The organism is Ferrovibrio sp. GW821-FHT12F09 (assembly GCF_058806775.1).
This window is the reverse complement of the sequence record NZ_JBXAPZ010000001.1, coordinates 69,484-284,837: the sequence shown is the minus strand read 5'-3', so window position 1 is coordinate 284,837 and position 215,354 is coordinate 69,484. Positions and strand designations below refer to the sequence as shown.

Here is a 215,354-nt window from a genome sequence, read left to right as displayed (position 1 = left end):
AAGGGGCTGCATACAAAAATCGACCCGGGTCAGAGATGGTTCGCGATGGCTCAGGAAGGTCCGGGATGGTTCCAGATGGTTTGGCGGTGGCCCGGTTTGGCAAAATTTGGCTCACCTTGGCTCGTCTTGTCAGGGTTTGCAGGGAATAATCCAATGGGTTCAACGCTTACACCCCGCCCTCGCGCACTTTAAGCTGCCGGCCCTGATTGCACGGCTATCACTTCAGAGAATGTCATGAGCATCGACCGCAGCCTGATCCCCGATACCACCAGCTTCGTCACCCATCTGGAATGCGGCATGACGGGCGAGCGGCTGCCGGCCGATACCCTGCATAACCTGTCGCCCAAGGGCTATCCGATCCTGGTGCGCTACGACCTCGCGGGCGTGAAGGCGGCGCTGACCAAGGCGAAGATCGCGTCGCGCGCACCCAACTGGTGGCGCTATCGTGAATTGCTGCCGGTGCGCAAAACCGAAAATGTCGTGTCGCTGGGCGAGGTGATGACGCCGATTCTGAATCTGCCCAGGCTGGCGAAAAATCTTGGCCTGAGCGGTGCCGGCGAAATCATTGTGAAAGACGAAGGCCGCCTGCCCACCGGCTCGTTCAAGGCGCGCGGGCTGGCGCTTGCCGTCTGCATGGCGAAAGAACTCGGCGTGAAGAAAATGGCGATGCCGACCAACGGCAATGCCGGTGCGGCACTGGCCGCCTATGCCAGTCGCGCCGGCATCGAGACGGTGGTGTTCTGCCCCGACGATACGCCGCAGGTCAACATGAACGAGATCGTGCTGCAGGGCGCGCGGCTCTACAAGGTCAACGGCCTGATCAACGATTGCGGCAAGCTGGTCGGCGCCGGCAAGGAGCTTGCGGGCTGGTTCGATACCTCGACGCTGAAAGAGCCCTATCGCATCGAGGGCAAGAAGACGATGGGCCTGGAGCTGGCCGAACAGCTCGGCTGGGAACTGCCGGACGCGATCTTCTATCCCACCGGCGGCGGCACCGGCCTGATCGGCATGTGGAAGGCCTTCGAGGAACTGGAGGCCATCGGCTTCATCGGCAGCAAACGCCCGAAGATGATCGCCGTGCAGGCGGCCGGCTGCGCCCCCATCGTGCGCGCTTTCGAGGGCAACGAGCGCCATGCGAAACTCTGGGAGAATGCCCATACGGTGGCTGCCGGCATCCGCGTGCCGGCGGCGATTGGCGATTTCCTCATCCTGGATGCGGTGCGCAATTCCAGCGGTTTTGCCATGGCGGTGGAGGACGATGCGATCACCGCGGCCCTCGATGAAGTGGCGAAAGAAGAGGGCTTCCTGATGTGCCCGGAAGGTGCGGCCACCTATGCTGCGTACAAGCAGGCGTTGTCTGCCGGTCGGGTGAAGAAAAACGACCGCGTGGTGCTGTGGAATTGCGCGGCGGGCCTGAAATACCCGATGCCTGATGGCGGCCAGCCGCTCGATCGCCACGGCGCGATTGATTACGCCAAATTATAGGATCATCCTCGGCGCCATGGCTTTCACCAGCCGAGACGCCGATTTCACCATTCTGGTCGCCGACGAGCAGCTGGAAACCCTGCGGCTGAACCGGCTGTACGGGAGCTGGCGCAAGGCCGCCTCCGGCGGCGCGCTGCCCGGCGCGGCGTTTCTCGATCCGCAACAGCACGACTATATCGCCGCCATGCTGCTGGTGGTGGATGTGGTCTGCGAGGACGATCGCCAGCGCTACCGCTATCGCAGCGTCGGCAGCCATTTCATCGAGCATCTCGGCGTCGATCCGGCCGGCACCTATATGGACCAACATCCCGAATCGTACTTTGCCGAGCGTGCCATCCGCGCTTGCGACCTGGTGGTGCAGACACGCCGGCCGATCCATGCCCGGGCCCAGCGCGACATCGATGGCCGCAGTTTCCGCATCGAGTTCCTGCTGCTGCCGGTGGCGGGACCCGATGATGCCGTCGGCAGCCTGCTGATCGCCCAGCTCTACACGCCCGCGTCGGACTGAAGCGGGCGGCAGGATTGATTCCGGCGGCCTCCGCCCCCTATGCTTGCGGCAATGCCGATCACCAGCAGCAGCGACGCCGATTTCACCATCCTGGTTGCCGAGGAACGGCTGGAAACCATGCGGCTGGATCGCTTCTATCGCGACTGGCGCAAGGCGATCGTGGATGGCGCGCTGCCGCCACCGGCTTTTATCGATGCCCAGGTCTACGACTATCTGACCGGCGCGCGGCTGATCTTCGATGTCGAGTCCAGCGGCGAAGGCCGGCGTTACCGCTATCGCCATATCGATCCGCAGATCCTGGTCTACAGCCCGCGCGACATGACCGGGCTTTATGTTGACGAGCATGCCGAGCCCTATTTCGCCGAACAGACGGTGCGGGCCTTCGACCTGGTGGTGGAGTCGCGCCGGCCGATCCATGCCCGGGTGCACCGCGCCGTCGATGGCCAGGGCTTCACCATGGAATTCCTGATCCTGCCGCTCGCCGGGGCCGGCGGCGCGGTCGACGTGCTCTTCGTCGCGCAGCTCTTCAGTCGGGCCTGAGGTCATCATTCCTGCGGCCCGCGATTGTGGGCGGCGGCGCCTGCCTTTATTCTCGCGCCATGACCTTCACCAGCGGCGATATCGACTTCACCATCCTGACCGCTGACGAGCAGTTACAGACTCTGCGGCTGAACCGGCTCTATGCGGCCTGGCGGCAGGCCGCGGGCGTCGGCAGCCTGCCGTCGCCGGATTTCATGGCGTCGACGGGCCATGACTATCTCTCGGCCATCCTGGTGGCGGTCGATGTTGAGGCGACCGAGGGCACGCCCCGTTTCCGCTATCGCAGCATCGGCTCCCATATAATCCAGCATCTGCGCTTCGACCCCGTCGGCAGCTATATGGACCAGCATCCGGAATCCTATTTCGCCATCCGTGCCCTGCGGGCCTGCACCATGGCGGTCGAAACCCGCCGTCCCGTCCATGCCCGGCTGGCGCGCGAGATCGACGGCCGCGATTACGGCGTCGAAGCCCTGCTGCTGCCGGTCGGAGATGGCGGCACGGTGCAGCATCTGCTGATTGCGGAGATTTTCACGCCGGCCGAGCCGGCGGCCTGACTATGCCGTCTCGCGGATGAAATGAATCAGGTCCAGCGCCGGCGGGCTGGCGCCGGCATGGCTGAGCAGGCCATGGACCTGGCCGCGGTGATGGGTCTGGTGATTGAAGGAATGCATCAGCGGCGGCAGCAGCGGATCGGTGAAGGTCTCGTTGCGCGTGTTGGTGTAGGTGAAGCTCGCATGCAGCGTCGTTTCATCCACGGCATCGCAGAAGGCAATGATCTCGATATCCTTCGCGTCGCGCGCGGCCCGTAAAGACGCGAGATCCGCGTGCAGGATCTGGTCCAGCCTGGTGATATGCGCCGGCAGGTTGCCGCTAAAGCGGCCGAACCAGATGCTGTCGCCGACCAGGATATGATTCAGCGTGGCGTGAATGCTGCCGAAAAAGCTCGGCCGCGCCGCATGGTAGTCGGCGGCGGAGAGCGTGGCGCAGGCATCGTAAAGCCGGCGGTTGGCCCACTGGTTATAGCGGCCGAAGCGGCGGATATGGTCGAGCAGAAGGGTCTGGGTCTGGGGCATGGGCGTAGCCTAATCCGGTCGGCGGGATTCCCGAAGCGCAGAATTGTCCGGCTGCAATTGCAGGAAATTCAACGCAGCACATGACCCACGCGCAGCAGGTTGCCGTCGGGATCGGTAAAATGGAATTCGCGCAACCCCCAGGGTTTGTCTTCTATGGCGCTGAACCGCGGCAGGCCGAGCGGCTGCCATGCGCGATGCAGACTGTCGGCATCGCTGCAGCGGAAATAACAGGCCGACATGCTGTTCTTCGGCTCCAGCAGGATCGGGGCTGCGCCGCTGCAGTCGGCGAAATGCAGTTCGTAGTCATCGCGCACGATCACCAGATAATCGGGATAGCGGTTCTGCCGCCCGAAACCGAGGCGGTGATAGAAGGCTGCCGTGCGGTCAAGATTGGCCGATGGCAGGATGGCGATGGCAGGCATGACGGCGCTCCAAAAGAAAACGGCCCGCCGTGAAGCGGGCCGTCATCATACAACCTGCTGTCCGGCGCTTACCACTCGGTAAGAACGGGCTCCATCTTCGCTGCGGTCAGCGCATCGGCGCGCGCCTTCATCCAGCCTTTCATGAAAGCGGCCTCGTCGGCATGGCTGCCCTTGTTGTGGCCGGCCCAGGCATCGGCCAGCACCTTCTGGCGCTGGATCAGGGCGGCGTTGCTCTTGTCGTATTCCGGCTTCCAGACGCCGATCTCCTTGAAGTATTTGATCGCGCCCTCATGCACCGGCACCACCCAGTCGAAGACCTGGCGCTTGATGTCCCAGCCGCTGTTGCCCGGCGCGGCATCCTTGTAGTCGGGGAAGAGTTCGACCATCGCCTTGGTCATCGCATAGACCATGCCGGCGTCGATGTTGTCGTAGGTCATCAGCACCGGATAAGGATAGGTCGCGGCTTCCACGGTCTTGGTGGCGCTCAGCTCCGGGCCTTCGGCACCCATGAAGGGCACGAAGAACGGCGCCTTGCCCTTCAGCCGCGCCCAGCCGGCCTTGTCGCCATGCGGCACGGTCGGATACTGGATGCCGCGCGGGCTGGAGGCGAGCTGATAGGCCGGGCCCGAGATCGACGAGCCGAAGGCGGCATCCACCTGGCCGTTGATCATGCCCTGCATGGCCTGGCCGAAGCCGCCGAATTCCACGCGCTGCACGTCGTTCCAGGTCAGGTTGGCAAAGGCCAGCAGCGCCGTGATGTTCTGGTTCAGCGACGGCGCGCCGATCACCCAGGCGACCTTCTTGCCCTTCAGGTCGGCCATGGTTTTGATATTGGCGTCTTTCGCCGTCATGATGGTGAGCAGCGCGTCGGAATTGTTCAGCAGCAGCGAGCGTACCGGCTGCGGACCCCAGTCCTTGGCGCCGAATTCATAGACCGCTTCCTGCGCCATGTAGGTGCCGCCCACGCCGTTGGCGGAGAAGGGCACCTTGCCTTCGCGCAGCGGCACGGTGCGCGACACGTCATTCTTGCCGGGCAGCACGCGCAGCGTGATGTTCTGCTTGTTCTTGAGCGCGTTGCCGACGGCGACGGCCTGGTTGTAGCCGCCCGAGCCGACATCGTAGGCCGTCCAGGTCAGCTGGTCGGGCAGCTTCTGCGCCGATGCCGCCGTGGACAGGGCCAGCGCAGCAACAGCGCCGAGCAAAGAATAGGTGTAGTGACGCATCTCTGGTTTCCTCCGGTTATACGTTTATGCGATTTTTATGCGGCCAGTCTGTCGCGGTTGCTGGCTTTCAGCAACAGGAAAGCGCCGAGTGCGAGTAACGCGCCGGTGATCTCCAGCGTTGTGTTGCTCATGGCGATCAGGCTGCCGCCGGGCGAGGCGAGTGCGATGCCGCCGAACAGCAGCATGACGCGCGCCAGAATGCGCAGCGGCGATCCGTCCAGCCGTCCGCCGCCGACCAGATAGCCCTGCAGCGCCGAGGCGATGAAGGCGACGCCGGGGAAGGCGGTGGCGATGACGATGGCGACCTCCCAGGGATCGCCTTTCAGGATCAGGGCCGGATTGAGCGCGAAGAAGAACGGCACGATATAGACCACGGCGCCGAGCCGCATGGCCTGGATACCGATCGCCATCTGGCTGACCCGTGCAATGGGGGCCGCGGCGAAGGCGGCCAGCGCCACCGGCGGCGTGATGTAGGAGATCATGCCCCAGTACATGATGAACAGATGCACGCCGAGCGGATCGAGACCGGCCTTGACCAGCGGCGGCGCCAGCACGATGGCGAGGAAGATGTAACAGGCGGTCACCGTCATCCCCAGCCCGAAGATGAAGCTGGTGATGGCGCCCATGATGAGCAGGATGATCGGCTTGTCGCCAGCCAGATACACCAGGTCGGTGGCCAGCGTGCCGGCGAGACCCGTCACCGAGAAGGCGCCGATGATGAGGCCCGAGCCGAGCAGGATGGCGACCAGTTCGGCCAGCGCGCGGCCGACGGCGGTGCCGAGATCGAGCCAGCCTTTGAGATTGAGCCGGTGCGAGGGCAGGCACTGGTTGATGAGCAGCAGCAAAGCCGTGGCATAGAAGGGCGCACTGGCCTCGCGCTGTTCTTCCAGCATCAGGTAGATCAGCACGGCGAAGACCAGGATATAGAGCCAGCCCTCCTTCATGGTGGCGCGCACCGAGGGCAGTTCTTCCTTGCGCATGCCCTTGAGGCCGAGACGGGCGGCGTAAGAGTCGATCTGCACCATCAGGGCGAAATAGAACAGCAGGCCGGGGATGGCGGCCGCCAGCGCGATCTCGGCGTAAGGGATGCCGAGAAAGCTGGCCATCACGAAGGCGGTCGAGCCCATCACCGGCGGCATCAGCACGGCGCCAGTGGAGGCGACGGCCTCCACGCCGCCGGCATAGTCGGCGCGAAAACCCGTGCGCTTCATCGCCGGAATGGTGACGACGCCCGATGAGATCACGTTGGAAATCACGCTGCCGGAAATGGATCCCTGCAGGGCCGATGAGATCACGCCAACCTGCGCGGCGCCGCCGCGCCAGCGGCCGACCATGGCAAAGGCGATATCGTTGAAGAACTTGCCGCCGCCGGTATGGTTCAGCGCCACGCCGAAGACGATGAAGCCGACGACGATCTCGCCAAAGGCCCGCATCGGAATGCCAAACGCGCTTTCCGACGAGACGATGTGATAGGCCATGGTGTCGCCGAAGCTCTGGCCGATGCCGCGGAACACGCCGGGCAGGTCGTCGGCGATGATCGGATAGAGCGCCATCGCCAGGATGATCAGCGTGAGCGTCAGGCCGCCGGTGCGGCGGGTGGCTTCCAGGATGATGAGGCAGAGGAAGGTGCCGAGAATCTTCGCCGTCAGCGGCGATGCGAATTCCCAACCCTCGGACAGGATCGCGTCGGCCTTCACGCTGAACCAGGCGATCATGGCCATGGATGCTGCCGCAATCAGCCAGTCATACCAGGGGGTGCCGGGCGCGGCGCGTTTCGGATCGAAGGGATAGACGAGGAAAACCACCGGCAGGGTGACCAGCGCCAGCAGGAACAGGTAGCGGTTCTCGATCAGCGTGATGCCGAAGAGCTTCACGTTGAACTGGACATAGAGGACCAGCAGCAGCGACAGGATGGTGAGGACGATCAGCACCAGGCGCGGCGCACCGGTGACATCGCGGTAGGCCAGCTCCTCGGTCATCTTCTCGGCGGCGGATACATCCGGCGCCGGCGGCAAGGCAGAGGCGTGACCGCTCTTCTCGGCGCGCGACTCTGCGCCGGCATCCTGCTGCATTGTATGACCCCTCCCTGTGGCCGACTTGCTGTCGGTCCGATTGTCGGACCAACAGCTTAGGCATCGATCACCGGAGGATCAACTCACCGAATGGCGAGCGGTACAAGACGATAATGACTTACGCCGTCTGACCGTCGGCCGGGTGGTCGCGCAGCAGCATCGGCTTCTGCCAGAAGGGCTGTGCGGCCTCGAAGGCGGCGATGCCGGGCGAAATGCCCGCGTCACGCAGGGTTGCGGCATCGACCTGGGCCAGCGCCCGGCGTGCCTGCACCCGCTGCTGCCAGGTGGCGAGCGTCTGCTTCAGCACCGGCAGGGCCAGGCTCCACCAGGGCTGATCGAGCTGGTCGAACACGGCGGGATTGCTCACGCCGTCGAGCCAGCGCAGGTCGGCCTTGGTCGGCGCGATCACCAGCTTGGGGCCAAGCCAGTCCGGCCGCTCGCCGGTCGGCTTCAGCTGCCGCAGATTTTGCGCTGCACCAGAACGATCGTGCTTTTTCGGGAGGGTCTGAGGGGACTGTTGTGCGATCTGGGTCATGGGGAGGCTCTTTTCTTTAGGTCGTCGGGGGAGGCGTACTGAAATCAGTGCGTGGCGGCTGACCGGTCCAGAAGACTGCGGAAAGCGGTTTCGGCGCGTTCGACGGCGGCGGCATCGCGCAGCAGCCGGCGGAAATAGGTCAGGCTGAGGAAGATGCCCTGCAGCTCGTAGGCAAACTGTTTCGGGTCCAGGTCGGCGCGGAAATGGCCTTCCTGCACGGCGATCTGGGCGCTGCGGGCGAGCGTCGCCTGCCACTGGCCCTGCATCTCGGCCAGATGGTCGCGCACCGGACCCGGCTTGTCGTCATATTCTGCCGACAGCGTCACGAACAGGCAGCCGCCGGGCATGTCGTCATTGTGCAGGCTCCAGTCCAGCCATTCCCGGAACAGCACCTCGATGCGCGGCCGGCCGCGCGGCGCTTTCATGGCCGGCTGCCAGATCGTGGCCATGAAGCGCTGGGCCGCCTCGTCCAGCATGGCCCGCTCCAGCTCCTCCTTGGAGCCGAAATGGGCGAACAGGCCGGATTTCGACATGTTCAGCCGGTCGGCCAGCATGCCGATGGAAATCCCCTGGAAACCGTCGACGCTGGCGGCGCGGAGGGCCTCGGAGAGGATGGTTGCACGGGTTTGCTGGCCTTTGCTCATGGGGTGAATATACGAACGGTCGTGCTGAAAGTCAAAACCAAACCGCGGAGCGGACGTGACGGGGCGCACAAACCGGCAGTTTGGGCCCGGACCCGGGCGCAGGGGCCGGAGCCGGATGCCGTGAAGGCCGGGCACGATCTCAGAGCCACGGAGTTTCCCTGATCATGACCACCCGACGCGCCCTTCTTTTGCAGGCGGCCCTGTTTTCCGGCCTGCCGGCCGTCACCGCGCTCTCGGCGCTTGCCCAGTCGCGGCAGCTGCCGCTGAAACCCACGCCGGCCTGCAGCGACGGTCATGCCGGCCAGCCCGGCCCGACGCCGGAGCAGACCGAAGGGCCGTACTACTCGCCGGACTCGCCGCAGCGGACCAGCCTGCTCGAACCCGGCATGGCCGGCACGCGGCTGCGGCTCGGCGGCCTGGTGACGGGCCGCGACTGCCGGCCGCTGGCGCATGTGCTGGTCGATCTCTGGCATGCGGATGCGAACGGCGTTTATGACAATGCCGGCTATCGCCTGCGCGGCCACCAGTTCACCGATGCGCAAGGGCGTTGGCAGTTCGAGACCATCGTGCCGGCACTCTATCCGGGCCGGACGCGGCACCTGCATGTGAAGCTGCAGCCGCCGCGCGGCGACATCCTCACCACGCAGCTCTATTTTCCAGGCGAGCCGGGCAATGCGCGCGATCCGATCTTCGACCGCCGTCTGCTGATGACGGTGGCCGGCGACGCCGATGCCCAGATCGCACGCTTCGATTTCGTGCTGCCGGTCGGGTGATGCGAAATTGCTCCCGTGACAATGCCGCGCTTGATCCGGCGGCGGGGCGGCGCGATATAGTGCCGCCATGATGGACCTCGCCACCCTGCTCACCTTCACGCTGGCCGCCTTCGCCCTGGCGGCCACGCCCGGTCCCGACATGCTGCTGGTGATGACGCGCAGCGTCGCGCAGGGGCGCACCGCCGGTCTGGTGACGCTGGCCGGCATCTGCGCCGGCTGCTATTTCCATGCGATCATTGCCGGCCTTAGTCTGAGCGGCGTGCTGCTGATGGCGCCGGTGATGTTCGAGATCATTCGCTGGGCCGGCGCGGCCTATCTGCTGTATCTCGCCGTGCAGGCCGTCCGCGGTGCCGGCGGGTTCCTGCCGCCCAACCCGGCGGCGCCGGCCCTGCCGCTGGGCACGCTGTTCCGCCAGGGTCTGCTGACCAACATTCTCAATCCGAAAGTGGCGCTGTTCTTCCTGGCGCTGTTCCCGCAGTTCATGCAGCCCGATCCGCAGACGGCGCTGGCGCAGGCGCTGGTGCTTGCCAGCGTGCTGAATGTGGTGGGCGGGCTGCTCAACGGCGGCATCGTGCTGGTGGCCGGGCGGCTCGGCGAGTGGCTGTCGCAGCGTCCCGGCTTCGTGCGCTGGCAGAACCGCCTGCTTGGCGGCGTGTTTGCGGCGCTCGCGCTCAGGCTGGCGCTGGACCGGCGCTGAACGTCAGTTGATCTGCGGCGCCTGCAGCAGTCCGGCCATCTCACCGCTGCGGATCATGGCATTGCAGGTTGTGGTGAACGCGGCGGCCACCTCGGGTGCGGTCTTTTGTCCGAAGGCCAGGTAGAGCTTCATGCTCAGGTCCGGCAGGGCGAGGAAATTTTCGACGGGATCGCCGCGCTCGCCCATCTCGCGCACGCGCTGGCGAATGGCGGCCGGATGCGAGGCGATGGCGTCGACCCGGCCATAGAGCAACAGCCGCAGGGCTTCATTTTCATCGGCGGCCGGAATCACGCTGACGCCATTGCGTTCCAGATACAGCGTCTTCACATCCTGGGCGACACCGGCGATGCGCCAGGTTTTCAGATCGGCAACGCGGGCGGCGGCCAGTTCCGTGCGGTTGCGGCGCCGGAACATCTGCACTTCGTAATCCAGCACCGGGCAGACCCAGTGGAAGCGCGTCTCGCGTTCCGGACTACGGGCGAAGAGGGCGATCAGGGTGTTGGGTTCGTTTTCCGTGGTGGCCAGCGCGCGGGCGAAGGGCAGGATGTCGAGCGTGGCCGGGCGGCCGAGACGATGGCTCAGCGTCTCGATCAGATGCGCTGTCGGTCCGGCGGCTTTGCCGTCAGGGGCGGTGACCGTGTAGGGGACGAAGGGCGCGGCGACATAATGGATGGTCGGCAGGTCGCTGCCACGGGCCGGCAGGACGATCAGCAGCCAGCCGGCCAGCATGATCGTCAGGATGAAGAAAGCGGAGCGGAGCGGCGTGGCCAGCATGGCACATGGTATAGAGACGCGCTGCGCCACCCGGCAGGTAACTTTCCGGCCACCTCACGCCAGGGTCATCATATGCCCGCGGATTGGGCAGTGTCAGAGGCGGGCAGCCTTGACGCCTGAGACTTCGGCATGGCCGTCCAGGATGGCCGCCTTGATGGTTTCCAGCCCGCGCTCGAATTCTTCGATGCGCTCGCGCAGACCGCGCAGCTCGTCCAGCGCGATCTTGCTGATCGGCCGTTCGCTCTGGGCATATTCCAGCACCATGGAAGCATAGCGGCCACGCATTTTGGCCAGCGATTTCAGCATGGTCTCGATCTCGTTGGGCTCGATGCGGCCGAGCGCCCAGACCATCTGCGCCTGGGTGATCTCTTTCTCACGGATAATGATCTGCTGCACATACTGACGCGCATTCAGCGCCGCGGTGACGGCTTCGACCGGGCCTTCCCGCAGCGCCAGGCGCTCGCGGGCGGAAAGCCCGGCATCGGCCATGGATTTGGTGCTGGCAGGGCTGGCCTGGTTCGCCGATTTCATGGCTGCCTTGAGATGGGGCTCGGCCTTTTCGGCCTGGCGCAGCGACAGCAATGCAATTCCCATGGCGGCAACTCCTGTGCGGATCGGTCTGTTTCCACAAGGAAAGGAGCAAGCCGCGTGCCATGGTTAAAATGGCGGATTATCAGGAAATATAATGAGGCAGCAGCCTGCCGGGCGGCAGATTCTGCCGACAGAGTCCGTCTTACGGGGCCAGGGCCGGCGCCGCCATGCTGGCGATGCGGTTGTCGAAACGCAGCTCCAGCAGCCAGTCTTTCGGCCGGGCGCGGTATTGCGCCATCTGGTCCGGCGTGAGGGCGAATTCGGCCTGGGTGGCCTGGGCCGCCGGCCGGCTGCCGCCCCCGCCACCCATGGGAAAGCTGATCCCAACGCCGGTGCCGAAGCCGCCGCTGGATCCGGCCGAGCCGCCGACCCCGACGGTCGGGCGATTCCAGCTCTCGTTGCCACCGCCGGTCCGGCCGGTGCCTTCGGGCTGGCTCAGACGCTGGGTCAGCACATGGCGGCCATCCGGCATGGTCAGGCGGGCGTCGCGCAACGGCTGTTCGGACAGCACCCGCATATACAAAAGGCCGGTCTGCTCGCCCTGCCAGACGGCCACGCGCGGCGCGGTCGTTTCGGCGCTGCTGCAGGCGGCCAGGACCAGAAGGGCAAAGGCAATGAAGACGTTGCGGAAGGTCATGGCATCTATATAGGGGCGGCGGCCGTGGGTTCCCATAGCCCCGGACGAACGTTTAAGCTGCCGCAACATCTCGTAAAAAAGACAGGGAAACGTCATGGGCGGCACGCTTTTCGATCTCAAGGACAAGGTGGCGGTGATCACGGGCTCCAGCCGCGGCATCGGCCGCGCGATTGCCCTGCGCATGGCCGAGCATGGCGCAAAAGTCGTCGTCACCAGCCGCAAGGCCGAGGCCTGCCAGAAGGTGGCGGACGAGATCCAGGCTTCCGGCGGCGAAGCCATCGTCGTGCCCTGCAATGTGTCGGACAAGGCGCAGCTGCAGGCGCTGGTCGATGCCACCGTGAAGCAATGGGGCAAGGTCGACATCCTGGTCTGCAATGCCGCGGTCAATCCCTATTTCGGCCCGTCGAAGGACATCCCCGACGAGGCCTTCGACAAGATCATGGCCGTCAACATCAAGTCGAATCACTGGCTGGCCAACATGGTGGCGCCGGGCATGGCCGAGCGCGGCGACGGCGCCATCATCGTGATCTCTTCCGTGGGCGGCCTGTTCGGGTCCAACACGCTGGGCGCCTATGGCATCTCCAAGGCGGCCGACATGCAGCTGGTGCGCAACCTGGCCGTCGAATGGGGGCCGCAGAATGTGCGGGCCAACTGCATCGCGCCGGGCCTGATCCGCACCGATTTCGCCCGGGCGCTATGGGAAAACCCCGAGATCTCGAAGAAAGCCACGAAAGGCTATGCGCTGCGCCGCATCGGCGAACCTGACGAGATCGCCGGGGCCGCCGTGTTCCTGGGCTCCGCTGCCGGCAGTTTCATGACCGGCCAGACCATGGTGATCGATGGCGGTGGCATGGTGAATTTCCAGTCGGTCTGAATATAGGGCTTTGTAACGAAACGCCTTATATAAGCAGGTATGAGCTTCCGGCCCCTGATTCCCGATCCGCGCCAGATCATCGACCGCAAGGCGTTGACGCTGCAGCTCGATGCGCTGGGCGGCGAGGGTACCCATGGCAGCAAGGAACAACGTGCCCAGGCGCTGGTGCTGCTGAAGGCCGCGCTGACCCAGGGCCGCAAGGTGGTGCGCGATCGTTTCGAAAGCGGCACGCCGGCGCTGGCCACGCGCCAGTCGCTGGCCTTCCTCACCGACCAGGTGATCCGGCTGGCGCATGACTTCACGGTCAACCGGGTCTACCGCCTGCCCAATCCGACGGCGGCGGAAAAGCTCTCGATCGTCGGCGTCGGCGGCTATGGCCGCGGCGAGATGGCGCCGTTCTCCGATGTCGATCTGCTGTTCCTGTTCCCCTACAAGCAGACCCCCTGGGGCGAGCAGGTGGTGGAATACATGCTCTACCTGCTGTGGGATCTCGGCCTCAAGGTCGGCCATGCCACGCGCTCGGTGGATGAATGCATCCGCCTTAGCTTAAGCGACATCACCATCCGCACGGCCATCCTGGAACAGCGCTGGATCTGGGGCGACCAGGAGCTGGCGCTGCAGTTGAAGACCCGCTTCCAGAACGACGTGGTCGCCAAGAGCGGTTCGGATTTCATCGAGAAGAAGCTGGCCGAACGCGACGAGCGCCATCGCCGCATGGGCGACTCGCGCTATGTGGTCGAGCCCAATGTGAAGGAAGGCAAGGGGGGCTTGCGCGATCTGCACACGCTGGTGTGGATCAACAAATATGTCTACGGCATCACCGACGCCAGCGAACTGGTGCTGCGCGGCCTGCTGCTGCCGGAAGAGCAGCGCTCTTACGTGCAGGCGATGGAATATCTGTGGACCGTGCGCATCCATCTGCACTATCTGGCCAACCGCGCCGAGGAACGCCTGACCTTCGACATGCAGGTCGAGATCGCCAAGGCCATGGGCTATGCCGACCGGCCGGGCCGCAGCGATGTCGAACGCTTCATGAAGAAGTATTATCTGGTCGCCAAGGAAGTGGGCGACCTGACGCGCATCTTCGCCGCCGCGCTGGAAGAGCGCCACAAGAAAAAGAAGCCACTGGCGGCGTTCCGCGCCAAGATCCGGCGGCCCAAGCAGCTCGATGGCTTCGAGGCCGATAACGGCCGGCTCAATGCCGGCAAGGCCGATCTGTTCGAGAAGCAGCCGATCAAGATGCTGGAAATGTTCCATGTGGCGCAGCAGCATGGGCTGGACATTCATCCCGAAGCGCTGCGCCTGGTGCGCCGGCATCTGAAGCTGCTGGATGGCAAGGTCCGTAACAATCCGGACGCCAACCGGCTGTTCATGGACATGCTGTGCTCGAAGCAGGATCCGGAAACCACGCTGCGCCGCCTGAACGAGGCTGGTGTGCTCGGGCGTTTCGTGCCCGATTTCGGCCGCGTGGTGGCGCAGACCCAGCACGACATGTACCACACCTACACGGTGGACGAGCATACCATCCGCGCCATTGGCCTGCTGTCGCAGATCGAAAGCGGCGCGCTGAAGGAAGATCACCCGCTCTCTGTCAACGTCATCAAGGAAGTGCTGTCGCGGCGCGTGCTCTATGTCGCGGTGCTGCTGCACGATATCGCCAAGGGCCGTGGTGGCGATCATTCCATGCTGGGCGAAAAGGTGGCCGAGAAGCTCGGGCCCCGCTTCGGCCTGTCGCCGGCGGAAACCGAAACGGTGGCCTGGCTGGTGCGCTGGCATCTCGCCATGTCGGCCACCGCCTTCAAGCGCGATCTGGGCGACGCCAAGACCGTGGTGGATTTCTCGCAGCTGGTGCAGAGCCCGGAGCGCCTGCGGCTGCTGCTCTGCCTCACGGTCGCCGATATCCGCGCCGTCGGCCCGACGATCTGGAACGGCTGGAAGGGCCAGCTGCTGCGCGAGCTGTATTATCGCGCCGAGGAATATCTCTCGGGCGGTTTCGCCGGCCGCGGCCGCGACCAGCGCATCGCCGAGACCAAGGAGAAGGTGCGCGCGGGCCTGAGCGGCTGGCCGAAGGCCGATATCGATCGCCTGCTCAAGCGTCATTACGAGAATTACTGGTACTCCAACGAGGCCGACGCGATCCTGCGCCATGCCCAGCTGATGCGCGAGGCCGATACGGCCGGCCGCACGCTGACCACGGCTACGCGGGCCGACCGCTTCCGCGCCGTCACCGAATTCACGCTCTATGCCCCCGATCACCCGGGGCTTTTCGCGCGCGTCGCCGGTGCCATGGCCTCGGTCGGGGCCAATATCGTCGATGCCAAGGTCTTCACCACCAATGACGGCATGGCGCTCGACAGCTTTTATATCCAGGACATGGACGGCGCGGCTTTCGACAAGGCGGACCGGCTGAAGAAGCTCGCCACCGCCATCGAACGCGCGCTGTCCGGCGATCTCAAGCTGCGCTCGGCGATTGCCACCGAAAAGCCGGGCCAGAACAGCCGCACCCGCGTCTTCAAGGTGGCGCCGCGCGTGCTGGTCGATAACACGGCGTCGAACCGCTACACCGTGATCGAGGTGAACGGCCGCGACCGGCCGGGCTTCCTCTATGACGTGACCCGCGGACTCTACGATCTCAATCTCACCATCGGCTCGGCCCATATCGCCACCTATGGCGAACGCGCCGTCGACGTCTTCTACGTGCAGGATCTCACCGGCATGAAGCTGACCGACAAGCGCCGGTTGCTGCAGATCGAAAAACATCTGCTGAAAAAGATCAGCCCGGCCGAGGACAAGCCGGCCGCCAAGACCGCCGCAGCCGCCAAGGCCGCCTGACCGGCGCAGGCTCGCCCCAGGGCGACATGGGGTTTTGAGCCGTCCACGGTCACAATTCGCCCATAGTCTTGGTCCCCATAATTGCCAATTCATAGATGGCGCAGTATTTTGCGACCTTGAGTAGACGGTCTGTGGCGGCGTGCTGAGTTATGCGGGCAACCCTGACCGTGTCGGATCAGGAAAGGCTTAAGGGTTATGAAGGCAGTGTTGAACAAGGTCTTGGCCAAGACGACCGGATACCAGCTGGCCCGGCACCGCAAAGACCCGAAGTTCTATCTCTATGGTGGTGACACTCGCCCGAGCACCCCGCGCTATCTCAATATCGGCGCCGGCAACTGGAGCCACCCGATGTGGCACAACCTGGATAACCCGCGCGCCGATTATGGCAAGTCGCTGCATTCCCATATTGCCCACGACCTGACCTCCGGCGAGCCCTGGCCCATTGCCGATGACAGCCTGGAGGCCATCTACAGTTCGCATACGATCGAGCATCTGAATGACGTGACCAACGCGGCCATGTTTCGGGAAGCCCACCGAACCCTGAAGAAAGGTGGGGTGATCCGGATCACGACGCCTGATATCGATCTGTACCTCGATGCCTATCGCCGGAAGGACGACCAGTTCTTCCGCTATGCCAGCAGTGGCCATCCGACCAAGCCGCTGCCGTTCGGACTTGAGCAGGCGCTGCTGATGACCTTCGCCGGCCCGATCAGCGCCCATCACAAGGGCAACGACATCGAAAAGGTTTCATCGGAGGAAGTCCGCGCGCTGTTCGCCGGCGATCCCTATGCGGCCCTGGACAACCTTTGCGCCCGCATACCGCTCGAAATGGTACGCAAATGGCCGAAGCATCATAAGACATGGCTGAACGGCACCAAGCTGACCGGCATGCTGAAGGCTGCCGGTTTCGCGGTTGCTGAGAAATCCGGCTATGGGCAGTCGCGGCTGGCCATCCTGCGCGATACCGATTTCTTCGATGCCACGCATCCACCGCTGTCGCTGCATGTCGAAGCCGTGAAGTGAGCGGCAACCGCTTGCCCTGATCGCCCCTGGAACGTGTCGCTGGTCACAGCGGCCTGCAGGCGCGTTGGGAAAGAGTGGTGCGTTGCCAGGGCCTTGCCTATACTCGCCGCGCCTGCAACGGAGCGGCCGTCTGCCTCCATGTCCCTGTTTCGCGCCATAGCCACTGTCGGCGGCCTCACCATGGTGAGCCGCATCGCCGGTTTCGTGCGCGACCTGCTGATCGCGCGCTATCTTGGCGCCGGTCCGATTGCCGACGCCTTCTTCGTGTCGTTGCGGCTGCCGAACTTCTTCCGCTCGCTGTTCGCCGAAGGCGCCTTCACCGCCGGCTTCCTGCCGCTGTTCAGCCGCACGGAGGCCAAGGAAGGCCGCGCTGCCGCGCAGAATTTCGCCGAGCGGGCGCTTGCCCTGCTGCTGCTGGTCACGCTTGGCTTCACGCTGGTGGCGCAGATCGCCATGCCGCTGGTGATCCTGGTGCTGGCGCCGGGCTTTGCCAATGATCCGCTGCGCTTCCCGCTGTCGGTCACGCTGACCATCATCACCTTTCCCTATCTGCTGTTTATCAGCCTGGCTTCGCTTTACGGCGCGGTGCTGAACTGCCTGGGCCGCTTTTTCGCCATGGCGGCGACGCCGATCCTGCTCAACCTGGTGATGATCGCCGGCATGCTCTGGTTGACGCCCTATGTGCCCAATGCCGGTTATGCGCTGGCCTGGTCGACGCTGGTCGGTGGCATCCTGCAGTTCCTCTGGCTCGCCTGGGATGCCCACCGCGCCGGCCTGTCGCTGCGCCTGCGTCGTCCGGTGATCAATGACAAGGTGCGCCGCCTGTTCCGCCTGGTGCTGCCGGCCGCCCTGGGCGCCGGGGCCACCCAGGTCAACCTGATGGTCGGGCTGATCCTCGCCTCGCTGCTGCCGGCCGGCGCGGTGTCGTATCTCTTCTATGCCGACCGCATCAACCAGCTCACTGTGGGGGTGGTCGGCGCCGCGATCGCCACGGCGCTGCTGCCCACGCTGGCCGGCCAGCTGGCGCGCGACGATCACAAGGCGGCCACCTACACGCAGAACCGCGCCATCGAATTCGGCCTGCTGCTGGCCCTGCCATCGGCGGCAGCATTGCTGGTGGTGCCGTTCCCGATCATTTCGATCCTGTTCCAGCGCGGCGAGTTCAATCTGGTCACGGCGCAGGAGACGGCGATGACGCTGCTGGCTTATGCCATCGGCCTGCCGGGCTTCGTGCTGTCGCGCACCCTGACGCCGGCCTTCCATGCGCGCCAGGATACGCGCACCCCGGTCAAGCTGGCGCTGGTGACCATCGCGGTGAACATTGCACTGAGCCTGGCGCTGATGCCGTTTCTGGCCCATGTCGGCCTGGCGCTGGCCACGGCGCTGGCCGCCAGCGCCAATACCCTTCTGCTGCTCTACACGCTGCATCGCCGCGGTCACTGGCGCAGCGACGCGCGCCTCAGCGGACGCGCCCTGCGCATCCTGATCGCTTCGGTGGCGATGGCCGCCGTGCTGGTGGCGCTGGATCGCGTGGTGCTGCCGCCCTGGTATGCCGGCGGTTTCTGGATGCGCGTTTCCGCCCTGGCGGTGCTGGTCGGCGGCGGCATGGTCACCTACCTGGCATCGATCCTGCTGCTGGGCGCCAGCCGTCCGTCGGAATGGCGGGCGATCCTGCGTCGTGGGTGACCGGCAGCTATTGACGGAATGCCGGCGCCCGGCGATAACCGGCGCGCTTTAAATTTTCCCGCAACCGGGGTCTTCCACCGCCCCATCGTCACAGGGACCGTCATGGCCTTCCAACGGCGCATCTTCTCGGGCATCCAGCCCACCGGCAATCTCCATCTTGGCAATTATCTCGGCGCGGTGCGCAACTGGGTCGCGCTGCAGAACGAATACGAGTGCATCTTCTGCATGGTCGACATGCATGCGATCACCGCGTCGCTGCTGAATGCCGACGACCTGCGCAACAGCACCCGCGAACTGGCGGCGGCGATGATCGCTTCGGGCATCGACCCGAAGAAGAACATTCTGTTCAACCAGTCGCAGAATCCCGATCACGCCACCCTGGCCTGGATCTTCAACTGCGTCGCGCGGCTCGGCTGGATGAATCGCATGACCCAGTTCAAGGAAAAAGCCGGCAAGGACCGCGAGAATGCCTCGCTCGGTCTCTATGCCTATCCCGCGCTGATGGCCGCCGACATCCTGGCCTACAAGGCCACCCATGTGCCGGTCGGCGAAGACCAGAAACAGCATCTGGAACTGACCCGCGATATCGCGCAGAAGTTCAACCACGACTACGGCAAGGAGATGTTCCCGCTCACCGAGCCGCAGATTTTCGGCACGGCCACGCGCGTGATGTCCCTACGCGACGGCGCCAAGAAGATGTCGAAGTCGGATGCCTCCGACCAGGCGCGCATCAACCTGACCGACACCGCCGACCAGATCGCCGACAAGATCAAGCGCGCCAAGACCGATCCCGATCTGCTGCCCGACACGGTTGAAGGCCTGGAGGGCCGTCCGGAAGCACAGAACCTGATGGGCATCTATGCCGCCCTGTCGAACCAGACGCTGGAGCAGGCGGTGACGGCCACGGCCGGCAAGGGCTGGGGCGCTTTCAAGACGCTCCTCACCGAGACTTCGGTTTCTGTACTCGGTCCGATCACAGCAGAGATGCGTCGTCTCACGGCCGACCCGGGCTATGTCGATGGCGTCCTGCGCGAAGGCGGCGAGAAGGCTCGCGCCCTGTCGGCGCCGGTGATCGCCGAAGTCTACGACACGGTCGGGTTCCTACGTCCGTAGGGCGTGGGCTGGTTCCTGCGGCCCTGATCGCGGCATCTTGAATGACAGCCACGGCGGGCCCACATTGGTGGTGCCTCCCGTCCTTTTTCTGGCCGAATCCCCATGCTTGACGACACCACGACCGGCTCTTCCCTCAAAGCCTGGCTGCGCGCCCGCTGGCTGCCGGTCAGCATCATCTCCGTCGTGCTGGTGTTCGGCCTGTATTATCCGGTCGGCATGCTGATCGCCCACAAGATTGACGACCGCATGGATTACGCCGTTCCGGCCGCCGATCTGCCCGCTGGCGGCAGCCGCACGGTGGCGATGGCGGCCTCTCTCATCGACCGCGAAGTGAATCGCAACGGCTGGGTCGCCAACGATCCCTTCTTCATGCCAGGCTCGATGCTCGACAACATGCCGAACTACCAGCTCGGCATGATTCACGCGCTGGGCCGTTTCGCCTTCCAGCTGGTCGACCAGATCGGCCGCACCCGCGGGTCGAGCCAGACCGACCGCGACCTGCAGGAGGCCGCCGGCCTGCTGCAGTATTCCGGCACCAAGTGGATTTTCGATTTCTCCACGTCCTTGCTGCCGACCGCGAAGTCGGAAGACCAGTATCGCAAGGCGCGTTCGGCCCTGCTCGGTTACAACACCCGCCTTGGCGCCGGCCAGGCGGTGTTCGAGCGCCGCGCCGACAATCTGCAGGCGACCCTGGAGCGCATCGCGCTGGATATTGGCTCGGCTTCGGCGGCGATTGACCGCCGCATCCAGGAGGGCGGCAATACCGTCATCGACTGGGAAGCCGACGATGTCTTCTACAGCGTCAAAGGGCAGATGTACGCCTATTACCTGATCCTGCGCGAGCTGAAGCAGGACTATCCCAATCTGGTGCGCGACCGCGAACTGGTCGGCACCTGGGACCAGATGCTGGCGTCATTCGCCGCCGCTGCCGGGCTGAAGCCGCTGGTGGTGTGGAATGCGAAGCCTGACGCGGTGATCCTGCCCAATCATCTGGGCTCGATGGGATTCTACGTCGAGCGTTCGCGCACCCAGATCTACGAGATCATCAATATCCTGCAGAAATAAGCCGGCGCCTTAGCTGTCGCTGCCGCGCTGCTGCACGATTGCCATGGCGAATTTGCCATTGCCGACCGACCAGTCGGAATAGTCGTTTTCGTGCGTGAAGATGAAGACGTCGCGCGGCGACACGCCGGCATCCTTCTCCAGATTGGCGGCAATCGCGGCATAGAGATCGCGCTTCATCGCGTCGCTGCGACCGCGCCGCATGGTGATTTCCACCACCACCAGGTCGTCCGAACGGGCGATGCCGTTGAAGCTGCGGTCATAGAAGAAATCGTCATCGCCGTATTCCTGCACGGCGTTGAACAGCTCGTCGGCGGGCATGCCGATGGCGGCGACCAGGGCCTGGTGAATGCCGGTGACAATGGCGCGCTTGCGGGCGGGCAGGGTGCCCCGGCGGACCAGGGTGCGGATAAAGGGCATGACGGAAAGCCTTGTTGCTTGGGTTCTGCGTGATCCAGCATCACGCCGTTGGCAGTGATATCTGGCAATTTATAGGTTGAAAAACGATCATTTTTCCGTCTTCCTGTGATTTAAACTCACAGGAAGAGTCATGCGTCGCCGTCTGCCTTCCCTCAATGCCCTGCGCAGTTTCGAGGCCGCCGCCCGGCAGGGCAGCATGACCCGCGCCGCCGATCTCCTCGGCGTCACCCATGGTGCCGTCAGTCGGCAGGTGCGTGGCCTGGAGGCAGAGCTGGGCCTGTCGCTGCTGGAAAACCATCGTGGCCGCCTGGTGCTGACTCCGTCCGGCACGCATCTGATGGCCGTGCTGGAAGATGCCTTCGACCGGATTGCGCGCGGCGTCGATGCCTTGCGCGCGGAGGCCTCCACCGATATCGCGGTGTCCAGCTTCGGCAGTTTTGCCATGCGCTGGCTGATCCCGCGGCTGCATCGCTTTCAGGCCGCCCATCCCGCGCTGATCGTCCGGCTGACGACATCGGACAGCGATATCGCGCTGGCGCAGGGCAGTTTCGATCTGGCGATCCGCGTCGGAAGCGGACCCTGGCCTGCCGGAGTTGTGGCGATTCCGCTCTTTGCGGAATTCGCGGGGCCGGTGCTGGCACCGGTGCTGTTGCAGCGCTGCCCTCTCGATACGCCGGCCGCGCTGCTGCAGGCGCCCTTGCTGCACACCGCCACGCGCAAGGATGCATGGCCCGAATGGTTCGCCGGCCATGGCCTTGCCACGCCGCCGGCGCTGGAGGCCCAGAGTTTCGAGCATGTCTATTTCATGCTGGAGGCGGCTATGGCCGGACTCGGCGTTGCCATCGGTTTCTGGCATCTCGTCGCCGATGACATGCAGGGCGGCCGCCTGCTCGCACCGTTCGGTTTCGCGCCGACCGGCCGGCATTACATGGCCTTGTTGCCGCAGTCCGGTTCCGCGGCAGCGCAGACCTTTGCCCGGTGGCTGCAGCAGGAAGCGCAGGCATTCATGGCGGCGCAGCCACCGCTTTAGCCGGTTAACCGCGCTGTCCTGGCCGCTTGCATTCCAGCCGTCAGCGATGGCACCTTGCCGGGATGAGTGAAACCAAAAGCCCGTCCGCCGCCGAGGCTCGCCGGCGCAGCAAGTTCCTGGTCGTCGTCGACGATACGCCGGAAGTGCGTGTTGCCGTGCGCTATGCCACGCGCCGCGCCCGCAATGTGCGCAGCGGCGTGGTGATGCTGCGCGTGGTGTCGCCGGTGGATTTCCAGCAATGGGCCGGCGTGGCCGAGATCATGCGCTCGGAAGCCCATGATGCGGCTGAAGGCCTGCTGCAGAAGCTGGCCGAACAGGTCAACCAGGACTCCGGTCTGCTGCCCGAGTTGGTGATCCGCGAGGGTGTGGCGAAAGACGAGATCCTGAAGCTGGTGGATGAAGATCCCGATATCCGCATGCTGGTGCTGGCTGCGGCACCCGGCGGCGAGGGTCCGGGTCCGCTGGTCAGCGAACTGGCCGGTCAGAAGGCGGGGCAGCTGAGCTTCCTGCTCACCGTGATCCCGGGCAGCCTCACCGACGAGCAGATCGACCGGCTGACTTGATTTTCGTCGACGATCCCGATGGCCATCGCATCGAGGAGGTGGTCGCTGCGGTGACCATGCACTGAGGCTATCGTTTTACGGCGGCACATCCAGCGGAATGGTGTGCTCGGTGAGAATGCTCACTTTGACCGGGTCGCCGATGTGATCAATCGGGTTGCCGTCATGGCCCTCAAGCCGGTCGTAGAGCGCGATACCGAAGATCAGGTCCACGTTGTGGCGGTTGCTCGACAACGGCAGCAGCAGGCGCTGAAACCGCATGACGGGCATGCCACGCCGTTCCCAGTGCTGCATGGCATACTGGGCATTCCCGGTCAGCACCAGGTGATAGCTGGCCTCGATGCGGACGAGCTGGTCGTCATGGAACAGGTCCTCCAGATAGCGGCTGCTCAGCTCGAAGCCGAGATTCTCACGTACGGTTTCGCCGGACAGCACGAAGCGGAAGCGATGATCGTCGGGTTCCACCTCGACCAGGAACAGGTTCGGCAACAGGCGCTTCAGGTCGAGCGGATCGATATCGGCGCGCGCCGGATAGCGGTTGGTGCCGCGCCAGCGATGCCAGCAACTCAGCGCATAGCTGAGCCGGGCATCGTCCTTGAGGGCGGGCGGCAGGGCGGTCATGACATGGCGGACTCTGGCGTCGCGCGCGGGCCGCGACAAGCCCAGAACGCGCCGGGCCCCCCGACGTTACCGGAAATCTAGTCTTCGTAGCCCGCCAGACGCTCCGCAGGCAGACCGAACAGCTCCTGCGGTTCGCGCACGCCGCGCAGCACATGGAAGCCCAGCGGCTCCAGCCGCTGCCCGGGACTGCTGCCCGGGGTGTTGATCTCGGCGGCGAAGGCGGTCGAGGCCAGCAGGGGGCGCCCCACCGCCTTGGTCTGGGCTTCCAGCCGCGACACTTCGTTCACGGCACGGCCGATCACGGTGAAATCCAGACGGTCGCGGGCGCCGATATTGCCGAACACCACCTTGCCCACATGCAGGCCGATGCCGACTCGCAGCGGCGGCGCCCCGGCAATGCCGCGGCCCTGGTTCAGTTCATGCAGGCCGGCAAAGGCCGACTCGGCAGCGATCAGCGCGCGGCGGCAGGCGGCTTCGCGCGTATTACCTTCCTCGACGCGGAAGATGGCCAGCAGGCCATCGCCGATGAATTTCAGCACCTCGCCCTCATGGGCCTGGATCGGGGCCGCCACGGCGTCGAAATAGCGGTCGAGGGTCGCCACCACCTCGGTGGCGGTGTTGCGGTCCGAAAAGGCGGTGAAGCCACGGAGGTCCGACAGCAGGATGGCGGCTTCCACCTCATAGCCCTGGCCGCGCTGGATGGCGCCGTTCAGCACCCGCTTGGCCGGTCCATGGCCCAGATAGGTGGTCAGCAGGTCCCGGGTCATGCGGCGGGAGGCTTCCAGCTCCATCCGCAGGGCGATCAGCGGCATCAGCTCCATCAGGTAGCTCAGATGCTCGGGCCGGAATCCGCCAGGCTTGTCGGTGGCGAAGCTCATGAAGGAGACATTCTGCCCGGCCTCGCGGCCCATGCCCGGTCCCTGGGTGAACCGCATGGGCAGCATCAGGTAGTCGGTCACCCCCATCGGTTTCAGCTCGTGCAGGATCTCGAAATCCAGCGGCGTGTCGGGCAGCTCGATCTGCCGGCGGATGGCGGCGGCGCCCTGGTGGATCACGGCGATCGGGCTGTTCAGGTATTCGGCGGTCTTGGTGATCCCGTGGGGCCGTTCGCCCATCGTGACTCCCACATCCCGTTGCCAGACGAAGCCGCGCGTATAGGTCTGGGGGTGCATCGAGGGCAGGCCGGTCATCAGACGGAGCAGCGGTATGCCTTCGTCGAGCAGATGGCGACAGAATCCCTCGATCAGGTCGGCGATCGGCATCGCCTGACCATCATGATCGACCAGCCAGCGGGCTGCCGGGGTGAGAACAAGCCGCGAATCGGGCCAGCTCGGCAGACGCGCCACCCCCTCTGCCGGGATGCTCATCGCTCCACAGCCCTGGGGACAACCCGCAGTTTTATCCACATCGGTTTAAATTCTTCCAATTATTGTGCAGCGCACGCAACTTAATTGCTGGAACACAGTTTTGCCATGACCTTCGTCCTTGATATTTGCGGACCCCCCAACCAATTTCCAGTCCACCTTTCACGGATACATCAAGAATGTTCATCCAGACCGAAACCACGCCGAACCCGGCGACCCTGAAATTCCTGCCCGGACGCGATGTCCTGGGCGGCGATTTCGGTTCGGTTGATTTCACCGATGCCGAGGCCGCCAAGGCTTCCCCACTGGCTACCCGCCTGTTCGCGGTGGCCGGGGTCGAGGGCGTCTTCCTGGGCGCCGACTTCGTTACCGTCACCAAGCCCGATGCGCGCGACTGGACCGAGCTGAAGCCGGCCCTGTTGGGCGCCATCATGGAGCATTTCATGGCCGGCCTGCCGGTTATGAATGCCGATGCTGGCAGTGCCGGCGTCGAAGAGACCTACGATCCGGCCGATGCGCCGCTCGTGGTCCAGATCAAGGAACTCATCGATACGCGGGTGCGTCCCGCGGTCGCCCAGGATGGCGGCGATATTATCTTCCGCGGATTCGAGCGGGGGATTGTTTACCTGCAGATGCAGGGCTCCTGTTCCGGTTGCCCCAGTTCGACGGCAACTTTGCGCTACGGCATCGAGAATATGCTGAAGCATTACGTGCCCGAGGTATCGGAAGTTCGGGCTGTCTGAGTATTCATCGCCGCTGGTTTCCTGGGGTTGCAGGAACTAACGGCAGTTCACCGCGTTTTCGGTGAGTTCACTGCGTTTCCTGGTGGGGGATCGCACATAGGGCAGCGTCCGGCGCGGTCCGACGAAGTTATGTCGGCTGTGTCGTGGGCTTGGCGCTGATAACTGTGGAGGTTTGACCCATGACGGCACATCGCGATAGGCGGTTGCTTGCCATTGGATCGGACGTACGTCTGATTGTTGCCGGTTTCGGTCTGTTATTGGCCGTCGGCCTGGTTTCCGGCGTGGGGGTGGGGCTGCTGTCCAGCCGCCAGCTCGCGCGCGTCCCCGACATGCAGGTGCAGCAGGCCTCGCTGGGCGAAGGCGTGCATGACGCCTGGGATCGCCTGCGCCAGGTGGCGCAGCTCGACTGGCGTGCGCTGATCGAGCCGCGCAGCGTCGTGGCCGATGCCGTGCGCCCCGTTGCACCCAAAATTACCGAAGAACAGCCTGCCGTGAGCGCGGCCGAAGCCTCGCGCCGCATCGCGGAAGTGCGTCAGTTCTCGCCGTATCGCACGGCGTTGCGCGCTGACTCCGATCGCACCGTCGATGCCATGCTGCGTCGCTTCGAGCAGGAAGGCTTCGATCTGGCCGAACTGCGCAATGCCAATGGCCAGGTGGAAGTGCCGCGCATTTTCCTGGCTTCGCTGCCGGTCGATATCGCCGATGTCAATCTGACCGAGAAGCGCAAGCGCGCCTTCCTGAAGGTGATGCTGCCGCATATCCTGCGCGAGAACGAGCGCATCGTCGCCGATCGCGACCGCCTGCAGCAGCTGCGCAAGCGCAATGAATTCGGCACAGCTGTTTCTGCGCGCGACCAGCAGTGGATCGAGCAGATGGCCGAGCAGTATGGTGTCGATGATGCCGACATCAATGAACTGATCGCGCGCGTCGACGTGGTGCCGCCGGGTCTGGCGCTGGCGCAGGCGGTGGAAGAATCCGGCTGGGGCACATCGCGCTTCGCACTGATGGGCAATGCCGTCTTCGGCATGTGGACCTGGAATCCGGGCAGCGGCCTGGTGCCGGAAAACCGTCCCGATGGCGAGACCTATGAAGTGCAGCGCTTCAAGAGCCTGGAGCATTCGGTCGCCGCCTATATGCGCAACCTGAATTCCAAGGCCAGCTATCGCGAATTCCGCGACAAGCGCGCCAACATGCGCGACCGCGGCAGTCTCGACAGCTACCAGCTGGCCGGCACCCTGCATCGCTATTCGGTGCGTGGCCCGGATTACATCCGCACCATCCGTTCGATCATGAAGTCGAACAGCCTGGACACCTTCGACGCCGCCAAGCTGGCGGACGAGCCGGCCCCGCTGTTCTCGACGCTGGACTTCTTCAGCAAATCCTAAGCGGTAAGACTTCCCTAACCATAAAGGTCGGCAGGACGCTGTTTCTGCCGGCCTTTTTTCGGTTTCGCCCGCCCGAGTCTGCCGCCCGCCCGTCTTGCGGCGCACCAAACCCGACCAATATACTGTAGATACCGGACTCGGCCGCGAAGCCGCGCCGCCGGTTTGCCTGTGAGGATCCTATGAACACCCGTCTTTCCCGTTTCCTGGCCGTGCCCGCCCTGCTGGCCGCCCTCAGCCTTGCCGCCTGCCAGAACGGCCAGGGCCCGGAGATGAACAAGGAGAATATCGGCACCGTGCTCGGCGGCATCGGTGGCGCCGTACTCGGTGCGCAGTTCGGCAAGGGCACCGGCCAGCTGGTTGGCGTGGCCGCCGGCGCGCTGGCAGGCGCCTATCTGGGCAACCAGGTCGGCTCGTCGCTCGACAAGGCCGACAAGGCGCATATGGAACAGGCCAGCCAGAAGGCCGCGACGGCGCCGATCGGCCAGCCGATCTCCTGGCGCAATCCCGACAGCGGCAATGCCGGAACGGTGACGCCGACCCGCGAAGGCACGGCGTCGAATGGCGACTATTGCCGCGAGTTCCAGCAGTCGGTGACCGTGGGCGGCAAGACCGAGCAGGCCTTCGGCACCGCTTGCCGCCAGCCCGACGGCAGCTGGAAGGTCGTCAACGGCTGAGATCATGCATAGCGTAGTGGCGTCGTCGCGACGGCAGTTGCGTCCGGCCGGCAACCTTGCGGCGGCCGCGCTGGCCGCGCAGGTTCTGCTGGCGACTGCACTGGTCCCTGGGCCGGCGCGGGCCGACTTCACGGCCGGCGTGCGCGCCTACGAGGCCGGCGATTATGCTGCTGCCTATGCCCAGTGGCTGCCAGTCGCTGAAAAGAACGATGTGGCCGCGATGCGCAACATCGGCCATCTCTACCGTTGGGGCCAGGGTGTCGAAAAGGACATCCAGAAGGCCATGGACTGGTATCGCCGCGCCGCCGAACTCGGCTTCTCGCGCGCCCAGGCCAATCTCGCCGCGATCTATCTGCAGGGCGAGGAGGGCGTGCCGGTCAATTACGAGGAAGCACATAAGTGGTTTGCCGCCGCTGCCATCCAGGGCCATGCGGTGGCGCAGTATAATCTCGGCCTGATGTTCGAGCTGGGCCTCGGCATCGAGAAGAGCGAGCCGCGTGCGCTCGGCTGGTACAATCTCGCGGCCAAGAACGGCCAGCCCGAAGCGCTGGACCGGCTGTCGCAGATGGTGCGCAAGCCCGAGGAGACGGCGCCGCTGGTTTCCGGCCTCCGCCTCGCCGGACCGCAGGCCGCCGAAGCCGACGACAAGACCGAAAGCACCACGGCCTCGGCTGTTGCGCCGGCCCCGGCAGCTGTGCCCAGTCTGCCGCCGCCGATTGCCGCAGCACCGGTTACTGTCGAACCGCCTGCCGCCGAACCGCCAGCGGTACAGGCCGTGACGGCGCCGGCGTCAGAGCCTGCCGCCGTCCCGCCCGCTGAGACACCGGCGTCATCCCAGCCGGAACGGCCGGGCTTTTTCGCGCGCGTCTATAATGCGCTGGCGTCGGGTGGCGGCGTGTCGATCCCCGATATCTTCGACGGCGGCGAGAGCAAGACGGACGAGCAGAAGGCCGATGAGCCTAAGGATGGCGAGCCGAAGCCGGCCGGCGAGGCCAAACCATGAGCCGCGTCAGCGTCAGGATGCATCGCCATGCGTGATCCCTATACGGTGATCGGCGTTGCCCGTGCGGCGAGCCAGGACGATATTCGCAAGGCCTATCGCAAGCTGGCCAAGGAATTTCACCCGGACCGCAACCAGGGCAATGAAAAGGCCTCCGAGCGGTTCAAGGAAATTTCCGCTGCCTATGACATCATCGGCGATGCCGACAAGCGCGGCAAATTCGATCGCGGCGAGATCGATGCGGCCGGCCAGCCGCGCCGCCCCGGCTTCAATCCCAATGCCGGTGGCCGCGGCCCCGGTGGGGCGCGTGGCCCGTTCGGTGGTGGCACCGGCGATTTCTCCGGCTTTGACGGTACCGGCGCCGAAGACATTTTTGACGAGATTTTCAGCCAGATGCGGCGCGGTCGCGGTGGCGCCGGCGCGGCCGGTGCCGGTGCGGGAGGCTTCGGCGGTGCCCGTGGCAGCCGACCGCTGCGCGGCGCGGATCGCCATTTCAATCTGAAGATCGGTTTCCTCGATGCGGCGCGCGGCACCAAGCGCCGCCTCACCATGCCCGATGGCAAGCAGCTTGATGTCGCCATTCCGGCAGGCCTTGCCGATGGCCAGCAGATCCGCCTGCGCCATCAGGGCGATGGCGGCCGGCATGGCGGCGAGGCCGGCGATGCGCTCATTGAAGTGACGGTCGAGCCGCATGCCTTCTTCACCCGCCAGGGCGACGACATCCATGTGGAGCTGCCGGTCACCATCGACGAGGCCATTCTCGGCGCCAAGATTCCGGTGCCCACCATCGATGGCATGGTGGCGGTCGCGGTGCCGAAAAGCGCCAGTTCGGGCACCACATTGCGGCTGAAAGGTCGCGGCTTCCCCGGCAAGGGCGATGAACGCGGCGACCAGTATGTGAAGCTGAAGGTGGTGTTGCCCGAAAAACCCAATTCGGCGCTGGAAAAGCTGATCGAGGGCTGGGTCAAGGGCAACAAATACGACGTCCGCGCCAAATACACGGTCGATTGAATCCGGGCGACCGACCCATTAACGAAGCCTTCACCATCTCCTGACAGCTTTGGCCGCGCGGACTTTCCTTGCACGGGAGTCTGGCGGATTCTATCGTCCGCCGCATCCCCGCCGATTCGCGCGGGCACAGAATTCGTTTTGACCGCTTCGTCTGGTCGGAAACCGGCATGTATTCACGGCGCCTCGTCATCTCTTCGCTTCTCGGCCTGCTCGGCAGCAGTGCGCTGCCCGGTCTGGGCCTGGCGGCTGACCGTGCCGCGCCGCTGCCCGGCCGCAAGCCGGCCGGCAATGGCGCGCCGCCGAAGCCGGTGCCGCCGCGCCCGCCTGCCGTCATCGTGCTCGATCCCGGCCATGGCGGTCGCGATCCCGGCGCCATCGGCGTCACCGGCACGGAAGAAAAAGATGTCACGCTCTCGATCTGCCTCAGCATCCGGCAGGCCCTGGCGGGCAATCCGAACCTGAAGGTTTTCATCACCCGCGAACGCGACAGCTATATTCCGCTGCCCAGCCGCGTCGCCTTCGCGCATGAGAAAAGCGCCGACCTGTTCCTGTCGATCCATGCCGATGCGGCGCCCAATCGCGGTGCCCGCGGCCTGTCGGCCTATACCCGCGCCGAAAAGGCCACGGACGACTTCGCCCGCCGGCTGGCCGACCGCGAGAACCAGGTCGACGCGATCTACGGCTTCGATGCCGGCGCCACTGACAAGCAGACGGCGGCCATCCTGATCGATCTGGCGCGTCGCCATGGCCACAATGCCTCGCTCAGCGCCAAGCGCCGCATCGTCACCGGCGTCGGCCGCCGCGTCGAACTGCTGGAGAATCCGATGCGCGCAGCGAATTTTGCCGTGCTGCGCTCGCCGGCGCTCCCCTCGGTGCTGATCGAGACCGGCTTCCTGTCCAATCCGCAGGACGAGAAAATCCTGCGCAATCCCAAAAGCCGCGCCGAACTGGCGCGCTACCTCGCCGACCAGATCGCCCCCGTCGCACTGGATCTGCGCGAGGCGTAAGCCGCGCCGCATTGCCCCCTGACAATTCAGCGGATGCGCATCGCCATTCCGGCTGCTAAAGCAGTCTGACGATGCTCCCGGAGATTCTTCCCCTCGTCCTTGCGCTTTGTGGCGTGTTCCTGATCGCCTTCATGCGCGGCGCCTTCGGCGGCGGTTTTGCCATCGTCGGCATCCCGCTGCTTTCGCTCGGTCTCGATCCGATCATGGCCGGCGCGCTGCTGGCGCCGCTGTTCATCGTCATCGACCTGTTTGCGCTGCGCTACTGGAAGCCCAACACCTGGTCGAAACCCGATGCGAAGCTGCTGTTGCCGATGCTGCTGCTGGGCATTGCGGCGGGCACCGTGCTGATGCGCGTGCTGGATCGCCACCTGATCGAAATTGCCATGGCGCTGATTACGCTGCTGTTCGCCGGCCTGTGGTTCAGGGGCGGCGGCGAGGTGCGGGTGCAGCCGCGGCAGCCGGCGAAAGGCATGCTGGCGGGCTTCTGTTCCGGCATCACCACGATGGTGGCGCATGCAGGCGGACCGCCGCTCGCCCTGTATCTGCTGCCGCTGGGTCTGCCCAAGATGGTTTTGGCCGGCACCACCAGCCTGTTCTTCACGGTGGCCAACATGACCAAGGCCGGACCCTGGCTGTGGCTGGCGCGACCGGGCCCGGAGATCTGGATTCTGATGGCCTGCTGCCTGCCGGTGATTCCGCTCGCCGTCTGGGCCGGCTGGCGCCTGCATGAACGGCTGGACCAGCGCCAGCTCTATCGCATCTGCTACGGCCTGCTGATCGTCACCGCCTGCAAGCTGCTGTGGGACGGTGTGTCAGGCCTTGTCCAGTTCTGACGGCAGGATGGTTGCCCAGAAATCCTCGGCGATGCGGGTGCCGCGTTCGCGCGGACGGTAAAGCCGGATCTCGACCGGGATGGTCCAGGCCTCGCCGCCAGCCGGCACCAGGCGGAGGCTGGCCAGATCTTCCTCGATCAGGCTCTGCGGCAGCCAGGCGATGCCGCGGCCATCACGGGCCATGGCGCGCAGCACGGTGCCCTGTGGCGCGATGAAACTGACGCGCAGCGGCAGACTGGTTTCGCGGCGGCCCAGCATCGCGGTGACGATGCGGCCCAGGCCGGAATCCTCGGCATAGGCCAGATAGGGCAGGGCCTGCGACGCGGCATCCAGAGCATGGCGCGGCTTGCCGCTGTCATCCGCTGCACAAACCGGTAACAGCCGGTCCTGTGCCAGACGGCGGTACAGGAAACGGTCCGGCGGCAGGCGGTTGGCCACCGCATCATGGCCGTGGCACAGCAGGAACTGGCTCTGTCCCTGCAGAAGGGCTTCCTCGCCGGCCAGCATGCTGCCCGACATCAGGCGGATGGCGCCGAGCTTGGCGGCGATATCCAGGCCGCGCAGCCAGTCCGGGAAGAAGGTCAGCGATAATGCCTGGGTGGCGGCAAAGGTCAGCGTTGCGGTTTCCGCCTGTTCGGCCTGGCGCGCTTCCTCGCGGCCCTGCGCCAGGCGTCGCAGCGTGTCGCGCACGGTGGGCATGAACTGCTCGCCGGCGGCCGTGAGTCTCACCGGCTGGGCCGAGCGGTCGAAGAGTCCGACACCAACCCAGTCCTCCAGCGCGCGGATGCGGCGGCTGAAGGCCGGCTGGGTCATATGCCTGGCCTCGGCGGCGCGGCTGAAATTGCCCGCTTCCGCCAGACTCAGGAAATCTTCCAGCCAGTTCAGTTCCATAAGGCTCATGCCCCGGGTGAATAACAGTATCTGAATCTGGCATTGGCGGTGGTCTGCTGTCCATGTCTAGATGCGGGCCTTCTCACAGGAGCCCGCCTTTCCCATGCGTATTGTCGATGTCCGCGAAAAAACCGTCTCGATCGCCTCGCCGATTGCCAATGCCTATATCGATTTTTCCAAGATGACCTGCTCGGTGGTCGCCGTGATCACCGACCAGCTGCGCGATGGAAAGCCTGTCGTCGGCTTCGGCTTCAACTCCAATGGCCGCTATGGCCAGGGCGCGCTGATGCGGGAACGCTTTCTGCCGCGCCTGACGGACGCCAAGCCGGACACGCTGATCGACACGGCCAACAACAATCTGGATCCGTTTGCGATCTGGAAGACGCTGATGAGCAACGAGAAGCCCGGAGGCCATGGCGAGCGGTCGGTCGCCGTCGGCACGCTGGATATGGCGGTGTGGGATGCCGTCGCCAAGATCGCCGGCGTGCCGCTCTGGCGCCTGCTGGCCGACCGCTATCGCGGCGGCGTCGCCGACGAGAAGGTCTGGGTCTATGCCGCTGGCGGCTACTACTATCCCGGTAAGAATCTGGGCGCGCTGCAGGACGAGATGAAAAGCTATCGCGACCGCGGCTACCGTGTCGTGAAAATGAAGATCGGCGGCGAGCCGCTGGCCGACGATTTAAAGAGAATCGAGGCCGTACTGAAGATCGTCGGCGACGGGCAGAATCTCTGCGTCGACGTGAATGGCCGCTTCGACATCAAGACCGCCATCGAATACGGCAACGCCATCCGGCCCTATAATCTCTACTGGTATGAAGAGGTCGGCGATCCGCTGGATTACGCCCTGCAGGCCGAGCTGGGCCGGCATTACGACAAACCGATGGCCACCGGCGAGAACCTGTTCTCGCATCAGGATGCGCGCAACCTGATCCGCTTCGGCGGCATGAACAAGGATCGCGATTTCCTGCAATTCGACTGCGCGCTCAGCTATGGCCTGGTGGAATACCTGCGCACCCTGGATGTGCTGAAAGAACATGGCTGGTCCAGCCGCCGCGTGGTGCCTCATGGCGGCCACCAGATGTCGCTGAACATTGCTGCCGGGCTGCATCTGGGCGGCAACGAAAGCTATCCCGATGTGTTCAAGCCGTTTGGCGGCTTTGCTGATGGCATCGCGGTGAACGACAGCTATGTGTCTTTGCCGCAGATTCCCGGTGTCGGCTTCGAAGCCAAGGCCGAACTCTACAAGGTGATGAAGACGCTGCTCGATTGATCCGGCTCTGGCTGCAGGGCAGGCGATGCGCTAAACATCGCCTGCCCCCTCGAACCGGACATCCGATGCAAAAGAAACTGCCCGCCCGTTACAATCTGGTCGCCATGCCGCTGGCGCTGTCTTTCCTGATGACCTTCATTGTCTCGGGAATTTCGACCTTCAATGGCGTGGGCTTCACGCCCGGCGTGGTCGAGAAATGGATGCAGGCCTGGGGCCTGTCCTGGATCGTGGCGTTTCCCACCATGCTGTTCGTCTTTCCGCTGGTGCGGCGTCTGGTCGGTTTGATCGTCGAGCCGCCGCGGTCCTAGACGTTCTTCTGCAGCGCGACGGCGAAGAAGCCGTCCATGCCGCCGCGGCCCGACCACATCGAGGGCAGGGTGCGCAGCGCGCCGTCATGGGCCACGGCTTCCGACGGCAGGCGCAGTTTCGCCGCATCGGCCCGCACCAGCGTCGCGCCCTGCAGGGCCTGCAGATAACCGATCTGGTATTCGCCTTCTTCAGGCTGCAGCGAGCAGACGCAATAGACCATGCGCCCGCCGGGTTTCAGTAGGCTCCAGGCCTTGGCGATCAGCCGGCGCTGCAACTCGGCCAGCTTCATCACATCGGTCTCGTCTTTCAGATAAGGCAGATCGGGATGGCGGCGGATCGTGCCGGTGGCCGAGCAGGGCGCATCCAGCAGCACGGCATCGTATTGCCGCGTGGTGTTCCATTCGGCGATTTCGGCAGCGACCACATCGGCCTGCAGGCCAAGCCGCGCCATGTTCTGTTCCAGCCGTCGCAGCCGCTGCGCCGAACGGTCGACAGCGGTGACGGCAGCGCCCATCGCCGCCAGCTGCGCGGTTTTGCCGCCCGGCGCGGCGCAGAGATCGGCCACCGACTTGCCGGCCACATCGCCCAGCATCTTTGCCGGCAGGGTCGCGGCGACATCCTGTACCCACCAGGCGCCTTCGCTGAAGCCAGGCAGGCTTTCGACGCCGCCGGCAGCAGTGCGGCGGAGGCTGCCGCTCGGCAGCAGTTCGGCTTCGAGTTTTTCAGCCCAGCCCGCAGCGTCCTCTTTTACCGAGATATCCAGCGGCGCTTCGTTCAGATGCGCGGCGGCAATGGCGCGCGCGGTGTCTTCGCCGTAAGCGTTGATCCAGCTCTGCCACAGCCAGTCCGGTGTGTTGGCCTTGGCCGCATCCAGCTGCGCCACAATGGCGGCGCCCTCGGTGGCGACCTTCCGCAGCACGGCGTTGATCAGGCCGCGCGGCTTTTTCTGCTCGGGATGCATGAGGTTGACGGCCTCGCCGACAGCGGCATGGGCCGGCGCATCGAGAAACAGCAGTTCGGCGGCGCCGAGCCGCATGGCTTCGCGCGGCAGCCCCTTGGGCCACAATGTGAGGAATTTGCGCAGGGTGCCGTCGATCTGGCCGCGGCGGCGCAAGGCTGTGGCGACCAGCCGGCGCACGAAGGCGCGGTCGCGGTCGGAGAGGTCGCGGAAGCCGTTCTTGCCGTCCAGCAGCGCATCATCCAGGGCCCGACCATGACCCAGCACACCGTCCAGCAGGCTGGCGGCAACGCGGCGGGCTGAGGGCGGGGCGGGGGGTGTCTGGTCTGGGGCTTCGGACATGGGCGTGTTCTAGCCTCCGGGGGATGCATAGTCGAGCGACTCGCCCGAAAGGGTGGAATCGGGCAGGCGAATCGGAGCGTTATCGCCGACCCGTGCCCCGGCTGTTCCCGGTGCCTTGCTTGGCGGGAGCGGTCAAATTTGCTACGCCTGTGCCATGCCGCAGCAAGCCACCCGAATCGCCCCCTCGATCCTCTCGGCTGATTTTGCCCAACTGGGCGCCGAGGTTGTCGCCATCGACAAGGCCGGTGCCGATTACATCCATATCGATGTGATGGACGGCCATTTCGTGCCCAATCTCACCATCGGGCCGAGCGTGGTCGGCGCGTTGCGCAAACACACGAGTAAGACCTTCGACGTGCATCTGATGATCTCGCCCATCGATGCCTTCATCCCGCAATTCGCCGAGGCCGGCGCCGACATCATCACGGTGCATCCGGAAGCCGGTCCCCATGTGCATCGCACGCTGCAGCTCATCCGCTCTCTGGGCAAGAAGGCCGGCCTGTCGCTTAACCCTGGCACCCCGGTTGAAGCCGCGCTTGCCGTGCTGGACATGGTCGACCTTGTGCTGGTGATGAGCGTCAATCCCGGTTTCGGCGGGCAGAAGTTCATCCATACCCAGCTCGACAAGATTCGTGTCTTGCGCGCCGCCATCGACAAGAGCGGCCGCGCTATCGACCTGGAAGTCGACGGTGGCATCAATGCCGAGACGGCACAGCTTGCCGTCGATGCCGGTGCCGATGTGCTGGTGGCCGGCACCGCCACCTTCCAGGGCGGGCCGTCGGCCTATGCCGGCAACATCGCGCGGGTGCGCGCGTCCCGATCCAAGTGATCTGACGTGACTGCGGCACCGCTGCAGGATTCATTGGCGAGCAGAATGCGGCGGCGGCTGGCCGGCATCTGGTACGGCACGCGACTCTATGCCCTGGCCCTGCCGCGCAAGGCGCCACTGGAACTGCCGCTGCTGCCGGACGATCCGTTCCCGGGCGCGGTCTCGAATGCGGATCGCCTGTTCCAGGGCCGCTTCGTCTTTGCCGGCGCCGAGGTGGTGTCGCCCCATGCCGCGCCCTGGGGCATGACGGCTGCGGAGACCAAACTCGATCCCGTCAGTCACGCGGCCTGGGCAGCCGGCCTGCATGGCTTTGCCTGGCTGCGCGATTTTTCTGCCCAGGGTGGCGACATGGCGCGGCGCATGGCGCGCAGCCTGGTGGCCGACTGGATGGCGAAACATGCCGACCGCATTCATGGCCTGGCCTGGCGGCCCGATATCGCCGGCAGCCGTCTGGCCCATTGGATTCTCGCCGCGCATTTTCTGCTCGATGGCTGCGACGAGCGCTTCGCCCATGATTTCCTGCTGTTGATTGCGCGGCACCGCGCCCATCTCGGCCGCGCCGCATTGCATGCACCGGCCGGCCTGCCGCGTCTGCGCGCTTTGCTCGGTCTGGTCTATGGCATCGAAGCGATGGGCGATGGTGCCGACGGACGCGATGGTGCTGCCGCCATGCGCGACCTGGTCGCCTGCCTCGACAGTCAGGTTCATGCCGATGGCGGCCATGTCTCGCGCAATCCCTCGATACTTTACCGCCTTCTGCGTGACCTGATCGCGCTCTGGATGTTTCTCAAGGCGGTCGATCCCGAACGCGGCGCGATGCTGCAGGTCTATCTCGACCGCATGGCACCGATGCTGCGGTTTTTCCGCCATGGCGATGGCGGGCTGGCGCTGTTTCATGGCGGCGAGGAAGAGCAGCCGTCACAGATAGACCTGGCTCTCGATCTGTCGGAGTCCGGCGGCAAGCCGCTCAACTCGGCCAGCCACAGCGGCTTTGAACGCGCGGCTGCCAAACGCGCGCTGTTGCTGCTCGATGCTGCAGGGGCACCGGCGGCACATCTTGGCACGCCGCATCGTGGCCTGCTGTCGGCTGAATTCAGTCATGCCAAGGATCGCCTGATCGTCAACTGTGGTGCCGCCCGCCGCCCGGGTGGCGGCTGGAGCGAGGCCCTGCGCGGCGTCGCTGCGCACAGCACGGTCAGTCTTGGGACTGGCGAACCGGCGCAGGATGCCCGCGTCAGCGTCACGCGCAACGAACAGGACGGTGCGATCTGGTTCGAGGCCGAGCATGATGGCTGGCAGGCCAGTCATAACCGGCTGCATCGCCGCCGCCTGTATGTGGCGGCGGGCGGCGAGGACCTGCGCGGTGAGGATATCGTCACCGAGGCGCCCGTTTCAGCGAATGCGGGCATGCCGGTACAGGCGACGCTGAGGTTGCATCTGCACCCGTCCGTGCACGCGTCTTTGATCGGCAGCGGCGACACGGTGATCCTGAAGGGCAACAGCGGGCAGGGCTGGCGTTGGCGCGGTGCCGGTGGCGTGGTACGATTGGAAGACAGCGTGTATTTCGGTAGTCGCGACACCAGTACGGGCGGCGAACCGCGCCGCACCCAGCAGATAGTTATGACCGGTTCGGCCGGTGCGGAGTCACTGGTATTCAAATGGGCCCTTACAAAAATCAATTAGGCAAGTTCGGTCCGGTGCATGTGGAGCCTGGCAAGGCTCTGCCCGGCGCGAATCCGGCCGATGACAGCCAGCTGCTCAATCTGGCCAGCCTGCCAACGCATATCTGGAAGAATGGCGGCGGCGTCACCACCGATATCGCCATGGGGCCACCCGGCGCGACGTTGGACAATTTTCGCTGGCGCGTCAGCCGCGCGGTGATCGAGCGCGACGGGCCGTTTTCGGTTTTCCCGGGCATCACCCGCTGGATCGCGCTGATGGACGGCGCCGGCTGTCATCTCGATTTCTCCGACGGCACCTCGCTCGACCTGGTGAAGCATCGCGTCTTCTGGTTCTCCGGTGATCTCGTCACGCAATGCCGGCTCAAGGGCGGGCGACCCTGCACGGTGATTAACGTGATGGCGCAGGCCGACGTGACCATGCGCGTGAATGTGCAGCGCAGTCGCCAGCCGCTGCCGTCACAGGGCCATGCTGCGGTCTCCAGTTCCGGTGCCGCCGTGCGCCTCGATGCCTCTTATGTGTTGACGGCCGATGCGGATCGCTGAACCCCGCCCGCACGACAAGCCGGCTGGCACGCTGATCGATCTCGCCGCGCTGCCGGCGCAGCCATGGAAGAATGGCGGTGGCACCACCACGCAGATCGCCATCGATCCGCCCGAGGCCAGTCTTGACACCTTCGCCTGGCGCATCAGCAGCGCGCGTATCGAGGTCGACGGACCTTTCTCGGTCTTCGCTGGCGTCACGCGCTGGATTATGCTGCTACAGGGCAACGGCTTCGTGCTGGAGTTTCCCGGCGGCCGTTCGCTCACCGTGGCCAAGCCCTTCGTGCTGCATCGTTTCGACGGCGGTCTGCGCACGCGCTGCCGTCTGATCGATGGCCCCTGCACCGATCTGAATGTCATGGCGCGCCGCGACCTCAGCCTCAATGTCACCGTGACGACGGCGACCGCGGATGCTCCGCCCGAGGGCCATGCCCTGCGCCAGGCCGCAGGCGCGCAGATACGGCTCTCGGTCGGTCGCCTGCTGCGGGTCCTGGTCGCCGGCGAAGCCTGAGCCGCCCGGAATTCGGATCGCTGCCGGGCTTTAGCTCTTCAGGGCTTTCTCAGCCAGATCCTTGATCGAACCCTGCGGGCGCGGGCCGATCTGGGCAATCACGGCGGCGGCGCAGAGCGAGCCGAGCGTGCCGGCCTGATGCAGGTTGAAGCCATGGGTCAGGCCATAGAGGAAGCCCGAGGCGTAGAGGTCGCCGGCGCCGGTGGTGTCCACCACCTTCACGCCCTTCACCGCGTCGATGATATGCACGGCTTCGCCGGCCACGATCACCGAACCCTTTTCCGAACGCGTCAGCGCCGCGACATCGACATGCTGGCGCACATGCTGCAGCGCGGAGTCGAAATCCTGCACCTGGTACAGCGCGGTGATCTCGGACTCGTTGGCGAACAGGATGTCGATGTGGTTTTCGACGAGGTTGAGGAATTCGGCGCGATGGCGATCGACGCAGAAGCTGTCCGACAGCGTCATCGCCACCTTGGCGCCGTTCTCATGGGCCAGCCGCATGGCCTTGCGCATGGCGTCCTTGGCGGTCGGCTGATCCCACAGATAGCCTTCCAGATAGACGATTTCAGCCTTGGCGACGGCGGCCGGATCCACATCGTCTGGCGTCAGGCCGACGCAGGCGCCCAGATAGGTGTTCATGGTGCGCTGCGCATCGGGCGTAATCAGGATCATGCAGCGCGCGGTCGAGGGGCCGTCGGTGGCCGGGGCATTATCGAACACGACACCCAGGTTGCGGATTTCGCGGATGAACACGGCGCCCAGCGTGTCGTTGCGCACGCGGCCGATATACTGGACGGAGCCGCCCAGCGCGGCGACGCCGGCGGCAGTATTGGCGGCAGAACCGCCCGAGGTCTCGGTGGCGTGGCGCATCTCGGCATAGATCGCCTCGGCCCGGCCGCCATCGATCAGCGTCATGCTGGCCTTGGTCATGCCATGGGTGTCGATGAAATTGTCGTCCACCTTGGCCAGCACATCGACGATGGCATTGCCGATGGCGAGAACGTTGTTGCGAGCAGTGGTCATGGACGGCTTTCCGGGTCAGGATGAACGCCGCTACTCTGTAACCAATCGGCAGAAGGAAGGCAAATATGGACGCGTTGATCCGGATGACGGCCCGGCAGGCTGTGGCGGCCCTCAAATCCCGCGAGGTCACCCCGGCGGAACTGATCGATGCCGCCGCAGCCCGGATTGCCGCCGTCGAGCCCCAGGTCAATGCCCTGCCCACACTATGCCTGGACCGGGCCCGGGCGCTGGCCGCCAGGCTGGTGCCGCCCGATCCGGCCCCGCCGGGCTATCTTTACGGCCTGCCGATGGCCACCAAGGATCTCGTCGATGTGGCGGGCGTGCGCTCCACCCAGGGCAGCCGCGTTTTCGCCGATTACGTGCCGGCCAAATCCGGCTGGTCGGTCGAACGGCTGGAAGGCAACGGGGCGCTGATTATCGCCAAGTCGAACACGCCGGAATTCGGCGCCGGCTCGCAGACCTTCAACGATGTCTTCGGCACCACCACCAATCCGTGGAATACCGCCACCACCCCGGCCGGGTCCTCGGGCGGTGCGGCGGCGGCCCTGGCGGCGGGCGAAGTCTGGCTCGCTGATGGCTCCGATCTCGGCGGTTCCTTGCGCATTCCCGCCAGCTTCACCTCCGTGGTCGGCCTGCGTCCGTCGCCCGGCCGTGTTGCCTTCGGTCCGCGCGCGCTGCCCTTCGATCCGCTGTCGGTCTACGGCCCGATGGCGCGCAACGTGGCCGATTGCGCCCTGATGCTGGATGCGATGAGCGGCTTCGAGCCGCGCGATCCCTTAAGTATTCCGGCGCCAGAGCGGAGCTTCGTTGCGTCTGTCGATCACGCCATGGTCACTGGTCGTCTGCCGAGTCGATTTGCTAGTGGCTGCCGTATCGGCTGGTCGGCGGATCTTGGTCTCTCGCCGGTCGATGCGGAAGTGCTGCAGCTCTGCGAAGCCGCCGTGAAGCGGATTGAAAAGCTGGGCGCCGCGGTCAGCGACGAGATTCCCGATTTCAGTGGGGCGGAAGAGTGTTTCCAGGTTCTGCGCGCCGCCAACTTCGCCGTCACCGTATGGCCGAAGATCAAGGACAAGACCGATCTGGTGAAACCGGAAGTGATCTGGAATGCCGAGAAGGGGCTCAAGCTCACCGGCGAGGAAAAAGCGCAGGCCCTGCGCACACAGGGGCTCATCTACAATCGCGTCGCCAGTTTCTTCGAGAAGCACGATTTCCTGGTGCTGCCCACCTGCGTGGCGCCGCCCTTCGATCATCGCAAGCGCTATCTGGAAGAAGTCGCCGGCCGCAAATTCGACACCTACATTTCCTGGCTGGTGCTCACCTTTGCCATCACCATCACCGGCACGCCGGCGATCTCGATTCCCTGCGGCTTTACCCGCAAGGGACTACCGGTCGGACTCCAGATCGTGGCGCGGCCGCGCGCCGAGGCCGAATTGCTGGCCTTCAGTGCGGTGCTCGAGGCCGATCTGGGGCTGAGCCAGAACGTGCCCCTCGATCCGATTGCAGGCACGGCATGATCGCCGCGTCCTTCTCGCGCGCGCTGGCGCAGCTGCCCGATCCGGCTTTCCGCAGCGTGCTGGTGAAGTCGCTGCTGATCAGCATGGTGGTGTTCGGCCTGCTGGCGGTCGGCCTGTGGTCGGCTTTGCTGCTGCTGCCGGAAACGCAGCAGACCTGGATCGACTGGGTGGTCGGCTTCCTCTCGGGTGTCGGCTTCTTCCTCGGCATGATGCTGCTGTTTCCGGCGGTAATGACCGCAGCCATCGCCCTGTTCATCGACGATATCGCCGATGCGGTGGAGGCACGCTATTACCCTGGCCAGCCGCGCGGCCGGCCGGTGGCCTTCTGGCCGGCGCTGGGCAACGCGCTGCGGTTTCTCGCCACCGTGCTGCTGATCAACCTGGCGCTGCTGCCGCTCTATGCCGTGCTGCTGTTCTTCCCGCCGCTGTCCTGGCTGCTGTCGGTCACCGTGAACGGCTGGCTGGTCGGCCGCGAGTATTTCGAGGCGGTGGCCTTCCGCTACCAGCCGCGCGCCGAGGCCGATCTGCTGCGCCGCCGGCGCCGTGGCGATGTCTGGCTCTGCGGCGTGCTCATTGTCCTTCTGTTAACCATTCCGCTGGTAAATTTTCTTGTCCCGATTGTAGCGACCGCTTTCATGGTACATGTCTACAAGCGATTGCACATGACAGGCCCGCATCAATCGGGCGGGACAGGCCTTTAACGCCGGCAGTACAGGGCTGCCAGACGGATATGAGGAGTGCCGCATGTTTGGTCGCAAGAAGCCGAGTACTGAGAGCGCCGCGCCGTTGCCGCTCGCCCCGGAGCCGAAGCAGCCTGAACTGGCGATCGGCCCCGTCGCTGCCGCGCCGGCTCCGCTGAAGGCGCTCGATGACGACCTGCCGCCGATGCCCAGCCATCTGCGCGCGGTCGGCAAGCCCGTCCTGCCCACTGCCCCCGTATCCGCACCCGTATCCTCAGGAGCTCCCGTCATGGCCGAAGTGACCCCCCCGACCCCGACCTTCCGTCCCGAAATCGCCAAGCGTCCGAATGCCGACCTCGCGCCCAAGGCCGTGGTGCAGGCCAGCGCCGGTTCGGTCTCCTCGCCGTCTTCGGGCACCAATACCGAACCGAAAGTGCTGCTGATCGGTCGCGAAATCAGCCTGACCGGCCAGATCACCGCCTGCGACAAGGTGGTGGTGGAAGGCCGAGTCGAGGCCCAGCTGACCGACAGCCGTTTTGTCGAGATCACCGAAAGCGGCCAGTTCAAGGGCTCGGCCGAGGTGGATGAAGCGGAAATCCGCGGCCGCTTCGAGGGTCGCCTCAGTGTGCGTGGCCGCCTGCTCATCCGTGGCAGCGGCAAGGTTTCGGGCGAGATCGCCTATGGCCAGGTCGAGATCGAATGCGGCGGCGAGATTTCCGGCACGGTGCAGACTGTGGCGGCGGGCGCCCGTCCGGCCACGTCATCGGCGGCCGCCGAATAACTTTTTTTCTCAGGCCTATCTGTTTAAGCTGCGCGGCGTGAAAACGCCGCGCTTCTTTTTTGTCCTGCCGTTCCTGCTCGGGCTTGCCGCCTGTGGCGGCCGGCCGGCGGCTACGCCCGCCACCGGTGTGATGCCGGGCGAGGTACTCGATCTTTCCCTGGTGCACCAGCAGCCGAACGAGCCGCCGCGCCGCGCCGTCTCCGCCGATGTGGTGCGCAAGTCCGAGGCCGAGGCGCGGGCGCTGTTCGGCGTGCCGACGGCGCTGCGTCGGGAACCGCCGGGTGAGGTCTGGCAGTATCAGGCGGAATTGCCGCGCTGCACGCTGCTGCTGTTTCTCTATCCCGATGATGCCGCCGCGCGCCTGCGCGTCAGCCATGCCCAGGTCCTGAGCCGCGTGCGCGGCCAGACAGTGGACGACAGCGACTGTCTCGCAGCCCTGCTCAAGACGCCGCAGCCGGCCGGGCCGGCGGCACGGCCGCTCTCCTAGTCCAGATCCAGGAACTCGGTGCGGAAGTCGGCATAGGTCAGCACGCGCAGGCCTTCCACATCCGGGATCGCGCGTGCCGTCTGCATCAGCTGGTCCGTCAGGGCCTGGTCGTCAGTCACGAACAGGTCGCAGTGGGTTTTCGCCGCCGCCGCGATCATGGCGTCGCGCGCGGCATCCCAGCGGCTATTGAGTGACACCGTCTCGCAGCCCAGTTCGTGATACAGCTCCAGCAGCCGCAGGCGCCGCGGGATATCGGCGATCTGATGCAGCTCGTCTTCCTGCACGCGCGTGGTCACCAGGTTCAGCGGCATGCCGATGATCCGTGCGGCATCGTCATGCGCCAGGATCTGATCGTAGGCATTGGTGTCGAACATCAGACAGAGCGTCATGGCCTGCGCCGCCACTGTGCTGGCGTCAGCACGCTATCCAGCAGACCGCCGGCGCAGCCGGAGGTGAGGCTGCATGGCCGCTGCTCGGGCAAGGCGTTCGTCCCCTTCATTTCTCCCTCTGCGCCGCTGCTTGCGGGCCGGGCCGGCATCCGGCGACAATGGTCGCCATCGCGACTCCGGCCAGTTTACCCCAGAATGCCGCAGCAAGCCGGGCGGAACAACCGTACCGGACAGAGAGGAAATATGACGGATTCGTCCATTGATGCGGTCCTGATCCAGATTAACGCCACCGGCCAGCTGGTCCTGGGGGGCGTTCTGGCCGTCATCATGTTCGGGGTGGCGCTGGACCTGCGGTTCAGCGATTTTGCCGATGTCCTGCGCCGGCCGCTGGCGCCGTTTTCGGGCCTCGCCGCCCAGCTGCTGGTGCTGCCGGCCGTCACCTGGGCCATCACCATGGTGATGCAGCCGGCCCCCAGCATCGCGCTGGGCATGATGGTGGTGGCGGCCTGCCCGGGCGGCAATCTGTCCAATCTGCTGACTCATATGGCGCGCGGCAACACCGCGCTGTCGGTCAGCATGACCGGCATCTCCAGCATCCTCGCCGTGGTGACCACGCCGCTGAACATTCTCTTCTGGGCCTCGCTCAATCCTGCAACCGCCGTGCTGCTGCGGCAGGTGAGCATCGAACCGGTCTCCTTCATCGGCTCCACCGTCATGATCCTCGGCATTCCGATGGTCGCCGGCATGCTCACCGTACGCTACTGGCCCGGTGCTGCTGCCCGGTTGCGGCGGCCCTTCCAGATTCTGTCACTGTTGTTCCTGGTCGTGTTCATCGCCGCCACCGTGGTGGCGAATGGCCGGCATCTGGGCGTCTTCCTCACCCAGATCCTGCCGCTGGTGGTGCTGCATAACACTGTCGCTGTCCTGCTGGGCTGGGCAGCGGCGCGAGTCTGGCGGCTCAGCGCCTTCGACACCCGTGCCATGACCATCGAGGTCAGCATGCATAATTCCGGCCTGGGCCTGGCGCTGATCCTCAATCATTTCGATGCGCTCGGTGGCGCGGCGCTGATCGCGGCCGGCTGGGGCGTATGGCATATTGTGTCGGGCTGGGCGCTCGCCGCATGGTGGAAGCGCCAGGATCAGCGGGCTGGTTTTGCCTAGGCAGGGATTGCCATGCTGCCTCAGGTTAAGTTTCGTCCGGCGCTTTCGTCTTCGGCTTGAAGGCGCAGTCGACGGCGACGATGCAGCGCCAGCAGTCCGGTTTGCGCGCCTTGCAGATATAACGGCCGTGCAGGATCAGCCAGTGATGGGCATGCTGGACATATTTTTTCGGCACGGCCTTTTCCAGCGCCAGTTCCACATGCAGCGGCGTCTTGCCCTTGGCCAGGCCGGTGCGGTTGCCGACCCGGAAGATATGGGTGTCGACGGCAATCGTCGGCTCGCCCCAGATCACGTTCAGCACCACATTGGCGGTCTTGCGGCCGACGCCGGGCAATTCCTGCAAAGCGTCGCGGTCGCGTGGCACCTCGCCGCCATGGCGTTCGATCAGCAGCTTCGACAGCGCGATCACATTCTTGGCCTTGGTGTTGAACAGGCCGATGGTCTTGATGTGTTGTTTCAGTCCGTCTTCGCCCAGCTTCAGCATGGCCTGCGGCGTGGTCACCGTCTTGAACAGTTTCTCGGTCGCCTTGTTGACGCTGACATCGGTGGCCTGGGCCGACAGCGCCACGGCGACCAGAAGCGTATACGGGTTGACGTATTTCAGCTCGGTCTGCGGCGCCGGATCGGCGGCCGACAGCGTGGCGAAGAAATGTTCGATCTGGGCAGGCTTCATGAACGGGTGATGGGGCTTGGCAGACGCGGGCTGGTCAGTGATCTTTAGACTGCCATGAAAGGCTTTAGCAAGCTCGCCCTGCTGCTGTTGCTCCTGTCTGCCCTGCCGTCTGCGGCCGTGGCGCAGGAGCAGTGCCGTCTGCCGTCCCGCATCGAGGCCGCGGCCTGTCCTGCGGCGGGCCGCGAGGAAGCGCGCGGGGTAAAAGGCGATTTCGACCATTACGTGCTGAGCTTCAGCTGGTCGCCGGCCTTCTGCGCCGGGCCGGGGGGCAAGCGAGCGACGCTGCAATGCCGCGACAACCGCTTCGGCTGGGTGGTGCATGGCCTGTGGCCGCAATACGCAGACCGGCGCGCCGGCCAGCGCTGGCCGCAATATTGCGGCCGGGCCGATCTCGTGCCCGAGCCGGTGCTGCGCCGGCATCTCTGCACCTCGCCGGATCCGCGGCTGATGCAATGCGAATGGGCCAAGCATGGCAGCTGTAGCGACTTCGCCGACCCGGCCGGCTATTTCGAGGCCATCGAAAGGCTGCGCGCCCGGCTCACGCTCCCGGAGCCGCAAAGCGGTCTGGGCACCGCCGCTTTCGAAAGCGCGGTGACGGCGGCCAACGCCGCCGCCGGACTGGAGCGCCATCATCTGCAGGCTGTCGGCGGACCCGACGGCATCCGCGAGTTGCGGGTCTGCGTCAGCCGCGATCTCGGCCGGTTCATCCCCTGCCGGGGCTGAATCCCGGAACTTGTGCGCGAATAAAAGACAATTGAAATCCCCCATCGCTATTGTCGGCCTGCAGACAATCGTATGAAATCCACCGGAGATAAGTGGAGTTTCTGGGGGGAAATCATGATTTTACAGCGCTCGATCGGTGCGCGGCTTATTGCCGCCATGCTGGGCATCACCTTTGCCGTCACCGCGGTCATCGCCAGTTACATGTTTATCAAGCAGGTGAGCTCGGCCGGGGAAGACCTGCGCGACGATCTGCAGGGCAAATACGAGGCGGTGCTGGAAGGCATCGATTTCGAGGGCCGCACGGTTTCGGCGGTCAGCGCCACCCTCACCGGCCTCAGGCCGCTGCAGGAAGCCGTGGCCAGGGGCGATCGCGAGGCCGGCCTCGCGCTGCTGACCGAGAGCCTGAAGATCCTGCAGCAGCGTCAGGGCGTCGGCCTGATCACGGTGCAGACGCCGGCCGGCGTTGCCCTGTTGCGTGTCCATTCGCCGACCAACCACAGCGACAATGTGCTGAGCCGCCGCCAGACGGTGAAGCAGGCCATAGATACCGGCAAACCCCATACCGGCATCGAACCGGGCCGCGAGACGCTGAGCCTGTTCTCCTCGCATCCGCTGCTGCATGAGGGCAAGCTGGTTGGCGTGGTCGATACCGGCACCAATCTGAGCGCCGAATTCCTGCAGCGCATGAAGCGCCATCTGAATGTCGATCTCACCCTGCATCTGCTGACCGAAGACAAGCTGAATGTCTATGCCAGCACCTTTGCCGAGAAGACCACGGCAAGCGAGGCCGAGTATCGCGCGGCACTCGGCGGCGCACAGTCGGTGAAAACCGGCACGTTCAAAGGCCGCCAGACCACCACGCTGCTGGCGCCGCTGAATAACTTTTCCGGCAAGGCCATCGCCGTACTCGAGATCGTCGCCGATACCGAACGTCAGGCTGCCGAACAGCGCCATGAGCTGCTGATTATCGGCCTGTTCACGCTGGTCACCCTGCTGCTCACCGCCGCTGTCGCCGTCTGGCTGTCGCGCGGTCTGAGCCGTCCGGTCACGGCGATGACGGAATCGATGCAGACTCTGGCCGCTGGCGATCTCGACCGAGAGATTCCGGCGCAGGATCGCGTGGATGAACTCGGCGCCATGGCCAAGGCCGTGCAGGTGTTTCGTGAACAAGCCCTCGAAAACCGTCGCATGGCGGCCGAGCGCGACAGCCAGCGCCAGGCGTACGAGGATCAGCGCAAGGCCCAGGAAGACGAACTGGATCGCTCCATCGGCGGCATCGTCGCGGCAGCGGCGGCCGGCGATCTGAGCCAGCGTATTGCTGTCGACGGCATGGATGGCGTGATGCGGCGCCTGGGCGATGGCGTGAACACCTTGGTCGCCACCACCGATGGTGCGCTGAAGGAACTGGGCACGGTGCTCGATCGCCTGGCCGAGGGTGATCTCAGTGGCCGTGTGCAGGGCAACTACGCCGGTGTCTTCGCCGGCCTGCAGCAGGCGACCAACAGCATGGCTGAGCGTATCTCGGAGGTCGTGCGCGGCCTGTCGCAGAATGCCGAAGCGGTGAATGCGGCGGCAGCCGAAATCTCGACCGGCAGCCAGGATCTGGCCAGCCGCACAGAATCGCAGGCTGCCAGCATTGAAGAGACGGCCGCCTCGATGCACGAGATCACGGCGACCGTGCGCCAGAATGCCGACAATGCCCAGGCGGCCAGCCAGCTGGCGGTGGTGGCGCGCGATGCCGCAGAAAAGGGTGGCGGCGTGGTGTCAAATGCGGTGACTGCGGTCAGTCGCATCGAGGACAGTGCCCAGAAGATTTCCGACATCGTGTCGCTGATCGACGAGATCGCCTTCCAGACCAATCTTCTGGCCTTGAATGCGTCTGTGGAAGCGGCGCGGGCCGGCGAGTCCGGCAAGGGCTTTGCCGTGGTCGCCCAGGAGGTGCGGGCGCTGGCCCAGCGTTCCGCCAATGCCTCGAAGGACATCAAGGCGCTGATCGCGGAATCCAACACCCAGGTCAAGACCGGTGCGGCGCTGGTCAACCAGACCGGCCAGTCGCTGACCGAGATCGTGGCTTCGATCAAGAAGGTGTCGGATATCGTGGCCGAGATCGCCGCCGCCTCGCGCGAACAGGCGACCGGGCTGGATCAGGTCAATACGGCGGTCGGCAGCATGGACGAAATGACCCAGCGCAACGGCGCCTTGGTCGAGGAAACCTCGGCTTCGGCCCAGGCGCTCGCCGGTCAGGCCCAGGAGCTGGCCGGGCTGGTCGGGTTCTTCCGGCTCCGGTGATATCAGGGCCGGCAGCGGGGCTGCACGCTCCGGCTGCCGGTCTCCGGGCCGGTTCGCATTATTCGTGCATAACCATTACTAGTTTTTAATATACCAATATACAACCAAACCCCGTTACTCTGACCCCAGGGTTAAGAGGCGTTGCCAGGGGTGGCAGAGTGAATCAGTCGAGCCAATCGGGACATCTGCGGCAGGAAACCCTGCGGCTGCTGGCTCAGGTCGAAAAGCAGGGCCTGGATATCGCGCGCGCCTATCAGGACGGCAGCGACGTGTCCGGCCGCTTCACCGATTTTCGCCGCTTCATTGAAAAGGTCGACCACTTCTACGTCTTCATCGATCTGGTGGAAGAACGCCTGCCGGGCTTCGACGACGACAAGCGCGCCGCGCTGAAGCGCCATCTGGCCGATATCCGCTGGCGCATCGTCATCGTCGAAGTCGATACGACGCAGATTTTCCTGGTGCGTATCGGTGAGTCCAGCCTGCCCTGGCCGCTGGGCAGCCGGCAGTTCCTGCAGCGCCGGCTCGAGCGCCTGGACGAGATTGACGCCTATTTCGATGCCTTCGGCGAGATCTATGAACTGCAGCCGCTGAGCGAGGCGATGGTGCGCGCGGTCAGCGACCTGCTGAAGGCGCAGATTCCGCGGGCCACCGAACTGAACGACTTCACCAGCAGTGTGCTGGTACGGCCGGAAGAGATGACCGTGCAGCTCGACCGCGGTGGCGCCGCCCGTCGCCGCAGCCCGCCGCCGCTGCCCCAGCGTGCGCCGACTCCGCCCTTCCGGATACGCGAGATGGATGGCCGCTTCTATGCCGATCGCGATGGCATCGTGGCGGTGAGCGAAGCCTGCCGCGTGGCGCAGATGAGCCTCGATGATCTCGCCCGCCGGCTGGGCATGAGCCGGCCAAGCCTGGTGCTGCTGCTGAACGGCAGCGATCCGCTGGCGCGCGGCGCGGTGGATGAGATCCGCAGCTTCGTCAAAACCCATGGCGGCAGTTATGTCTGAGCGGGCCTCCCGCGCACCGAGTCAGCAGATCGCCTATGAGGTTGATGAGATCAGCCGCATCATCACCGTGGTCTATATCGGCGCGCTGACCGATGCCGATGTGCTGGATTTCTATCGCGGCCTGGTGGGCAGCAGGGCCGATGCATCCGATTACGATTTCCTGCTCGACATGCGCTACACCGACTGGGCGGCGCAGATCGAAACCATTGCCGGAATCGATGCCCTGTTCAGCGACGGCAGCCGCCTGGAAGCCCGCCGCATCGCCGTGGTTCGCAAGGACCATGCCGTTGCCTACGAGCGCGACAGCGCCCTGATCCGCCATGGCATCGGCAATCGCCGGATTCAGTATTTCGCCGCTCTGGATACCGGTCGCAACTGGCTGACCGGACTGCCGCCAGTCTAACCTTTCGCTTACCGTAGACGGAAAGTTATCCCGGACAGGCCAGGATGAGCCTAGGGTGTCGGCATAACGGCTGACGGAATCGCGGAGCGGCAGAATGGCCCCCAAAGCAAATGACCTGCGTGCGGCGGCGCTGGCCCTGGTTAGCCAGGTGGAGCGCCAGGCCATGGACATTGCCCGCTACTACAACAATGGCGATGGTGTGGCCGACAGCTTTGTCAATTTCCGTACCCTGATCGACAAGCTGGACCAGTTCCATGTCTTTGTCGGCCTGGTGGAGAACCGGCTGGGCGATTTCGAACCCGAGAAACAGGCGGTGCAGGCGAAGAACCTGACCGATATCCGCTGGCGTCTCCTGCTGCTGGAGGTCGCCGCCACGCGCGGCTTCCTGGTACGTTTCATCGCCAGTGGCAAGCCCTGGCCGCTCGGCAGCAAGGCCTTTGTGGCGCGGCGCCAGGGCCGGCTGGACGAAATCACCGCTTTCCATGCCGATATCGGCCAGAAATACGATCTGCCGCTGCTGGATGCCGGATTGCTGCGCGAGGTGACGGATCTGCTGGAAACCCAGCTGGGTCTCAGCCGCGCGCTGGACGATTTCAGCGCGCCGGATTTTGCCGCCGGCCTCGACAGTTTCGCTCCGCCACCGCCACCGCCGCGCCGGGAACCGCCGCCCGTGCGCGTCGCCCCACCGCCCGCCACGGCACCGGTGGCCAGTGCCCTGCCGCCCAAGCGGCGCCTGAACACGCGCCATGAGGGCGACAATGTCTATATCGATGCCGAGGGTGCCTCGGTGGTGAACGACGCCTGCAAGGTGGCGAAGATCACGCTGGACGAGCTGGCCAGCCAGCTGGCGCTCAGCCGCTCGACACTGGTGCTGATGCTCAACGGCAGCGATGCCATCGAGAAAAAGCCGCTGAACCAGCTGCGCAACTTTGTCGGCCGCAATGGCGGCCTAGTATAGGGGCGGCCCGGTATAGGCCTCAGAACTCGACGTCGAGCTCGTCCAGATCCTCAGGTTCCGATTTTGCAGCGCCGATCCATTCCTGCATGATCGGCCAGGCCATCACGGTCTGGCAGTAGGCGGCGCAGGCCGGATCCAGCTTCACGTCATAGGTGAGGAAGCGGGTGCAGACCGGGGCATACATCGCATCGGCCACACTGGGCTTCGCCCCGAACAGCCAGGGGCCGCCGTAAGCCGTGAAGCAGTCGCGCCAGATCGTCACCACGCGCTCGATATCGGCCTGGGCCCCGGCCCAGACCTTGAAGCCCGGGTAATGCGCCTTCAGGTTCATCGGCAGGGCCGAGCGCAGATTGGAAAAGCCCGAATGCATCTCGCCCGAGATCGAGCGGCAATGGGAACGCTGCACCGTGTCGGTTGGCAATAATCCGGCATCGGGGAAGATTTCCCCTAGGTAAGCTGCGATCGCCAGGGTGTCCCAGACCGAGATGGCGCCATGGGTCAGCCGCGGCACCAGGAAGCTGGGCGAGAGCAGCAGAAGCTCGGCGCGGGTCGAGGGATCGTCGCTGGACAGCAGCTTTTCCTCGAAATCGAGCCCGGCCATGCGGCAGAGCAGCCAGCCGCGCAGCGACCACGACGAGTAGTTCTTGCTGCTGATGGTCAGTGTGGCCTTCATCCCGTCCGTCCCCCAGCCTTTGTCTGATACATATATCTCGCATTGCAGCGTAAACTGCATTAGCTTTTTTTGCAGATCGGAACGGCAGCCGTGGGGGAGTGCCGCCGGTCGGGGGCAGTAGGCCCCAAAACCCGCGGGGCCTGACGCTGCTTTATCTTGCTTACCAGACCCAGGCCGACCTGATGGCGCCCCTGCGCCAGCTGGCCTCCAGCGCCCTGCCGGGGCTGCAGCAGATGGCATCGATGAATCCGGGCCTGCGCGGCATCGCGGCCTATACCGAGATGGTGTCGCGCGCCGGCATCAGCCATGGCCGCCCGCCCTATAACATCGAGAGCGTCAAGGTCGGCAACCGCGAGGTGCCGGTGGTCGAGGAACCGGCCCTGGTGATGCCGTTTGGCACCCTGCTGCATTTCAAGAAGAACCTGGATGCCACCCAGTCGCATCTGGGGGTGCAGCCGCGCGTGCTGGTGATCGCGCCGCTGTCGGGGCATTTCGCCACCCTGCTGCGCGACACCGTGGCCACCATGCTGCCCGACCACGATGTCTATATCACCGACTGGCACAATGCCCGCGACGTGCCGCTCAGTGCCGGCCGCTTCGGCTTCGAGGATTATGTCGATCACCTGATCCATTTCCTCGAGATGATCGGGCCGGGCGCCCATATGGTGGCGGTGTGCCAGCCCTGCGTGCAGGCGCTGGTGGCGGCCAGCGTAATGGCCGAGAACAAGCACAAGGCGCAGCCGCGCTCGATGACCCTGATGGCCGGGCCGATCGACACCCGCCTCAATCCCACCAAGGTCAACACTCTGGCCAAGGAGCACCCGATCGAGTGGTTCAAGGAGAAACTGCTCTCCACCGTGCCGCCGGGCCTGCCGGGCGCGGGCCGCAAGGTCTATCCCGGCTTCATGCAGCTTACGGCCTTCATGAGCATGAACATGGACCGCCATGTGAAGGCGCATGTCGAACTGTTCGAAAACCTGTGGCGCGGCGATATCGCCCAGGCGACCAAGACCAAGGATTTCTACGACGAATATTTCGCCGTGCTCGACCTCGATGCCGAATTCTATATCGAGACGGTGCAATGGGTGTTCCAGGAACACCGCCTGCCGCTCGGCACGCTCACCCATCGCGGCCGGGCGGTGAACCCGAAGGCGATCCGCAAGACGGCCCTGCTCACCGTGGAAGGCGAGCGCGACGATATCTGCGCCATCGGCCAGACGGTGGCGGCGCATGATCTCTGCACCGGCCTCAAGCCCTATATGAAGCGCCATCACCTGCAGGCCGGCGTGGGCCATTACGGCGTGTTCAGCGGCAAACGCTGGGCCAACCAGATCTATCCTCTGGTGAAAAACACCATCCTGGCCAGCGAATAGGGCTTAAGTCTCTGATGCTGCTGGCCTAGGCGGGCTTGGTCATGGCCGATTGGGCGCCAATTGGAGCCTATGTGGAGCCAGTTGAGGCCCATTGCGGGCCAGTTCGATCCCGTTCAGAGCCAGTTATGTCCCATGCCGAGCCGATCGAGTCCGATTGCGGCCAATCGGGCGGAGCAAGACGTATTCACGATGGGCAAGAGCGAGAATGGGATGCTCTTGGCGATATGGCGGGCCATATGAGATATTCAAATTAAATAAAATTTAGCTGATTCGCGAAAATACATAATGGCCAAAGATAAGAAGCAGGGATTTGAGGAAGCGCCGCTCCAATGGGGGAAAGACTCCAGGCGCTTGCTTGCGGGCATAGAAATTGGGTCCCGTACACCTGCCTATTGGTGGGTAAATCAAAATCAGACATGGCGGCAGGAAATTGAAGGTGGCTACATGTGGTCACCTCAGCGTAACAGCAATAAGTCGTTCAATCAGTTTTACCAAAACATGCATCTCGTAGATGCGGGTGATTTGGTTTTTTCTTACTTCAATCAAAAAATACAATATGTGGGGATCATTCGAAGGTCAGCCATTCCTTGGGCTAAGCCAACCGAATTTGGTTTAGCTGGTGATTACTGGAATCATGATGGTTGGTATGTTTCAGTCGAGTGGCATCAAGTGCCAACCCCATTCCGCCCGCGTGATTTGATTGACCAGATCGCACCAACCTTGCCGCAAAAATATTCTCCTTTAAACCCCGCGACAGGAGATGGATTGCAGAACGTCTATCTGGCGAGGGTGCCGGATGCCATGGCTGCTATTCTGATTGCCAAAATTGACTCGTGGATGGTCAAAATTGAGTCTCGTAGGGGTGAGGCTGGAGATGATGTTGGGGTTGAAAAGCAGCTAGATGACGCTATTGAAGCCCACATAATTAAAGATTCGAGTATCGATGAGACCGAAAGAGATGCGGTGGTAAAGGCCATGCGTGGTCAGGGGAAATACAAGCGAGATTTGGAACTGCTAGAGGATAAGTGCAGGGTTACGGGGGTTACAGATTCTCGTCTTCTTATTGCAAGTCATATTAAGCCTTGGCGCTCATGTGCAACAAATGCGGAGCGATTAGATGGGCACAATGGTTTCTTGCTGACTCCTCATATCGACCGCCTGTTTGATCGTGGTTATATATCGTTCGATGAAAATGGCCGCGTATTGGCGTCGGAACGCATTGCTCCGGCGCAGTTTCGCAGACTTGGGATCGATGTTGATCGACCCGCCAACGTTGGCCACTTCTCAGATCAGCAGCATCGATATCTTGAATATCATCGAGGAGTGATATTCCTTCCGGGTCGATAAAGAAGGGCGAACGCCCGCGCATTTCTAATGGAGAAAACATGAAAGCCGCCTGGTACAGCAAGAACGGCGAAGCAAAAGATGTGCTTACCGTCGGCGAACAGCCGACGCCGCAGCCGAAGCCTGACGAGGTTCTGGTGCGACTGCACAGCTCGGGCGTCAATCCCTCCGATGTGAAAAGCCGGCGCGGGCGGCCGCTCGCCGGGCCTCTGGTGATTCCGCATAGCGACGGCGCCGGCGTGATCACGGCGGTCGGCGCGGGCGTGCCGGATGCGCGTGTGGGCGAGCGGGTCTGGATCTGGAACGGCCAGTGGCAGCGGCCATCGGGCACGGCGGCCGAGTATATCGCGCTGCCGACGGCTCAGGCCGTGGCCCTGCCGGATCGTATCGATTTCAGCACGGCCGCCTGTTTTGGCATTCCGGCGCTGACCGCCCTCCATGCCGTGCGGCTGGCGCAGCAGAACGGCGCCCGCTCGGTGCTGGTCACCGGCGCGGCCTCCGCCGTCGGCCATTACGTCACCCAGATCGCGGCGCGGCGCGGCCTGCGGGTGATCGGCACGGCCTCGGCCGCGCGCAGCGCTGTGGCGCGCCAGGCCGGCGCTCATGAGGTGATCGACTACAAGAGCGAGGATGTGGCGGCGCGCATCGCCACGCTCACCGATGGCCGCGGCGTCGAAACCATCATCGACATGGACCTGTCCTCCACCGCGCCGCTGCTGGCCAAAGGCGTGCTGGCGCCCCATGGCACGCTGGTCTGTTACGGCTCCAATGCCATGGGCGATGTGGCGCTGCCCTTCCGCGACCTGCTGTTCCGCGGTCTGAACCTGCGCTTCTTCGTGGTCTACGAGCTGACGGCCGCCGATCGTGCGGCGGCGCTCGCCGATCTCGACATGCTGCTACAGTTCGGCGGCCTGGCCACGCGGATCGCCGCGCGCTTTCCGCTGGACGGCATCGTGGCCGCGCATGAAGCGGTGGAGCAGGGCGCGGCCGGCAATGTGGTGATCGAGATTCCCTGACATGATCATCGCTGCCAATCCGGTGCTGGCGGCCGCGCGCGATTACTGGCGCGACCTGCCGCATCCGGTCAACATCCCCGATTTCCGGCTGATCGATGCGGCGCAGATTCCGCGCCTCATCCTGCCGCATATGATGATCGCCGAGATCACGCGCGGCAATTTCGATCTCGGCCGCCTGCGGCTTTGCGGCCATGAGATTGCGCGCTGGTTCCGCGAGTTACCCGAAGGCCTGGATGCCGGCAGCTTCGCCGCGCTCACCGATCCGGCCTATACCAGCCATATGCGCGACCTGCTGGCGGAACTGATCCAGCGTCGCAAGCCGGTCTACTGCCAGAGCGTCTATACCCTGCCGGGTCTGGTCGAGGGTGATGCGCCCATCACGGTCACGGCCGAGCGTCTGGTGCTGCCGCTGGCCGATGGCGCCACCGCAGTGGAATGCGTGATCGTCGTCGAGACGCTGAGCGCCAGCGACAGCCGCGCCGGGCCGATCCGCATGCTGCCGCCCGAACCCGGCATCCCGGTCAAACACGGCCCGTTCGAACAGGTATCTTAAGCAGGTATTGGCGGGAAAATTGGTGGAGCCGAGGGGAATCGAACCCCTGACCTCCTCATTGCGAACGAGGCGCTCTCCCATCTGAGCTACGGCCCCAAGCCGGTGCGCCGGCCGTGCATAAAGGGGACCTCGCAAGGGTCCCGGCCGGGCGGCCAAGCAAGTAGCAAACACGCCCGGCTTTGTCCAGCGCCCCCATACCGCCTCCCGGGGGCGAATCCGGGCCATGCCGCCGTCCCGGACCAGCGCCGCCGGCCCCGGCCGAACCGGACCCGGCCAAGCGACGGAAAACCGCTTTTCCGCCACTCTTTCCGGCCTGTTTCCACCGATCTGTGACGGCGGCCGTGCGGCCTTCGGGTTGCGTTTCCGCAGACCTGCCGGTATCACTCAGGCCCAGCATCACCCGGGGCGGCCGCTCGCCGCCCGCTTGGAACAGCCCTTCAGAGGAGCCGCGAAGCCGCCGATGTTTGCCCTGTTCTGGCTGATAGACACCATCCTGGGACTCTACACCTGGATCCTGATCGCTTCGGCCATCCTGAGCTGGCTGGTCGCCTTCAACGTGATCAACACGCGCAACCGCTTCGTCTATGTGATGGGTGACTTCCTCTATCGCGTCACCGAGCCGGCGCTCCGCCCGATCCGGCGCATTCTGCCCAACCTGGGCGGCATCGACATTTCGCCTGTCATCCTGATCCTGCTGATCCTGTTCCTGCGCCAGCTGATTCAAAACGACATCGCGCCGCTGTTCCTGTGAGAGTCGCCGCCCGCTGACCGCGCTTAAGCCATATCGCATCCAGCCGCCAACGGGTTCAGAGACAGGCGGTCTGCGCCTGTTTGTGCGCCTGACCCCGAAAGCCGGCCGCGACGGCATCGACGGGCTGAAGGCCACGGCCGAGGACGGGACCAACCCGTGCGGCGTCGAGATCGCGGTGAAGGTGACGGCGGTGCCGGAGAACGGCAAGGCCAATGCGGCATTGCTGACGCTGCTGTCGAAAAGCCTGAAGCTGCCGGTATCGCGTTTCGCCATCGTCGCCGGCGCCACCGACCGGCACAAGCAGATTGTCATCAGCGGCGATGCGGCCGCGCTCGAGACCGCGCTGGCGCCCTGGTGCGCCGCGCTTGCGATGAAGGAGTGATCCCATGACCGCAACCCTGATCGACGGCAAGGCCGTTGCCGCCGCCCTGCGGGCCGAGATCGCGCAGAAGGTGCAGCGGTTCGCAGCCAAGGCCGGGCGCCTGCCGGGACTGACCGTGGTGCTGGTTGGCGAGGATCCGGCCTCGGAAGTCTATGTGCGCAACAAGGGCATCCAGACCCGTGAAGCCGGCATGGTCTCGCACGAGATCAAGCTGCCGGGCGATACTACGCAGGCCGCGCTGCTCGACGTGGTGGCGAAGCTGAATGCCGATCCGGCGGTGGACGGCATTCTGGTGCAGATGCCGCTGCCCAGGCAGATCGATACCCAGGCCATTATCGCGGCCATCGATCCGGCGAAAGACGTCGATGGCCTGCATCCGGTCAATGCCGGCAAGCTCAACCAGGGTATCGAGGCGCTGGTGCCCTGCACGCCGCTCGGCTGCATGATCCTGCTGGACAAGGCTGGCGTGACGATCAGCGGCGCCAATGCGGTGGTGATCGGCCGCTCGATCCTGGTCGGCCGGCCGATCGCAGCCCTGCTGCTGGCCGCCGATGCCACGGTGACCATCGCGCATTCGCGCAGCCGCGATCTGAAGGCGATCGTATCCCAGGCCGATATCGTGATCGCCGCCGTCGGCCGGCCGCAGATGGTGCCGGGCGACTGGATCAAGCCGGGCGCCGCCGTCATCGATGTCGGCATCAACCGCGTACTGAAAGACGATGGCAAGACCAAGCTGGTCGGCGATGTGGATTTCGCCTCCGCCGTCGAACGCGCCGGCGTGATCACCCCGGTGCCCGGCGGCGTCGGGCCGATGACCATTGCCTGCCTGCTGCAGAATACGCTGACGGCCGCCTGCTACCGCGACGGCATCGCGCCGAAGAGTTTGTAACCTCTTCATCGTCGTCCCCGCGGAAGCGGGGACCCAGAGGGGCTGGCGAAGGGGTTACGTGACGGCAGCTTCCGCCACGTCATATCTTCCCATTCGGCTGAATCGTCCTAATCTGGCGTCATGGGGAAACGTCTGCCGCCGCTGCTTGCCCTCGAAGCCTTCGATGCTGCCGCCCGTGCGACCAGCTTCAAGGCGGCGGCTGCCGAACTCAATCTCACGCCCTCGGCGATCAGCCACCGGGTCAAGCAGCTGGAACAGCATCTGGGGCTGTCCCTGTTCCGCCGCCTCAACCGCGAGATCCGCCTGACCGAGGCCGGGCAGGATTATTTCGGCACCGTGCGGCGCGCCTTCGACCAGGTGGCACAGGCCAGCCTGCGCCTCGGCCAGCCGCGGCAGGTGGAAGAGCTGCGGCTCTCGGCGGTGCCGCATTTTGCCACCACCTGGATCATCCCGCATCTGGAAGACTTCCTGAACCGCCAGCCGGGCCTGCGCCTCTATGTGGAATCCAGCACGCGCAATGCCGATTTCGCGCGCGACGCCGTGGATGCCGCCGTGCGTTACGGTCATGGCCGCTGGCCCGGCCTGGCCGCCACCAAGCTCACGACCTTGAGCATGGCGCCGGTCTGCGCGCCGAAGCTGGTGAAGGCCGGGCTGAAACAGCCGCGCGACCTGCGCGAGGCGACGCTGATCCATTTCACCCAGTTCCCCGACAGCTGGACCAGCTGGCTGCAGGCGGCCGGTCTGGCTTCGCTCAAACCCAAACGCGAGGTCTGGGTCGACAGCGTCAGCCAGGCGCTCGATGCGGCCGAGAATGGGCTCGGCGTGGCGCTCGGCCTGGCGCCGCTGATCGGGCCGAAGCTGCAGGCCGGGCGGCTATTGATGCCGTTTGCGCCGATGCTGCCGGTCGATTTCGGCTACTGGCTGGTCTGCCGCCGGGCCGAGGCCGACAAGCCGGCCCTGCAGGCCCTGCGGGGCTGGCTGCTCGAACTGATGCAGCAGGCCGAGCTTTCGATGAAGGGCCAGGGGCCGAAAGCGAATCCCGTCGCGCGCCGCAAGGGCAGATGAATCATATTCACCTGAAGCCCCCGGGCTTTGCGTTTGCCGAAGGCGGAGCAGCTTTTTATCGTCGCGCCATGAGCAAGACCGAGATCACCATCCCCTGCGCTGACGGCCAGACCCTGGCCGGCACGCTGTTTGAACCGGCGCAGGCCAATGGCCTGAGCCTGCAGATCAATGGCGCCACCGGCGTGCCGCGACGCTATTACGAGTCTTACGTGGCCTTCCAGGCGGCGCGCGGTTTCACCGTTCTGACCTTCGACTATCGCGGCATCGGCGACTCCGCCCGCTCGACCGGCGCACCGCCGCCGCGCATGCTCGACTGGGCGATCAAGGATGTGCCGGCCGCCGCCGATGCGCTGGCGCAGCAGGCGCCGGGCATGAAACGCACCTATGTCTGCCATTCCTTCGGCGGCCAGGTGCTGGGCCTGATGCCACAGGCCGGCGAGATCGCCGCCGTGATCACCGTCGGCTCGCAGCAGGGCTACTGGCGCAACTGGCCACTGTCGCATCAGCTCTACCTGCCGCTCTGGTGGTATGTGCTGGTGCCGGGTCTGGTGGCGCTCACCGGCAAGCTGCCGGGCGCGGTGCTGGGCAGCGAAGACCTGCCGCGCGGCGTGGCGCTGGACTGGGCGCGCTGGTGCAGGTCGCCGCAGTATCTGGTCGACGATTCCGGCAAGGCCATGCGGCCTTACAACGACCGCATCACCGCGCCGATGCGTCTGATCAGTTTCGCCGACGATAACAAGTTCGGCCCCCGGCGCGGCGTCGATGCGCTCGCCGGTTATTATCCGCGCGCCCGCATCGAGCGCCATCATGTGTCGCCGGCCGACTGGGGCCTGCCGCGCATCGGTCATTTCGGGTTCTTCAAACGCGCCATGCCGCCGGCGCGCTGGGCCGAGCAGGCCGACTGGCTGCTGCAGGCCGCCGGCACGCGCGCCATGCAGGCGGCGTGAGCGCCGGTCTGTAAAGCCAGCGCGAATCGCGCGGCCTCTGCGGCAATGACCCAACAGGGTCATTGCCGCGGGCGAACCGGCGCAGCAGTCTGCGCGCCATGAACACACCGCAGATGACACTGACTGCTGTTACGATTCCCGTTCACGATGGCCAGAAGCTGGCCGGCACGCTGATACAGCCGGCGCAGTCCAACGGCGTCACCGTACAGATCAACGGCGCCACGGGCGTGGCGCGCCGCTATTACGAAGCCTTTGCTGCCTATCTCGGCGGCCGTGGCTTCACCGTGCTGACCTTCGATTACCGCGGCATCGCCGACTCGCCGCGCAGTGCGGCCGCGCCGCCGCCGCGCATGCTCGACTGGGGTCGGCGCGATATCCCGGCGGCCGCCGACTTCCTGACGACACGCCTGCCCGGTGCGCGGCGGGCGATGGTCTGCCATTCCTTCGGCGGCCAGATGCTCGGCCTGATGCCGCAGGCCGGAGAGATCGCCGCCGTGCTGGCCATTGCCGCGCAGCATGGCTACTGGCGCAACTGGTCGCCGCTGCAGCAGGTCAAGCTGGCGCTGTCATGGTATGTGGCTTTCCCTCTGGTCGTCGGTCTGCTCGACAGGTTGCCGGGCTGGTGGCTCGGCGGCCAGACCCTGCCGGGTGCGGCGGCACGCGACTGGCGGCGCTGGTGCTGCTCGCCGCATTACCTGGTCGACGATGCCGGCTTGCCATTGCGGCCCTACAATCATGCTGTGCGCGCACCGATGCGCCTGATCAGTTTCGAGGACGATCTGGATTTCGGCCCGAAGAAGGGCGTCGACAAGCTGGTCGACTATTATCCCAATGCCGAGATCGAACGCCTGCATGTGGCGCCGCGCGACTGGGGCTTGGCACGCATCGGCCATTTCGGCTTCTTCAAACGCGACATGCCGCGCTCCTGCTGGGCCATGCAGGCCGACTGGCTGCTGCAGGCGGCGCAGGGCCAGCCCGATCGCAGCATTGCCAGCCTCAATGCCCGGCCGTCTTCGAAAACAGGTTGATGACCAGAACGCCGGCCAGGATCAGGCCGCAGCCGGCGATGGCGGCGGCATCCAGCACCTGTCCGAATATCACCCAGCCGATGATGGCGATCAGCACGATGCCGATGCCGGACCAGATGGCGTAGGTGACGCCGACCGGAATGCTGCGCAGCGCCAGCGACAGGCAATAGAACGACAGGCTGTAGACGATCACCACGCCGATGCTGGGCCACAGCCGGGTGAACTGCTCGGATGCCTTCAGCAGGCTGGTGCCGATCACTTCGGCCAGGATCGCGATGCTCAGGTAGAGATAGGCCATGGGTTTATCTAACCATTATACCGGTTGAAGCGACGGGCAGGCCAGAGTATACCAGCCCGATGACGCATCCATCCCATGCGGCGGGCGTGGCGGCCGGCATTGCCGCCGGCGCGCTCTGGGGCCTCACCTTCATCGCGCCGCATATGGCGCCGGATTTCGGCGCCGTGGGCATCAGCATCGCCCGTTACATCGCCTATGGCGGACTCTCGCTGGGTCTGCTGCTGGTGGCGCGGGCGCCGCTGATGGCCCTGCTGCGTCAGCATGGCGTGGCGCTTTTGCTGTTCAGCATGAGCAGCAGCCTGCTGTATTTCCTGCTGCTGATCTTTGCCGTGCAGCGCATCGGCGCGGCGCTGGCGGCGCTGATCATCGGCTGCCTGCCGATCACGGTGCCGCTGACCGGCGCCTGGCGCGACGCCACGATGCTGCGGCGGATCGCGCCGGCCCTGATCCTGATTGCCGCCGGTCTGGCGCTGATCCAGCAGCCGGCGCTGGCTGGCCTGGCGTCCTGGCCCGATCCGCTCGGCCTGCTCTGCGCCATCGGCGCGCTGACGCTGTGGAATTACTATGCGGTGGCCAATGCGCGCTACCTGGCGCGGCATCCGCAGATCGGCGCGCGCGACTGGGCCTCGCTGACCGGCGTGATGACCCTGGTCGGCATGCCGGTGCTGCTGCTGGTCCTGCCATTCAGCGCCGAGACGCTGCCGCCGCTGGCAGAAACCGGAGCCTGGATCCGGCTGGCGGCGATGGCGATTGCCACCGGCATCGGTTCGGCCTGGGTTTCGGCCTGGCTGTGGAATATCGCCAGCCGCAACCTGCCGGTCGCCCTGGCCGGCCAGCTGATCGTGTCGGAGACGGTCTTCGCACTGCTCTACGCCTTCGCGCTGGAGCAGCGCCTGCCGCAGCTGCATGAGACGGCAGCGATTGTACTGGTGATCGGCGGCGTGCTGCTCGGCCTGCGTCGACTCAGACCGGCGGCGACGGCCTAAGTCCGGCCAGGATTTCCGCGAAGCCGGTGCGGCAGGTGAAGCCGAGCCGCCGTGCTGCGCGGCCGGAATCGTAGACACGGTCGATGGTGGCGAACATGGTCCAGCCACGCCGGTCATAGAGCGCGCGATACTGCGGGAAATAGCGCGCCACCACCGCCGGCGCATCACGAACCAGATCTTCACAGTCTTCCGGCCGGAATGGCGTCGGTGCGCAAAGGATGAAAGTGTCGAAACCGAGTTCCGGGGCCCTGGCCAATGCGGCGACGTGGGCCTCGGCCGCGTCCTCCACGGTCAGGCGGCGGAACAGGAACTCGTTGGCCTTGGTGTTGGGTTCCGACTGGGCGATGGTATGGGACATGTCGTCGTCTTCGGGGAAAAAGCGCGCCGTGCGCAGGATAACCACCGGCAAGCCATGCTGTTCGTGCATCATGCGGCAGAGATGCTCGGCCGACAGCTTGGTCACGCCGTAGATGTTGCGCGGCAGCAGCGGCGCCATGTCTTCGTCGATCCACACCGCCTTTGCCGCGCCGCCATCCACACCGGCGCGGATTTCACGCGAGATCATCAGCGAGGTGGTGGAGGTGAAGACGAAACGGCTAACAGTCGAACCGGGTGCCACCGCCGCTTCTAGAAGATTCAGCGTACCCTGTACGTTGACGGCGACGAAAGCGGTGTTGTCATGTGTGGCGATGCTGGGCTTGTGCAAGGCGCCGGCATGGATCACCGCTTCGATGGCGTGATCGTGCATCGTGCGGAAGACCAACTCGCGGTCGACGATCGAACCGGCGATCTGTGTGGTCGGTCCGAAGACCGGATCGAGGCCGATGACTGTATGGCCATCGCGGTGCAGGCGTGGCACCAGGGTCTGGCCGAGCCAGCCCGAGGATCCGGTCACGAGAATACGCATGGCATGCCCCAGAAACGAAAAGACCGCGTCGCCGCGGTCTTTGTCGATTTTTGAATCTGCGCCCCGGGCTGTCAATCCTTTTGCGCGAGCGGACCGATCACGCTGCCGTCCCAGCCGCCGCCGAGCGCCTTGTAGAGATCGACGCTGGCGCCAAGCCGGCTGAGCGAGGCCTGCACCATCGAATCATTGGCCGAGAAGACCGAGCGCTGGGCATCCAGCAGGTCGAGGAAGCCCACCGTGCCGGCGCGATAGCGCATCTCCACGATGCGATAGGCGTCGTTGGCCTGCTCGTAGGCTTCCGAGGCGAAGCCATGCTGGCGGCCGGTATTCACCGTGGCACCCAGGGCGTCTTCCGTGTCGCGGAAGGCGCTCAGGATGGCGCCGCGATAGGATTCGATCAGTTCGTCCTTACGGGCGCGCGACAGTTCCTCGCCCCCCTCCAGACGGCCGCCCTGGAAGATCGGCGCGGTCAGGCCGGCGGCAATCGAATAGATCATGGTGCCGGGATCGAACAGGTAGCGCAGCTGGTCTGAGCTGGTGCCGGCGCGGCCGGTCAGGTCCAGGCTGGGGAAGCGTGCGGCGCGGGCGGCGCCGATGTCGAAATTGGCCGCCTTCAGGTCGGTTTCGGCCTTACGCAGGTCGGGCCGGCGCAGCAGCAGCTCGGAGGGGAGACCGGCGGCGACGCGCGGCAGCGACAGGCCGGCCATCGAGCGGCCCTCGACGCGGAAGCCCTGCGGATTGCGGCCGAGTAGCACGGCCAACGCATCCAGCGACTGCCGTTCGGTCTGTTCCAGCGCCGCCACGGTAGCGCGCTGGGTGGCAACGCTGGAACGCTGCTGCGCCACTTCGTAATCGGTGATGATGCCGTTGGCGCGCTGGGTCTGCAGCAGTTCGAGCATGCCCTGGGCGGAATTCAGCGTGTCATTGGCCAGGCGGATGCGGTCGCGCAGCGACAGCAGCTGGAAATACGTGTTGGCGATGTCGGCATAGAGCGTGATCGCCACGGTCTCGCGGTCGAAGCGGCTGGAATCGAGGCGGGCGATGGCCGCTTCGGCGGTGGCCGAATTGGCGCCGAACAGGTCGACCTGGTAGCCCACGGTGAGGTTGCCGCTGAAGCTGTTGCGGATGATCGCATCGCGACGGGCGTTGGCGGAGCTGGTGGTTGTGCTGCTGCTGGTGCTCGACGAGGTCTGGCGGCCGGTGCGGGTGCGGCTGGCATCGGCATCGAGGCCAACGGTGGGATAGAGCGCGGCCCCGGAAATCTTGGCCTGCGCCTCGGCCTGGCGGATGCGGGCGACGGCGGCGCGCAGGTCGGTGTTGTTCTCGCGGGCGCTGGCGATCAGGCCATCGAGCTCGCGGCTGCCGAAGCCGGTCCACCAGTCGGCTTCCGGCCAGACATTGACGGCATCCTGCCGGCTGTCCCAGGCGGCGGGCGCCTCGACCTTGGGACGGAAATACTCCGGCACCATCGAGCAGGCGCCGAGCGAGACCGAGAGCAGAGCGACGGCCGCAGTGGAGGTGAGAAGACGCATGGATCGTGGTTCCGTTGGTTATTCCGCGGCCAGCGCGACGACGGGATCGAGGTCGGCGGCCTTGCGCGCCGGCAGGTAGCCGAACAGCAGGCCGGTGGCGAAGGCGCAGAAGAAGGCGAGCAGCACCGGCTCGGGCGAGAAGATCACCGGCCGGCCGAACCAGGCGAACAGCCAGGTGGTACCCAGGCCGAGCGCCACGCCGATCAGGCCGCCCAGCGTGCAGATGGCCAGAGCCTCGGCATTGAACTGCATCATGATGTTGAACCGCCGCGCGCCCGTGGCCATGCGCACGCCGATCTCGCGGGTCCGCTCGGTGACGCTGACCAGCATGATGTTCATGACGCCGATGCCGCCGACCAGCAGCGAGATGGCGGCAATCGAGCCCAGCAGGATGGTGAGGGTGTTCTGGGTTTCCATGGCGGTTTCGATGATGGACGCCATGTTCCGGATCTGGAAATCCTCGGTCCGGTGGCGGGCCATCAGAAGCTGGCGGATTTCTTCCTGGGTGTCATTGATCCGCGTCACATCCTGCACCTGGACTGTGATGGTGCGCACATAGCGCTGGCCGAACAACCGCAGCATGCCGGTGCTGAGCGGCACGTAGATCACGTCGTCCTGGTCGGCGCCCCAGGGGGTGGCGCCCTTGGGTGTCATGATGCCGATGACCTGGAAGGGAATATTGTTCAGCAGCACGTATTTGCCGATGGGGTCGGTGCCTTCGAACAGGTTGTTGACGATGGTCTGGCCGATCACCGCCACCGGCAGGTAGGATTTCACATCCGAGTCCGAGAAAAAGATGCCTTCGGCCACCGGCCATTCACGTGCCTGCGGGAAGGGCGCGGTGGTGGCGTTCACCTGGGTGACATAGTCGCGACCGTTGGCGCGCACGGTGACATTGCTGGCATATTCCGGCACGGCGGCGAGGATGTTGTGAAGTTCCGCGCTGATGGCTTCGGCATCTTCCGCGATCAGCGTAGCCGTGACGCCGGTCGGGCGGATATTGGGCGCGCCGGGCCGCACCAGCAGCAGGTTGGTGCCCATGGCAGTGATGCGGTCCAGAACCTGCTGCTTGGCGCCGTCGCCAATCGCCAGCATGGCCACCACCGAGGCAACACCGATGATGATGCCCAGCAGGGTGAGGAGCGTACGCAGCAGGTTGCTGTGGAGGGCCTGCAGGGCCATGCGGCCAGCTTCCAGCGCGTCGAACATGGCAAAGGCGCGGTTGCGCTGACGCGACGGCTGCTTGGGCGTGGCGGGCGCTACAGCCGGCGGGTCATGCTCCACCGCATGATCGGCGATGATATGGCCGTCTTTCAGTTCGATGATGCGGTTGGCCTGGGCGGCAACTTCATGATCGTGGGTGATCAGAAGGATGGTGTGGCCCTGGGCATTGAGGTCATGCAGCAGATGCATCACCTCGGCACCGCTTTTGCTGTCCAGCGCACCGGTCGGTTCGTCGGCCAGGATCACGGCACCGCCATTCATCAGCGCGCGGGCAATCGAGACGCGCTGCTGCTGGCCGCCCGACAACTGGGTCGGCCGGTGATCCATACGATCCGCCAGGCCCAGCATGCCCAGCAACTGCTGGGCGCGGGCGGTGCGTTTGGCGCGCGACAAGCCGGCATAGATCGCCGGCATCTCCACATTGGCGGTGGCGCTTTCGCTCGGCAGCAGATTGTATTGCTGGAAGATGAAGCCGAAGGCTTCCCGGCGTAGCAGCGCGCGCGCATCGGCTTCCAGCGGCGCGACTTCCGCGCCGTCGAAGCGGTAGCTGCCGCTGGTCGGCCGGTCGAGCAGGCCGATCAGGTTCATCAGGGTCGACTTGCCCGAGCCGGACGCGCCCATGATGGCGACGAATTCGCCGGGATAGATGTCCAGCGATACGCCATGCAGCACCTCGACTGCCAGGCTGCCGCGATAGAAGGTCTTGCGGATGTCGCGCAAGGCGATGATCGGCGCCGGCTGGTTCGCCGTGCGCGTTTCGTTGCCTGGAGCCATCACGTTCATTATGGACCTGTGCGGTCAGAGCCGCGGCGTGCGCGGCGGGGCGCCGGGCGGCGGTTTCGCCGCAGCGACGTCGATCACCACTTCGTCGCCCACCTTCACGCCGTTGCTGATGGCGGCATTGACGCGGTTGCTGGCGGCCACATCGACCACGCGGCGCACCGGCGCGCCGTTCTCCAGCACGCGCAGGCCATAGCGGTTCCTGTCATTGGGCAGCGGGCGCAGCGCCGCCATCGGCACCACCGGCAGGTTCTCGGCCTTCGAGATGACGAAGAAGACCTGCGCGCTCATCTGGGTCAGCAGATCGTTCTCGGGGTTGGCGACATCGAACAGCGCGGAGTAGAGCACAACATTGTTGACGACTTCCGGGGTCGGCAGGATCTGGCGCAGGCGGCCTTCGCGGCGCTTGTCGGGTTTGCCCAGCGTGGTGAAATAGGCCGGCATGCCGACATTCAGCCTGGGCACATCGGCTTCCGACACCTGGGTCTTCACCGTCATGGTATCGAGGTCGGCGATGCGCAGCACGATCGGCGCCGACTGGTTGGCATTCAGCGTCTGGCCCTGGCGCGCGGTGATATCCACCACGGTGCCGGTCATCGGCGCGAAAATCTTGGTGTAGCTCAGGCTGGCGGTGTCGGACCGCAGGGTCGACTCGCCCTGCTGGATCTGGGCGTCGAGCACGGCGATCTGCGCGACCAGCGACTTGCGGCCGGCCTCGGCGCTGTCATAGGCGTCCTGGCTGGTGGCGCGGCCGGCCAGCAGGTTCTTCTGGCGCTCGAACTGGCGGTCGGCGAGGCCGAGCTGCACCTGCTTGTCGGATTTCTGCGCGCGCAGCGCCAGCAGGTTGGCCTGGTCGGCGGCGACGCGGGCTTCGTAGATGGTAGGGTCGATCTGCGCCAGCAGCGTGCCCTGTTCGACGCGCTGGCCGAAATCCACGTAGATCATCTTCAGCTGGCCCGAGACCTGGGTGCCGACATCGACGTAGTTCAGCGGCTGCAGGGTGCCGACGGCGGACACGGTGTCTTCCACATTGCCGAGCGCCACGGTCTGGGTGCGGAAGGCCGGCTTGGTATCGGCGCGGGCCGACCAGTACCACCAGCCGCCGCCGGCAAGGGCGGCAGCGATGACAGTGACGGAGAGCAGGAAGGGGATGCGTGTCATGGTTTGCGGGTTATCAGCCGTTTGTTTTCTTATACGAAAGAGGCTTCTGAATCCTGCGCCCCCAGAGGTGAGGACGAGCATACAACACCGTCTTTACGCAGCCGGCGCAGAGAATCTCGCAACTTATTGAAATAAATCAACATTTTATTTCATGGAATCGCCCATTCCGGCTGAAGACTGCCCTGGCCGTTTCCGGTGTCGAGAGCCCGGCCTTTTCGGGGAAGTCACAAGGTGGGCGGGTCGGCCGTCTAAGGGGTATTCTGGAGGCAGGAGACCCCGATGACCGACAAGGCCGCCCTCTTCGAGCAGCATCGCAAGCGCCTGTTCGGCCTGGCCTATCGCATGCTGGGCAGCGTGGGCGATGCCGAAGATGCCGTGCAGGATACCTATATCCGCTGGCATCGCACCGACACCACGGCGGTGCAGGTGCCGGAGGCCTGGCTGGTCACCGCCTGCACGCGGCTCTGCATCGACCGCCTGCGCGCCGCCAAGGCCGAGCGCGCGACCTATCCCGGCATCTGGCTGCCAGAACCCATAGTCACTGGGCCTCTGGTGGCGCTGGAGGTCAGCATCGCCGACACCGCGCCGGGCGCCGAGGCCGAGGCCGAGATGGCCGACGATCTGTCGATGGCCATGCTGGTGGTGCTGGAGCGCCTGACGCCGGCCGAGCGCGCCGCCTATCTGCTGCGCGAGGCCTTCGATTACGACTACCCGCAGATCGCCCTGGCGCTGAAAAAGAGCGAGGCCTCCTGCCGCCAGCTGGTCAGCCGGGCGCAGAAGCATCTCAAGGAGGCGCGCCCGCGTTTCTCGGCCGATTCAGCGGCGGCGCAGCAGTTGGCGAAAAAATTCTCGGCCGCGACCAAAGCCGGCGATACGGCGATGTTCGCCGGCCTGCTGGCCGAGGATGCCATGCTGTGGTCGGATGGCGGCGGCAAGGCCAGCGCGGCGCTGAACGTGATTCATGGCGCCGACAAGGTGACGCGGTTCTTCGTGGGGATTTCGCACAAGCTGCCGGCGGGCATCCGGCGCGTCTTCGCGATGGTGAACGGCCAGCCTGGCTGGGTGCTGTTCGATGGCGATGTGCCGTATCTGGCGCTGGCGCTGGATATCGTGCCCGGCGAGTCAGGGAGCGTGGTGCGCAACGTCTTCATCATGCGCAACCCCGACAAACTGGCGCGCCTGCGCGGCCTGTAGGATTTACGCGTAGATATCGACGTAGCGGCCAAGACCATCGCGCAGGGTGCCAAGCACCTGGCGGAAGGACCGCTTCTTCGGCTGCGGGGCCGACCGCGTTTCCTGCACCGGGCCTTCCAGGCGGCTAAGGGCGCGCTGCCACAGGCGCTCTTCCATATAGCGTTCGTTGGCTTTGGTGGTGCGACGATAGGCGGTGGCCGGGGTCACGCGCTGGATGGTCGTCATCATGGCAAGTCTCCTGTCTTCTACGGGAGCAGTCCGGAGGATCCGGAAGCTGCGGCCCCTCTTCAGGGTCGTGCTGATGAAAAACCTAGAGGCAAAACAGGTGGTTGGGTTGCGACCAGACTGTGGCCTTGCGTGACAAGAATGCGATGCCCAAAGAAAAAGGCGGGCTGAAAAGCCCGCCTTTCCAGCAAAAACCGCTGAAACGCAGCTTAACCGTTAATTCTTCTGCCGGTTGAGCAGGCGCAGGCGCAGCGCATTCAGCTTGATGAAGCCGGCGGCGTCCTTCTGGTCGTAGACCGAATCTTCCTCGAAGGTCACATGGGCCAGCGAGTAGAGCGACTTGGGCGACTTGCGGCCGACCACGCTGACCGAGCCCTTGTAGAGCTTGAGGCGCACGGTGCCTTCCACATTCTGCTGGCTCTTGTCGATCAGGGCCTGCAGCATCTCGCGCTCGGGCGAGAACCAGAAGCCGTTGTAGATCAGCTCGGCATAGCGCGGCATGATCTCGTCCTTCAGATGCGCCGCACCGCGATCCAGCGTCACCTGCTCGATGCCGCGATGAGCCATATGCAGGATGGTGCCGCCGGGCGTCTCGTAGATGCCGCGGCTCTTCATGCCGACGAAGCGGTTTTCCAGCAGGTCGAGACGGCCGATGCCATGCTTGCCGCCGAGCTCGTTCAGCTTGGTCAGCAGCGCGGCGGGCGACAGCTTTTCACCGTTCACGGCAATCGCATCGCCGGTCTTGAATTCGACCTCGATATATTCCGGCTTGTCCGGGGCTTTCTCGGGGTCGACAGTGCGCGAATAGACATAGTCGGGCGCTTCCACCCAGGGGTCTTCCAGTACTTTGCCTTCGGCCGAGATGTGCAGCAGGTTGGCATCGACCGAGAAGGGCGCTTCGCCGCGCTTGTCCTTGGCGATCGGAATCTGGTGCTTCTCGGCGAAGTCGATCAGCGTGGTGCGCGAGGTCAGGTCCCATTCACGCCAGGGCGCGATCACCTTGATCGACGGGTTGAGCGCATAGTAGCCGAGTTCGAAGCGCACCTGGTCGTTGCCCTTGCCGGTGGCGCCATGGCAGACCGCATCGGCGCCGACTTCGCGGGCGATCTCGATCTGGCGCTTGGCGATCAGCGGGCGCGCGATCGAGGTGCCGAGCAGGTAGAGGCCCTCATACATCGCATTGGCGCGGAACATCGGGAAGACGAAGTCGCGCACGAATTCCTCGCGCACGTCCTCGATGAAGATCTGCTTCACGCCGAACATCTCGGCCTTCTTGCGCGCCGGCTCCAGTTCCTCGCCCTGGCCCAGATCGGCGGTGAAGGTCACCACTTCGCAGCCATAGGTCTCCTGCAGCCATTTCAGGATCACCGAGGTATCCAGGCCGCCGGAATAGGCCAGAACCACCTTCTTGACGCTGCCATGCTTGCTGCCGCTCATCGGGCGCACTCCTGATTGGAAAGGGTAGGAAAATCGGGCCGGAGTATAGGCAAGGCCATAGGCCATGCAAGCCGTGCAGGGCGGCTCTGCCGCCGCAATTCCGGCGCAATCGGCTCCTAAATCGGCCTCAGAAGTCGGAAACGATGCCCTTGCGTTCCCAGTCGCCGTAGCGGGTGGGCTCGGGGCCCTTGGGGCCGTCTTCCTCGCCGGGCGCCTGGGTCAGCTTGATCGCCGGTTTGGCCGGCGCCAGCGGCTTGCCGGTCTTCGGGTCGATCGGGCGGGCATCCTGGGCCACGCCATCCAGGGAGGGCACGGTATCGGCGGGTTGGTTTGGATCGTCGGCCATGGCAACGCTTCTTGCAGAGACGGGTTGCGATCTTAAATATAGCGGTGCGGGCCGGCTGAACAGCTATGGCAGGCGTGCCGGCCGCGAAAACGAGGGTGAAGACCATGAATTACATGAAGACGGGTCTGTTGCTGGCCGCCATGACGGCGCTGTTCGGTGCGGTCGGCTTCCTGATCGGCGGCGAGGCTGGCATGCTGATCGCGCTCGCGCTCGCCGCGGCGATGAACCTGTTTGCCTACTGGAACAGCGACCGGATGGTGCTGTCCATGTATGGCGCGCGCGAAGTGGATGCCGCCACCGCGCCGGAATTCTACGGTCTGGTGCAGACGCTGGCGCAGCGCGCCGGTCTGCCGATGCCGCGCGTCTATGTGATGGACAACGACCAGCCCAACGCCTTTGCCACCGGCCGCAATCCGGAGAATGCCGCCGTGGCCGCCACCACCGGGCTTTTGCATAGCTTGAATCGCGAGGAAATCGAAGGCGTGATGGCGCATGAGCTGGCGCATGTGAAAAACCGCGACACGCTGATCATGACGATCACGGCGACGCTGGCGGGCGCCATCGGCATGCTGGCGAATTTCGCCATGTTCTTCGGCGGCAGCCGGGACTCTGAAGGCAACCGCAGCGGCTTAGGCATGATCGGCAGCATCGCCATCATGATCCTGGCCCCGATTGCCGCCATGGTGGTGCAGATGGCGATCAGCCGCAGCCGCGAATACGCCGCCGACCGCATGGGCGCCGAGATCAGTGGCAATCCGCATGGTCTGGCTTCGGCCCTGCAGCGCATCAGCGGCACGGTGGAACGCGTGCCCAACGAGCGCGCGGAGGGCAATCCGGCCACCGCGCATATGTTCATCATCAACCCGCTGCATGGCCGCGGCATGGACAGCCTGTTCTCCACGCATCCCAGCACCGAGAACCGCGTTGCCGCTCTGATGGAACTGGCGGCCAGCGTTCGTGGTGGCGGTAGCCGTTCGTACGAGCAGACCGCCTTTGCCGCTGCGCCGGCGGCCTCCGCGCCGGTACGCGGCAGCAGTTCGGTGCCGACCTCGGGCACGGCGCGCCGTCGCCGGCCCTGGGGGCGATAAGTCCCAACCATAATCAGGACGTCACCCTCGGGCTTGTCCCGAGGGTGGTTCCCGTTTTAGCTGATTGCCAGCCGCGCCGGACCGCCATCGGCGGCCGGCTCCAGCATCACATGTTGCTTGTGGAACTGCTGCAGGGCCGGGCGATGGCCGATGCTGAGCACGGCGGTCTCTGGCAGATGCGCACGCAGTGCCGCCAGCGCTTTGGCTTCGGTGGCCTCGTCCAGCGCCGAGGTCGCCTCGTCCAGATAGAGCCATTTCGGTTTCAGCAGCAGGGCGCGGGCGAACTGCACGCGCTGCTGCTCGCCGCCCGACAGCTGCTGGTGCCAGTGCGCATCTTCGTCCAGCCGCGGCGCCAGCTTGGCGAGATCGAGCGCTTCCAGTGCTACGCGGTAATCCGCGTCACTGAAGTCGGCCGGGTCGCGCGGATAGGCCAGGGCGGCGCGTAAACTGCCTAGCGGCAGATAGGGTTTTTGCGGCAGGAACAGGCTGTCGGCATCGGCCGGCCGTTTCAGGCTGCCATGGCCGAAGGGCCAGAGGCCGGCGATGGCGCGCAGCAGGGTGGTCTTGCCGGTGCCGGATTTGCCGCCAACCAGCAGGCTGTCGCCGGCGCCGAGGGTCAGGCCGCTCACCTGCATCAGCGGCTTGCCGGTCGGCAGGTCGAGGCGGAGCGTTTCGACAGCAAGGCGGTCGCCCGTACGCGTGACGCTGACGTCCGACTGGCTGCCGAGCGTTCTGGCTTTCTCCAGCCCATCGCGGAAGCCGGTGAGGCGATCGATCACCGCGCGCCATTCGGCGATCTCGCTGTAGGAGCTGATCAGGTAGCTGAGTGCTTCCTGCACCTGGCCGAAGGCCGAGACGATCTGCATCAAGCCGCCAAGCTGGATGGCGCCACTGAAGTATCGCGGCGCGCCGACCACGAAGGGGAAGATCAGCGCCAGTTGGGCATAGCCGCTGGTGAACCAGGTCAGCTGCTTGGTCTTCAGCATGATGGCGTAGAAGTTGTCATAGACCGCGCGGAAGCGGCCCAGCAGGCCGGCCTGCTCGACGGTTTCGCCATGCTGGAAGGCGATGCCCTCGGCATGTTCGCGCACGCGCACCAGATGGAAGCGGAAATCGGCTTCCACGCGCTGCTTGTCGAAATTCAGCTTCACCAGCGGCCGGCCGATCAGATGGGTCAGGCCGGTGCCGATGGCGGCATAGAGGATGGCGGCCCAGACCATGTAACCGGGAATGCTGATCTCGTGGCCGCCCAGCGTGAAGCTGAAATCGCCTGACAGCGACCACAGGATGCCGAGGAAGGACACCAGCGTAACCACGGCATTCATCAGTCCGAGTGTCAGTGTCAGCGAATAGGCAGGGAACAGCCGTAGGTCTTCGGCAATGCGCTGGTCGGGGTTGTCGGTATCCAGGCCGGCCATCTGCATGTGGTAATAATGCTTGTCGGCCAGCCAGTCGGCCATCCAGTGTTCGGTCAGCCAGCGGCGCCAGCGGATCTGCAGCAGCGACTGCAGGTACAGCCGGTAGACGGCAACGACGATGAAGGCCAGCGCCACACCGCTGAAATACAGCAGCAGGGTCTTGAAGCTCTCGTAATCCTTTTCCTGCAGGGCATTGTAGAAATCGTTGTACCACTGGTTGAACCAGACGCTCAGACCCACGCTGCCGAGATTCAGGATCACGATCACGGCCAGCAGGCCCCAGGCGGCCACACGTTCTTTCGGATCGTTGAAATAGGGTTTGGCCAGCGACCAGAAGGCGCGGCAGAAGGCGGTGAATTGCGGCATGGGGAGGCTCCGGGGCAACAGCAGCGCCGGATCGACCGGCGCCGCGACCATACCCCGGAGAATGCGGCGAAGTCTTGGCCGCCCCTCCAGATGAAGAAAGTTTAATCCTTCGGGAAATCCGGCCGGTAGGTGCCGAAGCTCCACAGATGGCCTTCCGCGTCGCGGGCCGAGAAATCGCGCGAGCCGTATTCGGTGTCGCGGATGCCCCAGACGATCTCGGCACCGGCCGCCTTTGCGCGGGCCAACAGCGCGTCGATCTCCGCCACCACGATATAGACACCCTGGGTGATGCCGCCGGCCTGCCCGGGCGTCTTCATCGCGAACGGGCCGTCGGATTTCAGGCTGCCCAGCATCACCATGCCGTTGCCGAGCTGCAGTTCGGCATGGGCGATGCCGCCGGTCTCGTCGGGATGCGCCATCACGCTGCGGAAGCCGAAGGCCTGTTCCAGCCAGGCGATGGCGGCTTTGGCGTCGCTGTACTGCAGGAAGGGATAAATGTCGGGGCGCTGGGTCATGGTCCTCTCCGTTGATCTGGCGGGGAGGATAGGCGGGGCCGGGAATGTCGTATTGGAAAAATGTAACCGGTTTCAGCCGACGGCGAGGCCGTTCTGTCCGGGCAGGCGTTCGGCCAGGTAGTCGCCAGGGCTGCGGCCGGTGAGGCGGCGGAAGTCGTTGCCGAAATGCGCCTGGTCGAAATAGCCGGCGGCTTGCGCGATGGCGCTCCAGTTCGCCGGCGCCGCATCGATCAGCTCCAGCACCTGGCGGAAGCGCAGGATGCGGGCAGTGGATTTCGGCGTCAGGCCGACATGCTCGCGGAACCGCGCGGCCAGATGCTTGCGGCTGCAGCCGAGCTCGGTGGCCAGCGCCGCAATGGTGAGCCGGCCATGGCTCTGCTGCAGCTGGCGCAACGCCCAGGCGGTTTCGCGCGCACCGGCGAGATCGAAATCCGGCGCCGTCATCACCCGGCGGGCAATGACCTCTGCCAGCAGGCGGAAGCCGGTGGTCCAGCTGTTGGCGGCCTGCAGGCCCTCGATCAGGCGCTGCGCCTCGGCCGGACCCAGCAGGTCGGCGAGATCGAAGACCCGATTGCTCAGCAGATGCAGCGGGACGCCGAAGAAGCGGCGCGCGCCCTGCGGCGTGAACATGACCTGGACGCCGCGCTGGCTGCCGTCGGATTCCGAGATGGCATAGGCATCGCTCAGGCCGCCGCCGAAGCCCGCGCCACAACCGACCCGGATGCTGTGGCCGTCGGTATCGATCACGGTGATCGGCGTGCCGAGATTGACGATCAGCACCGCCTGGACGGTGGGCAGTTCGTGGCGGCGGGTGAAGCGGGTGCCGCGCTCGTCATAGCCGGCAAAGATATCGACAAAGGGGCGCAGCAAGGCGGCGGGCGGCGCGAATGCCATCTCCCACTGGCCGAGGTCAGACCTGTGCCGGATCACCTGCATGGCCGGCAGTATCGGTTGCGCAGCCGAGGCCGCGCAACCGTATTTCGCTACCAGCGGAATTCCGCCCCCAGATAGACGGCGCGGCCATCGCCCGGATTGAACAGCGCCGAATTCGCAGTGGCCGTCGCCGCCACGCTGGTATTGGAGATATAGGCCTTGTCGAGCAGGTTGCGGCCGTCGACAAACAGCTTCAGCCCGTTGCCGAAGTCATAGCCGGCCTTGGCGCCGAGCAGGGCGTAAGGATCGGTCTTCAGCGTATTGGCGTTATCGACGAAATAGCCCTGCGGCACCCATTCCACATTGGGGCCGCCATACCAGCCGCTGGCATGGCTGTAGCGCAGTTCGGCCCGCAGGTAATGCGCCGGCGCGCCCGGGATGTCGTTGTTGCGATAAACCGGGTGATTGTCGAAGCGGAAGTCGCTGAAGGTATAGGCGGCGCGGATCGAGGTCTTGTCGCCGGTGGCAGCCAGATCGCGCAGCGCCACCCATTCGCCGCCCAGCTCGAGGCCCTGGTGGATGGTGTTGTCGGCATTGAACACGTTGGTGACGTTGCCGACGGTAAGGAACTGCAGCTCGTTATGCAGCCAGGCGCGATAGACCGCGGCATCCCAGGAGAAATCCTTCACGCGGCCGCGGGTGCCGATTTCCAGCGTCTTCGATTCCTGTTCCTGCAGGTTGTTCTGCACGCCGGTGGTACCGAGTTCGGAAAACGGCGGCGGCTCGGTCGACCAGCTGAAATTGGTAAAGACCTGACTCTGCGGTGCGATATCCCAGCGCGCGCCCAGTTTCGGATTGATGCTGTTATAGGCGCGCTGGAACGACTGGTTGCCGTCGCCCCGGAAATTGTCGTCGTAGTCGCGGCGCGCCAGCGTGCCCTGCAGGCCGGCGATCAGCGCCACCTCGGGGATCACGTAGAAGGCATTCTCGCCGTACAGCTCCACCGTGCGCGAAGTCTGTTCGGAATCGGACAGCAGCGCACCCTTGCTGCCGCCAACATTGTTGTACTGCCGGGCCTGCATGGTGCCGCCGAAGTAATTCACGCCCAGCGCGGTTTCGTTGCGATGGCCCGCGATCTGCTGCTCGTCGGTCCAGCGCGTGAAGCCGCCGCCATTGACCTCGTCATTCTGCAGCACGCGGTTGAAGCCGCCGAACAGCGGGTGGAACAGCTCCTTGCGGGCGAGGAAGGCGCCCACCGTCACCTCGCCGCTGTCGGTCAGGAAAGTGGTCTTGTTGGCGCCGCGCACCGCATCGATGTTGCGCTTGGTGTTGCCGATGAAGCTGGCGGGTACAGTCGAATGCGGGCTGTTCAGCGCCTGGGCCTTGGTCAGGCTGCCCGGAATCTTCTGGTCGATATTGGCGGCGCTCAGGAAGAACCGCGTTTCGCCGCCATCGGTGAAGCGATAGCCGATATTGCCGTTCAGGCGGCGGTAATCCTGGTCGGTATGGTCGCGATAGCCGCTGCTGTGGCTGTAGGTCGGCGTGATATAGTAATCGGTGCTGCCAGCGGAACCGCCCATGCCGAACTGCGTGCGCATACTGTCGAAGCTGCCGAACTCCTGGCGCAGCAGGAAGCCGGGCTGGCTACGGCCGGTGGGGCTGACGAAATTCACCGCGCCGCCGAGCAGCGAGGCGCCGTATTGCAGTGCATTGGCGCCCTTGTAGACCTCGGTGTAATCGACGGCGAGCGGATCGATTTCCATCGTATCGCCGCCGCCATCGGCGTCGGTGATGGGCACGCCGTCGCGCAGGATGCGGGTGCCGCGCAGGTGGACATTGCGCGAGAGCCCCGAGCCGCGGATCGACAGCCGCGAATCCTCCTGGCCGTATTTCGACTGGGCGAAGACGCCGGGCACGTAGTCCAGGATGTCCTTCACTGCATTGGCGCGACCGTCGCGCACCTCATCGCTGGTGACGACATCGACGCCGCCGGCGGTTTTCTCGATCCGCTGCCGGGCCTCTTCGGCGGTCGGCACGGTCAGCGCCGGTGTTTCAGGCGGCGCGGTGACGGTGATCGGTGGCGTGACGACTTGCGCGGATGCGCTGGCGGCGATGCCGCCGGCACCCAGCAGGGTGAACAGGAAACGGGTCATGTCAGGCTCGCATGGCAACGGAGCGCGCAGCACGGATTCGTGGCGGCAGCTCCGGATGGAACGGAATATGTGTGGCTTAGTGCTTGTGCTCGTGGCCGCCGCTGGCAGGCGCCCCGGCGCCGGCCTTCTGCACCGGCACCTGCAGCGTCACCGTGCCGGCCTTCTCGAAGGTCAGCGTCAGCGGGAACTGCGTGCCGTCTTTCAGCGGCTGGCGCAGATCGATCAGCATGATGTGATAGCCGCCGGGCTCCAGCGCGGTCTGGCCGTTGGCCGGCACGGGGATGGTCTCCACCGGGCGCATGCGCAGGGCATCGCCATCCTTCACATGGGTATGCAGCTCGACGCTGGCGGCCACGGGAGAGGCCGCCTTCAGCAGCCGGTCAGGCGTGCCACCGGCATTCTTCAGGGTCAGGAACACGCCGCCGACCTTGGCCGGGGTGGCACGGGCAAAGGGCTGCAGCACCTGGATGTCACCGGCCTTGGCAACCGCCGGCGCCTCGCCGGCGATGCGGATGAGGGCAGCGGGACGGTCAGCCTTCTGCCCGGCCGCCGGCACCTGGTCCCAGCGGGCTTCGCCGCCGGCGCAGGTCTGCACCACCGGCAGCCACAGCTCCTTGCCCGGCGCGTCGGGCAGCTTCAGCACCAGGCCGAATTCGTCGAACTGTTCGTTGGGCAGGCTGCCGCCGCTCCAGGTGATGGCGCTGACCACGCTATCGGTCTTGCGGCCATGGCCGGCATCGATCGGCTGCGCCAGCTTGGTGGTCTCCACCTTGATCTCCCAGCCCGGCTTGGGCTGGGCGCTGGCATTGGCCACGCCTTCGGGGATGCTGACGCGCACCGCCGTCGTCGGCTTGCCGGCGCCGCAGCCATGGCCGACGCGGAGCGCCGTGCGGAAATAGCTGCCCGGCTGGGCCACCGCCGGATCGGCGACGATATGGGCCAAGGTGGGCGTGGACAGAAGCGTGATAAGCGCCGCGGCGCCTGCAAACTTGATAGTCGACATGGGAAAACTCCCGGTAATCCTGAAACGAAAGGTGGCGTAGCTCAGGACAGGGAGATGGGTGGCGCGCGGGCCTGCTGTGGCAGGCGCGTTGCCTGTGCCAGCGTGCTGCGGCCGGCGGCGCCGTAAAGGACGGTGACGGCCAGAATCGGCCGGGACAGCGCCGGGGTGACTGGCAGGAGGCCGGCCTGCAGGTTGGCGTTGGCAAAGCAGACCGGGCAGAGCTTGCCGGTCTTCTCGGCCTTGGCCGGATCGGTATCGACCGGCATGCCGTCCTGCATGGCCAGCACGCGGAAGCCGAGCGCCGAGCAGAGCACGATCTGCTCGATGCCATTGGCGGCCTGGACCTGGCGCACGGCCTGCTGGGTCAGGGGCAGCAGGGCATGGAACAGCAGCGCACCCAAGGCAAGCATTGCCGCGAAACGCGGCAGGGCGGCCAGCATCGCCGCCAGGCGAGGCAGATCGGGACCGGCGGAAAGACGGCGGCTGCGCATGGGTTACGCATACCGTTGCGGCCGGCCTTCCGCAAGGGCGGCCATTTGACGCAGACCGCACCGCAACCTAAGGTCTGAGGGTCATTCGGCGGCCCGATTCCGGCAGCCGCCCCCCAGATTTGTACGGAGGTGCATCATGTTGCGTCTGGTCGCCGGCCTTGTGGCCTTCTTCGCAGCGGCTCCGGCCTTCGCCCATCACGCCATGGATGGGGAAACCCCGAATACCCTGGTCACCGGCCTGCTTTCCGGCCTGGCCCATCCGGTGATCGGCCTCGACCATCTGGCCTTTATCCTGGCTGCCGGTCTGCTGGCGGCGCCGCGGGCGCGCGGCCTGCTGCTGCCGCTGGCCTTCGTGATCGCGTCGGTCCTCGGCGTCGTGCTGCATCTCAGCAGCGTCGACCTGCCGGCCGGCGAAATCGCCGTCGCCGTCTCGGTGCTGCTGCTCGGTATGCTGCTGGTGGTGCCGCGCCGGATCGACGACGGCCTGTTTGCCGCCATTCTGGCCCTGGCCGGCCTGTTCCATGGCTATGCCTTCGGCGAAAGCATCGTCGGCGCCGAAGCCACCCCGCTGCTGTCCTACCTCGTCGGTCTTGCCGCGATCCAGTATGGCATTGCCGGCGGCGTGGTGATCGCCTGGCGCCGTCTGGTGCTGAATCACGCCGCTCTGCTGCCTCAGATCAGCCGGATTGCCGGCGCCGGCGTCGCCGCGGTCGGCGCGGTCTTCCTGGTGCTGAACCTCACGGCCTGATCGGGTCGCTATTTTGTTACAGGGCGGGCGGCTGCACCGGCAGCGCCCGCCCTTGACTTATCTGCGGGGCATTGCTATCTCGCTTGGGCAACCGGCCCATCTTCTTTCGGACCGGGGCCGCTCCGGCACATCCCGCATCCCATAAGATTTCAAGTTCATGATGCGGAAGCTGCGCGGGCGGTCGTCAACACCCCCCTTCACTGGCTGCTGCGCTCCGTCCTGGATGCAGCGCCCAAATCTCCCAAACAACATTCTCCTGCCGAGTCCGCGAGTCCGTTCATGAATCTCCAGGAACTGAAAACCAAATCGCCCACCGACCTGCTCGCCTTTGCCGAAGAGCTGCAGATCGAGAACGCTTCCACCCTGCGCAAGCAGGACATGATGTTCGCGATCCTCAAGCAGCTGGCCGACAAGGAAGTCGAGATCACCGGCGAGGGCGTGCTCGAACAGCTGCAGGACGGTTTCGGCTTCCTGCGCTCCGCCCAGGCCAACTATCTGCCGGGCCCCGACGACATCTATGTCAGCCCCAACCAGATCCGCCGTTTCGGTCTGCGCACCGGCGACACCATCGAGGGCACGATCCGCGCCCCGAAAGACGGCGAACGCTATTTCGCGCTGCTCAAGGTCAACACGATCAATTACGAAGACCCCGAGCAGAGCCGTCACAAGGTGCATTTCGACAACCTGACGCCGCTCTATCCGACCGAGCGGTTGAAGATGGAATTGCCGCAGGTGGAAGAAGAGGCGCCGGCCGTGCCGGCCGCCGCGCCCAAGACCCCGACCATCAAGAGCCGCAGCGGCGAGAAGCGCGAGAAGATCATTTCCGGTGGTCCCAAGCGCGATGTTTCCGCCCGCGTCATTGATCTGATCTCGCCGCAGGGCAAGGGCCAGCGCGCCCTGATCGTGGCGCCGCCGCGCACCGGCAAGACCATGCTGCTGCAGAATATCGCGCATGCCATCAGCCACAATCACCCGGAAGTCTATCTGATCGTCCTGCTGATCGACGAACGCCCGGAAGAAGTCACCGACATGCAGCGCACGGTGAAGGGCGAGGTCATCTCCTCCACCTTCGACGAGCCGGCGAGCCGCCATGTGCAGGTCACCGAAATGGTGCTGGAAAAGGCCAAGCGCCTGGTCGAGCACAAGCGCGACGTCGTCATCCTGCTGGATTCGATCACGCGTCTGGCGCGCGCCTACAACACCGTGGTGCCGTCGTCGGGCAAGGTGCTGACCGGCGGCGTGGATGCCAACGCGCTGCAGAAGCCCAAGCGCTTCTTCGGCGCCGCCCGTAACATCGAAGAGGGTGGCTCGCTCACCATCATCGCCACCGCGCTGATCGAAACCGGTTCGCGCATGGACGAAGTGATCTTCGAAGAATTCAAGGGCACCGGCAATTCGGAAATCATCCTCGACCGCAAGCTGTCGGACAAGCGCACCTTCCCGGCCATCGACATCACCAAGTCGGGCACCCGCAAGGAAGAGCTGCTGGTCGACAAGGGCGTGCTGGCCAAGATGTGGGTGCTGCGCCGCATCCTCATGCCGATGGGCGGCCAGGACGCGATGGAATTCCTGCTCGACAAGATCAAGCACAGCAAGACCAACGCCGATTTCTTCGATTCGATGAATACCTGAGCCGGATAGTCATCCGGACACGGCGACGGGCGGGGCGAAACCCCGCCCGTTTTTTTGTTTTTCACCGGTTGCCGGAGTTTTTCGGCTGTATATCTGTTGTCATCAGGTCTCTGCCAACGGAGGAAACACCCATGCAGCGTCTCTTACAGGGGACTGCCATCCTCGCCACGGTCCTGTTCGCCCTGCCGGCGGCGGCGGCCGAGAAGACCATCCCGATCAACGCCATCAGCGCCACCGGCATCGGCGAGAGCATCGGCACCATCACCGCGAAAGACAGCAGGCAGGGCCTGGTGCTGACGCCGCAGCTGACAAAACTGGCACCGGCCGGCCCGCATGGCTTCCACATGCATGAAAAGCCCGATTGCGGTCCGGCACCCAATCCGGCCGCCAACAACCAGCCGGCTGCGGGCTTTGCCGCCGGCGGTCATTACGATCCGCGCAAGACCGGCATGCATCACGGCCCCGGCCACAAGGAAGGCCATGTCGGCGATCTGCCGGTGCTGGTGGTCAGCGGCGATGGTTCGGCCACCCTGCCCATGGTGGTGCCGCATCTGAAAGTGAAGGATCTGGCCGGCCGCGCGCTGATGATCCATGCCGGCGGCGACAATTACAGTGACACTCCGGCGCCGCTCGGCGGCGGCGGCGGTCGCATCGCCTGTGGCGTGGTGAAGTAAGGGACGCGATACCGCGGCCGCAGTTTGACAGACTGCGGCCGTCTTGCTTTTCTGGTCGTGATGCAGCCTTCGCCACAGGACTGGTTTGATTTCGCCCGCGATCCGTCGAGCGGCACCGAGGCCGTGCATGCGCAGTTCCATGCCCATGCCTACGACCCGCATTTCCATGACCAGGTGCTGGTCGGGGTCACCGAGCAGGGCTGCCAGCAGTTCCGCTGCCGCCGCGAAACCCAGCGCAGCACGCCGGGCCGCGTCATCCTGATGGAGCCGGGCGAGACCCATGATGGCGAGGCCGGCGCCGATGGCGGCTTCACCTATGCGATGCTGTATTTCGATCCGGCCTGGCTGCGGCAGGCCGCCGAAGCCTGCACCGGCCGCGATCCGGGCGACGCGATCTTCAGTTTCCCGGCTGTGCTGAACGACGATGCCCCGCTGGCCCATGCCGTGCTGGCCGCGAGCCGGCAGCTCGGCATGCCCGACAGCCGCATGGCGCGCGATGCGGCGCTGGATCATGTGGCGGCTTTGCTGATGCAGCGCTTTGCCGGTGGCGGGGTGCCGACGCAGGATGCCGCGCCGCATCTGGCCCGCCGCGCCCGCGCCGCCATCGAGGCGCATCAGGCCGAAGACCTGGGATTGCAGGCGCTGGCCGATCTGGCCGGTACGGATCGCTTCCGCCTGCACCGGGTGTTCAAGGCCGCCTATGGCCTGCCGCCCCATGCCTGGCTGGTGCAGCGCCGGCTCAACCAGGCGCGCCGTCTGCTGAGCACGGGACAGATGCCGGCCGATGTGGCGGCGGCCGTCGGTTTCGCCGATCAGAGCCATCTCGGTCGCTGGTTCCGTCGCGCCTTCGGCCAGACGCCGGCGGCCTATCGCCGGGCCTGCACAAATCTTCCAGACTTGGCCGCCGGCTGACGGCACTCTCGGGCTTCCGTTCTGCAGGGAGACGCCCGTGTTCACCACCAAGATTGCCATTGTCGTGCGCGAGGATCTGGCGACCTGGCAGAAGCTGAATGTCACCGCCTTCCTGTCCAGCGGCATTGTCGCCGCCATTCCGGATTGTATCGGCGAGCGTTACATCGACGGGGCAGGGCGGACATACACCGCGATGTGCGGACAGCCGATCCTTGTTTTTACAGGTGGCGTCACGGAGCTCCAGAAGGCTCATGGCCGTGCCTGTGACCAGGGCCTCGTCATCGTGCCCTACGTGGAGGCGATGTTTTCAACCGGGCATGACGCGGCCAACCGCGAGGTTTTCGCGGCCGGCGATATCGCGGCCCAGAGCTGGGTCGGCCTGGGCTTTCACGGCGACCGCAAGGCCGTCGACAAGGCTGTGAAAGGCCTGAAGCTGCATCCCTGACGGATCAGATATTCGGATCGAGGAAATCCACCGCCAGCATCAGCATGTCGACGGTTTCGCCATCGCCGCTCAGCGGCAGGCGCAGGATTTCATAAGCATGCCTGCGGTCGTCAATGACCATGTTCATGCGCTCGACCTGCGGTTCGCGCCGCTGCAGCACTTCCGCGTAACAGTCGAACAGGCGGGCGCGATACTGGTCTTCCGGCAGGTCGTCGAGCCATTTGCCGGTGAGGTCGTAGCGCAGACGCTGCACCACGCGGGTGCCGGTGAGGCGGCAGCGATAGCGCGGCCCGCCGCCAGACTCGCGGTTCACTTCGAACAGCGAGACATTGCCAAGAATCCACGGGATATCGAGCGGATCGATATCGGCGCGCGCCGGCATCGGGCGATCGCCGCGCCGCGCATGCCAGTAGCCCAGCAGGCGCTGCAGTTTCGGTCGTCCAACGGTGTGCGGTGTTGCCGGAATCTGGCCGGACACGATGATCCCCCGTTGCTGCTGTTTCCCCGTTTACCGGACTATTTAGCGCGGCTCATAAAAAAAGCGTCACCGGCCTGATTTAAGTCTTGTAACTGCAAATCATTCGCATATACTCGGGCGCATCGCACCTCGGTGCGGTTTTTAGGTCGGCCTCATCACTCTGCTGGTCGTGATGAGGTTCGTGGTCGGTCCGATACAATGGGGCATTGTCGGGCCGACCCCGACCGAAACTTTCCCACACATCATGGAAAATCAAATGCTTGGCTCAAAGGCATCGTTTGGGCCATGCATTTTTTGCGTGTGAGTTATGTTTTATTTGCGTCAAATTGTGTGAATTAGATTTGACTTGCTTGATCCTGTGTGGAATATAGGGGTTATCCGGCTCACGCTGGATCGCGGGATTTGAAGGGCAGCTTGCGCCGCGACACCAACGCTAAAGCGCCACGGCCAGGCATCCTGCCTGGGTCGTGGGCCCGGCACTGAACGGAAGAGACCCATGACCGCGACCCTGAAAACCATCCGCCTCTGTTGTTGTCGCTGAACGCACCCTTTCGGTTCCTGCGTTTCCACCAGCGATAAACGCCGACAGCCGTCGGCCAACGGAGATTTCCCATGAGTGAAGCCTATCTGATCGAGGCGGCCGGCGAGGCCGCCGGTGTGGTGATCCGCGAACGCAGCGGGTTCCGCTTCTTCGCTTCGGGGCCGCAGTTCAGCAGCCTGGAGCAGCGCGTCTACCGCCGCACCGAAGATGCCGCCCGCGCCGCCCGGGCGCTGGCCCGCGCGGCCGCCAATGACAACAACCGCCGTCCGGCCTGGAGGTAACCAGCCATGACCCAGATCCAGATCCAGATCATTCAGAGCCACAAGCCCGGTTTCGTCGACCGTATCCAGGCCGCCTTCGGGGCCTTCGTGGCGCCTGAGAAATACGATGGCGGCCGGCTGCAGCCCGCCGACAACGACAACCAGGCGGTGGCCGCCGAGGATTACGCCAGCTCGCTGGCCGATCCGCTGGCGCTGCCGCCCGACTGGCACGCGGCCGGCGATCTGCTTAGTCTCAGCTTCCTCCCCTTCGACCGCTGAGACGTCCATGATCGAACTGCAATCCATCACCAAGCGCTTCGCGGCCGAGTCCGGCTCGGTCGAAGCGCTGCGTGATGTTTCCCTGACTGTCGCGCCCGGCGAGATCTTCGGCGTCATCGGTCGCTCCGGCGCCGGCAAGTCGACGCTGATCCGCTGCATCAACCTGCTGGAGCGTCCGACCGAGGGCCGCGTCATCGTCGGCGGCCGCGACCTGACCGCGCTGTCGGCGTCCGAGCTGCGTACGGCGCGGCGCGATATCGGCATGATCTTCCAGCATTTCAACCTGCTGTCCTCGCGCACGGTGTTCGACAACGTGGCGCTGCCGCTGGAGCTGCGCGGCGAGTCAAAGGCTGCCATCAAGGCCAAGGTCGAGCCGCTGCTGGAGCTGGTTGGTCTTTCCGACAAAGCCGACCGCTATCCGGCGCAGCTCTCTGGCGGGCAGAAGCAGCGCGTCGGCATTGCGCGCGCGCTCGCCACCGACCCGAAGGTGCTGCTCTGCGACGAGGCGACCTCGGCGCTCGATCCGGAAACCACCGAGCAGATTCTGACCCTGATCAAGGACATCCGCGACCGGCTGAACCTGACCGTGGTGCTGATCACCCACGAGATGGCGGTGGTGAAGGAGATCGCCGACCGCGTCGCCGTGATGGAACTGGGTCATGTGATCGAGCAGGGGGCGACGTTTGAGGTCTTCACCCGGCCTCAGCATTCGACCACCCGCAGCTTCGTGGCCGACCTGATCGGCTTCGACCTGCCGCCGGCGCTGCAGAAGCGCTTGGCCGCTGCCGAGAAGCCTGGCGCCAATTCCCGCCTGTGGCGCATCCTGTTCACCGGGCCGCACGCGGACGAGCCGGTGATCGCCGAGTTGTCGCGCAATCTGGGCCTTGATCTCAACATCCTGCATGGCCGGATCGACGAGATCCAGGGCCGCCCGTTTGGCGTCATGGTCGTGCAGGCGCGCGGCGACGAGGCCAAGCTGATCGCCGCCAAATCCTACCTGGCCAGCCGCCAGCTCACCGTCGAGGAACTTGAAGATGTCATCGCAATTGATCGCGCTGCTGTTTGACGGCCTGTGGGAGACGCTGGTGATGGTCGGCATCTCCGGCGGTGTCGGCGCGGCCTTCGGGATTCCGCTCGGCGTCATCCTGATCCTCACCGACCGTGGCGGGATTCTTCAGAATTTGTCCGTCAATCGCGGGCTTGGCCTGATCATCAACGCCGCGCGCTCGACGCCTTTCATCATCCTGATGGTGGCGATCATCCCGTTCACGCGCCTGGTCGTCGGCACTTCCATTGGAACGGCCGCCGCCATCGTGCCGCTGACCATCGCCGCCATCCCTTTCATCGCCCGCCTGGTGGAAACCGCTTTGCGTGAAGTGCCGTCGGGCCTGATCGAAGCCGCCGATGCCATGGGGGCGACGCCGCTGCAGATCGTCACCAAGGTTCTGCTGCCCGAGGCGCTGCCGGGCATCGTCGCCGGCCTCACCATCACGCTGGTCAGCCTGATCGGCTATTCCGCCATGGCCGGCGCGGTCGGCGGCGGTGGGCTCGGCGATATCGGCATCCGCTACGGCTACCAGCGCTTCCTGCCCGAGGTGATGGCCGCCGTGGTGCTAGTGCTGATCGTCTTCGTGCAGGGCGTGCAGTCGCTGGGCGACCGCCTGGTGCGCAAACTCAGTCATCGTTGATTTCGTCTTCCCCTACAGAAAAGGAAAAACCATGTCTCTTACTCGCCGCACACTTTCTGCCCTGGCGCTCGCCGCCTTCGTCAGCGCGCCCGCTCTCGCCCAGGACAAGCCGATCAAGGTCGGCGTCACCGCCGGGCCCCATGCCGAAATCTTCGAAGTGGTGAAGAAGGTCGCCGAGAAGGACGGCCTGAAGATCCAGATCGTGGAATTCAGCGACTACATCCAGCCGAATGCCGCGCTCAATGCCGGCGACCTGGACGTGAACTCCTACCAGCACCTGCCGTATCTGGAAGCCCAGGTGAAGGATCGCGGCTACAAGATCGTCAATATCGGCTACACCGTGAACTTCCCGATGGGCGTTTATTCCAAGAAGGTGAAGTCGCTCGCCGATCTGCCCGCTGGCGCCCGCGTCGGCATCCCGAACGATCCGACCAATGGCGGCCGCGCCCTGCTGGTGCTGGAATCGGCCGGCCTGATCAAGCTGAAAGCCGATGCCGGCCTGAAGGCCACGCCGCTGGACATCACCGACAACGCGAAGAAGATCAAGATCGTTGAGCTCGATGCCGCGCAGCTGCCGCGTGCGCTGGACGAACTCGATGCCGCCGCGATCAACACCAACTACGCGATCCCGGCCGGCCTGTCGCCGGTGAAGGATGCCATCGCCACCGAGGGCGCCAAGGCCCCCTATGTGAACATCATCGCGGTGCGCAGCCAGGACAAGGACAAGCCGGAATACGCCAAGCTGGTGAAGGCCTATCAGTCGGCCGAGGTGAAGGCCTTTGTCGAGCAGAAGTACCAGAAGGCCGTCGTCACCAGCTGGTAAGACTTTGAAAGATTACCGTCCGCGCTGATCCTCCCCAGACGGACGTTCCCTGGCCCGCCGCGACCGGATCAATCCGGCCGGCGGGCCTTTTTATGCCCGGATCGGTCAAGGGATGGCGCGGATGGCCGTGCGGCAAATCCGGTTCGTTTCACTTCCCGATGCTTCGTTTCACTTCCCGGGGCTTCGTTTTGCTTCCCGGCGCTTCGTTTGCCTTCGTTTCGCTTCGTTCGTCTTCGTTTCGCTTCGTTTGCGTTCGTCCGGCTTCGCCGGTATTCCGGTCCCGGACAGCACCCGGACTGGCAACCAGAGCCATATAGGGCGGCGCAGCCCTCGCGTCCCGACATGAAAATTATTTAATCTGGCGTCAGGCCGCGTCGGCGCGCATGGCGGCGGCGAACACCTTCAGCGACTGCCGCGCCGCCGGATCGGCCAGGCTCGCATAGAGCACAAGGTCGCGCGGCGGCAGCGGCGGCAGGCCCAGCATGGGCCCGACATCCACCGTGCCCGGCGGCGCGACGCGGCGGCCCAGCACGGCGATGGCGACGCCGGCCGAGACGGCGGCGGCAATGGTGCCGACGCCGCCGCCGACGAAGACCTCGGTCCAGGGGATGCCGGCCGCATCCAGCGCCGTCACCCCCATGCTGCGCATGCCGCAGCTGTCGGCATGGGCGGCCAGCGGCAGCGGTTCGCCGGCGCGATGCACGAAATCGCGCGCCGCCATCCAGCCGAACTGTTCGGCGCGCAAGACCTCGCCGCCGCGCCGGCCGGCATCCTGTCCCATCACGATCGCGGCATCGAGGTCACCGTGATCGAATGCCATCAAGAGATCGCGCGAACTGCCCACCCGCATCTCCAGCACCAGGCCCGGCTCGGCGCGCGTCACCCGGCTCAGCAGCCGCGGCAGCTCGGCGCCCACCGCATGGTCGCTGATGCCGACCACCAGCCGCCGCCGCGCCGGCTCGAAGGCGTCCAGCGCCGCGCCATGGGCGGCGATCAGCAGCCGGGCGCGGTCGAGGAACAGCTGGCCGGCAGCGGTGAGGCGGACCCGGCGCGGCGTCCGCTCCAGCAGGCGGCGCCCCAGCCCGTCTTCCAGCCGCTTGATCTTCAGGCTGACGGCGGACTGGGTGGCCTCCATCGCCTCGGCCGCGCGGGTGAAGCTGGCGAGGTCGGCCACCAGCACAAAGGCCTGCACGCATTCGATGTCCAAAGACTTCAAAGTCGCCTTCCATGACGAATAGAAATCATTGAAATAGGATTTCATATGATTTTCGAATGGTCAATCCGGCATTACCCTCCGGTGTATCGACCCACCAGGAGGACCCCCATCATGCCGATCACCCGTGTCTCGCTGCGCCGGGGCAAACCCGTCGCCTATCGCCAGGCCATCCTCACCGGGCTTTACCAGGCGATGGTCGAGACCTTCGATGTGCCGGAGACCGACTATTTCATGACGGTGGCTGAGCATGACGCCGCCGATTTCTGGTGCAGCCCCAGCTATCGCGGCGGACCGCGCAGCGACGATCTCGTCATCATCCAGCTCACCGTCAACAACACGCGCGGGCTGGAGAAGAAGAAGGCGCTCTACAAGCGCATCGCCGAAAAGCTCGGGCAGAACCCCGGCATCCGGCCGGAGGATGTGCTGATCAACCTGCTGGAGACGACGACGGAGAACTGGTCGCTGGGGTTTGGGCTGGCGACGTTTGTGGAGGAGAAGGGGTGAGGGGCGGAACGGATTAGATTTAGAAAAGCGGCTTCCAGTACGACCTGCCGTGATGCAATGATCTTCCTAATCAAAGGTACATTGTGCCATGGGGCAGGGCGAGATGGTGGGAAAGAAGGTAGTAGCCAAGACGATCGAAGATCAGGGCATTTGGGATGATGACTTGCTCGATCGCGAGAATGACGCACGCTTCTTGATCGACTTTTTGACGAGACGTGTTGCTGAGCGCCCACAAGAAGGCCAATCAAGATCTTATGTTCTAAATCTCAACTCTCGTTGGGGGGATGGAAAGACATTCTTCCTGACACGCCTCAAGCGGCAGTTGCTCAAAGAAGGCTATCTCGTCGCCTATATCGATGCATGGAAAGATGACCATGCCGACACCCCTCTAATTGCAGTCATGTCTCAGATTGAAGAATCTCTGAAAAAATACATGGCCGGCAGCGTCAAATCCGCTTGGAAGGGCGCGGTGCAAAGCTTTGGTCACGTTGCTGTTTCTGGTGTTAAAGGGGTCGTCAAGCAAGCAGCTCTTAGATATGCGGGGAAAGAATTTGTCAGCGCAGCGGCGCAGTTAGGAGTTGATGAAGAAATACTAAAGGCAGGTTCAGAAGACGCCATAAATACTCTAGCTGATAAATTTGGCGGGGCGCTTCTTAGCAGTTTCAAGGAGAAGAGCGAGTCTATTGATACATTTAAGGAGAGATTGGCAGAACTGCTTGTAAAAATTCAGGGCAAGAATATTGGTACTCAGTTGCCCATGTTTATTCTTGTCGATGAGCTTGATCGGTGTCGTCCGACATACTCAATTTCAATGCTGGAGCAGATTAAGCATCTCTTCAGTATTCCAAATGTCGTTTTCATAATTGCTACCGATAGTGCACAGCTTGCTCATTCTATTAAGGCCGTATACGGCACGGAGTTCTCTGCCGATCAATATCTGAGCCGCTTCTTCGACAGGACTTACATTTTTGAGGAGCCAGAGCGGGGGGTGTATATTGAAAGCCTGTTTAATAGGTATTCTATAAATCTGGATAAGATTTCATCTCTACCTGGTATTTCTGTGTCAAAGCTTTTCTTGAGGCTTAGTCGAGGGTTTGATCTGCGGTTAAGATCGATTGAACAATGCTTTGATCTATTGCGGAATGTTGTGACGGTTTGGCCGTATCAAGTAAAAATTCAGGCCGTCTATCTGCTCCCGCTAATAATGCTTCACCACCTAAATGACAAAAACTTTTCTGGTCTGGTGGAGCTTTCTGCAGTGAAGTTCACCGGCCTGCGACATAAGGTTCGGCTCCAAGATCAAATTGGACGAATGAATGAAACCACTGGGAATGACATGCTTGCAATTTTACTGGAGCATGCGCGGGCCAACTTCGAGGGAATTCCAACGCGAACGAGCCCTGTAGATAAGTGGGCTGTGCAGATATTCCATGAAGAGCTCGTGTTGGTTCACAAGAATAAAATCGATAGGCGTAATCAATCAGTACTTTACGAATATGGAAGATTGGTCCGTAGTGCCGCGAGACTGGAGAGGCATATGGGCGAAGATGAGTAAGGCGGAGTTTTGGAGTATTAAAGGCTCCGCGCCTTCTTCACCAGCCGCACCAGTTCCACGCGCGCTTCCTCGGCGCTGCCGATCGTTGTCTCAAACGGCAGGCGCGCCACGCGGCCGTCGCGGATGAGGTCGGCGCCCTCGGCATCGACGCCGCTCAAGCTCCAGCCGTCGCCGCTCTTGCCCAGCAGCCTGGTCGCATAGAGCTGCACGGCATCGGCATGGTCGGCATTCATGTGTTCGATGATGCCGGCTTCCGCATCGGCCAGCGCCTGCCAGTCACCCGTGTAGCTGTAATCGTCCATCCAGTGGATCTTGCCGAAGCCGGCAACGATATGCGCGCGTTCCACCGCGATGCGGTAGAAGGCGAAATCGGCGAAGCCGGCATACATCCCGGCGGCCGGGTGGCGGGCGAGATAGCGGGCGCGGTGGCGTGCATCTTCGGTCTTCGCCGCATGGCCCATCAGGGTCACGCGCGGGCCGGTCAGCGGCTCGGCATAATGCGCGGTGCCGTCGCAGAGCAGCGAGACGCGGTCATCCATCAGGATATTCTTGGTATGGTCGGCCAGCCGCGAGATCAGCAGCAGCGGCGTGGCATCGTGGTCGAAGGCCACCAGCACCAGCGAGGCATAGGGCGCACCGTCCGCGGTGATGCTGGCCAGGCTGGCGGTGCGGCAGGCGCGGGCAACGGCGCGGGCCTGCTGGGCCGGACTGCGGGCGGGCAGCACGGCCTCGTTCACGGGAACCACCCGGTCATTGGACCCGCCCTGTCATTGAAACCGCCCTGTCATTGGAATCTCTCTGCGCGCGCGACTTCGACATCCGAGAGGTAGACGATGGCCACCGCATCGGCGAAACGGCCATGGAAGCCGTCGAGCACTTTGCGCGCCACCGCTTCGGTGGTGACGGCCACGATCATCACATTGTCGAAGGCGCGGGTGATGTCGTCGCTGCTGCGCTCGCCATGCTGGCCGCCGCCGATCACCCGGGGGAGCAGGCTCCAGCCCTGCACGCCCTGGGCGGAGAGCCAGTCGAGCACCGAGCGCTGAAGCGGCGCCTCGACGATGATCTCGATCTTCTTGCGCGGATGGGACATCTGCTAGTTCCCGAACAGGCGCTGCGCCACGATCAGGTAGAGCGGCAGGCCGATGGCGACATTGAAGGGGAAAGTGACGGCCAGCGCCAGTGTCACGGAGAGCGACGGACTGGCGGCCGGCAGCGCCAGGCGCATGGCGGCCGGTACGGCGATGTATGACGCAGAAGCGGACAGGACAGCCAGCAGCATGGCGCCGCCGGCCGAAAGCCCCAGCAGGGCGGCGGCCGTAAAGCCCAGGCCCGATCCGATCAGCGGCATGACGATGCCGAACAGGATCAGGGCTTTCGGGAATTTTTTCGCCGCGCGGCCCTGGCGCACCGCCACCAGGCCCATATCGAGCAGGAACAGGCAGAGCGCGCCGTTGAACAGGTCGGCCACGAAGGGCTTGATCTTGGCCATGCCGGCATCGCCGGTGATCCAGCCGATGACAAAGCCGCCGACCAGCAGCATGACCGAGCCGTTGACCAGCACCTCGCGGATCAGGGCGCCGCGCTCGCTGCTGCCGGGCTGCATGCCCTGCTGCGTCTGCGGGCCGGCCAGCAGCAGGCCGATCAGGATGGCCGGGGTTTCCATCACCGCCGTCATGGCGACGAGGTAGCCTTCATACGGGATGTCGCGGCTGCGCAGGAATTCAGCCGCGGTCACAAACGTAACGATGCTGATCGAGCCGTAATGGGCGGCGATGGCGGCGGCATTCACCCGGCTCTGGCCCCAGACAGTGCGCAGCAGGCCGAAGGCGATCACCGGCAGCAGGAGACTGAGCCCCAGCGCCGCGACGATCGCGCCCACCAGCGCCCAGCCACTGGCGGCATGCATGGCGACGCCGCCCTTGAAGCCGATGGCGAACATCAGGTAGATCGCCAGGCCTTTCGCCGCGCCCTCGGGGATTTCCAGATCGGAACGCAGGGCGGCGGCCGCCGCGCCCAGCACGAAGGCCAGGATCATCGGCGACAGCAGGTTCCCGGCTGCCAGATGCAGAAGCTCGCTCATCGCGGCGCAGCATGGCAAAGCGGCGTGAGGCGGGAAAGGGCCGGGCGCATGGAAAAGCCTCAGGCCGTCCGTCCGATAACAGCCATGGGTGGGGCAGGCATGAGGCATTGTCTCAACACAGATCGTCACCCCCGCGAAGGCGGGGGTCCAGGCCGGCGGAAAGACTGGGTCCCCGCTTTCGCGGGGACGACGAAGGGGAGGTGCACAGAAGACCCTCACCCTCCCGCTTCGCGGGTCCCTCCCTCTCCCGCAAGCGGGAGAGGGTAAGGAAGGCGGAACTCCCTCTCCCATGCAATGGGAGAGGGTTGGGGTGAGGGCCCTGTTTTCGCCTTACGGCAGCAGCAAGGTCGAGCCGGTGGTCTTGCGGGCTTCCAGGTCGGTATGGGCCTGCACGGCATCCTTCAGCGCATAGGTCTGCGGGATTTCCACCTTCACCTTGCCGCCCTTCACCACATCGAACAGCGCCTGCGCCGAGGCCACCAGATCGGCGCGTTTCGCCGTGTAGGTGTTCAGGGTCGGCCGGGTGACATAGAGCGAGCCCTTGCCGGCGAGGATGCTGATATCCACCGGCGGTACCGGGCCGGAGGCATTGCCGAAGCTGACCATCAGGCCGAAGGGCTGCAGGCAGTCGAGCGAGCCGGCCCAGGTGTCCTTGCCGACGCCGTCATAGACGACAGGCAGCATCGCGCCCTTGGTCAGTTCCTTCACCTTCTCGACGAAGTTGTCGGTGCGGTAATTGATGATGTGGTCATAGCCATGGGCTTTCGCCAGCTTTGCCTTCTCGTCATTGCTGACCGTGCCGATCACGGTGGCGCCGAGCGCCTTGGCCCACTGGCCGAACAGCAGGCCGACGCCGCCGGCGGCGGCATGGAACAGCACGGTATCGCCGGCCTTGATCTTGTAGGTGCGGCGGACCAGGTATTCCGTGGTCATGCCCTTGAGCATGATGGCGGCGGCGATTTTATCGTCGATGCCGTCGGGCAGCACCACGCAGCGGTCGGCCTGCATCAGGCGTTCTTCCGCATACGAGCCGAGCGGCGCCGAGGCATAGGCGACGCGGTCGCCGGCCTTGATGTCGGTGACGCCCGCGCCCACCGCCGTCACCACGCCGGAGCCTTCGGTGCCGAGCGTGAGCGGCAGCGGCAGCTTGTAGAGGCCGGTGCGGTGATAGGTGTCGAGATAGTTGAGGCCGGCGGCCGAGGTCTTGAGGCGGATCTGGCCGGGGCCGGGATCGCCAACCTCGACGTCTTCCCATTTCATCACGTCGGGGCCGCCGGTGGCGTGGATGCGGATGGCATGAACCATGATCGTAAAATCCTTTTAAGCGAGATGCTGTTTGAAGAAGGCCGCCGTGCGGCTGTTGGCCAGGTCGGCCGCCTTTTGATCGTAATGCTCGCCACCGACCCGGGCGAAGGCATGGTCGTTGCCCTGGTATTCGTGCAGCGTGACCTTCGGGTTGGCGCTGACGGCGGCTTTCACGGCGGCTTGTTGGTCCTTGGGCACGAACTTGTCCTCGGTGGCCACATGCATCAGCAGCGGCTTCCTGATCGTTGCCACTTCGCCGGTCAGCTCGGCGAGGCCGACGCCGTAATAGGCGGTGCTGGCATCGACATCGCTGCGCGCCGCCATCAGGAAGGCGAGCTTGCCGCCCAGGCAGTAGCCCACCGTGCCGGCTTTCCCCGTGCAGCCCGGCAGCTTGCGCAGGACGGCGAGGCTGGATTTCAGATCTTCGACACCGAGATCGACATTGAAGCCGCCGAACAACGCGAAGGCCTTTTTCCACTCGGCCTCGCTCTTGTCGGTGATGTCGATGCCGGGCTCCTGGCGCCAGAAGAGATCGGGGCAGAGCGCGACATAGCCCTGTTGCGCCAGGTCGTCGCAGATGTCGCGCATGACCTTGTTGACGCCGAAGATTTCCTGGATGACCAGGATGCCCGGACGCCCAGAATCAGTATTGGTGTCGCCGGCCTGGTAGGCGCTGAATGAGCCGCCGTCTTTCGCGCTGATCGTGATGGTCTTCGCCATGGCGCCTCTCCTCCGGTTTTTATGGACGGAGGAACCTTAGCCAATGCCGATGCCACGCGGCAACCGGCAGGCGGGCCACTAGAACAGGCTGACCTGCTCGGACGGCACATAGGCGCCTTCGTGGCGCAATAACCATCGCTTGGTGTCCAATCCGCCCTTGCCGGAATAGCCGCCGGCATCGCCGCCGGCCGCGAGAATCCGGTGGCAGGGGATGATCACCGGGATCGGGTTGGCGCCGCAGGCATTGCCCACGGCCCGGGCGTCGGTGCTGCCGCTGCCGATGGTGGTGGCGGCCTCGCCGTAAGACCGGGTGCGGCCGGCCGGAATGGCCAGCATGAAATCCCACACGGCGCGCTGGAAATCGCTGCCTGCCGGTTCCAGCGGCAGGTCGAAGCGGAAGCTGCCATCGGCGAAATAGGCCTCGAGCTGACGCGCCGCCTCGGCCAGCAGGGCCTCGGCTTCCGGCGGCATGTCCACATCCGCCGGCTTCGCGCCGCGGCCGCCCCAGTCGAGCTTGACGATGGCCGTGGCCGTGGCGGTCACGGTGAGGGAACCGAGCGGGCTGGGAATGGTGACGGAATAGGTTTTTGCCATGGTTTCTGCGCTCTGGCCGGCACTGGACTTGGGCGGGCGGGCCACTATGGTTACGCCCCGATATACCCCATATAGGGCCCTGTGATTAGCATGGCCATGCCGTCCGGAGATATCCGTTTATGTCGCAGTCATTGGAAAACACGCAGACCCCCGTCACCGTGCTCACCGGCTATCTCGGCGCCGGCAAGACCACGCTGCTGAACCGCATCCTGACCGAGCCGCACGGCAAGAAATACGCCGTCATCATCAACGAGTTCGGCGAGACCGGCATCGACGGCGAGCTGGTGGTGGATGCCGACGAGGAAGTCTTCGAGATGAATAACGGCTGCATCTGCTGCACCGTGCGCGGCGACCTGATCCGCATCATCGAGGGCCTGTTCAAACGCAAGGACCGTTTCGACGCCATCATCGTCGAGACGACTGGTCTTGCGGACCCCGGCCCGGTGGCGCAGACCTTCTTCGTCGATGAAGACGTGTCGCGCCGTGCGCGGCTCGATTCGATCGTCACCGTGGTCGATGCACGACATCTGCCGGCACGGCTGAAGGACAGCCGCGAGGCCGAGGAACAGATCGCCTTTGCCGATGTGATCGTGCTGAACAAGACCGACCTGGTCAGCGCCGACGAACTGGCCGAGGTCGAGCGCCGCATCCGCAGCGTCAACCGCTTCGCCCAGATTCACCGTGCCACCAAATGCGATGTCGCGCTGGACAAGGTGCTGGACCGCGGCGCCTTCGATCTCGGCCGCATCCTCGACCTGGAGCCGGATTTCCTCAACCCGCCGCATGGCGAGGCCGGCCATGTGCATGACGAGCATTGCGGCCACGACCACCATCATCACGATCACGACCACGACCACGACCATGTGCATGACGAACATTGCGGCCACGATCATCACGATCACGGCAACAGCATCCATGACACCACGGTGAAGAGCGTGTCGCTGCGGCTCGATTCCGCCGTGGACGCGAAGAAGTTCGACGCCTGGATCGGCGAGCTGCTGGCGACCAAGGGCCAGGACATCCTGCGCACCAAGGGGATTCTCGACTTCAAGGGCGGCGACAAGCGCTTCGTCTTCCAGGCCGTGCATATGATCAAGGACGGCGACTTCCAGCGTCCGTGGAAGGCCGAGGAGCCGCGCTTCTCGCGCCTGGTCTTCATCGGCCGCGATCTCGATGCCGCCGCACTCCAGCAGGGTTTCGATGCCACCCGCGCCTAAGTCAGACGGCCAGATCGGGTTCCGCGCCTTTCTCTGGCAGTTCAAGTCTGGCGTCGTTGCCGTCGCTGCCGCCGAGGCTGCCGGCCATGCCGGCTTCGGTTTAGGGGATGGCTCGATCGCGCTGCGGCCGTTCGCCGAGCCGGACGCACCCACCACGCGGCGCCTGATTGCCCATACCGATGCGGCCTTGCTCTGCATGGCGGCCTCGCCCGATGGCGAAGGCTTCGTCTCCGGCGGCGATGACGGCCGGCTGATGCTGACCTCGGTGGCGGGCGAGGGCCAGGAACTGGCGGCCGTGCCGCGCAAATGGATCGAGCAGGTGGCGGTATCGGAAGGCGGCATCGCCTATGCCGCCGGCAAGCGCGTCGGCCTGCTGAACACGAAGGGCGAAAGCGTTGCTGTGTTCGAGGACCATCCGAGCACGATCAGCGGCATCGCCTTCAACCCGAAGGGCAAGCGCCTGGCCGTGTCGCATTACGGCGGCGTCACGCTGTGGTGGGCCAAGGCGGATGCGCAGCCGGCCAAAAGACTGGCCTGGAAAAGCTCGCATGTCGCGGTGACCTGGTCGCCGGACGGCAAGTTCATCATGACGGCGACGCAGGAAAACGAGATGCATGGCTGGCGGCTGTCTGACAGCGCCGACATGCGCATGAGCGGCTATCCGAATAAGCCGAAAGGCATGAGCTGGTCGAAGGACGGCCGCTGGCTCGCCACCTCGGGCGCGGAAACCGTGGTGGTCTGGGACTGCAAGGGCAAAGGCCCAATGGGCTCGGCGCCGGTGGAGCTCAGCCGCGGCGATGTCGCCACCGCTGTCGCCTTCCATCCGCGCCACGGCCTGGTGGCGTCCGGCGATGTGACCGGCAAACTGAAGCTCGCCCGGGTCAGCGATGAATCGAGCATCGATCTGGAACAGCTCGGTTCGGCGCCGGTGACGGCGCTGGCCTGGAGTGCGGACGGCCGTTACCTGATCGCCGGCGGCGAGGACGGCTCGGCCGGCATTCTCGATTTCGGCAATTAGCGGCTGACCCTGGCAGCCCTGGCGATGCGCAGCAGCGCGTCGCCGCAGGCCGAGGCCGCCGGCATGCCGGTGCTTTTCGCCAGCAGCTCGGCATCGGTGAGGATTTCCAGGGCCCGCATCAGGCGGTCGCTCGACCACATCTTGCTCTGGCGCTCGAAGCCGTCGCGCCGCGTCCAGTGCACGCCAAGGCGCGTCGGGTCAGCGCGGCCGCCGCCCTCGCGCTGGGCTGCAGCCAGATGCAGCTTCTGGCCATGCTTCTGCGCCACGCGCAGGATCGCCACCGGCGACTCGCCGGCGCTTTCGCAGCGGGTCAGCGCATCGGCCAGGGTGGTGAAGTCGCCGCCAAAGGCGGCAAAGGCGGCGTCGTCCAGGAACAGGGTCGAGCTGTCGCCAATGGTGGCCTCGCAGTCTTTCAGACTGATTGGCGTCGGATCGTCGCCTTTGTAGAGCATCAGCTTGGCCAGTTCGCCGCGGCTGACCATGCGGTCGGTGCCCAGATTATCGGCCAGATAGGCGAGGGCTTCGGGCGCGATTTTCTTGCCCGCTTCGCGCGCCACCTCTTCGGCGAGACCCTGCAGGGCGCGCTGATCGTCGGCGTAGCACCCCAGTGCCGCAGCCTGGCCGGCGTCCTCGAAGGCGACGCGGATGGACGATCGCGCGGTGAGTTCGCCGGCCTCGACCACGATCAGCGTGTCGCCGGCATAGCCTTCCAGAAAGGATTCAAAGAGTTTTCCGTTGCGGTCGCCGGCACCCGAGACCATGACGACGCGGCGGCCGCCGGTCAGCGCCATGGCGCCGGCTTCGTCGGCCAGTCGTGCCGGATCTTCATGCAGCTGCGCGCCGGTCAGCGTGGAAACACGGAAGGGATCGTTCAGGTCTTCGCAGGCGCTTTGGGCGATACGCTTGGCACGCTCACGGATCAGGCCGGCATCGCTACCAAACAGAAGTACGGCCCGGATATCGGCGCGCGGCCGTTTGATGAAGGCCTCGACGTCGCGTGCCGCCAGCTTCATCGGGTTTGTTGCTGCTGCCGTTCGCGAGCTTGCTGATCCAGCATAGGCTTGCGGTCGAAGAAATTCCCGAGGCGAAGCCGGATCTGCTCGGCGGCATCGCGCATCGCGCGTTCGCGGGCATTCTTTTCGCTCACCAGATTGGCGTAGTCGGCCACGGTCAGGTTGTAGGAGGCCTGGCTGTTGATCGCGAAATTGAAAACAATAATGCCGGATTGATAATCCCGTAGGTCCGCATTGATGGTGACCTGCAGATTGTTGCGGGTGATTTCCTCGCTACGGGTGACGAAAACGGAGCCCACCGATTCGCTGAAGCGATATTCCAGCAGGTAGAGCGGCCGGTCCGGGGTGCCGCGCGGCGTCAGCATATCGAGCAGAAGATTGCGGAGTTGCTGGCTGCCACGATCCTCCGGCTGGGCGATGGAAATCTGCTCGAACTGCGATATCGGATCCTGGCTGCTGCCCTGTCGGTACAGAGGCTTGAAGCCACAGCCGGCCAGGGCAGCCAGCGCAAGCCCTGCAATCAGGATTGCGCCGCGTCTAGACCACGACATTGACGATCCGGTTCGGAACGACAATGACCTTGCGTGCCGGCTTGCCTTCCATGGCGCGCAGCACGTTGTCATTGGCCAGGGCCAGTTTTTCCAGTGCCGTCTGCTCCATGTCGCGATCCACTTCGATGGTGGCGCGCAGCTTGCCGGAAACCTGCACGGCAATGGTCACCGTTTCATCGCGGGCCAGTGTAGCATCGGCGACCGGCCAGGGTTGATCGAGCAGCAGGCCATCATGACCGAGCGCCTGCCAGATTTCCTCGGCCAGATGCGGCACCATCGGGCCTATCAGCTTGGCCAGCGCCTCCAGGGCTTCGCGGCGTGCCCAGGCAGTGGCAACGTCATCGCCCCTGGCCGCTTCCAGTTGGTTGGCAAACTCATGCACACGCGCGACGGCCTTGTTGAAATGGAAATTTTCCAGATCATGGGTCAGGGCGGCGATCGTCTTGTGCAGGGCGCGGCGCAGATCCAGCACCGATGCCGGCCATTCTGCTGGCTGTGACGCCGCCTTGCCAGCAATCGGGCCGCGCGGTTCGGCAATCAGGCGCCACAGGCGCTGGGTGAAGCGCCATGCGCCTTCGACGCCGGACTCGCTCCATTCCAGATCGCGTTCCGGCGGGCTGTCGGACAGCATGAACCAGCGTGCGGTGTCGGCGCCGTAGGTGTCGATGATCAGGCCGGGATCGATGACGTTCTTTTTCGACTTCGACATCTTCTCGGTGCGGCCCACCGTGACCGGTTCTCCGGTCTTCAGGTTGACGGCCTTGCCGCCATCCTTCCTGATCTCGGTCGGCAGCAGCCAGACGCCATTGGCGTCACGGTAGGTCTCGTGACAGACCATGCCCTGGGTGAACAGGCCGTCGAAGGGTTCGCCGCTCGGCAGCGTAACGTGACCAGTGTCTCGCAGGGCCCGCGTGAAGAAGCGCGAGTAAAGCAGATGAAGAATCGCGTGCTCGATGCCGCCGATATACTGGTCGACCGGCAGCCAGTAATCGACTTCGGCCTTCTGCATCGGCACATCGGCGCGCGGGCTGCAGAAGCGGGCGAAATACCATGACGAGTCGACGAAGGTGTCGCAGGTATCGGTCTCGCGCCGGCCCGGCTTGCCGCAGGTCGGGCAGGCGACATGCTTCCAGGTCGGGTGCAGGTCCAGCGGATTTCCCGGCTTGTCGAAAGTGACATCCTCGGGCAGCTCGACGGGCAAATCTTTTGCCGGCACCGGTACGATGCCGCAATCCTCGCAGTGGATCACCGGAATCGGGCAGCCCCAGTAGCGCTGCCGCGAGACACCCCAGTCGCGCAGGCGGAAGGTCACGGTGCCTTCACCGGCCTTGATCTCTTCCAGCTTGCGGATCGCGGTGCGTTTGGCGGTCGTGACATCAAGGCCGTCGAGGAATGCCGAATTGATCGCGACGGTGCTGTCGGTCTCGGTGAAAGCCTCGTCGCCGATGTCGAGTGCAGTCTGGCCTTTCGGCGCCACCACGGCCTTGACCGGCAGATCGTATTTGCGGGCGAAATCCAGATCGCGCTGGTCATGGCCCGGGCAGCCGAAAATGGCGCCGGTGCCGTATTCCATCAGTACGAAGTTGGCGACGTAAACAGGCAGCGTCCAGGCCGGATCGAAGGGATGCACCGCTTCGACCGGGATGCGGTAGCCCTTTTTCTCGGCCTTCTCCAGCTCGGCTTCCGCCGTGCCGGTCTGGCGGCATTCCTCGATGAAGGCGGCGAGTTTCGCATCAGTCTTGGCCACCTCGGCGGCGATCGGATGATCGGCGGCGATGGCGACGAAACTTGCGCCATACAGCGTATCGGGGCGGGTCGAATAGACGTCGATTTTATCGGCGCGGTTTTTCAGCGCGAAGGAGAAACGGGCGCCTTCGGATTTGCCGATCCAGTTCTGCTGCATCAGCTTGACGCGTTCGGGCCAGCGCTCCAGGCCACTCTGCAGCGTTGTCAGCAGATCGTCGGCATAGGCCGTGATCTTGAGGAACCACTGCGACAGCTTGCGCCGTTCGACAAGGGCGCCGGAGCGCCAGCCGCGACCATCGATCACCTGCTCGTTGGCGAGCACGGTATGGTCCACCGGATCCCAGTTGACGAAGCTTTCCTTGCGGTAGATCAGCCCGGCTTTCAGGAAATCGAGAAAGATCTGTTGCTGGTATTTGTAATAGCCCGGATGACAGGTCGCGAGTTCGCGGCTCCAGTCCAGCGACAGGCCCATGCGCTGGAGTTCGCTGCGCATGTTGGCAATGTTGTCGTAGGTCCAGGCGGCGGGATGCACCTTCTTTTCCTGGGCGGCATTCTCGGCCGGCAAACCGAAGGCGTCCCAGCCCATCGGATGCAGCACGTTGAAGCCCCGGGCCCGTTTGTAGCGCGCGACCACATCGCCCAGCGTGTAATTGCGCACATGGCCCATATGGATGCGTCCCGACGGATAGGGAAACATCTCAAGGACGTAGTATTTCGGGCGTGTGGTGTCGGCTTCGGCGCGGAAGGACTGCTGTTTATCCCAGACGGCCTGCCACTTGGTTTCGACCGCCTTGGCGTTATAGCGGGACATATACTGATCCGGTGCTTCTCTTATACGGATGCTGCGTTGCCGGCATCAGCGACGCGCTTCGGATTCCATGCGGAATTCGCGGGCCCTCTGAAGGATCGCATTTTCCATGCTGATCGCAGTGTTCTGCGCGGCGGGCTGATCGAGCCAACCTTCACCCTGACGCACCTGGCGGAAAACGCCGACCCGCAATCCATCGGCCCGGAGGGCGCGATCGAGAATGTAGACGGTCACCTTGAAGCGCTCGTTCGGGGTCTGGGGCGGGACATACCAGTCGGTGATGATGACACCGCCGAAGGGATCGGCGGAAACCAGCGGCATGAAGGATACGGTGTCCAGGGTGGCACGCCACAGGAAGCTGTTGACGCCGATGCCGCCACCAGAGCCTTCATCCGCCTTCTTGCCGCTGCCCAGAATGTTGATGCCACCGGGTCCGAACACGCTCTGGCGCTCGCCGCTGGGGGCCGGGTTATAGGTGCCGCCCGGGCCGCGCTCGGGATAATAGGTCTGGGTCTGACCGTCATCGGGCGAGGAGCAGCCGGACAGGGTCAGAAGCCCGATACAGGCCGCAAGGCCAAGCCGGAGCATGGCTGGACGGATGGAAATCTGTCGATGCAGAGTTGCCATTGCGGCAATCCTCCTGGAACGCTTTAAGGCTGCGTGGAATAGCACAATTCCTGCCGGATCGCCAATCGCCCCATGGCGTCTGACGAGGGGGGATTGCCAGTTTTTGGGAAAACCCTTAAAGGCCGTCCGATGAGCACAGCCGATCCAGTTATCAGCGCGTTATTTCGCAGGGCCTGGGATGCACAGGTTGCGGGTGCGCCCGAAGCGGCCATCGCGCTCTACCGGCAGATTCTGGCCACAAAAGATGATGGTTCGGCCTGGTTGGGGCTGGGCCAGTGCTATCTGGATCTCAAGGCCCAGGATGAGGCTTTGCAGGCCTTCCGCAAGGCGTCGGACCTGCTGCCCGACTCGGGTGCGATCCGCCATATGGTCAGCATGCTGGCGGGCGGGGCGGCGCCGGATCGGGCGCCGGATGATTACGTGCTCTGGGTTTTCGACGGGCATGCCAGCAATTTTGACGCGCATCTTTCCGCCTTGGCCTATCGCGGACCGGACATGATCGCCCGACTGGCGGCCCAGGCCTGGAAGCCAGGGCCGACCAAAGCCATTCTCGATCTGGGGTGCGGGACCGGGCTCAATGCCCCCCTGTTCAGGCCTTATGCCCAACGTCTGGACGGTGTGGATCTGGCCCCGAATATGCTGAGGCAGGCTAGCCGGCGCGGCTATGATCACCTGTACAAGGCCGAAATCCATACCCTTCTGCGTCAGCCGCCGATACGCTATGACGCCCTTCTGGCAACGGATGTCTTTATTTACATCGGCCGCCTGGATGATATTTTCATACACTCAAATCAAATACTTAATGAAAAAGGTTCGATGCTATTCACCATCGAGCTTGGCGAGGGGGCAGAGCCGATCCGGCTGATGCCGACCGGCCGTTTCCGGCAGACGGACCATTACATCCGCGACTGCGCGGCCCGGGCCGGTTTCGACGTGGCCGCACAACTGGATGACACGTTGCGGATTGAGGATGGCGTCCCCGTCCTTGGTCGGGCTTACCGGCTGGTCAAAGTGGACTTGTAGCTCGCGCTCCGCGAGGGCAGAAAGTCGGCCAAAATTTTCATATCTCTTTGATATAAAAGGCACTATCGGCGAAAAACACAGAATGTGTGGCGGGATTGCAACACCGCCGGCAAAAGCGTGACGGAAATCACTGCTTTTATTGACACTTGGCGGCGCGAAATGGCTTGATCCTCGGCGATCACACAGCCCGTCGGCTGTCTGTTCATTGCTAGTGACTAGCACTGCAACCCTAATCCCGGTGGGAGAGGAAAGAGGAAAATGAAGAAGACTCTGCTTCTGCAAACTGCGCTCGTTGCCGCTGCCGGCCTGTTCGTGGCTGACATCGCTTCCGCGCAGGTCAAGGCCGAGCCGATCGGTGTCACCGTCGGCGGCTATTTCACCCAGTTCTACAAGGCTCAGGATCGTGGCAATGCTCAGCTCGATCAGGCCACCCAGAGCTTCACGTCGGACGCTGAAATCTGGTTCAACATCCGCAGCGTTCTCGACAACGGCACCGTGATCGGTGGTCGCGTCGAACTCGAAGCCGCGACGTATGCGGACCAGATCGACGAAGCCTATGTGTTCGTCGAAAAGTCGGATATCGGCCGCGTCGAACTCGGCTCGACCGACAAGGTCTCGGGCAAGATGCTGTATTTCGCCCCGACCGTCCTGCCGGGTCACGGCACCACGGTGCATTCGGAATACTCGGCGGCCAGTGCCACCCCCCTGATGTGGTTCGCCAATGCCAACCACGACACGCAGGGCATCAGCCTCTATACCGCTTCGAACCGCTACCTGGGATCGAAGGCCGGCAAGGGCATCCAGCTCGGTCTGTCGTACGTGCCGGATGGCTGTGAAGACTTCTCACCGTCGGGCACGGTCAATCCGACCACCATGCCGAGTGCAACTAGCGGCATCAACGGCGGTTCCGGCCGTGGTTGCGGCGGTGGTTTCGGCTCGACCACCAATATTGGTCAGTTCTCGCGTCAGATCGTGGGTGCTGCCAACTACCTCGAGACCTTCGGCCCTGTTGATGTGGCTCTGTACGGTGCATACCAGCAGGGTTCGCCGGAAGTTACCGTTGCTACGACTGCAACTGCTGCCGGTGTTGCGGCTTCGCAGGTTGACGCTTGGCAGCTGGGCACTTTGCTCACCTACAATGTGGGCGACGGCTCGACCATCCAGTTTGGCGGTGGTTACAGCGATGAAGAACTGACCAAGGCTGCCACGGGCGTTGCTTCACGCGATCGCAAGGCCTATTCGATCGGCCTGCGCTATCTGACCAACGGTGCCAATGCCGGCTCGATCGGTATCGGCGTTGAGGGTTACAAGCGCAAGGACACCAACACAGTTGTGGGTGCCAGCACGGTGTTCGGCACCGCGGCCGCCACTGGCGACCAGGAGCTCAAGTATTACCAGCTCGGTCTGACCTATCAGATCGCGCCGGGCATCCTCGGCTTCGGCGGCGTGGGCGTGTCTGATCTGGACAATCCGGGCGGCGCTCGCGACAACAAGCAGACCTTCGGCGTCCTCGGCCTCGGCCTGACGTTCTAATACGATCCTTCACCGGATATGGGAAAGGGCGGGGAAACCCGCCCTTTTCTTTGATATGTGGTCCCACAGGTTTTGAGAGGAGTTATTCGCTGGCCGGCACAGTGTGATGGCCGACACAGGATCCGTTGCCTTATCGGCAACAGGTGCCCGAGAAAACGCTAGCTGTCACAGGAATGCAAAGCGTTCGGGCTAAGCCTGCGTTGACTTGAAGCGGGTCAGAGGAATATCCCATTCCGGTGGCGAATGCCGGGGGGCATTGCTTCGACGCTGACAAGCACATCAACGCAAGGACCCCACATGAAAAAGACCTTACTTCTTCAGACCGCACTGGTGGCGACAGCCGGCCTCTTCGTGGCCGATGTTGCTTCTGCCCAGGTCAAGGCCGAGCCGATCGGCATCACGGTCGGCGGTTACATGACTCAGGAATTGAAGTTCCAGGACCGGGACAACAATCGCACTCTGCGTGACACCAATTCCGTTTCCTTCGGCGCCCCCGATGCGGAAATCTACTTCAACATCCGCGCCGTGCTGGATAACGGCTTTGTCATCGGCGGCCGTGTCGAGCTGGAAGCGCAGACCGAAGCGGACCAGATCGATGAGAGCTATCTCTTCGTCGAGCGTTCCGACATCGGCCGCATGGAAATCGGCTCGACTGATCGTGCGGCCTCGAAGATGGTCTACGGTGCCCCCACAGCCATTCCGGGTTATGGTACGATCGATCCGACTGGCTCGGTTGCGATTACCACAGCCCCGACCGGCGCCCGCACCACTGGCAATCTGACCAAGTTTGCCGGTGCGCCGGACGATGCACAGGGCATCAACCTCTACACCTCGGCGAATCGTTACTTCGGCTCGAAGGCTGGTAAGGGTCTGCAGCTCGGCGTGTCCTACACCCCGGATGGCTGCGAAGACTTCAGCCCGGCTGCCACCACATCCCCTACGACGATGCCTGGCGGTACCAGTGGTATCAACGGCGGTTCGGGCCGCGGTTGCGGTGGCGGCTTCGGTTCGACAGTTAACATTGGTCAGATTTCCAAGGCTTACACGGCGGCCCTGAACTATCTCGAGTCCTTCGGCCCGGTCGATGTCGCCCTGTTCGGTGGCTACAACCGCTTCTCCACTGAAGCCACTTCTGCCGGCTCCGCAGCCAATGGTTCGGCCACGGTGTTCAAGAATGACGGTCTGAACGGCTACGCGTTCGGCACCACGCTGACCTACAATGTCGGCGATGGTTCGACCGTGCAGCTCGGTGGCGCCTACAAGCATGAAGACACCGGCGTCACCGCTGGTGGCGACGATAATCGCCGCGTTTACACGGCCGGTCTGCGGTATCTGACCGATGGCACCAAGTCCGGTTCGGTCGGTATCGGCGTTGACTTCGCCCGTACCAAGTCCGACCAGGGCAACATCGCTGGTACGGCGGTGGGTGGCGAAGACAAGTACACCTGGTACTCGCTCGGTGTGACCTATCAGATCGCCACGGGCATCCTGGGTTTCGCCGGTGTTGGCCGTTACGAGTATGACGATGCGATCGCAGCCGGCACGCTGGTTGGCGGCACCGCGCAGCTCGACAACAACTCGAAGGCGACCTTCGGCGTCACTGGTATCCGTCTCGACTTCTGATCCAAACCGGATCGGGATCAAGCGAAGGGGCCGGGTAACCGGCCCCTTTTCTTTTTACGGATCAGAGGAACAGGGTCAGCACCAGCAGGGCGGCAATGGCCCAGAGCGCCCAGAGCAAGGGGCGGCGCCGACGGGCCTGTGCTGCCGCCTGGCTTTCGGCCAGCGCGAGAATGCTGGCAGCACTCAGATGCAGGCCTTCGGCTTGTGCCGTCTCGACCAGGCTTTCCAGATCGCGCGCGACCTTGGGCAGGCGCTTGGCGAAATCGACCACCATACCGGCCGCTTCACTCAGATAAGCCTCCGGCCCCATATTCTCGCGGGCCCAATCCTCAATCACCGGCCGCGCCACCTCCCAGAAGTTGATCGCCGGATCCAGACTGCGCGCTACGCCTTCCACTGTCACCATGGTCTTCTGCAACAGAAGCAGATGGGTCTGCGTCTGCATGCCGAAGGTTTCGGTGATTTGGAACAGCTGCGCAAGCAGACGGCCGATCGAGATTTCCGTCACTGGGCGGTCGAGGATCGGTTCGCCGATCGAGCGGCAGGCCTGGGCGAAGGCGTCGACGCTGCGGTCGGCCGGCACATAGCCAGCCTCGAAATGTACTTCCGCGGCGCGACGCCAGTTTCCTGTCAAGAAAGCCCCTAGCATTTCCGCCATGAATCGGCGGGTCTTGAGATCGAGCCGGCCCATGATGCCAAAATCTACCAGCTCAAGCCGGCCATCGGCGGCCACGAAAAGATTGCCGTGATGCATGTCGGCGTGGAAATAACCGTCGCGCAAAGCCTGCTTGAGGAAGACGCGGATCACCCGCTCGGCCACCATTGTGACATCGATGCCGGCGGCCACCAGGGCGGCGCGATCCTCGATGGCAATGCCGCTGATCCGCTGCACGGTCAGCACGCGGCGCGCGGTGCGCTGCCAGTCGATGGCTGGCACGATGACATCCGCATCGTCGAGGAAATTGTCGCGCAGCTCGGATGCTGCGGCGGCTTCCAGGCGCAGATCGAGTTCGATGGAAACCCATTCGCGCAGGGAGTTCACGACATCACGAGGCCGCAGGCGCACCATGCCTGGTTCGTGCCGCTCGACCGTCTCGGCGATCCAGGCAAACAGTGCCAGGTCGCGGGCGAAGGCCGCTTCGACGCCAGGCCGCAGCACTTTTACGGCAACGGGCAGGCCCTCGCTGGTCTCGGCCATATGCACCTGCGCGACACTGGCGGCGGCGACAGGCTCGGGGTCGATATGATTGAACAGCCGTTCGATCGGCACGCCGAGTTCGGCTTCGATCTGCGCCTTTGCAACAGGCCAGGGAAATGGCGGCAGCTTGTCGCGCAGACGGCCCAGATCCTCGGCTACCGGTCCGCCGACCACATCGGGTCGCACCGACAGGACCTGGCCCAGCTTGATATAGCTTGGCCCCAGATCGCCAAGTGCCGCAGCCAGTCGTTCGCCTGGCCGCAAACCGGGGCGACGGCGACCGAAGACGGCCTGGAATAGCTTCAGCACGACCTTGCTGCCGCGCGGCGTCAGCGATGATTCCTGCAGCAGGAACAGCGCATCATGCCGCGCGAAGCTGCGACCGGTGGCAAACAGACGGAATAGATGGCGCAGATCGGTCAGCACGGCAGCAAATGTGTCAGATACGGTAGGCCGAATGGAGCGCGGCGACGCCACCGGTCAGATTGCGCACCGCAACCTGGCCGAAGCCGGCCTCGGCGATCATGGCGGCGAAATCCTCCTGGTTCGGGAAGCGGCGGATGCTCTCCACCAGATAGCGATAGGATTCCTCGTCCTTGGCAACGATACCGCCGATCCTGGGCAACAGGTTGAAGCTGTAGATATCGTAAATAGCGGCCAGGGCCGGATTGCGCACCGTGGAGAATTCCAGGCAGAGGAAGCGCCCGCCGGGTTTCAGCACGCGGAAGGCCTCGCGCAGCGCCGCATCGATATGGGTCACATTGCGGATGCCGAAGGCGATGGTATAGGCGTCGACCGAGCGATCGGGCAGGCACAGATGTTCGGCATCCATGCAGGTCCAGTTCAGGCGCGTCAGCCGGGCCTGGTCGATGGCGCGATTGCGGCCCTGTTCCAGCATCGCGGCGTTGATGTCTGCCACCAGCACCTCGGCTTGTGGCGCGCGGTCGAGAATGCGAAAGGCGATGTCGCCGGTGCCGCCGGCCATGTCGAGCACGCGGATCGCGCCGCGGGGGTTGAGCCAGTCGATCATGCTGTTCTTCCACAGCCGGTGCACGCCGCCCGACATCAGGTCGTTCATGATGTCGTAGGAGCCGGCGACCGAGTCGAACACGCCGCGCACCAGACCGGCCTTTTCGGTTTCGCGCACGGTGTGGAAGCCGAAATGGGTCTCGTCGCCGGGAGGATTTCCCGGGGCATTTCCGGGCGTCTGGCCTGTCTGGGTCATGGCGGCAGACCATAGCCGAATTGGGCCGGTAACGGTATAGAGACAGGCATGCCTGAATTACCCGAAGTGGAAACCACCCGCCGGGGACTGGCCCTGAAACTGGAGGGTCGGCGCATCACCCGCATCGAGGCCCGCCGGCCCGATCTGCGTTTCCCCCTGCCGAAGAATTTCGCCAAATCCATCCAGGGCCGTCAGGTCGAGGCATTGGAGCGGCGTGCCAAATACATCCTGATCCGCCTGGAAGGCGACCTGGTCTGGATCATCCATCTCGGCATGTCGGGCCGCATGGTGATGCGGCAGGGCTGGCCCAACGATATCGGGCCGCATGATCACGTCATCTTCGGCACCGATGAAGGCTGGGCCGTCACCTTCAACGATGCCCGCCGGTTCGGTATGATGGATCTGGTTCCGGGCAAAAAGCTCGCGGCCCACAAACTGCTGGCCAGTATCGGGCCGGAGCCGCTCGACGAGGCCTTCACGGCTGCGGTTTTGCTGAGTGCCCTGCAGGGCAAGAAGGCCCCGATGAAGGCGGCCCTGCTCGACCAGACCGTGGTGGCCGGTCTGGGCAATATCTATGTCTGCGAGGCGCTGTTCCGCGCCGGCATCCATCCGGAAAAGCTGGCCGGCAGCGTGAAGACCGACAAGCTGCACAAGCTGGTGCCGGCAATCAAGGCCGTACTGGCCGAAGCACTTGAGGCCGGTGGCTCCAGCTTGCGCGATTACGTGCAGTCGGATGGCGAGCTGGGCTATTTCCAGACCCGCTTCCGCGTCTATGACCGCGAGGGCCAGGCCTGCGTCACCTGCAAGACCAGCGTCCGGCGCATCGTGCAGTCCGGCCGCTCCACGTTTTACTGCGGGAAGTGCCAGAAATAGGGTTTTTCGGCCCGGATTCGCGGCCTGATTCCACCCGCCCGGGGCTTCCAACCGCCGGCCTGATCTGCCAAATTCCCGGCCATGTTCCGCCCCGGCTGGAGGTTTGTCCCGGTCCCGGCGCTAGCTGCACTTTTCGTCCTTGGCGGCCCTCTCTTGAGCGGCAGCGTCATGGGTGGTCTGGAGCTGGCGGGGATTCGTGCAAGTTTCTCCGAAGCCCTGATTGGCGGTGCCCGGGCCGCGGCCGGCTTCCTTTCGATTGCCGAGGACGTGCCGTTGATGCCGGGCCTGGCCGAGAATGCCGATGCCGCCACCGTGTTCGACAAGCCGACCGGCCGGATCGGCAGCACCGAGGCCAAAGGCAATGTCACCACCGCTGCTGTCCGGCAGTTCTATGCCGCCACCCTGCCGCAGTTGGGCTGGCAGGCGGCCGGGCCTGAGCAATACCGCCGCGAGACCGAACGGCTGAAGATCGGTTTTGCCGGCCGTGATGGCGCGCTCACCGTGCGCTTCGAACTGCTGCCCCAGTAGTCCAAGAAAGTCCAATCAGAGGAACCCGTCATGGCTTACGAGAACATCCTGGTGGAGACGCGCGGCCCGGTCGGCCTGATCACGCTGAACCGCCCAAAGGCGTTGAACGCCCTGAATGCGCAGCTGATGCAGGAGCTGACGCGTGCCGTGGATGCTTTCGAGGCCGACGATGCGATTGGCTGCATGATCGTCACCGGTTCGGAAAAAGCCTTTGCTGCCGGCGCCGATATCAAGGAAATGCAGCCCAAGACCTATATGGACGTCTACAAGGAAGACTTCATCACCCGCGACTGGGAACGTGTGGCCAGGTGCCGCAAGCCGGTGATCGCGGCCGTGGCCGGCTATGCCCTGGGCGGCGGCTGCGAGCTGGCGATGATGTGCGATTTCATCCTGGCCGCCGATACCGCCAAGTTCGGCCAGCCGGAAATCAATCTCGGCACCATCCCGGGTGCCGGCGGCACGCAGCGGCTCACGCGCTTTGTCGGCAAGTCCAAGGCGATGGAAATGTGCCTGACAGCCCGCATGATGGATGCCGACGAGGCTGAGCGTGCCGGCCTGGTCAGCCGCGTGGTCCCGGCGGCCGAGTTGCTGAGCGAAGCCTTCAAGGCAGCCGAGAAGATCTGTTCGCTGTCGCAGCCGATCGTGATGATTGCGAAAGAATCGGTCAATCGCGCCTATGAAACCACGCTGGCCGAGGGTATTCGCTTCGAGCGCCGCGTCTTCCATTCCACCTTCGGGACGGAAGACCAGAAGGAAGGCATGAGCGCCTTTGCCGAAAAGCGCAAAGCCAGTTTCAAGAACAAGTAACGGATACAGACACCATGGCTCCGCGCGGACGCAATCCTGCGAATGACGGCGAGACAAGTGCGGCGGCCGGCCTGCTGCCGGCCGGTCTGCGCGACGTGTTGCCGCCACGCGCCGAAGCCGAGGCGCAGGCGAGCGAGAAGCTGATCGCCAGCTTCACGGCGCAGGGTTATGCCCGCGTGAAGCCGCCGCTGATCGAGTTCGAGGAAACCCTGCTGGAAGGCTCGGGTCAGGATCTGGCTGGCCAGATGTTTCGCGTCATGGATCCGGTGTCGCAGCGCATGATGGGCCTGCGCACCGATATCACGCTGCAGGTGGCGCGCATCGCCGCCATCCGCATGCGGGATGCGGCGCGGCCCGTGCGCTTGGCCTATGCCGGCCAGGTGCTGCGCGTGCGCGGCACGCAGCTGCGCCCGGAGCGCCAGTTTGCCCAGGCCGGCGTCGAGCTGATCGGCTCGGATGCGCTGGCCGCTGATGTCGAGGTTGCCGTGCTGGCGGCCGAAGCCGTGGCCGCGCTGGGCGTGACCAACCTGTCGCTCGATATCACGCAGCCCTTGCTGGCACCGGAGATCATGGCGGCCCATGGCCTGGAGCCGAAGCAGGCGCGCGCCGCCCGTCGCGCGCTGGACCGCAAGGATGCCGCTGAACTGAAAGAGGTGGGCGGTGCCGCGGCGCCGACGCTGCTGAAACTGCTGGCGCTGGCCGGCCCGGCCCGTGCTGCGCTGGATGGCCTCAAGGCGCTGAAGCTGCCCGAGGCGGCCGCGAAGATCGTGGCCGATCTGGATGCGCTGGTGCGCGAAGTGACGGCAGCGGCGCCGGATCTGCTGGTCACGCTTGATCCCGGCGAGTTCCGCGGCTTTGAATATCACACCGGCATCGCCTTCACGCTGTTCGCCCGCAATGTGCGCGGCGAACTTGGTCGTGGCGGCCGCTATACCGCGCCGGCTGGCGAGACGGCCACCGGCTTCACGCTCTATCTCGACAGCGTCATGCGCGCCCTGCCGGCACAGGCAGCATCGCCGCTGGTTTATCTTCCTTTCGGCACGCCGCGCAGCGCGGCGGTGAAACTGCGTCGGGATGGCCATGCCACCTGGGCAGCGTTGTACGAACAGACCGATGTGAAAAAGGCGGCCAGGGCCGCCGGGTGCAGTCACTGGTGGGACGGCAAGGCCGTCCAGCCGCTTTGAGTATCTCTCGTCGTTATTCCCGCGAAAACGGGAATCCAGGGGCCATGTGAAAACCCTCTGGGTCCCCGCTTCCGCGGGGACGACGAATGTAAACTGGAATTAGAGGACTTTACGATGAGCAACGTTGTGGTGGTCGGCGCCCAGTGGGGCGACGAGGGCAAGGGAAAGATTGTTGACTGGCTCTCCTTGCGTGCCGATGTCGTGGTGCGCTTCCAGGGCGGTCACAATGCCGGCCATACGCTGGTGATCGGCAACAACGTTTACAAGCTGTCGCTGCTGCCCTCGGGCATCGTGCGCAAGAACAAGCTGGCTGTGATCGGCAACGGCGTGGTGGTCGATCCCTGGGCGCTGTTCGCCGAGATCGACAAGCTGCGCGCCCAGGGCGTCGAGATCGGCGAGCATAACCTGAAGGTCGCCGACAATGCCTCGCTGATCCTGCCGCTGCATCGCGAGCTGGATGGTCTGCGCGAGGATGCCACCGATGGCGGCGTCAAGATCGGCACCACGCGCCGTGGCATCGGCCCGGCCTATGAGGACAAGGCCGGCCGCCGCGCCATCCGCATCTGCGACCTCGCCGATCCGGCCACGCTGGCGGTCAAAGTCGACGGGTTGCTGGCGCATCACAACGCGCTGCGCCGCGGCTTCGGCGTCGAGCCGGTGGATCGCGCCGAGCTGCTGAAGCTGCTGGCCGAGATCGCGCCGAAGATCCTGCCCTATGCCGCGCCGGTCTGGCGCGACCTGGACGATGCTCGCCGCGCCGGCAAACGCATCCTGTTCGAAGGCGCCCAAGGGTCGCTGCTCGATGTCGATCACGGCACCTATCCTTACGTGACCTCGTCCAACACCATGGCGGGCTCGGCTTCGGCCGGTTCGGGCCTGGGGCCGGGCTCGCTCGGCTTCATCCTCGGCATCGTGAAGGCCTATACCACCCGCGTCGGCGAGGGTCCGTTCCCCACCGAACTGACCGACGAGACCGGCCAGTGGCTGGGCGAGAAGGGGCATGAATTCGGCGTGGTCACCGGGCGCAAGCGCCGCTGTGGCTGGTTCGATGCCGTGCTGGTGCGCCAGACGGTCAAACTGAACGGCATCCATGGCATCGCCCTGACCAAGCTGGATGTGCTGGATGGCCTGAAGGAACTGAAGATCTGCGTCGGCTACGAGGTGAACGGCAAGGTGCTGGATTACTTCCCCGCCGGTATGGGCGACCAGGCCGCCGCCAAGCCGGTCTACGAGACCCTGGAAGGCTGGAGCGAAACCACCCGGGGGGCGCGGAGCTGGGTCGATCTGCCGGCCACCGCGGTGAAGTATGTCCGCCGGATCGAGGAGCTGATTGGCGCCCCTGTGGCGCTGCTCTCCACCTCGCCCGAGCGCGACGACACCATCCTCATGAAAGACCCCTTCGAGGACTGATCGGCGTGACAGCCATCATTGCCGTTTTCCGCGGATAAGTGCGAGATATCGGCGGGACGGCGGGTAGGTCCGCCGTCTAAACCCGCAGCAGTGGCGGGTAACATTACCGACTCTTAATGTCGCGTTATTGAGCCGTAACCTGCCGCTCTGCGCCAGCCGGGTGGAAACTGCCGCCATCGCGTTCGTACGGAGGGCGGCATGCTCAGGACCCAGGAAGCAGTTTTGTACGGTACCGACACCGGCGGCATGGCCAGCCTGTGCGAAGCGATCTGCCTCGATGTCGTTGAAGTGGTGGATGCCAGCCGCGTCAGCATCTGGTTTTTTGACGACAAGGGCGACCTGATCTGCGAGCGCCTGCTCGATTCCCGCGATGGCCGCTTCCAGCAGGGTGCGGTGATCCCGCGCTCGGCGACCCAGGCCTATATCGACGCCGCCGGCCAGGGCCTGGCCGCCATGACCACCGAAGATGCGCCCATCGAGGGCAGCGCTGCCGACGTCAAGGCGCGCATCGACCTGCTGCTGGTCGACAGCCAGAACCAGCCGGCCGCGATTTTCCGCTGCGAACGCTCCAGCGGTGGCGATGACTGGCGTCCGCGCGACATCACCATCCTGCGCAACCTGGCGCAGACTCTGGCCGCCGCCGTGCGCGAGCAGGGCCTGCGTCATATCGACCGCGAAATGCTGGATGAAATTTCCGTTGCCGGCCTGTCGGAGATGGGCTCGGTGAAGCAGGACCTGTCCTGGCTGCGCCGCGGCTCCGAGCCGTCGATCTGGCTGCAGTCGGTGGACGGCACTCATGCCTTCGATGCACTGGGCCTGCAGGCGCCGCTGCCCAATCTGGACATGGATGCGCTGTTCGACAGCGACGAGGACGAAGCCTTCTGAGTCGACTTTTCTAACGACTCTGTATGCAGGGCCGCGTCACAAGAATTGTGGCGCGGCCCTTGTTTTTTTGCTTTTGAGGCGAAATCCGCCGTCAGGCCTGGGCCGTGATGCCCTGTGCGGCGGCAGAAGCACGCACGGCTTTCTGCAGCTTCTCGAAGGCCCGCACCTCGATCTGGCGCACGCGCTCGCGGCTGATGCCATAGCGTGCCGACAGGTCTTCCAGCGTGGTCGGTTCCTCGGTCAGGCGGCGCTGCATCAGGATATCGCGCTCGCGCTCGTTCAGGGTCGCCATGGCGGTGGTCAGCATGGCCTTGCGGCTGTCGAATTCATCACCTTCCACCAGGCGGGTTTCCTGGTTCGGCGTTTCGTCGACCAGCCAGTCCTGCCATTCGCTGCTGCCTTCCTCGTCGCCGCGCACCGGCGCGTTGAGCGAGCTGTCGGAGCCCGCCAGGCGGCGGTCCATGGTGATGACTTCTTCCTTCGAGACATCCAGCTGGGTGGCGATCTTCTCCACCTGGTCGGGCGTCAGCTGGCCGCCGTCGATCGCCTTCATCTGGCCGCGCAGGCGGCGCAGGTTGAAGAACAGCTTCTTCTGGGCCGCCGTCGTGCCGATCTTCACCAGCGACCACGAACGCAGGATATATTCCTGGATCGAGGCGCGAATCCACCACATGGCATAGGTCGAAAGCCGGAAGCCCTTGTCGGGATCGAAGCGCTTCACCGCCTGCATCATGCCGACATTGCCTTCGGAGATCAGTTCGCCGACCGGCAGGCCGTAACCGCGATAGCCCATGGCGATCTTGGCCACCAGGCGCAGGTGGCTGGTCACCAGCTTATGCGCCGACTGCACGTCGCCATGGTCGCGCCAGGATTTGGCCAGCATGTACTCTTCCTGCGGCTCCAGCATCGGGAAGCGGCGGATTTCGGCGAGATAGCGGGCCAGGCCGCCCTCGACGGAGGACAGGGCTGGCAGACTGGCAGTGGTCGACATCTTGGAAACTCCCCCGGCCGGACGATCACCCGGCACTGGTTCAGATTTGGGTGCCTTGTCTTTCATTTGCAATGAGGAAAGCGGCCAAATACGGCGAAAGTGCGACAGCGGAAGCCGGTCAGGATGCCGGCTCGCCGCCTTTGTGATAGTGCTCACAGGGTTGACGCAACCTTAAGGGAGGGGTGCATGCGGGGCGGACTGGCGGTGGTGCTGACAGTCGTATTCGGCCTGGCGGGACCGGCAACGGCGCAGGTCAAGGAAATCCTGGAATTCCAGGGTCCCTCCCGCGCCGGCGGCATGGTGACGGTCAAAGCCGACCTGTTCCTGCCGGAAGGCAGCACCGGCCGGGTGCCGGCCATGGTGATCGTCCATGGCAGCGGCGGCGTGAGCGATGCCCGCGAATATGCCTATGCCCGCGAGTTCATAAAGATGGGCGTGGCGGCGATCATCCCCGATTCCTTCACCCCGCGCGGCGTGAAGAACACGGTGGTGGATCAGGCGCCGGTGCCGGCCATCGACATGGTCGCCGATGCCTTCGCCCTGTTGAAGGTCGCCGTCCGGCATCCCCGCCTCGATCCGGCCCGGATCGGCATCACCGGATTTTCCAAGGGCGGCAGCGTGGCACTGCGTACGCCGATCCTGGCCGTCGCCGACCGCTTCGCGCCGGCAGGCCCGCGCTTTGCGCTGCATGTACCGTTCTACCCGGGCTGCGACACGCATTATGCCAATGTGAAAACCACCGGTGCGCCGATCCTGGTGCTGATCGGCGGCGCCGACACCTATGCCGGCACTCAGCCCTGCCTGGACTTTGCCGCCAAGATGAAGGCGCAGGGCGCCAATATCGACACCGTCGTCTATCCCAATGCGCAGCATAGCTGGGACAGTACCGGCAGGCCGTACAGTATCGCCAACGGCGAGAACAACAGCCGGTGTGTCTATGTCGAGCAGGCCGACCGCAGCTGGGTCGAGCAGACCTCAGGGATCACCACGGCCGGTCCGGGTGGCAGGGCGATCGAGGGCGCCGCCCAGAAGGCGGCGGCCGTCTGCCGCAGCCGCGGCGTGACCGGCGGGCCAGATCCGGATGCCAGGGCGAAATCGCTCGAGGCCCTGAAAGGCGCGGTGCGGACGGCGTTCGGGCTGAATTAGCGGGGCCCGGACTTAACGGGGTGTATTGCGCTGGGTGGAGAGCAGCTTCAGCAGCGTGGCGAAATCCGCCGGCAGCGGGCTTTCGAACCGCAGGGCCTTGCCGCTCACCGGATGGCGGAAGCCCAGAGTTGCGGCATGCAGGGCCTGGCGGCGGAAGCCGCCCAGGGTGGCACGGGCGGCATCGCTGAGCTGGTAGCGCTGCAGGTTGCGGGCGCGGCCATAGGCGGGGTCGCCGATCAGCGCGTTGCCGCGGCTGGTCATGTGCACGCGGATCTGGTGGGTGCGGCCGGTCTCCAGCGTGCAGCGGACGAGTGCGCAGACCGGCTGGCCCTTGCCGTCGAAGATCATCTTGCTGGTGGCGTAATGCGTGATCGCCTCCTTGCCGCCGCGGGTGACGATGGCCATGCGCTTGCGGTCCTTGGGGTCGCGGCCGATGGCGCCCTCGATGGTGTCCTGCAGCGGATTGGGATGCCCCCAGACCAGCGCGTCGTAACTGCGTTCGATATCGTGTTCGGCGAAGAGGGCGGCCAGCGCGTGATGGGCGCGGTCCGTCTTGGCGGCAACGACAAGACCTGACGTATCCTTGTCGATGCGATGCACGATGCCCGGCCGCTTGACGCCGCCAATGCCCGACAGGCTGTCGCCGCAGTGATGCAGCAGGGCGTTGACCAGTGTGCGGTCGGGGCTGCCGGGCGCGGGATGCACCACCAGGCCGGCCGGCTTGTCGACGACGATCAATTGGTCGTCCTCGTAGACGACATTCAGTGCGATATCCTGCGCTTCCGGGATCGCGGCCACGGCGGCCGGCTGGCCCACGGCATAGACCTCGCCCGGTTTGATCTTGCGCGAGGGGTCGGTTATCGTCGCCCAGCTTTTGCCTTCGGCAAGCTGCACATGGCCGTCGAGGATCAGCGACTTGAGCCGCGAGCGCGACAGCGAGGCCTCGTCGGCATCGGGCAGCAGCGCCATGGCGCCGGCGAGATAGCGGTCGAGCCGTTCGCCGGCGATCTCCGGCGGAACAGGCGGCAGGCTTTGCGGGGCGGACAGGTTTGACATTGATCTGGAAAGTTGGAGCAGGATGAGCGAGGCGCCGGAACAGACCCTGAAGATACGGTGGCTGAAGGCTGTCGTCATCGGTCTGGGCGTCATCTTCGTCGGTCTCGCCACCCTGCTGATCGTACTGATCATGACCGGCGGGCCGAAACGCACCGCCACCACCCCGGCCGCGCCGCGTAATGTCGCCGTCGAGGACATGGTATTCAGCCTGCCGAAGAACAGCCGGGTCGCCGATGTGCTCAGCACCGGCAACCGTATCGTGCTGCGGGTCCGGCTGGCCGACGGCACCGAGCGGCTCTATGCGTTGGATGGCGAAACGCTGAAGCCGCTGGGCAGCATCACGGTCCAAGTCGAGAAATGACACTGCGCCTGACGCAGACCCAGGTGGCACAGCTGGCCGCCCTGGCGGAAGCCGCCTTTCCGCGCGAGGCCTGCGCGCTGCTGGTCGGGAACGAAGACCTGCAGGTCAGCGAGATTGTTCCGGCCGGTAATCTGGCCGCCATGCCCGAACGCGAATTCGAACTCGATCCGGCGGTGCATGTCGCCGTGCTGCGTCGCCTGCGCGACTCTGGTGGAACCAATCGCGTGATTGGTCACTGGCACAGCCATCCGAACGGCCGAGCCGAGCCCTCGGCGCAGGATGCGGCAATGATTTACGATCCCGCTCTGGTCTGGCTGATCAGCGCGGTGCAGGATGGCCGGACCGGTGCGCCGCAGGCCTTCAAGCCGGTGCCGGCTGCCAACGGATTTTCCTTTCTTCCCCTGACGATCGAAACACAGGACTAGCCTTATGGATTTTCGCAGCGACAACGTGGCCGGCGCGGCGCCGGAAATTCTGGCAGCCCTCACCGAAGCCAATGCCGGCGCGGTTTCGTCCTATGGCGCCGATCCGTGGAGCGTCGAACTCGATGGGGCGTTCTCGAAACTGTTCGATCATGAGTGCAAGGCGTTTCCGGTCGCCACCGGCACGGCCGCCAATGTGCTCTCGCTCGCCTGTCTCAGTCCCGGCCATGGCGCGATCTTCTGCCATCAGGACAGCCATATCGTCACCGACGAATGCAACGCGCCGGAATTCTATACCGGCGGTGCCAAGCTGGTGACCTTGCCGGGTGCCGAGGGCAAGATTGATCTTGCGGCCCTGGATGCCGTGCTCAGTCTGGGCTGGGCGGGCTCGCAGCATAATGCGCAGCCGGCCGCCATCAGCATCACCCAGGCGACCGAGGCCGGCACGGTTTATTCGCCCGATGAAGTGGCCGCCTTTGCCGAGCGCTGCAAGGCGCACAAGATGCATCTGCATATGGATGGCGCGCGCTTCGCCAATGCCGTTGCCGGTCTGAACTGCGCGCCGGCCGATCTGACCTGGCGTGCCGGCGTCGATGTGCTCAGCTTCGGCGCCACCAAGAATGGCGCATTCGCCGCGGAAGCCGTGGTGTTTTTCAAGCCCGAGCTGGCCGACAGCTTCCTCTATCGCCGCAAGCGCGGCGGCCATCTCTTCTCCAAGGCCCGATTCCTGTCGGTGCAACTCACTGCGATGCTGAAGGATGGCCTGTGGCTGCGACTGGCGCGCCAGGCCAATATGCGGGCGCGCGAACTGGCCGAAGGCCTGGGCAAACTGCCCGGCGTGCGTGTCGTCGGTCCGGTGCAGGCGAACGAAGTCTTCATCACGCTCCCATCTGCTGCTGCCGATGCGATGCGGGCACGCGGCGCGCTGTTCCACACCTGGAGCGAGGCCGACGGTCTCTATCGCTTCGTCTGTTCATTCGACAAGACCGAGGCCGACACAGCAGCGCTGGTGCAGGCGGCCACCGCGGCCCTGGCCTGACGTTTCAGTCGGTCATCAGCCAGGGTGGATGTGGCGCGAAGCGCTCGACCAGATAGTCGGCGAAGGCGCGTACTTTTGCCGCCAGATGCTTGCGCGCCGGATAGACCACGTGGATCGGCCGCAGGATATCGGCGGTGTGATCGGTCAGCACCGGCACCAGCTGGCCATCTTCCACCGCCTGCTTGATGCCGAAGTCGGCGGCGTAGCACAGGCCCACCCCGGCCAGCAGCATGCGAAAGATCGCATCGCCGTTGCTGCTGCGGAAATTGCCCTTGATCGGCAGGCGCATGATGCTGCCATCGGCGCGGCGGAACGGCCATTCATTCAGGCCTTCGGGTCCGTCGAACAGCAGGCAGTTGTGACGGATGAGATCGGCCGGCGTCTGCGGCGTGCCGTATTTCTTCAGGTATGATGGCGCGGCACAGATGATGCGGCGGTGTTCGCCGAGCTTGCGTGCGATCAGCGTCTCATCCTGAAGCTGGCCGCTGCGGATGCCGAGATCTTCGCCCTCGGCCACCAGATCGACGATCTGGTCGGCGAAGGTGATCTGCACATCCACCTTCGGATAGCGCGCCAGGAAACCGGGGAGCAGCGGCACGATCTGCGTCATGCCGAAGCCATGCGCTACGTTGATGCGCAAAGGCCCGCGCGGCTCGGCTTCGGCGCCGCCGACGCTGGATTCCACCGCATCGATATCCGCCAGGATCTCGCGCACCTGATCGGCATAGACGCGGCCCTCGGCGGTGAGGCTGACCCGCCGCGTGGTCCGCTGCAGCAGCCGCGCCCCCAGCCGGTCTTCCAGGCGCGAGATCAGCTTGCTGACAGCCGAAGGCGAGAGATGCAGCACCTTGGCGGCCTCGGTGAAGCCGCCCTGATCCACCACCTGCATGAAGGCCTGCATTTCGCCATAGCGGTCCATGAAACGCCTATTTGTGAATTTCAGTCATTAAATACTGACATAATACCATATTAATGAAAAGTGCAGTGCAGCATACAGTCGAGCCATCAGCCACCCAGCAGAGGACGGCCTCCCATGACCAACCTGATGACCGACATCGACAAGCGTTTCACCTTCGCCGATGGCTTCCCGCCGGTCCGTTACATTTCCCCCGACGAGATGGCCTATATCCGCGCCCGGGCCGTGACCCTGCGTTCGGAAACCAGCCGCGCGCTCTTCCGCACCCTGGCGGTCAAGGTCGCGACCCTGTTCCGCAGCCGGCCGGATGCCTGGGCCGGCGGTCCCGCGGTCACCGCAAAGTAACGTCTTGCGGGGCCGGCGCGGCTGACTTAGGTGAAGCGCGGCGCAGCGAAACCGTTGCGCAGTGCGGAGTTGTCCCTATGTCGTCACCTGCGTCGATGCCGGCCCTGTTCATCAGCCATGGTTCGCCCATGCTGACACTTGAACCCGAGCGTGCGGCGCACCGTTTCCTGCTCGGCGCCGCCCAGAACTGGCCGAAGCCGAAGGCGATCCTGGCGATTTCCGCCCATTGGGAAACCGATGCGCCGGAAGTGGCCGCCACGGCGCAGCCCGCCACAATCCACGATTTCTACGGCTTCCCGCCGGCCCTGTATCAACAGGCCTATCCGGCCCCCGGTTCGCCGGCGCTGGCCCAGCGTGTGAAGACGCTGCTGGAGGCTGCCGGCATCCCGACCCACCTGGATCCTGAGCGCGGCCTGGATCACGGCGCCTGGTCGCCGCTGCTGCTGGTCTATCCCGAGGCCGATATTCCGGTGTTGCAGCTCTCCCTGCAGCCAGACCTCGGCACCGAGCATCATCTGATGCTAGGCCGCGCCCTGGCGCCGCTGCGTGACGAAGGCGTGCTGATTATGGCCACCGGCTCGCTGACCCATAACCTGCGCATGCTGGATCGCCGTGATACCGGCCCGATCGCTGACTGGGCGCAATCCTTTGCGGACTGGATGGCCGGTCGGCTGGCGGCGCGCGACGATACGGCGCTGCTGGATTACCGCCGCCAGGCGCCCCATGCGGCCATGAACCATCCGACCGATGAGCATCTGCTGCCGCTGTATGTGGCGCTGGGTGCGGCGACGCCGGGCGTCAGTGCCGAGCGCCTGCATGCCAGCTTCGCCCATGGTTCGCTGTCGATGGACAGCTATCTGTTCCGCTAGGGGCTCAGCGCCCGAGGTCGGTGAGCAGCCGCACGATCACCACGTCCATCACCACCACATAGAGCATCATCGCGGACAGGATGATGTAGCGGTGGATGTCGCCGCTGGTGCTGGATTTGAGGCGCAGGGCGGTGCGGGCGAAATTCGAAAAATCGCGGACCAGGTAGCCCATTTTCGCATGTTCGTGATGCTGCCAGGCCTGCAGCATCAGTAGCACGCCAATGCTGATCAGGCCGACCAGCACCAGGAAGCCGGCGACGAACCGCGCCACGTCCTGGGCGAAGGGGATGGCCACGCCGATGGCGACCAGCGCCAGCGCCAGCAGGGTGAAATATTCCAGCACACGCCATTGCTGACCCTTGGCGAAGAGGATGTTGCGGGCGGCTTCGTCATACAGCAGCCGGTATTCCGCATGGGTCAGGTCGTCCAGATCGCTGGCTTCGAGCTGCTCGACGGCCGTTTCGGTCGCTTCGCCGGCCGCTGCCGGTTTGGGGGCCAGGGGGCGGGGCGGGGCCCCGACAGTCTTTTTCGGCGGCATGCTCATGCGGGCAGCCTACCGCGTCCGGCGTTGCAAACGAAGCGGCGTTCGGCACGGCGATTCGGCCCGGGCGGCAGGGTCCGGAGGTCCCGGCAGAAATTGCCGGCCGGCAAAGGCGGGTGGGGTGTCGCACCCGCCGGCTTTTATAAATCCATTGCAAATCAATGTATTAGGTGTTGGTTCGGAGTTGGCCCACGGCTTGCTTATTAGGGACCGTCGAATGAGGTTTCCCATGCAAGTGAACGCGGTCAACAGCTCTGTCGCTCCCGTCACCGGCCCCAGCCAGGCCGATGAGACCAGCCGTCGCGCCGAGGATTTCTCGCGCGTGCTGCAGACGGCCTTCTTCGGCCAGGGCAGCCAGGCCGTAGCCAAAGCTGGCGAGCAGGCGGCCCAGGATCAGGCCCCGCGCACCGAAACCCGGCCGGTGGAACGCCCGACCACCGCCGAACGCCCTGTCACCGATCGTCCGGTCGAGCGTCCCGCCGAGCGCCAGCCTGAGCAGAGCGCCAGCCGCGACCAGACCGCCAAGACTTCCGAATCCGCGCCGTCCAAGCCGGCCGACAAGCCCGCCGAGCAGCCAGCCAAGGCCGACAAGGCTGACGACAAGCCCGCCAAGGATGCCGCCCCGGCCGATACCGATACAGCGCCGAAGGCCGAGGAGGCCCCGAAGGCTGAAGCCGCCAAGCCGGCAACGGCCGAAGGCGAGACGGCAGAAGAAGACACGCTGGAAGACGCCGCCAAGCCGGTGGTGGCTGCCGCTCCCGATGCCTCCCTGATTCTCAGCCTGCTGCAGCAGTTGCAGGCGCCCGTGGTCACGCCGGTTGCCACCGTTGCCGCAGGCGGCGAGACCGCTGTCCCGGCGGTTGCCGCCACCGGTCTGATTGCCCCGGTCACCGTCGAAGCCGCGTTGGCCGCCCAGGTGGCCGGCGAAACCGAGATCGCGACCGAAACTGTCATGCCAGTGCTGACGCCGGTTGTCGCCGATGCGACCGCCGTTGTCGCCGCCAAGGAAGCGACCGAAACCAGTGTCGCCGCGCTGCTGTCGCAGCAGCAGACCATGACCAAGGAAGATTTCGCTGCGATCCAGCAGGCGCTGACCCGCCAGGCCGAAAGCCAGCTGCAGGCCGATGTGCAGACCCAGGCCGTGGAGCCGGAGCTGCAGGTGCAGATCGCGCAGCCGGCCGTCACTGGCATCGTCGCGTCGAAGAGCGAAGGCAAGACCGAGAAGACCCTCACCGTCGATGTGCAGACGGTCGGCGCCGTTGCGGCCAAGAGCCTGGTCGACCAGTCGGCACTGATGGCGATGCAGGGCGACGACGAGAGCGCCGATGCGGCCCAGCTGATGCAGCAGCAGATGCAGGCGCAGCAGGCCCATACGAATGCCGTGCCGGATGGAAAATTCGCCACCGCCCTGCATCTGCAGGCCGCTGCCGAGGTCGCCGTCCCGGTCAACAGCTCTGCCACGGCGCAGAGTCCGGCGCATCTGGCGCCGCAGGCCGGTTCCGTCGCCACCGTGTCGGGCAGCCAGGCCGCGCAGGCGAGCCAGCATGCCAGCAACCAGACGCTGGCCCGCAACCTCAATGCCTATGTGTCGGCCGGCGAACAGGTGGCCGTGCAGATCAAGCGCGGCGCCGCCGAAGGCATGGACAAGATTTCGATCCGTCTCGATCCGGGCAATCTTGGCCATGTCGACATCAAGATGGAAGTCGGCCATGACGGCCGCCTGATGGCGGTGATCGCGGCGGAAAAGCCCGAAACCCTGCAGATGCTGCAGAAAGACTCGGCCAGCCTGGAGCAGTCGCTGCGCGATGCCGGTCTGAAGACCGACCAGCAGTCGCTGAGCTTTGCCCTGCGCGACCCGAACCAGAATCAGGATGGCCGCGACGGCGGTCAGGGGCGCGGCAACCAGCGTGGCCGCGGTCGTGACGACTACGCCGATGCCGGCCGCACGGATCCCGTGCAGACCGCCGCTGCCGCCAGTGCCCAGCGCGCTGCCGCGCGCGGCGGGCTTGATATTCGCATTTAAAGATTGCCGCGAGGAGCACCATCATGGTCACCGCAGTCACCACCACCCCGACCACCACCAACACCACGCCGACCGCCTCTGAAAATGCAGGCGTGTCGCTGGCGAAGAATTTCGATACCTTCCTCACGCTGCTGACCACGCAGCTGAAGAACCAGGATCCGACCTCGCCGATGGACTCAAAAGAGTTCACCAACCAGCTGGTGATGTTCAGCCAGGTCGAACAGTCGATCAATCAGAACAAGAATCTCGAAAAGCTGATCTCCCTGTTCGGCTCGCAGCAGAGCTCGAACCTGGTCAACTACATCGGCAAGCAGATCGATGTCGATTCGAACAAAACCAATCTCACCGCTTCGGCGCCTGCCACCTGGTATTACGATCTGCCGAGCACGGCGGCGGCCGGTGAGCTGCGCGTGATCGACAGCAGTGGCAAGATCGTTCATACCGCGGCGCTGCAGAAGGCCGAAGGCGAGCATTCCTTCATCTGGGACGGCACGCTTGCCAGCGGCAACAAGGCGACGCCGGGCGAATACAAGCTGGAAGTGGTGGCCAAGGATGCCACCGGCGCCAACATGAAGGCGGCGATCAAGACCCGCGGCCTGGTGGAAAGCATCGAACGCGTCGATGGCACCGATTTCCTGGTGGTCGGCGGCAAGAAATATGCGGCCTCCGATGTTCTGACGCTGCGTGCCGCGACGCCGGCGCCGGGCCTGCCGCAGGACAACGGCTCCTACGTCAACTACATCGGCAAGGAAGTCGAGTTCTACGGTGCCAACACCGTGTTCCAGGGCGGCGATGCCAGCTGGAGCTACGGCGTGGCCAGCGGCGCCGCGACGGTGGCGATCAAGGTCTACGACTCCAACAACAACCTGGTCCACAGCGCCACCGGCGATGCCACCAAGGGCCGCCACACCTTCGACTGGAATGGCGTCAAGACCGACGGCACCACGGCCACCGAAGGCGAAATCTACAAGATCACGGTCGAGGCCAAGTCTGCGAGCAACACGGCGGTCGGCGTCGACGTGCTGGCCAAGGGCAAGGTCGACAGCGTGGCCTTCGAAAACATGCAGGCGATGTTCTCGATCGGCGGCCTGGGTGTGCCGCCGAGCTGGGTCGTGGCGGTGCACTGATCCAGGCCAGCAACCACTCATCTTCACGTTTAGGGCTTTGTTAAAAGCGGATAGATACCATGCAGAACCTCCAGTCCTTGAATTCCCGAGCGCGTATGCTGCCGTCGCAGAGCCAAGCCAGTGTGATCGGCCCGGAAGGGCAGCGGATCACACGCGACAGCCTGCCGGCCGCCAACACGAAACGCTGGGTTATCCGCCGCAAAGCCGAGGTCGTGGCCGCCGTGCGCGGCGGGCTGCTGACGCTCGACGAAGCCTGCGAGCGCTACGCCCTGACGGTGGAGGAATTCCTCTCCTGGCAGCGCGCCATCGAGCAGCATGGCCTGCCCGGCCTGCGCACCACCCGCCTGCAGGAATACCGGCCCGGCAGCCTGCCGGAGCCTGGCCTTCGCCCGGCACGGATTTCGCCGTAAATCGCTAAATAAATCTCACCATTCAGCGCAACATCCCGGTAGGCAAAATTTGCCGGGGTGTTAACCTCTTTTTCATCCCGCCTACCTACCCTGCAAACAGGCAGGAAGGGCCTGCCGCAACGCGTGCCGGGTGCATGGGGTGATGCCGTGAATGGTATTATGAATATGATGCGGAATATCGGTCCGGCGCGCTTGGCGATGCTGGCGGCCACCGCAGCCGTGCTGATCGGCTTTTTCGTATTCCTCGGCTTGAAGATCACGCAGCCGAAGATGGCGCTGCTCTACGGCAACCTCGACCTGCAGTCCTCGGGCGAGATCGTGGCGCGCCTGGAAGCCCAGAAAATCCCCTACCAGATCGCCGCCAACGGCGCGCAGATCCTGGTGCCCGAAGACCGCGTCCTGCGCGCCCGCATGCAGCTGGCCGAAGGTGGCCTGCCGTCGGGCGGCGGCGCCGGCTACGAGATCTTCGACAAGGCCAATGCCCTGTCGGCCACCAATTTCATGCAGAATATCAATCACTTGCGTGCGATGGAGGGCGAATTGGCCCGCACCATCCGCTCGATCGACCAGGTGGCCTCGGCCCGGGTCCATCTGGTGCTGCCCAAGCGCGAGGTGTTCAGCCGCGACCAGCGCGAGCCCTCGGCCTCGATTGTGATCAAGACCCGCGGCGGTCGCCTCGACCAGCCGCAGGTGCGCGCCATCCAGAATCTGGTCGCCTCGGCCGTGCCGGACCTGAAGCCGTCGCGGATCGCCGTGATCGACGACCGCGGCAACCTGCTGGCCGGCACCCAGGAAGAGCCCGACGCGGCGACGGCTGGCGCCAACCGCATGGCCGACATGCGCCGCCAGAACGAGGAACGCCTGCGCAAGAATGTCGAGGCGCTGCTGGAGCGCTCGGTCGGTGTCGGCAATGTGCGCGCCGAGATTTCGGTCGATATGGATTTCGACCGCGTCACCACCAATCAGGAGCTGTTCAATCCGGATCAGCAGGTGGTGCGCTCGACCCAGACCATCAGCGAGAATAACCAGAGTTCGGAAGGCCAGCAGAACGTTTCGGTCGCCAACAACCTGCCGGAAGCGCAGGGCCAGGGCGGTTCGCAGCAGTCATCCTCGGGCAACCGCACCGAAGAACTGGTCAATTACGAAATCTCCAAGACCGTGCGCACGCAGGTGCGCGAAGCCGGCGTCATCCGCCGCGTTTCGGCTGCCGTGCTGGTCAACAACATCATCCAGGTCGATGGTTCGGGCCAGCGCTCGTACCAGGCGCGCTCGCCCGAGGAAATGCAGCAGATCAATGCGCTGGTGCGCAATGCGATCGGCTTCGACCAGCAGCGCGGCGACACCATCGAAGTGGTCACCATGCGCTTCGCCGAGCCCGGCGACGTGCCTGAGGAAGTCGATCCGGCGAGCATCCCGGTCTTCCTCGGCCTGACCAAGGCCGACCTGTTCCGCATCGGCGAGATCGCCGGCTATGTGCTGCTCGGCCTGCTGGCCATGCTGCTGGTGGTCCGTCCGCTGATCCGTCGCGTGCTGGAAGCCTCGCAGGAAAGCGACGACATTCCGCCGGGCATGCTGACGCCGGCGATGCCGGCCCTGCCGATGGTGGTGGGCGGCGCGCCGTTGGCCGAACTGCCGGCCGCGCCCGATGCCGGCATGGCGCCGCCGACGCCCGGTATCGAATCGATGATCGACATTGCGCGCATCGAAGGCCAGGTGAAGGCATCGAGTCTGAAGAAGATCGGCGAGATCGTCGACAAGCATCCGGAAGAAGCGGTTTCGATTATCCGAAACTGGCTCTACCAGACCAGTTAATAGCTGCGGTCTAGGAGCGGCTCATGGCAGAAAAAGACTTCCGGCAGCTCAAGGGGCCTGACAAGGCCGCCATGCTGATGCTCGCGCTCGGCGAAGAGCATTCCTCCAAGATCTGGCCGTTGCTCGACGACGAAGAGATCAAGGAAATCTCGCAGAACATGGCCAACCTCGGCGCGGTGAATTCCGACGTCGTGGAAAAGCTGTTCCTCGAATTCGTCAACAACTTCTCCTCCACCGGGTCGCTGACGGGTACGTTCGACAGCACCGAACGACTGCTGATGAAGGCGCTGCCGTCCGAGCGCGTCAATCAGATCATGGAAGAAATCCGCGGCCCGGCCGGCCGCACCATGTGGGACAAGCTCGCCAACGTGAACGAAAACGTTCTGGCCAGCTACCTGAAAAACGAATATCCGCAGACCGTCGCCGTCGTGCTTTCCAAGATCCGTCCCGAGCATGCCGCCCGCGTGCTGGCGGCGCTGCCGGAAGAATTCTCGATGGAAGTGGTCATGCGCATGCTGCGCATGGAAGCCGTGCAGAAGGAAGTGCTCGACAAGGTCGAGCAGACGCTGCGCGCCGAATTCATGTCGAACCTGGCGCGCACCAACCGCCGCGACGCCCACGAAATGATGGCGGAAATCTTCAACAGCCTGGATCGCAACACCGAGGCGCGCTTCCTCGCCGCCCTGGAAGAGCGCAGCCGCGACGCTGCCGAGCGCATCAAGGCCCTGATGTTCACCTTCGAGGATCTGATCAAGCTGGATCCGTCCGGCGTGCAGACCCTGCTGAAGAATGTGCCGAAGGAAAAGCTCGGTCTGGCGCTCAAGGGCGCCTCCGAGACGCTCCGCGACCTGTTCTTCTCCAATATGTCCGAACGCGCGTCCAAGCTGCTGCGTGAGGAAATGGAATCGATGGGCCCGGTGCGTCTGAAGGATGTGGACGAGGCGCAGTTGCTGATGGTCACCACCGCCAAGGAACTGGCGGCCAAGGGCGAAATCATGCTGGCCGACAACAAGGGCGAAGACGAACTCATCTATTGATGAGGCCGGTTTTACGGATCAAGCCGGTTTTCCGGATCAAGAAGGGCATGGCGTAACCACTGATGGCAAGCAAGGCGAAATTCCTGTTCGACATGCCCTTCGACGGCACCAAGCCGCGGGTCGAACGCAATTACGCGCCCAAGGCGCCGCCGCCGAAATTCTCGGCCGAGGAAATCGATGTTGCCAAGGCTGCGGCTTATGCCGATGGCGAGGCGGCCGGGCGCGCGGAAGCCTATGGCGAACATCAGCAGCGCCTGGAGCAGGCGCTCAAGGCGATCCAGCTGCAGCTGGCTGCTATTGCGCGTGGCGAGGAGCGCTCACAGATCGCCGCCCGTTCGGAAGCCACCGAACTGGCCGTGGCGATTGCGCGCAAACTGGCCGGCCGTCTGATCGAGCGCCAGCCATTTGACCAGATCGAGGCCCTGGTGCTGCGCTGCATGGACGACATGCGCGAGGAGCCGCGCCTGGTGGTGCGGGCTGCCGAGCCGGTGATCCAGCATCTGGATCAGAAGATCGACCAGCTGGTGGCGCAGTCGGGTTTCGGCGGCAAGGTCGCCCTGGTGCCGGACGAGACGATGGCGCCCACCGATTGCCGTATCAACTGGGCGGATGGCTCGGCCGAGCGGCGCCAGGCGACTCTGGAGCAGGATGTCGAGCAGGCGGTTGAACGTTATATCGCCGGCCTACAGGCGCAGCTGGCGGAGCCGGAACAATGATCGGCGCGTGGCGGTTGGTCGCCGCAGCGACCAGGGAGTGATCGAGTATGGCTGACAGCGACGATCTCGAGTTGAAGGACCTGGGGCAGACCCCGGGCATGATGGAAGAGGAAGATCCCAATGCAGCGCGGACTGCAGCGGATCTCCAGGCCGTGTTCGATATTCCCGTGCATGTTTCGGCAGTGCTGGGCAAGGCCAATATGCAGGTCAGCCAGTTGCTGAAGCTCGGTCGCGGCGCCGTGGTCGAGCTCGACCGCAAGGTCGGCGAGGCGATCGATATCTATGTGAACAACCGTCTGGTGGCGCGTGGCGAAGTGGTGGTGGTGGAAGACCGCCTGGGCGTGACCATGACGGAAATCATCAAGGGCGGTCGCGGCGGTTGATGCGGCCTGTATCTGAAGCGGTAAGCTGGGGCGGATTGTTATGCGACTGATCATCATTGGCACGCTCAACGGGCAGATCGGTGCGGCAACGCGCATTGCGCTGCAGCGCGGCGCCAAGGTCATGCAGGTGGACGATATCGAGCAGGCGCTCAACACGCTGCGCGCCGGCAAGGGCGCGGACCTGGCCATGATCGATGTGAGTCTCGATGTGAAGCACCTGGTCGACAGCCTGAAGGCGGAGCGCATCAACCTGCCGGTAGTGGCCTGCGGCATCGGCAACGATGCCCGCGCCGCGGTGGCTGCGATCCGTGCCGGCGCCAAGGAATATCTGCCGCTGCCGCCGGAGGCCGATCTGATCGCCGCCGTGCTGGAAGCGGTGGCCGAAGACAGCCACCAGATGATCTTCCGCGATCCGGCCATGGGTCAGGTGGTCAAGTTGGCCGAACAGATTGCGCCCAGCGGCGCCTCGATCATGATTACCGGCGAAAGCGGGACCGGCAAGGAAGTGATGGCGCGCTTCATCCATGCGCGTTCGCCGCGCAGCGAGCGGCCCTTCGTCTCGGTCAATTGCGCCGCCATTCCCGACACGCTGCTGGAATCCGAACTGTTCGGCCATGAAAAGGGCGCCTTCACCGGTGCGGTGGCGCGGCGCCTGGGCAAGTTCGAGGAAGCCAATGGCGGCACGCTGCTGCTGGACGAAATCAGCGAGATGGACGTGCGCCTGCAGGCCAAGCTGCTGCGCGCCATCCAGGAACGCGAGATCGACCGCATCGGCGGCAGCAAGCCGGTCAAGGTCGATATCCGCGTCATTGCCACCTCGAACCGCAACCTGGCCGATGAAGTGGCCAAGGGCAATTTCCGCGAAGATCTTCTGTTCCGCCTGAATGTGGTGAACATCAAACTGCCGGCGCTGCGTCAGCGCCCGGCCGATGTCGAACTGCTGGCGACCCATTTCCTCAAAAAATATGCCGAGGCGAACGGCGTGCCGGAGCGGGCGATGGCGCCGGCCACGCTGGAAGCCCTGCGGCAGGCGCCCTGGCGCGGCAATGTGCGCGAGCTGGAAAACACCATGCACCGCGCCGTGCTGCTGGCGCTGGGTGCGCAGATCGAGATCGAGGATGTCCGCCTGCCGGACGGGACGGCGTTGTCGGAAGCCATCGGCCGCCCGGCCGGCGCCTCGGCCATGCTCGAAACCGAAGGTGGCGGCCAGATCAATCTGGTCGGCCGCACGGTTGCCGATGTGGAGCGAGACCTGATTATCGACACGCTGAAGCATTGCCTCGGCAATCGCACCCATGCAGCGACGATTCTGGGAATCTCGATCCGCACGCTGCGCAACAAGCTGAAGCAGTATACCGACGAAGGGCTGGCCGTTCCGGCCGCCAACGAAGGTAGTCGCGTCACCGCCTGAGGCGGCGACGCATTGGGGTTGAGGAGAGACGGGTATGGCGGAGAATCTGCCGGCTGATGCCGCACCTGCCGCCGCGCAAGGCGGCGGTGGCGGCGATCTGTTCGGCCGGCTGCGCAATATCGGCCAGCATGGCGATATCATTCTCGCCATTGGCGTCATGGCGATCCTGTCGGTGCTCATCCTGCCGATGCCGACCTGGCTGCTCGACATTGCCCTGGCGATCTCGATCACCATGTCGGTCATGGTGATGATGACCTGCCTGTTCGTCCAGCGCCCGCTCGAATTCTCCAGCTTCCCGACCGTACTGCTGATCACCACGATGCTGCGGCTGTCGCTGAATCTGGCGTCGACCCGCCTGATCCTCAGCCATGGCCATGAAGGCACCGATGCCGCCGGCCATGTGATCGAGGCCTTCGGCCAGTTCATCATGGGCGGCAACCTGGTGATCGGCGTTATCGTCTTCGCCATTCTGGTGATCGTGAACTTCGTCGTCATCACCAAGGGTTCCGGCCGTATCGCCGAAGTGTCGGCCCGCTTCACCCTCGATGCCATGCCCGGCAAGCAGATGGCGATCGACGCCGATCTGTCTGCAGGCCTCATCGATGAAGCCACCGCCCGCCTCCGCCGTAAGGAGCTGGAAGACGAGTCCGGCTTCTTCGGTTCGATGGACGGTGCGTCCAAGTTTGTGCGTGGCGACGCGGTCGCCGGCATCCTGGTCACCTTCATCAACCTGATCGGCGGCGTGCTGATCGGCGTGATCCAGAACGGCCTCAGCTTCGCCCAGGCGCTCAACACCTATTCGATCCTGTCCGTCGGTGACGGCCTGGTGGCGCAGATCCCGGCCCTGATCATCTCGGTCGCCGCCGGTATCATGGTGTCCAAGGGCGGTGTTACCGGTTCGACCGACAAGGCGCTGTCGCGCCAGCTGTCCTCGGTCAAGGCGCTCGGCATGTCGGCTATCCTGTCGGCCGGCTTCGCGCTGATCCCCGGTATGCCCTTCTTCCCCTTCATCCTGCTGGCGGCCATCACCGGCGGTCTGGCCTATGCTGCAGATCAGGCGGAGAAACGGGCCAAGGTTGCGGCCTTTGTGCCGCCGCCCGAACCGCTGGCACCGCTCAGTCCGCTGGACGAGCCGGTCACCAGCGCGCTGGCCATCGACGATCTGCGCCTGGAGCTGGGCTTCAGCCTGCTGCCGCTGATCAACGATGCGCGCGGCTATCGCCTGACCGACCAGATCAAGGCGCTGCGGCGCCAGATCGCCATCGATATGGGCTTCATCATGCCCAGCGTGCGCATCCTCGACAACATGCAGCTGCCGGGCACCACCTATGTGATCCGGGTCAAGGAAGTGGAAGCCGCGCGTGGCGAAGTGCGCCCGAACGCCCTGCTGGTCATGGATCCACGCGGCGAGCGCATCGCGCTGGCCGGCACCGAGACCGTCGAGCCGACTTTCGGCCTGCCGGCCATGTGGGTTGACGAGAACATGCGCGACGAGGCGATGTTCCGCGGCTATACCGTGGTCGATCCGGGCACCGTCATTACCACCCATCTGACCGAGGTGGTGAAGGACAACATGTCGGACCTGCTCAGCTTCGCCGAGACCCAGAAGCTGATCGACGAGCTGAAGAAGAGCAACGAGAAGCTGGTGGGCGAAGTGATTCCGGGCCGCATCAATGTCAACGGCGTGCAGCGCGTGCTGCAGAACCTGTTGTCCGAGCGCGTTTCGGTACGCGACTTCGCCTCCATCCTCGAAGCCATCGCCGAAGCCAGCGGCTATACCCAGTCGATCACTCAGATCACCGAGCATGTGCGCGGCCGCCTGGCACGGCAGATTTCCAATGCCAATGTCAGCCCCGATGGCTACATCCCGCTGGTGACCCTGTCGCCGCAATGGGAGCAGAATTTTGCCGAGGCGCTGGTCGGCCAGGGCGAAGATCGCCAGCTCAGCATGCAGCCCTCGCGCCTGCAGGACTTCATCGCCCAGGTGCGCCAGACCTTCGAGCGTCTGGCTTCCGAAGGCCATATGCCGGTCCTGCTCACCAGTCCGGCGATCCGGCCCTATGTGCGCTCGATCATCGAGCGCTTCCGCCCGGCCACCGTGGTGATGTCGCAGCAGGAAATCCATCCGAAGGCCAAGCTTCGGACGGTTGCCCAGATCTGAGGATGACCTAGACGATGCGGCTCAAGACCTTCCAGGCAGCGACGATGACCGAGGCGATGGACCTCGTGCGTCAGGCCTTGGGCGATGAGGCGATCATTGTATCGACCTACAGCCATCGTAATGGCGAGGGGGTCGAGATCACTGCGGCTGTCGAGCAGCGCAGCGACGACGATTTTTCCACGCCCGAGGCCCAGGCGCTGCGTTACGGGCAGGGCAATGGCCGGCTGTTCGTGCCGGGCGAGGATTTTGCCGACCACCAGCCCGAACAGGTGGGCGAGTTGATCCTGGGCGCGCTGCAATGGCATGGTGTGCCCGCCCGCGTGGCCGAGCGTCTGGCCCAGGCCGCCATGCGCGTCGGCCTCGACGATCCGGTGGGGGCGCTCGCCGAAGCGCTGGACGAGACCTATCGCTTCCCGGGCCTGAGCGGTGACAACCGGCCGCTGATCCTGATCGGCCCGCCGGGCAGCGGCAAGACCATTGCCAGTGCCAAGATCGCGGCGCGCTGCGTCATCGACCGCCGCCGCGTGCATGTGATCTCCTGCGATGGCAGCCGTGCCGCAGCCGGCGAGCAGCTGGCGGCGCTGTGCCGCGTGATGAATGCGCCTTTCTCTGAAGCCGGCGATGCCCGCGATCTGGCTGCCGCCATCGCGGCGGTGCCGCCGGAGGCCAAGCTGGTGGTGGACACCGCCGGCGTGAATTTGCATGACAGTGCCGACCGCAAGCTGCTGACCGGCCTGATCCAGGCCAGCGGCGCCGAGCCGGTGGCCGTCTTTGCTGCCGGTGGCGATGCCATGGAGATCGGCGAGCTGGCGGCGCAGGCCGTGGCTCTGGGCGCGCGCCGCTATATCGCCACCCGTATCGATGCGTCGCGCCGTCTGGGCGCATTGGTGGCGGCCGCCGATCTGGGCGGTCTGGCCTTTGCCGATGCCAGCGCCAGTCCTTTCGTGGGCAAGGGCTTCGAGCGTTTCGATGCCCTGCTGCTGGCCCATCGTCTGCTGGCCGATCCGGATGCCCAGGCCACTGTCGACCCGGATCTCGATGCCCGTTATTTTGCCCCGAAACCCGCTGCCCTGAAGGCCGCTGAATGACCGTGATAACCATGACGCCGACCACGCCGACGCCTCCTTCCGCTGCTCGCCCGGTCCGCCATCCATCCGCGGCCATGCGACAGTCCAATGTGATTGCCATCGCCTCGGGCAAGGGCGGTGTGGGCAAGACCTGGCTCTCGGTCACGCTGGCCCACAGCTTCGCCCGCCAGGGCCAGCGCGTGCTGCTCTTCGACGGCGATATCGGCCTGGCGAATGTGGACATCCAGCTTGGCCTGATGCCGGATCGCGATCTGGGCAGCGTCATCGCCGGCCGCTTCAGCCTGGCCGATGCGGTGATGCCGTCCGAAGCCGGCTTCGACATCATCGCCGGTAAATCCGGTTCCGCCTCGCTCGCCACGCTGGATGTGCCGGCCATGACCGCGCTGCGCGACGAACTGATGCAACTGGCCAAGAGCTACGACCGCGTCATCATCGATCTGGGCGCCGGCGTCGATGCCGTGGTGCGCACCTTCTCGTCGGCCGCCGCCATCACCCTGGTGGTGACCAATGACGAACCGACAGCGCTCACCGATGCCTATGCCTATATCAAGCTGGCGCGCATGGCCGACCGCAATGCCGATGTGCGCGTGGTGATCAACATCGCGCAGACCACCCGCGAGGGCGAGCGCACCTATGCCAAGCTCAACAAAGCGGCCGAGAATTTCCTGAAATATTCGCCGCCGCTGGCGGGCGTGGTGCGGCGCGACGACAAGGTGCGCGATGCGATCCGCAACCAGGTGCCGTTGCTTACCCGCCATCCGATGTGCGAGGCGGCTGAAGATATCGAAGCTCTCATGAATGGCCTGATGCGGACCGCGCCCGCGGTGCAGCCCTGACCATGACGGCATAGCAGGCAGAGACGCATGAGCGATCTCGGCCCGCTTGCGCCTGCGGCCCCTCCGGTTTCATCGACGCCGGCCACCGCGCCGGTTGCCCAGCCGCCGGCACCGCAGACTCCCGCGCCGACCAGCGGTCAGACTCCACCATCGCCCGGCACGCTGCTGCAGGGCAGCGCCGCCGCCATCGATGCCGCCGCCAGCGAACTGAGCCAGGGCGGCCAGATATCGGCCCAGGTGGTGGCGCGCGACCAGGCCGCGCTGGTGATCCGCACGGCGGCGGGCAACCTCATCAGCCTGGCCGGCGATCTCGCGGCCAAGCTCGAACAGGCCAATATCGCGGTGCTTACCGCCGCGCTGAAAATCCAGCTCACCCCGCAGAACCCGCAACAGGCCACGGTGCTCAGCGCCAATGGCGTGACGCTGCAGCCGCCCCTGCCGGCTCTGGCGCAGCCGCCGACCGCCGCGCAACTGGCGCTGGCCGTATCGCCGCCGCAGCCTTCGGCATCGCCGACGCCGGTGCTGCCGCAGCCGGGCCAGACTCTGAGCGCCGTGGTGGTCGCGCCGCCTGCACCGGGCACGCCAGCCGCCGCCATGCCATTGCCGGCAGGCAGCCAGTTGCAGGTGGTGGTGCAAAGCGCCACCTTGCCCGCCACGCCAGCCACACCGGCGGGCGCTACGCCATCGATGCCGCTGCCGGCCGCCGCGGGCACACCCGCCGCGATTCCGCCGGCCGCAACACCAGCTGCCGCCACGCCGGCCGTGGCGCCGGCTGTGACTGTGCCGGCGCCCTCGATTCCGACCACGCTTTCAGCACCGCTCGCCGCCGCCTTGCTGCAACAGGCCGCGGCCACGCCGCCCACCGCTCCGCAGCCGATCCTGCCGCAGGCCCAGGCGGCCCAGCAGGCGCTGCCCTCTGCATTGGCGAACCAGCAGCCCCTGCCGCAGCCGGCGATGGCCGGGCAGGTGATCACCGGCGTGGTTTCGGGCCAGACCGCCAACGGCCAGATGCTGGTCAGCACACCGCAGGGTATCCTGACCCTCAGTCTGAGCCAGCCGCTGCCGGCCGGTACACAGCTTTCGCTCGAACTCGCCGCCATCACCCGGCCGCCGCCGCCGACCGCCACCGCGCTCGGCCCGCCGCCGCTCGGCAGCGTGCTGACACGGCTGCAGGGCGAATGGCCGACACTGCAGCAGACGCTCGATGCCGTGCGCGCCACCGATCCGGTGCTGGCCCAGCGCCTGCAGGATATGCTGCCGCAGGCCAATGCGCGGCTGGCCTCTGCCGCCCTGCAGTTCATGGCCGCCGCCGCGGCCGGCAGCGCCCAGGCCTGGCTCGGTGCCGAGACCGTGCGCAAGCTGGAGGGTCAGGGCAAAGGCGACCTGCTGAAAAAGCTGGATGACGATTTCCGCGAGCTTGGCCGGCTCAACAGCCGCCAGGGCGATACCGACTGGCAGGCGGTGGTGATGCCGATGCTGATCGGCGGCAAGGTCGAGCCGATCCAGATTTTCATGCGCCGGCGCAAGAACAAGGAAAAGAAGCAGTCGCAGACCCGCTTCATCATCGACTTCGATCTGGAAAGCACGGGGCCGATCCAGTTCGACGGTTTTGTCGGTCCCAAGCAGCTGGATCTGGTGCTGCGTTCGGAAAGCGAATTCGGGCCGGCCTTCCGCCTGGATGTGACCGGCATCTTCACCAGCGCCCTGGAAATCACCGGCATGGTCGGCTCGATCCGCTTCCATGACCGGGAAAAGCCGCTGCCCTGGCCGAGCCCCGAGCTGGAAGGCCGGGCCCACAGCACCGAAATCAAGGCCTAGGCCCCACCCCTCGCGACAGACGCAAGAAACGGATATCGATACGACGCGACAGCGCTACAGTGCGCCGGCGCTGAGGGAGAGCGGCAGGATGAGATTGCAGGTCTGGCTGATGCTGCTGGCGCTTTCGGTGCTGTGGGGTGGCTCGTTTTTCTTCGTTGCCATCGCCGTGCGCGAACTGCCGCCGCTCACGCTGGCCACCTGCAGGGTCGGGCTGGCGGCCATGGTGCTGCTGCCGGTGCTCTACGCCACCGGCCGGCGGCTGCCGGCAGACGCCGTCACCTGGCGCGCCTGCATCACGATCGGCCTGCTCAACAACGTGATTCCCTTCTCGCTGATCTTCTGGGCGCAGAGCCAGATTCCCAGCGGGCTGGCCTCGATCCTCAACGCCACCACGCCGATCTCGACGGCGCTGGTCGCGCATGTGTTCACGACGGACGAGAAGCTGACGCCGAACCGCATCCTCGGCGTGCTGCTGGGCTTTGCCGGCGTCGCGGTGATGCTGGGCCCTGATCTGCTCACCGGCCCGGACAGTCTTCTGGGCCATAATGTGCTGGCGCAGGGCGCCGTGCTGCTGGCCACGCTGTCCTATGCCTGCTCGGGGGTCTACGGCCGGCGCTTCCGCCAGATGAATGTCGAACCGGTGGTCGTCGCCGGCGGACAGCTGCTGTCCTCCACCGTCCTGCTGTTGCCCATCGCGCTGCTCGCCGACCAGAGCTGGCGGCTGCCGCTGCCGTCATGGCAGGCGCTGGCGGCCTTGCTGGCGCTCGCCATCTTTTCAACAGCGCTGGCCTATGTGCTGTTCTTCCGTGTCATGGCCGCCGCCGGCAGTAACGTCAATCTGGTGACCCTGCTGGTGCCGGTCAGCGCCATCCTGCTGGGCGTGCTGGTGCTGAGGGAAACCCTGGCGCCGCGCCATTTTGTCGGCATCGGTGCGATTGCGCTCGGTCTGGCCGCGATTGACGGCCGCCTGCTGCGCCGTCAGCCCGGCTGATCGCCTGGCTGTTCCTGGCGGCGGCGGAAGCCCTGCAGGCCGGCCTCGTCCATCTCCGCCTGTTCGCGCTTTTCCTGCTTCTGGCGTTCGCGCTTTTCCCAGTTCTCGAGCACCAGTTCGTATTTCTTCAGCTCGCGGAAAGCGTCGTTGACCTCTTCCTGGGCGGCGGCGATGCGGTCGATCACTTCCTCGCGCGAGACATCCAGATTGGCGCGACGCTCGCGGTTCATCTTGCGATAGGCGGCAAAGCCGAAGCTGGCTTCATAATGCTGGGTGGCAACCTTGCGTTCCTGTTCCAGCTGCTCGTCCAGCGCCATCATCTGGCGCTCGATGCCGGTGCGCAGGATTTCCAGATCGACAACGACGCGACGCCGCTCGTCGAGCTTCCATTTCCATAACCGGATAAGGCCGCCAATGCCACGCATGATTCAGGCCCTGCCGCTTGCCGACATCAGCGCGAGATTCCTTCACCCTGGAGGAAGATATCGGCCAGCTGGACGTAGCAGCCTTCCAGATCGGCGCGTTCGCTTTTCTGCTGCTTGAGGAAGGCTTCCAGCATTGGCTGGTAACGGATTGCCTCATCGACTTTCGGATCGGAGCCGTTGCGATAGGCGCCCAGCCGGATCAGTTCGGCCATGTCGTCATAGGTGGCCATCAGCTGGCGCGCCCGCGTCACCAGCAGGTTTTCATCTTCGGTGTTGCAGCCCGGCATGGTGCGCGAGATCGAGCGCAGGATATTGATGGCGGGATAGCGGCCGCGCTCGGCGATGGCGCGTTCCATCACGATATGGCCATCGAGAATACCGCGGGTCGCATCGGCGATCGGCTCGTTATGGTCGTCGCCATCCACCAGCACGGTGAACAGCCCGGTGATGCTGCCCTCCTCGGTGCCGGGACCGGCGCGTTCCAGCAGGCGCGGCAGTTCGGCGAAGGTGGTGGGTGGATAACCCTTGGCCGTCGGCGGTTCGCCGCCCGACAGGCCGATCTCGCGCTGGGCCATGGCGAAACGCGTCACCGAGTCCATCAGGCAGAGCACCTGGTTGCCCTGGTCGCGGAAATACTCCGCCACCGCCAGCGTCATATAGGCGGCCTGGCGGCGCACCAGCGCCGGTTCGTCCGAAGTGGCGACCACGATCACGGTGCGGGCGAGGCCCGCTTCGCCCAGATCGTCCTCGATGAATTCCTGCACCTCGCGGCCGCGTTCGCCGATCAGGCCGACCACATTGACGTCGGCTTCGGTGTAGCGCGCCATCATCGACAGCAGCACGGACTTACCCACGCCCGAGCCGGCGAAGATGCCCATGCGCTGGCCGCGGCAGCAGGAGATGAAGGTGTTGATCGAGCGGATGCCGAGATCGATCTTGGCGCCGACGCGCTTGCGCGAATTGGCCGGCGGCGGATTGGCGCGTAGCGGATAGGGCCGGTTGCCGTTCTGCAGCGGCGGTCCGCCATCCAGCGGACGGCCGAGGCCATCGATGACGCGGCCGCGCCAGCTCAGATCGGGATAGACCACCGGCTGGTCCTCGCCGACCACGGCGCGGCAGCCCAGGCCGACACCGTCGAGCGAGGCATAGGGCATCAGCAGGGCGCGGTTCTGGCGGAAGCCGACCACCTCGCATTCGACATTGCGGTGATCGCGGGCCAGCAGATGGACGCGGGAACCGATGGACAGGTGGCGCTCGACACCGGCGATTTCGACCAGCAGGCCCTGGATGGAGGTCACCCGGCCGGTGAAGCTGACATCCTTGATCCGGTCCAGGTCCATCAGCAGGCTGTGCATTGCGCCTCATCCATCGGGTTGAAAAAAGACCCTACAGGTCAAAGCCTTAACCGGCGGTAAAGCCTCTGGTTATGGCAGCCCGGCCAGGCCAATTTACCATGGTTTTTCGGGCCCAGCCTGCCCATATAGGATGCAGCGTTAAAGAATGCGTTAACTTCGTTTGTTAACGATGGTAAATTAACCCGAATCGGGCGGAAAAACGCCAAACCTAGGATGACGGGCCTGTTGATAACCCGCAATCCGCAAACGCCACCGCGCGTGGGGGTGCTGCCATGCGAGTGCTGTTGATCGAAGACGATGCCAATATGGCCAAGAGCATCGAACTGATGCTCGGCGCCGAGGGCTTCAATGTCTATCGCACGGAATACGGCGAAGAGGGCTTGGACCTCGGCAAGCTGTATGACTACGACATTATCGTGCTCGACCTGAACCTGCCCGACATGCACGGCTATGACGTGCTGAAAAAGCTGCGGGCCGCCAAGGTGAACACCCCGATCCTGATCCTCTCGGGCATGGGCGAGCCCGACAAGAAGGTGAAGGGCCTCGGCTTCGGCGCCGACGACTACATCACCAAGCCCTTCAACAAAGACGAACTGATCGCGCGCATCAACGCCATCGTGCGACGCGCCAAGGGTCATTCTCAGTCAGTGATCCAGACCGGCAAGCTGACCGTCAATCTCGACGCCAAGTCGGTCGAGGTCGAGGGCGGCCGCCTGCATCTGACCGGCAAGGAATATGCCATGCTGGAGCTGCTCTCGCTCCGCAAGGGTACGACGCTGACCAAGGAGATGTTCCTCAATCATCTCTACGGCGGCATGGACGAGCCGGAGCTGAAGATCATCGACGTCTTCATCTGCAAGCTGCGCAAGAAGATCGCCTCGGCCACGGCCGGCGACAATTACATCGAGACGGTCTGGGGCCGCGGCTATGTGCTGCGCGACCAGGTCGAGCCGGTGGCCGCTGGCGCCAAGCGGGCCGCTGGCGCACGCTGAGCCGCGCTGAACGGAATCTGGGAAAGCCGGCCATGGGCCGGCTTTTTCATGTGCTAGACTCATGCCCATGACGACGCGCGAATCATCAGATGTCGATATCCGGATGGGCGATGCGCTCGACATTCTGTCGACACTGCCGGACGCATCCGTCGATCTGGTGATCGCCGATCCGCCGTATAACCTGAACAAGGATTACGGCAACGGCTCGGATACCCGCGATTTCGACGCATATCTGGATTTCTCGCGCCGCTGGCTGGGTGAATGCCGGCGGGTGATAAAGCCGCAGGCCACGCTTTATGTCTTCATGGGTGTGCGCTTCATCTCGTATATCTACGACATTCTGGAGCGCGAACAGCGCCTACGTTTCAACAGCTGGATCTGCTGGCATTACACGCAGGGGCTTGGCAAGACGCGTGGTTTCTCACCGCGCCATGACGATATCCTGATGTTCACGGCATCCGACGCCTTCACCTTCAATCTCGATGCCGTGCGCGTGCCGCAGAAATACTATCGCGAGCGCAACAACATGCGGGGCGCCAATCCGGGCGATGTCTGGGGCTTTTCCCATGTGCATTATTCGCATCCGAACCGCCAGCCGCATCCGACCCAAAAGCCTGAAGGGCTGATCGAGCGCATGGTGAAGGCGTCGAGCCATCCCGGCGATCTGGTGCTCGATCCCTTTGCAGGCAGCGGCACGGTGCCGCGGGTCTGCCAGCAACTGGACCGGCGCTGTATCGGGATCGAGCTTAATCCCGATTATGTCGCCGGCATCGAACAGCGGCTGGCGCAGCCGTTTGACGGATTCGACAGTATCGATCCACGCATGGAACGCGTGCCGCTCGACCTGCGGCGGGCGGACTTACGCGAAAGCTATCTCGCCAATCATGAAGACTGGTTTCTCGACAAGCACGAGAATGCAGTCGACAAATTCCGCAAGGAAGTGAGGCGGGTCTATGGCGGCAAAGGTGCGCCGCCACCAGCCGCCGATGACGGCGACGATCCTTTCGACGGGCAGTAGGCGTCAGGCCGTAAAGCTCAGGCGCAGCGTTTCACCTTCGGTGCTGCTACTCACACGATGGCCGGCGCTTTCGGCCAGCAGCCGGGCATAGCGGGCCACGGCCGGACCGGGATCGCGGGGCCAGTCGGCGGCATCGCCGAAAGCCGCCGCGATGTCCTCGTTCCAGCGCAGCATGGCGCCTTCGCCGCGGATCGCCCAGCCATTGCCCTCGCGCTGCAGCGTCAGCGTGCCGCCGCGCGGCAGGGCGCCGCCGGCCAGCGACAGGCCCAGCAGCAGCGCCTTGCCCAACGGCTTGGGGATATCGGCATCCTGTTCGGGCAGGTGCAGGGCGAGTTTGCCGCCGGCGAAATAGTCGCGCGCCACCCGGCCCAGTTCCGACAGGCCCAGGCTGTCCTGCAGGCCCCCCGAAGCGCCCAGCGCCAGGCGGAAAAAGCCCAGCCGCCGCGCGGCATCGCCGGCCGATTGCGCGATCAGGCCGATGGCTTCCTCGCGCATCGCGACATCGGTTTCCTCGGTCAGCAGTTCGACGCCGTTATTCACCGCGCCGATGCTGCCGGCCAGGTCGTGGCAGAGCCGCGAGCAGATCAGCGCGATCAGTTCGGCCGTTTCGGCGGTGGCGGGCGGATGTCCCATGCGGATTCCCGAGTTCGGCATATGGCAGGCGGGCGTCGCCCTGTTTAGAATGTCCGCTTCAGGCAAGCAACAGCGAGTATCGGGCATGCTGGCGCCATATGCTCCGGGCGACTGGGTGGAGAATCCGCTGGAACGGGACTGGGGCCCGGGCCAGGTGCAGTCTGCGGTCGGCCCGCGCGTCACCGTGAACTTCCTGCATGTCGGCAAGCGCCTGATCAATACCGAACAGGTGCCGCTGAAGACCATCCGGCCGCCGGAAGACTGAGCTGGGACTGTGAAACCGTCATGAGCACCGATCTGCGTCCGTTAGGCGCCGCCCTGCTGCCGCTGGCGCGCGAGGCCGGTGCCGCCATCATGGCGGTCTACGCCACCGCCTTCGCCACCCGCGCCAAGGCCGATCACAGCCCGGTCACCGATGCCGACGAGGCGGCCGAGACCATCATCCTGCAGGGCCTGCACCGGCTGACAGCCGATGTGCCGGTGGTGGCGGAAGAGCAGATGTCGACCGGCCATGTGCCACAGATCGATGGCGAGCGTTTCTGGCTGGTCGATCCACTGGATGGCACGCGCGAATTCGTCGAGCGCAACGGCGAATTCACCGTCAACATCGCCCTGATCGAACGTGGCCGGCCGGTGCTCGGTATCGTCAGTGCGCCGGCGCTGGGCGACACCTGGCTCGGCATCGCCGGTATCGGCGCACGCCGCTTCAACGGCCATAGCGACACGGTCGGGCGCGAGATCGCCGCACGTACCGTGCCACGCGCGGGCGCCCAGGTGCTGGTCAGCCGCAACCATCGCGAGGCCGCGGTGGATGCCTGGCTGCAGAAGCAGCTCGCTCCGCTGACCTGTACGGTCGGCAGTTCGCTGAAATTCTGCCGCATCGCCGAAGGTGCGGCCGATCTCTATCCGCGCTTTGCCTCGATCTCGGAATGGGATACGGCGGCGGGGCAGGCAGTGCTGGAAGCGGCCGGCGGCGCGGTGCTGACCTGGGATGACAATTACAGGGAAGGCGGCCCGCTGGCCTATGGCAAGCCGCAATTCCGCAACCCGGGTTTCCTGGCGCGCGGCGCGCTCTGATGGCGCAGATCGGGGCGCTGCTCGACGAGTTCGGTTATCTCGCAGTCCTGATCGGCACGTTCCTCGAAGGCGAAACCATCCTGGCGCTGGCCGGTTTTGCCGCGCATCAGGGCTATCTCCGTCTCGACCTCACGATCCTCGCCGCCTTCATCGGTTCAGCAGCCGGCGACCAGCTGTGGTTCCTGCTGGCGCGCTGGCGCGGTCGACGCTGGCTGCTGCAGCGGCCCGACTGGCAGGCGCGGCTGGCGCCTGCCACCCGCTGGCTCGAACGCTATCCGGTGCTGTTCGTGCTGGGCTTCCGTTTCGTTTACGGCATCCGCAATGTGGCGCCGGTGGCCATCGGCCTCAGCAATGTACCGACCGGCCGCTTCGTGCTGCTGAATCTGTTGGCCGCCGCGATCTGGGCCACGGTGTTCGGCTGGCTCGGCTATCTGTTCGGCGAGGCGATCGAGACCCTGCTCGGCCGGTTGCAACGCTTCGAGCATATCCTGCTGGCGGGACTGGTGCTGGCCGTCGCGCTGGTTTTTCTGGCGCGCTGGCTGGCCCGGCGTCTGCGGCGCAAATTGCCCTAGACGACGGCCACGTCCACCAGGATGGCGGCATAGTGACAAGCCGCCGCTGCCAGCACGAAAACATGCCAGATCGCGTTCTGGAATGGCAGGCGCTCCCACAGATGGAAGACGACGCCCAGGCTGTAGAGCGCGCCGCCGGTGATCAGCAGGATCAGGCCGGCCAGGGAGGCGCTGCTGACCAGCGGCTGCAACGCTGCCAACACGGTCCAGCCGAGCAGGAGGTAGACGGCCACCGACAGCCTGTCGAAGCGCGTGGGATAGATCAGCTTTAGCGCCACGCCGATCAGCGCCACGCTCCAGACGAAGCCGAGCAGGGCCCACCCCCAGGCGCCGCCGATCAGCAGCAGGCTGAACGGCGTATAGGTGCCGGCGATCATCACGAAAATGGCGGCATGGTCGAAACGGCGGAACAGGGCTTTGCGTTGCGCATGGCTGGTCAGGTGATACAGCGCCGAACAGCTGATGGTGGCCAGCAGGCCGAAGCCATAGAGGCCGAGGCTGATGCCGCGCGGCAGGTCCGGGTTCAGGCAGAGCAGCACGACCAGCGTGGCGACCGCGCCGACGGCGAAGGCGAGGCCCAGCAGATGCACCACTGCATCGGCGATCAGCTCGGCACGGCTGCACTGTCGAGGAACAGATTGGCGAGCGACAGACTGACGGACCATGACAGCGCTCCCGACAAAAGACGAGAGCAGCTTACAGGATAAAATGCGGCGGGAGAATGACGGCTTTGCAGGCTTAGCGGTAGAGGTCGTCGCCGCGTTCGCTGACCTGGGCCGGTTCATAGCCGCGCAGCGAGGCGAAGAGCAGCAGCTGGTCCGGCGTCAGCGTATCGCGGGCGGCCAGATGGCCGCGCAGGCGGGTGGCGCGGATGCGGCCCTGCAGCGAGCCGATCTTCTGCGTCAGCGCATCGATGCGGGTCGGCTCGACATTATTCTCGACAAAGGCGCGGTCCAGCCGGCGTTCCTCGATGACAACGCGGCGGGCCAGCGAGGTCACCTCGGAGTCAAGGTCATGCTGCATCTGCCGCAGGCGCTGGCGTTGGTCAGGCTCCAGGCCGAGCGCATCGGCCAGCAACAGCAGGCTCTGCGGGGCGGGGAACAGGTTGCGCTCGCTGAGCGTCAGGTCGGCGGCATTGGCCGGCACCACGAAGGCGGCGGTGGGCGGAATGGTCGGAATATCCGCATCGGCTGCGGCCTGCGGCTGCGGTGTGCGCAGCTGCTCGCGGGTGATCGAACCGACAGCGACCCCGGCGGCAAGCGTCAGGCCGAACAAAAGCGTGGCGACCAGACGGCGCATCACAACATCTCTCCCTAAATTTACGGGCGGCCGAATCTCTCTGTGGATTCGGCAGCGAGCGCAACCTAGGGCGGCCGCGTTTATTTTTCGGTGACGATGATCACGCTGGCGTCGGGTGATTCGGCATAAAGCCGCATCACATCGGCGTGACGGCGCTCCAGCGTCGCCCGCTGGTTGATATAGCCCTTGTCGGTGATCTCGTTGGCATCGATGGATGGCGGGTCCGACAGCAGGATCACACGGGCGATCTTCATGGAGCTGCCACCCTGCGCGGTATTATGGGATGCAAGCATCTGCGCAATGCGGGTGTGCAACTCCGAAGACGGCAAGTCTTTCGCGGCAGCCGAGGGCCAGGCCAGCAGGCCGACGAAGCCGTGATCCTGCCCGGTGACCACGGCGTCCTGCAGCAGCGGCGAACAGGCCGCCAGCGCCGCCACGCGCACGCCGCCCACATGCACCCAGGTGCCGGTGGTCAGCTTGAAGTCTTCGGCGATGCGGCCGTCGAAGACCACGCCCCTGGCCGGATCGGTCTCGTCGGCCAGTCTTGCCGCGTCGCCGATGCAGTAAAAGCCCTCCGTGTCGAAGGCCTTCCGCGTCTGCGCGTCGTCGCCGATATAGCCCGGTGTGACATTCGGGCCTTTCACGCGGATCTCCAGCTTCGAGCCGGACGGCACGAATTTCAACTGCACGCCCGGCACTGGCACGCCGATCACGCCGGCACGCTCGATGGGGAAATGCGCCGCCGTCGCCAGCGGCGAGGTCTCGGTCGAGCCCCAGCTCGAGGTCATGCAGACGCGCTTGCCGAGCGTGCGGATGCTCAAGGCCTCCAGCCGCGTCCACAGATCGGGCGGCAAGGCAGCGCCTGCATAAAATATCATTTGAAGGCGGCTGAAGAACTGGCGGCACAGCGCCTCATCCTGTTCCAGATGCGGCAGCAGCATGGCGTAGCCGGCGGGTACATTGAAATACACGGTCGGCGCGATCTCGCGCAGGTTGGCGACGGTCTTTTCGACCAGGCCCGGTGCCGGCTTGCCATTGTCGATATACAGCGTGCCGCCCTGGCGCAGCACCATGTTGAAATTGTGGTTGCCGCCGAAGGTGTGGTTCCACGGCAGCCAGTCGAGCAGCACGGTGCGCTGCTCTTGCAGGAAGGGCCAGATCTGCGCGATGGCCTGCTGGTTGCTGCTCAGCATGCGATGGGTGTTGATCACGCCCTTGGGCAGGCCGGTGGAGCCGGAGGTGAACAGATACTTCGCCACCCAGTCGGGGCTGATGCTGTTGAAGCGCGCATCCACGGCCGGTGTAGGCTTGGTATCCAGCAGCGGTTTCAGGTCGGTGATCTGTTCGATACCGGCGGGCAGCGTGGCCAGCACCTTCGCGAACGGCCCGCCCCCTTCGGCGAAAACGAGCTTCGGCTGCACCAGGCCGACGATGTGATGCACCTTGGCGCAATCGCCGCTCATCAGCGAATAGGCGACGCTCACCGGTGTCACCGGCACGCCGGCGACGAAGCCGCCCAGCATCAGCAGGGCATGGTCGATGCTGTTGCCCGAGAGGATGACGATGGGCGTGGTCTGGTCCAGGCCGCGGTCGAGCAGCGCCTGCGCGATGCTGCGGGCGGCCTGCCAGGCCTGGCCATAGGTGATCTCGCGCCAGCCGTCGCCGCGGCGCTCGGCGAGGAACAGGCCATCAGGCTGGCTTTGTGCCTGCTGCATCAGCACCAGGCCGAGATGGTCGGGATGCGGCTGCAGCGCGGCCTCGGCTTCCAGGATAAAGCTGCCATCGGCACGGTCGGTGCGGCGCACGCGCGGCGTGGCCAGGGCGAGCGGCAGGAAGGGCGGCTTGGTCTCGGACGCGGATTCGCCCTGCTGGATCATGTTCCCTCCCGGAAACGGCGCTGCGATTTTGTAAGGCAGCATTACAATGTGGCTGCATCATAACGCGTCGCCACGAGGGGGCAAGGGCTAAAGAAAGCTGTCATGGCCGAGCTTGTCCCGGCCATCCACGTGGTTGGGGCAGGGGGGAAAGGCGTGGATGCCCGGCACAAGGCCGGGCATGACACGAGATAGTTTATTTTGCGATATCGAGCACCACGCGGCCGCGGATCTGGCCGGCGAGGATTTTCGGCGCCAGGTCGAACACGGCGGAGAGCGGATGCTCTTCGGTGATCGTGCCCAGCTTGTCGCGGGGCAGATCCTGGGCGAGCTGCCACCAGGCGCGTTTGCGCTTGTGCATCGGCGCCATCACGGAATCGACACCAAGCAGGCTGACATTGCGCAGGATGAAGGGGAAGACGCTGGCAGGCAGGTCCATGCCGCCGGCCAGGCCACAGGCGGCAACGAAGCCGCCGTATTTCACCTGGCTCAGTACGGTGGCGAGCGTCTGGCCGCCGACGGAATCGACCGCCGCCGCCCAGCGTTCCTTGGCCATGGGCGCGCCCTTCTGTGCCAGCTCCTCGCGGGTAACGAAGCCTTTCGCGCCCAGGGCGGTCAGATAGTCATGGGTCTCGGGCCGGCCGGTGGCGGCGATCACCGTATAGCCGCGCTTGGCCAGCAGCGTCACGGCAATCGAGCCGACACCGCCGGCCGCACCGGTCACCAGCACCTCGCCATCGGCCGCATTGAGCCCGGCATCTTCCAGCGCCTGCACGCAGAGCATGGCGGTATAGCCGGCGGTACCGATGGCCATCGCCTGCTGCATGGAAAACGCATCGGGCAGGCGCACCAGCCAGTCGCTTTTCATCGAGGCGAAGCGGCTGTAGCCGCCCCACTGGTTTTCCGACAGGCCATAGCCGTTGACGATCACCTTCTCGCCCGGCTTGAAATCCGGGTTGCCGGAAACCACCACGGTGCCGGCGAGGTCGATGCCGGCCACCATCGGCAGCTTGCGGGCGATGCGTCCGCCGGTCAGCGCCAGGCCGTCCTTGTAGTTCAGGGTGGAATAGCCCACCTCGACCAGCACGTCGTTGGCCGGCAGCTCTTTTTTGGTCAGGTCCTTGAAGCCCGCCTTGGGCTTGCCGTCGACGTCTTCAATGACGACAGCGCGGAATGTCTCGGCCATTTTGATGGTGTTCCTGTCTGACTTAACGCAACGGCTCGAGGATCGAGACGTAGTTGGCGACGGCGACGCCGCCCATGTTGAAGACGCCACCCAACTTGGGGTTCTTGATCTGGATATCGCCGGCGGTGTTGGAGAGCTGCATCGCCGCCATCACATGCATCGACACGCCGGTGGCGCCGATCGGATGGCCTTTCGACTTCAGGCCGCCCGAAGGATTGACCGGCAGCTTACCGTCGGCCTGGGTCCAGCCTTCCATGATCGCTTTCGCGCCCTGGCCTTTTTCCACCAGGCCCATGGCTTCGTATTCGATCAGCTCGGCAATGGTGAAGCAGTCATGGCTCTCGGCGAAGGAAAGATCCCACACGGAAAGCCCCGCTTCGGCCAGCGCATCGGCCCAGGCCTTGGCCGGGCCATCGAAGGCAATGACGTCGCGCTTGGCCATCGGCAGGAAGTCCTGCACATGCTTGGAGGCTCGGAAGGCAATCGCCTTCTTCATGCCCAGCGCCGTCTGCACATCGGTTATCACCAGGGCGGCGGCGCCGTCCGACACCATCGAGCAGTCGGTGCGGCGCATGCCGCCGACCACGATGGGGTTCTTGTCGGACACGGTCTTGCAGAAGTCGTAGCCGAAATCCTTCTGCATATGCGCCAGCGGGTTCTTGCTGCCGTTCTTGTGGTTCTTGGCAGCGATCATCGCGGTGGCGTCCGACTGGTCGCCATAGCGCTGGAAATACTGCTTCTGGATCGAATCGAACACGCCGGCGAAGCCGCCTTCGTTGAAAACTTCCGTCTTCTTGTAGCTCGCCTTGACCAGGATATTGCCGACCATTTCGGTCGAGGCAGAGGTCATTTTCTCAACACCGACGCAGAGCACGAAGCGCGCCTTCCTGGCGGCAATCGCATTCAGGCCCTGGTAGATCGCCGCGGTGCCGGTAGAGCAGGCATTCTCCACGCGGGTCGCCGGCTTGAAGCGCAGGTCGGGGCTGGCCTGCAGCACAAGGGATGCCGTGAAATCCTGGTCGATCAGGCCGCCGTTGAAATGGCCCAGATAGATGGCATCCACATCCTTGGGCTCGATGCCGGCATCGCGGATCGCGCCGACCGCGACCTCGACGATCAAGTCCTCGGCATCGCGGCCATCCAGTTTGCCGAACTTGCTGTGGCTCCAGCCAACGATGCAGGCGGTCATGATGTCTCTCCCTGGTCCCTTGAATCAGTTTGTTCGGATTGCCCGTAAGGAGAGGGCGACACCGGTATTCCGTCAAGGCGCGGGCCCGGCCTCGGCCTGCCGGATCCGGGAAGCCTCCGCATCGCTCCGGATTGTTCCGGACGGTTCCCGGTGTTTCCGGATGCTTCCCGGTGCTTCCGGGTGCTTCCCCTGGCGTCCGGATGTTTCCCGTTGCTTCCGGCCGGTTCGGTTCCGGTTCGTTCAACTCTCACCTGTCTGTGGTTGCGGGACATACAACTAAAACGAATATATAAACTAAGGCATTGAAATATATAAACATGATGTGGGAACATTTAGTGAAAATTATCTTGATTTCAAGAGTGCATCGCTATAATGTTCCTGTATCGTTCAATTCAGGAGTTTTCCTATGACCGATTTCAGCGACCCCCTGTTTTCCGATACGGCAGCCGCCTTTCCGGTCGACCAGCGCCTGTTCGACCTGGCCGAAAGCGTCGGCATCGGCCGCGCCAACCGGCGCTCGGATGTCTTCAAGCTGCAGACCCTGCTGCATCGGGAGGGCTATCTGGATGCGGCCGGTCCGGCCAATGGCTGGGGCGGCGACTGGAGCAACCGCGATGACTACGCGCTCCGCCGCTTCCAGCGCGACAACGGCCTGGGCATCGACGGGCTGGCTGATCCCGATGGCGAGACCATCAGCGCCTTCCGCGGCTTCTATCCGCAGCCCGGTCTGCCGGTCGGGCAATCCGGTGATCGCGCCGCCGCCTGATGGCGGGCGGCATCGCTTCACTGAACCCGCGCGCGGGGTGGCGTTTCCGAGACCCACCGTCATCCCGCGCAAAGGTGCTTTTTGATGCGGGCTCTGCTGGCAGCGGAATCGGACGAGTGCCAATCGGCGTCACATTTACATAATCTTATTGCAATGCAGCGCACGCTGCCCCCAGGCTTTGACTGTTGGCGTGCCGGCTCCCGAGTCGGTTTCCAGGACGTCGGGTGTCGGCTCCCGCAGAAAGCAGGAGGCGCAGATGTCCGTTCATTCCCCAAGCAAGAAAACCGACCATGCAGCATGGCTGCAGAAGCTGCTGACCCACCGCCTGACCACGGCGGAAATCCTCTATCACATGCCCGATCACCCGACCCTGCTGCAGACCTATGTCTGGCAGGATTACGATCTGGCGCCGCGCTATCCAGGACTGAAGAAGTTTCTGGATTTCTGGGAGCGCGATCTGGATGGCAAGCTGCATTCGGTGCGGGTGGTTTCGGCCCGGCTGGTCAGCCCGGCCGAGGTGCGGGCTGCGGCAGCCAGCTACCATCTGCACTGAATAACCGGCAGGGACGGCAGGGTTTCCGGCGATTTCGCCGGCGGCCAGCGGCTGCGGCCAGCCGGCCGCCGTGCTAGGCTCGGCGCGGGGTATCATCACACCGCGAGCCGAGCCGTATGTCCGTCATTGCGTATCTGGAAGACTCCGCAGCACTGATCGCCAAGGCGGCGACGCCGGAAACGGCCGCAGTCGTGGAAAAGGCCATCGACCTGATCGTTGCGGCCCTGCGCCATGATCTGCCGCTGCTGGTCTGCGGCAATGGCGGTTCGGCTTCCGATGCCATGCATATCGCCGGCGAGCTGGTCGGGCGCTTCCTGAAAGAACGCCGCGCCCTCAACTGCATCGCGCTCGGCACCGATGCGGCGGTGACCACCGCCTGGAGCAACGATTACGATTTCACCAGTCTCTACGCACGCCAGGTGGAAGCCTATGGCCGCGAGCGCGGCGTGCTGCTGGGCATTTCCACCTCGGGCAATTCGGCCAATGTCATCCAGGCCGCCGAAGCGGCGCACAAAAAAGGCATGACGGTGATCGCGCTGACCGGCGAGACCGGCGGCAAGCTGAAAGCGGCTTGCGATGTGCTGATCACCGCGCCCTCGCGCCATACGCCGCATATCCAGCAGATCCACGCCTGCTATTACCATTACATCTGCGAACAGGTGGAAGCGCGGCTGGTGGCCTGATCGCGTGAGCGCAGGTCTCCAGAAACATCTCCTCACGCTGCCGGATGGCCGGCAGCTCGGCTGCTATCACCAGGCCGGAGCCGGCCCGGGCTTTTTCGGCGTCGGCGGTTATGCGCGGCAGAGCCCGATGGCCAAGCCGCTCGGCCCGGCGCTGTTCCAGTATGCGCAAAGTCGCGGTCAGGCCTGCCTGCTGTTGGATTTCCGCGGCCAGGGTGCATCGCCCGGCCAGCTTGCCGACCTGACGCTGCCCAACATGCGCGCCGACATCCTGTCGGTGGCGGCGCAGTTCAACCTGTCGGGCATGATCGGCATCGGAGCCAGTCTCGGCGGCTGGGCCCTGCTGGCGGCGCAGCAGGAAAATCCAGGACTGCTGCACAGTATGCTGGCGCTGGCACCAGCCGTGGACTGGGACCGGATTTACTTCGCGCCCAAGAAAGCCGCCGGCCAGATCGGCCAGACCAAGACCGGCGAATGGGTGGTGCAGGCCGATGGCATCGTCGCCCATCCGGCGCTGGTCGAGACCGCCGGCCAGGCCCGGCTCGATCCGGCCAAACTGCGGCTGCCCGGGGCATTGCGCATCCTGCAGGGCGAGGCGGATACGATCGTGACGGCCGCGGCGACGCAGGCGCTGGCCGGGTTGCTGGTGCCCTGTGCCGCTGTCAGCCTGCGGCTCATGCCCGGCATGGACCATAACCTGACGACGCTGCGCAGTGACGGTTCGGTAACGGCTTTTGCCGAAGAATGCGACGCGTTGCTGGCCGCGGCCGCAAAATCCTAACAGGCGGGAGCCATGGCCGAGTCAGTCCGTCCGTATATTTTCATGAACCTGTGGGGCCGCTGCGGCGCCATCTTCTTCCACAGCCTGTTCGACAACCATCCCGACCTCTCCACCATTCCCGGCATCGGGCCTTATAACCTGCTGGCCGAATATCTGCGCAAGCCGCCGGTCGCCACCGATCCGGTCACCGTGGCGAAATGGATCGCCACCGTCTTCAACAATTATTTCAACAACGATTTCTTCCGCAACGAAACCGGCCTGGATCGCCTGGGGCTCAACGGCGATGAAAAGGCGGCGGTGGATATCCAGCGCTTTTTCGAATTCGCCCTGGCCGATCAGCGCCAGCGCAACGACACTTCGCTGTTCGGCATCGCCGAGACCCTGCACAATGCCTGGGATCGCGTGCTCGGCCGCGCCGCGCCGCTGCCGATGGTATTCCTGCAGCTGCATAAGATGGCCATCGAGGCGTCGCCGAATATTGTCGCGGCGCTGCCCGAGAACCGCCGCGGCGTGCTGCTGGCGCGTGCCCCTATCGACACCGCGGAATCGAATCTGAACTACATGATCAACCGGCCGCCGATCCAGCGGAACCGCTTGAGCAAGATGTATGTGGTCAGCGGCGGCATGCTGGATTACCAGTACGGGCCGGCTTTCCTCGACTATCGCGCCATCACCGTGCGGCTGGAAGACCTGAAGAAAGCGCCGGAAGATTTCATGCGCCGCTTAAGCGATTTCTTGGGCCTGCGTTTTGATGACAGCCTGCTGCAGACCACGCAGATGGGCCGTTACTGGAAGACGCTGCCGACGCGCCGCAATCCGCAGATCAAGGATTTCGTCGCGCCGTCTTCGAACCCGGAAGGCTATCGCCTGACGCCGCGTGACCGTTCCCTGTTCGCCGCCCTCTATGACGGCATGCGCCGCTTCATGGACTATCCGGTGGAGGCCGAGCCGGCCTCGGAGAAAGAGCTGCAGGAAATCGTCAGCGGCGCGCCATTCGACTGGGAAATCATGATGGCCGAGGTGATCGGCTTCGATCCCCGCACCCTGCCGCAACAGCCCGACTACATCGGCTTCCGCCGCACGCTGGCCGCCCATATGGCGCGGCCGCGCTGGCAGGACTCGCACCTCAAGACCGAACGCCTGATTCTCTGACGCCTTACTGAGGCTGCGTGGTCTCGCCGAAGCGCACCGGCGCGCCGATCGGCGTCTGCAGTTCGGCATCCCGCATGGCGAACTGGCCGCGGATGATGGTGGCCATCGGCCAGCCGGTGACGCTGTCGCCGGTGAACGGCGACCAGCCGCATTTCGACTGCAGCCAGCTTTCCTCGATCACCTTCTTCGCCTTCAGGTCGACGACGGTGAAATCGGCATCGTAGCCGAGCGCGATTCGGCCCTTGCCGCTCAGGCCGAAGACGCGCTGGGCGCCGGCCGAGGTCAGGTCGATCAGGCGCTGCAGGGTCAGGCGGCCCTGGTTCATATGGTCGAGCAGCAGCGGCAGCAGGGTCTGCACGCCGGGCATGCCGCTCGGGCTCTGCGGATAGGGCTTGCTCTTTTCCTCTTTGGTATGCGGCGCGTGATCGGACCCGATCACGTCCACCACGCCCGAGCGCACGGCGCGCCACAGGCCCTGGCGATGTTCGTCGCTGCGGATCGGCGGGTTCATCTGCGCATAGGTGCCGAGCCGGTCGTAGCAGTCGGGCGCGAACAGCGTCAGATGCTGCGGCGTGGTCTCCACTGTGGCGATGTCCTTGTGGTCGACCAGGTAATCCATCTCCTGCGCCGTGGTGACATGCAGCACATGCACGCGGCGGCCGACCTTGCGCGCCAGCGTCACCAGACGCCTAGTCGCCAGCAGCGCGCTTTCGGCATCGCGCCATTCCGGATGCAGATGCGCGGTGGCGCCGGCCACCTCGGTCAGGGGCTTGCGGTCGCGCATGCGGTATTCGTCCTCGCAATGCACGGCCATGCGACGCTTGCCGTGGCGCAGCACGCGTTCCAGCGTGGCGTCATCGGCCACCAGCAGGTCACCGGTGGAGGCGCCCATGAACAGTTTCACGCCGGCGCAGCCCGGCAGCTTTTCCAGCTCCGGCAGGTGCTCGACATTTTCCGCCGTGGCGCCGACATAGAAGGCATAATCGCAATGGGCGCGGCCGGACGCGCGCTTCAGCTTGTCGTTCAGCTCTTCGGTGGTGGCGGTGCTCGGCTTGGTGTTCGGCATCTCGAAGACCGCGGTCACGCCGCCCATGGCGGCGGCGGCGGTGCCCGAGGCGAGGTCTTCCTTATGCTCCAGGCCGGGCTCGCGGAAATGCACCTGGGTGTCGATCACGCCGGGCAGCACGGTGAGGCCGTTGGCATCGTAGGTGGCGGCAGTGTCGGCCTGGCCGAGCGACCCGATGGCGACGATCTTGTCCTTGCGGACGCCGATATCGGTCGCCTCGATGCCGTTGGGCGTGGCGACCTGGCCGTTGCGGATGACGAGATCGTAGCGCATGGCGGTTACTCCTGTTCGAGATCGGCCTTCAGATAGCTCAGGATCGGATAGAGGCCGGCCATCAGGGCGATGAGAAAGCCGTAGCGGCCTTCGCGATAGCCCTTGCGGCCGATATAGCATTTGTAGAAGCGGCTGAAGATGCGGCGCACGTTATGGCCAAAGCTGCCGATATCCTTGCCCTCGGCGTGCTGGGCCCGCAGGTCGGCGGCTTTCGCGCTGGTATAGCGGTTGAGCCGGGCGATCATGTCGGTGATGTCGCGGTCGACATAATGGATCATGCGGGCTTTCAGGAAACGCCGCTCGCCCTTCAGTTCCAGTGCCGGATGCACGCGCTGCTCGCCCCAGCTTTTGGCGCCCTTCATGAACAGACGCGGCGCCATCATCACGCCAAACGCGCCACCCCAGCCATAGCGCACCAGGCGCTGGCCGACGTAGTTGTCGAAGGGGATCAGCACATGGCCGAATTTCGCATGGCCGATCAGGTCGCGGATTTCGCGTGCCATCTCGGCCGGCACGCGTTCGTCGCTGTCGACTTCCAGAATCCAGTCGCCGCTGCAGGTGGCAATGCCGGTGTTGCGGCGCGGGCCTTCCAGCGGCCAGCCGCCCTCGACGATCACGGCATTGAAACCCTGCGCGATCTCTTTCGAGCGATCCGTGCAGCGGTCGAGCACGACGACGATCTCGTCGGCGAAGCGCAGCCGCTCCAGGCAGTCGGCGAGCTGGGCTTCCTCGTTATGGGCAACAACCAGTGCGGAGAGTTTGGGCGGCGTCATCGCGATCAGTCCTGGGCCAGGCGCCACATATCCTCGGCCGCCTTCTGGGCCTTGTCGACACTCAGGCTCAGCATATGGCTCTGCTGGCTGGTGTAATCGTAGCCGGGCTGGGCCAGAATCTCTTCGTAGCTCAGGTCGGTGCGGACCGCATTGTTCTTTTCGCCCCAGGGCCCATAGACGGTTTCGCGGCTGGGGCCGAACAGGCCGAGCGTCAGCGTGCCGCTGGCGGCCGCCAGATGCATCAGGCCGCTGTCGTTGCCGATGTAGAGTGCGCAGCGGCGCAGCGCGGCCGAAATGGTGACCAGGTCGAGCCGGCCGACCAGGTCTATGGTGCGGTCGGCGGGCAGCGCGGCGAGCAGCGGCTGCGCCAGCGCCTCTTCGCCCGGGCCGCCGAAGATGGCGATGCGGGCCTTCGGCAGGATGCCGGTCTTCTCGTCGGTGAGACGCAGCGCCAGCTCGGCGAAGCGGTCCGCCGGCCAGGTCTTGCCGCCCCAGTTGGCGGTGGGGCCCAGCGCCAGCACCGGGTGGCCATCTTCGGGCCAGAGCGCCGCTGCCGCCTTGCTGTGGCTGTCGCCGACCCAGACATGGGGCGCCGCCGGCAGTTTGAATTTCATGAAATTGCTGAGCACGATGATCTTGTGCAGCTTCGACCCCGACCCGGTGAAGGTGCGGCGGCGGCGCGCCAGCAGGAACTGGCCGATGGCCGAGCCGCGCAAATCGAGGATCAGCCAGAAGCGGGTGAAGGCCAGCTGCTTCCACAGCTCCCACCAGTGCCGGCCCCAGGGCTGCTTGTGCATCACAATCAGGCGGTCGAGATTCGGCAGGGCTTCGAACACGCCGGCGGCAGCCGGACCGGCGACCACGGTGAAGCGGGCCTTGGGGAACTGCGCGTGCAGCTGGTCGAGGATGCCGGTCGACAAAACGGCGTCGCCCAGGCGGTTGGCGGTGATGAACAGGATGCGCATGGCCGGTTTCTATAAAGACTGGCCGGTTATAGGGGGGGTATCCAGCCTTGCCAAGTCGCTGCCACTCCCATACCTGAGAAGGGCTGAATCCGGAGGTTTTATGGCCGATCTGATCTGTGCCGCCCTGCCTAACCGGGCGCTGCTGCGCCTGGCCGGCGCCGAGGCGCCCGGCTTTCTCAATGCCGTGGTTTCCAACGAGGTCAGCGCGGTCGTTCCGGGCACCGCCGTTTATGCTGCCCTGCTGTCGCCGCAGGGCAAATTCCTGCACGACTTCCTGGTCACCGCCGATGGCAACGGCGATCTGCTGATCGATGTGGCGGCCGAGCGCCTGCCCGATCTGCAGCGCCGGCTGATGCTGTATCGCCTGCGGGCCAAGGTGGAGATCGCGGTGCTGGACGGCTGGCGCGGTTATGCGGTCTTTGGCGCCGAACCGCCTGCATCGGGCGCCGGCCTGCTGTTCGCCGATCCGCGCCTGCCCGCCCTGGGCTGGCGGCTATGGCTGCCGGCCGGCACGGAACCGCCGTTCACGCCAGCCGATCCTGCCATCTACGAGGCGCATCGTCTCGTGCTTGGCGTGCCCGATGGCGTCCGCGATATCGAGGTGGACAAGGGCCTGCTGCTGGAAAACCATTTCGAGGCGCTGCACGGTGTCGACTTCCGCAAGGGCTGCTATATCGGCCAGGAGCTGACGGCGCGCACCAAGTATCGCGGCCTGGTGAAAAAGCAGCTCTATCGCGTGACAGCGCAAGATCCGGATAAGGCCGTTGCGCTGCCGGCCATCGGCACGCCGATCACTGCGAATGGCCAGGAGGTGGGCCAGCTCCGCTCCAGTATGGGCCATACCGGCCTGGCGCTGCTGCGGCTGGATACGGCGCAGCAGGGTGTGGCGCTGGATGCGGCGGGGATTGCGCTCACCGCGCAACGGCCCGACTATGCGGGACCGATTCCCGAGGCGAAGACATAGACCGTTCCATGGCCAAAAAACCGATCACTGCCGTCGCCACCGATGATGGCCGCTGCCGCTGCACCTGGTGCGGCACCGATCCGCTCTATGTGAACTACCACGACACCGAATGGGGCGTGCCTGAATGGGACAGCCGGGCGCTGTTCGAGAAGCTGATCCTCGACGGTTTCCAGGCGGGGCTGTCGTGGATCACCATCCTGCGCAAGCGCGACAACTTCCGCAAAGCCTTCGACGGCTTCGCGCCGGAGAAGATCGTGCGCTATACGCCGAAGAAGCTGGATGCCCTGATGCAGGATGAAGGGATCATCCGCAACAAGGCCAAGATTCACGGCACGGTGGCCAATGCGCGCGGCTGGCTGGAGATCATGGAGCATGAGAAGGGCGGCTTCTCCGGCTATCTGTGGAATTACCTGGATGGCAAGCCGCTGCAGAACGACTGGGCGCACAAGAAACATGTGCCGGCGGAAACACCGCTCAGCCAGACGATCTCGAAGGATCTGCGCAAGCGCGGCTTCACCTTCGTCGGCCCCACCATCGTCTATGCCTTCATGCAGGCGGTGGGCATGATCAACGATCACACCACCGACTGTTTCCGTTACAAGCAGGTGCAGAAACTGAAAAAGCCGCGCGGCTGAAGGCTGCGCGGCTTTTCCATTCGTCAGTCTCTGGCGGGAATTACGCCGCCTGACCGTCCACCGTCAGACCCAGCGCCAGCCGGCCCGACAGACGCTGCTGCGGCAGGGTAGTCAGCGGGTGGTAGCGCGCAGCCTGCAGGTCGCGGAACAATCGTTCGATGCCGTTGTCGCGATAGAAGGCGGCGCCGCCGGCCGCCTCCATCGCCAGGTTCGACATCTCGATCAGCCTGTCGGAGACGATGCCCTTCAGGGTCATGATCTGCGACGTGACATCCGGGCCCGGCGCAGCCGAAGCACCGAGCGCCAGCATCTGCTCATGCGCCGCTGTCGCGGCCGTGAGTGCGGCCTGCATCGCGCCGATCTGCAGCTGGACGTCGCCGTCGTTGCGACGGCGATGGGCCGCCTTCACCACTTCATCACGCAAGCGTTCGGCTACGCCGCGATAAACGCTGTATACCAGCGGGAAGGCGACCAGCGACACCAGATGGAAGAAGGGGTGCCAGACGCCGGCGGGGCGACGGGCCGAGATCGCGCCATCCGGCACGAAGACGTTATCCAGCACCACGTCATGCGAGCCACTGGCGCGCATGCCCAGCGTCTTCCAGGTCTTCTCGATGGCGATGCCCTTGCTGCTCATCGGGATGGCGGCATGCAGCACTTCGTTGCCGCAGATCGCCATGGTCATCATCAGGTTTCCAGCCTCGCAGCCGCTGACAAAACGCTTGCGCGCCGAGAAGTGATAGCCGCCCTCGACCTGCTTGGCGGTACCCGAGCCTTCCAGCCAGTCGTTACCGCCGGTGGAGAGCAGCATCAGCTCTTCGGCCGCGATCTTGCGCAGCGGCGTCTCGACGGCGGCCGGATCGTTGCGCCAGCGCCGCACCAGCATGGCGACCGGATGGGTGTGCATGGCAAAGGCCAGCGCCGTGCCGCTGCAATGGCGGCCAAAGACGCCCAGCATCTCGGCCAGCTCGCGATAGCTGGCGCCACCACCACCCAGCTCGGCCGGAATGCCGACGGAGAGAAGCTTGCTCGCCTTCAGCTGCGCGAAATTGTCGACCGGAAAACGGTCGGCCGCGTCGTGCGTAGCGGCCTCGGCGGCGAAGGATTTCGCCAGCACCTGGATACGTTCTGCCAGGTCTGAATTGGCGGATTTCTGGGAAATAACAGTATGGAGAGACATGGCGGAATCACCCTGTTGAGTCATTGTCGGGCGCAGACCATGCCTGTTAGATACCGGGCGGCGATAGTTCGAAAAGTGAACCCGGATCGCCGCTGCCACTCCAAGTTGGTCTATGCACATGACGACAGGCTACGGAACGTTTTGTCCGGTGGCTAAGGCTGCCGAAGTGTTTGCCAATCGGTGGACGCCCCTGATTCTCACCGAGATGATGAAGGGTAGCGACCGCTTCAGCGATATCCAGAACGGCGTCCCGATGATGCCGCGCAGCCTGCTGGCGCGCCGACTGAAGGAGATGGAGCAGAGCGGGCTGATCCTGCGTATCCCCTTCGAGAACGGCCGTGGCCATCTCTATCGCCTGACCGAGGCCGGCAACGACCTGCGCATGGTGGTCAACCAGCTCGCCGCCTGGGGCAGTGTCTGGCGTCTCCCCTATCTCGACGCCAAGGACCGCAATGTCAGCTTCCTGATGTGGTTCCTGCGCCAGGTGCTGCTGCCGCGAACAGAGCTGCCGGCGCGCTATGTGCTGCAGTTCGATTTCCGCAACGTGCCCAAGCGCGACCACAAGCTGCGGCAATGGTGGCTGATCCGGCGCGATGACGAGATCGAGCTCTGCTACACTGATATGGGGTTCGAGCCGGACCTGGTGATCGATGCCGATCTTGACGTGATCACCCGCGTAGTGGTGGGCGTCGCCAGCCTGCGTCAGGCGCGCATCGCCGGCGATATCGTCTTCTCGACCAATACGGATCTGGCGGCACGGCTGGTGGCGGCGCTGGAACTGAAAGAGCCGCCGCAGATGCGGCTGATGCGGGTGCCGAGCGGTGCCGAGCTGGCGGCGCTGACACCGGGCCGGTCCGAGGCCGGATCGGCAGGCGAGCCTAGAACGAAGAGCCGGGCTGCTTAAGGAATTCGATTTCTTCCGGCGAACTCTCGCGTCCCAGCGCGGCGTTGCGATGGGGGAAGCGACCGAAGCGGGCAACGATCGCGCGATGCTTGTCCGCCCATAGCGCCAGGTCATGGCCGGGCATGTCCTTGTCCAGCGCCGAGAACAGCAGATGCGCCAGCTCCTGGTCGGCGATCTGTTCGCTATGCTCGAACGGCATGTAGAAGAACAGCCGCATCACGGGCGGCAATGCGATATCGAAACCGCGATCCACGGCCTGGCGCGCCACGGTCCGGGCGCGGGCATCGCCGGCAAAGGCCTTGGCCTGGCCGCGGAAGATATTGCGGGTGAACTGGTCGAGCAGGAGCACCAGTGCGAGCGCGCCGTCCGGCGTCTCGGCCCAGTCGGAATGGCCTTCTGCCAAGGCCGATTCCACGGCCGCGCCAAAGCGTTCGGCAATCAGCGCATCGAACGCGGCATTCTTTTCATACCAGGCCTGGCGGAAGGCCAGGGCTTTGCCGTTGCCGCGCTCGAACCAGAAATCCAGTACGTCGTCAGAGGTCAGCGGTTTGTCGGAGGCGGTGGCGGCAGTCACGATTCGATACTCTCCCAATGCCAGTAGCCGATGACATGGCGCGCCAGGCCGGTCTCATCAAGCAGCGGCGCCAGGATACGCTGAAAGACAATGAACTCCCGGTTCTGCTTCAGCGAGGTGCGCCGGGCGAAGCAGGGCTGGCCGCCATCCAGAACGCGACGGTATTCCTGCTCGAAGTCCAGAACCTGCGAAGGCGTATAAAGTTCATCGAAGCTGCGCCCGCTGTAGTCGCGGCCGGTGGCGCGGCGATGCCCGGTGCCGAGCAGGCGGAAGCGCAGATGCAGGCGGCCGCCCCCCTGTATGTCGCTCTGGGGCTGCGCCTCAACGAGGCCGATATTGGGGAGCAACCCGCGCGGGATCAGCAGCGGATCGACGCTGCGCCGTGACGGTATGCCGCCGGCCGCGGTTTCCAGTGCGCGCCAGTAGGCAAGGAATGCCTCCAGTGGCGGCGGCAGCGCCGCCGGCCAGTCGGCCTGATTCTGTGTTTCGGGCGCTGTGGTCATCGCCCCTCCCTGTCCCCCCAGACTAGGCAGGTTCGGTCCCGCTGCCCAGACCCGTGAAATGCCCAGACGGGTCTGCTAGCCTGCCCGTCAAACGGGAGAGAAACAGATGAACCAGATCGAATTGAAGGGTAAGCGCGGCGTTGTGACCGGCGGTGCGCAGGGTATCGGACGCGCCGTCGCCGAACGGCTGCTGCGCTCAGGCGCCAGTGTGGCGATCTGGGATGTCGACCTGGCCCTGGCGCAAAAGGCGGCGCAGGAGATGGGGGCTCTGGGTCGCGCGGTTGCCCTGCAGGCCGATGTGACCCAATGGACCAGTATCGAGGCGGTGGCCGCCGAGACGGCCAAAACGCTCGGTGGCATCGACCTGCTGGTCAACAATGCCGGCATCGCCGGACCCAATGCCCCTGTCGACGCCTATCCGCTGGAGGCCTGGCAGCAGGTGATCGATATCGACCTGACCGGGGTGTTCCACTGCTGCCGCGCTGTGGTGCCGCATATGAAGGCCCAGAAATACGGCCGCATCGTGAATGTGGCCTCGATTGCCGGCAAGGAAGGCAACCCCAATGCCAGCGCCTACAGCGCCGCCAAGGCGGGCGTGATCGCGCTGACCAAATCGCTGGGTAAGGAACTGGCCGGACTGGATATTGCCGTCAATTGCATCACCCCGGCCGCGGCAAAAACCGCGATCTTCGACCAGATGACGCAGACCCATATCGACTATATGCTGTCCAAGATCCCGCGTGGCCGCTTTGTCGCGGTAGACGAGATCGCCGCCATGGTGGCCTGGCTGCTGTCGGCGGAGAATTCGTTCACCACCGGCGCCGTTTTCGACGTCAGCGGCGGGCGCGCCACGTACTGAGTATTCTGGAGTAACGATGCTCGAAAGCCGTGAGGCCAAATTTGCGATCGGCGATGTGGTCAAGCACCGCCTGTTCCCGTTCCGCGGCGTGATTTACGACGTCGATCCGGTGTTCAACAACACCGAGGAATGGTGGCAGGCGATTCCGCCCGACCTGCGTCCGCGCAAGGACCAGCCGTTTTATCATCTGCTGGCCGAGAATGCGCAGGGGCCTTATGTGGCCTATGTGTCGGAGCAGAACCTGTTGCCGGATTCCGATGCGGGCCCGGTGAACCATCCCGATATCGGCAAGCATTTCGGCGCCTTCCGCGCCGGGCGTTACCAGTGGCGGACCAGCGCTGTCACGCGCATGTAAATCCTGCGCAACGGGGGAGGGGCTCATGCAACGACGACAGCTCTTGCAGATGATCGGCGGCGGTGCGGTGCTGTTGCCGGCGGCATCTGCCCTGGCCCAGTTCGATATCCTGACCGCGCCCAAGACCCTGGTGGATCGCGCCATCGAGGCGCGCAAGGCCGCCGATATCGCCAAGGACAACGAGATCGTCCTCAAGGTCAACAAGGTGATGGCCGAGGTGAAGTCGGTCAAAGCCTCAACCGAGATCTACGAGCAGCGCCTGCTCATCACCGGCCTGTTCGATGACAAGGCCGATTACGACAAGTTCGAAAAAGGCGTGCGTGCCATCCCCGATGTGAAAAAGCTCTACTGGCATGCGGTCCATCTCTCGCCGGCCGAGCAGGAAAAGCGCAAGACCGAGCTGATCAAGTGGACCGATGTCACCGTGCTGGAAAGCAAGGGCAAGGGACGTCTGATCGGCACGCGCGGCGTTGCCGATGTGAATTTCCGTCTCTGCTCCGATGCTTTTGGCACGATCTATCTGCTCGGTCGTGCCCGCAGCAAGGACGAGATGGACAAGGCCCTGGCGCGCGCCAAAGACGGTGAAGGTGTGCGCAAGCTGGTGAATTACGTCGAAGTGCGCGCCTGAGGGTTATTCGGCTGCGTAGACCTGGCCGCGTTTGGCGGTGAGGCTGACGCGGTCGCCGGGCTGCAGCGGGCGCAGGGCGAAACGGTCATGCAGCTGCATGATCTCGATGACGCGGCCGTCGGGGAGTTCTGCCTCGCTGCGCACCAGAGCGCCAACCGGCGACACGAAGCGGATCACTGCCTTGCCGTCAGTCGTCGGCTCGGCATTGATGTCATGTGGCCGCACGTAGAGCCGCGCCGGACCGTTGGGCAGATGCACGGTCGGCAGCACGGAGGTATCCAGCCCCGCCACATGCGGCCGGCCGGCCACGATGTTGCAGTCGATCTCGTTCACATCGCCGAGGAAATGGCTGACGAAGGGTGTCTTCGGATTGCTGTAGAGCGTGACCGGCGTATCGACCTGCTCGATGCGCCCCTTGTCCATCACCACCACGCGATCGGCCAGTTCCAGGGCCTCTTCCTGGTCATGAGTGACGAAAACCGAGGTCATGCCGAGCTGCTCATGCAGGCGGCGCAGCCAGCGGCGCAGCTCCTTGCGCACCTTGGCATCCAGGGCGCCGAAGGGTTCGTCCAGCAGCAGCACCTGCGGCTCGATGGCCAGCGCCCTCGCGAGAGCGATACGCTGGCGCTGACCGCCCGAGAGCTGCGAGGGCATGCGTTCGGCCAGCCAGTCGAGCTGCACCAGCTGCAGCAGCTCGGTCACGCGGCGACGGATTTCATCGTCGCTCGGCCGCTCCTGCTTCGGCCGCACGCGCAGGCCGAAGGCGACATTCTCGAACACCGTCATATGCCGGAACAGCGCATAATGCTGGAACACGAAGCCGACATGGCGCTCGCCCACCGGACGCCGGGCCGTGCTCTTGCCATCGAAGCGGATATCGCCCGTATCGGGGCGATCCAGGCCGGCGATCAGGCGCAGCAAGGTGGTCTTTCCTGAACCCGAAGGACCAAGCAGCGCCATCAGTTCGCCGCTCTTGATGTCTAGGTCGACGCTGCGCAGGGCCTGGAAGCTGCCGAACTGGCGGCTGACGCCGGCGATCTCGATGCGCATGCTTAACTGTCCTTATCCGGTCTGGCGTGCGCCAGTTTCCATTCCAGTGCAGTCTTGGCGGCCAGCGTCACGATAGCGAGCAGGGCCAGCAGCGAAGAGACGGCAAAGGCGGCGACGAAGTTGTATTCGTTGTAGAGAATCTCTACATGCAACGGCATGGTGTTGGTCAGGCCGCGCACATGGCCCGACACCACCGAGACGGCGCCGAACTCACCCATGGCGCGGGCGTTGCACAGCAGAACGCCATAGAGCAAAGCCCATTTCACATTGGGCAGGGTCACGCGCCAGAAGGTCTGCCAGCCGCTGGCGCCCAGCGAGATCGCGGCTTCCTCTTCCGTCGTGCCCTGCTCCTGCATGATCGGGATCAGTTCGCGCGCCACGAAGGGGAAGGTGACGAAGGTGGTGGCCAGCACGATGCCGGGGATGGCGAAGATGATCTTCAGGTCGTGCTCGCGCAGCCAGGGCCCGAACCAGCCCTGGAGGCCGAACATCAGAACAAAGACCAGGCCGGAGATCACCGGCGAGACCGAGAAGGGCAGGTCGATCAGGGTGATCAGGACGCTCTTGCCGCGGAATTCGAACTTGGCGATCGCCCAGGAGGCCACCAGGCCGAAGACGACATTGAGTGGCACGACAATGATGGCCGTGCCCAGAGTCAGCCAGATCGCCGACAGCGCATCGGGATCGGTCAGGGCTTTGATATAGACCTGCCAGCCCTGCCGGAAGGCCTCGACGAAGACCATGATCAGCGGGACAAAGATGAAGAGTCCGATGAAAGCCAGCGCGATGGTTATCAGCGCCCAGCGCAGCGGCAGGGCGCCGGCCCGTTCGATGCGCCGCGCCTGGTTGCGCGTGCCTGCAATTGCTGCCCCCGCCATCGGCCTATCTCCGCTTTTCGCGTCGTTCGGCCCAGCGCTGCAGGCCATTGATCGCCAGCAGCAGTACAAACGAGGCCATCAGCATGACGGCGGCAATGGCCGCAGCACCGCCATAAGAGAATTCCTCCAGCTTGATGACGATCAGCAGTGGCGCGATCTCGGAAATCATCGGCAGGTTGCCGGCGATGAAGATCACCGAGCCATACTCGCCCAGGGCCCGGGCGAAGGCGAGCGCGAAGCCGGTCAGCGTGGCCGGCAGGATGCTGGGCCAGATCACGCGGGAAAACACCTGCCAGGGCGTGGCGCCCAGGCTTTCGGCGGCTTCTTCCACCTCGCGGTCGAAATCCTGCAGCACCGGCTGCACCGTGCGCACCACAAAGGGCAGGCCGATGAAAACCAGGGCGAAGACCACGCCCAGCGGCGTGAAGGATACCTTGATGCCGTAATCCGCCACGATGCTGCCAAGCCAGCCATTCTCGGCCCAGAGCGTGGTCAGCGCGATGCCGGCAATCGCGGTGGGCAATGCGAACGGAATGTCGATCAGCGCATCGATGGCGCGCTTGCCGAAAAAGTCGTAGCGCACCAGCACCCAGGCCACCAGCAGGCCGAAGACGGCATTGATGGCGGCGGCGATCAGCGCGGCGCCGAAACTCAGGCGCAGCGCCGCCAGCACCCGTGGCGTGCTGACGGTTGTCCAGAAGCCATCCCAGCCCAGCGTGGCGGATTTCAGGAACAGGCCAGCCAGCGGCACCAGGACGATCAGGCAGAGCCAGAACAGGCTCAGGCCCAGCGTGATCCCGAAGCCGGGGATGACGCTGGGCTGCGGCTTGAAGGGAATGCGGGAGAGGGCTTGCGACACAGATTATTTTCCGGGTGTGTAGATCTGGTCGAAGACGCCGCCGTCGCCGAAATGCGCCTTCTGGGTCTTGGTCCAGCCGCCGAACTGCTCGTCGATAGTGAATAGTTTGAGCTGCGGGAAGGTGTTGGCGTGTTTCGCCGTCACCTCGGCATTGCGCGGCCGGTAGTAGTGCTTGGCCGAAATCTCCTGGCCTTCCCTGGTATAGAGGAAGTTCAGATAGGCTTCGGCCACCTTGCGGGTGCCGCGCTTGTCCACCACCTTGTCGACCACCGCCACCGGCGGCTCGGCCAGGATGGAAATGCTCGGCACCACGATGTCGAACTTGTCCTTGCCCAGTTCATTGATGGCGAGGAAGGCTTCGTTCTCCCAGGCCAGCAGCACGTCGCCCAGATTGCGCTGGACAAAGGTGATGGTGCTGCCGCGGGCGCCGGTATCCAGAACCGGCACGTTCTTGAACAGTGCCTGGACGAATGTCTTCGCCGCATCCTCGCTGCCGGTCCGGCGCGCTTCGTAGCCCCAGGCGGCGAGATAGTTCCAGCGTGCGCCGCCCGAGGTCTTTGGGTTCGGCGTGATCACTTTCACATCCGGCTTGATCAGGTCGTTCCAGTCCTTGATACCCTTCGGGTTGCCCTTGCGCACCAGGAAGACGATGGTGGAGGTGTAGGGCGACGCGTTATCGGGCAGCTTCTTCTGCCAGTCCTTGGCCAGCAGACCGAATTCGGCGATCTCGTCGATATCGGAGGCCAGTGCCAGGGTCACCACATCGGATTCCAGGCCGTCGATCACCGAGCGCGCCTGCTTGCCCGAGCCGCCATGGCTGACACGGATGGTTAGCTTCTGCTTGGCCTCGGCTTCCCATTTCTTGGCGAAGGCGGCATTGACCTCCTGGTACAACTCGCGCGTCGGATCGTAGGACACGTTGAGCAGGGTGATGCTTTGGGCTGTCGCTGCGGAAGCGGCCAGCAGAACGGTGGCAGCCGCAAGAAGACCGATGACGCGTCGCATGTCGTCTCTCCTCAATCTGGGATCGGAATAACGAACGATCAGATGTCCGGGTGCCAGGACGCCGTGCCAAAACTGGTTTCGACATAGTCTACCAGATCGGCGGCGGCGCGTGACAAGGGGCGACTGGTGTCCAGCGACAGATCGGCTTTTGCCGGGATTTCATAGGGTGCGGAAATACCGGTGAAATTGGCAATCTCTCCGGCGCGGGCCCGTTTATACAAGCCCTTGGGGTCACGGGCTTCGCAGGTCGCTAGATCGGCTTTGACATAAATCTCGCGGAAGTTGGCGCCGATAATATCCCGCGCCTGGTCGCGCTGACGCTGCAGCGGCGAGATGGCGGAAACCAGGACCAGAAGCCCGTTCTCGGCCATCAGCCTGGCCACTTCCGCGAGGCGGCGAAGATTCTCGTTGCGGTCTTCGTCGCTGAATCCGAGATCGCGGTTCAGGCCGTGGCGCAGATTGTCGCCGTCCAGAACGGCAACATGCCTGCCATGGGAAAACAGCAGGCGCTGCACCGCCATGGCGATGGTCGATTTGCCAGCGCCGGACAGGCCGGTCATCCACAGTACGCCGCCGCGATGGCCGTTCGCGTCGATCCGCTCCTGCAGCGTGACGCTGGAATCGACCGCAACAATGTCGTTGGCGGCGCGCGGCGCCACGCTTTCGACCACCAGGCCGCCGGCGATCTGCGGCCCGCGGATCAGTACACCGCGACCGGTCCGCGGCGAGGCATCGTAGAGATCGAGCGCCAGCGGACGCCGGCTGCGCAGCAGCACGCGGGCGACGCCGTTGCGTTCGATCTGGGTGGCGGCCGTGCTGCCCAGGGTTTCGACATCCAGCGATTCGTGAATGGCTTCCACTTCCACATCGCGCTCGGCGGTGCCGATCTTGAGCGTCAGGCGGTCGCCCTTACGCAGCGGCACCTTGTCGAGCCAGAACAGCCGCACGGTGATGCGGCTGGCATCCAGCGGGCGGTGGTCGGGCGCCGAGGCCAGCACGCCGCGTTCGACGAAGACTTCCTCATCCAGCGTGAAGGCGACGCTTTCGCCGGCCAGGGCCTCGCGGCGTGGCGCGGCGGCGTTCCAGCTTTCCAGGCTGGCGACCGTGGCTTCGCGGCCGAGCGGCGCGAAGCGGATGCGGTCGCCCACGGTCAGGCGGCCGCTTTCGATGCGGCCGACCACGACGCGCTTGTCATCGAAGCGATACAGGTCCTGCACGGCCAGCCGCAGCGGCTGGTCGACCAGCGGGGCGCGCGGTGTGAAACTGTCCAGGGCCTCGATCAGGGTCGGCCCCTGATACCAGGGCGTCTGGACGGCGCGGCTCGCGACATTGCCGCCGTGACGGGCCGAAACCGGCACCAGTGCCGTCGCCGTGATCCCGATGCCGGCCAGATAATCGCGCACGGCGCCGGCGACGGCATTGAAGGCGGCTTCGTCATGGCCGATCAGGTCGATCTTGTTGACGGCCACGGCGACCTGGCGGATCCCTAGCAGGTGCAGCAGGTAGGCATGGCGCCGGGTCTGCTCGGCCAGACCCTGGGCCGCATCCACCACCAGGATGGCGGCGTCGGCCTGGGCCGCGCCGGTCACCATGTTCTTCAGAAACTCTTTATGTCCCGGCGCATCAATGATGACATAGCGCCGCTGCGGCGTGGCGAACCAGATCTGCGTGGTGTCCACCGTGATGCCCTGGTCGCGTTCGACCTGCAGGGCGTCGAGCAGGAACGACCATTCGAATTCCAGGCCGCGTTTTTCCGAGACCGCCTGCAGCTGCTCCAGCTTGCCCTTGGGCAGCGAATCCGTGTCATGCAGCAGCCGGCCGACCAGGGTCGACTTGCCATGGTCGACATGGCCGACGATGACGATCGGGAAGGCGCGGCCCCTGGACAGGTTGGCGGGCTGGTTGGCGAGTTTGGGGTGGGTGGCCAGATCGATCACGGACATGGCAGCGCTCATCACATATACCCCGCCACGCGCAGGCGTTCGAAGGCGTCCTCGGAATCGTGGTCCATGGCGCGCCCGGCGCGTTCGGGCTCGCGCGTCACTTCCAGCTCGGCGATGATCTGTTCGATAGTGGCGGCCGGGCTGTCGATCGGGAAGGTGATACCGATCTCGCCCAGCGAGCGGAAACGCTTGGCATTCTGGTCAGCGAAATACAGTGGCACGACCGGAATCTGTTCGCGCTGGATGTAGCGCCAGATATCGATCTCGGTCCAGTGCAGCAGCGGATGGACGCGCATATGCACGCCCTCGGGCAGATCGGCGGCGAAATGGTCCCACAGCTCGGGCGGCTGGTCGCGGAAATCCCAGGCGCCGTCATCGCCGCGCGGGCTGAAATAGCGCTCTTTCGCGCGCGTCGCCTGCTCGTCGCGGCGGATGCCGGCGATCACGCCCTTCCAGTCGTATTTGGCAATCGCCGCCTTCAGGCCAAGCGTCTTACGCGCAGCGATGCGCGAATTATGCGGCAGGGTCGGATCGGTGGCCTCGATCGGCGGGCAGGCATCCTTGATCAGGTCGAGACCCCATTCGGCGGCATAGCGGTCGCGGAAGGCATAGGTCTCGGGGAATTCCAGGCCGGTATCCAGATGGGCGACGGGAAACGGCACGCGACCGAGGAAGGCCTTTTTGGCCAGCCAGATCATGACGTTGGAATCCTTGCCCAGGGACCACAGCATGGCCAGCGGTTTGATGCGGCTGTAGGCCTCGCGCAGGATGTAGATGCTCTGGGCTTCGAGCGAGTCGAGATCGTCGGTCATAACGGGATTGTTTCTGGTCTTGGCCGCCGTCGTAGCGGCAGGAAGGAAAGGGAGGAGTCAGATGCGGCTGTGAATCCCGCATTCGGTTTTTTCGCTGCCGCGCCATCGGCCCGCGCGGGCGTCTTCGCCTTCGGCCACCGGCTGGGTGCAGGGCGCGCAACCGATGGAGCGGTAGCCCTCGGCCACCAGCGGATGCCGCGGCAGATCGTGTAGCCGGGCATAGGTCTCCAGCGCTGTGGCATCCCAGTCGGCCAGCGGATTGAACTTCAGGCGGACGCCATCGACTTCCACCATCTGCAGCTTGCTGCGGGTGCTGGCCTGGAACCGCTTGCGGCCGCTGATCGAGGCCGCGAAGGGCTTGAGGGCGCGCTCCAGCGACTCGACCTTGCGGATGCGGCAGCAGGCATCGGCATCCCTGAACCACAGGGTGCCGGCGCTGTCCTGCGCCGCCAGCGCCTTCGGGTCCGGCGTCAGGTTGCGCACATCAGTCAGTCCCAGCCGGTCGACCAGCGTGTTGCGATACTGCAGCGTCTGCTCGAAATGCTTGCCGGTTTCCAGGAACAGCACTGGGACATTCTTGTCGATCTGCGATGCCAGATGCAGCAGCACGGCGGCCTCGGCGCCGAAGGACGAGACCAGGGCGATCTGGCTGGGGAATATGTCGGTGATGGCGGTCTGCAGAATCGTTTCGGCACTGGCGCCCTGCAGCCTGGCATTCAGCGACGCGGCATAGTCGTCGAGGTCGAGGCTGGCGAAGGCGAGTGCACTCATTCCGCGGCTTCCTTCTTCTGCGCGGCCAGCAGCCGCTGCTTGAGCGCACTGACGCGGCCGTCGCCGGTCGGCTGGTAGACGGCACTGAAGCTCTGCATCGCCTTGGCGAAAATCTCAGCGGCGTTGTCGCGCGGTATCTCGAAAGCATCGAAGCCGCTGCGCTGCATATGCCAGAGCTGGTCGGGCAAAACATTGCCGGTGGCGCGCAGCTCGCCGCGGAAACCGAAGCGCTCGCGCAGCAAACGGGCCTGGCTGTAGGCGCGGCCGTCGCTGAATTTGGGGAAGCTGAGCACGATCAGATCGAAACGCTCGGCTTCCGGTCCGAAGTCGAGCACATCGAGCGTGTTCGGCAGGGCGATGCCCAGCGGGCTGTTGCGACCCGAAAGCTGGTCCTTCTCGGCCTGCCAGCGGGCATGGGTCACCAGCACGGCGCCACTGGCCGGCAGGGCGGCATCGTCCGCCACCGGCACGAAGGCATCTTCGCCGACCACCTGGCCATTTTTAAGCAACGGCATAGACGGCCTCCTTGAACGGCGCCAGGCCGACGCGGCGATAGGTGTCGAGGAAGCGTTCGTCGCTGGAGCTGCGCAGGCGCAGATAGGTTTCGACCAGCGTGTCGATGGCGTCCACGGCGTCCTTGGTATTCAGCGACGGGCCGATCAGGTCGCCGATGGCGGCCTGATCGTCGGCCGAGCCGCCCAGCGTGAGCTGGTAGAATTCTTCGCCGGCCTTGTCGACGCCGAGAATGCCGATGTGGCCGACATGATGGTGGCCGCAGGCATTGATGCAGCCCGAAATCTTGATCTTCAGCTCGCCGATATCGTGGGCGCGTTCCCAGTTCTTGAAGCGCAGCGCGATCTGTTGCGCAATCGGGATCGAGCGGGCATTGGCCAGCGCGCAGTAATCGAGGCCCGGGCAGGCGATGATGTCCGACGCCAGGCCGACATTCGGCGTGGCCAGGTCATAAGCCTTCAGGGCCTTGAACACGGCCGGCAGGTCGGACTGCTTCACATGCGGCAGCACCAGATTCTGCTCATGCGTCACGCGGATTTCACCGAAGGAATAGCGGTCGGCGATATCGGCCACGGCATTCATCTGCTCGGCCTTGGCATCGCCCGGCGCTTCGCCTTCCTTTTTGAGCGACACCGTGACGATGCTGTAGCCCGGCTGCTTGTGCTTGAAGGTGTTGCGGCGCGCCCACAGGCCGAACTCGAAATCGGTGCGGAAGGCATTGGCGTAATCGGCATGCACGCCAGCGGAGAGTTTCTCGAAAGCCGGCGGCGCGAACTGCGCGGCGATCTGGTCGATGGCCTCCTGCGGCAGCTTCAGTGCGCCGTCCTTGATGGCCTGCCATTCGGCTTCGACCTTCTCGCGGATGGTGTCGATGCCGACTTCATGCACCAGGATCTTGATGCGGGCCTTATAGATGTTGTCGCGGCGGCCGAACTGGTTGTAGACGCGCAGAATGGCTTCCAGATAGCTCAGCAGATCCTGCTTGGGCAGGAAGTCGCGCACGGTCTTGCCGATGAAGGGGGTGCGACCGAGGCCGCCGCCGACCATCACCTCGAAACCGGTTTCGCCGGCGGCATTCTTATGCATGCGCAGGCCGATATCGTGCACGCGTACGGCGGCGCGGTCGTTCGGCGAGCCGGTGACGGCGATCTTGAACTTGCGCGGCAGGAAGCTGAATTCCGGATGGAAGGTCGACCACTGGCGGATGATTTCGCACCAGACGCGCGGATCCTCGATCTCGTCATGGGCGGCGCCGGCGAACTGGTCGGTGGTGGTGTTACGGATGCAGTTGCCGCTGGTCTGGATGGCATGCATCTGGATCCTGGCCAGATCGGCCAGCGCATCGGCGGTGTCTTCCAGCTTGATCCAGTTGTACTGCAGGTTCTGCCGCGTGGTGAAATGGCCCCACCCACGATCGTATTTGCAGCCGATCTGCGCCAGGCCGCGCAGCTGGCGCGAGGACAGCGTGCCATAGGGGATGGCGATGCGCAGCATGTAGGCATGCAGCTGCAGATACAGGCCGTTCTGCAGGCGCAGCGGCTTGAATTCGTCTTCACTGATATCGCCGCTGAGGCGGCGGGCGACCTGGTCGCGGAACTGCGCCACGCGCTCGTCCACAAGGGTCTGATCTATTGTGTCATACTGGTACATAACGCGTCCTTAGGGGCTTAGGCAGCGGGTCTTGCTTCGGTAGTCGGGCCATCCGCGCGGATGACCTCGCGATACTGGATCGGCTTCGGCGGCGTGCTGCTGGCATCCACCGGAATCAGATACGGCGCGACAACGATGTTCATCTTGGCCTGTGCCTCGGCCACGGCGAGCAGCACCGAACCGGCTTCGGCATTGGGCACCACCGAAGCCTCGGCAATCCTGCGGCTCCAGCTTGCCGTCTTGGTCAGGTAGACCACATCGCCGCTTTTCAGGTCGTTGGCGGTGACCACCTGCGGCTGGCTGTCGAGTTTGGGGGCTTTGGCCATGACGTCTCTCCTCAGGCCCGCCGCTGCTGGCGACGGGTATCGGCGGTGGCCTGCGCATAGGCTGCGACCTTGCCGATGATCAACAGAACCGGGCCCCTGCCATGCTGGGCGGCGAGGGCCGGCAGGGTATTCAGCACACCGGCGCTGACCTGCTGGTCCGGACGGGTGCCATTCTCGATCAGGGCAACGGGCAGCGCCGGTGAAACGCCGGCCTTGATCAGGCGGTCGCGGATGGCCTCGGCCTGGCTGGCGCCCATATAGACGACGATGGTTTCATCGCGCTTTGCCCGCTCAGCCCAGGCGATGGCATCGTCGCCTTCGCCCTTCAGGTGGCCGCTGACCAGCGTGAGTCCATGGCTGAGATCGCGATGGGTGAGCGGAATACCGACGACGGCAGCGCAACCCAGCGCGGCCGTGATGCCCGGGATGACGGAAACCGCAATGCCGCGGGCTGTGAGATAATCCATCTCTTCGCCGCCGCGACCGAAGATGAAGGGGTCGCCGGCCTTGAGGCGCACCACACGTTTGCCCAGGGCTGCATGAGCGGCGAGCAGCGCGTTGATTTCGGTCTGGCCGATGCGGTGGTGACCCTTGCGCTTGCCGACAGGAATGCGCTCGGCGTCGCGGCGCACGCGATCCAGGATCGCCGGCGCCACCAGATCGTCATACAGCACGACATCGGCATTCATCAGCACGCGCTGTGCGGCCAGGGTCAGCAGGTCGGGATCGCCGGGACCGGCACCGACCAGATGTACGCTGCCGTCGATGGCATCCTGGGCGCTGTTGAGCTCGGTCATCAGGGCGCTGCGCGCGCCGCTGGCATCGCCGCCCAGCAGCTTCGCCGCCACGACACCATCGAAGATACGCTCCCAGAAGCGCTTGCGGGCCGCCGCATCGGGGATCACGCGTGCCACTGTGCTGCGGAAGTCGCCGGCGAGTGTCGCCAGGTCGCCCAGCCGCGCCGGCAGCAATGCCTCGATCTGCGCGCGGATGCGCCCGAGCAGCAGCGGCGCCGTGCCGTTGGAGGAAATGCCGATGGTAATGTCGCCGCGCTCGACAATGGCGGGCACGATGAAATCCGACAGCTCCGGGCGGTCGACCACATTGACCATCAGGTTGCGCGCATGGGCGGCGGCCACCACGGCATCGTCGCCGGCATCGCCCAGGGTGCTGATCACCAGGCGCATGCCATCGAGATGGGCGGCCGTGAAGGCCTCGGCGCGGTGCGCGATCGCGCCGGCAGAGGCCAGGCCGGCCAGTTCGGGATTGAGCTCGGGCGCGATCACGGTGATCGCCGCGCCGGCCTTGCGCAGAAGGCGGATTTTACGGGCAGCATTCTCCCCACCGCCGATCACCAGGACCGGCCGGTCTTGCAGGATCAGAAATCCCGGAAAAGTCTGCACGAGGTTCCACTCCGCACCCGTTGTGTAGCCGCTTATATTTAACAGTGAGATTTCATAGTCAATCTATTATCACGTAAAAATACGATAGAATTTTATATTTAACAATATTTATAAGTATTTATGGCAATACCCACCAAGTAGGGCTATTACCTGTCAGGTAATTGTTAAGTCTCTGATCTACATGAAATATCGCTCCAGTTTCCCTGTCGAAAAGGAGTCTGATATGACCCATGACCCGCGCTTTTCCACCATCCTCCGCGTCGATGCGGCACTCTGCCTTGCTTGCGGTTTGCCCGGTCTGATCGCCCCGGCCTGGACGGCTGGTTTCCTCTTGCCGCAGCAGCCGGTTCTGCTCGGCTTCCCGATATCAACCGTCATGCTTGAGCTGGGCATCCTGCTGGCCGTCTATGCCGGGCTGCTGTTTTTCGCGTCCACCCGACGGGCTGTGCCGCGTGCCGTTCTCGCCGTGACGGCTGCCGCCGATGCCGCCTGGGTGCTGGGCACGCTGGCGCTCCTGGCGGGTTTCAGCGGCAGCTTCAGCGTCTGGGGTGCGGTCGCCCTGCTGGTGGTGGCCATCGACACCGGCCTGATTGGCATCTGGAAGCTGCAGGCCCTGCGCCGGCCCGGCCTGCCATTGGCCGCGTGAATCATCCGGCGGGCGTCAGGCTGGACGCCCGCCGGCGTCTTCACCCAGAGTATCGTCAACAGGTCAGGAGAAACGCCATGAGCGAAGCGGCGCTGCAGACCATTCCCCGCAACACCGCCCAGGATCGGTCCTCGGCCGGCTTCGGCACCCTGATGCGGCAATGGCGCCGGCGTCGCGGTCTGAGCCAGCTGGAGCTGGCCGAAACCGGCGGCGTGTCGCAGCGCCATGTCAGCTTCCTGGAATCCGGCCGCGCCCGCCCCAGCCGGCAAATGGTGCTTCATCTAAGCGAAATGATGGACCTGCCGCTGCGCGAACGGAATCGCCTGCTGCATGCCGCCGGCTTTGCCGCCGCCTATCGCGAAAGCCGGTTGGATGAGCCGCAGCTGCAGGCGGCGCGGCGTGCGCTCGATCTGCTGCTGAAGCAGAATGAACCCTTTCCCACCGTGGTGGTCGATGCCGGCTGGACCATACAGCTGGCCAACCAGGCCGCCCTGCGCATGCTGGGTTTCCTGCTGGGCGAGCGGTTCGATCCGGCGCAGCCCGTCAACTTCATGAAGCTGCCGCTGCATCCTCAGGGCGCGCGGCCATTCATCACCAACTGGCGCGACATCGCCACGGCACTGCTGCATCGCTTGCAGCGCGAGGCGATGGACAGTCCGGCTGCCGCCTCTGTGCTGGCCGAGGTGCGCGGCTATCCCGATGTCGATGCCCTGTGGCGCGGTGTCGACTGGGACAGCGAGCCCGAGCCGCTGCTCAGCTTCCGCATCGAGAAAGGTGGACTGGCGCTCAACCTCGTCACCATGATCGCCACTTTCGGCACGCCGCAGGATGTGACCCTGCAGGATCTGCGCATCGAAAGCTTCCTGCCGGCCGATGACGCCACCGAACAGCTGCTGCGCAGTCTGGCCCGGCATTGACCATAAAAACCGCCCCCACCGATTGTTCGGTGAGGGCGGCGGATCGCTACAGCCGTAGGGCGTGGCTTAACCGACGCTGGCCAGCAGGGAAGAGAGCTTCTTGGCTGCGGCCAGGTGCTTCTCGCTCATCGTCGTCATATCGCTCGAGCGTGTCTTCAGAGCGGGCTGGATGCCGTCACGGGAATAGTTGCGATGCAGGGTGGCCGCATCCTTGTGAATCTGGAGCTGGCCGGTGATGTAGGCCTTGTCGAAGGCCGAGGTCGAGGCCTTGCGCAGTTCATCCAGCTTGGCGTGCTGCCGAACGGTCAGGGTGGGGGTGGTGGCGGTTACGCCGGCCTGCTGGGCGGCAGCGGTCAATTTGGCCGCCACGGCGGTGTTGTCGTTGACCATCTGCTGGGCAAACAGGCGCACCTGTTCGTTCTGGGCGCGCTGCACGCCGATCTTGCTGGCCTCCAGCTCGAACAGGTCGGCGGTCTGCGCACGGCGGACATACCCGGTCGTGGTCATCGGTTTGACTGTAACCGCGTGTTCGGTCTTGACGTTGCGCTGCGGGTCCTGGGCCAGGACGGGGGTAGCGATGAAGACGCCGGCCATCAGCGCGGTGGCGCCGAGCAGGGCGAAGGAATGGAGCTGTTTCATGGGGGTACCTCGTGAAGACAGGGGATGATCGAAGATCATCCGGCCTGCTGCCCAGGAGATGAGGATATACCGGCCGCATTACCAGTGGGCGGACCGGTTCAATCCTGTGACTTCTCGACGATACTCCTGCAACATATCGGCCTGCCGGATATCGCAAAGCCGGCTGATTTGCGACACAATCCGGGATATGCGGCGGCCTGCCGCGCAGCCGGCGGGCCCTGCAGAGCGACCATCATGAAGGATTGCATCTATGGCTGTACTCACCCTGCCGAAATGGAATCTCTCGATCGGTGACGGCAAGGGGTTGTTCTGCATCCTCGGCCTCAATGTGATTGAGGATATGGACCTGGCATTGCGGACGGCCACCGAGCTGAAGCAGATCGCCGCCGACCTGCAGCTGCCCTTCGTCTTCAAGGCGAGTTTCGACAAGGCCAATCGCTCCTCCATCAACAGCTTCCGCGGTCCCGGCCTGGTCGAGGGCCTGAAAATCCTGGCCGAGGTGAAGAAGACGCTGAACGTGCCGATCGCCACCGATCTGCATGAACCCGGTCAGGCCGAGCCGGTCGCCGCGGTCGCCGATTTGGTGCAGATCCCGGCCTTTCTGGTGCGGCAGACCGATCTGATCGTGGCGGCGGCGCGCGCCACGCAAAAGGCCGGCGGGCTTCTCCATGTCAAGAAGGCGCAGTTCCTGGCACCGAACGACTGCAAGAGCATCCTGCACAAGATCGAGCAGGCGGCGCAGCCCGGCATGACCATCCTGTGCGAGCGCGGCAGCGCGTTTGGCTACAACAACCTGATCGTCGACATGCTGGCGATCCCGGAAATGAAAAAGCTGGGCGTGCCGGTCACCATCGATGCCACCCATGCCGTGCAGTTGCCCGGCGCGCGTGCGGTCGAAGGCGGCGGCGTTGCCGCGGGCGGCCGGCGCGAGGGTGTTGCCGTGATCGCCGCGGCTGCCGTGGCCGCCGGCGCCGATGGCGTGTTCCTGGAATTCCATCCCGATCCCGACAAGGCGAAATGCGACGGGCCGAGCTGCCTGCCGCTTGGCAACGCCCGTGCGGTGCTGACGAAACTCAAGGCGCTATACGCCGCCGCACAATAAAGCGCACAATAAAACGCCCCGCCGTTTCCGGCGGGGCGTCTCCCTCAGAGTCCTGTATTGCAGATCAGCTGTCGCTGGCGATCTGCGTCGAAAGCTTGCGGGCGTCAGCGATATGCTTCTTCACCAGGGTGATGGACTGGTTCGAAGCGGTGCGCAGGGGCGCCTGCTCGCCGGTACGGGCGTAGCTGTTATGCAGACGCAACTCGCGTTCCTGCGCCTCGATCACGGCCGCGATATACAGCTGGTCGAACGCGCTGTCGGACGCGGCGCGCAGCTCGTTGAGCTTGGTGGTCTGCTTCACGGTCAGCGCCGGTGTGGTCGGCGTAACGCCGGCCTCGCGGGCAGCCGCGCTCAGGCGCGGCGACCAGGTGGCATGGTCACTGACCTGCCGGGCGGCGAACTCCTTCACCTGCGCATTCTGGGCGCGCTGGACGGCAAGTTTCGCGGCCTCCGCCTCGAACAGGTCGACCGACTGGGCGTAGGACACATAGCTGCTGGCCGGCAGCGGCTTGGCAGCGCTCTGATGCTGGGTGGCCTTGCTGGTCGGCGTCGTCTGCGTCTGGGCCTCTGCGGGCAGAACCGCGGCAGCGCCGGCCATCAGCGCGGTTGCGCCGAGCAATGCCATGGAAAACGATTTGGCCGATATGTGCTTGCTCATCGAAAATCTCCGTTGCAGCGACAGGCATAGCCTGACTGGGCCACGGAATATGGCGGTCGATTGCGGCATTTCCATACGGGATGTCGGGGCCATTTTGTGACGTCTTTATGGCCATGCTGCCTGGTGGCCGGCCGCAGTGACCAGCCTGTGACCTTGTGTGATCCTGCAAATTTTCCGGGGTCTGGAACGGCAACGCTGCGCCGCAGTTATGTCAATCGGCAGGCAGCCGCCGGAGGCGACAATGATGCGCAGGATTGCAGCAATTGCGACAGGACTTGCAGCTCTGACGGCGGCGGCATTGATCGACGTGCCGGCCCTGGCCCAGGCGAGGGGTGCGCCGGTCAGCCTGCTGCCCGGCAGCGCGCCGGCGGTTTTCCAGTCGCGCCATCAGCTGGCCCAGACCACACCGGTGCAGACCCTGGCGCCGCCGGCCGTCCAGAGCGACACGACGCCAACGCAGGGGCAGGTACAGTCGATGCAGGCCCCGTTTACGCCGGAAACGCCGGCTGCCGTCGCTACGCCATCGGCCGATGGCGAAACCGTGGCGGCGAAACCGGACAGCGGCCTGCCGGTCACCACGGCGCCGATGGACAGCAACGCGGCCCTGCCCGAACTGCAGATCCAGCGTCGTCCGGGTGAGACGACCGGTACGGTTCAGTAGGGATTACGCCGGGCCGATCTTCCAGCGCGGTCGGGCCAGCATCACCAGGTCGCCGGCGGCATCGCGCAGTTCGACGCGGCCTTCCAGATGCTGCGCAGCCGTCCAGTCGAGCGGCGCCAGTTCGCAAGAGGCGGTGATCGCACCGCGGGCCTTTTTCAGATATTCGCTGTCGAAGCCGGTAATAATCCAGCGCGCGCCCTGCGCCGGCTGGCGGCTCATGATCGCCAGATTGCCGGTCAGCTCGGCCAGGTTGGTCAGCGCCACCGCATGCAGCGAACGCAGATGGTTGCGCAGCTTGCGGCGATCATCCATTCGCGTGCGCGCCAGACCCGGTGACAGTTGCTCGACGCGGGCGCTGATGCTGGCGGCATAGGGCACGGTATAGCCGACCAGCCAACTGAACAGGCGGCGGCCGAAGGGCAGGCGGCTAAGGCTGGACCACTGGCGCAGCACGGTGGGGGTGTTGGTCATTTTGCTTTCCTCGCAGCGGTGGGGACGGCGATGGCGTCCCAGATCAGGTCGGAGAGTTTGCGCGCGGCGCTGTCGGCCTTGAGCGTGGCATGGCCGCCGCGCTGCATGCGCAGCCAGGTCTGCACCGGGCCCAGCACCAGGCTGAGCAGCAGTTCGGGCGGCAGCGGCCGCAGGATGCCGGCGGTGATCGCCGGCTTGAGCAGCAGCAGCAACGGACGCAGGAAATCCGTGGTCCCGCTCTGCAGCCGCGTTTCGGCTTCGCCCAGTGCCGGGTGATGACGGTGTTCGGCCAGGAAGCGCGCGGCGGCCGGGTTTTGCAGCGACCAGCCGATATGCGTTTTCACAAAGCCGTCCAGCAGGGCGCGCGCGCTGTCATGCCGGGCCAGTTCGGCTGCTATGGCGGCGCGATAGCGCGTCAGCAGATCCTCATATAGCGCGGAGACCAGGCCCTCGCGGCTGCCGAAATGGTGATACAGGCTGCCGACCGATACGGCCGCGGCATCGCGCACCTGCTCGATGGTGGTGGCCTCCACGCCGTGGGCATCGAACAGCGCCAGGGCGGCGATCAGGGCGCGCGGCTTGCTGCCGGTTTCGGTCGCGGGTCGGGGGCGCAGAACTGCAGGACGGCGGGCAGGTTTGCTCATGCCTCTTTATAGCGGGCAGTAGAATTAATTTCTAGAATAAAATTCTAGGCAGCGCGGATCCGCTGTCCCGCCGCTAACGCTGCGTCATCGCCCGGGGCTGCGTGGCAGGCCGTGATGAAGCTGCGCAGGGCCGCGCTGGCATAGGAATCGCGGCGCTGCACGAACAGGGTATCGACCATGGCATCGGTGTGGGCGATCGGCTGGATACGGACGCTGTCGCCGATGGCGCTGCGCATCACGGCGGCCCGGGGCAGTAGGGTGACGCCAACATTGGCGGCCACGCAGCCCAGGATTCCCTCCACGGTGCCGAAATCCAGCCGCCGCAGCGGCAACCAGCCCTGACCGGAGAAATACTGCTCCAGCCGCTGGCGGTAGGAGCAGCCCTGACGGAAGACGATGACGGTGATGGTGCTGTTGGCGGCGCGATAGGCGTTAATATCGGGCCAGGACCTGGCCATCGCCAGCACCAGCTCCTCGCGGAAGACGGGCGTGGTGACCAGATCGGGATGCTCCACCGGCGCTGCGACGAACGCGCCTTCCAGGCTGTGATCCAGCACCTTGTCCAGCAGCGCTGCCGTCGGGCCGGTGGTGACATCCAGCTGCACATCGGGATATTGCGCGTGATAGCCGGCCAGCACCGGCGGCAGGCGCACGGCCGCCGTGGTCTCCATCGCGCCGATCCGCAGTGGGCCGCGCACGCTGCCGTCGTCGCGGGCGGCCCGTTTGGCCTCGGCGATCAGGGCGGCGACCTGCTGAGCATAGGGTAGCAGCCGCTGGCCCGCATCGGTGACGATCATGCCGCGGCTGTGGCGGCTGAACAGCGGCAGGCCGACCTTCTCCTCCAGCAGCTTGATGCGCATGGTCACATTCGACTGCACGGTGTTGAGCTGCTGGGCCGCCTTGCTGATGCTGCCGCAGCGGGCCACGGCCTGGAAAAAGGCGAGATCGGAAATCTCCATTGGCCACCTATCTGTAAAACAGATCGTTAAATTCACTATATTTCATTATTTAGAATATCATGCCGTGGCTAGAATGGCAGGGCTTTTTTTACAAGGAACCCGTCATGCCGCTCTCCACCACCCTGACCCGCCGCCTCGGCATCCGTCATCCGGTGCTGCTTGCCCCCATGGACCTGGTGGCCGATGCCACGCTCTGCGACGCGGTCAGCGCCGCCGGCGGGTTCGGCATCCTGGGCGGCGGTTATGGCGACGAGGTCTGGCTGCGGCGCGAGTTGGGCCGTCTGGCGGCGCAGCCGGCCCGGCGCTCGTTCGGTATCGGTTTCATCACCTGGAGCCTGGCCAAGCAGCCCCGCCTGCTGGAGATCGCCCTGGAAGCCCGTCCGGCTGCGGTGATGCTGTCCTTCGGCGATCCGTCGCCGTTTGTCGACAGGATCAAGGCGGCCGGGGCGCTGGCGATCTGCCAGGTACAGACGGTGGCGATGGCAAAGCAGGCGGCCGCCGAAGGCGCCGATATCATCGTGGCGCAGGGCGGCGAGGCCGGCGGCCACGGCGTGTCGCGCGGCACGCTGGGTCTGGTGCCGGCGGTGGTGGATGCCGTACCGGCCAGGATCCCGGTGGTGGCGGCCGGTGGCATCGGCGACGGCCGCGGCCTGGCGGCGGCGCTGACCCTGGGCGCTGCCGGCGTGCTGGTCGGCACGCGCTTCTACGCCACCCCTGAGGCGGCCGGCTTCGACGACGCCAAGGCGCGTATCTGTGCGGCCTCGGGCGACGATACCGCCCGCAGCATCGTTTTCGATATCTCGCGCGAGAATGTCTGGCCGGCGCCGTTCAACGGTCGCTGCCTCGTCAACGACCATGCGCGGCGCTGGATCGGCCGCGAGGTGGAACTGATGCGCAATATCCGCGAGGAGTCTGCGCGCTACCGCGCGGCGCGTGCGGCTGGTGACTTCGATACAGCCGCTGTCATTGCGGGCGAATCTGCCGATACCATTGCCGCCGTGCTGCCGGCAAAGACGGTGATGGAAACCATGGTGCAGCAGGCGGAAGATGTGCTGGCGCGGCTGTCAGGCCAGATCGCGGCGTAAACGAGAGATCCTGTGATGATGCAATTGTTCTACAACCAGACCTCACCTTACGCCCGCAAGGCCCGCGTCGCCGTGCTGGAAAAGGGTTTGCAGGATCGTGTGGCTTTCGTCGAGACCGACCCCTGGGCCGATCCGCCCGAGCTGCTGCGTGTGACGCCGCTATCCAAGGTGCCGGCGCTAGCGCTGGAAGACGGCACGGTGGTGACGGAAAGCGATGCCATCATCCAGGTGCTGGATGTGATCGGCGGCGGCGCGTCGCTGTTGCTGCCGGCCGAGGGACGGCTGCGGCTGCCGGTGCTGGCGCGTGCCGGCCTGTGCCAGGGTCTGATCGATGCCAGCTTCATTGCCACCATCGAGCGTCGTCGTCCGGCGGGTGGCCAGTGGGAAGACTGGGTACGGCGTCAGCGTGCCGCCGTCGAGCGTGCACTGCAGCACATTGCCACCGGTTTCGAGCCGGTGCCCGGTCGGTTCGACCTGGGCGATATCGGACTGGCCTGCGCGCTCGGCTATCTGCAGTTTCGTCTGCGCGATATCCCTTGGTGGCAGCAGTATCCGGCCCTGGCCGACTGGTATGATGTCGTGGCCGCGCGGCCTTCCATGCAGGCCACCCGCCCGGACTGATACCTCGGGTGAACGGGATTCATTAAGCCCGGTCCGGCTCTTGTCATCGCCGGTCCGGGCTTTAGAGTCGCCGGGTCTTACTGGGCCCGGAAGGCCCGTTCCTGGGAGTGAAACATGGCGAGCGAGTTGCATCATTTCATCGGCGGCAAGAAGGTGGCGGGCCAGTCCGACCGCTTCCTCGATGTCTACAATCCGACCACCGGCGAAGTGGCGTCGAAGGCGCCGCTGGCCACCAGGGCCGAGGTGGAAGGCGCGATTGCCGACAGCCAGAAGGCCTTTGCCGAATGGAGCATGACCTCGCCGCTGACGCGCGCCCGCGTCATGTTCAAGTTCAAGGAGCTGTGCGAGAAGAACGCCGACGAGATCGCGAAACTGATCGCCAACGAGCATGGCAAGGTGATCTCGGACGCCAAGGGCTCGCTGCAGCGCGGCCTGGAAGTCGTTGAATTCGCCTGTGGCATCCCGCATCTGCTGAAAGGCGAGTATTCCGATAACGTGGCGCGCGGCATCGACGTCTATTCGATGCGCCAGCCGCTCGGCGTCGTCGCCGGCATCACGCCGTTCAACTTCCCGGCCATGGTGCCGATGTGGATGTTCGGCGTCGCCATTGCCGCCGGCAACACCTTCATCCTCAAGCCCAGCGAAAAGGACCCGTCCTGCCCGCTGAAGCTGGCCGAACTGATGCTGGAAGCCGGCGCGCCTCCGGGCGTGCTGAACTGCGTGATCGGCGACAAGGAATCGGTCGACACGCTGCTCACCGATCCGCGCATTCAAGCCGTCAGCTTCGTCGGTTCGACGCCGATCGCCCAGTATGTCTACGCCACGGCGGCGGCGCATGGTAAGCGCGTGCAGGCCATGGGCGGCGCCAAGAACCATATGATCGTCATGCCCGATGCCGATATGGACCAGGCCGTGGATGCGCTGATCGGCGCCGCCTATGGTTCGGCCGGCGAGCGCTGCATGGCGGTCTCGGTCGCGGTGCCTGTCGGTAAAGCCACCGCCGACCGGCTGGTCGAGGCGCTGGCGCCGCGCGTGCGGGCGCTGAAAATCGGCCCCAGCACCGACAAGGATTCCGAAATGGGCCCGCTGGTGACGGCAGAGCATCTGGCCAAGGTGAAGGGCTATGTCGATACCGGCGTCAAGGAAGGCGCCAAGCTGGTGGTGGATGGCCGCGGCCTGAAGCTGCAGGGCTACGAGAAGGGCCACTTCATGGGGGGGTGCCTGTTCGACAATGTCACGCCCGACATGCGCATCTACAAGGAAGAGATCTTCGGGCCGGTGCTGGGCGTCGTGCGCGCCGAGACCTTCGAGGAAGCCGCGAAACTGCCGACCGAACATGAATTCGGCAATGGCGTGGCGATCTTCACCCGCGACGGCGATGCCGCCCGCGACTTCGCCGCCAAGGTCCAGGTCGGTATGGTCGGCATCAACGTGCCGATCCCGGTGCCGCTGGCCTTCCACACGTTTGGCGGCTGGAAGAAGTCGGCGTTTGGCGACACCAACCAGCATGGCCCGGAAGGCGTGAAGTTCTACACCAAGATCAAGACGGTGACGGCACGCTGGCCGACCGGCATCCGCTCGGGCGCCGAGTTCAACATCCCGACGATGAAGTAAACCGGGCTCTGCCCCGAACCGGTACGGGCGGCAGGTGACTCTGCCGCCCGTTCTGTTTTAAACAGGTCTCATGTCGATCCTCGAAACCTATCGCGCCAAACTGCAGTCCGGCGAACTGGCGGAAGACCCGGCCCAGGCGCTGGCGGCCGAAAAACTGGAGCTGCTAGGCCGTCGGCTGGTCCAGTATCAGCCGGGCGGCGAGGATACCTGGCTGCAGAAGCTGTCCTTCGGGCGCAAGCGTGAGCCGGCGCCGCAGGGCCTCTACATCTACGGCGATGTCGGCCGCGGTAAATCCATGCTGATGGATCTGTTCTTCGCCCAGGCGCCGGTGGAGAAAAAGCGCCGCGTGCATTTCCATGCCTTCATGCAGGAGGTGCATGCGGAAATCTTCAGGTATCGCAAGTTGCCCGAGGATGACGCCGAGAAGAAGGCCGGCGGCGACGATCCCATCCGCCCGCTGGCCAGGAAGATCGCCAGGGCCACCTGGCTGCTCTGCTTCGACGAACTGCAGGTCAGCGACGTGGCCGATGCGATGATCCTCGGCCGGCTGTTCGAGAAGCTGTTCGACCGCGGCGTGGTGGTGGTGGCTACCTCGAACCGCCATCCCGACGATCTCTACAAGAATGGCATCAACCGCGGCCTGTTCCTGCCCTTCATCGCCGTGTTCAAGGAGAAGCTGGACGTGCTGCATCTGGCCGCCAGCCGCGACTACCGGCTGCAGCGCCTGCAGAAATCGCCGGTCTGGTTCAGCCCGATGAGCGCCAAATCCACCATCGCGCTGGATCGCATCTGGAACCTGCAGACCGACGATGCCGAAGGCGAGGCGAGCGAGATCGAGTTGCTCGGGCGCAAACTGAAGATCCCCTGCCAGGCGCGCGGCGTCGCGCGCTTCACCTTTGGCGATCTGTGCGAACAGCCGCTCGGCCCGGCGGATTTCCTCGCCATCGCCAAAAGCTTTCACACGGTGATGATCGACAACATCCCGACGCTCAGTCCGGCGCGGCGCAACGAGGCAAAACGCTTCGTCACCCTGGTCGATGCGCTTTATGAGGCGAAGACCAAGCTGGCGGCGACGGCCGATGCGCCGCCGGAAACGCTCTATCCCGAAGGCGAGGGGGCGTTTGAATTCCAGCGCTGCGTGTCGCGACTGAACGAGATGCAGAGCGAAGACTACCGCGCCCTGCCGCACATAGCGGAATAAACGGGCGGCCTAGTTCGGCAGCAGCAGATCGCGCGCGCGGTCGAGCCGCGCATTGTTCAGCGTGGTGCCGGTCAGGTTGGCGCCGGCAAAGCGGCTGTCAGTGAGATCGGCACCCGAGAGATCGGCGCCCGAGAGATTGGCATCGCGCAGATCGGCGGCGACCAGGCTGGCGCCGCTCAGATTGCAGGCGATCAGCAGGGCCTTCTTCAGCTTGGCAGCACCCAGATTGGTGCGGGCGGCGCGCGCATTCGGCGCCTCGTCCTTGATGGCAGCGAGGTTGGCGCCTGAGAGATCGGCGCCGTCCAGCGTCGCGCGCGCCAGGCTGGCGCCGCGCATGTTGGCCCGGGTCAGGATGGCATTGCGCATGTCGGCGAAGTTCAGCCGCGCCAAGGCCAGATTGGCATTGGTCAGGGTCGCGCCCTTGAAGCAGGCGCGTTCCAGCAGGGCGCCCATCAGGTTGATGCCCTGCAGGTCGCGGCCGGAGAAATCGAAATCGCTCAAGTCAGCGCGCAGACCCTGGCGGCCTTCCGAATGCACCCAGAGTTCATGATGGCGCAGCACCTCGCTCAGATCCTCGATGCTGTGGCGCGAAGCGGCGGCAAAGATGGCGCTGGCCAGTTCCGGCAGGCTGCGGGTGGCGGCATCGACGAGGGCACCGCGCAGATCGGCGCCGGCAAAATTGGCGCCGCCGATCTGGGCGCCGGAGAGGCTGGCGCCGGAGAGGTTGGCGCCGGAGAAATCAGACTGCTGCAGATCGGCGCCTTCCAGGCGGGCCGACATCAACTGGGCCTTGCGCAGGTCGGCCCCGCGCAGATTGCTGTCATCGAGATTCGCGTCGGCAAAGTCGGCATGCAGGGCGAAGGCCTTGGGCAGCTGGGCGCCGGACATATCGGCACGCTGCACCGAGGCACCGGACAGATCGATGGCGCGTTTGGCCGGGCCGTTGTCGCTCATGCGGCCTTCGGAGTCATAGGTGGGGGCCAGGGCCTCGGCGCCGTTCGATTCGGCCATGTTGGCATCGTTCAGGCCGGCGGCGCGCAGGCAGGCGCCGCGCAGATCGGCCCAGCGCATGTCGGCGCCGTCCAGCGTGGCATTGCGGAAGTCCGAACCGCCGCATTTCGACATGGAGAGTTTGGCGCCATCCAGTCGCGCACGATGCAGGCGCGCGCCGGTCAGATCGGCCAGGGTCAGATTGGCCCCGGACAGGTCGGCATCGGAAAGATCGGAAAACGCCAGCATGGCCGGCTGCGCACCGGGTTTGCCGGCAAGATGGGCCTCATGCTCACGCAATACATCACGCAGCTTGTCTGCGCTGACTTTTGTCAGATGCGCGGGAGCCCCGCGGGTGAAATCGCCCATAACGCTATGCGGCCTTACCTGGAACCCATGAACAGATGATTCGACCGCAAATTTAGCGCGAATCGGCTATGCCAATCCAGCCGTCTCCCCCTCGACTTTGGCCGCAATTTAGCAGATCAGCCGCGCCGTTCCACCATCAGCTTCTTAATTTCACCGATCGCCTGCGCCGGATTTAGCCCCTTTGGGCAAGTCTGGGCGCAGTTCATGATGGTGTGGCAGCGATAGAGCCGGAAGGGGTCTTCCAGGTTGTCGAGTCGCTCGCCGGTCATCTCGTCACGACTGTCGGCGATCCAGCGATAGGCCTGCAGCAGCACGGCCGGGCCGAGATAACGGTCGGAATTCCACCAATAACTGGGGCAGGAGGTGGAGCAGCAGGCGCAGAGGATGCACTCATAGAGGCCATCGAGCTTCTTGCGCTCCTCGGCCGACTGCTTGCGCTCGCGGGTCGGCGCCGGACTCTGGGTCTTCATCCACGGCTCGATCGAAGCATACTGGGCGTAGAAGTTGCTCAGATCGGGCACCAGGTCCTTCACCACCGGCATATGCGGCAGCGGATAGATCTTAACGTCGCCGTCGATATCCTCGCAGGCCTTGGTGCAGGCCAGCGTATTGCCGCCATCGATATTCATGGCGCAGGAGCCGCAGACGCCCTCGCGGCAGGAGCGGCGGAAGGTGAGCGAGGGATCGACCTCGTTCTTGATCTTGATCAGGGCGTCCAGAACCATCGGGCCGCAGTCGTTCATGTCGACTTCGAAGGTGTCGACCTGCGGGGTCTTGCCGTCATCCTGGTTCCAGCGGTAGACGCGGAATTTTTTGATGCGGCGATCCTCGCCGGCCTTGGCCGGCGGCAGGGCAAAGGTCTTGCCCTCGGTGATCTTGGAATTCTTCGGCAGCGCGAACTCGGCCATGGGGAAGGTGTCCTTGTTTCTTCTGCGTAGCGCTCAGTACACGCGCTTCTTAGGCTCGATATAGGCGATCTCGTTCGACAGCGTGTAGGTATGCACCGGACGGTAGTCGATGGTGACATTGCCCTTGTCGCCGAACCACGACAGGGTGTGTTTCATCCATTCCTTGTCGTCGCGATCGGAGTAATCCTCACGCGCATGGGCGCCGCGGCTTTCCTTGCGGTTCTCGGCCGAGTGCATGGTGACCACGGCCTGGCCGATCAGGTTGTCCAACTCCAGCGTTTCCACCAGGTCGGAATTCCAGACCAGCGAGCGGTCCTGCACCGACACGTCGGGCATCAGCTTGTTGACCTCGTCGATCAGGCCGACGCCTTCCTTCAGCACGTCGCCGGTGCGGTACACCGCGCAGTTGTTCTGCATGGTGCGCTGCATCTTGTCGCGGATCTGCGCGGTCGAATGGCCGCCCTTGGCATTGCGGAACTTGTCCAGGCGGGCCAGTGCATCGTCGCCGGCGCCCTTGATGTCGCGATGCTTGGCGCCCTTCTCGACCGTCTGCGCCGCACGGATGGCGGCGGCGCGTCCGAAGACGACCAGATCGATCAGCGAGTTCGAACCCAGGCGGTTGGCGCCATGCACCGATACGCAGGCGGCTTCGCCCACAGCCATCAGGCCGGGCACGACGCTGTCGGGGTTGCCGTCCTTCAGGGTCAGCACTTCGCCATGATAGTTCGTCGGGATGCCACCCATGTTGTAATGCACGGTCGGCAGCACCGGGATCGGCTGCTTGGTCAGGTCGACGCCGGCGAAGATCTTGGCGCTTTCCGAGATGCCGGGCAGGCGCTCGTGCAGGATCTTCGGATCGAGATGATCCAGATGCAGGAAGATGTGGTCCTTGTTCTTGCCGACGCCACGGCCTTCGCGGATTTCCATGGTCATGGCGCGGCTGACGACGTCGCGCGAGGCCAGGTCCTTGGCGGAGGGTGCGTAACGTTCCATGAAGCGTTCGCCTTCGGAGTTGACGACATAGCCGCCTTCGCCGCGCGCGCCTTCGGTGATCAGGCAGCCCGACCCGTAGATGCCGGTGGGATGGAACTGCACGAATTCCATGTCCTGCAGCGGCAGACCGGCGCGCAGCACCATGCCGCCGCCGTCACCGGTGCAGGTATGGGCCGAGGTGCAGGAGAAATAGGCGCGGCCATAGCCGCCGGTCGCCAGCACCACCATCTGGGCGCGGAAGCGGTGCATGCTGCCATCGGCCAGGTTCCAGGCCATCACGCCGCGGCAGGCGCCCTCCTCGTCCATGATCAGATCGAGGGCGAAGTATTCGATGAAGAACTCGGTGTCGAATTTCAGCGACTGCTGATACAGCGTGTGCAGGATCGCATGGCCGGTGCGGTCGGCGGCGGCGCAGGTGCGCTGGGCCGGGCTCTCGCCGAAATTCTTGGTCATGCCGCCGAAGGCGCGCTGGTAGATCTTGCCTTCTTCCGTGCGGCTGAAGGGCACGCCGAAATGCTCCAGCTCGATCACCGCCGGCACGGCCTCGCGGCACATGTATTCGATGGCGTCCTGGTCGCCGAGCCAGTCGGAGCCCTTGACGGTGTCATACATATGCCAGCGCCAGTTATCCTCGCCCATATTGCCAAGGGCGGCCGAGATGCCGCCCTGTGCCGCCACCGTGTGGCTGCGGGTGGGGAAGACCTTCGAGATGCAGGCGGTCTTCAGACCGGCCGCCGCCATGCCCATGGTGGCGCGCAGACCTGCGCCGCCGGCACCGACAACAACGACATCGTAGAAGTGGTCATGGACCTGATAGCTGGCAGGCATGGGTCAGACTCCGAGGAACAGCTTGAGCACCGACAGGGCGGCAATGCCGCCGACGATGAAGGCAGCGAAGGTGATGGCGAGCAGGCTGGCCATCTTCAGGCCTTCGCTATGCACGTAGTCTTCGATCACCACCTGCAGGCCGAGCTTCATATGCCAGAAGACGGCCAGGATGCTCAGCAGGGCGACGACGGCGAGCAGCGGATGCTTGAAGGCCGCAGTGACGGCGGCATGGTCGCCGGTGGCCAGCTTCAGCAGCGTCACCAGCATGATCAGCAGCAGCGGGATCATGGCGATGGCGGTGATGCGCTGCAGCCACCAGTGCTGCACGCCTTCCTTGGCGGCGCCCAGGCCGCGCACGCTCTTCAGATGGGTGCGCATGGTCGGAATGGACTTGCTCATGATGCGCTCCTCACTTCCAGGCGTAGGCCAGGATCCAGGCCAGCACGGTCAACACGACCGAACCGCCGATCACCGCCCAGCCCGATTTGTTGGCGACCGGAAGGCTGTAGCCATGGCCGGCGTCCCAGAAGAGATGCCGGATGCCGTTCAGCAGGTGGTAGAACAGCGCCCAGGTGAATCCGAGCAGGATCAGGCGGCCGAGCCACGAGCCGAGGCAGGCCTGCACCATCGCGTAGTATTCCGGACCGGCCGCGGCCGCCACCAGCCACCAGGCCAGCAGCAGCGTGCCGGCCGCCAGGCCGCAGCCGGTGGCGCGATGCAGGATCGACGTCGCCATGGTGACGGGCCAGCGATAAATCTGCAGGTGGGGAGAGAGCGGTCGTTCGACGTTCGCCATTTTTGCGCCTTCGCCCAAGGGCATGACCCGCAGGCATCTTGGATGGGGCGGTGCGCCGGCGACAGCAGGGGAATGCAGCCGATTCGACGCCCGAAAAGCAGGCCGGATACTAGACCGGGGCCCTGCTGAGTCAATGATCGTGCGAATCTGTTTTTAACCGTCTAAACCCCCGGCTTGCAAGGGATTTTCGGTTTCAGCCCGCGCCGAAGGCCGCTCTTGCGAACGGCTCTTATCTATGAAAAACGAACGATCGTTCTAATCAGTCGACCAAGGCTTTATCGCCGCCGTTTTTCCCGCTTCGGCATCAGCACCCAGTAATCCAGCTCCAGCACCACACAGTCGGGATATTTCCCGGCCGCGTCGCGGTCGGGGAAGGCGGTGCCCGGCTGGTCTTTCAGGGCCAGGGTGCGCAGACGCAGGGCGCCGGCATCGCTGCGGCCATCCAGCTCGGCTTTGTCGATCACCTGTGACCAGGCGTAGATGGTGTTGCCAGCAACGGTGGGGTTCACATGGCGGCCGCCATTGATCGCCAGCACGAAGGCGGCGTTGGCCAGACCGTTGAAGCTGAGCGCACGCGCCATGCTGATGACATGGCCGCCATAGATCAGGCGGCGGCCGAGCTTGTCCTGACCCTGGCGATGCTGGTCGAAATGCACCTTCGCGGTGTTTTGGTACAGCCGCGTCGCCAGCATATGCTCGGCTTCCTCGATGGTCATGCCATCGACATGGTCGATCTTCTCGCCGGGCTCGTAATCTTCCCAGCCATGGCGGCTGCCGGCCAGCGTCCAGTCGTAATGGGCCAGATCCAGCCCGGGCGGCAGGCGCAGCTGCGCCGGTGCGACATGATCCAGCAGCGGCGGCACGCGCTCATCGGCGACGACGGCGTTTTCGTCGCGCTTTTTCACCATCACCCAGCGCACGTAATCCAGCACCAGCTCGTCGCCATCCTTGTAGCCCTGGCTGCGCACATAGACGATGCCGGTTTTCTTGTTCGAATTTTCCTTCAGGCCGATGACGCGTGAGACCGTGTAGATGGTCTCGCCGGCATAGACCGGGCTGAGCCAGCGGCATTCGGCATAGCCCAGATTGGCGACGGCATTCAGCGAGATATCCGGCACGGTTTTGCCGAAGACCACATGGAAGGCCAGCAGATCGTCGACCGGCGCGCCGCGCAGGCCCAGCCGGCGGGCAAAGGTATCGGCCGATTGCGCTGGAAAGCGCGTGCCGTAGAGCGCGGTATAGAGCGCCACATCGCCGGCGGTGATGGTGCGTGGCGTGGCGTGGCGGATTTCCTGGTCGAGACGGAAGTCTTCGAAGAAATTGCCGGGATTGGTCTTGTCGCTCATGCCTTCATCTTCCTGTATCCGCCTGTGCGGGTCATCTTCATGACCCGCCGATGACGAAGGAATGGTTAAGCCGCCTGCAGTTTCGCGATGGCGTCGGCCAGGGCGGCCAGCTTCTTCGCCTGCTCTACATGCAGGTTCTCGATCAGCTTGCCATCCACCAGCACCACCGCCTTGCCGTCTTTCGATGCGGCTTCGAAGGCGGCGATGATCTTGTGGGCATAGGCCACCTGCGCTTCGCTGGGCGCGAAGACGCGGTTGGCGGTGTCGATGGTCTTGGGGTGGATCAGCGTTTTGCCGTCGAAGCCGAAGTCCAGGCCCTGGCGGCAGGCGGCTTCGAAGCCGGCCTCATCATCAAGGTCGAGATGCACGCCATCGAGGATCGCCAGCCCATAGGCGCGGGCGGCGAGGATGCAGATGCCCAGCGCGGTCAGAACAGGAAGCCGCAGCGGTGTGTGCTGCGCGTTCAGGTCTTTGACCAGATCGGAGGTGCCCATGACGAGAGCGGACAGACGTTTGGACGACCCGGCGATGGTCTCGGCATGCAGGATGCCTTTCGGCGTTTCCATCATGCACCAGATCGCGGTCTTGTCCGGCGCGCCATGCTGGTTGAGCAGCTGCTCGGCCTGCTGCACCTGGGCAGCAGTCTCCACCTTAGGCAGCAGGATGGCATCGGGACCGGCTTTCGCCGCGGCGATCACATCCTCGATGCCCCAGGGCGTGTCGAGACCGTTGGTGCGGATAATCAGTTCGCGCCCGCCATAGCCGCCGGCGATCACCGCCGTGCAGACCTGCTCGCGGGCCAGGGCCTTCTGCTCGGGCGCCACGGCGTCCTCAAGGTCGAGGATCAGCGCATCGGCCGCCAGAGTCCTGGCCTTCTCCAGCGCCCGGGCATTGGAACCCGGCATGTAGAGCACGCTGCGGCGGGGGCGGGCGGTGGCGGTCATGCGGCTGTCTCTCGGTTGTCGTCGTTTCTGTCTATGCTGCATTGCACAAGGCCCCGCCACTATAATCGGGGTCCGGGTCGTGGCAAGTTTCCGTCGCGACAGGAATCGTCCGTGTAATTACGACCTTGGGACCCCCGGCCATGCGCGTGCTCAGCATCCAGAGTCAGGTCATCTATGGCCATGTCGGCAACAATGCCGGCGTGTTTCCGCTGCAGCGTTCAGGCATCGAGGTCTGGCCGGTGCCCACCGGCCTGCTGGCCTTCAACCCGTCCTACGGCCCGCCGGCGCACCGGCCCACGGCGCCCGAGGAAATGGACGCCTGGATCGCCGCGCTGCAGACCCGGCCGGAATGGAACCGGATCGACGCCGTGCTGCTCGGCTGGCTCGGCAATCCGCGCACGGCCGAGGCCGCCGGTCGCGCCGCGCTGGCAGTGAAGGCGGCCAACCCGAACGCGATCTTTCTTTGCGACCCGGTCATGGGCGATACCGACAGCGGACTCTATGTCGATCCCACCCTGCCGGCCTTCATCCGCGACAAACTGTTTCCCTCGGCCGACATCATCACACCGAACGGTTTCGAGCTGGACTATCTCACCGGCGGGCCGATCGCGTCGCTGCCCGCGGCGCTTTCGGCCTGCGATGCGCTGCGGACCAAGGGTCCGTCGACCGTGATTGCCACCACCCTGCACCGGCAGGATGGCGGCGCGGGCCGGCTGGAAGCCTTGCTGGTGAATGCCGAGGGCGCCTGGCTGGCCTCCGTGCCCGATCTTGGCGAGGGCCTGCCTAAAGGCGCGGGCGATCTCTTTGCGTCGCTGTTCCTGGCCCGCACGCTCAAGGGCAAGCCGGCGAAGAAGGCCTTGCTGTTTGCCATGGCCGCCACTTTCACGCTGCTGCGCGATGCCCTGGAAAACCGGGCGCCGGAAATGCGTCTGGAACTGATGCAGGAGGCCCTGGTCTCGCCGCAGGTCTTGCCCGACATCCAGCGCGTGCGCTGATCCTTACGGGATGTCGCGCACCAGGGCGCCGTAACCGTCGTAAAAGATGGTGAAGCCCAGCAGCATGTCGACGCGATACCCGTTCGCTGCCAGAGGCAGGATCAGGCGTTCGACCTCGGCGGCATCGGCATTCATGCGAAAACGCGGCACGCCGCGCCGGTGACTGATCTCGCCATTGCTGGCGGCGGCGACGAAACTGCGCGAGCGCGTGGTCACGGCTTCAAAGCCCGGTTCCATCTCATGCAGCCAATTGCCGGTCTTCGGGCCGCCGAAGCCGATATCGACATGGCTGCCGACCAAGCGGAAGCGGAAGCGCGGGATGCTCATCTCCGGTTCCGGCGGATGCACCTCCAGTAGCCAGGCATAGGGCAGCAGCGCCGGCATGCCGAGCGGATCGATATGCTGGCGGCCGGGCAGCTGGCCAGGGCCCGGTATGGCGCTGCGCCAATAGGCCAGGCCCTGCTGCATCGCCGGATGCGCGTCGGGCGGCAGGGTGAAATCCGCGTTCATTCGCCGGGATCCATCAGCGTGCGGCCGGCCGAGAGGAACAGCGAGATGCAGAACAGCATGTCGACCCTGCGCCCATCGGCAGCCAGCGGTAGGAACAGCCGCTCAATGGTCAGATGATCCAGGCCGAGCGGAAACTGCGGCTGGCCGTGGCGATAGCGCAGCTGGCCGTCGCGCACCGGGCCGGCAAAGGCCTCGAAGCGGCCGCTGCTGACGAAATCCGGATCGACTTCGTCGAGCCAGCGCCCCACCACGGTTTCGCCGGCTTCGGTGATGCGGCGGATCGCGGTACCCAGCAGGCGATAGCGGAACCGCAGGGGCCCGCTGTCATCGGTATTGCCTTGGACGTCGATCATCCAGATATGCGACAGCAGCTTTGGGATTGCGGTCGGTTCCACATGCTGGCGGCCGGGCAGCAGGTCGGGTGCGGGCCGCACCGAGGCCCAGTAGTCATGGGCCTGGCGGATCATCGGATGGGCGTCGGCCGGCAGTGCAAGGGATGCTGTCATGGCGCCGCGAACCTGCGGTCATGCGGATGCGTTCCGTCAGGTGTGGTCGGCTGCATCGTGAGCGTGGAGCGGGGAAGGAAGCGGATAGCCATTTGCAATGGCATTACAGCGAAGCCTTCGCGGTTGCGCAATGCGTCAATGGTATGGTTATTCCTGCAGCCGCTCAGCAGGCAGACGATTGCCGTTAACCGCAAAGAAACGGGCCGCTGTTGCCAGCGGCCCGTGAAGGCAAAGACTCTTCTGCTTCTACGAAAGGTTACGCGGCCTGCTTCTTCAGGTGGCGGGCCGCCAGCACTTCGGCAATCTGCACGGCATTCAGCGCCGCGCCCTTGCGCAGGTTGTCCGAAACCACCCACATGACCAGGCCGTTGTCGACGGTGAAGTCCTCGCGGATGCGCGACACGAAGGTGTTGTAGTCGCCGGCGCATTCCAGCGGCGTGATGTAGCCGCCGTCTTCACGGCGATCCAGAACCTGCACGCCCGGCGCGGTGGAGAGGATTTCGCTGGCCTCTTCGGCGCTGATCGGCTGCTCGAACTCGATGTTGATCGCTTCCGAATGGCCGATGAACACCGGCACGCGCACGCAGGTGGCGGTCAGCTTGATCTTCGGGTCGAGAATCTTCTTGGTCTCGGCCGTCATCTTCCATTCCTCCTTGGTGTAACCGTCGTCCATGAAGACGTCGATATGGGGAATGACGTTGAAGGCGATCTGCTTGGTGAACTTCTCGCGCACGACGGGATCGTTGACCAGGATCTGCTTGGTCTGACGCTCCAGCTCGTTGACGCCCTCGTTGCCGGCGCCCGAGACGGACTGGTAGGTGGCGACGACGACGCGCTTGATGGTGGCGCGGTCATGCAGCGGCTTCAGGGCCACGACGAGCTGCGCGGTCGAGCAGTTCGGATTGGCGATGATGCCCTTCTTGGTATAGCCGGCGATGGCGTCGGCATTCACTTCCGGCACGATCAGCGGCACGTCGGGATCCATGCGCCACTGGCTGGAATTGTCGATCACGATGGCGCCTTGGGCGGCCACGCGCGGCGCCCATTCCTTCGAGGTGGCGCCGCCGGCCGAGAACATCGCGATGTCGGTGCCGCGGAAGTCGAAGTCTTCCAGCGCCTTCACCTTGATATGCTTGTCGCCGAACATGACGTCGCGGCCAACCGAGCGGCGCGAGGCGAGAGCAACCACTTCCGAAACCGGAAACTTGCGTTCGTGGAGAATGTTGAGCATTTCGCGGCCCACCACACCGGTGGCGCCGACAACGGCGACCTTATAGGTCATATCTGGCCTTCTTTCGCTGCGTCCGGCAGATCGACACCCGGCGGACAAGGGAACACGAGACGAATGTTGGTGCCCGGCAGGCCGCGCCCGGCAGGCGAGGCGGAAAATAGGCCCGCAAACCCCCGCAATCAAGCGGGAAATTGTCGCGGTTGACACCGGATCGGCAGCTTTGTACCTTTCGGTACAAATTTAGGAGCCCGTCCTCATGACCCGCCCCCCGCTGCCGCCGTTTACCGCTGAAACCGCCGCCCAGAAGGCCCGCATGGCGGAAGATGCCTGGAATGGCCGCGATCCAGCGAAAGTGGCGTTGGCCTATACCGAGCAGAGTATCTGGCGGAACCGCGCCGAGTTCATCCAGGGCCGCCCGGCCATCGAGGCGCTGCTGACCCGCAAATGGCAGAAGGAACTCGACTACCGCCTGATCAAGGAGGTCTGGGCCTTCACCGGCAACCGCATCGCCGCGCGCTTCGCTTATGAATGGCATGACGACAGCGGCAACTGGTATCGCAGCCATGGCAATGAACAGTGGCAGTTCGACGAGAACGGCCTGATGGAACGCCGCGAGGCCAGCATCAACGATGTGCGCATCGCGGAAGCCGACCGCAAGTTCCACTGGCCGCTGGGGCGCCGTCCCGACGACCATCCGGGGCTGAGCGATCTGGGGCTGTAATGCCCGCCGCATTGATCACCCGCGCCGACGCCATAGCCCGTATCGCCGAGGTTTTTCGCGAACAGGGTTTCGAGGGCACGAGTTTAAGCGCCATCACCGAAGCCTCGGGGCTCGGCAAGGGCAGCCTGTACAACCACTTTCCCGGCGGCAAGGACCAGATGGCGGCCGAGGTGCTGGCCCATGTCGATGCCTGGTTCGAGGCCGAGGTCTATGCACCGCTGCGTAACAGCACCGCTGCGCGCACCGCCATTGCTGCGATGTTCGCCGCCACCGATGCGTATTTCCGCAGCGGCCGGCGCATCTGCCTGGTCGGCGCCTTCGCGCTGGATGCGACGCGCGACCGTTTCGCGGTTGCCGTGCAGGACTATTTCACCCGCTGGATTGATGCGCTGCAGGCGGCGCTGCAGCGCGGCGGCGCGGGGAATGCCCGGGCGCTGGCCGAAACCACGGTAGCGGGCATCCAGGGCGCCCTGGTGCTCAGCAGGGCGCTGGACGATCCGGCGGTGTTCAGCCGCCAGCTCGAACAATTACAGACGCAGGTCATGTCGGCCCTTGCCTGACGTTGGGGCAGCGACCTTAATCTTCCCTCAAAGCATAAAACCGGAGGGAACGAGAATGGCCGACATGATCCTGCACCACTATGGCACCTCGCCCTTCTCGGAAAAGGTGCGCGTCGCCTTCGGCATCAAGCAGGCGCCGTGGCAGTCGGTGAAGATTCCGCCGATGATGCCCAAGCCCGATCTTACGGCGCTGACCGGCGCCTATCGCAAGACCCCGGTGATGCAGGTTGGCGCCGATATCTACTGCGACACCCAGATCATCCTGCGCGAGATCGAGCGCCGGTATCCGTCGCCGACCTTCTATCCGGGCTCGGCCAAGGGTCTGGCCGAGGGCGTCGCCTACTGGGCCGACCACCAGCTCTTCTCGGCCTCGGTCGCTATCGCCTTCGGCCTGATGGGCGAGCAGATGCCGGATGCTTTTCTGGAAGATCGCGCCAAGTTTTCCGGCCGCACCATCGACCGCACGAAGATGAAAATGCAGGCCGCGGTGATGAATGGTCCGCTGCGCGCGCATCTGGGCTGGATCGAGGATGCCCTGCATGACGGCCGCAAATTCCTGTTCGGCGATGCGCCCAGCCTCGCCGACCTCGCGGTCTATCACTGCGTCTGGTTCGTGCGCGACCGGGCGAAAGCCACCGATCTCGCCGATTACACGGCGCTGAATGTCTGGGCCGACCGCATGAAGGGCTTCGGTCATGGCAGTCCGGCCGACATGGATTCCAAGGCCGCCATCGAGATCGCGAAAAATGCCGAGCCGGCGACGCTGAAAGGCGGCGTCTGCGCCAACACGCTCGGCCTTGCCGAGGGCGCCATGGTCAGCGTGACGCCCGACGATACCGGCCGCGATGCCACCATCGGGGCGCTGGTGGGGCTGGATGCCCAGAGCGTGACGATCCGCCGCGAAACGCCGGAGACCGGCATCGTGCATGTGCATTTCCCGCGCGCCGGCTTCATCCTGGTGCCGCATAAGGGGTGAACGTCATGGGCAAGACCATCGAAGTCTTCTACGATGTCTCCTCGCCCTGGACCTATCTCTGCTTCGTCAATGTGCAGGGACTGGCCAAAGAACAGGGCGCGGAGATCGTCTGGCGGCCGTTCCTGGTCGGCGGCGTATTCAACACGGTGAACCCCACCATGTATCGCATGCGCGAGAACCCGGTGCCGGCGCGCGATGCCTGGGTGAAGCAGGACCTGCAGGCCTGGGCGAAACTGGCGGGCATCAAGATCACCTTTCCGCCGGCGGTGTTTCCGGTGAATTCCGTGAAGGCGCTGCGCGGCCTGCTCTGGGCCAAGACGCAGGGCGAAGGCAAGGAGGCAGCACTGGCGACGGCCTTCTTCGAACTCTACTGGAGTGAAAACCGCGACATCAGCCAGGACGATGTGGTGGCGGAAGCGGCCAGGCGCGCCGGCCTCGATCCGGCCCGGCTGGCGCAAGCGATCACCGAACCCGGCGTGAAGGAGCAGCTCAAAGCCAATACCGACGAGCTGATCGCGCGCGGTGGCTTCGGCTCGCCGACGCTGTTTGTGAACGGCCAGATGTTCTTCGGCAACGACCGCCTGCCGCTGGTGCGCGAGGCGCTGAGACGACTATAGTTGGTCCATGAAACGACTTTTTCATTGCCTTTCTGCCGGCTTGGGGCTGATCGGACTATGCGCATCTCTGCTTGCTGGAGCACAGACGCGAGGGCCTAAGGGGTATCACGATAATCCCCTACGTGCAGACGGCATTGGGGCTTTTATCATCGGCATGACGCTTGACGACATGAGGCGCGTCTCCGGTCTCACGTTCGAGATTACACGTTTCGATCCGAACGATACCGATCCCCCGCCACCATTTGAAAACGACGGCTGCTACTACGCAACTCCGTTGGGGGTGGCTGATGAGATCGCTTTCATGATGGCTTATGGTCGCATGGTGCGCGTGGATACCTATGAGCCGCCAGTCAAGACAGCAAAGGGCTTTGGTGTAGGTGATCGGGATGGCGATATTCTGACAGCCTACAAATCAGACGGAATTCTGTCCGAACCGCATTTCTATGTCGGTAAGGATGGTCGCTACCTGATTGTTCCATCGTCACCGGACGGTATGACGGGTATTCTCTTTGAAGTTGTCGACGGTGTGGTGGTGGGAGTTCGTGCTGGCTTGTCCGAATACATCCAGGATGTCGAAGGCTGTCTTTAGGAACGCCTGAGCAGCCCCGCGCCCGCATGAGTCAGCGCCTGCAGGCCAAAGCCCAGGAAGATCACGCCGCTGATCCGCGTCACCCAGAGTTCGTGGCGGCGATAGAGCCGTCGCACCGGCGCCGCGCCGATCACCCAGACCAGGATCGCGTCGCCGATGATGAAGCCGGCGCAGGCGGCCAGCAGCAGCGGCGGCAGGCTGGCCCAGGTCAGCTCGCCGGCATGGGCGGCGAGTAAAGCTGTGAACATGGCAATCGCCACGGCATAGCTTTTCGGGTTGGTGATGCCAAAGGCCAGGCCGCGCCGCAGCGGCTGCGCCACGTCGGTGTTGAGCGCGCCATCAATGCTGCGCTTCACGGTGACGGCGCGCCAGCCCAGCAGCAGCAGATAGGCGCCGCAGATCAGGCCGAGGATATCGAACACCAGGGTGCCGAGGCTGGTCGAGCCGATGATCGCCACCAGCGCCAGCGCGCCCCAGACAATGTCGCCGGCGAAATGCCCGGCGAGGAATTTCAGGCCGGCGACCCGTCCCTGTCCGGCGCCGATACCCAGCAGGGCGAGGAAAGCCGGGCCGGGCGTCAGCGTATAGGCGGCGCCGGCAAGGGCGGCAGCAAGATAGAGCGAGAGCGGCATGGCGGCCTCTTTGATCCGGAGCGGCGTTGCGTCTAGCCTAGCGGGGGTGGCGGAGAGAGCAAGATGCGACAGTGGATACTGGGATTTCTTGTCGGAGGGCTGATGGTGGCGGCCATGCCGGCATTTGCCCAGGACACCGTGCGGTTCCGGGCGCTGCATGAGCCCGTCGATCTGGTCGGCTATCTGTTCCTGCCGAAAGACGCTGCGAGCGCACCGGTGCCGGCCGTGATCCTGATGCATGGCCGCGCCGGCGCCTATTCCTCGCTGGCGAAAGGCGTCTACACGGCGACAACCCTGTCGCAGCGCCATCGCCAATGGGCCGAGCGCTGGGCCGGGCAGGGCTATGCGGCGCTGATCGTCGACGGCTTCGGCCCGCGCGGCTATCCAGCCGGTTTCGAGCGCGGCACCTATGACAGCCGCCCGGCCGAGATCGACGAGACCGTGGTGCGACCGCAGGATGCCTATGCGGCGCTGGCCTATCTGCGCGGCCGCGGCGACATCGCCGGGAACCGCGTCGGCCTGATGGGCTGGTCGAATGGCGGCAGCGCCGTGCTGGCGGCGCTGGCACCCGATGCGCCGGGCCTGGCGCCGAGCGGTGGTGCGGCACAGGGCTTCCGCGCTGGGCTGGCGTTTTATCCCGGCTGTGCGCTGAAGGACAAATACAAGGGCGGACTGCTGCCCTATGCGCCGGTGCGGATATTTGCCGCCGAACTGGATGAGGAAGTGGCGCCGAAGATCTGTGTCACGCTGGCTGGCCGCAGTCGTGCGAAGGGCGCCGACCTCACGGTGCAGGTCTATCCCGGTGCCGTGCATGGCTTCGACGATCCCGGCCGCGAGCGCCAGGCCGTGCCGGCCAACCGTGCTGCGACCGAGGATGCGACGCGGCAGGCGCTGGCCTTTTTCGCCGACCGCCTGAAATAACCGTGCCATGCTGGCCGTGATCGCGATCCCGGAGTTTGCGCCCGCCGATGCGGCCTGGATCGAGGCCATCCGCCGCGCCCATGATCCGCAGGTCGATCGCGTTGTCGCCCATGTGACGCTCAGCTTTCCGCATGCCCCGGCGGATGCCGACTGGTTCGCCGGCCATGTGGCCGCGATGGCGGCAGTGACGCCGGCTTTCGATGTAGTGTTCGACCGGCTCGGCCGCATGGAGGATTCATACGCGCCGAAATACCGCTTCCTCAATGTGCTGCATGCCGATGCAGCCGCGGCCGGATCACTGACGGCGCTCTATCGCATGCTGGGCGGAAAAGATGTGTATGAGCCGCATCTGACGCTGACCCGCTTCGGCGCGGTGTTTTCGGCCAAGGCACTGGAGCGGCAGATGGGCGCGTTGCAGAAACCGGTTGCTGGCCGCATCGCGGCGCTGCAGCTGCTGCGCATCGAGCATGGCAACATCCGCGTCGCGGGCGAATACCGCCTCGGCGGTTAGGGCTTCTCCAGCGGATGGGCCTGGAAGCAGGCGAGCTTTTCCGCCCGTTCGGTCAGGTCGTAGAGGCTGGCATAGAGGCCGGCCGGCACCAGATCGTCGGGCAGCATGACGCGCAGGAAGCTGACCGTCACGGCGGCGGTGATATCGGCCATCGACATCTGCTCGCCCAGCATCCATGGCCCCATCTTGTGGGCATCCAGGGCGGCGAGGCCGCCGCTGGCCTGGCGCAGCAGATGCTGGCGCCAGGGCTCGTGCACCTTGTCGGCCGGCCGCCGGCGCACCTCGTAGATGGCATTCACCGCCTTGTCCATCACGCCGCTGCCGATCGCCATCAGCTGGATGCAGTCGCGCCGCGTGCGGCCATGCCGCGGGATCAGGCTTTTCGCCGGGCCGACCAGTTCCATCAGGTAATCGAGGATGGCAGCCGACTCGATCAGCCGTTCGCCGCCTTCCAGTTCCAGCACCGGCACGCGGCCGACCGGATTGAGTTCTAGGCCGCGGTCGGGATCGGCGGTGACCGAGAGGTATTCGCGCGTATGCGGGATATCCAGCAGGGTCATCGCCACGGCGACGCGGCGGGAATAGGGCGACAGGTTGCGGCCGATCAGCTTCAGCATGGTCACCCTCCCAGACGACAGGGCAACAGTCGCCAAAGCAGTGCTGTCATGCAAGCCCAAAGAAAAAGGCCGGAGGGTTCAGCTCCGGCCTTTGACTATTCTGGATGCTGCGCTGAAATCAGGCAGCCAGGCGGTCGAGTTCCATCAGCAGGGCGTCGCCCATGCCGGTGGTGCCGACGCGGGTGCCGCCGCCGCCGAGATCGGCGGTGCGGATGCCCTTGCTCAGTACATTCTCAGCGGCCTGGTCGATCAGGTCGGCATCGGCGCTGAGATCGTAGGCATAGCGCAGCGCCATCGAGAAGCTCTGGATGGTGGCGAGCGGATTGGCGATGCCCTTGCCGGAAATGTCCGGGGCCGAGCCATGCACCGGCTCGAACAGCGCCATGCGGCGACCGGTGGCAGGGTCCGCTGCGCCCAAAGACGCAGACGGCAGCATGCCGAGCGAACCGGTCAGCATGGCGGCGGCGTCCGAGAGGATGTCGCCGAACAGGTTGTCGGTCACCATCACGTCGAACTGCTTGGGCGCGCGCACCAGCTGCATGGCGCCGTTATCGGCATACATATGCTCCAGCTGCACGTCCTTGAACTGCTCCTGGTGCAGCTTGGTGACTTCCTCGCGCCACAGCACGCCGGATTCCATCACATTGGCCTTTTCCAGCGAGGTCACCTTGTTGCCGCGCTTCTTGGCTAGCTCGAAGGCGACAGCCGCCACACGGCGGATTTCGCTGGTGGTATAGACCTGCGTATTGATACCGCGACGTTCACCATTGGGCAGGGTTTCGATGCCGCGCGGCTGGCCGAAATAGACGCCGCCGGTCAGTTCGCGCACGATCATGATGTCGAGACCTTTGACGATCTCGGGCTTCAGGCTGCTGGCATCCACCAGGGCGTCGAAGCATTTGGCCGGGCGCAGGTTGGCGAACAGGTCCATTTCCTTGCGCAGGCGCAGTAGACCGCGTTCGGGCTTCTGGTCAAACGGCAGGTTGTCCCATTTCGGGCCGCCGACGGCGCCGAGCAGAACCACGCCGCAATCCAGCGCATCCTGCATGGTGTTGTCATGCAACGGCGTGCCATGCTTGTCGAAGGCCGAGCCGCCGACCAGGTCTTCCTTGACGTCGAAGGAGACATGCCGGCGCTTGTCCATCCAGGCGATGACGCGACGGACCTCGCCCATCACCTCGGGGCCGATCCCGTCGCCGGGCAGCATCAGCATGGTACGATTGGAAGCCATTCTTGTGTTCCTCTGTGCTTTCTCATTGTCACCCGCGGACTTGATCCGCGGGTCCCATTAAATGGGATGCCCGGGTCAAGCCCGGGCATGACGGTTTGGGTTCTTTGTTACCGTCCAGCCTGGGCGTAAAGCCAAGGCTGGGTGCCGTGCTGCTTGCCTTCGAAGCTGTCGATCTTCGACTTCTTCTCCAGCGTCAGGCCGATATTGTCCAGGCCGTTGAGCAGGCAATGCTTCTTGTGGGCGTCGATCTCGAACTTGATCACGTTGCCATCGGGACCGGTGACTTCCTGCTTGGCCAGGTCGACGCTGATGCGGGCATTCTGGCCGCGCTTGGCGGCATCCATCAGCTTGTCGACCTCGGCCTGCGGCAGGGTGATCGGCAGGATGCCGTTCTGGAAGCAGTTATTATAGAAGATGTCGGCATAGCTGGTGGCGATCACGCAGCGGATGCCGTAATCCAGCAGCGCCCAGGGCGCATGCTCGCGGCTTGAGCCGCAGCCGAAATTGTCTCCGGCGACCAGGATCTGCGCGCCCTTGTACTGCGGCTGGTTCATGAAGAAATCCGGCACCGGCTTGCCGTCCGGGGTTTCGCGCAACTCGAAGAACAGGCCCTTGGCCAGGCCGGTGCGCTCCACGGTCTTCAGGAACTGCTTGGGGATGATCATGTCGGTGTCGACATTGATCATCGGCAGCGGGGCAGCGACGGCGGTGAGCGTGGTGAACTTGTCCATGATGTCTTTCTCCTCGCTCAGATGAACTTGCGCACGTCGGCGAGCTTGCCGGTGACGGCGGCGGCGACAGCCATCGCCGGGCTCATCAGATGCGTGCGGCCGCGCGCGCCCTGGCGGCCTTCGAAGTTGCGGTTGGACGTGCTGGCGCAGCGCTCTTCCGGCTTCAGCTTGTCGGCGTTCATCGCCAGGCACATTGAGCAGCCGGGCTCGCGCCATTCGAAGCCGGCCTCGACGAAGATCTTGTCCAGGCCTTCCGCTTCGGCCTGGTTCTTCACCAGCCCTGAGCCCGGCACCACCATCGCCTGAACACCCGCGGCTACCTTGCGGCCCTTGGCTACGGCGGCGGCGGCGCGCATGTCCTCGATGCGGCCGTTGGTGCAGGAGCCGATGAAGACGCGCTGGATCGGCACGCTGTCCAGCTTCTCGCCGGCCTTCAGGCCCATGTAGTTGAGCGCACGTTCCAGGGCGATGCGCTTCTGCTCGTCCTTCACATCGGCCGGGTTCGGCACGCTGCCGGTGATCGGCGCCACGTCCTGCGGGCTGGTGCCCCAGGTGATATGCGGCGCAATATCGGAGGCTTTCAGCTCCACAACCGTGTCGTAATGGGCGCCGTCGTCAGAGGGCAGGGTCTTCCACCAGGCCAGCGCCTGCTCGAAGGCGGCGCCCTTGGGCGCATGCGGCTTGCCCATCACATAGTCGAAGGTCTTCTGGTCCGGCGCGATCAGACCAGCGCGGGCGCCGGCTTCGATCGACATGTTGCAGACCGTCATGCGGCCTTCCATCGAGAGCGCGCGGATGGCGCTGCCGGTGTATTCCATTACATAGCCGGTGCCGCCGGCGGTACCGATCTTGCCGATGATGGCGAGGATGATGTCCTTGGCGGTGACGCCCGGGCCCAGCTCGCCGTCGATGTTGATCTTCATGTTCTTGGCCTTGCGCTGCGGCAGGGTCTGGGTGGCGAGCACGTGCTCGACCTCCGAGGTGCCGATGCCGAAGGCCAGGCTGCCGAAGGCGCCATGGGTCGAGGTATGGCTGTCGCCACAGACGATGGTCATGCCGGGCTGGGTATAGCCCTGCTCCGGGCCGACGATATGCACGATGCCCTGGTTGACGTCGTTCATCGGGTAATAGTTGACGCCGTATTCCTTGGCATTGCGGTCCAGCGTCTCGACCTGGATGCGGGCTTCCTCGTCCTCGAAAATGAACTGCAGGCGGTCCGGGGTGGTCGGCACGTTATGGTCGGGCACGGCGACGGTGCGGTCGGGACGGCGGACCTTGCGGCCGGCGGCCTTCAGGCCGGCGAAGGCCTGGGGCGAGGTGACCTCATGGACCAGGTGCAGGTCGATATAGATCAGACCGTTCCCATCGGCGTCGATATCGACCAGATGGCTGTCCCAGATCTTGTCGTACAGGGTGCGGGGCGCGGTCATGGCAGCTGGTCCGTTCTTTCAGAGTATTTTTATTGCGAGCAGGGGCGTTACGGGGCGGGGATTCAAACCCAGTGCGGCCCCCGCGTCCAGTGGGGATCGTGTCCGGCCGGGTGGATTTAAATTCCCCTCCGGCTTAAAAGAAATTCCCATGGCCCATCTGCCCAGCCGCCGCCTGCTGCCCCTCAACGCCCTGAAGGCCTTTGAAGCCGCCGGCCGCCACCTCAATTTCACCGCCGCCGCCGAGGAACTCTCGGTGACGCTGTCGGCCATTTCCCACCAGATCCGCCAGTTGGAGGAGCTGCTGGGGGTGCCGCTGTTCCACCGGACCAGAAAAGGCCTCGTGCTGTCGACCGAGGGGCAGCTGATCCTGCCCGACGTGCAGCAGGGCTTCGACTACCTGGTCAGTGCGCTGTCCAAGCTGGAGGCCCGGCGCGGCGAGGGCACGCTGACGCTCTCGATGCTCTCCACCTTCGCCATGCGCTGGTTCATCCCGCGCCTGCCGCGCTTCCAGGAGGCCTATCCCGATATCGAGGTGCGCATCACCACCTCGCTGAAGCCGGCCGACCTGGAGCGCGAGGGCATCGACTGCGCGATCCGCTATGGCGACGGCGACTGGCCCGGCCTGAAATCGACCCGGCTGTTCGCCGAGGCGCTGGTGCCGGTGGCGCATCCGAAATTCAAGGACCTCATCAAAAAACCGGAAGACCTGAAGAACCAGAAGCTGCTGCATTCGCAGAACCGCCGCGAGGACTGGCGTGTCTGGCTCAAGGCGACCGGCCAGACCGATATCGATCCGGTGATCGGCCAGATGTTCGAGACGCGCTCTTACGCGATCCAGGCGGCGGTCCAGGGCATGGGCATCGCCGTGATGGATCCGGCGATGGTGGCCGAGGAGATCGCCGGCGGCCGCCTGGTGCAGCTGTTCGACGCCACCCTGCCGCTCAGCAATGCCTACTGGTTCGTCTGCCTCGAACACATGGCCGACGCGCCGCGCCTGAAAGCCATGCGCGATTGGCTCACCGAAGAAGTCAAAGCGCCGGCCTAGGCCGGCGCGCTCAGCCGCAACGCCATCTGCCGCACCATGCTGCGCACGATCAGCTTGTGGAACGGCATGATGATCGCGAGATAGACGCGGCCCAGACGGTTATGGGTGCGCACGGCAGTGGTGAGGGTGATGCGACTGCCGGCGGCGGCGGGATCGATCTTCATCAGCGCGCGGAAATCCAGATGGCCGTCATCCAGGCCCGAAACCACGGCCTCGACAGACTCGCTCAGCACCGGAAAGCCCTTGCGGATCTTCGGCGCCTTGTAGCCGAGTCGGCCCATCACGGCATTGCGGATATCCAGCAGCGCGCTGGCCCAGGCCGGTGGCGTGCTGAAGAATTCGGCCGAGAGAATACGCGCATCGAGATCGCGGCGCGCCACGGTGACGCTGAAGGCATCGGCGAAATCGCAGCCGGGCAGGCTGGCGACAAAGGCCGGATCGGCGGGGACGACCGTGACGGTAGGCATGCCCTCACTATGGGCCGGTGTTGCGATGCCGTCCCGCTTCACGATGTCGCAGGCGGCTCAGTCGCCCTGTTCAGTCAGTTTCTCTGCCACCCGTTTCATCAGGCTGCGTACGATCAGCTTGTGGAAGGGCATGATGATCGTCAGGTAGACGCGGCCGAGCCGGTTATGGGTGCGCACGATGGTGGTCAGCGTGACCAGACCCAGATCGGGTCCCTCGGGCCCGAGCCGCAGCGTGTCGACGCGGAACTGGGTGCGGAAATCCAGATGGTCGTCATTGAGGCCGACCACCACTTCGGTGGCATCCTCGCGCAGCACCGGTAGGCTCTGCACCATCTCGTCGGTCTTCAGGCCGAAGCGCCGCATCACCGCATTGCGCAGGCGCAGCAGCCAGCCGGCCCAGTCTGGCAGCTTGCTGAAGCACAGCGCCGCCACCTCGCGCGCATCCACGCCGCCGCGCGCCACCGTCATGGTGAAGGCGTCGGAAAAGTCGCAGCCCGGCAGGCTGGCGACGAAATCGGGATCGGGTGTTGCCGCGACGATGACGGGATGGACGGACATCGGCGCAGCATGCGGTCTGCACGCTGCGCCGTCCATTGCCCGAAGGAAGGAGGGGCCTGAAGGAACGAGTGTGGCGGCGTTACGCCGCCGGCACGCCCAGTTTGGCTGCGATATAGCGGCGCTCCTGGGTCAGGCCGCCAAAGCCGTAGGCATAGCCATGCACGTCATGGACGTAGACATAGCTTTCGTTATGCAGCGGCCCGAGCAGCTCGCCCATGGTCTTGAACACGGCGGCGATGAAGGCGGCCTTCTCGTCCTTGGTGTTGGTGCTTTCCACGATCTTGATGTCGAGGAAGAAGCTGGCCAGCTTCTGTTCGGCCAGCGACGGCCCGCCGGCGAACCAGTGCTCGGCCGGCACGGCTTCCACGGTGACGGCGGTCAGCGTCTGGTCCTTGCGCAGCTGTTCGGCCGAGATGCGGCTGGCCGCTTTGGCAATGGCCTGCACGAGGCCGGGCTTGTCGCTGGGGGTGGAATATTTGACCTGAATGATCGGCATGGGGTGGCTCCTGTCTGCGGGCGTTGCTGGCCCGTGAGAAGCAGGATAGGGTCGGCTTGACCATTACAGAAGTCGACCTATGATCATATCAGTCATAACGTATTGATATGATGGAAACGGCCCTCGACATTGATGCCCTGCGCGCCCTGGTGCTGGTGGCGGATTACCGCAGCTTCACCCGCGCGGCCGAGGCGCTCGGCACCAGCCAGGCGGCGATCAGCCTGCGGCTCAAGCGGTTGGAGGCGCGGCTCGGCCGCCGCCTGCTGGAACGCACGCCGCGCCTGGTGCGGCTCACCCCCGATGGCGACACGCTGGTCACCGAGGCCCGCCATGTGCTGGCGGCCCATGATGCGGCGCTGGCGGCGCTGGACGCCAAACCTCAGCGCCCGCTGGTGCTGGGCGTCAGCGACCAGGCGGTCGGCGCACAGCTGCCCGGCCTGCTGGGCCGCGTGCGTTCGCGCCTGCCCGGCCTGAAGCTGGAAGTGCGCATTGGTTTATCGAGTGACCTCGGCAGCCTGTATGAGCAGGGCAAGCTTGATGCCGCCATCCTGCATCAGGTCGGCAACAAACCCCCGCGCGGCGCCGAGCTGCTGCTGAAAGACCGGCTCGGCTGGTTCGCCGCGCCGGATTTCCAGCTGAAGGCCGGCGAACCGTTGCCGCTGGTGGCGCTGGCGGCGCCCTGTTCGGTGCGGGCCGCCGGCATCCGCGCGCTCGATCAGGCGCGCATCGACTGGACCGAGGCTTTCACCGGCGGCGGCGTCGGTGCGCTTGCCGCGGCGTTGTCGGCCGGGCTGGGCGTGGCGGTGCTGGGCCGGCGGGCGCGGCTGCCTGGCATGGTGGAGCTGACAAAAAAACAGCGGCTGCCGGTGTTGCCGGCAACCGCCCTCTTTTTACTGTCGCGCGTCAGCGATCCTGTGCTGTCGCGTGGCCTGCGCGAGATCGCATCTGCGATCCGCGCCGATCAGTAGTGCAGTTCAGCGCTTGTCGACGCTGAACGGGCCCGGGCCGTAGACGGCCACGAACAGCAGGCCGCCGATGATCGCCAGGTTCTTGGTGAACATGATCTGCTGGATCATCTTCGCCGCTTCCGGCACGGCCCAGAACTGGTGGAAGCCGAGCGCGGCAACCAGGGTGAACAGCGCCAGCAGCAGGGCGGCATAGCGGGTCTTGAAGCCGACCAGCAGCGCCAGGCCGACGCCCAGCTCGATGACGATTGCCAGGACGGCGGCCACTTCCGGCAGCGGCAGGTTGGCCGACTTCACATAGCCGACGGTGCCGGCGAAGTTGCCGATCTTGCTGATGCCGGCCGGCACGAACAGGATCGCGATCAGGATGCGGCCGAGCAGCGGGCCGAATTTCTCAAGCAAAGCCATGGGAGTCAGTCCTTCTTGTCTTGGTGTTTATTGTTGTTGTCGTTGTGTTGAACGGGGTGGCCCGACTGTATCGGGCCACCCCGGGTTTTCCAATAACACGCCCGGTTATGCTGATAACACGTTCGTGTTAGCCAGAAGTCTGGTCTCAGGCCGCCTTGTCCATCGCCGCCAGTGCTTCGGCTTCGCGGGCCATCGCACGCTGCACGGCGGGGCGCTGCTGCATGCGCTCGAAATGCTTGGCGTAGTTCGGGAAGGCCGAAACATCGAGGCCGAGCTTGGTCGCCCAGTTGAAGAAGACAAAGATATAGGCGTCAGCCGCCGACCAGTCGCCGAACACCCAGTCCTTGGTCCCCAGCGCCTTTTCGACGATGGCGAAATTGGCGGCCGTGGCCTTGGCCGCCAGCGACTTCACGTTGTCGGCGCTGTCGGGCAGGTCGGTGAAGTTCTGCGGGCCGAAGAAGCGGCCCATCACCGGATGGATGCCCGACGCGCACCAGGCGATGAAGGCCAACGCCTCGGCTTCCTTCAGGGCATCGCCGGCCGGCAGCAGCTTGGCATTCGGATAGGTGCGGTTCAGGTAATACTGAATCGCGGTGTTCTCGGTCAGCATCTTGCCGTCCACACCCAGCATCGGCACCTTGCCCTTGGGATTCAGCGCCAGGTATTCCGGCGTGCGGGTCTGGCCCTTGCGGGTATAGGTCGGCTTCGGCGTGAACTTGGCGCCGGCTTCCTCAAGGCAGATATGCGTCGCCAGCGAACAGGCGCCTGGCGAGAAATAGAAATCGAGATTGGCCATGGTGGTATTCCCTCCGGTTACGTTTCCCGGCCGGGACTGTAAGCCCTGGCGGGGGATCGAGGGATAGCTCATGGCACTATCAATTTGCAAGTAGGCACCCAAACCCTCTATACTTACCGAATGGCTACTGAAAGCGACCTGGATTTCCGCCACGATCTGACCGCCGACGGTCAGCCGCTCTGCGCGCGCATGATCTGCGCCACGCTCGATCTCATTGCCAACAAATGGGCGGTGCCGATCATCCTGACGCTCGCCCGGGCCAGGGGGGCTCCGCTGCGGTTCAGCGAGCTGTCGCGCGCCATCCCGCTGATCACGCAGAAAGAGCTGACCAAGCAGCTGCGGGCGCTCGAAACCGCCGGGCTGGTCGGCCGCCGCATTCACGCTGCCGTGCCGCCAAAGGTTGAATATTGGCTCACCGATCTGGGCCTCTCCCTGCGGCCGGTGCTGGACGAGCTCGGCAAATGGGCGGCGAAGAACGGCCCGCAGCTGGCGTCGGCGCGCGAAGCCGCAGAGTAGCAAACCGGAAAAAACGAAAAGCCGCCCGCCGGATTTTGCATCCGGCAGGCGGCTTCAAACTCTCAAGCTCGCTCAGCCGGCACGAAGCCGGCTGACAGCACTTAGGCCTTGGCGATCTTGCCGCTGGCGTCGCGCTTCTCGGTGATGCGGGCGGCCTTACCGGTGCGGCCACGCAGGTAGTACAGCTTGGCGCGACGCACGTCGCCGCGGCGGACCACCACGATCGACTCGATGCGCGGGCTGTACAGCGGGAAGATACGCTCGACGCCTTCGCCGTAGCTGATCTTGCGCACGGTGAAGGAGGAGTTCACGCCGCGGTTCGAGCGGGCGATGCACACGCCTTCATAGGCCTGCACGCGCTCACGGCCGCCTTCGACCACCTTCACGTTAACGGTGAGCGTGTCGCCCGGGGCGAAGTCCGGCACGGCGCGCGCCGCCACCAGGGCATCGGACTGCTCTTTCTCGATCTGCTGCATCAGGTTCATGGCACTCAGCCTTTCTTCTTCCAAAAGTTCAAAACGCGTTCAACTGGTTCTGCCGGCATCCTTGCGGCGCCGACGGTAGTCGTCCCACAGGTCCGGGCGGCGTCGGGCGGTGATCTCTTCCGCCATCGCACGCCGCCAGGCTGCGATCTTCTCGTGGTGGCCGGACAGCAGCACATCGGGCACTGCCAGGCCTTCCCACTCCTGCGGCCGGGTATACTGGGGATATTCCAGCAAACCGTCCGCGAAACTCTCCTCGGTGCCGGACTCTTCGGCACCCATCACCCCGGGCAGCAACCGCACGACTGCATCAAGCAGTGCATATGCGGCGATCTCGCCACCCGACAGGACGAAGTCGCCGAGGCTGACCTCGACAACGGGGCGTGCCTGCAACAGGCGCTCGTCCACCCCCTCGAAGCGGCCGCAGAGCAAGGTTGCTCCGCCTGCCGCCTTCGCCTCGTGCACCAGCGCCTGATCCAGGCGCCGGCCGCGCGGCGAAAAATAGATCAGCGGCTGGCCGCTGATATCGCCCTCTGCTGCCGCCAGCGTCTCGTCGATCGCCGTGGCTAGAACATCGGGCCGCATCACCATGCCGGGCCCGCCACCGAAGGGGGTGTCGTCGACGGAGCGGTGTTTATCGCGTGCGAAATCGCGAATGTCCACCGCCGTCAGGCGCCACTTGCCCTCGGCCAGGGCCTTGCCGGCCAGACTCTGCCCCAGCGGGCCGGGGAACATGGCTGGATACAGGGTCAGTATCCGCGCCTCCCACGGCCGCACCGGCGCCGTACTCATCTCAGCCCCCGGCCTGTTCGGCCGCCCGCTCCGCCGCCAGCTCTGCAGCCTCGGCCTTGCGGTCCTCCTCGGTTTCCGGTGCGCCCAGCCAGAAGGCCGGCTCCACCGTCACCCGGCCGCTGGCGAGATCCACAACCGGGACCGCGTCGTCGGTAAAGGGCACCATCGCCGAACGGCCCCCAGAGCCGTCCTTGGCGGTTTTCACCTCCAGCATGTCGCCGGCGCCGTAATTGTGCACGGCCACCACCTGCCCCAGCACCCGGCCGTCCGGCAACGCAGCCGTCAGGCCGACCAGATCGGCATGGTAGAACTCGCCATCGCCGGCCTGGGGCAGGGCAGAGCGAGCGACATAAAGCTCGGTGCCCTTCAGCGCCTCGGCCGCATTGCGGTCTTCGACGCCCTTGATACGCGCAATCACAATGTCGTTCGCCTTGCCCGGTGAGAGTCGCAGCACCTTCAGCGGATACGTCTTCGTCGCACCGGCATCCTGCAGGGGACCGTAATCCCCGAGCGCTTCCGGCTCTGCGGTGAAGGCTTTCACCTTCACCTCGCCGCGGATGCCCTGTGCGCCGATCACGACGCCCAGCAGAAGTCTGCCGCTCATCCCGTCAACTTACGAAGCAGCAGCTTCTTCGGCGGGCTTGGCAGCGGCTTCGGCAGCGGCCTTGGCAGCTTCCTCGGCAGCCTTGATGCGCTCCTGGGCCTTCGCCTTCGGCTTGCCCTTCTCCGGGTTGTTGCCATGGGCCCAGGTGGTGACCAGGCCGGCCTTGGTGAAGAAGCGGGCGACGCGGTCCGACGGGGTCGCGCCCTGGCTCAGCCAGTACTTGCAGCGCTCGACGTCGAGCGTCACGCGCTCGCGGTCCTTCGGCAGCATCGGATCATAGGAACCGATGCGCTCGATGAAACGGCCATCGCGCGGGCTGCGCGAGTCGGCGACAACGATACGGTAATAGGGGCGCTTCTTGGCACCGCCGCGGGTCATACGGATCTTGACGGACATGATCTTCCTTTCAGATAAACGTTGAAACTCGAATACGCGAAACTGATCAGTGCAACCCGGGCCTTCTAGTGAAGTTTGGGCATGCCGGGCATTCCGCCCATCATCCCGCCCATGCTGCGCATGAAACCTTTCTGCCCCAGCTTCGACATGCGCTTCATCATGTCGGCCATCTGCAGATGCTGCTTCAGCAGCTTGTTGACGTCCTGCACCGAAGTGCCCGACCCGGCGGCGATGCGTTTCTTGCGCGCAGCCTGGATCACCTTGGGATTCTTGCGCTCGCCCCTGGTCATCGAGCTGATGATGGCTTCCTGGCGCTTCAGCACGCTTTCGTCCACATTGGCGGCGGCCATCGCGGCCTTGGCCTTGCCGACGCCGGGCAGCAGGTTCATCACGCCCGACATACCGCCCATCTTGCGCAGCTGCTTGAGCTGGCTGGCCATGTCGTCCATGTCGAACAGGCCTTTCTGGACGCGGGCGGCGAGGCGTTCGGCTTCTTCCTTCTCGATCGTCTCGGCGGCCTTCTCGACCAGCGACACGATATCGCCCATGCCGAGGATGCGCTGCGCGATACGCTGCGGATGGAAGGGCTCGATGGCATCGACCTTTTCGCCGACGCCGATCAGCTTGATCGGCTTGCCGGTGACGGCGCGCATCGAAAGCGCTGCGCCGCCGCGGCCGTCGCCATCGACACGGGTCAGCACGATGCCGCTGATGCCCAGGCGGTCGTTGAAGCTTTTCGCAACATTCACCGCGTCCTGGCCGGTGAGGCTGTCGGCGACCAGCAGCGTCTCATGCGGCTGCACGGCGTCGCGCACCGCGGCCACTTCCAGCATCAGCGCTTCGTCAACGTGAAGCCGGCCGGCGGTGTCCAGCATCAGCACGTCATAGCCGCCGAGCTTGGCGGCCTGCAGCGCGCGCTTGGCGATATCCACCGGCATCTGGCCGGCGACGATGGGCAGCACCGGAATGCTGTTCTGCTCGCCGAGAATCTTGAGCTGTTCCTGCGCAGCCGGGCGATAGACGTCGAGCGACGCCATCAGCACCTTCTTGCGCTCTTTATTCATCAGCCGCAGCGCGATCTTCGCGGTGCTGGTGGTTTTACCGGAGCCCTGAAGGCCGACCATCAGCACCGGCACCGGCGGCACGGCATTCAGGCTGATGCCGGCGCCGTCATCCTCGGCATCGCCTCCGCCCAGCATCTCGACGAGATGATCGTGGACGATCTTGATGACCATCTGGCCCGGGGTGACCGAGCGCAGCACATCCTGGCCGACGGCCTTCGCCTTCACGCCGTCGATGAAGGTCTTCACGACGGGAAGCGCGACATCGGCTTCCAGCAGGGCGACGCGCACCTCGCGCAGCGCTTCCGAGACGTCAGACTCCGACAGCGCGCCGCGCTTGCGCAGCCGCTCGAAGACGTCTCCCAGTTTGCCGCTCAGAGATTCGAACATGTCGACCCTGAAAACCTCATCAAATGATCCAAAACGAAACGACGCCCGTGCGCGACACTCGCGGACGGACGGCGGTCCTCGGACCGGATTGCTTCCAAAGCTTCAGAAAGCGGGCGGAATAAAGCCTTTTGAGGCCTTTAAGTCAACCCCGGACCACCCCTCCCGACGTCACCCTCGGATTTATTCCGAGGGTCCATGGACCCTTTCCGGACCGCGGAACCATGGGATGGACCCTCGGGACAAGGCCGAGGGCGACGATTTTAACTATTTTATATAATTATTTCAATATCTTAAACCACAAACCGTCGTATCGCCTCGACCAGGGCCCGCGGGTCGATCGGCTTGACCAGCACCTCGTTCATACCGCTGGCCAGGCATTCCCGGCGCACCTCCGGCCCGTCGGCCGCCGTGATCCCGATGATCGGCACCGTTATGCCGTTGCGCACCCCGGAAACCCGGATTTCCTGGGTTGCCTTGATGCCGTTCAGGCCCGGCATGCGCACATCCATCAGGATGGCGGCCAGATCGGGCATTTCGACGAAGAGATTGACGGCATCGCGGCCGTCGCGGGCGAATACCGGCTCGTAACCCAGCGCATGCAGCAGCTTGTCGAACACGGCGCGGCCGATGGTGGCGTCATCGGCCACCAGGATCTTGCGGGTCTCGGTCATGGATGGAATCTGGCCTGCCTACTGATAGTTTTCTTTGGGCAGTTCGGCGCGGATCGGTCCCAGCGGCGCTAGCCACTGGCGCCCGTTCAGCGTCGCGCCGCTGATCCAGGCGCGCGCGGTGCCCAGCCGCGTGCTGGCCTCCAGCTGCACCGGCACCCAGGCGGTGAAGCCCGGCGGCTGCACCAGCCAGATGATGGTCGGCTGCTCGTCCTTCTCGCTCC

General features: G+C 64.8%; 234 protein-coding genes and 1 tRNA gene (1 of these 235 running past the window's edge). 127 read left to right on the top strand and 108 right to left on the bottom strand.

The annotated features are described in order from the left end of the window. Window positions 1–234 precede the first annotated feature (234 nt). The 4 genes from AC1ROB_RS01505 to AC1ROB_RS01490 are packed head-to-tail and all read left to right on the top strand — an operon-like array spanning window position 235 to window position 3,087. Window positions 235–1,485 carry a threonine synthase gene (locus tag AC1ROB_RS01505; protein WP_492972529.1) on the top strand — a complete coding sequence of 417 codons (1,251 nt, stop codon included), beginning with the start codon at window positions 235–237 and terminating at the stop codon, window positions 1,483–1,485. 16 nt (window positions 1,486–1,501) lie between these two features. Beyond that, a complete protein-coding gene (locus AC1ROB_RS01500) occupies window positions 1,502–1,993 on the top strand; it encodes a PAS domain-containing protein (RefSeq protein WP_492972530.1) in 492 nt (163 codons plus the stop codon). Between the two features lie 51 nt (window positions 1,994–2,044). After that, entirely contained in the window at window positions 2,045–2,533 is a 489-nt protein-coding gene (locus AC1ROB_RS01495) for a hypothetical protein (protein ID WP_492972532.1), read from the top strand. Between the two features lie 59 nt (window positions 2,534–2,592). After that, on the top strand, window positions 2,593–3,087 hold the full coding sequence (locus AC1ROB_RS01490) for a PAS domain-containing protein (RefSeq protein ID WP_492972533.1): 495 nt from the start codon (window positions 2,593–2,595) through the stop codon (window positions 3,085–3,087). On the opposite strand, the gene AC1ROB_RS01485 is transcribed toward AC1ROB_RS01490, so the two are convergent. The 6 genes from AC1ROB_RS01485 to AC1ROB_RS01460 all read right to left on the bottom strand — a co-directional run bounded on the left by AC1ROB_RS01485 (window position 3,088) and on the right by AC1ROB_RS01460 (window position 8,502). Further along, a complete protein-coding gene (locus AC1ROB_RS01485; protein WP_492972534.1) occupies window positions 3,088–3,606 on the bottom strand; it encodes a DinB family protein in 519 nt (172 codons plus the stop codon). A gap of 68 nt (window positions 3,607–3,674) precedes the next feature. Next, the gene (locus AC1ROB_RS01480) at window positions 3,675–4,028 is read right to left on the bottom strand and encodes a bleomycin resistance protein (RefSeq protein ID WP_492972535.1); all 354 of its coding nucleotides are present in this window, start codon (window positions 4,026–4,028) and stop codon (window positions 3,675–3,677) included. A gap of 68 nt (window positions 4,029–4,096) precedes the next feature. Beyond that, window positions 4,097–5,251 (bottom strand): TAXI family TRAP transporter solute-binding subunit, encoded by a 1,155-nt coding sequence (locus AC1ROB_RS01475; protein ID WP_492972536.1) that lies wholly within the window; start codon window positions 5,249–5,251, stop codon window positions 4,097–4,099. Between the two features lie 35 nt (window positions 5,252–5,286). After that, window positions 5,287–7,323 carry a TRAP transporter permease gene (locus tag AC1ROB_RS01470; protein WP_492972537.1) on the bottom strand — a complete coding sequence of 679 codons (2,037 nt, stop codon included), beginning with the start codon at window positions 7,321–7,323 and terminating at the stop codon, window positions 5,287–5,289. 118 nt (window positions 7,324–7,441) lie between these two features. After that, window positions 7,442–7,858: a DUF1127 domain-containing protein gene (locus tag AC1ROB_RS01465; RefSeq protein ID WP_492972538.1), complete on the bottom strand. Its 417-nt coding sequence runs from the start codon at window positions 7,856–7,858 to the stop codon at window positions 7,442–7,444. A gap of 44 nt (window positions 7,859–7,902) precedes the next feature. Beyond that, window positions 7,903–8,502: a TetR/AcrR family transcriptional regulator gene (locus tag AC1ROB_RS01460; RefSeq protein WP_492972539.1), complete on the bottom strand. Its 600-nt coding sequence runs from the start codon at window positions 8,500–8,502 to the stop codon at window positions 7,903–7,905. 164 nt (window positions 8,503–8,666) lie between these two features. Here AC1ROB_RS01460 and AC1ROB_RS01455 point away from each other — a divergent pair, with 164 nt between their 5' ends. Further along, window positions 8,667–9,275, top strand: coding sequence for a dioxygenase family protein (locus AC1ROB_RS01455; protein ID WP_492972540.1), 609 nt, complete (start codon window positions 8,667–8,669; stop codon window positions 9,273–9,275). 67 nt (window positions 9,276–9,342) lie between these two features. Next, on the top strand, window positions 9,343–9,972 hold the full coding sequence (locus AC1ROB_RS01450; RefSeq protein ID WP_492972542.1) for a LysE family translocator: 630 nt from the start codon (window positions 9,343–9,345) through the stop codon (window positions 9,970–9,972). 3 nt (window positions 9,973–9,975) lie between these two features. Here AC1ROB_RS01450 and AC1ROB_RS01445 read toward each other — a convergent pair whose 3' ends face one another. The 3 genes from AC1ROB_RS01445 to AC1ROB_RS01435 form a co-directional block, all read right to left on the bottom strand. Further along, window positions 9,976–10,746, bottom strand: coding sequence for a substrate-binding periplasmic protein (locus tag AC1ROB_RS01445; RefSeq protein WP_492972543.1), 771 nt, complete (start codon window positions 10,744–10,746; stop codon window positions 9,976–9,978). 93 nt (window positions 10,747–10,839) lie between these two features. After that, entirely contained in the window at window positions 10,840–11,340 is a 501-nt protein-coding gene (locus tag AC1ROB_RS01440; RefSeq protein ID WP_492972544.1) for a hypothetical protein, read from the bottom strand. Window positions 11,341–11,479: 139 nt separating this feature from the next. Continuing rightward, a complete protein-coding gene (locus AC1ROB_RS01435; RefSeq protein ID WP_492972545.1) occupies window positions 11,480–11,974 on the bottom strand; it encodes a hypothetical protein in 495 nt (164 codons plus the stop codon). Window positions 11,975–12,068: 94 nt separating this feature from the next. Between AC1ROB_RS01435 and AC1ROB_RS01430 the strand changes: the two genes are divergently transcribed. From AC1ROB_RS01430 to AC1ROB_RS01405, 6 genes are all read left to right on the top strand, one after another. Further along, a complete protein-coding gene (locus tag AC1ROB_RS01430; protein WP_492972546.1) occupies window positions 12,069–12,848 on the top strand; it encodes an SDR family NAD(P)-dependent oxidoreductase in 780 nt (259 codons plus the stop codon). 39 nt (window positions 12,849–12,887) lie between these two features. After that, window positions 12,888–15,680: a [protein-PII] uridylyltransferase gene (locus AC1ROB_RS01425; RefSeq protein WP_492972547.1), complete on the top strand. Its 2,793-nt coding sequence runs from the start codon at window positions 12,888–12,890 to the stop codon at window positions 15,678–15,680. 195 nt (window positions 15,681–15,875) lie between these two features. Beyond that, window positions 15,876–16,703, top strand: coding sequence for a class I SAM-dependent methyltransferase (locus tag AC1ROB_RS01420; RefSeq protein WP_492972548.1), 828 nt, complete (start codon window positions 15,876–15,878; stop codon window positions 16,701–16,703). Window positions 16,704–16,841: 138 nt separating this feature from the next. Further along, window positions 16,842–18,389, top strand: a complete 1,548-nt coding sequence (gene murJ, locus AC1ROB_RS01415) for a murein biosynthesis integral membrane protein MurJ (RefSeq protein WP_492972549.1) — start codon at window positions 16,842–16,844, stop codon at window positions 18,387–18,389. A 102-nt stretch (window positions 18,390–18,491) separates the two neighbouring features. Then, window positions 18,492–19,502: a tryptophan--tRNA ligase gene (trpS, locus tag AC1ROB_RS01410; protein ID WP_492972550.1), complete on the top strand. Its 1,011-nt coding sequence runs from the start codon at window positions 18,492–18,494 to the stop codon at window positions 19,500–19,502. A 102-nt stretch (window positions 19,503–19,604) separates the two neighbouring features. Then, the gene (locus AC1ROB_RS01405; RefSeq protein ID WP_492972551.1) at window positions 19,605–20,567 is read left to right on the top strand and encodes a DUF2333 family protein; all 963 of its coding nucleotides are present in this window, start codon (window positions 19,605–19,607) and stop codon (window positions 20,565–20,567) included. Between the two features lie 9 nt (window positions 20,568–20,576). Here the strand turns inward: AC1ROB_RS01405 and AC1ROB_RS01400 are convergent, their stop codons facing one another. Then, window positions 20,577–20,984, bottom strand: a complete 408-nt coding sequence (locus AC1ROB_RS01400; RefSeq protein WP_492972552.1) for a tautomerase family protein — start codon at window positions 20,982–20,984, stop codon at window positions 20,577–20,579. A gap of 130 nt (window positions 20,985–21,114) precedes the next feature. Between AC1ROB_RS01400 and AC1ROB_RS01395 the strand changes: the two genes are divergently transcribed. Next, on the top strand, window positions 21,115–22,014 hold the full coding sequence (locus tag AC1ROB_RS01395) for a LysR substrate-binding domain-containing protein (RefSeq protein WP_492972553.1): 900 nt from the start codon (window positions 21,115–21,117) through the stop codon (window positions 22,012–22,014). 62 nt (window positions 22,015–22,076) lie between these two features. Further along, window positions 22,077–22,577, top strand: a complete 501-nt coding sequence (locus AC1ROB_RS01390; RefSeq protein WP_492972554.1) for a universal stress protein — start codon at window positions 22,077–22,079, stop codon at window positions 22,575–22,577. A gap of 75 nt (window positions 22,578–22,652) precedes the next feature. Here the strand turns inward: AC1ROB_RS01390 and AC1ROB_RS01385 are convergent, their stop codons facing one another. Further along, window positions 22,653–23,195, bottom strand: a complete 543-nt coding sequence (locus AC1ROB_RS01385; RefSeq protein ID WP_492972555.1) for a PAS domain-containing protein — start codon at window positions 23,193–23,195, stop codon at window positions 22,653–22,655. Between the two features lie 77 nt (window positions 23,196–23,272). Beyond that, the gene (locus AC1ROB_RS01380) at window positions 23,273–24,562 is read right to left on the bottom strand and encodes an adenylate/guanylate cyclase domain-containing protein (RefSeq protein ID WP_492972556.1); all 1,290 of its coding nucleotides are present in this window, start codon (window positions 24,560–24,562) and stop codon (window positions 23,273–23,275) included. A 176-nt stretch (window positions 24,563–24,738) separates the two neighbouring features. On the opposite strand from AC1ROB_RS01380, the gene AC1ROB_RS01375 reads away from it, so the two are divergent. The 7 genes from AC1ROB_RS01375 (at window position 24,739) to AC1ROB_RS01345 (ending at window position 31,212) form a co-directional block, all read left to right on the top strand. Beyond that, window positions 24,739–25,302, top strand: a complete 564-nt coding sequence (locus tag AC1ROB_RS01375) for a NifU family protein (RefSeq protein WP_492972557.1) — start codon at window positions 24,739–24,741, stop codon at window positions 25,300–25,302. A gap of 179 nt (window positions 25,303–25,481) precedes the next feature. Continuing rightward, complete coding sequence (locus tag AC1ROB_RS01370; RefSeq protein WP_492972558.1) at window positions 25,482–26,687, top strand: glucosaminidase domain-containing protein; 1,206 nt, start codon at window positions 25,482–25,484, stop codon at window positions 26,685–26,687. 179 nt (window positions 26,688–26,866) lie between these two features. After that, window positions 26,867–27,361: an RT0821/Lpp0805 family surface protein gene (locus AC1ROB_RS01365; RefSeq protein WP_492972559.1), complete on the top strand. Its 495-nt coding sequence runs from the start codon at window positions 26,867–26,869 to the stop codon at window positions 27,359–27,361. Between the two features lie 4 nt (window positions 27,362–27,365). Beyond that, window positions 27,366–28,364 carry a tetratricopeptide repeat protein gene (locus tag AC1ROB_RS01360; protein ID WP_492972560.1) on the top strand — a complete coding sequence of 333 codons (999 nt, stop codon included), beginning with the start codon at window positions 27,366–27,368 and terminating at the stop codon, window positions 28,362–28,364. A 27-nt stretch (window positions 28,365–28,391) separates the two neighbouring features. Then, window positions 28,392–29,372 carry a DnaJ C-terminal domain-containing protein gene (locus AC1ROB_RS01355; RefSeq protein ID WP_492972561.1) on the top strand — a complete coding sequence of 327 codons (981 nt, stop codon included), beginning with the start codon at window positions 28,392–28,394 and terminating at the stop codon, window positions 29,370–29,372. A gap of 167 nt (window positions 29,373–29,539) precedes the next feature. Next, entirely contained in the window at window positions 29,540–30,379 is an 840-nt protein-coding gene (locus AC1ROB_RS01350) for an N-acetylmuramoyl-L-alanine amidase family protein (RefSeq protein ID WP_492972562.1), read from the top strand. A gap of 71 nt (window positions 30,380–30,450) precedes the next feature. Then, the gene (locus tag AC1ROB_RS01345; protein ID WP_492972563.1) at window positions 30,451–31,212 is read left to right on the top strand and encodes a sulfite exporter TauE/SafE family protein; all 762 of its coding nucleotides are present in this window, start codon (window positions 30,451–30,453) and stop codon (window positions 31,210–31,212) included. Here the strand turns inward: AC1ROB_RS01345 and AC1ROB_RS01340 are convergent. Next, window positions 31,192–32,112, bottom strand: a complete 921-nt coding sequence (locus AC1ROB_RS01340) for a LysR family transcriptional regulator (RefSeq protein WP_492972564.1) — start codon at window positions 32,110–32,112, stop codon at window positions 31,192–31,194. The two genes, AC1ROB_RS01345 and AC1ROB_RS01340, sit on opposite strands and share 21 nt — an antisense overlap. Window positions 32,113–32,206: 94 nt before the next feature. Here AC1ROB_RS01340 and AC1ROB_RS01335 point away from each other — a divergent pair, with 94 nt between their 5' ends. Together AC1ROB_RS01335 and AC1ROB_RS01330 are read left to right on the top strand one after the other, a co-directional pair. Continuing rightward, a complete protein-coding gene (locus tag AC1ROB_RS01335; RefSeq protein ID WP_492972565.1) occupies window positions 32,207–33,373 on the top strand; it encodes a mandelate racemase/muconate lactonizing enzyme family protein in 1,167 nt (388 codons plus the stop codon). Window positions 33,374–33,438: 65 nt separating this feature from the next. Next, the gene (locus AC1ROB_RS01330) at window positions 33,439–33,681 is read left to right on the top strand and encodes a DUF2798 domain-containing protein (RefSeq protein WP_492972566.1); all 243 of its coding nucleotides are present in this window, start codon (window positions 33,439–33,441) and stop codon (window positions 33,679–33,681) included. Here AC1ROB_RS01330 and AC1ROB_RS01325 read toward each other — a convergent pair. Then, window positions 33,678–34,982, bottom strand: coding sequence for an RsmB/NOP family class I SAM-dependent RNA methyltransferase (locus AC1ROB_RS01325; RefSeq protein WP_492972567.1), 1,305 nt, complete (start codon window positions 34,980–34,982; stop codon window positions 33,678–33,680). The two genes, AC1ROB_RS01330 and AC1ROB_RS01325, sit on opposite strands and share 4 nt — an antisense overlap. Window positions 34,983–35,136: 154 nt before the next feature. Between AC1ROB_RS01325 and rpe the strand changes: the two genes are divergently transcribed. From rpe to AC1ROB_RS01305, 4 genes are read left to right on the top strand one after another with little or no spacing between them, the layout of a single operon-like run. Further along, window positions 35,137–35,811 carry a ribulose-phosphate 3-epimerase gene (gene rpe / locus AC1ROB_RS01320; RefSeq protein WP_492972568.1) on the top strand — a complete coding sequence of 225 codons (675 nt, stop codon included), beginning with the start codon at window positions 35,137–35,139 and terminating at the stop codon, window positions 35,809–35,811. Between the two features lie 45 nt (window positions 35,812–35,856). Then, window positions 35,857–37,494, top strand: a complete 1,638-nt coding sequence (locus AC1ROB_RS01315; protein WP_492972569.1) for a heparinase II/III family protein — start codon at window positions 35,857–35,859, stop codon at window positions 37,492–37,494. Then, window positions 37,470–38,036 carry a HutD/Ves family protein gene (locus tag AC1ROB_RS01310; RefSeq protein ID WP_492972570.1) on the top strand — a complete coding sequence of 189 codons (567 nt, stop codon included), beginning with the start codon at window positions 37,470–37,472 and terminating at the stop codon, window positions 38,034–38,036. Before AC1ROB_RS01315 ends, AC1ROB_RS01310 begins: the two co-directional genes overlap by 25 nt. Next, on the top strand, window positions 38,023–38,544 hold the full coding sequence (locus AC1ROB_RS01305) for a HutD/Ves family protein (protein WP_492972571.1): 522 nt from the start codon (window positions 38,023–38,025) through the stop codon (window positions 38,542–38,544). The genes AC1ROB_RS01310 and AC1ROB_RS01305 overlap by 14 nt, the downstream gene beginning before the upstream one ends. 30 nt (window positions 38,545–38,574) lie before the next feature. Here the strand turns inward: AC1ROB_RS01305 and AC1ROB_RS01300 are convergent, their stop codons facing one another. Then, entirely contained in the window at window positions 38,575–39,570 is a 996-nt protein-coding gene (locus AC1ROB_RS01300) for an adenosine kinase (RefSeq protein ID WP_492972572.1), read from the bottom strand. Between the two features lie 65 nt (window positions 39,571–39,635). On the opposite strand from AC1ROB_RS01300, the gene AC1ROB_RS01295 reads away from it, so the two are divergent. Genes AC1ROB_RS01295 through AC1ROB_RS01280 form a run of 4 tightly spaced genes read left to right on the top strand, consistent with a single transcriptional unit; the run spans window position 39,636 to window position 43,032 of the window. Continuing rightward, the gene (locus tag AC1ROB_RS01295) at window positions 39,636–41,084 is read left to right on the top strand and encodes an amidase (protein WP_492972573.1); all 1,449 of its coding nucleotides are present in this window, start codon (window positions 39,636–39,638) and stop codon (window positions 41,082–41,084) included. Beyond that, complete coding sequence (locus AC1ROB_RS01290) at window positions 41,081–41,785, top strand: EI24 domain-containing protein (protein WP_492972574.1); 705 nt, start codon at window positions 41,081–41,083, stop codon at window positions 41,783–41,785. The genes AC1ROB_RS01295 and AC1ROB_RS01290 overlap by 4 nt, the downstream gene beginning before the upstream one ends. A 43-nt stretch (window positions 41,786–41,828) precedes the next feature. After that, on the top strand, window positions 41,829–42,545 hold the full coding sequence (locus AC1ROB_RS01285) for a bactofilin family protein (RefSeq protein ID WP_492972575.1): 717 nt from the start codon (window positions 41,829–41,831) through the stop codon (window positions 42,543–42,545). Between the two features lie 37 nt (window positions 42,546–42,582). Continuing rightward, complete coding sequence (locus tag AC1ROB_RS01280) at window positions 42,583–43,032, top strand: hypothetical protein (protein ID WP_492972576.1); 450 nt, start codon at window positions 42,583–42,585, stop codon at window positions 43,030–43,032. On the opposite strand, the gene AC1ROB_RS01275 is transcribed toward AC1ROB_RS01280, so the two are convergent. Beyond that, entirely contained in the window at window positions 43,029–43,421 is a 393-nt protein-coding gene (locus AC1ROB_RS01275; RefSeq protein ID WP_492972577.1) for a hypothetical protein, read from the bottom strand. The genes AC1ROB_RS01280 and AC1ROB_RS01275 overlap by 4 nt on opposite strands. 243 nt (window positions 43,422–43,664) lie before the next feature. Between AC1ROB_RS01275 and AC1ROB_RS01270 the strand changes: the two genes are divergently transcribed. Beyond that, a complete protein-coding gene (locus AC1ROB_RS01270; protein ID WP_492972578.1) occupies window positions 43,665–44,582 on the top strand; it encodes a bile acid:sodium symporter family protein in 918 nt (305 codons plus the stop codon). 25 nt (window positions 44,583–44,607) lie between these two features. On the opposite strand, the gene nth is transcribed toward AC1ROB_RS01270, so the two are convergent. Beyond that, a complete protein-coding gene (gene nth, locus AC1ROB_RS01265; RefSeq protein ID WP_492972579.1) occupies window positions 44,608–45,255 on the bottom strand; it encodes an endonuclease III in 648 nt (215 codons plus the stop codon). Window positions 45,256–45,309: 54 nt separating this feature from the next. Here nth and AC1ROB_RS01260 point away from each other — a divergent pair, with 54 nt between their 5' ends. The 5 genes from AC1ROB_RS01260 (at window position 45,310) to AC1ROB_RS01240 (ending at window position 50,632) form a co-directional block, all read left to right on the top strand. Then, complete coding sequence (locus AC1ROB_RS01260; RefSeq protein WP_492972580.1) at window positions 45,310–45,978, top strand: ribonuclease T2 family protein; 669 nt, start codon at window positions 45,310–45,312, stop codon at window positions 45,976–45,978. A 114-nt stretch (window positions 45,979–46,092) separates the two neighbouring features. Continuing rightward, on the top strand, window positions 46,093–48,267 hold the full coding sequence (locus AC1ROB_RS01255) for a methyl-accepting chemotaxis protein (protein WP_492972581.1): 2,175 nt from the start codon (window positions 46,093–46,095) through the stop codon (window positions 48,265–48,267). A 158-nt stretch (window positions 48,268–48,425) separates the two neighbouring features. Continuing rightward, complete coding sequence (locus AC1ROB_RS01250; protein WP_492972582.1) at window positions 48,426–49,271, top strand: hypothetical protein; 846 nt, start codon at window positions 48,426–48,428, stop codon at window positions 49,269–49,271. Then, window positions 49,264–49,674, top strand: a complete 411-nt coding sequence (locus AC1ROB_RS01245) for a hypothetical protein (protein WP_492972583.1) — start codon at window positions 49,264–49,266, stop codon at window positions 49,672–49,674. The genes AC1ROB_RS01250 and AC1ROB_RS01245 overlap by 8 nt, the downstream gene beginning before the upstream one ends. Window positions 49,675–49,768: 94 nt before the next feature. Then, window positions 49,769–50,632, top strand: a complete 864-nt coding sequence (locus tag AC1ROB_RS01240) for a hypothetical protein (protein WP_492972584.1) — start codon at window positions 49,769–49,771, stop codon at window positions 50,630–50,632. Between the two features lie 19 nt (window positions 50,633–50,651). Here AC1ROB_RS01240 and AC1ROB_RS01235 read toward each other — a convergent pair whose 3' ends face one another. Continuing rightward, window positions 50,652–51,305, bottom strand: coding sequence for a glutathione S-transferase family protein (locus AC1ROB_RS01235; RefSeq protein WP_492972585.1), 654 nt, complete (start codon window positions 51,303–51,305; stop codon window positions 50,652–50,654). 182 nt (window positions 51,306–51,487) lie between these two features. Between AC1ROB_RS01235 and AC1ROB_RS01230 the strand changes: the two genes are divergently transcribed. The 4 genes from AC1ROB_RS01230 to AC1ROB_RS01215 all read left to right on the top strand — a co-directional run bounded on the left by AC1ROB_RS01230 (window position 51,488) and on the right by AC1ROB_RS01215 (window position 55,591). Further along, on the top strand, window positions 51,488–52,678 hold the full coding sequence (locus tag AC1ROB_RS01230) for a polyhydroxyalkanoate depolymerase (protein ID WP_492972586.1): 1,191 nt from the start codon (window positions 51,488–51,490) through the stop codon (window positions 52,676–52,678). Window positions 52,679–52,963: 285 nt separating this feature from the next. Then, window positions 52,964–54,025, top strand: a complete 1,062-nt coding sequence (locus AC1ROB_RS01225) for an HNH endonuclease (RefSeq protein WP_492972587.1) — start codon at window positions 52,964–52,966, stop codon at window positions 54,023–54,025. 38 nt (window positions 54,026–54,063) lie between these two features. Beyond that, window positions 54,064–55,038, top strand: a complete 975-nt coding sequence (locus AC1ROB_RS01220; RefSeq protein ID WP_492972588.1) for an NADPH:quinone reductase — start codon at window positions 54,064–54,066, stop codon at window positions 55,036–55,038. Between the two features lies 1 nt (window position 55,039). Next, entirely contained in the window at window positions 55,040–55,591 is a 552-nt protein-coding gene (locus AC1ROB_RS01215) for a PAS domain-containing protein (RefSeq protein WP_492972589.1), read from the top strand. 20 nt (window positions 55,592–55,611) lie between these two features. Here AC1ROB_RS01215 and AC1ROB_RS01210 read toward each other — a convergent pair. Continuing rightward, window positions 55,612–55,687 (bottom strand) — tRNA-Ala (locus tag AC1ROB_RS01210). Window positions 55,688–56,051: 364 nt separating this feature from the next. Between AC1ROB_RS01210 and AC1ROB_RS01205 the strand changes: the two genes are divergently transcribed. From AC1ROB_RS01205 to AC1ROB_RS01180, 6 genes are all read left to right on the top strand, one after another. Continuing rightward, complete coding sequence (locus AC1ROB_RS01205) at window positions 56,052–56,342, top strand: YggT family protein (protein ID WP_492972590.1); 291 nt, start codon at window positions 56,052–56,054, stop codon at window positions 56,340–56,342. 13 nt (window positions 56,343–56,355) lie between these two features. Continuing rightward, window positions 56,356–56,724 carry a DUF167 family protein gene (locus AC1ROB_RS01200; protein WP_493031438.1) on the top strand — a complete coding sequence of 123 codons (369 nt, stop codon included), beginning with the start codon at window positions 56,356–56,358 and terminating at the stop codon, window positions 56,722–56,724. 4 nt (window positions 56,725–56,728) lie between these two features. Beyond that, window positions 56,729–57,613, top strand: coding sequence for a bifunctional methylenetetrahydrofolate dehydrogenase/methenyltetrahydrofolate cyclohydrolase FolD (gene folD / locus AC1ROB_RS01195; protein WP_492972591.1), 885 nt, complete (start codon window positions 56,729–56,731; stop codon window positions 57,611–57,613). Between the two features lie 120 nt (window positions 57,614–57,733). Next, entirely contained in the window at window positions 57,734–58,678 is a 945-nt protein-coding gene (gene gcvA, locus AC1ROB_RS01190; protein ID WP_492972592.1) for a transcriptional regulator GcvA, read from the top strand. Further along, window positions 58,675–59,625, top strand: coding sequence for an alpha/beta hydrolase family protein (locus AC1ROB_RS01185; RefSeq protein WP_492972593.1), 951 nt, complete (start codon window positions 58,675–58,677; stop codon window positions 59,623–59,625). Before gcvA (AC1ROB_RS01190) ends, AC1ROB_RS01185 begins: the two co-directional genes overlap by 4 nt. 98 nt (window positions 59,626–59,723) lie before the next feature. Then, window positions 59,724–60,653 (top strand): alpha/beta hydrolase family protein, encoded by a 930-nt coding sequence (locus AC1ROB_RS01180; RefSeq protein WP_492972594.1) that lies wholly within the window; start codon window positions 59,724–59,726, stop codon window positions 60,651–60,653. On the opposite strand, the gene AC1ROB_RS01175 is transcribed toward AC1ROB_RS01180, so the two are convergent. Beyond that, window positions 60,622–60,951 (bottom strand): SMR family transporter, encoded by a 330-nt coding sequence (locus tag AC1ROB_RS01175; protein WP_492972595.1) that lies wholly within the window; start codon window positions 60,949–60,951, stop codon window positions 60,622–60,624. The two genes, AC1ROB_RS01180 and AC1ROB_RS01175, sit on opposite strands and share 32 nt — an antisense overlap. A gap of 59 nt (window positions 60,952–61,010) precedes the next feature. Between AC1ROB_RS01175 and AC1ROB_RS01170 the strand changes: the two genes are divergently transcribed. Further along, complete coding sequence (locus tag AC1ROB_RS01170; RefSeq protein WP_492972596.1) at window positions 61,011–61,937, top strand: DMT family transporter; 927 nt, start codon at window positions 61,011–61,013, stop codon at window positions 61,935–61,937. On the opposite strand, the gene AC1ROB_RS01165 is transcribed toward AC1ROB_RS01170, so the two are convergent. The 4 genes from AC1ROB_RS01165 to AC1ROB_RS01150 all read right to left on the bottom strand — a co-directional run bounded on the left by AC1ROB_RS01165 (window position 61,915) and on the right by AC1ROB_RS01150 (window position 67,541). Next, on the bottom strand, window positions 61,915–62,844 hold the full coding sequence (locus tag AC1ROB_RS01165) for an NAD-dependent epimerase/dehydratase family protein (protein WP_492972597.1): 930 nt from the start codon (window positions 62,842–62,844) through the stop codon (window positions 61,915–61,917). The two genes, AC1ROB_RS01170 and AC1ROB_RS01165, sit on opposite strands and share 23 nt — an antisense overlap. A 71-nt stretch (window positions 62,845–62,915) precedes the next feature. After that, window positions 62,916–64,376 (bottom strand): efflux transporter outer membrane subunit, encoded by a 1,461-nt coding sequence (locus AC1ROB_RS01160; protein WP_492972598.1) that lies wholly within the window; start codon window positions 64,374–64,376, stop codon window positions 62,916–62,918. 18 nt (window positions 64,377–64,394) lie between these two features. After that, window positions 64,395–66,374: a MacB family efflux pump subunit gene (locus AC1ROB_RS01155; RefSeq protein ID WP_492972830.1), complete on the bottom strand. Its 1,980-nt coding sequence runs from the start codon at window positions 66,372–66,374 to the stop codon at window positions 64,395–64,397. Between the two features lie 24 nt (window positions 66,375–66,398). Next, window positions 66,399–67,541 (bottom strand): efflux RND transporter periplasmic adaptor subunit, encoded by a 1,143-nt coding sequence (locus tag AC1ROB_RS01150; RefSeq protein ID WP_492972599.1) that lies wholly within the window; start codon window positions 67,539–67,541, stop codon window positions 66,399–66,401. 279 nt (window positions 67,542–67,820) lie between these two features. Between AC1ROB_RS01150 and sigJ the strand changes: the two genes are divergently transcribed. Further along, window positions 67,821–68,735, top strand: coding sequence for an RNA polymerase sigma factor SigJ (gene sigJ, locus AC1ROB_RS01145; RefSeq protein ID WP_492972600.1), 915 nt, complete (start codon window positions 67,821–67,823; stop codon window positions 68,733–68,735). Between the two features lie 3 nt (window positions 68,736–68,738). On the opposite strand, the gene AC1ROB_RS01140 is transcribed toward sigJ, so the two are convergent. The 3 genes from AC1ROB_RS01140 to AC1ROB_RS01130 form a co-directional block, all read right to left on the bottom strand. Beyond that, window positions 68,739–68,963: a hypothetical protein gene (locus tag AC1ROB_RS01140; protein ID WP_492972601.1), complete on the bottom strand. Its 225-nt coding sequence runs from the start codon at window positions 68,961–68,963 to the stop codon at window positions 68,739–68,741. A 213-nt stretch (window positions 68,964–69,176) separates the two neighbouring features. Further along, window positions 69,177–70,397, bottom strand: a complete 1,221-nt coding sequence (locus AC1ROB_RS01135; protein ID WP_492972602.1) for an argininosuccinate synthase — start codon at window positions 70,395–70,397, stop codon at window positions 69,177–69,179. 127 nt (window positions 70,398–70,524) lie between these two features. Then, window positions 70,525–70,743, bottom strand: a complete 219-nt coding sequence (locus tag AC1ROB_RS01130) for a succinate dehydrogenase assembly factor 4 (RefSeq protein ID WP_492972603.1) — start codon at window positions 70,741–70,743, stop codon at window positions 70,525–70,527. A 104-nt stretch (window positions 70,744–70,847) separates the two neighbouring features. On the opposite strand from AC1ROB_RS01130, the gene htpX reads away from it, so the two are divergent. Beyond that, on the top strand, window positions 70,848–71,831 hold the full coding sequence (gene htpX, locus AC1ROB_RS01125; protein ID WP_492972604.1) for a zinc metalloprotease HtpX: 984 nt from the start codon (window positions 70,848–70,850) through the stop codon (window positions 71,829–71,831). A gap of 56 nt (window positions 71,832–71,887) precedes the next feature. Here the strand turns inward: htpX and AC1ROB_RS01120 are convergent, their stop codons facing one another. From AC1ROB_RS01120 to AC1ROB_RS01095, 6 genes are all read right to left on the bottom strand, one after another. Beyond that, window positions 71,888–73,615 (bottom strand): ABC transporter ATP-binding protein/permease, encoded by a 1,728-nt coding sequence (locus AC1ROB_RS01120; protein WP_492972605.1) that lies wholly within the window; start codon window positions 73,613–73,615, stop codon window positions 71,888–71,890. A gap of 101 nt (window positions 73,616–73,716) precedes the next feature. Then, window positions 73,717–74,130, bottom strand: coding sequence for a VOC family protein (locus AC1ROB_RS01115; protein WP_492972606.1), 414 nt, complete (start codon window positions 74,128–74,130; stop codon window positions 73,717–73,719). A gap of 72 nt (window positions 74,131–74,202) precedes the next feature. After that, entirely contained in the window at window positions 74,203–75,024 is an 822-nt protein-coding gene (locus AC1ROB_RS01110; protein WP_492972607.1) for a helix-turn-helix domain-containing protein, read from the bottom strand. Window positions 75,025–75,113: 89 nt separating this feature from the next. After that, window positions 75,114–77,156 (bottom strand): TonB-dependent receptor family protein, encoded by a 2,043-nt coding sequence (locus AC1ROB_RS01105; protein ID WP_492972608.1) that lies wholly within the window; start codon window positions 77,154–77,156, stop codon window positions 75,114–75,116. 76 nt (window positions 77,157–77,232) lie between these two features. Beyond that, window positions 77,233–78,159: a DUF1775 domain-containing protein gene (locus AC1ROB_RS01100; protein WP_492972609.1), complete on the bottom strand. Its 927-nt coding sequence runs from the start codon at window positions 78,157–78,159 to the stop codon at window positions 77,233–77,235. A gap of 41 nt (window positions 78,160–78,200) precedes the next feature. Continuing rightward, window positions 78,201–78,650 carry a DUF2946 family protein gene (locus tag AC1ROB_RS01095; protein WP_492972610.1) on the bottom strand — a complete coding sequence of 150 codons (450 nt, stop codon included), beginning with the start codon at window positions 78,648–78,650 and terminating at the stop codon, window positions 78,201–78,203. Between the two features lie 136 nt (window positions 78,651–78,786). On the opposite strand from AC1ROB_RS01095, the gene AC1ROB_RS01090 reads away from it, so the two are divergent. The 5 genes from AC1ROB_RS01090 to AC1ROB_RS01070 all read left to right on the top strand — a co-directional run bounded on the left by AC1ROB_RS01090 (window position 78,787) and on the right by AC1ROB_RS01070 (window position 83,061). Beyond that, a complete protein-coding gene (locus tag AC1ROB_RS01090; protein ID WP_492972611.1) occupies window positions 78,787–79,398 on the top strand; it encodes a HupE/UreJ family protein in 612 nt (203 codons plus the stop codon). A gap of 279 nt (window positions 79,399–79,677) precedes the next feature. Next, a complete protein-coding gene (gene rho, locus AC1ROB_RS01085) occupies window positions 79,678–81,030 on the top strand; it encodes a transcription termination factor Rho (RefSeq protein ID WP_492972612.1) in 1,353 nt (450 codons plus the stop codon). A 131-nt stretch (window positions 81,031–81,161) separates the two neighbouring features. Continuing rightward, a complete protein-coding gene (locus tag AC1ROB_RS01080) occupies window positions 81,162–81,704 on the top strand; it encodes a superoxide dismutase family protein (RefSeq protein ID WP_492972613.1) in 543 nt (180 codons plus the stop codon). A gap of 60 nt (window positions 81,705–81,764) precedes the next feature. Further along, window positions 81,765–82,616 (top strand): helix-turn-helix transcriptional regulator, encoded by an 852-nt coding sequence (locus AC1ROB_RS01075; protein WP_492972831.1) that lies wholly within the window; start codon window positions 81,765–81,767, stop codon window positions 82,614–82,616. A 37-nt stretch (window positions 82,617–82,653) separates the two neighbouring features. Next, window positions 82,654–83,061, top strand: a complete 408-nt coding sequence (locus AC1ROB_RS01070) for a DUF2000 family protein (protein ID WP_492972614.1) — start codon at window positions 82,654–82,656, stop codon at window positions 83,059–83,061. Window positions 83,062–83,065: 4 nt separating this feature from the next. Here AC1ROB_RS01070 and AC1ROB_RS01065 read toward each other — a convergent pair whose 3' ends face one another. Continuing rightward, window positions 83,066–83,539: a PAS domain-containing protein gene (locus AC1ROB_RS01065; protein ID WP_492972615.1), complete on the bottom strand. Its 474-nt coding sequence runs from the start codon at window positions 83,537–83,539 to the stop codon at window positions 83,066–83,068. Between the two features lie 612 nt (window positions 83,540–84,151). Here AC1ROB_RS01065 and AC1ROB_RS01060 point away from each other — a divergent pair. From AC1ROB_RS01060 to AC1ROB_RS01040, 5 genes are read left to right on the top strand one after another with little or no spacing between them, the layout of a single operon-like run. After that, window positions 84,152–84,361, top strand: coding sequence for a hypothetical protein (locus tag AC1ROB_RS01060; protein WP_492972616.1), 210 nt, complete (start codon window positions 84,152–84,154; stop codon window positions 84,359–84,361). 6 nt (window positions 84,362–84,367) lie between these two features. Continuing rightward, window positions 84,368–84,619 carry a hypothetical protein gene (locus AC1ROB_RS01055; RefSeq protein ID WP_492972617.1) on the top strand — a complete coding sequence of 84 codons (252 nt, stop codon included), beginning with the start codon at window positions 84,368–84,370 and terminating at the stop codon, window positions 84,617–84,619. A 7-nt stretch (window positions 84,620–84,626) separates the two neighbouring features. Next, complete coding sequence (locus AC1ROB_RS01050) at window positions 84,627–85,685, top strand: methionine ABC transporter ATP-binding protein (RefSeq protein WP_492972618.1); 1,059 nt, start codon at window positions 84,627–84,629, stop codon at window positions 85,683–85,685. Beyond that, window positions 85,654–86,307, top strand: a complete 654-nt coding sequence (locus AC1ROB_RS01045; RefSeq protein WP_492972619.1) for a methionine ABC transporter permease — start codon at window positions 85,654–85,656, stop codon at window positions 86,305–86,307. The genes AC1ROB_RS01050 and AC1ROB_RS01045 overlap by 32 nt, the downstream gene beginning before the upstream one ends. A 31-nt stretch (window positions 86,308–86,338) precedes the next feature. Further along, a complete protein-coding gene (locus AC1ROB_RS01040) occupies window positions 86,339–87,130 on the top strand; it encodes a MetQ/NlpA family ABC transporter substrate-binding protein (RefSeq protein ID WP_492972620.1) in 792 nt (263 codons plus the stop codon). A 364-nt stretch (window positions 87,131–87,494) separates the two neighbouring features. Here AC1ROB_RS01040 and AC1ROB_RS01035 read toward each other — a convergent pair whose 3' ends face one another. Then, window positions 87,495–88,346 (bottom strand): LysR family transcriptional regulator, encoded by an 852-nt coding sequence (locus tag AC1ROB_RS01035; protein ID WP_492972621.1) that lies wholly within the window; start codon window positions 88,344–88,346, stop codon window positions 87,495–87,497. 111 nt (window positions 88,347–88,457) lie between these two features. Between AC1ROB_RS01035 and AC1ROB_RS01030 the strand changes: the two genes are divergently transcribed. Then, window positions 88,458–88,850, top strand: coding sequence for a tautomerase family protein (locus AC1ROB_RS01030; protein ID WP_492972622.1), 393 nt, complete (start codon window positions 88,458–88,460; stop codon window positions 88,848–88,850). An 88-nt stretch (window positions 88,851–88,938) separates the two neighbouring features. Continuing rightward, window positions 88,939–90,405, top strand: a complete 1,467-nt coding sequence (locus AC1ROB_RS01025; protein ID WP_492972623.1) for a KAP family P-loop NTPase fold protein — start codon at window positions 88,939–88,941, stop codon at window positions 90,403–90,405. A gap of 17 nt (window positions 90,406–90,422) precedes the next feature. Here AC1ROB_RS01025 and AC1ROB_RS01020 read toward each other — a convergent pair whose 3' ends face one another. The 6 genes from AC1ROB_RS01020 to AC1ROB_RS00995 all read right to left on the bottom strand — a co-directional run bounded on the left by AC1ROB_RS01020 (window position 90,423) and on the right by AC1ROB_RS00995 (window position 95,152). Further along, on the bottom strand, window positions 90,423–91,142 hold the full coding sequence (locus tag AC1ROB_RS01020) for a HugZ family pyridoxamine 5'-phosphate oxidase (protein ID WP_492972624.1): 720 nt from the start codon (window positions 91,140–91,142) through the stop codon (window positions 90,423–90,425). A gap of 47 nt (window positions 91,143–91,189) precedes the next feature. Then, complete coding sequence (locus AC1ROB_RS01015) at window positions 91,190–91,498, bottom strand: P-II family nitrogen regulator (protein WP_492972625.1); 309 nt, start codon at window positions 91,496–91,498, stop codon at window positions 91,190–91,192. Between the two features lie 3 nt (window positions 91,499–91,501). Beyond that, window positions 91,502–92,488, bottom strand: a complete 987-nt coding sequence (locus AC1ROB_RS01010; RefSeq protein ID WP_492972626.1) for a sodium-dependent bicarbonate transport family permease — start codon at window positions 92,486–92,488, stop codon at window positions 91,502–91,504. A 330-nt stretch (window positions 92,489–92,818) separates the two neighbouring features. Next, window positions 92,819–93,793 carry a quinone oxidoreductase family protein gene (locus tag AC1ROB_RS01005; protein WP_492972627.1) on the bottom strand — a complete coding sequence of 325 codons (975 nt, stop codon included), beginning with the start codon at window positions 93,791–93,793 and terminating at the stop codon, window positions 92,819–92,821. 15 nt (window positions 93,794–93,808) lie between these two features. Next, the gene (locus AC1ROB_RS01000; protein WP_492972628.1) at window positions 93,809–94,513 is read right to left on the bottom strand and encodes a dienelactone hydrolase family protein; all 705 of its coding nucleotides are present in this window, start codon (window positions 94,511–94,513) and stop codon (window positions 93,809–93,811) included. A 78-nt stretch (window positions 94,514–94,591) separates the two neighbouring features. Beyond that, on the bottom strand, window positions 94,592–95,152 hold the full coding sequence (locus AC1ROB_RS00995) for a methylated-DNA--[protein]-cysteine S-methyltransferase (RefSeq protein ID WP_493031366.1): 561 nt from the start codon (window positions 95,150–95,152) through the stop codon (window positions 94,592–94,594). Between the two features lie 74 nt (window positions 95,153–95,226). Here AC1ROB_RS00995 and AC1ROB_RS00990 point away from each other — a divergent pair, with 74 nt between their 5' ends. Both AC1ROB_RS00990 and AC1ROB_RS00985 read left to right on the top strand, forming a co-directional pair. Continuing rightward, a complete protein-coding gene (locus AC1ROB_RS00990; protein WP_492972631.1) occupies window positions 95,227–96,324 on the top strand; it encodes a CobW family GTP-binding protein in 1,098 nt (365 codons plus the stop codon). Continuing rightward, a complete protein-coding gene (locus AC1ROB_RS00985) occupies window positions 96,308–97,342 on the top strand; it encodes a WD40 repeat domain-containing protein (protein WP_492972632.1) in 1,035 nt (344 codons plus the stop codon). Before AC1ROB_RS00990 ends, AC1ROB_RS00985 begins: the two co-directional genes overlap by 17 nt. Here AC1ROB_RS00985 and holA read toward each other — a convergent pair. From holA to AC1ROB_RS00965, 4 genes are read right to left on the bottom strand one after another with little or no spacing between them, the layout of a single operon-like run. Next, window positions 97,339–98,355 carry a DNA polymerase III subunit delta gene (holA, locus tag AC1ROB_RS00980; protein ID WP_492972633.1) on the bottom strand — a complete coding sequence of 339 codons (1,017 nt, stop codon included), beginning with the start codon at window positions 98,353–98,355 and terminating at the stop codon, window positions 97,339–97,341. The two genes, AC1ROB_RS00985 and holA, sit on opposite strands and share 4 nt — an antisense overlap. After that, entirely contained in the window at window positions 98,352–98,906 is a 555-nt protein-coding gene (gene lptE, locus AC1ROB_RS00975) for an LPS assembly lipoprotein LptE (protein WP_492972634.1), read from the bottom strand. Before lptE ends, holA begins: the two co-directional genes overlap by 4 nt. Further along, a complete protein-coding gene (gene leuS, locus AC1ROB_RS00970; RefSeq protein WP_492972635.1) occupies window positions 98,893–101,463 on the bottom strand; it encodes a leucine--tRNA ligase in 2,571 nt (856 codons plus the stop codon). The genes lptE and leuS overlap by 14 nt, the downstream gene beginning before the upstream one ends. Window positions 101,464–101,508: 45 nt before the next feature. Beyond that, window positions 101,509–102,087 carry a DUF3576 domain-containing protein gene (locus tag AC1ROB_RS00965; protein ID WP_492972636.1) on the bottom strand — a complete coding sequence of 193 codons (579 nt, stop codon included), beginning with the start codon at window positions 102,085–102,087 and terminating at the stop codon, window positions 101,509–101,511. Window positions 102,088–102,216: 129 nt separating this feature from the next. Here AC1ROB_RS00965 and AC1ROB_RS00960 point away from each other — a divergent pair, with 129 nt between their 5' ends. The 3 genes from AC1ROB_RS00960 to AC1ROB_RS00950 all read left to right on the top strand — a co-directional run bounded on the left by AC1ROB_RS00960 (window position 102,217) and on the right by AC1ROB_RS00950 (window position 106,266). Continuing rightward, window positions 102,217–103,110, top strand: a complete 894-nt coding sequence (locus tag AC1ROB_RS00960; RefSeq protein ID WP_492972637.1) for a class I SAM-dependent DNA methyltransferase — start codon at window positions 102,217–102,219, stop codon at window positions 103,108–103,110. 258 nt (window positions 103,111–103,368) lie between these two features. Beyond that, window positions 103,369–104,643 (top strand): porin family protein, encoded by a 1,275-nt coding sequence (locus AC1ROB_RS00955; protein ID WP_492972638.1) that lies wholly within the window; start codon window positions 103,369–103,371, stop codon window positions 104,641–104,643. 297 nt (window positions 104,644–104,940) lie between these two features. After that, window positions 104,941–106,266 carry a porin family protein gene (locus AC1ROB_RS00950; protein WP_492972639.1) on the top strand — a complete coding sequence of 442 codons (1,326 nt, stop codon included), beginning with the start codon at window positions 104,941–104,943 and terminating at the stop codon, window positions 106,264–106,266. Window positions 106,267–106,327: 61 nt separating this feature from the next. Here the strand turns inward: AC1ROB_RS00950 and ubiB are convergent, their stop codons facing one another. Further along, window positions 106,328–107,890: a 2-polyprenylphenol 6-hydroxylase gene (gene ubiB, locus AC1ROB_RS00945; RefSeq protein WP_492972640.1), complete on the bottom strand. Its 1,563-nt coding sequence runs from the start codon at window positions 107,888–107,890 to the stop codon at window positions 106,328–106,330. Between the two features lie 13 nt (window positions 107,891–107,903). Then, a complete protein-coding gene (gene ubiE, locus AC1ROB_RS00940) occupies window positions 107,904–108,689 on the bottom strand; it encodes a bifunctional demethylmenaquinone methyltransferase/2-methoxy-6-polyprenyl-1,4-benzoquinol methylase UbiE (RefSeq protein WP_492972641.1) in 786 nt (261 codons plus the stop codon). A 48-nt stretch (window positions 108,690–108,737) separates the two neighbouring features. Here ubiE and mutM point away from each other — a divergent pair, with 48 nt between their 5' ends. From mutM to AC1ROB_RS00910, 6 genes are all read left to right on the top strand, one after another. Next, window positions 108,738–109,562, top strand: a complete 825-nt coding sequence (gene mutM, locus AC1ROB_RS00935) for a bifunctional DNA-formamidopyrimidine glycosylase/DNA-(apurinic or apyrimidinic site) lyase (RefSeq protein WP_492972642.1) — start codon at window positions 108,738–108,740, stop codon at window positions 109,560–109,562. A gap of 153 nt (window positions 109,563–109,715) precedes the next feature. After that, window positions 109,716–110,090 (top strand): hypothetical protein, encoded by a 375-nt coding sequence (locus AC1ROB_RS00930; protein WP_492972643.1) that lies wholly within the window; start codon window positions 109,716–109,718, stop codon window positions 110,088–110,090. Window positions 110,091–110,120: 30 nt separating this feature from the next. Next, window positions 110,121–110,897: an enoyl-CoA hydratase gene (locus AC1ROB_RS00925; RefSeq protein WP_492972644.1), complete on the top strand. Its 777-nt coding sequence runs from the start codon at window positions 110,121–110,123 to the stop codon at window positions 110,895–110,897. Between the two features lie 14 nt (window positions 110,898–110,911). Further along, the gene (locus AC1ROB_RS00920) at window positions 110,912–112,081 is read left to right on the top strand and encodes an ATP phosphoribosyltransferase regulatory subunit (RefSeq protein ID WP_492972645.1); all 1,170 of its coding nucleotides are present in this window, start codon (window positions 110,912–110,914) and stop codon (window positions 112,079–112,081) included. A gap of 114 nt (window positions 112,082–112,195) precedes the next feature. Continuing rightward, complete coding sequence (locus tag AC1ROB_RS00915; protein WP_492972646.1) at window positions 112,196–113,491, top strand: adenylosuccinate synthase; 1,296 nt, start codon at window positions 112,196–112,198, stop codon at window positions 113,489–113,491. Window positions 113,492–113,689: 198 nt separating this feature from the next. Further along, the gene (locus AC1ROB_RS00910; RefSeq protein ID WP_492972647.1) at window positions 113,690–114,376 is read left to right on the top strand and encodes a hypothetical protein; all 687 of its coding nucleotides are present in this window, start codon (window positions 113,690–113,692) and stop codon (window positions 114,374–114,376) included. Window positions 114,377–114,467: 91 nt separating this feature from the next. Here the strand turns inward: AC1ROB_RS00910 and rpoH are convergent, their stop codons facing one another. Beyond that, a complete protein-coding gene (gene rpoH / locus AC1ROB_RS00905) occupies window positions 114,468–115,367 on the bottom strand; it encodes an RNA polymerase sigma factor RpoH (RefSeq protein WP_492972648.1) in 900 nt (299 codons plus the stop codon). Window positions 115,368–115,553: 186 nt separating this feature from the next. On the opposite strand from rpoH, the gene AC1ROB_RS00900 reads away from it, so the two are divergent. After that, entirely contained in the window at window positions 115,554–116,513 is a 960-nt protein-coding gene (locus AC1ROB_RS00900) for a dienelactone hydrolase family protein (protein ID WP_492972649.1), read from the top strand. Window positions 116,514–116,525: 12 nt separating this feature from the next. Here the strand turns inward: AC1ROB_RS00900 and AC1ROB_RS00895 are convergent, their stop codons facing one another. Further along, window positions 116,526–117,569 (bottom strand): RluA family pseudouridine synthase, encoded by a 1,044-nt coding sequence (locus AC1ROB_RS00895; protein ID WP_492972650.1) that lies wholly within the window; start codon window positions 117,567–117,569, stop codon window positions 116,526–116,528. Between the two features lie 22 nt (window positions 117,570–117,591). On the opposite strand from AC1ROB_RS00895, the gene AC1ROB_RS00890 reads away from it, so the two are divergent. The 3 genes from AC1ROB_RS00890 to AC1ROB_RS00880 are packed head-to-tail and all read left to right on the top strand — an operon-like array spanning window position 117,592 to window position 119,391. Beyond that, window positions 117,592–117,930, top strand: coding sequence for a hypothetical protein (locus AC1ROB_RS00890; RefSeq protein ID WP_492972651.1), 339 nt, complete (start codon window positions 117,592–117,594; stop codon window positions 117,928–117,930). Next, window positions 117,927–118,355, top strand: a complete 429-nt coding sequence (locus AC1ROB_RS00885) for a M67 family metallopeptidase (RefSeq protein ID WP_492972652.1) — start codon at window positions 117,927–117,929, stop codon at window positions 118,353–118,355. The genes AC1ROB_RS00890 and AC1ROB_RS00885 overlap by 4 nt, the downstream gene beginning before the upstream one ends. Window positions 118,356–118,359: 4 nt before the next feature. Then, window positions 118,360–119,391, top strand: a complete 1,032-nt coding sequence (locus tag AC1ROB_RS00880) for a threonine aldolase family protein (RefSeq protein ID WP_492972653.1) — start codon at window positions 118,360–118,362, stop codon at window positions 119,389–119,391. Between the two features lie 4 nt (window positions 119,392–119,395). Here AC1ROB_RS00880 and AC1ROB_RS00875 read toward each other — a convergent pair whose 3' ends face one another. Further along, window positions 119,396–120,310 (bottom strand): LysR family transcriptional regulator, encoded by a 915-nt coding sequence (locus tag AC1ROB_RS00875; protein ID WP_492972654.1) that lies wholly within the window; start codon window positions 120,308–120,310, stop codon window positions 119,396–119,398. Window positions 120,311–120,424: 114 nt separating this feature from the next. Here AC1ROB_RS00875 and AC1ROB_RS00870 point away from each other — a divergent pair, with 114 nt between their 5' ends. Beyond that, complete coding sequence (locus tag AC1ROB_RS00870) at window positions 120,425–120,652, top strand: RSP_7527 family protein (protein ID WP_492972655.1); 228 nt, start codon at window positions 120,425–120,427, stop codon at window positions 120,650–120,652. 77 nt (window positions 120,653–120,729) lie between these two features. Next, window positions 120,730–121,521 carry a DODA-type extradiol aromatic ring-opening family dioxygenase gene (locus AC1ROB_RS00865; RefSeq protein WP_492972656.1) on the top strand — a complete coding sequence of 264 codons (792 nt, stop codon included), beginning with the start codon at window positions 120,730–120,732 and terminating at the stop codon, window positions 121,519–121,521. A 4-nt stretch (window positions 121,522–121,525) separates the two neighbouring features. Here the strand turns inward: AC1ROB_RS00865 and AC1ROB_RS00860 are convergent, their stop codons facing one another. Further along, window positions 121,526–122,065 (bottom strand): hypothetical protein, encoded by a 540-nt coding sequence (locus AC1ROB_RS00860; protein WP_492972657.1) that lies wholly within the window; start codon window positions 122,063–122,065, stop codon window positions 121,526–121,528. Window positions 122,066–122,291: 226 nt separating this feature from the next. Between AC1ROB_RS00860 and AC1ROB_RS00855 the strand changes: the two genes are divergently transcribed. The 13 genes from AC1ROB_RS00855 to AC1ROB_RS00795 all read left to right on the top strand — a co-directional run bounded on the left by AC1ROB_RS00855 (window position 122,292) and on the right by AC1ROB_RS00795 (window position 137,875). Continuing rightward, complete coding sequence (locus tag AC1ROB_RS00855) at window positions 122,292–124,085, top strand: flagellar hook-length control protein FliK (RefSeq protein ID WP_492972658.1); 1,794 nt, start codon at window positions 122,292–122,294, stop codon at window positions 124,083–124,085. A gap of 23 nt (window positions 124,086–124,108) precedes the next feature. Continuing rightward, window positions 124,109–125,212, top strand: a complete 1,104-nt coding sequence (locus tag AC1ROB_RS00850; RefSeq protein ID WP_492972659.1) for a FlgD immunoglobulin-like domain containing protein — start codon at window positions 124,109–124,111, stop codon at window positions 125,210–125,212. A 95-nt stretch (window positions 125,213–125,307) separates the two neighbouring features. Further along, a complete protein-coding gene (gene sciP, locus AC1ROB_RS00845) occupies window positions 125,308–125,622 on the top strand; it encodes a CtrA inhibitor SciP (protein WP_492972660.1) in 315 nt (104 codons plus the stop codon). A 159-nt stretch (window positions 125,623–125,781) separates the two neighbouring features. Then, window positions 125,782–127,434 (top strand): flagellar basal-body MS-ring/collar protein FliF, encoded by a 1,653-nt coding sequence (gene fliF, locus AC1ROB_RS00840; RefSeq protein WP_492972661.1) that lies wholly within the window; start codon window positions 125,782–125,784, stop codon window positions 127,432–127,434. A gap of 23 nt (window positions 127,435–127,457) precedes the next feature. After that, complete coding sequence (gene fliG / locus AC1ROB_RS00835) at window positions 127,458–128,471, top strand: flagellar motor switch protein FliG (RefSeq protein ID WP_492972662.1); 1,014 nt, start codon at window positions 127,458–127,460, stop codon at window positions 128,469–128,471. Between the two features lie 62 nt (window positions 128,472–128,533). Next, window positions 128,534–129,187: a FliH/SctL family protein gene (locus AC1ROB_RS00830; protein WP_492972663.1), complete on the top strand. Its 654-nt coding sequence runs from the start codon at window positions 128,534–128,536 to the stop codon at window positions 129,185–129,187. Window positions 129,188–129,234: 47 nt separating this feature from the next. After that, a complete protein-coding gene (gene fliN / locus AC1ROB_RS00825; protein WP_492972664.1) occupies window positions 129,235–129,570 on the top strand; it encodes a flagellar motor switch protein FliN in 336 nt (111 codons plus the stop codon). A 40-nt stretch (window positions 129,571–129,610) separates the two neighbouring features. Further along, window positions 129,611–130,981, top strand: a complete 1,371-nt coding sequence (flbD, locus tag AC1ROB_RS00820) for a sigma-54-dependent transcriptional regulator FlbD (protein ID WP_492972665.1) — start codon at window positions 129,611–129,613, stop codon at window positions 130,979–130,981. A 34-nt stretch (window positions 130,982–131,015) separates the two neighbouring features. Beyond that, on the top strand, window positions 131,016–133,142 hold the full coding sequence (gene flhA / locus AC1ROB_RS00815) for a flagellar biosynthesis protein FlhA (RefSeq protein ID WP_492972666.1): 2,127 nt from the start codon (window positions 131,016–131,018) through the stop codon (window positions 133,140–133,142). A 14-nt stretch (window positions 133,143–133,156) separates the two neighbouring features. Beyond that, window positions 133,157–134,230, top strand: coding sequence for a flagellar biosynthesis protein FlhF (locus AC1ROB_RS00810; protein ID WP_492972668.1), 1,074 nt, complete (start codon window positions 133,157–133,159; stop codon window positions 134,228–134,230). Then, window positions 134,227–135,066 carry a MinD/ParA family protein gene (locus AC1ROB_RS00805; protein WP_492972669.1) on the top strand — a complete coding sequence of 280 codons (840 nt, stop codon included), beginning with the start codon at window positions 134,227–134,229 and terminating at the stop codon, window positions 135,064–135,066. Before AC1ROB_RS00810 ends, AC1ROB_RS00805 begins: the two co-directional genes overlap by 4 nt. A gap of 27 nt (window positions 135,067–135,093) precedes the next feature. After that, a complete protein-coding gene (locus AC1ROB_RS00800; RefSeq protein ID WP_492972670.1) occupies window positions 135,094–136,884 on the top strand; it encodes a hypothetical protein in 1,791 nt (596 codons plus the stop codon). Between the two features lie 88 nt (window positions 136,885–136,972). Further along, complete coding sequence (locus AC1ROB_RS00795; RefSeq protein WP_492972671.1) at window positions 136,973–137,875, top strand: DMT family transporter; 903 nt, start codon at window positions 136,973–136,975, stop codon at window positions 137,873–137,875. Here AC1ROB_RS00795 and AC1ROB_RS00790 read toward each other — a convergent pair. Together AC1ROB_RS00790 and fliI are read right to left on the bottom strand one after the other, a co-directional pair. Continuing rightward, window positions 137,863–138,300 (bottom strand): flagellar export protein FliJ, encoded by a 438-nt coding sequence (locus AC1ROB_RS00790; RefSeq protein WP_492972672.1) that lies wholly within the window; start codon window positions 138,298–138,300, stop codon window positions 137,863–137,865. The genes AC1ROB_RS00795 and AC1ROB_RS00790 overlap by 13 nt on opposite strands. 26 nt (window positions 138,301–138,326) lie before the next feature. Then, window positions 138,327–139,655: a flagellar protein export ATPase FliI gene (gene fliI, locus AC1ROB_RS00785; RefSeq protein WP_492972673.1), complete on the bottom strand. Its 1,329-nt coding sequence runs from the start codon at window positions 139,653–139,655 to the stop codon at window positions 138,327–138,329. Between the two features lie 272 nt (window positions 139,656–139,927). Between fliI and ctrA the strand changes: the two genes are divergently transcribed. Continuing rightward, window positions 139,928–140,647, top strand: coding sequence for a response regulator transcription factor CtrA (ctrA, locus tag AC1ROB_RS00780; protein WP_492972674.1), 720 nt, complete (start codon window positions 139,928–139,930; stop codon window positions 140,645–140,647). 67 nt (window positions 140,648–140,714) lie between these two features. Further along, window positions 140,715–141,665 (top strand): DNA methyltransferase, encoded by a 951-nt coding sequence (locus AC1ROB_RS00775; protein WP_492972675.1) that lies wholly within the window; start codon window positions 140,715–140,717, stop codon window positions 141,663–141,665. 3 nt (window positions 141,666–141,668) lie between these two features. On the opposite strand, the gene AC1ROB_RS00770 is transcribed toward AC1ROB_RS00775, so the two are convergent. Then, the gene (locus tag AC1ROB_RS00770) at window positions 141,669–142,298 is read right to left on the bottom strand and encodes a histidine phosphotransferase family protein (RefSeq protein WP_492972676.1); all 630 of its coding nucleotides are present in this window, start codon (window positions 142,296–142,298) and stop codon (window positions 141,669–141,671) included. 85 nt (window positions 142,299–142,383) lie between these two features. Here AC1ROB_RS00770 and AC1ROB_RS00765 point away from each other — a divergent pair, with 85 nt between their 5' ends. The 3 genes from AC1ROB_RS00765 to AC1ROB_RS00755 are packed head-to-tail and all read left to right on the top strand — an operon-like array spanning window position 142,384 to window position 143,947. After that, on the top strand, window positions 142,384–142,563 hold the full coding sequence (locus AC1ROB_RS00765; RefSeq protein ID WP_492972677.1) for a DUF3553 domain-containing protein: 180 nt from the start codon (window positions 142,384–142,386) through the stop codon (window positions 142,561–142,563). Between the two features lie 20 nt (window positions 142,564–142,583). Then, on the top strand, window positions 142,584–143,375 hold the full coding sequence (gene cysQ / locus AC1ROB_RS00760; RefSeq protein ID WP_492972678.1) for a 3'(2'),5'-bisphosphate nucleotidase CysQ: 792 nt from the start codon (window positions 142,584–142,586) through the stop codon (window positions 143,373–143,375). After that, entirely contained in the window at window positions 143,375–143,947 is a 573-nt protein-coding gene (locus AC1ROB_RS00755; protein ID WP_492972679.1) for a DedA family protein, read from the top strand. Before cysQ ends, AC1ROB_RS00755 begins: the two co-directional genes overlap by 1 nt. Here the strand turns inward: AC1ROB_RS00755 and trhA are convergent. From trhA to AC1ROB_RS00730, 5 genes are all read right to left on the bottom strand, one after another. Then, window positions 143,944–144,612 carry a PAQR family membrane homeostasis protein TrhA gene (trhA, locus tag AC1ROB_RS00750; protein ID WP_492972680.1) on the bottom strand — a complete coding sequence of 223 codons (669 nt, stop codon included), beginning with the start codon at window positions 144,610–144,612 and terminating at the stop codon, window positions 143,944–143,946. The two genes, AC1ROB_RS00755 and trhA, sit on opposite strands and share 4 nt — an antisense overlap. A gap of 73 nt (window positions 144,613–144,685) precedes the next feature. Beyond that, window positions 144,686–145,246 (bottom strand): periplasmic heavy metal sensor, encoded by a 561-nt coding sequence (locus tag AC1ROB_RS00745; RefSeq protein WP_492972832.1) that lies wholly within the window; start codon window positions 145,244–145,246, stop codon window positions 144,686–144,688. Between the two features lie 80 nt (window positions 145,247–145,326). Then, entirely contained in the window at window positions 145,327–147,123 is a 1,797-nt protein-coding gene (locus tag AC1ROB_RS00740) for a feruloyl-CoA synthase (protein ID WP_492972681.1), read from the bottom strand. A 193-nt stretch (window positions 147,124–147,316) separates the two neighbouring features. Continuing rightward, complete coding sequence (gene acuI, locus AC1ROB_RS00735; RefSeq protein ID WP_492972682.1) at window positions 147,317–148,306, bottom strand: acrylyl-CoA reductase (NADPH); 990 nt, start codon at window positions 148,304–148,306, stop codon at window positions 147,317–147,319. 22 nt (window positions 148,307–148,328) lie between these two features. Continuing rightward, a complete protein-coding gene (locus tag AC1ROB_RS00730) occupies window positions 148,329–149,495 on the bottom strand; it encodes an acetyl-CoA acetyltransferase (protein ID WP_492972683.1) in 1,167 nt (388 codons plus the stop codon). A gap of 406 nt (window positions 149,496–149,901) precedes the next feature. Here AC1ROB_RS00730 and AC1ROB_RS00725 point away from each other — a divergent pair, with 406 nt between their 5' ends. The 5 genes from AC1ROB_RS00725 (at window position 149,902) to AC1ROB_RS00705 (ending at window position 153,427) form a co-directional block, all read left to right on the top strand. Continuing rightward, window positions 149,902–150,261, top strand: coding sequence for a peptidoglycan-binding domain-containing protein (locus AC1ROB_RS00725; RefSeq protein WP_492972684.1), 360 nt, complete (start codon window positions 149,902–149,904; stop codon window positions 150,259–150,261). A gap of 256 nt (window positions 150,262–150,517) precedes the next feature. Next, complete coding sequence (locus AC1ROB_RS00720) at window positions 150,518–150,814, top strand: usg protein (RefSeq protein ID WP_492972685.1); 297 nt, start codon at window positions 150,518–150,520, stop codon at window positions 150,812–150,814. A 116-nt stretch (window positions 150,815–150,930) separates the two neighbouring features. Beyond that, the gene (locus AC1ROB_RS00715) at window positions 150,931–151,497 is read left to right on the top strand and encodes a D-sedoheptulose-7-phosphate isomerase (protein ID WP_492972686.1); all 567 of its coding nucleotides are present in this window, start codon (window positions 150,931–150,933) and stop codon (window positions 151,495–151,497) included. 4 nt (window positions 151,498–151,501) lie between these two features. After that, window positions 151,502–152,275, top strand: coding sequence for an alpha/beta hydrolase (locus AC1ROB_RS00710; RefSeq protein WP_492972687.1), 774 nt, complete (start codon window positions 151,502–151,504; stop codon window positions 152,273–152,275). A 12-nt stretch (window positions 152,276–152,287) separates the two neighbouring features. Then, a complete protein-coding gene (locus tag AC1ROB_RS00705) occupies window positions 152,288–153,427 on the top strand; it encodes a transposase (protein ID WP_492972688.1) in 1,140 nt (379 codons plus the stop codon). 4 nt (window positions 153,428–153,431) lie between these two features. Here the strand turns inward: AC1ROB_RS00705 and AC1ROB_RS00700 are convergent, their stop codons facing one another. From AC1ROB_RS00700 to AC1ROB_RS00690, 3 genes are read right to left on the bottom strand one after another with little or no spacing between them, the layout of a single operon-like run. After that, a complete protein-coding gene (locus AC1ROB_RS00700) occupies window positions 153,432–154,766 on the bottom strand; it encodes a dihydroorotase (RefSeq protein WP_492972689.1) in 1,335 nt (444 codons plus the stop codon). A 5-nt stretch (window positions 154,767–154,771) separates the two neighbouring features. Further along, the gene (locus AC1ROB_RS00695) at window positions 154,772–155,539 is read right to left on the bottom strand and encodes a glycosyltransferase family 2 protein (protein ID WP_492972690.1); all 768 of its coding nucleotides are present in this window, start codon (window positions 155,537–155,539) and stop codon (window positions 154,772–154,774) included. Window positions 155,540–155,544: 5 nt separating this feature from the next. Beyond that, window positions 155,545–156,504, bottom strand: a complete 960-nt coding sequence (locus AC1ROB_RS00690) for a glycosyltransferase family 9 protein (protein ID WP_492972691.1) — start codon at window positions 156,502–156,504, stop codon at window positions 155,545–155,547. Window positions 156,505–156,604: 100 nt separating this feature from the next. Here AC1ROB_RS00690 and ygfZ point away from each other — a divergent pair, with 100 nt between their 5' ends. Both ygfZ and AC1ROB_RS00680 read left to right on the top strand, forming a co-directional pair. Then, window positions 156,605–157,468 (top strand): CAF17-like 4Fe-4S cluster assembly/insertion protein YgfZ, encoded by an 864-nt coding sequence (ygfZ, locus tag AC1ROB_RS00685; protein ID WP_492972692.1) that lies wholly within the window; start codon window positions 156,605–156,607, stop codon window positions 157,466–157,468. 8 nt (window positions 157,469–157,476) lie between these two features. Continuing rightward, window positions 157,477–158,103, top strand: coding sequence for a DNA-3-methyladenine glycosylase I (locus AC1ROB_RS00680; RefSeq protein ID WP_492972693.1), 627 nt, complete (start codon window positions 157,477–157,479; stop codon window positions 158,101–158,103). A 40-nt stretch (window positions 158,104–158,143) separates the two neighbouring features. Here the strand turns inward: AC1ROB_RS00680 and AC1ROB_RS00675 are convergent, their stop codons facing one another. Beyond that, the gene (locus AC1ROB_RS00675; RefSeq protein WP_492972694.1) at window positions 158,144–159,283 is read right to left on the bottom strand and encodes an acyl-CoA dehydrogenase family protein; all 1,140 of its coding nucleotides are present in this window, start codon (window positions 159,281–159,283) and stop codon (window positions 158,144–158,146) included. A 166-nt stretch (window positions 159,284–159,449) separates the two neighbouring features. On the opposite strand from AC1ROB_RS00675, the gene AC1ROB_RS00670 reads away from it, so the two are divergent. After that, window positions 159,450–160,187 carry a winged helix-turn-helix transcriptional regulator gene (locus AC1ROB_RS00670; RefSeq protein ID WP_492972695.1) on the top strand — a complete coding sequence of 246 codons (738 nt, stop codon included), beginning with the start codon at window positions 159,450–159,452 and terminating at the stop codon, window positions 160,185–160,187. Here the strand turns inward: AC1ROB_RS00670 and AC1ROB_RS00665 are convergent. Next, complete coding sequence (locus tag AC1ROB_RS00665) at window positions 160,162–160,761, bottom strand: DUF924 family protein (protein ID WP_492972696.1); 600 nt, start codon at window positions 160,759–160,761, stop codon at window positions 160,162–160,164. The two genes, AC1ROB_RS00670 and AC1ROB_RS00665, sit on opposite strands and share 26 nt — an antisense overlap. Next, window positions 160,758–161,264, bottom strand: a complete 507-nt coding sequence (locus AC1ROB_RS00660; protein WP_492972697.1) for a PAS domain-containing protein — start codon at window positions 161,262–161,264, stop codon at window positions 160,758–160,760. The genes AC1ROB_RS00665 and AC1ROB_RS00660 overlap by 4 nt, the downstream gene beginning before the upstream one ends. Before the next feature lie 106 nt (window positions 161,265–161,370). On the opposite strand from AC1ROB_RS00660, the gene AC1ROB_RS00655 reads away from it, so the two are divergent. From AC1ROB_RS00655 to AC1ROB_RS00645, 3 genes are read left to right on the top strand one after another with little or no spacing between them, the layout of a single operon-like run. After that, window positions 161,371–162,123: an SDR family NAD(P)-dependent oxidoreductase gene (locus tag AC1ROB_RS00655; RefSeq protein WP_492972698.1), complete on the top strand. Its 753-nt coding sequence runs from the start codon at window positions 161,371–161,373 to the stop codon at window positions 162,121–162,123. A gap of 16 nt (window positions 162,124–162,139) precedes the next feature. Further along, the gene (gene hspQ, locus AC1ROB_RS00650; protein ID WP_492972699.1) at window positions 162,140–162,478 is read left to right on the top strand and encodes a heat shock protein HspQ; all 339 of its coding nucleotides are present in this window, start codon (window positions 162,140–162,142) and stop codon (window positions 162,476–162,478) included. 25 nt (window positions 162,479–162,503) lie between these two features. Continuing rightward, complete coding sequence (locus AC1ROB_RS00645) at window positions 162,504–163,106, top strand: BON domain-containing protein (protein ID WP_492972700.1); 603 nt, start codon at window positions 162,504–162,506, stop codon at window positions 163,104–163,106. 3 nt (window positions 163,107–163,109) lie between these two features. Here the strand turns inward: AC1ROB_RS00645 and AC1ROB_RS00640 are convergent, their stop codons facing one another. The 11 genes from AC1ROB_RS00640 to cysG are packed head-to-tail and all read right to left on the bottom strand — an operon-like array spanning window position 163,110 to window position 174,316. Further along, window positions 163,110–164,156 (bottom strand): sulfate/molybdate ABC transporter ATP-binding protein, encoded by a 1,047-nt coding sequence (locus AC1ROB_RS00640; RefSeq protein WP_492972701.1) that lies wholly within the window; start codon window positions 164,154–164,156, stop codon window positions 163,110–163,112. Between the two features lie 2 nt (window positions 164,157–164,158). Next, complete coding sequence (gene cysW / locus AC1ROB_RS00635) at window positions 164,159–165,034, bottom strand: sulfate ABC transporter permease subunit CysW (protein WP_492972702.1); 876 nt, start codon at window positions 165,032–165,034, stop codon at window positions 164,159–164,161. Window positions 165,035–165,038: 4 nt separating this feature from the next. Further along, window positions 165,039–165,893 (bottom strand): sulfate ABC transporter permease subunit CysT, encoded by an 855-nt coding sequence (gene cysT / locus AC1ROB_RS00630; protein ID WP_492972703.1) that lies wholly within the window; start codon window positions 165,891–165,893, stop codon window positions 165,039–165,041. Window positions 165,894–165,896: 3 nt separating this feature from the next. Then, entirely contained in the window at window positions 165,897–166,898 is a 1,002-nt protein-coding gene (locus tag AC1ROB_RS00625; protein ID WP_492972704.1) for a sulfate ABC transporter substrate-binding protein, read from the bottom strand. A gap of 38 nt (window positions 166,899–166,936) precedes the next feature. Continuing rightward, window positions 166,937–168,853 carry an adenylyl-sulfate kinase gene (gene cysC / locus AC1ROB_RS00620; RefSeq protein WP_492972705.1) on the bottom strand — a complete coding sequence of 639 codons (1,917 nt, stop codon included), beginning with the start codon at window positions 168,851–168,853 and terminating at the stop codon, window positions 166,937–166,939. After that, window positions 168,853–169,653, bottom strand: coding sequence for a sulfate adenylyltransferase subunit CysD (gene cysD / locus AC1ROB_RS00615; RefSeq protein WP_492972706.1), 801 nt, complete (start codon window positions 169,651–169,653; stop codon window positions 168,853–168,855). Before cysD ends, cysC begins: the two co-directional genes overlap by 1 nt. A 57-nt stretch (window positions 169,654–169,710) precedes the next feature. After that, window positions 169,711–170,424: a phosphoadenylyl-sulfate reductase gene (locus AC1ROB_RS00610; protein WP_492972707.1), complete on the bottom strand. Its 714-nt coding sequence runs from the start codon at window positions 170,422–170,424 to the stop codon at window positions 169,711–169,713. Beyond that, window positions 170,421–170,939 (bottom strand): DUF934 domain-containing protein, encoded by a 519-nt coding sequence (locus AC1ROB_RS00605; protein WP_492972708.1) that lies wholly within the window; start codon window positions 170,937–170,939, stop codon window positions 170,421–170,423. Before AC1ROB_RS00605 ends, AC1ROB_RS00610 begins: the two co-directional genes overlap by 4 nt. After that, window positions 170,926–172,587 carry a nitrite/sulfite reductase gene (locus AC1ROB_RS00600; RefSeq protein ID WP_492972709.1) on the bottom strand — a complete coding sequence of 554 codons (1,662 nt, stop codon included), beginning with the start codon at window positions 172,585–172,587 and terminating at the stop codon, window positions 170,926–170,928. Before AC1ROB_RS00600 ends, AC1ROB_RS00605 begins: the two co-directional genes overlap by 14 nt. A gap of 17 nt (window positions 172,588–172,604) precedes the next feature. Next, window positions 172,605–172,913 (bottom strand): DUF2849 domain-containing protein, encoded by a 309-nt coding sequence (locus AC1ROB_RS00595; RefSeq protein WP_492972710.1) that lies wholly within the window; start codon window positions 172,911–172,913, stop codon window positions 172,605–172,607. An 11-nt stretch (window positions 172,914–172,924) separates the two neighbouring features. After that, window positions 172,925–174,316 carry a siroheme synthase CysG gene (gene cysG, locus AC1ROB_RS00590; protein WP_492972711.1) on the bottom strand — a complete coding sequence of 464 codons (1,392 nt, stop codon included), beginning with the start codon at window positions 174,314–174,316 and terminating at the stop codon, window positions 172,925–172,927. 223 nt (window positions 174,317–174,539) lie between these two features. Here cysG and AC1ROB_RS00585 point away from each other — a divergent pair, with 223 nt between their 5' ends. After that, a complete protein-coding gene (locus AC1ROB_RS00585) occupies window positions 174,540–174,962 on the top strand; it encodes a hypothetical protein (protein WP_492972712.1) in 423 nt (140 codons plus the stop codon). A gap of 77 nt (window positions 174,963–175,039) precedes the next feature. Next, the gene (locus tag AC1ROB_RS00580) at window positions 175,040–175,879 is read left to right on the top strand and encodes a helix-turn-helix domain-containing protein (protein ID WP_492972713.1); all 840 of its coding nucleotides are present in this window, start codon (window positions 175,040–175,042) and stop codon (window positions 175,877–175,879) included. Between the two features lie 66 nt (window positions 175,880–175,945). Here AC1ROB_RS00580 and AC1ROB_RS00575 read toward each other — a convergent pair whose 3' ends face one another. After that, the gene (locus AC1ROB_RS00575) at window positions 175,946–176,518 is read right to left on the bottom strand and encodes a DUF4142 domain-containing protein (protein WP_492972714.1); all 573 of its coding nucleotides are present in this window, start codon (window positions 176,516–176,518) and stop codon (window positions 175,946–175,948) included. A gap of 250 nt (window positions 176,519–176,768) precedes the next feature. Here AC1ROB_RS00575 and kdsA point away from each other — a divergent pair, with 250 nt between their 5' ends. After that, window positions 176,769–177,620: a 3-deoxy-8-phosphooctulonate synthase gene (gene kdsA, locus AC1ROB_RS00570; protein WP_492972715.1), complete on the top strand. Its 852-nt coding sequence runs from the start codon at window positions 176,769–176,771 to the stop codon at window positions 177,618–177,620. A gap of 64 nt (window positions 177,621–177,684) precedes the next feature. On the opposite strand, the gene AC1ROB_RS00565 is transcribed toward kdsA, so the two are convergent. Continuing rightward, window positions 177,685–178,278: a DUF4142 domain-containing protein gene (locus AC1ROB_RS00565; RefSeq protein WP_492972716.1), complete on the bottom strand. Its 594-nt coding sequence runs from the start codon at window positions 178,276–178,278 to the stop codon at window positions 177,685–177,687. Window positions 178,279–178,519: 241 nt separating this feature from the next. Here AC1ROB_RS00565 and AC1ROB_RS00560 point away from each other — a divergent pair, with 241 nt between their 5' ends. Beyond that, on the top strand, window positions 178,520–178,939 hold the full coding sequence (locus AC1ROB_RS00560; RefSeq protein ID WP_492972717.1) for a hypothetical protein: 420 nt from the start codon (window positions 178,520–178,522) through the stop codon (window positions 178,937–178,939). A gap of 3 nt (window positions 178,940–178,942) precedes the next feature. Here the strand turns inward: AC1ROB_RS00560 and AC1ROB_RS00555 are convergent, their stop codons facing one another. Genes AC1ROB_RS00555 through AC1ROB_RS00545 form a run of 3 tightly spaced genes read right to left on the bottom strand, consistent with a single transcriptional unit; the run spans window position 178,943 to window position 181,013 of the window. Then, the gene (locus AC1ROB_RS00555) at window positions 178,943–179,410 is read right to left on the bottom strand and encodes a DUF4442 domain-containing protein (RefSeq protein ID WP_492972718.1); all 468 of its coding nucleotides are present in this window, start codon (window positions 179,408–179,410) and stop codon (window positions 178,943–178,945) included. Continuing rightward, a complete protein-coding gene (locus AC1ROB_RS00550) occupies window positions 179,407–180,054 on the bottom strand; it encodes a TetR/AcrR family transcriptional regulator (protein WP_492972719.1) in 648 nt (215 codons plus the stop codon). Before AC1ROB_RS00550 ends, AC1ROB_RS00555 begins: the two co-directional genes overlap by 4 nt. A 44-nt stretch (window positions 180,055–180,098) precedes the next feature. Next, complete coding sequence (locus AC1ROB_RS00545; RefSeq protein WP_492972720.1) at window positions 180,099–181,013, bottom strand: LysR family transcriptional regulator; 915 nt, start codon at window positions 181,011–181,013, stop codon at window positions 180,099–180,101. A 104-nt stretch (window positions 181,014–181,117) separates the two neighbouring features. Between AC1ROB_RS00545 and AC1ROB_RS00540 the strand changes: the two genes are divergently transcribed. The 4 genes from AC1ROB_RS00540 (at window position 181,118) to zapE (ending at window position 185,534) form a co-directional block, all read left to right on the top strand. After that, window positions 181,118–182,098, top strand: a complete 981-nt coding sequence (locus tag AC1ROB_RS00540; RefSeq protein WP_492972721.1) for an NAD(P)H-dependent flavin oxidoreductase — start codon at window positions 181,118–181,120, stop codon at window positions 182,096–182,098. Window positions 182,099–182,113: 15 nt separating this feature from the next. Then, window positions 182,114–182,719 (top strand): glutathione S-transferase family protein, encoded by a 606-nt coding sequence (locus tag AC1ROB_RS00535; protein WP_492972722.1) that lies wholly within the window; start codon window positions 182,114–182,116, stop codon window positions 182,717–182,719. A 114-nt stretch (window positions 182,720–182,833) separates the two neighbouring features. Beyond that, window positions 182,834–184,333: a CoA-acylating methylmalonate-semialdehyde dehydrogenase gene (locus tag AC1ROB_RS00530; RefSeq protein ID WP_492972723.1), complete on the top strand. Its 1,500-nt coding sequence runs from the start codon at window positions 182,834–182,836 to the stop codon at window positions 184,331–184,333. A gap of 70 nt (window positions 184,334–184,403) precedes the next feature. Beyond that, a complete protein-coding gene (gene zapE, locus AC1ROB_RS00525; protein ID WP_492972724.1) occupies window positions 184,404–185,534 on the top strand; it encodes a cell division protein ZapE in 1,131 nt (376 codons plus the stop codon). Window positions 185,535–185,543: 9 nt separating this feature from the next. On the opposite strand, the gene AC1ROB_RS00520 is transcribed toward zapE, so the two are convergent. The 7 genes from AC1ROB_RS00520 to AC1ROB_RS00490 form a co-directional block, all read right to left on the bottom strand. Beyond that, window positions 185,544–186,893 carry a pentapeptide repeat-containing protein gene (locus tag AC1ROB_RS00520; RefSeq protein ID WP_492972725.1) on the bottom strand — a complete coding sequence of 450 codons (1,350 nt, stop codon included), beginning with the start codon at window positions 186,891–186,893 and terminating at the stop codon, window positions 185,544–185,546. 116 nt (window positions 186,894–187,009) lie between these two features. After that, a complete protein-coding gene (locus AC1ROB_RS00515) occupies window positions 187,010–187,801 on the bottom strand; it encodes a succinate dehydrogenase iron-sulfur subunit (protein ID WP_492972726.1) in 792 nt (263 codons plus the stop codon). Window positions 187,802–187,834: 33 nt separating this feature from the next. Next, window positions 187,835–189,622, bottom strand: a complete 1,788-nt coding sequence (gene sdhA / locus AC1ROB_RS00510) for a succinate dehydrogenase flavoprotein subunit (RefSeq protein ID WP_492972727.1) — start codon at window positions 189,620–189,622, stop codon at window positions 187,835–187,837. A gap of 3 nt (window positions 189,623–189,625) precedes the next feature. Beyond that, a complete protein-coding gene (sdhD, locus tag AC1ROB_RS00505) occupies window positions 189,626–190,021 on the bottom strand; it encodes a succinate dehydrogenase, hydrophobic membrane anchor protein (protein ID WP_492972728.1) in 396 nt (131 codons plus the stop codon). A gap of 10 nt (window positions 190,022–190,031) precedes the next feature. Continuing rightward, window positions 190,032–190,418: a succinate dehydrogenase, cytochrome b556 subunit gene (gene sdhC, locus AC1ROB_RS00500; RefSeq protein ID WP_492972729.1), complete on the bottom strand. Its 387-nt coding sequence runs from the start codon at window positions 190,416–190,418 to the stop codon at window positions 190,032–190,034. A gap of 275 nt (window positions 190,419–190,693) precedes the next feature. After that, complete coding sequence (locus AC1ROB_RS00495) at window positions 190,694–191,764, bottom strand: MaoC family dehydratase (protein ID WP_492972730.1); 1,071 nt, start codon at window positions 191,762–191,764, stop codon at window positions 190,694–190,696. Between the two features lie 65 nt (window positions 191,765–191,829). Further along, entirely contained in the window at window positions 191,830–192,708 is an 879-nt protein-coding gene (locus AC1ROB_RS00490; RefSeq protein ID WP_492972731.1) for an HpcH/HpaI aldolase/citrate lyase family protein, read from the bottom strand. A 140-nt stretch (window positions 192,709–192,848) separates the two neighbouring features. Here AC1ROB_RS00490 and pdxY point away from each other — a divergent pair, with 140 nt between their 5' ends. After that, window positions 192,849–193,703: a pyridoxal kinase gene (gene pdxY / locus AC1ROB_RS00485; protein WP_492972732.1), complete on the top strand. Its 855-nt coding sequence runs from the start codon at window positions 192,849–192,851 to the stop codon at window positions 193,701–193,703. Window positions 193,704–193,706: 3 nt separating this feature from the next. Here the strand turns inward: pdxY and AC1ROB_RS00480 are convergent, their stop codons facing one another. The 3 genes from AC1ROB_RS00480 to AC1ROB_RS00470 all read right to left on the bottom strand — a co-directional run bounded on the left by AC1ROB_RS00480 (window position 193,707) and on the right by AC1ROB_RS00470 (window position 196,001). Next, window positions 193,707–194,213, bottom strand: coding sequence for a PAS domain-containing protein (locus tag AC1ROB_RS00480; RefSeq protein WP_492972733.1), 507 nt, complete (start codon window positions 194,211–194,213; stop codon window positions 193,707–193,709). Beyond that, the gene (locus AC1ROB_RS00475) at window positions 194,210–194,719 is read right to left on the bottom strand and encodes a PAS domain-containing protein (protein ID WP_492972734.1); all 510 of its coding nucleotides are present in this window, start codon (window positions 194,717–194,719) and stop codon (window positions 194,210–194,212) included. The genes AC1ROB_RS00480 and AC1ROB_RS00475 overlap by 4 nt, the downstream gene beginning before the upstream one ends. Before the next feature lie 256 nt (window positions 194,720–194,975). Then, window positions 194,976–196,001 (bottom strand): aspartate-semialdehyde dehydrogenase, encoded by a 1,026-nt coding sequence (locus AC1ROB_RS00470; RefSeq protein ID WP_492972735.1) that lies wholly within the window; start codon window positions 195,999–196,001, stop codon window positions 194,976–194,978. Window positions 196,002–196,206: 205 nt separating this feature from the next. Here AC1ROB_RS00470 and AC1ROB_RS00465 point away from each other — a divergent pair, with 205 nt between their 5' ends. The 5 genes from AC1ROB_RS00465 to AC1ROB_RS00445 are packed head-to-tail and all read left to right on the top strand — an operon-like array spanning window position 196,207 to window position 199,413. After that, the gene (locus AC1ROB_RS00465) at window positions 196,207–196,671 is read left to right on the top strand and encodes a nuclear transport factor 2 family protein (RefSeq protein WP_492972736.1); all 465 of its coding nucleotides are present in this window, start codon (window positions 196,207–196,209) and stop codon (window positions 196,669–196,671) included. Further along, window positions 196,671–197,231 carry a TetR/AcrR family transcriptional regulator gene (locus AC1ROB_RS00460; RefSeq protein ID WP_492972737.1) on the top strand — a complete coding sequence of 187 codons (561 nt, stop codon included), beginning with the start codon at window positions 196,671–196,673 and terminating at the stop codon, window positions 197,229–197,231. The genes AC1ROB_RS00465 and AC1ROB_RS00460 overlap by 1 nt, the downstream gene beginning before the upstream one ends. A 55-nt stretch (window positions 197,232–197,286) precedes the next feature. Continuing rightward, window positions 197,287–198,207: a glutathione S-transferase family protein gene (locus AC1ROB_RS00455; protein ID WP_492972738.1), complete on the top strand. Its 921-nt coding sequence runs from the start codon at window positions 197,287–197,289 to the stop codon at window positions 198,205–198,207. Between the two features lie 5 nt (window positions 198,208–198,212). Then, window positions 198,213–198,824 carry a 2-hydroxychromene-2-carboxylate isomerase gene (locus AC1ROB_RS00450; RefSeq protein WP_492972739.1) on the top strand — a complete coding sequence of 204 codons (612 nt, stop codon included), beginning with the start codon at window positions 198,213–198,215 and terminating at the stop codon, window positions 198,822–198,824. 7 nt (window positions 198,825–198,831) lie between these two features. Next, window positions 198,832–199,413 carry a hypothetical protein gene (locus tag AC1ROB_RS00445; protein WP_492972740.1) on the top strand — a complete coding sequence of 194 codons (582 nt, stop codon included), beginning with the start codon at window positions 198,832–198,834 and terminating at the stop codon, window positions 199,411–199,413. Here AC1ROB_RS00445 and AC1ROB_RS00440 read toward each other — a convergent pair. Then, window positions 199,410–200,045 (bottom strand): LysE family translocator, encoded by a 636-nt coding sequence (locus AC1ROB_RS00440; protein ID WP_492972741.1) that lies wholly within the window; start codon window positions 200,043–200,045, stop codon window positions 199,410–199,412. The two genes, AC1ROB_RS00445 and AC1ROB_RS00440, sit on opposite strands and share 4 nt — an antisense overlap. 63 nt (window positions 200,046–200,108) lie before the next feature. Here AC1ROB_RS00440 and AC1ROB_RS00435 point away from each other — a divergent pair, with 63 nt between their 5' ends. Both AC1ROB_RS00435 and AC1ROB_RS00430 read left to right on the top strand, forming a co-directional pair. Beyond that, window positions 200,109–200,966, top strand: coding sequence for a dienelactone hydrolase family protein (locus AC1ROB_RS00435; RefSeq protein WP_492972742.1), 858 nt, complete (start codon window positions 200,109–200,111; stop codon window positions 200,964–200,966). Between the two features lie 7 nt (window positions 200,967–200,973). Further along, on the top strand, window positions 200,974–201,477 hold the full coding sequence (locus tag AC1ROB_RS00430) for a 2'-5' RNA ligase family protein (protein WP_492972743.1): 504 nt from the start codon (window positions 200,974–200,976) through the stop codon (window positions 201,475–201,477). Here the strand turns inward: AC1ROB_RS00430 and AC1ROB_RS00425 are convergent. The 4 genes from AC1ROB_RS00425 to leuC form a co-directional block, all read right to left on the bottom strand. Then, complete coding sequence (locus tag AC1ROB_RS00425; protein WP_492972744.1) at window positions 201,474–202,094, bottom strand: glutathione S-transferase family protein; 621 nt, start codon at window positions 202,092–202,094, stop codon at window positions 201,474–201,476. The two genes, AC1ROB_RS00430 and AC1ROB_RS00425, sit on opposite strands and share 4 nt — an antisense overlap. Before the next feature lie 118 nt (window positions 202,095–202,212). Beyond that, window positions 202,213–203,325 (bottom strand): 3-isopropylmalate dehydrogenase, encoded by a 1,113-nt coding sequence (gene leuB / locus AC1ROB_RS00420; protein WP_492972745.1) that lies wholly within the window; start codon window positions 203,323–203,325, stop codon window positions 202,213–202,215. A gap of 107 nt (window positions 203,326–203,432) precedes the next feature. Beyond that, window positions 203,433–204,056 (bottom strand): 3-isopropylmalate dehydratase small subunit, encoded by a 624-nt coding sequence (gene leuD / locus AC1ROB_RS00415; protein ID WP_492972746.1) that lies wholly within the window; start codon window positions 204,054–204,056, stop codon window positions 203,433–203,435. A 17-nt stretch (window positions 204,057–204,073) separates the two neighbouring features. Further along, window positions 204,074–205,486 (bottom strand): 3-isopropylmalate dehydratase large subunit, encoded by a 1,413-nt coding sequence (gene leuC / locus AC1ROB_RS00410; protein ID WP_492972747.1) that lies wholly within the window; start codon window positions 205,484–205,486, stop codon window positions 204,074–204,076. 148 nt (window positions 205,487–205,634) lie between these two features. Here leuC and gcvA (AC1ROB_RS00405) point away from each other — a divergent pair, with 148 nt between their 5' ends. Next, complete coding sequence (gcvA, locus tag AC1ROB_RS00405) at window positions 205,635–206,531, top strand: transcriptional regulator GcvA (RefSeq protein WP_492972748.1); 897 nt, start codon at window positions 205,635–205,637, stop codon at window positions 206,529–206,531. Here the strand turns inward: gcvA (AC1ROB_RS00405) and AC1ROB_RS00400 are convergent. The 3 genes from AC1ROB_RS00400 to AC1ROB_RS00390 all read right to left on the bottom strand — a co-directional run bounded on the left by AC1ROB_RS00400 (window position 206,528) and on the right by AC1ROB_RS00390 (window position 208,052). Further along, window positions 206,528–206,998: a DUF2867 domain-containing protein gene (locus tag AC1ROB_RS00400; protein ID WP_492972749.1), complete on the bottom strand. Its 471-nt coding sequence runs from the start codon at window positions 206,996–206,998 to the stop codon at window positions 206,528–206,530. The genes gcvA (AC1ROB_RS00405) and AC1ROB_RS00400 overlap by 4 nt on opposite strands. A 57-nt stretch (window positions 206,999–207,055) precedes the next feature. Further along, window positions 207,056–207,556 carry a DUF2867 domain-containing protein gene (locus AC1ROB_RS00395; RefSeq protein WP_492972750.1) on the bottom strand — a complete coding sequence of 167 codons (501 nt, stop codon included), beginning with the start codon at window positions 207,554–207,556 and terminating at the stop codon, window positions 207,056–207,058. A gap of 79 nt (window positions 207,557–207,635) precedes the next feature. Then, on the bottom strand, window positions 207,636–208,052 hold the full coding sequence (locus tag AC1ROB_RS00390) for a tautomerase family protein (RefSeq protein ID WP_492972751.1): 417 nt from the start codon (window positions 208,050–208,052) through the stop codon (window positions 207,636–207,638). A 107-nt stretch (window positions 208,053–208,159) separates the two neighbouring features. Between AC1ROB_RS00390 and AC1ROB_RS00385 the strand changes: the two genes are divergently transcribed. Continuing rightward, window positions 208,160–209,020, top strand: a complete 861-nt coding sequence (locus AC1ROB_RS00385; protein WP_492972752.1) for a LysR family transcriptional regulator — start codon at window positions 208,160–208,162, stop codon at window positions 209,018–209,020. A 6-nt stretch (window positions 209,021–209,026) separates the two neighbouring features. Here the strand turns inward: AC1ROB_RS00385 and AC1ROB_RS00380 are convergent, their stop codons facing one another. After that, window positions 209,027–209,425 (bottom strand): DoxX family protein, encoded by a 399-nt coding sequence (locus AC1ROB_RS00380; protein WP_492972753.1) that lies wholly within the window; start codon window positions 209,423–209,425, stop codon window positions 209,027–209,029. A 145-nt stretch (window positions 209,426–209,570) separates the two neighbouring features. Next, window positions 209,571–210,221, bottom strand: a complete 651-nt coding sequence (locus AC1ROB_RS00375) for a glutathione S-transferase family protein (RefSeq protein ID WP_492972754.1) — start codon at window positions 210,219–210,221, stop codon at window positions 209,571–209,573. A 120-nt stretch (window positions 210,222–210,341) separates the two neighbouring features. Here AC1ROB_RS00375 and AC1ROB_RS00370 point away from each other — a divergent pair, with 120 nt between their 5' ends. Further along, a complete protein-coding gene (locus AC1ROB_RS00370) occupies window positions 210,342–210,737 on the top strand; it encodes a winged helix-turn-helix transcriptional regulator (protein WP_492972755.1) in 396 nt (131 codons plus the stop codon). A 101-nt stretch (window positions 210,738–210,838) separates the two neighbouring features. Here AC1ROB_RS00370 and rplS read toward each other — a convergent pair whose 3' ends face one another. The 7 genes from rplS to AC1ROB_RS00335 all read right to left on the bottom strand — a co-directional run. Next, entirely contained in the window at window positions 210,839–211,222 is a 384-nt protein-coding gene (rplS, locus tag AC1ROB_RS00365; protein WP_492972756.1) for a 50S ribosomal protein L19, read from the bottom strand. Window positions 211,223–211,261: 39 nt separating this feature from the next. After that, the gene (gene trmD / locus AC1ROB_RS00360; RefSeq protein WP_492972757.1) at window positions 211,262–212,011 is read right to left on the bottom strand and encodes a tRNA (guanosine(37)-N1)-methyltransferase TrmD; all 750 of its coding nucleotides are present in this window, start codon (window positions 212,009–212,011) and stop codon (window positions 211,262–211,264) included. A gap of 1 nt (window position 212,012) precedes the next feature. Further along, a complete protein-coding gene (gene rimM / locus AC1ROB_RS00355) occupies window positions 212,013–212,615 on the bottom strand; it encodes a ribosome maturation factor RimM (protein ID WP_492972758.1) in 603 nt (200 codons plus the stop codon). A 9-nt stretch (window positions 212,616–212,624) separates the two neighbouring features. Next, window positions 212,625–213,011, bottom strand: a complete 387-nt coding sequence (gene rpsP / locus AC1ROB_RS00350) for a 30S ribosomal protein S16 (RefSeq protein WP_492972759.1) — start codon at window positions 213,009–213,011, stop codon at window positions 212,625–212,627. Between the two features lie 65 nt (window positions 213,012–213,076). After that, window positions 213,077–214,462 (bottom strand): signal recognition particle protein, encoded by a 1,386-nt coding sequence (gene ffh / locus AC1ROB_RS00345; RefSeq protein WP_492972760.1) that lies wholly within the window; start codon window positions 214,460–214,462, stop codon window positions 213,077–213,079. 290 nt (window positions 214,463–214,752) lie between these two features. After that, a complete protein-coding gene (locus tag AC1ROB_RS00340; protein WP_492972761.1) occupies window positions 214,753–215,133 on the bottom strand; it encodes a response regulator in 381 nt (126 codons plus the stop codon). Between the two features lie 18 nt (window positions 215,134–215,151). Beyond that, on the bottom strand, window positions 215,152–215,354 hold the final stretch of the coding sequence (locus AC1ROB_RS00335; protein ID WP_492972762.1) for a DUF3108 domain-containing protein. Its footprint extends 688 nt past the window's final position; only the last 203 of its 891 coding nucleotides appear in the window; the start codon falls outside the window, past its right edge — the gene reads right to left on this strand; it ends in the stop codon at window positions 215,152–215,154.

What these genes read in the sequence shown, in the direction of transcription:
- cysC (WP_492972705.1), bottom strand. Translation starts at nt 168,853, where the DNA reads ATGAGCGCTGCCATGTCCGTGATCGATCTGGCCACCCACCCCAAACTC.
- AC1ROB_RS00565 (WP_492972716.1), bottom strand. Translation starts at nt 178,278, where the DNA reads ATGAGCAAGCACATATCGGCCAAATCGTTTTCCATGGCATTGCTCGGC.
- AC1ROB_RS01235 (WP_492972585.1), bottom strand. Translation starts at nt 51,305, where the DNA reads ATGAAGGCCACACTGACCATCAGCAGCAAGAACTACTCGTCGTGGTCG.
- AC1ROB_RS00515 (WP_492972726.1), bottom strand. Translation starts at nt 187,801, where the DNA reads ATGGCCGAGTTCGCGCTGCCGAAGAATTCCAAGATCACCGAGGGCAAG.
- AC1ROB_RS00490 (WP_492972731.1), bottom strand. Translation starts at nt 192,708, where the DNA reads ATGACCGCCACCGCCCGCCCCCGCCGCAGCGTGCTCTACATGCCGGGT.
- AC1ROB_RS01025 (WP_492972623.1), top strand. Translation starts at nt 88,939, where the DNA reads ATGGGGCAGGGCGAGATGGTGGGAAAGAAGGTAGTAGCCAAGACGATC.
- AC1ROB_RS01450 (WP_492972542.1), top strand. Translation starts at nt 9,343, where the DNA reads ATGATGGACCTCGCCACCCTGCTCACCTTCACGCTGGCCGCCTTCGCC.
- AC1ROB_RS00705 (WP_492972688.1), top strand. Translation starts at nt 152,288, where the DNA reads ATGGCCGAGTCAGTCCGTCCGTATATTTTCATGAACCTGTGGGGCCGC.
- ygfZ (WP_492972692.1), top strand. Translation starts at nt 156,605, where the DNA reads ATGGCCGATCTGATCTGTGCCGCCCTGCCTAACCGGGCGCTGCTGCGC.
- AC1ROB_RS00805 (WP_492972669.1), top strand. Translation starts at nt 134,227, where the DNA reads ATGACCGTGATAACCATGACGCCGACCACGCCGACGCCTCCTTCCGCT.
- AC1ROB_RS01360 (WP_492972560.1), top strand. Translation starts at nt 27,366, where the DNA reads ATGCATAGCGTAGTGGCGTCGTCGCGACGGCAGTTGCGTCCGGCCGGC.
- AC1ROB_RS00850 (WP_492972659.1), top strand. Translation starts at nt 124,109, where the DNA reads ATGGTCACCGCAGTCACCACCACCCCGACCACCACCAACACCACGCCG.
- AC1ROB_RS00340 (WP_492972761.1), bottom strand. Translation starts at nt 215,133, where the DNA reads ATGACCGAGACCCGCAAGATCCTGGTGGCCGATGACGCCACCATCGGC.
- cysW (WP_492972702.1), bottom strand. Translation starts at nt 165,034, where the DNA reads ATGGCGGGGGCAGCAATTGCAGGCACGCGCAACCAGGCGCGGCGCATC.
- fliF (WP_492972661.1), top strand. Translation starts at nt 125,782, where the DNA reads ATGAATATGATGCGGAATATCGGTCCGGCGCGCTTGGCGATGCTGGCG.
- sdhC (WP_492972729.1), bottom strand. Translation starts at nt 190,418, where the DNA reads ATGGCGAACGTCGAACGACCGCTCTCTCCCCACCTGCAGATTTATCGC.
- AC1ROB_RS00460 (WP_492972737.1), top strand. Translation starts at nt 196,671, where the DNA reads ATGCCCGCCGCATTGATCACCCGCGCCGACGCCATAGCCCGTATCGCC.
- AC1ROB_RS00900 (WP_492972649.1), top strand. Translation starts at nt 115,554, where the DNA reads ATGCGGGGCGGACTGGCGGTGGTGCTGACAGTCGTATTCGGCCTGGCG.
- AC1ROB_RS00695 (WP_492972690.1), bottom strand. Translation starts at nt 155,539, where the DNA reads ATGACGCCGCCCAAACTCTCCGCACTGGTTGTTGCCCATAACGAGGAA.
- fliG (WP_492972662.1), top strand. Translation starts at nt 127,458, where the DNA reads ATGGCAGAAAAAGACTTCCGGCAGCTCAAGGGGCCTGACAAGGCCGCC.
- AC1ROB_RS01440 (WP_492972544.1), bottom strand. Translation starts at nt 11,340, where the DNA reads ATGGGAATTGCATTGCTGTCGCTGCGCCAGGCCGAAAAGGCCGAGCCC.
- AC1ROB_RS01015 (WP_492972625.1), bottom strand. Translation starts at nt 91,498, where the DNA reads ATGTCCCATCCGCGCAAGAAGATCGAGATCATCGTCGAGGCGCCGCTT.
- flhA (WP_492972666.1), top strand. Translation starts at nt 131,016, where the DNA reads ATGGCGGAGAATCTGCCGGCTGATGCCGCACCTGCCGCCGCGCAAGGC.
- AC1ROB_RS01060 (WP_492972616.1), top strand. Translation starts at nt 84,152, where the DNA reads ATGAGTGAAGCCTATCTGATCGAGGCGGCCGGCGAGGCCGCCGGTGTG.
- leuC (WP_492972747.1), bottom strand. Translation starts at nt 205,486, where the DNA reads ATGACCGCGCCCCGCACCCTGTACGACAAGATCTGGGACAGCCATCTG.
- AC1ROB_RS01460 (WP_492972539.1), bottom strand. Translation starts at nt 8,502, where the DNA reads ATGAGCAAAGGCCAGCAAACCCGTGCAACCATCCTCTCCGAGGCCCTC.
- AC1ROB_RS00860 (WP_492972657.1), bottom strand. Translation starts at nt 122,065, where the DNA reads ATGAGCATGCCGCCGAAAAAGACTGTCGGGGCCCCGCCCCGCCCCCTG.
- AC1ROB_RS01275 (WP_492972577.1), bottom strand. Translation starts at nt 43,421, where the DNA reads ATGACGCTCTGTCTGATGTTCGACACCAATGCCTACGATCAGATCCTG.
- AC1ROB_RS01100 (WP_492972609.1), bottom strand. Translation starts at nt 78,159, where the DNA reads ATGTCGACTATCAAGTTTGCAGGCGCCGCGGCGCTTATCACGCTTCTG.
- AC1ROB_RS01240 (WP_492972584.1), top strand. Translation starts at nt 49,769, where the DNA reads ATGGCCCCCAAAGCAAATGACCTGCGTGCGGCGGCGCTGGCCCTGGTT.
- AC1ROB_RS00645 (WP_492972700.1), top strand. Translation starts at nt 162,504, where the DNA reads ATGCAACGACGACAGCTCTTGCAGATGATCGGCGGCGGTGCGGTGCTG.
- AC1ROB_RS00885 (WP_492972652.1), top strand. Translation starts at nt 117,927, where the DNA reads ATGACACTGCGCCTGACGCAGACCCAGGTGGCACAGCTGGCCGCCCTG.
- AC1ROB_RS00605 (WP_492972708.1), bottom strand. Translation starts at nt 170,939, where the DNA reads ATGCCGTTGCTTAAAAATGGCCAGGTGGTCGGCGAAGATGCCTTCGTG.
- AC1ROB_RS01345 (WP_492972563.1), top strand. Translation starts at nt 30,451, where the DNA reads ATGCTCCCGGAGATTCTTCCCCTCGTCCTTGCGCTTTGTGGCGTGTTC.
- ffh (WP_492972760.1), bottom strand. Translation starts at nt 214,462, where the DNA reads ATGTTCGAATCTCTGAGCGGCAAACTGGGAGACGTCTTCGAGCGGCTG.
- sigJ (WP_492972600.1), top strand. Translation starts at nt 67,821, where the DNA reads ATGACCGACAAGGCCGCCCTCTTCGAGCAGCATCGCAAGCGCCTGTTC.
- AC1ROB_RS00540 (WP_492972721.1), top strand. Translation starts at nt 181,118, where the DNA reads ATGCCGCTCTCCACCACCCTGACCCGCCGCCTCGGCATCCGTCATCCG.
- AC1ROB_RS01435 (WP_492972545.1), bottom strand. Translation starts at nt 11,974, where the DNA reads ATGACCTTCCGCAACGTCTTCATTGCCTTTGCCCTTCTGGTCCTGGCC.
- AC1ROB_RS00855 (WP_492972658.1), top strand. Translation starts at nt 122,292, where the DNA reads ATGCAAGTGAACGCGGTCAACAGCTCTGTCGCTCCCGTCACCGGCCCC.
- AC1ROB_RS01330 (WP_492972566.1), top strand. Translation starts at nt 33,439, where the DNA reads ATGCAAAAGAAACTGCCCGCCCGTTACAATCTGGTCGCCATGCCGCTG.
- AC1ROB_RS01030 (WP_492972622.1), top strand. Translation starts at nt 88,458, where the DNA reads ATGCCGATCACCCGTGTCTCGCTGCGCCGGGGCAAACCCGTCGCCTAT.
- AC1ROB_RS00890 (WP_492972651.1), top strand. Translation starts at nt 117,592, where the DNA reads ATGAGCGAGGCGCCGGAACAGACCCTGAAGATACGGTGGCTGAAGGCT.
- AC1ROB_RS00495 (WP_492972730.1), bottom strand. Translation starts at nt 191,764, where the DNA reads ATGAGCGACAAGACCAATCCCGGCAATTTCTTCGAAGACTTCCGTCTC.
- AC1ROB_RS00600 (WP_492972709.1), bottom strand. Translation starts at nt 172,587, where the DNA reads ATGTACCAGTATGACACAATAGATCAGACCCTTGTGGACGAGCGCGTG.
- AC1ROB_RS01270 (WP_492972578.1), top strand. Translation starts at nt 43,665, where the DNA reads ATGACGGATTCGTCCATTGATGCGGTCCTGATCCAGATTAACGCCACC.
- cysQ (WP_492972678.1), top strand. Translation starts at nt 142,584, where the DNA reads ATGAGCACCGATCTGCGTCCGTTAGGCGCCGCCCTGCTGCCGCTGGCG.
- AC1ROB_RS00455 (WP_492972738.1), top strand. Translation starts at nt 197,287, where the DNA reads ATGGCCGACATGATCCTGCACCACTATGGCACCTCGCCCTTCTCGGAA.
- AC1ROB_RS01135 (WP_492972602.1), bottom strand. Translation starts at nt 70,397, where the DNA reads ATGAGCGGCAGCAAGCATGGCAGCGTCAAGAAGGTGGTTCTGGCCTAT.
- AC1ROB_RS00440 (WP_492972741.1), bottom strand. Translation starts at nt 200,045, where the DNA reads ATGCCGCTCTCGCTCTATCTTGCTGCCGCCCTTGCCGGCGCCGCCTAT.
- AC1ROB_RS00575 (WP_492972714.1), bottom strand. Translation starts at nt 176,518, where the DNA reads ATGAAACAGCTCCATTCCTTCGCCCTGCTCGGCGCCACCGCGCTGATG.
- AC1ROB_RS00830 (WP_492972663.1), top strand. Translation starts at nt 128,534, where the DNA reads ATGGCAAGCAAGGCGAAATTCCTGTTCGACATGCCCTTCGACGGCACC.
- sciP (WP_492972660.1), top strand. Translation starts at nt 125,308, where the DNA reads ATGCTGCCGTCGCAGAGCCAAGCCAGTGTGATCGGCCCGGAAGGGCAG.
- AC1ROB_RS01050 (WP_492972618.1), top strand. Translation starts at nt 84,627, where the DNA reads ATGATCGAACTGCAATCCATCACCAAGCGCTTCGCGGCCGAGTCCGGC.
- AC1ROB_RS00680 (WP_492972693.1), top strand. Translation starts at nt 157,477, where the DNA reads ATGGCCAAAAAACCGATCACTGCCGTCGCCACCGATGATGGCCGCTGC.
- ubiE (WP_492972641.1), bottom strand. Translation starts at nt 108,689, where the DNA reads ATGACCCAGACAGGCCAGACGCCCGGAAATGCCCCGGGAAATCCTCCC.
- AC1ROB_RS01040 (WP_492972620.1), top strand. Translation starts at nt 86,339, where the DNA reads ATGTCTCTTACTCGCCGCACACTTTCTGCCCTGGCGCTCGCCGCCTTC.
- AC1ROB_RS00655 (WP_492972698.1), top strand. Translation starts at nt 161,371, where the DNA reads ATGAACCAGATCGAATTGAAGGGTAAGCGCGGCGTTGTGACCGGCGGT.
- AC1ROB_RS00470 (WP_492972735.1), bottom strand. Translation starts at nt 196,001, where the DNA reads ATGACCTATAAGGTCGCCGTTGTCGGCGCCACCGGTGTGGTGGGCCGC.
- AC1ROB_RS00465 (WP_492972736.1), top strand. Translation starts at nt 196,207, where the DNA reads ATGACCCGCCCCCCGCTGCCGCCGTTTACCGCTGAAACCGCCGCCCAG.
- AC1ROB_RS00950 (WP_492972639.1), top strand. Translation starts at nt 104,941, where the DNA reads ATGAAAAAGACCTTACTTCTTCAGACCGCACTGGTGGCGACAGCCGGC.
- rpsP (WP_492972759.1), bottom strand. Translation starts at nt 213,011, where the DNA reads ATGTCCGTCAAGATCCGTATGACCCGCGGCGGTGCCAAGAAGCGCCCC.
- AC1ROB_RS00380 (WP_492972753.1), bottom strand. Translation starts at nt 209,425, where the DNA reads ATGGCTTTGCTTGAGAAATTCGGCCCGCTGCTCGGCCGCATCCTGATC.
- AC1ROB_RS01485 (WP_492972534.1), bottom strand. Translation starts at nt 3,606, where the DNA reads ATGCCCCAGACCCAGACCCTTCTGCTCGACCATATCCGCCGCTTCGGC.
- AC1ROB_RS01470 (WP_492972537.1), bottom strand. Translation starts at nt 7,323, where the DNA reads ATGCAGCAGGATGCCGGCGCAGAGTCGCGCGCCGAGAAGAGCGGTCAC.
- gcvA (WP_492972748.1), top strand. Translation starts at nt 205,635, where the DNA reads ATGGCCCATCTGCCCAGCCGCCGCCTGCTGCCCCTCAACGCCCTGAAG.
- AC1ROB_RS01420 (WP_492972548.1), top strand. Translation starts at nt 15,876, where the DNA reads ATGAAGGCAGTGTTGAACAAGGTCTTGGCCAAGACGACCGGATACCAG.
- AC1ROB_RS00595 (WP_492972710.1), bottom strand. Translation starts at nt 172,913, where the DNA reads ATGGCCAAAGCCCCCAAACTCGACAGCCAGCCGCAGGTGGTCACCGCC.
- AC1ROB_RS01480 (WP_492972535.1), bottom strand. Translation starts at nt 4,028, where the DNA reads ATGCCTGCCATCGCCATCCTGCCATCGGCCAATCTTGACCGCACGGCA.
- AC1ROB_RS01155 (WP_492972830.1), bottom strand. Translation starts at nt 66,374, where the DNA reads ATGGCTCCAGGCAACGAAACGCGCACGGCGAACCAGCCGGCGCCGATC.
- AC1ROB_RS00745 (WP_492972832.1), bottom strand. Translation starts at nt 145,246, where the DNA reads ATGCGCCGTCTGGTCGCCACGCTTTTGTTCGGCCTGACGCTTGCCGCC.
- AC1ROB_RS01115 (WP_492972606.1), bottom strand. Translation starts at nt 74,130, where the DNA reads ATGACCCAGCGCCCCGACATTTATCCCTTCCTGCAGTACAGCGACGCC.
- AC1ROB_RS00925 (WP_492972644.1), top strand. Translation starts at nt 110,121, where the DNA reads ATGGCTTACGAGAACATCCTGGTGGAGACGCGCGGCCCGGTCGGCCTG.
- AC1ROB_RS00965 (WP_492972636.1), bottom strand. Translation starts at nt 102,087, where the DNA reads ATGGCAACTCTGCATCGACAGATTTCCATCCGTCCAGCCATGCTCCGG.
- AC1ROB_RS01175 (WP_492972595.1), bottom strand. Translation starts at nt 60,951, where the DNA reads ATGGCCTATCTCTACCTGAGCATCGCGATCCTGGCCGAAGTGATCGGC.
- trmD (WP_492972757.1), bottom strand. Translation starts at nt 212,011, where the DNA reads ATGAGTACGGCGCCGGTGCGGCCGTGGGAGGCGCGGATACTGACCCTG.
- AC1ROB_RS01495 (WP_492972532.1), top strand. Translation starts at nt 2,045, where the DNA reads ATGCCGATCACCAGCAGCAGCGACGCCGATTTCACCATCCTGGTTGCC.
- AC1ROB_RS01150 (WP_492972599.1), bottom strand. Translation starts at nt 67,541, where the DNA reads ATGACACGCATCCCCTTCCTGCTCTCCGTCACTGTCATCGCTGCCGCC.
- AC1ROB_RS00765 (WP_492972677.1), top strand. Translation starts at nt 142,384, where the DNA reads ATGCTGGCGCCATATGCTCCGGGCGACTGGGTGGAGAATCCGCTGGAA.
- AC1ROB_RS01290 (WP_492972574.1), top strand. Translation starts at nt 41,081, where the DNA reads ATGATCGCCGCGTCCTTCTCGCGCGCGCTGGCGCAGCTGCCCGATCCG.
- leuD (WP_492972746.1), bottom strand. Translation starts at nt 204,056, where the DNA reads ATGGACAAGTTCACCACGCTCACCGCCGTCGCTGCCCCGCTGCCGATG.
- AC1ROB_RS01395 (WP_492972553.1), top strand. Translation starts at nt 21,115, where the DNA reads ATGCGTCGCCGTCTGCCTTCCCTCAATGCCCTGCGCAGTTTCGAGGCC.
- AC1ROB_RS00640 (WP_492972701.1), bottom strand. Translation starts at nt 164,156, where the DNA reads ATGCGCATCGAGATCGCCGGCGTCAGCCGCCAGTTCGGCAGCTTCCAG.
- AC1ROB_RS00915 (WP_492972646.1), top strand. Translation starts at nt 112,196, where the DNA reads ATGAGCAACGTTGTGGTGGTCGGCGCCCAGTGGGGCGACGAGGGCAAG.
- AC1ROB_RS00740 (WP_492972681.1), bottom strand. Translation starts at nt 147,123, where the DNA reads ATGATCCAGCAGGGCGAATCCGCGTCCGAGACCAAGCCGCCCTTCCTG.
- lptE (WP_492972634.1), bottom strand. Translation starts at nt 98,906, where the DNA reads ATGTCGTGGTCTAGACGCGGCGCAATCCTGATTGCAGGGCTTGCGCTG.
- AC1ROB_RS01180 (WP_492972594.1), top strand. Translation starts at nt 59,724, where the DNA reads ATGAACACACCGCAGATGACACTGACTGCTGTTACGATTCCCGTTCAC.
- AC1ROB_RS01255 (WP_492972581.1), top strand. Translation starts at nt 46,093, where the DNA reads ATGATTTTACAGCGCTCGATCGGTGCGCGGCTTATTGCCGCCATGCTG.
- AC1ROB_RS00585 (WP_492972712.1), top strand. Translation starts at nt 174,540, where the DNA reads ATGACCCATGACCCGCGCTTTTCCACCATCCTCCGCGTCGATGCGGCA.
- AC1ROB_RS01325 (WP_492972567.1), bottom strand. Translation starts at nt 34,982, where the DNA reads ATGTCCGAAGCCCCAGACCAGACACCCCCCGCCCCGCCCTCAGCCCGC.
- AC1ROB_RS01380 (WP_492972556.1), bottom strand. Translation starts at nt 24,562, where the DNA reads ATGAGCATCCCGGCAGAGGGGGTGGCGCGTCTGCCGAGCTGGCCCGAT.
- AC1ROB_RS00555 (WP_492972718.1), bottom strand. Translation starts at nt 179,410, where the DNA reads ATGACCAACACCCCCACCGTGCTGCGCCAGTGGTCCAGCCTTAGCCGC.
- AC1ROB_RS00730 (WP_492972683.1), bottom strand. Translation starts at nt 149,495, where the DNA reads ATGACCGCCTGCATCGTTGGCTGGAGCCACAGCAAGTTCGGCAAACTG.
- AC1ROB_RS00770 (WP_492972676.1), bottom strand. Translation starts at nt 142,298, where the DNA reads ATGGGACATCCGCCCGCCACCGCCGAAACGGCCGAACTGATCGCGCTG.
- AC1ROB_RS00430 (WP_492972743.1), top strand. Translation starts at nt 200,974, where the DNA reads ATGCTGGCCGTGATCGCGATCCCGGAGTTTGCGCCCGCCGATGCGGCC.
- AC1ROB_RS01310 (WP_492972570.1), top strand. Translation starts at nt 37,470, where the DNA reads ATGGGCCCTTACAAAAATCAATTAGGCAAGTTCGGTCCGGTGCATGTG.
- AC1ROB_RS01500 (WP_492972530.1), top strand. Translation starts at nt 1,502, where the DNA reads ATGGCTTTCACCAGCCGAGACGCCGATTTCACCATTCTGGTCGCCGAC.
- rpe (WP_492972568.1), top strand. Translation starts at nt 35,137, where the DNA reads ATGCCGCAGCAAGCCACCCGAATCGCCCCCTCGATCCTCTCGGCTGAT.
- trhA (WP_492972680.1), bottom strand. Translation starts at nt 144,612, where the DNA reads ATGGTCCGTCAGTCTGTCGCTCGCCAATCTGTTCCTCGACAGTGCAGC.
- AC1ROB_RS00875 (WP_492972654.1), bottom strand. Translation starts at nt 120,310, where the DNA reads ATGGACCGCTATGGCGAAATGCAGGCCTTCATGCAGGTGGTGGATCAG.
- AC1ROB_RS00435 (WP_492972742.1), top strand. Translation starts at nt 200,109, where the DNA reads ATGCGACAGTGGATACTGGGATTTCTTGTCGGAGGGCTGATGGTGGCG.
- AC1ROB_RS00715 (WP_492972686.1), top strand. Translation starts at nt 150,931, where the DNA reads ATGTCCGTCATTGCGTATCTGGAAGACTCCGCAGCACTGATCGCCAAG.
- AC1ROB_RS01300 (WP_492972572.1), bottom strand. Translation starts at nt 39,570, where the DNA reads ATGACCACTGCTCGCAACAACGTTCTCGCCATCGGCAATGCCATCGTC.
- AC1ROB_RS01230 (WP_492972586.1), top strand. Translation starts at nt 51,488, where the DNA reads ATGGCGCCCCTGCGCCAGCTGGCCTCCAGCGCCCTGCCGGGGCTGCAG.
- AC1ROB_RS01120 (WP_492972605.1), bottom strand. Translation starts at nt 73,615, where the DNA reads ATGCCGCAATTCACCGCCTTCTGCCGCGCCTTCTGGTCGCTGGCCAAA.
- AC1ROB_RS00800 (WP_492972670.1), top strand. Translation starts at nt 135,094, where the DNA reads ATGAGCGATCTCGGCCCGCTTGCGCCTGCGGCCCCTCCGGTTTCATCG.
- AC1ROB_RS00775 (WP_492972675.1), top strand. Translation starts at nt 140,715, where the DNA reads ATGACGACGCGCGAATCATCAGATGTCGATATCCGGATGGGCGATGCG.
- AC1ROB_RS01315 (WP_492972569.1), top strand. Translation starts at nt 35,857, where the DNA reads ATGCGGCGGCGGCTGGCCGGCATCTGGTACGGCACGCGACTCTATGCC.
- leuB (WP_492972745.1), bottom strand. Translation starts at nt 203,325, where the DNA reads ATGGCTTCCAATCGTACCATGCTGATGCTGCCCGGCGACGGGATCGGC.
- nth (WP_492972579.1), bottom strand. Translation starts at nt 45,255, where the DNA reads ATGAAGCCTGCCCAGATCGAACATTTCTTCGCCACGCTGTCGGCCGCC.
- AC1ROB_RS00560 (WP_492972717.1), top strand. Translation starts at nt 178,520, where the DNA reads ATGATGCGCAGGATTGCAGCAATTGCGACAGGACTTGCAGCTCTGACG.
- AC1ROB_RS00475 (WP_492972734.1), bottom strand. Translation starts at nt 194,719, where the DNA reads ATGACAGCATCCCTTGCACTGCCGGCCGACGCCCATCCGATGATCCGC.
- AC1ROB_RS00895 (WP_492972650.1), bottom strand. Translation starts at nt 117,569, where the DNA reads ATGTCAAACCTGTCCGCCCCGCAAAGCCTGCCGCCTGTTCCGCCGGAG.
- fliN (WP_492972664.1), top strand. Translation starts at nt 129,235, where the DNA reads ATGGCTGACAGCGACGATCTCGAGTTGAAGGACCTGGGGCAGACCCCG.
- AC1ROB_RS01430 (WP_492972546.1), top strand. Translation starts at nt 12,069, where the DNA reads ATGGGCGGCACGCTTTTCGATCTCAAGGACAAGGTGGCGGTGATCACG.
- AC1ROB_RS00580 (WP_492972713.1), top strand. Translation starts at nt 175,040, where the DNA reads ATGAGCGAAGCGGCGCTGCAGACCATTCCCCGCAACACCGCCCAGGAT.
- acuI (WP_492972682.1), bottom strand. Translation starts at nt 148,306, where the DNA reads ATGGCCGAGACATTCCGCGCTGTCGTCATTGAAGACGTCGACGGCAAG.
- AC1ROB_RS01385 (WP_492972555.1), bottom strand. Translation starts at nt 23,195, where the DNA reads ATGACCGCCCTGCCGCCCGCCCTCAAGGACGATGCCCGGCTCAGCTAT.
- AC1ROB_RS00675 (WP_492972694.1), bottom strand. Translation starts at nt 159,283, where the DNA reads ATGTCTCTCCATACTGTTATTTCCCAGAAATCCGCCAATTCAGACCTG.
- AC1ROB_RS00865 (WP_492972656.1), top strand. Translation starts at nt 120,730, where the DNA reads ATGTCGTCACCTGCGTCGATGCCGGCCCTGTTCATCAGCCATGGTTCG.
- AC1ROB_RS00535 (WP_492972722.1), top strand. Translation starts at nt 182,114, where the DNA reads ATGATGCAATTGTTCTACAACCAGACCTCACCTTACGCCCGCAAGGCC.
- AC1ROB_RS01055 (WP_492972617.1), top strand. Translation starts at nt 84,368, where the DNA reads ATGACCCAGATCCAGATCCAGATCATTCAGAGCCACAAGCCCGGTTTC.
- AC1ROB_RS01110 (WP_492972607.1), bottom strand. Translation starts at nt 75,024, where the DNA reads ATGGCATTCGCGCCGCCCGCCGCCTTGCTGCGCCCCTTTGTCGATATC.
- rpoH (WP_492972648.1), bottom strand. Translation starts at nt 115,367, where the DNA reads ATGTCGACCACTGCCAGTCTGCCAGCCCTGTCCTCCGTCGAGGGCGGC.
- rplS (WP_492972756.1), bottom strand. Translation starts at nt 211,222, where the DNA reads ATGAACCTGATGCAGCAGATCGAGAAAGAGCAGTCCGATGCCCTGGTG.
- AC1ROB_RS00390 (WP_492972751.1), bottom strand. Translation starts at nt 208,052, where the DNA reads ATGCCGATCATTCAGGTCAAATATTCCACCCCCAGCGACAAGCCCGGC.
- cysD (WP_492972706.1), bottom strand. Translation starts at nt 169,653, where the DNA reads ATGACCGACGATCTCGACTCGCTCGAAGCCCAGAGCATCTACATCCTG.
- mutM (WP_492972642.1), top strand. Translation starts at nt 108,738, where the DNA reads ATGCCTGAATTACCCGAAGTGGAAACCACCCGCCGGGGACTGGCCCTG.
- AC1ROB_RS01140 (WP_492972601.1), bottom strand. Translation starts at nt 68,963, where the DNA reads ATGATGACGACCATCCAGCGCGTGACCCCGGCCACCGCCTATCGTCGC.
- AC1ROB_RS00385 (WP_492972752.1), top strand. Translation starts at nt 208,160, where the DNA reads ATGATGGAAACGGCCCTCGACATTGATGCCCTGCGCGCCCTGGTGCTG.
- AC1ROB_RS00810 (WP_492972668.1), top strand. Translation starts at nt 133,157, where the DNA reads ATGCGGCTCAAGACCTTCCAGGCAGCGACGATGACCGAGGCGATGGAC.
- AC1ROB_RS01445 (WP_492972543.1), bottom strand. Translation starts at nt 10,746, where the DNA reads ATGCTGGCCACGCCGCTCCGCTCCGCTTTCTTCATCCTGACGATCATG.
- AC1ROB_RS01105 (WP_492972608.1), bottom strand. Translation starts at nt 77,156, where the DNA reads ATGACCCGTTTCCTGTTCACCCTGCTGGGTGCCGGCGGCATCGCCGCC.
- AC1ROB_RS01295 (WP_492972573.1), top strand. Translation starts at nt 39,636, where the DNA reads ATGGACGCGTTGATCCGGATGACGGCCCGGCAGGCTGTGGCGGCCCTC.
- AC1ROB_RS00375 (WP_492972754.1), bottom strand. Translation starts at nt 210,221, where the DNA reads ATGGCCAATCTCGATTTCTATTTCTCGCCAGGCGCCTGTTCGCTGGCG.
- AC1ROB_RS00450 (WP_492972739.1), top strand. Translation starts at nt 198,213, where the DNA reads ATGGGCAAGACCATCGAAGTCTTCTACGATGTCTCCTCGCCCTGGACC.
- AC1ROB_RS00790 (WP_492972672.1), bottom strand. Translation starts at nt 138,300, where the DNA reads ATGCGTGGCATTGGCGGCCTTATCCGGTTATGGAAATGGAAGCTCGAC.
- gcvA (WP_492972592.1), top strand. Translation starts at nt 57,734, where the DNA reads ATGGGGAAACGTCTGCCGCCGCTGCTTGCCCTCGAAGCCTTCGATGCT.
- AC1ROB_RS00610 (WP_492972707.1), bottom strand. Translation starts at nt 170,424, where the DNA reads ATGAGTGCACTCGCCTTCGCCAGCCTCGACCTCGACGACTATGCCGCG.
- AC1ROB_RS01090 (WP_492972611.1), top strand. Translation starts at nt 78,787, where the DNA reads ATGTTGCGTCTGGTCGCCGGCCTTGTGGCCTTCTTCGCAGCGGCTCCG.
- AC1ROB_RS00370 (WP_492972755.1), top strand. Translation starts at nt 210,342, where the DNA reads ATGGCTACTGAAAGCGACCTGGATTTCCGCCACGATCTGACCGCCGAC.
- AC1ROB_RS01005 (WP_492972627.1), bottom strand. Translation starts at nt 93,793, where the DNA reads ATGGTTCATGCCATCCGCATCCACGCCACCGGCGGCCCCGACGTGATG.
- AC1ROB_RS01010 (WP_492972626.1), bottom strand. Translation starts at nt 92,488, where the DNA reads ATGAGCGAGCTTCTGCATCTGGCAGCCGGGAACCTGCTGTCGCCGATG.
- AC1ROB_RS01075 (WP_492972831.1), top strand. Translation starts at nt 81,765, where the DNA reads ATGCAGCCTTCGCCACAGGACTGGTTTGATTTCGCCCGCGATCCGTCG.
- AC1ROB_RS00550 (WP_492972719.1), bottom strand. Translation starts at nt 180,054, where the DNA reads ATGAGCAAACCTGCCCGCCGTCCTGCAGTTCTGCGCCCCCGACCCGCG.
- AC1ROB_RS01170 (WP_492972596.1), top strand. Translation starts at nt 61,011, where the DNA reads ATGACGCATCCATCCCATGCGGCGGGCGTGGCGGCCGGCATTGCCGCC.
- AC1ROB_RS00700 (WP_492972689.1), bottom strand. Translation starts at nt 154,766, where the DNA reads ATGCGCTACGATCTCGTCATCCGCAACGGCCAGGTCGCCACGCCCAAC.
- AC1ROB_RS00955 (WP_492972638.1), top strand. Translation starts at nt 103,369, where the DNA reads ATGAAGAAGACTCTGCTTCTGCAAACTGCGCTCGTTGCCGCTGCCGGC.
- AC1ROB_RS00880 (WP_492972653.1), top strand. Translation starts at nt 118,360, where the DNA reads ATGGATTTTCGCAGCGACAACGTGGCCGGCGCGGCGCCGGAAATTCTG.
- AC1ROB_RS01465 (WP_492972538.1), bottom strand. Translation starts at nt 7,858, where the DNA reads ATGACCCAGATCGCACAACAGTCCCCTCAGACCCTCCCGAAAAAGCAC.
- AC1ROB_RS01220 (WP_492972588.1), top strand. Translation starts at nt 54,064, where the DNA reads ATGAAAGCCGCCTGGTACAGCAAGAACGGCGAAGCAAAAGATGTGCTT.
- AC1ROB_RS01095 (WP_492972610.1), bottom strand. Translation starts at nt 78,650, where the DNA reads ATGCGCAGCCGCCGTCTTTCCGCCGGTCCCGATCTGCCTCGCCTGGCG.
- AC1ROB_RS01355 (WP_492972561.1), top strand. Translation starts at nt 28,392, where the DNA reads ATGCGTGATCCCTATACGGTGATCGGCGTTGCCCGTGCGGCGAGCCAG.
- AC1ROB_RS00690 (WP_492972691.1), bottom strand. Translation starts at nt 156,504, where the DNA reads ATGCGCATCCTGTTCATCACCGCCAACCGCCTGGGCGACGCCGTTTTG.
- AC1ROB_RS00445 (WP_492972740.1), top strand. Translation starts at nt 198,832, where the DNA reads ATGAAACGACTTTTTCATTGCCTTTCTGCCGGCTTGGGGCTGATCGGA.
- AC1ROB_RS01080 (WP_492972613.1), top strand. Translation starts at nt 81,162, where the DNA reads ATGCAGCGTCTCTTACAGGGGACTGCCATCCTCGCCACGGTCCTGTTC.
- trpS (WP_492972550.1), top strand. Translation starts at nt 18,492, where the DNA reads ATGGCCTTCCAACGGCGCATCTTCTCGGGCATCCAGCCCACCGGCAAT.
- AC1ROB_RS01505 (WP_492972529.1), top strand. Translation starts at nt 235, where the DNA reads ATGAGCATCGACCGCAGCCTGATCCCCGATACCACCAGCTTCGTCACC.
- AC1ROB_RS00545 (WP_492972720.1), bottom strand. Translation starts at nt 181,013, where the DNA reads ATGGAGATTTCCGATCTCGCCTTTTTCCAGGCCGTGGCCCGCTGCGGC.
- AC1ROB_RS01285 (WP_492972575.1), top strand. Translation starts at nt 41,829, where the DNA reads ATGTTTGGTCGCAAGAAGCCGAGTACTGAGAGCGCCGCGCCGTTGCCG.
- AC1ROB_RS00400 (WP_492972749.1), bottom strand. Translation starts at nt 206,998, where the DNA reads ATGCCTACCGTCACGGTCGTCCCCGCCGATCCGGCCTTTGTCGCCAGC.
- AC1ROB_RS01130 (WP_492972603.1), bottom strand. Translation starts at nt 70,743, where the DNA reads ATGGCCGACGATCCAAACCAACCCGCCGATACCGTGCCCTCCCTGGAT.
- AC1ROB_RS01260 (WP_492972580.1), top strand. Translation starts at nt 45,310, where the DNA reads ATGAAAGGCTTTAGCAAGCTCGCCCTGCTGCTGTTGCTCCTGTCTGCC.
- AC1ROB_RS01400 (WP_492972552.1), bottom strand. Translation starts at nt 20,984, where the DNA reads ATGCCCTTTATCCGCACCCTGGTCCGCCGGGGCACCCTGCCCGCCCGC.
- AC1ROB_RS00960 (WP_492972637.1), top strand. Translation starts at nt 102,217, where the DNA reads ATGAGCACAGCCGATCCAGTTATCAGCGCGTTATTTCGCAGGGCCTGG.
- flbD (WP_492972665.1), top strand. Translation starts at nt 129,611, where the DNA reads ATGCGACTGATCATCATTGGCACGCTCAACGGGCAGATCGGTGCGGCA.
- AC1ROB_RS01370 (WP_492972558.1), top strand. Translation starts at nt 25,482, where the DNA reads ATGACGGCACATCGCGATAGGCGGTTGCTTGCCATTGGATCGGACGTA.
- AC1ROB_RS01405 (WP_492972551.1), top strand. Translation starts at nt 19,605, where the DNA reads ATGCTTGACGACACCACGACCGGCTCTTCCCTCAAAGCCTGGCTGCGC.
- AC1ROB_RS01185 (WP_492972593.1), top strand. Translation starts at nt 58,675, where the DNA reads ATGAATCATATTCACCTGAAGCCCCCGGGCTTTGCGTTTGCCGAAGGC.
- AC1ROB_RS00795 (WP_492972671.1), top strand. Translation starts at nt 136,973, where the DNA reads ATGAGATTGCAGGTCTGGCTGATGCTGCTGGCGCTTTCGGTGCTGTGG.
- hspQ (WP_492972699.1), top strand. Translation starts at nt 162,140, where the DNA reads ATGCTCGAAAGCCGTGAGGCCAAATTTGCGATCGGCGATGTGGTCAAG.
- AC1ROB_RS01365 (WP_492972559.1), top strand. Translation starts at nt 26,867, where the DNA reads ATGAACACCCGTCTTTCCCGTTTCCTGGCCGTGCCCGCCCTGCTGGCC.
- AC1ROB_RS00660 (WP_492972697.1), bottom strand. Translation starts at nt 161,264, where the DNA reads ATGACCACAGCGCCCGAAACACAGAATCAGGCCGACTGGCCGGCGGCG.
- AC1ROB_RS00725 (WP_492972684.1), top strand. Translation starts at nt 149,902, where the DNA reads ATGACCGATTTCAGCGACCCCCTGTTTTCCGATACGGCAGCCGCCTTT.
- AC1ROB_RS01425 (WP_492972547.1), top strand. Translation starts at nt 12,888, where the DNA reads ATGAGCTTCCGGCCCCTGATTCCCGATCCGCGCCAGATCATCGACCGC.
- AC1ROB_RS01390 (WP_492972554.1), top strand. Translation starts at nt 22,077, where the DNA reads ATGAGTGAAACCAAAAGCCCGTCCGCCGCCGAGGCTCGCCGGCGCAGC.
- AC1ROB_RS01000 (WP_492972628.1), bottom strand. Translation starts at nt 94,513, where the DNA reads ATGGCGAAGACCATCACGATCAGCGCGAAAGACGGCGGCTCATTCAGC.
- murJ (WP_492972549.1), top strand. Translation starts at nt 16,842, where the DNA reads ATGTCCCTGTTTCGCGCCATAGCCACTGTCGGCGGCCTCACCATGGTG.
- AC1ROB_RS01305 (WP_492972571.1), top strand. Translation starts at nt 38,023, where the DNA reads ATGCGGATCGCTGAACCCCGCCCGCACGACAAGCCGGCTGGCACGCTG.
- AC1ROB_RS00985 (WP_492972632.1), top strand. Translation starts at nt 96,308, where the DNA reads ATGCCACCCGCGCCTAAGTCAGACGGCCAGATCGGGTTCCGCGCCTTT.
- AC1ROB_RS01160 (WP_492972598.1), bottom strand. Translation starts at nt 64,376, where the DNA reads ATGCGTCTTCTCACCTCCACTGCGGCCGTCGCTCTGCTCTCGGTCTCG.
- AC1ROB_RS00425 (WP_492972744.1), bottom strand. Translation starts at nt 202,094, where the DNA reads ATGCTGAAGCTGATCGGCCGCAACCTGTCGCCCTATTCCCGCCGCGTC.
- AC1ROB_RS01340 (WP_492972564.1), bottom strand. Translation starts at nt 32,112, where the DNA reads ATGAGCCTTATGGAACTGAACTGGCTGGAAGATTTCCTGAGTCTGGCG.
- rimM (WP_492972758.1), bottom strand. Translation starts at nt 212,615, where the DNA reads ATGAGCGGCAGACTTCTGCTGGGCGTCGTGATCGGCGCACAGGGCATC.
- AC1ROB_RS01350 (WP_492972562.1), top strand. Translation starts at nt 29,540, where the DNA reads ATGTATTCACGGCGCCTCGTCATCTCTTCGCTTCTCGGCCTGCTCGGC.
- leuS (WP_492972635.1), bottom strand. Translation starts at nt 101,463, where the DNA reads ATGTCCCGCTATAACGCCAAGGCGGTCGAAACCAAGTGGCAGGCCGTC.
- AC1ROB_RS01375 (WP_492972557.1), top strand. Translation starts at nt 24,739, where the DNA reads ATGTTCATCCAGACCGAAACCACGCCGAACCCGGCGACCCTGAAATTC.
- holA (WP_492972633.1), bottom strand. Translation starts at nt 98,355, where the DNA reads ATGAAGCTGGCGGCACGCGACGTCGAGGCCTTCATCAAACGGCCGCGC.
- ctrA (WP_492972674.1), top strand. Translation starts at nt 139,928, where the DNA reads ATGCGAGTGCTGTTGATCGAAGACGATGCCAATATGGCCAAGAGCATC.
- AC1ROB_RS01455 (WP_492972540.1), top strand. Translation starts at nt 8,667, where the DNA reads ATGACCACCCGACGCGCCCTTCTTTTGCAGGCGGCCCTGTTTTCCGGC.
- AC1ROB_RS01335 (WP_492972565.1), top strand. Translation starts at nt 32,207, where the DNA reads ATGCGTATTGTCGATGTCCGCGAAAAAACCGTCTCGATCGCCTCGCCG.
- AC1ROB_RS01205 (WP_492972590.1), top strand. Translation starts at nt 56,052, where the DNA reads ATGTTTGCCCTGTTCTGGCTGATAGACACCATCCTGGGACTCTACACC.
- pdxY (WP_492972732.1), top strand. Translation starts at nt 192,849, where the DNA reads ATGCGCGTGCTCAGCATCCAGAGTCAGGTCATCTATGGCCATGTCGGC.
- AC1ROB_RS00720 (WP_492972685.1), top strand. Translation starts at nt 150,518, where the DNA reads ATGTCCGTTCATTCCCCAAGCAAGAAAACCGACCATGCAGCATGGCTG.
- rho (WP_492972612.1), top strand. Translation starts at nt 79,678, where the DNA reads ATGAATCTCCAGGAACTGAAAACCAAATCGCCCACCGACCTGCTCGCC.
- AC1ROB_RS00625 (WP_492972704.1), bottom strand. Translation starts at nt 166,898, where the DNA reads ATGCGACGCGTCATCGGTCTTCTTGCGGCTGCCACCGTTCTGCTGGCC.
- AC1ROB_RS00870 (WP_492972655.1), top strand. Translation starts at nt 120,425, where the DNA reads ATGACCAACCTGATGACCGACATCGACAAGCGTTTCACCTTCGCCGAT.
- AC1ROB_RS01245 (WP_492972583.1), top strand. Translation starts at nt 49,264, where the DNA reads ATGTCTGAGCGGGCCTCCCGCGCACCGAGTCAGCAGATCGCCTATGAG.
- AC1ROB_RS01490 (WP_492972533.1), top strand. Translation starts at nt 2,593, where the DNA reads ATGACCTTCACCAGCGGCGATATCGACTTCACCATCCTGACCGCTGAC.
- AC1ROB_RS00755 (WP_492972679.1), top strand. Translation starts at nt 143,375, where the DNA reads ATGGCGCAGATCGGGGCGCTGCTCGACGAGTTCGGTTATCTCGCAGTC.
- kdsA (WP_492972715.1), top strand. Translation starts at nt 176,769, where the DNA reads ATGGCTGTACTCACCCTGCCGAAATGGAATCTCTCGATCGGTGACGGC.
- AC1ROB_RS00990 (WP_492972631.1), top strand. Translation starts at nt 95,227, where the DNA reads ATGTCGCAGTCATTGGAAAACACGCAGACCCCCGTCACCGTGCTCACC.
- AC1ROB_RS01225 (WP_492972587.1), top strand. Translation starts at nt 52,964, where the DNA reads ATGGCCAAAGATAAGAAGCAGGGATTTGAGGAAGCGCCGCTCCAATGG.
- AC1ROB_RS00910 (WP_492972647.1), top strand. Translation starts at nt 113,690, where the DNA reads ATGCTCAGGACCCAGGAAGCAGTTTTGTACGGTACCGACACCGGCGGC.
- htpX (WP_492972604.1), top strand. Translation starts at nt 70,848, where the DNA reads ATGAATTACATGAAGACGGGTCTGTTGCTGGCCGCCATGACGGCGCTG.
- AC1ROB_RS01045 (WP_492972619.1), top strand. Translation starts at nt 85,654, where the DNA reads ATGTCATCGCAATTGATCGCGCTGCTGTTTGACGGCCTGTGGGAGACG.
- AC1ROB_RS01475 (WP_492972536.1), bottom strand. Translation starts at nt 5,251, where the DNA reads ATGCGTCACTACACCTATTCTTTGCTCGGCGCTGTTGCTGCGCTGGCC.
- AC1ROB_RS01165 (WP_492972597.1), bottom strand. Translation starts at nt 62,844, where the DNA reads ATGCGTATTCTCGTGACCGGATCCTCGGGCTGGCTCGGCCAGACCCTG.
- fliI (WP_492972673.1), bottom strand. Translation starts at nt 139,655, where the DNA reads ATGCACAGCCTGCTGATGGACCTGGACCGGATCAAGGATGTCAGCTTC.
- AC1ROB_RS00530 (WP_492972723.1), top strand. Translation starts at nt 182,834, where the DNA reads ATGGCGAGCGAGTTGCATCATTTCATCGGCGGCAAGAAGGTGGCGGGC.
- sdhA (WP_492972727.1), bottom strand. Translation starts at nt 189,622, where the DNA reads ATGCCTGCCAGCTATCAGGTCCATGACCACTTCTACGATGTCGTTGTT.
- AC1ROB_RS00480 (WP_492972733.1), bottom strand. Translation starts at nt 194,213, where the DNA reads ATGAACGCGGATTTCACCCTGCCGCCCGACGCGCATCCGGCGATGCAG.
- AC1ROB_RS00395 (WP_492972750.1), bottom strand. Translation starts at nt 207,556, where the DNA reads ATGTCCGTCCATCCCGTCATCGTCGCGGCAACACCCGATCCCGATTTC.
- AC1ROB_RS01215 (WP_492972589.1), top strand. Translation starts at nt 55,040, where the DNA reads ATGATCATCGCTGCCAATCCGGTGCTGGCGGCCGCGCGCGATTACTGG.
- AC1ROB_RS00920 (WP_492972645.1), top strand. Translation starts at nt 110,912, where the DNA reads ATGGCTCCGCGCGGACGCAATCCTGCGAATGACGGCGAGACAAGTGCG.
- sdhD (WP_492972728.1), bottom strand. Translation starts at nt 190,021, where the DNA reads ATGAGCAAGTCCATTCCGACCATGCGCACCCATCTGAAGAGCGTGCGC.
- zapE (WP_492972724.1), top strand. Translation starts at nt 184,404, where the DNA reads ATGTCGATCCTCGAAACCTATCGCGCCAAACTGCAGTCCGGCGAACTG.
- AC1ROB_RS00520 (WP_492972725.1), bottom strand. Translation starts at nt 186,893, where the DNA reads ATGGGCGATTTCACCCGCGGGGCTCCCGCGCATCTGACAAAAGTCAGC.
- folD (WP_492972591.1), top strand. Translation starts at nt 56,729, where the DNA reads ATGACCGCAACCCTGATCGACGGCAAGGCCGTTGCCGCCGCCCTGCGG.